Raw genomic sequence first — 228,349 nt, forward strand, 5'->3', positions numbered from 1 at the left:
CACCCGCCGCTTGCACCCCGCCCGGGGACGGTGAACGTATCAAGCCAGGTTTCAGGCTTCCTTTGCCCGCACGAACGGGTCAGCAACGCAAGCCCCTGACGCTTTCCGTTCGTCGATGCAGAGGACCATCCCATGCGCGATTTCCGCGATGCCAAGGCCATGGCGCAGACGCTGCGCGAAGCGCTCGGTGCCAAGTCGATCCCCCTCACCCACAGCGACAGCCTGGAGCTGATTGCCAGACTGTTCGGTCAGCGTGACTGGAACACGCTGGCGGCGCGGATACAGGCCGCCGGCGGAGTGCCGGCTCCCACTCCGCAATCGGCGCCCGACGCCGTGCGGCAAGAGATCGCAGTCGATACAGCGGTGCTCGATCGCTATACCGGCTTCTACCAGCTCAGCGAGCAAGCGGTCTTCTCGGTGACGCGCGAAGGCAGCCACCTCGTCGGCCAACTCACCGGGCAGCGTGCCGTGCCCTTCTTCGCCGAGAGACCGACCGATTTCTTCGCCCGCGATGTCGATGCGCAGATCAGCTTCGTTGTGGCCGCTGACGGAGGCGTCACCTCGCTGGTCCTGCACCAGAACGGCGATCTGCCGATGTCACGCATCGACGCCGCAGCCGCGAGGGAGATCGCGGCGCGCACCGCGGAGCGGGTCAAGAACCAGTCGCCGGCTCCCGGCACAGAGGCGGCGCTCCGCCGCCTGTGCGAGGGGATCACCTCTGGCAACCCCGATTACAACGATATGAGCCTAGGGCTCGCCGCGGCGACCCGTGAACAGTTGCCGCGTCTGCAGCCCGGCCTTGCCGACCTCGGCGCAATCGAATCCATGCGCTTTCTCGGCGTTGGCGCCCAAGGCGAGGATGTCTACAGCGTGAAGCACGAGAACGGCGCGTCGCATTGGCGCATCGCGCTTGACGCGAAGGGCATCATTTCAACCGCGTGGGTGACACCCGGGCCGTGAGGCCCCGCATTGCTAGGGCGACGCGCTGGCGCGGCGCTCGCCCTTGATCGCCGGCAGCGTGCTTACCGGCGCGGCCTTCGCACTGTCAGGCACCGATCCGGTCGCCACCGGATCGGGCAGCGGCGCGCGGGCGGTGGCATCGGGGAAGCGGACCTTCATCTCGCGGATGAAGCCGTCGAGCGTGTCGACGCTGGCGGCCATCCGCGCGATCTGCGCGAACTCGGCGCTCGAGGTCGCAACGGGTTTGCTGGCGGCGTCGAACGCCAGCCTGTCGGCATCGCCCGACATCAGCGGCGCGTATTTCTCGCGGAACCGGGACAGCCCGATGGCGTCCTCGGCGAGCGCGTAACCGACCACGGCGCGGATGATGTCGGCCTTCTCGCCCGGGTTGAGCGGGGTAAAGTCACGCCAGCGATCGCCATAGTAGAGCTCGATCTGCTCGGACGCCTCGCGCCAGTGCCGCGATGCCCAATAGATGTCCGAGCGCAGCCGGATCGCCTCGCGGCCGGTGATGTTCGAGATGATGTCGAGCGCGAGGTCGTGCCGGCCGACGTCGCTCTGCGCGCGCGCCTCGAGCAGCAGCCGCTGCTGGCGCAATTCGCCGGAGAGGTCCGCAATCCGGGTCGAGCGCAGCGCGCCGATGGCGCGGTCGGGCTTGCGGTTCATCAGATAGACCATCGCAAGGCGCGCGGCGACCTGGGCGCGCGCCGCGCCTTCGAGACGCTTGTCGACCTGGTACTGCAGGAGGTCGGCGGCCTGGTCGAGCAGATCGACACCCACGAGACGGTCGGCGAGACGGCGGATCATCTCGTCGCCGCGGCGGCCGATCGGCGTCAATTCGCGGTATTCGTAGAAGGTGCCGAGCGCATCGATCGGCGCCATCTCGTCGCCCTTGGGGCCGAGATAGAGCTGCACGAACAAGGCCGACGCGGCATCCTGCGCCAGCCGCGATTCCGGCGCGTTCGGCTGCAGCCGGGTCGCGGCACGCGTCACCGCGAAGGCGTCGGCATAGCGCGCGGTCTCGGCGTAGATCTTCGACAACACGTAGAGCGTCTTCAGCTCGATGGAGTCGCCGCGCCACAGCATCGACAACAGCTCGAGCTCCTTCAGCACATCGTCGCGTCCGATCTCGCCGCGCTTCTGCTTGAGCAGCGTCTCGAGCAGCCTGCCCTCGGCGGCGGCCTGGCGATCGGCCGAATTGGCGGCGAAGCGGTAGGCGTCGAGCGCGTCCTTCTCCTGGCCGAGCGCTTCGGCGAGCCGGCCGCGCAGCACCGCAACCGCGGGCTTCAGCTCATCGGGAACGCCGACCACGTCGAGGTCGCTCTTGCGCCGCGCGGCGCCGGCATAGTCCTTGACCTCGAGCGAGGCCTTCATCGAGTCCAGGGTGACGATGCGCTGCAGGTCGGGGGGCAGCGTCGCGACCGCGAATTCGGCGTTCTTGAACTTCTCGCGCGCCTCGGCCCATTTGCCTTCGCGGGCAAAGGCGAGCCCCTTCCACAATTGGGAATCGTAACCATTGCCGATCACCGGATTGGCCAGGTCCTTCAAGCCCTGCGCCGGGTGTCCGATCAGGATGCTGGCGACCGCATGCACCATCACCACGGGCGCCGTCTCACTGCCGCGCTTGCTCTCGGACAGGATCAGATTGGCGACGCCATGCGCTTCGTAGTACATGCCGCGCGCCATGTAGAAATCGGCGAGATCGAGCCGCGCCTGCGGCAGCTGCTCGGCATTGGCCGCGCCGGCCGCCACGATCAGAGCGTCGAGCTGCTTGAGGAAGCTCTCCGACCGGTTCTTGCGCCACTCGTTCGGATCGAACAGCGGCTTCACCGCCGCAGTCGCGCGCTCGGCGGCGACATCGGCCGACGACAGCGTCAGCCCGCCGGGACGGCCCAGCATCACCTTGTCGGCGCCGACCTCCGCCTTGACGTCGTCGGCGTTGGGATGGACCACGACGCCGTGGATCGATTCCAGCAGCGAGAGCTCGACGAAATCCTGCCGCTTGATGATGCCGCGGGTCGGCGGCGGCGCGGTCACCACCCAGAGCGTATCGCCGGCGTCGGGATCGACCAGTTTATGGAGCTGGCCGGGATTGGCGAGCGGCACGCTGACATTGGCGAGCGCGGGCTCCGAGATGTTGCGCACCACGCTGAGCGGCAGCGGCGGCTTCTGCACCCGGTCGGCAAAGGTCAGCGTCCAGCTCACGCCGCGCGAGCGATCGTCGCTCTCGAGCGACGGCATCTGCGGCCGGTTGAGGCGGAAGCGCACCGCCTGCCCCTTCTCGAGTGGGATCCGGCTGACGTCTGATATCAGCGAGCCGGCCTTGGCGCGGATCGGATCGACATCGATCGCATCTAGCGTGTCGAACACCATCCACACCGTGTCGGCGCGGCGGAACAGCGCCGCCGGCGTCGCGCCGGGGAATGCAAAGGTCACCCGCAGCCCGTCGCTGTCGCGCTGGGCGTCGACCGCGGACTTGCCGCCGGCACGGGCATCAGTGGGCGGCGATGGTGCCGCGGCCGGCTTCGGCGCTTCCGTTGCCGGCGCGGCCGCGACGACAGGCGCGGGCTTCGGCGCATCGCTCACCGGTGCCATGTTCGGTTCGGCGGCGGAAGCGGCGCTGCCTTCGCGCGGGGCCGGCGCAGCAGCGTTCTCGACGCCAACAGCCGGAGCAGCTGCGATCTTCGGCAGCTCCGAATTGGGCAATTCCGATCTCGGCTGTTCCGTTTTGGCGGGCGCGGCTGCCGGCTGTTCGGTCCTGGCTTGCTCGGGCTTGACCGGCTCGGATTGCGGCGGTTCGGATTTGACCGGCTCCGCCTTGGACTGCTCAGGCTTGGGCTGCTCAGGCTTGATCTCGATCTTGGCCTCTCGCGCGATGCTTTCCGACGTCACCGGCGCGATCGCCGCAGCACCTTTGGCTCTGCCGCGCGGCGTCGGCAGCAGCGCGCTCAGCGCGGGCTTTGCCGCCTGCTGCTCGTTCTGCTGGAAGGCGACATCGACGATGTAGTTCTTCTCGTCGCGGAACGAATGCACGTCGACATCGCCAATCAACGTCACGTCGACCGCAGAGGTATCCGTGTCGGCGCGCGCGCTGATCGACGCGACGTTCGGGGGTGCCGCGACCTTGGCATCGGCAAGGTCGAAGCTCAGCACCGAGTTGAAGGCCAGCGTCAGCTTCTGCTCGTTCAGCACCGAGGAGACGCTGACACCGTCGGGAACCTCGAACACAAAGCGGACGAAGGTGGGCTGCACCAGCGCGCGAACCCGCACCGGCGGCTTTTTCTTGGCGGCGTCGGCGGCACGCTGCGCGCGCAGCAACCGCTCGGCGGCGCGGGCGCGCTCGGCAAGCTCGCGGATCACCTCCTGCGGCAGCGACGGCGGCGGCCCGGTCCAGCTGTCGGGCAGGAAATCGATGAAGATGCGCTCGCCCGCGGTCATGGTGTTGATGGTGACGCGGCGCGCCAGCGACAGGCGGATCGCCGAACCGTCCGGATCGCGGCGCGCGGCGCCGACATAATCGGGCACCGCATCCGACAATTTCTCGACCGGGATATCGACCGGACGCTTGAAGCGGATCACGATGATCGTGCCGGCGGCGGTGACCTCGGACTCGACGTCCTCCTTCAGCTTCAGCACCAGCCGAGCAAAGCCGTTCGCGGCCGAGAAGGCCGCCTCACCCGGCACCGCGTCTTCGGCGCGCGCAGCAGGCGAATATGTGAGGATTGTGAGAGCAAGGCCGGTGGCAAGCAGGCACAGACGCGCAGTCCGCGCCCAGGCGCGGCCTAGCGACCATGTTCCAGCGGCAGCCGTTCGCGCCATCTCGAAACGTTTTCTCGGGACCCCAGCCATACCAGCGCGAAGCGGCCTCGCTCACGCGCCCCGATCTTGGATCGGGCGGCGTTAAGGAGCTGTTAACGTCAATGGATTGTTTCGGAGGGGGCTAGGAAGGAGCGAGCAAGTCTACAGGCGGTTTCCGAGCTGGCTCCGCCCTGCGTGCTCTGCCCCAAGGAGGCCGCGAGATATTTCAGACCATTCTCGAATGCGTTTGCGGTATGGTTAAAGAATGCTTGCCATCACATTGGCGCGGCTCACGGAAACTGACGACTTGAGATGCCGCTCGAGACAGCAAGGTTCGGCATCAAGGATCATCTGAAGATACTCGAGCAAGCCGCACCGGCGCTGGACGATGCCGATCCATCTTTCGTCGCAAGAGCCATCGCCGACCTCGCCGAAGCCCCGCCTGGCTCGCGGGTGCAAGCCTGCCGGAAGCAGGCCCGGCGCTAACGCTCCCCTCAATTCGTCTTCGGCGCGAGGATCTTGCCTTCGATCTTGGGGAGATCGTCGGTTGAGGCCGACTTGTCGCCGCCGGCGCGGCGGGCGAGTTCGACGGTGAGCCGCTCGGCGGCCTCGGGCTGCATGAGGCCCAGAATGTCGGACATCTTGCGCGGCTGGATCTGCGAGGCGATCTGGTAGAGCACGTTCATTTCCAGGCGATCGAACACCTTGGCGGCGTCCTTCGGCTTCATGTTCTCATACATGGTGACGATGCCCTTGAAGCGGGCGGCCTCGGCTTCCGCCTTTGCCGCCGCATCGGCATTCGATTTGGCATCATTGGCCTTGGCCTCCTCGACCTTGGCCTCGATGCGCTTTTCGGCGGCCTTCAGGAGGCCTTCGCGGATATCGACCTCACGCGCGCGCGTCTCGAGCTCCTGGCGGCGCGCCTGCAACCGTTCCAGGATCGCGCGCTCCGACGCCGACACCGGCGCGGGCGCATCCAGATTGACCACCACGCCGTCGGGCTTGGACGGCTCCGCGGCCGGGGCGGCCGGCTTCGGCGCCTCGTCCTTCTTCTCTTCCTTGCCGTGCACCGATCCCGTGATGTCGCCGGGATCGCCTTTGATCTTGCTGTCAGCCACCGCCTTGCCGGCGCCGGGGAAATTCAAGTTCTGCTGCGCCCAAGAGGGGCCAGCCGGGCCAGCCGGCCGCGCCTCGTCAGCGAACACGTAACCGCCATCGAGCACGAGGCCCGCGACCTTCAGCACCATCAGGCCGAAGATCGCGACCAGCACCACAGGCATCACTCTGATGTCACGAAGCAACTTCATGCAGCGAGGCCGCCGGCCCTCCTGCGCTCGGTGAAGGCTTCAGCCGCCGCGGCCACCGCGCGCGCGGCCGAGACCCTGGGTGCCGGCGCCACTGGTGCGGCCGGCGCAACGGCGTGAGCCGGGACATGCGCGGGCTCGGGCGGCCGCGCGGCCTGCGCGATCTTGGACAGGCGGCGCACCACGCCATCGCCTTCGGCCAGCTGGGTCTTAAGCAGCGCCGACATCTGCGTCGCCGCATCGAGCCGGTTGCCGAGGTTCTCGTTGACGTCGCGCACCGCGTGCTTCAGCCCGCCGATCGCCCGCTCGGCGATCTCGGTCGCGGTGATCAATTCCGCGATCGTCGCCTTCAGCGAATGCTCGTCCGCCTTCAGCCGCTGCAGGCGCTTGTTGAGCAGCCAGCAATAGCAGATGGTCAGCATCAGAAGCACGGCCACCAGACTCTCGATCGCTAGTCCAAGCACATGACTCATGGTGCCTCCATCAGTTTGGTCCGCTCATCCGCCTTTTCGAACATCGCGAAAGTGGTCTGGGGTTTGCGCAAATTCTTGGTGACGCGGATCGCGACGCGGTCGCCGACGCGGCCCATCCGCCCTTCCGTTAGCGTGACGTTGCCGCAGCGGACCGAGACCAGCGCGTCGGAGCGGATATCCAGCGGCAGCGTGTCGCCGACCTTGAGCTTCATCAGCTCCTTCAGCGGGATGTCGGCCTCATACAGCACCGCATCGACCGAAATCTCGGCCTGCGCCACCTCGGTCGCGAAATGCCCTTCCCAGATCGGGTCGCGGCCGAACTTCTCACCCATGAACATCTGCAACAGCACGTTGCGGATCGGTTCGATGGTGGCGTAGGGCAGCAGCAATTCGACGTTGCCGCCGCGGTCTTCCATGTCGATGCGCAGGCGCACCAGGATCGCGGCGTTGGCCGGGCGGCTGATCGCGGCAAAGCGCGGATTGGTCTCGAGCCGGTCAATCGTGAAGGTCACCGGCGACAGCGGCCGGAACGCCTGCTCGGCATCCGATAGCACCACCTCGACCAGCCGCTTGACCAGGTTGGTCTCGATCGTGGTGTAGGGCCGGCCCTCGATCTTGAGCTGGGTCTGGCCGCGGCGGCCGCCGAGCAGCACGTCGATCATCGAATAGATCAGGTTGGAGTCGACCATGGCGAGGCCGAAATTCTCCCACTCCTCGGCCTTGAACACCGACAGCACCGCCGGCAGCGGGATCGAGTTCATGTAGTCGCCGAAGCGCACCGAGGTGATGCGGTCGAGCGAGACCTCGACGTTGTCGGAGGTGAAATTGCGCAATGATGTCGTCATCAACCGCACCAGGCGGTCGAACACAATTTCGAGCATCGGCAGACGCTCGTAGGACACCATCGCGGAATCGATGATGGCGCGGATGCCGGAGTGGTCGTCGAGGCTGACGTCGCCGACCGTGAAGCCGAGGAGATTGTCGATCTCCTCCTGCGACAGCACGCGCTCGCCATTGGTCTTGCCGCCGAAGTCGCGGCTGCCGTCCTCGACCATGGCGGCCCATTGCAGCGCCATGTTCTCGGTGAGCTCGTTCTTGGCAGCTTCCGCCGCGGCGGCCGCGGGATCCTCGGAATCGAGCGAGGCTTCCCACTGGGCCGCAATGGCGTCCTGGTCCATCTGGTCGTTGCCGGCCATGGCTTTACATCCACCCCGTCACTGGATCACGACTTCCTTGAACAGCACCGCGTTCACCTGATTGGGGGTGAGTGCGAGATTGACCCGCTTGGTCAGCTCCTCCTTGAGGCGGAACAGGCCGGCCGAGCCGTTGAGATCGCTCGGGCGCAGCTCGCGCATATAGGTCTGGAACAGGTCGGTGACGCGCGGCAGCGCCGGCTTGATCGCCTCGGCCTGCTTCTCTTCCTTGACCTCGAGCACGAGCTTCAGCTTGAGATATTGCACGCGCTCGCCGGGCGCGCCGACCAGATTGACCAGCATGTCCGGCACGTCGATGAAGCTCGGCGGCTTCGGCGGCGGCGCCTCGGCGTGCTGCTCCTCGCCGTGGCCGCGCATGAAGACAAACCATCCGCCGGCGCCCGCGCCGAGCACGACGAGGAAGCCTGCGACGGCAATGATCAGCTTGAGCTTGCCCTTCTTCGGAGCGGCCGCGCCCTCGCCGCTATCCGTCTTTTCCTCGTCCGCCATCGTCCGCTCGCTTCACTCTGAAGGATGCGAACGCGATTTGCCCCAGCTTTGGCCTGAAGACGCGATACAAATGCCGCCAGCGCACACGCGCCCCAATGAAGGCGACGCTAGGGTCATAATGGTTAACGGAAGCTTAGGATTTACCATCCACTAGGAAAAAACTGCCGGGCAAACATGGTCAACAAGACCTTTCTGCCGCCCCGCGCGACCCCCGGCAAAACACCTAAGCTATTAAAATACCTGAATATTTCAAGTTGGCACGGCTTTCGCTGAGAGGACGTCGTAACGAGCGGGTTTGGGAGAACCCAATGGTTACCGACGGTCCGGCGTGAAGGTTTGGGAGAACCTCTGCATCGGATCACCTCACAGGGGAGAACCACCGATGCAGAATACGCTTCTGGTCGGACTATCGAAGCAGATGGTGCTGGAACGGCAGATGGATGTCGTTTCCAACAACATCGCGAACATGAACACCAACGGCTACAAGGCCGACCGGTCGCTGTTCCAGGAATATCTGTCCTCGAACGCGCATGAGGACAATTTCGCGTCCTCCGACCGCCGCGTCTCCTTCGTGCAGGACCGCGCGACCTTCCACGACTTCTCGCAGGGGCCGACCGAAGAGACCAAGAACCCGCTCGACGTCGCGATCGACGGCAACGCCTTCCTGGTGGTGCAGACCCCGGCCGGCGAGCGCTACACCCGCGAAGGCAATCTGCAGATCAACGGCCGCGGCCAGCTCGTCACCGCCTCGGGCTATCAGGTGCTCGGCAACGCCGGCCCGATCACGTTCCAGCAGACCGACCACGACGTCAACATCGGCGCCGACGGCAATATCACCGTGCAGGAGGGCACGTCCCGCCTCGACTCGGTGCGCGGCAAGCTGCGCCTGGTCTCGTTCGCGCAGGCCCAGCGCCTGCTCAAGGAAGGCTCCAACCTCTACGCGCCCGGCGAGGGCACGCAGCCGCTGCCCGACACCAAGGCGCAGCTCCGCCAGGGCTTCATCGAGAAGTCGAACGTCAATTCCGTCGTCGAGATGAGCCGCATGATCGAGATCACGCGGACCTACACCCAAATCGCCTCGCTGCTTCAACAGCAGAGCGACCTGCACAAGTCGGCGATCGAGAAGCTCGCCGACGTGCCGAACTGATCCGGGGGATTGACCGATGCGCGCACTTTATACAGCTGCGACCGGAATGGCGGCACAGGAACTCAGCGTTCAGGTGATCTCCAACAACATCGCGAACCTGCGCACCACCGGCTACAAGAAGCAGCGCGCCGCGTTCCAGGACCTGATCTACGACCATGTGCGCCGGGTCGGCGCGCAGGCCTCCGACCAGAACACCATCATGCCGATGGGCATCGACCTCGGCGGCGGCGTCAAGACCGTCGGCACGCCGCGGATGATGACCCAGGGCACGCTGTCGCCGACCGGCAACGATCTCGACATCGCGATCCGCGGCGAAGGCTTCTTCAAGATCCTGATGCCGGACGGCACCTTCACTTACACCCGCGACGGCTCGTTCCAGATGGACAACCAGGGCCGCATCGTCAACGCGCAGGGCAACCTGTTGCAGCCGACCATCACGATCCCGCAGAACGCCTCCGGCCTCACCATCAATGCGCAGGGCCAGGTCTCGGTGACGCTGCCGGGCCAGACCGCGTCGACCAATGTCGGCCAGATCGGCCTGACCCGCTTCATCAACAAGGCCGGGCTGATGCCGATCGGCGACAATTTGTTCCAGGAAACGCCGGCCTCCGGCCAGCCGCAGGACGGCATCGCCAACACCGACGGCTATGGCGACATGCAGCAGAGCAACCTCGAACAGGCCAATGTCGAGGTGGTCTCGGAAATCTCCGACCTGATCGCCGCGCAACGCGCCTATGAGATGAACTCGAAGGTGGTCTCCGCGGCCGACCAGATGATGCAGTCGACCTCCAACCTGTTCCGCTGAGGATGATGTCGATGATCGCCCGCTCACTTCTGATCGCAGCCGCGCTCCTCGCGCTCACCGTGGCACCATCAGCCGCGCAAGGCCGCAGCGAGACCATCGCGGTGCCGACGCTGCGCGCCAGCATCACGGTCGCGGACGACATCGTGCGGGTCGGCGACCTCATCGACAATGCCGGCAGCGCCGGCAGCATCGCGATCTACCGCGCACCTGACCTCGGCACGACAGGCACGCTGCCGGTCGCCCAGGTGCTGAACGTGCTGCGCAGCCACCAGGTGATCGGCGTCGACACCCGCGAGCTGAAGGAGATCACGGTCACGCGGCTGGCGCGCACCATCGACAACAAGGAAATCGAGCAGCAGGTCGCGCGCGTGCTCGAGGGCCGCCACGGCCTCGGCCGGGCCGGCAATATCGCGCTGACCTTCGACCGCGATCCCGGCGACATTCGCCTCGAGGCGACCAATACGGGCGCGATGCAGCCGATCGGCGTGCGCTACGACGCGCGCTCGACGCGTTTCGACGTGACCTTCGAGATCAGCAACGACGCCGGGACGGCGCCGTACAAGCTACGCCTCACCGGCACCGCGATCGAGACGATCGACGCCGCCGTGCTGGTGCGCAATGTCGAGCGCGGCGAGCTGCTGAAGGCCTCCGACGTGCTGATCGAGCGCCGTCCGAAGGCCGAAATCGGCAACGACGCGGCGGTGCGCGACAGCACCATCGGCATGCAGGTCCGCCGCCAGCTCCGCGCTGGCCAGGCCCTGCGCGTCGCCGACCTGGTGAAGCCCGATCTGGTCACCCGCGACCAGAACGTCACGCTGATCTACCGCACCTCCGGTCTCTACCTCACGATCCGCGGCAAGGCGATCGACGGCGGCGCCGAGGGCGACGTCGTCAACGTGATGAACCTGCAGTCCAAGCGCGCCGTCTCCGGCGTCGTCACCGGCCGCGGCGAGGTCTCGATCTCGGTCGCGACCCCGCGCGCCGCGCCGGCCGCCGACGCCACCGATCCAAATTCCGCCTCCGTCAAGCTGAGTTCAGTCGCACCAAACGCCGAGTAAAGTTCATGCCCCAGTACCGTATCAACCGCCTCGTCCTGGCCGGTGCGCTGTTCGCACTCGGAGCGATCGCCAGCGGTTGCTCGTCGATCGACCGTCTCTCCCAGATCGGTGAAAAGCCGAAGCTGACGGAGATCGAGAACCCGACGACGCAGCCCGGCTACAAGCCGGTGCAGATGCCGATGCCGAAGCCCGAGGTCGCTTCCTACAGCCCGAACTCGCTGTGGCGCAGCGGCTCCCGCGCCTTCTTCAAAGACCAGCGCGCCGCGCGGGTCGGCGACATCCTGACCGTCATGGTGAACATCACCGACAAGGCCGCAATCGCCAACGAAACCCAGCGCAGCCGCACCAATTCCGAAGACTCCGGGGTCACCAACTTCCTGGGCTCGCAGACCATCACGCAGCCGAACAAGATCCTGCCCGGCCGCATCCTGACCGCCGACTCCACGGCCTCGAGCGACGGCAAGGGCTCGGTCAACCGCCAGGAAGCGCTGCAGACCAACGTCGCCGCTGTCGTCACCCAGCTGCTGCCGAACGGCAACCTGGTGGTCGAAGGCAAGCAGGAGATCCGCGTCAACTACGAAATCCGCGAGCTGATCGTGGCCGGGATCGTGCGCCCGGAGGACATCCAGAGCGACAACACCATCGACTCCTCGAAGATCGCCCAGGCCCGCATCGCTTATGGCGGCCGCGGCCAGATCACCGATGTGCAGCAGCCGCGTTACGGTCAGCAGGTCCTCGACGTGCTGCTGCCCTTCTAGTGGCATGATCCCGAAAAGTGGGAACCAGTTTTCGGAAAGGGATCATGCCCAACTAAGAGTCTTCACCAGCTCCCACATCTCGTCGCGAACCTAGGCGCGGCGCGGTGTACCAACACGGCCCTCGCTAGCTCCCCTGGCGAGGGCCGTGGCATTTTGTGACCGGTAGCGTGCGCTCGCGCGATCGGCGTGCACCAGTCGGATACCGCTTTCTGAAACTCACACGATGGCTTTCTCGGTTCGTTAACCGTCGCAGCAGCGCGCAGTGGAAGTTCGAGCGATTGCAACGTAGCTAGGCAACAACGCAGGGTTTTCTATTTGTATGACAGTCATGCAAAGAGACGGTCGGTATGCGGCGTGGTTCCGGACGCCGCGCGGCGAAGGCACCGGAATAGTCCAGCTCACAAATGGCAGGATCTCGGGTGGCGACGCCATGTTCACCTATGGCGGTAGCTATCAGCTCGAGGAGGACCGCTTCACCGCGATCCTGACGACGCACAGATATGCCGACGGCCCGTTCACCACGGTGTTCGGCTGCGACGAGGTCGAGGCGCAACTGACCGGCTCGTTCAACGGCAACCGGGCGGTGTGCTCGGGCACCGCCAAGCAGGCCCCCGGCGTACTGTTCGAGGCCACGCTGTTTCTGCAGCAGCACGAGCCGGAGCCCACCCCCGGCCCAAAAGCCACGACAACACGCGCGGATGTCGCGAGACTGCCAAAACTCCCCGACCGCCGCACGACGGTCGTGACCAGGCGTTTCAGCTGACCCGTCCGCAATGTCGATGGCGTCGCCGCCCCATCAGGCGTAGCATTGCGCATGCGCGAAGCGCAGCCCGATCGATGCAGCCGGAAGGAGGACCGCATGTATGCCGCCATCCGTCACGCCAAGGCGAAGACTGGTAGCGCCGAAGAACTCGCGCGCCGGATCAAGGAAGGCGCTATTCCGATCATCAGCGACGTCGAAGGCTTCATGGCCTATTACGTGGTCTATGCCGGCGACGACACGGTCACCGCGATCAGCGTGTTCAACAATTACGCCGGCGCCGAGGAGGCCAACCGCCGCGCGCTGGCCTGGATCGATGACAATCTCGGTCCATTGCTGATCGGCCAGGCCACCGCGGTTGCGGGTCCGGTGATCGTGCATACGAAGGCGTGACCGCCTGCAATGAACGCTCGGCCGATCACGGTCATGAAGCTGCTCGCGCATGCTTGCTGCGGCGCGGTCGGCGCCTTTGTGTTCGGCCTGTGCCTTGCAAGCTCGATCAAGCGCTTCGATGGCCTCTCCTTCGCAGTCACGATTCTCGTCCTAATTCCCGTCATCTCCGACTTGTTCTGGACGCGGCGCGAGGTTCGCCGGCTGGCCGCCGGCAAAGCCGCCGATCAGCAGGCAATTCAATTCCTGTGGTCCTATCTGTTCTTCACCATGCTCTCGACGGGCTTCGGCATCGCGGTCATGGCCGTGATTTTGCAGTCGGCGGACTTCACGCGGACATTTGGCGCAATCCTGTTCGGCGTGCTGACCTGCGCCGGGATCTATCCGGTTGTCCGCGACGCGAGGCGGCTTGCCGATACAGTTGAGCCACGGACTATCCCTTGATCTGGCCGCTCCCCTCGGGCCTGTCGCTCAAGACAACAAAGACCTTGCCGTTGAAGTCGTACCGCGCGACCTCGCGCATGCCGAGCCGCAGATGCGCCTTGAGCGAGCGCGGATTGTCGTCCCTGATGAAAAGGATCGCCTCACGGCCGGGAAAATTTGCCTGCAGCCTCGCGTACAACGCCTCCAGGACTCCAAGGCCGCGCGCGTCCTGCGAGATGCATACGGGACCATACACATAGGCATCTGGACGCCCCGGCCAGGCCTGCAGCATGGCCTGCACCGGCGGAGCCTCGTCAAACCCCTTCTCCGACGTCAGGAGCGCGCCGAGCAGCCTGCCCGCTTCGTCGATCGCGATGACGATCGATTGCCCGCTTGCAATGTGCGTCTCGATCGCATCGCGCGGCCATTGCCCGAGCAGCATGCCGCCCCGGTCACCGCTGTTGGCTGTCAGCAGCGCGGAGACGGCTTCCGCGTCCGACGACGTGGCGAGCCTGGTCCTGATCATCTCAGCTCGATCGAGTCAGCGGGCCAACGCACGATCGCAACTCACGCCTTTTTCTTCGCGGCCGCGCGGGCACCCGCCGCAGCCTTCTTCGCAGCTTTCTTGGCCGGCTTCTTCGATTTGGCCTGGTTGAGCTCGATCGCGGCGCGGATCAGGGCCTTGAATGCGCGGTCGTTGATCTTGTCGCCCTCGAACAGGTCGATCGCGCGCCGCACATTGCCCTCGAAGCCGGTGTTGAACACTCTGTCGGGGTCCGGCAGCTGCGCGCCGTACATGAAGGTGAGCTTCACCTTCCCCTTGTGCGCGTTGCCGACCGCAATGATGCCGTCACGCGACCACACCGGGCTGCCCATCCACTTCCACTCCTCGATGATGCCGGGGTCGGCGGCGAGGATGCTCTTGCGCAGGCTGGCCAGCGTCTTGCCGCGCCAGTCGGTGAGATCCTCGATCATCCGGTCGATACGGTCCGATGCCGTCATGTCTGCCTCGTGTTCCTCGCCCGCCTCATGCAATCACACCATGCAATCATACTTGCGATGCACTGGTCGATCCCCCGTGGTCGCGCCGCGGCGCCAGATAGGGCAACGCGAACAGATAGAGGCCGCTGAGCAGCATGAAGATCAGCGGGAACAGCGCCAGCAGGCCGATCCACACGGCTTGCTGCTGCTGCACCATGGCCATGATGTTGATGATGACGGCGACCGTGAAGGCAATCGAAAGCCAGCGGTGAATTTGCCTGATCCAGTTGTTCCAGTTCAATGTGACCTCCTGTTTGATAGGTGTTGTGCGGGGCTCACTCCGGCCGCGCCATCAGCTGATCGAGATTTTCCAGGAACTGCTTCCACCCGGCATGGGCGCCGCCATAGGCCTGCTTCTGATGTGGCTGGAAGCCGGACTGCTCGACGCGCAGATGGGTGCCCTTCGCCGTCGGCGTCAGCGTGAACACCACCACGCTCTCGAGATTGTAGGCGGCATCCGCATGCGCGAAATTCCAGGTGTAGGACAGCGTCTTGTGCGGCTCGACGGCGAGCACCTTGCAGTCCAGCACGCCGCCCCACTCTCCGCGCAGATTGAAGCTGTGCCCGACCTCGGGCTTGAAGTCGTTCTTCATCAGCCACTCCTCGATCAGATGCGGTTGGGTCAGCGCGCGCCAGAGCTTTTCCGGCGCATGGGGAAATTCGCGCTCGACGATTGCGGAGCGCGTTTCAGCGGTGGCCTTGTTCATTGGTCCATCCTTTTGAGCAGATCTTCGAGGTGGTCGAACCGGTTCTGCCAGAAGCCCGCCATCTGGCTGGTCCAGTCGATCAGCGGCGCCAGTGCGCCAAGCTGCGCGCTGTAATGCGTCTGCCTTCCTTCATGGCGATCGCGCACCAGCCCGGCCTGTTTCAGCACGCCGAGATGTTTCGACACCGCCGGCTGCGAGATTTTCGCGCGGGCCGTCAGCGCGCCGACGGTCTGCTCGCCCTCGCGGCACAGGCGCTCGAAGAGCGCGCGGCGGGTCGGGTCTGCGAGGGTTCGAAACAGCGCGTCGTGGGCGTCTGACATTTTGCGATCCATAACCTTCTGGCTATGGATTAATACATAACCGGTCAGCTATGGATATGTCAACGAGAAACTTGCGCATTGCGATGAGAACGGTCTGGTAAGGCTTTTGCAGCTCGATTCCGAGGAATGATCGCTTCGGCCTTTCATAGCCCGTGGGTTATTTGCCGGAGCCGATTTGCCCGCTGGAGCAAGTCGGTAAGATCCGTCAAGCCTGCCGAATGCGGCCGCGCCAATCCGTGTTGTTGGGCTCGGCCAACAACAGACCGTCTCGCAAGGGCAAGGCCCAAGAGACTTTCGGACTACTCTTTCGGCGGCACCGTACGCAAATAGGCGACGATGGCATCGAGATCGGCAGCTGACACGGTGGCGTAGTAGTGGAAACCCATCGGCGGATTGAGCTTGCTGCCATCCTTGCTGACGCCCTGGGTGATGGCGCGTTTGATCTCGTCGTCGGTCCAGCCGCCAATGCCGTTCGTCTTGCTGGAGCTGATGTTCCTCGAAACCGATACACCCCAAGGTCCCGGAAACTTGCCGCCACCAGCGCCCAGCCTGGTTGCAAATTCTCGCCCTTGCGGCCCCATCGGCGTGTGGCACTCCATGCAGTGCGCGATCGTGGTGAGGTAGAACCCTTGCTGCACCTTGTCGCCCAACATCGCCTCGGTGTACGCGCTATCACCGCCCGGGGGGACGGAATGTCGTTGCACCATCCTGTAGATCGGGTCCGGCACCGCATTCTTGACCGGCTTGATCGTGCGCAGATAAGCGATCACCGCATCGAGATCGCGCTCGGTCATAATCTCGTAGAAGCCGCTTGGCATGATCATGGCGACCCGTGCGCCGTTGCGCTTGATGCCCTTGCGCAGGAGTTGCCTGAGCTCGGCGTCGGTGTAATTGCCGATACCGGTTTCCTTGTCCTGCGTGATGTTCGAGGCGGTGACCTTGAAAGGTGGCTCGTCCCATGACGCGCCGCCGGAAAATGCCTTATCCGTGATCTCGCCTGATGGCCCCTTCGGCGTATGGCAGTTGCCACAGGTCAGGATGCCATTGACCAGATAATCACCCCGCGCGACCAAGTCCGATTCCGCGCTCAGCGGGCTGATCAATATCGCACCGATAACGAGCGCTAACGATCCGCTGCGGATCATGACGACGCCTCCAATCAATTAAATATGTTGATCGAGCACTGATCGATTTCTGGATTCAAAAAGTACGTCAGCGAAATGTGCGCGCCGCTGTCGACACTGCGAAAGCCGGCGCAAAAACTACGTATCTGGTGCGCTCGAAAATGCCGCGCGCGGATCGATGGTACGATCGCCAGCCTTCTTTTGGCAGGACCGAGGGCCAGCTGCACGAAGCTATCAGATTTCACTGCGGTGAGAAGACGGGTCTTCGAATCAAAACGATGCGATGCGTTTCGATCCGGAAACACTTCCATCGTCACTCCGGGCTCGCCAACGGGTCCGCGCAGAGCGCGGCCCGATGACAGGCTCCGCGAGAACCCGGAATCCATCGGGCCGCGCATCTCGCGGATGAATGGTTTCCGAGCCCGAGCCTGTCATCAAGCGTGCATTCACGCGAACCGCTGAAACTGTCCCGGAATGATGAGAGGATGGCGGCTGCCACTGAGTTGCCCGACGGCGCAAGCCCCCGCAGCAAAAATATTTCGGTTTATCGGAAAGATAATTTGATGTATGGTTCGCCGGTCTCACCCGATCGAGGGGCGCTTCGCAATCGTCACGAACGCGGGTCGAGATGCGGTGGACGCCGAGCGTGGCACTGACGAGGGCACGCAAGGCGGACGGTGAAGTCGTGTGGTCCTGACGCCCTAGCGGCCGGTGTCCTCTTGTGAGACGCAATTGCGTCTTGCAAAGGCGGTGACAAGCAAGCCCAGTCTCGCCGGGGAGAGCACGAAGTAAGCCGTAAACCATCGCGCAGGGAAAGCCGGAGTGTTTCCGGTTACACCTGTGGTCCTACCCCCGAGCTTTCTACCTTTTGCTCGGGGCCCATGGGTGCGATCGGCACCCGGCTTTCCCTGCGCCCTCTGCAAGAAGAGAGGGCATAACGAACAGCAAAGCTCGGACGATTCACGTCGCGAGAACGCAAAGCTGCGTCCCCACCCACACTGTCATCGCCCGGCTCGACCGGGCGATCCAGTACGCCGCGGCCTCTCGGCTCAAGCACTGGCGTCTCTGGAATACTGGATCGCCCGGCCGGTCGAGCCGGGCGATGACACCGAACAAGACAGGTTGAATCGAGAACCATCCTCATCGTCGTCCCGGCGAAGGCCGGGACCCATTACCACGAGTGGTAATTGTCGCACGTTGCTGGAACGACGAGTCCCGTTCACTACATCTGCTGCGGCGTATGGGTCCCGGCTATCACCGGACGACGGTGGTGTATCTGGCGCGACATGCGAGCCCGTTGCGATGGCGCTGCGCATGACCTACAACCATTGCGCGGATGCAGTCCTTGTTCACGGAGATCCTTGATGTGCCAGCTCTGCGACGTCACTCTTCCCACCCAGACCTCACGGCGCCGCTTCCTCGCTGTCGCGGCGGGCAGCGCAGCCAGCCTCGCCCTTGTGCCGCAGGTCTCCGCCAAGGAGACGAAGCCGCCGCCGAAGCCGCAGAACGTGCTGTCGCCGGACGCGGCGCTGGACCGGCTGGTGAAGGGCAATCTCCGTTATATCGAGGGCGTCTCGCGGCGGCATGATTTCAAGCACGAGCGCGAGGCGCTGGCCGGCGGACAGAATCCGTTCGCCGGCGTCCTGAGCTGCGCGGACTCCCGCATCGCGCCGGAGTACGCTTTCGACACCGGCCGCGGCGATCTGTTCGTCTGCCGCGTCGCCGGCAATTTCGCCAGCGATGAGATGATCGCAAGCCTCGAATATGCGGCGGCGGTGCTCAACGTGCCGCTGTTCATGGTGCTCGGCCATGACGCCTGCGGGGCAGTCGACGCCACCATCAAGTCGCTGAAGGACAACACCACCCTGCCCGGCCATCTGCCCTCGCTGGTCAATGCGCTCGCGCCGGCCGTAAAGGCGACCGAAGGCAAGCCCGGCGACCGGCTCGCCAACGCCATCACGCAGAACGTCATCGACAATGTCGCGAAGCTCAAATCGGCGACGCCGATCCTCAGCGCCGCGGTCGATCAGGGCAAGCTCAGGATCGTCGGCGCGGTCTATCGGCTGGCCAACGGCAAGGTGGAGCTGGTCACGGACGCGAAACGACCGGCGACGTGAACCTCGGCGCAGACTCCGGCCACTGAAACCATGCGAGCGACATGGAGAGGCCGGATGTGGCACGGGCAGCGAAGGATTGGGCCCCGAGGGATTGGGCAGCGAAGGATCGGGTGCAGAAAGATTGCTTTGGTGCTGCTGCTGGCGGCCTCGTTCACCGGGCGCGCCGGCGCTGAACCCTGCAACACCGCGCCGAAGCGAATCGAGATGGCCGCATCGCTCCGCCATGCTGCGGAGGACCGGCCGGTCAACATCACCTTCGCAACCGGGGCCAGCGGCGTGAAACTGCCTGCCGCCGTGATCGAGCAATACCCCGAGGAGATCACGATCATCCTGCAACACGAGTTCGATCGCCTGGTGGTGAAGGATGACGGCTTCGAGGTCGGGGTCTGGTTCAAGCGCAAATATGCGCGGCTGACCGTGCCGTTCGAGGCGGTCAGGGCCGTGTGGGACGGTTCGGTTCAGACATGTGCGAGCGGTCACCCCTAGGGAATGGCGACCATTCGATATGGCGAGCATCGAAAAGTCAGGCGGAGGTCGTTCCGCACTCTCAGTGTCGTCCCCGCGAAAGCAGGGACCCATAACCACGAATGCTGTTTGTTGCGCATTGCTGGAACGACGAATCCCGTTCAATACACGGGCCGCGGAGTATGGGTCCCTGCTCCCGTGCGCAATCGCGCACTAGGCAGGGACGACAACCCTGCCTGGAACGTCCCCTCAGGTGAACGTCGCTTCCACCTTGCCGAGCCCCTCGAGCTCCATCACGACCGCATCGCCGGCCTTCAGCCATATTGTCTTGACCAGGCTGCCGGTCAGCACGATCTGGCCGGCATGCAGGCCGCGGCCTTCGGCGGCGAGATGATTGGCGAGCCAGGCGAGCGCATTGTGGGGATGGCCGAGCACGTCGGCGCCGGTGCCGCGCCCCTCCTCCTTGCCGTTGATGAGCGCGCGCCCGGTGACCTTGCGCAGATCAGGCACGGTGATGCGCGGCACCGCTTCCCCGAGCACGCAGCCGGCGGCGAAGAAGTCGTCGGCGATCAGCGTCGGCGCGCCCAGCGTCTCCCATTTGACGTAGCGGTCGTCGACGATCTCGATCGCGGGATGGTAGGCCTCGATCGCTTCCGCGACCCATTCGGCGGTGAACGGCGCTTCGCCGGGAGCGAGACTGCGCGCGAGCCGCACGGCGATCTCGCACTCGACGCCGACATGGACGAAATCGGCCGCCGGCAGCTGCACGCCGCTGTCATGCACGACCTTCTCGAACACCCCGCCGCCGCAGGGGTGCGGGATGTTGATGTACTCCTGCATCACTGCGCTGGTGCAGCCGATCTTGTAGCCGACCAGGCTGCCGACCTGTTCCAGCAGCAAATCGTGCAGCGCGCGCTGCACCTCGTAGCCTTCGGCCTCGTCGCGCGGCACGACGTCCTTGGCGAGCGCCTTCAGCGGCGCGCGATTGCGGCGCGCGGCGGCGATCGCCTTTGCGGCCGCGACGACCCGGTCCATCTGCGCAGCCTCCCTGATGTTCTCGGCGGCGCCGTGGCGCCCCTGTCTGCTCACAGCAATTCAGCACTCGCCGACGCATCTGGCAAGCACGCTGGACGTGAGCTGCCGTCAGGCCTTGACCAAACCGAGCCTGATCAAGCTCTCGGCGGTCGCCACAATCATCTCCTCATTGCCGCGCGGGCGCCAGCCGAGCAGGTTCTGCGCCTTGGCGCTGGTGGAACGCCGCACCTTGCCCAGCAACGGCAAGGCTGCGCGGGCCAGCGGATTGCGCCGTGCGGCGAGCCGCATCATCAAGTCCGGCGCCTGGAACCGGGGCACACGCCGCGCCTTGCTGCCGAGTTTTTCGCGCAGCAGGCGGGCAACGGCAAGCACCGACAGGGTCTCGCCGGCGACCGCCAGGAAGCGCTCGCCCCTGGCCTTGGGCGAGGTCATGGCGCGCAGATGCAGGTCGGCGACATCGCGCACGTCGACGAGCCCGAAATGGATCCGCGGCACCGCCGGCATCGCGCCGTCGAGCAGCGCCTTGATGATGCCGATCGACTCGGAAAAGTCGGGCCCCAGCGCCGGGCCGAACACCGCGGTGGGATTGACCACGGCAAGCTCGAGGCCATTGCCTTCGCGTGCGATGAAATCCCAGGCGGCGCGCTCGGCCAGCGTCTTGGATTTGGGATAGGCCTGCACATCAGGACCATCGAGATTGGACCAGACGGTCTCGTCGAACGGCGCCGCCTGCGGCGGATGGCCATAGCCGACCGCGGCAAACGACGATGTGATGACGACGCGCTTGACGCCGGCCTCGCGCGCCGCGCGCAACACCCGCAACGTTCCTTCACGTGCCGGAACGATCAGCTCGTTCTCGTCCTCGGGCACTTGGGCGCCGAGCGGCGATGCGACATGGAGCACGTAATCGCAACCCGAAGCCGCCTCGCGCCAGCCGTCGTCGCGCAAGAGATCGGCGGTGACGAAGCCGACCTGGTCGGGCGTGGCAGCACCGCCCTCGCGCAGCATCGCGATCACGTCCTTGCTGCGATCCGGATTGCGCAGCGTGGTGCGCACCGCGTGCCCGGCGGCAAGCAGCTGCAGGACCGTATGCGCGCCGATGAAGCCCGTTCCGCCCGTGACCAAAACCGTGCTCATGCCCTCGCCCTCTCCATGGTTCAGCGGGTCCGACGTCGCGCCGCTCACCCTGCACAGACCGCATCTGGTCACTATCTCTGTTCGGGCAAGTAGAATGAAAATCGAGACCGGTATGGAAAACAATACCAGCGATCTGTGTGACGGCGGTGACTGCGAGAGTTGCCCGACCGACCCCGCCTTGCTGCTCGAGTTCAAGCACGCGATCCACGCGCTCAGCGGCAAGTGGAAGCTCGAGATCCTGTTCACGCTGATGAATGGCGGCGTGCGGTTCGGCGCGCTGCGCCGCGCGCTCGCGCCGATCACCCAGCATATGCTGACCGCACAGCTGCGCGAGCTCGAGCGCGACGGGCTGATCGCGCGCAAGGTGCTCACCGAGAAGCCGCTGCAGGTCGCATACGAGCTGACGGATTCGGCCTGGAGCCTGACCCCGGCCTTCCGCGAATTGCTGGCGTGGTCGAAGACATTCGGCGCCCGACGAAGCGCCGTAGCAGGCGAGACGCAGCTTGGAGTTGGAATTGGCTGAGTGAGGACCGATTGCATCGGCACCGGGACTCGGCCCCCTCTCCCGCTTGCGGGGGAGGTGGAGCCAGCGCGTGGCGCGGCCGCTTCACCAAACGGCCATCGCACTTCACCCCAAACCGAGCGCGCGCCGGATCGCGATCTCGACCGGCGAATACGCGCCGTCGTCACGCGCGAGCCGATACGACTCGCCGGCGCCGAGCGCCGGCTGGGCCATGAAGCGCGGCCTCGTTCCTCGATGCATCTGCGCGGCGTGCACGAGGAAGGGATGGCACAGATAGACCGTCCCCGCCTCGCCTGTCGCGAGTGCGACCTCGCAATCGGCGCCCATCTCGTCGAGCACCATGCGCGCACGTCCTGCCTCGCCGGCCGGCGCAAGATGGCGCGCCATCGGCAGGTGCGATCCGACCCTGATCCGGGTCGGCGCGTCGTGCTCGCCGACGTCGGAGAACAGGAACAGCATCAGGAGCGCCCGGCCGCGCGACACGATGTTGGCCCGCCAGGCGGAGAAGTCGCTGCGCTCGCTCGGGTCGCAATCGTCGCCGGGAAAGCTGACGTCGATATGCCAGCCGGCATCACCGGGATCGTCCGGATGCGGAAACCGCACCGGAAAGGTCCCGATGTTGTGGCGCGGAGACCAGCGGCCGGGGCCGGCAATCTGGTCGAATGCCCGATGCAGCACCGGCGTGTTGATCGCCTGCCGGAACGGTTCCTCGCCATAGCCGGGCAGCCGCACCACCGGATGCGTCCAGGTCGAGGGATCGTGCTCACGGCATGGCAGGTCGCGCCACATGATGGCGCGTCCGGCATCAGCGAGTTCGCGGGGAAAGGCATTGTCGATCCGGACAAAGCCCTGTTCGATGAATTGCTCAATCTGCGCGCCGTCAAGCGGACGCGCGTCGTCTCGATGAATCATGATTGTCTCTCAAACTGTCGCCAGCCATCGCTGCTCCGCGATGCGCGGAACCTGACCGGCTCATTCGATTCACTGGAACCCGGCCAAGCAGATCTTGCCGGGGCGATCAGCGCTTCCTCGTGGAAGCGGGATCAGCCCAGGAAGAAGACCGAGGCGATGTTGAGAGTACGTGTCATCATGGCGGCGCGAACCTACAACCGGTGCGCACCGGGATCAATCCGTGGCGATCAGCCGCCACTATTCGTCGCGATAGACCTTCTCGCGCTTCTCGTGGCGTTCCTGCGCCTCCACCGACAGCGTCGCGATCGGGCGGGCTTCGAGCCGCTTCAACGAGATCGGTTCACCGGTCTCTTCGCAATAGCCGTAGGTGTTGTCTTCGATGCGCTGGAGCGCCGCGTCGATCTTGGAGATCAGCTTGCGCTGACGGTCGCGGGCACGAAGTTCGATCGCGCGGTCGGTTTCCGAGGACGCTCGGTCCGCGAGGTCGGGGTGATTGACGTTCTCTTCCTGCAACGTCTGCAGCGTGACCTTCGATTCGCGGAGGATCTCATCCTTCCAGGCCAGCAGCTTGGCGCGGAAATAGTCGCGCTGCCGCTCATTCATGAAAGGCTCTTTTTCAGTCGGCCGGTAGTTCTTCAGCTTTTCCAAAGGCAGCCATGTCCCTGTCAGGCGGAGGGAACAAAACCCCTCCGCGCGGCGCCTTATATAGCCACGACATGTGACAGACAATATCTGCAACCATGAAAGGCGGGCTGCCCCCAAGGCCTTGCACAGGCAAACTTATCCGCCCTGCCTGGGGGCCGCCCTGCGCCCTCTCCCGCGCTCTCAATAACCGACCGTGAAACGCCTGCGGATATGGGCCGGACGCTCGGTTTCGTCGGCGAGTGCAACTGCGAAATCCTCGAACGAGATCCAGCTTTTTCCGTCCGCGGCGGTCAGGAGCTGGTCGGCGCCGAGGCGGAACTTGCCGGTCCGCTCGCCCGCCACGAACAGGGCCGAGGGCGACAGGAAGGTCCAGTTCAGGTCCTTTTCGCGGCGCAGCAGATCAAGGAACTCGGCCCCCTTCGAGGCTTCGGCCTTGTACTGGGCCGGGAAGGTCGGGGTGGTCACCAGGCGGACGCCGGGGGCCACTTCGAGGCTGCCGGCGCCGCCGACCACGAGATAGCGACCAGTCCCGGAGGCCTTGGCCGCCCCGATCAGCTTGGCGGGGTCGCTGACCGAGAAGTGGACGGAACTGATTGCGGCATCGTGGCCGACCCACAGCGCGGCCAGGGCGGCCTCGTCGTTCACGTCGCCCTTCTTGGCGGTGACACCGGGCAGATCGGCGATCTTCTCCGGGTTGCGGGCGATGGCGGTGACGGCGTGGCCGCGGCGGGCGAGTTCCGCCGTGATGCGCGAGCCGGCCTGGCCGGACGCGCCGGCGATGGCGATCTTCATCTCAAGTCTCCGATTGATGGTTTCCAATGGTGACTAGATAGCGAAATGGATGTAGGTGTGAAGAAGGCACTCTTGTCTCACCTGATTACGCCGGAGTAACCCGATGAAAGCCGCCAGCCTGAAGCCGGACGCCTATGCCGCCAATTGCCCGACGCGCCAGATCCTCGACCGGGTCGGCGACAAATGGGCGGTGCTGATCCTGTTGCTGCTGCGCAGCGAGCCGATGCGGTTCAACCAGCTCCGCCGCGCCATCGAGGGCATCTCGCAGAAGATGCTGTCGCAGGTGCTGAAAAGCCTGGAGCGCGACGGCCTGCTGCGCCGCCGTGCGATCGCGACCGTTCCGGTCACCGTGGAATATTCGATCACGCCGCTCGGATCGACGCTCGCCGAAGCGGTCGATCCGCTGCGCGATTGGGCCGAACAGAATCTGAAGGAGGTGCTGGCCGCGCAACGCCGCTACGATACGCAGCGCAAGGCACTGGCGGCCTGAAGGCAGTGGCGGCGTGAGGCACCAGCGACTTGAGACGTCAGTTGCGATGAGTTGATCGGGAGGAGCCTAGTACTGCCCGGCCTTGGCGAGTTCGACCTCGACGCGCAGCTCGATCTCGCCGAGCACGGCATCGAGGCCGGGATCGCCGGAGGATTCCTTCAGGTTCGCCGCCGCGCTGCGCAGCTGGCTCACGGTGGAGGGATCGAAATTGCCGGACAGCAGTCCGAGCTTGAGCGCGTCGAGCACGTCGAGCGCCCCCTTGCCGCGGGCCACCGAGCGCTTGCGGCGTTCGGTCGGGTCTTCGACGCCCTGCAGCGCGAGCAGCGCATCGAGGCTGGCGGCGGCCTTCGGTGCCGCGGTGGAGCGGACCTCCTCCTGCGCGGTCGTCGCGTCCGGCAGCGAGAAGCCGCTCGACGAGGTCCGCCGCGTGGAGCTGGTCGACGTGCCAAGCGTGGTGCCGTTCGGTCCGTAGATGCGCATCGTGGTGATCCCGCAGGCCTGAATGCCGCAAGCATCGCCGTTTTATGGTTAACGGCGCGTAAACGACCCGGCAATTTCTGCCGCCACACGGCAGTTTCGCGCGCCCTGGCGCACCGGTGGCGAATGGCGCGCTGACAATTTCGATAAATATATCAATACATTGTACCGCCGAAGCGATGTGGCACGCCACTCGCATGGTTAATAGCGGATCGCCGTCATGGGAGTGTCGCGTGATCCGCGAGTAAGGTCTGAGGGGAGTTTGGGATGCCTGGCATCCGGATCGCACGTTTATTCGGGATGGCCTGCGCGGCGCTGCTGGCGCTGGCGGCGTCCGCCGGGCCTGTGGCCGCGACGTCGCGGATCAAGGATCTCGCCAACATCGAGGGCGTGCGCCAGAACCAGCTGATCGGCTACGGCCTCGTGGTCGGCCTCAACGGCACCGGCGACACGCTGAACAACATCCCCTTCACCAAGCAGTCGCTGCAGGCGATGCTCGAGCGTATGGGCGTCAACATCCGCGGCGCCACCATCCGCACCGGCAACGTCGCCGCCGTGATGGTCACCGGCAATCTGCCGGCATTCGGCACCCAGGGCACGCGGATGGACGTCACCGTCTCCGCGCTCGGCGACTCCAAAAACCTGCAGGGTGGCACCCTGCTCGTCACGCCCCTGCTCGGCGCCGATGGCAACGTCTATGCTGTGGCGCAGGGATCGGTGGCGGTCGCAGGCTTCGCGGCCGAAGGCGCCGCGGCCAGCGTCGTCCGCGGCGTGCCGACCGTCGGCCGCATCGCCAACGGCGCCATCATCGAGCGCGAGATCGAGTTCGCGCTCAACCGCCTGCCCAATGTCCGCCTCGCGCTGCGCAACGCCGACTTCACCACCGCCAAGCGCATCGCCGCCGCGGTCAACGACTATCTCGGCGTCAAGACCGCCGAGCCGATCGACCCCTCGACCGTACAGCTCTCGATCCCGCCGGAGTTCAAGGGCAACGTGGTCGCCTTCCTGACCGAAATCGAGCAGCTGCAGGTCGACCCCGATCTCGCGGCGAAGATCGTGATCGACGAACGCTCCGGCGTCATCGTGATGGGCCGCGACGTCCGCGTCGCGACCGTTGCGGTGGCGCAAGGCAACCTCACCGTCTCGATCTCCGAAAGCCCCCAGGTCAGCCAACCCAATCCGCTGTCGCGCGGCCGAACCGTGGTGACGCCGCGCACCAGCGTCGGCGTCAGCGAGGACGGCAAGAAGTTCGCCGTCGTCAAGGACGGCGTGTCGCTGCAGCAGCTCGTCGACGGCCTCAACGGCCTCGGCATCGGACCGCGCGACCTAATCAGCATCCTGCAGGCGATCAAGGCCGCCGGCGCCATCGAAGCCGACATCGAGGTGATGTGATGGCGAGCCTGATCAACAGCACCACGGGCAGCATGCCGAACAAGGCGTTGATGCCGATGTTCAACGGCCGCCCCGATCCCGTGCTGCAGGACGCGATGAAGAAGGTCACGCCGCAGCAACTCACCAAGGCGAAGGCGACCGCGACCGATTTCGAATCGATGTTCCTGAATTCGATGTTCTCGCAGATGACGACCGGCCTGAAGGGCGACGGCCCGTACGGCGACACCGTCGGCACCGGCGCGTGGCGGTCGATGCTGACCGACGAATATTCGAAGAATTTCGCCAAGGCCGGCGGCGTCGGGATTTCCAACGAGGTGTTCCGCTCGCTGATCCTGCAGCAGGCGAACAAGAGCTGATACGGTCCCAAGGAGAAGCGCCGATGAACCAGCGTCCCCCGCAGCGACCGGCGCCCGCCCCCGCCGCGCGCCCGGCGACCTCGACGCCTCCGGACGTCGCACGGCTCGCCAACGAGCTGACGGAAGTGATGAGCGGCTTGCTCGCGGTCATCGAGCAGGAGACCGAATTCGTCCGCGCCGGCAAGATTCGCGAAGGCATGCGGCTCGAGGCGCAGAAATCCGAGCTGTCGCGGCGCTACATGCTCGCGGTGGAGCATCTGAAATCGATGCAGAAGATGCTGTCGCAGACCGATCCCGAACTGCTCGCGACGCTGCGGCGTCATCACGAGACGTTCCGCGCCATGCTCCAAGTCAACTTGACGGTGCTTGCGACCGCGCACGCCGTCTCCGAAGGGATCGTGCGCGGCGTCAATGCCGAGGTGCAGCGCCGCAACATCCCGAACACCTACACCGCAAGCGGACAGCGCGCCACGCCGGGCCCGCGCAACATGACGCCGATCGCGGTCAGCCGCACGCTCTGACTCGCTTGCAATTTAGCTCAATTCAACGCGGCCGCGGCAGCGCGACATTCAGCGTGTTTTCTAACACCCTATTGAGAGGTTCCCCGTAGAGTTGCGGATCGTGAGGGGTTGGGATTTGACTCAAGCAAACTAGTGCCTGTGCACTACGAGGCTGCCATGAGTACAGATTTCAACATCAAGCCGGTGGGGGCACCGGTCGCGGCGCCGATGATCACTCCCGTGAGCGATGCGGCGCAGAAGGCGGTCAAGACCGAACTGCCGGCGAGCCAGAGCGTCGCCGCTCCGGAGCCGAGCGTGCGCGTCACGATCGATCCCAGCGCCGTCAACGCATCGATTGCAAATCAGGCGCCGTCGGTCACCGACCAGGTCATCATCGACCGCGACGCCCGCGCCGTGGTCTACCAGGTGGTCGACAATCGCACCAACCTGGTGGTGAGACAGTTTCCGGAAGAAGCTGTATTGCGCCGCCGCGCCTATTTCCACGCGCTCGATCTCAGCAAGGATGCGCCGACGCGGGCGCGCGCGACCGACCGCCGCGCATAAGCGCAGACGGGCGCCCGTCAGGTCTGCTGGGTGGCGTAGGCCTTGTCGAGATAGGTCGACCCGGTCGCCGGGTCGGTGACGACATTGGCGATCAGCGCCGTCCCCTGCTGCACCAGCGAGAACTTGGTATCGCCGATCCTGAAGGCACCGTCCTTGATCAGCACGTCCTGATACTTGCTGGTGCCATCGCTCTGATAGTGGACCTTGGCGCGGAAGCCATCGACGTTCGACACCGAGATGTTGAACGACTTGTTGTTGGCATATTTGCCGCTCCAGCTGCCCTCATAGAGGTTCGGATCGACGGCCACATAGGGCGTCTTCGACGGCACCGTCAGGCCGGCGGCCTTGTAGTTGGCCGACAGGATGCTCAACACGTCGGCCATGCCGAGGGCTCCGCTGCCGGTCGATCAGCCGCGGCCCGACAGGCCGGCGGCGATGTTGCAGTTGATGTCGATCAGCGACTTCAGCTTCGCCGGGTCCGGATTCATCTGAATGTCGATGGTCTGCTTCATCACGAACACGCTGATGTTGGCGATGTTCTGACGCACCTCGAGCGGCTGCGGATTGTCGTCGCCCTCTGCCGCGCTGAGGAAGATCGACCACAGCCGGCGGTTGAACAGCAACGCGTGATCGAGCGCCTTGTCGAGGCCGTTCCAATTCGCCTGGACTTCCTGCAACTGCCGGGCCGCCTTCAGGAGCGCCTGCGCCTCGATTTCACGTGGGGACGCCGTCGTCGTGGACGTACGAGCGTAGGCCTGGGCTGCATTCGACATTCAATGACCTCGATGGGATGCGGATTTCTCGAGCCGCGGAGACGCAATTCTAGCGCCTGATATTTATGCATCGGCCGCCTTTAAATATGGTTAGCAGGCGTTACGAAATGCGTCGTTCTGACGGCATAGACAGATACCGTAATATCCCGGAGACAAAAGAAAACGGCGGGGTTTCCCCCGCCGTTCCCGGACTGCTTGTCACGCTTAGCGGAGCAACTGCAGCACGCTCTGCTGGCTCTGGTTGGCGAGCGCCAGCGCGGAGACTGCAATCGACTGGCGGGTCGACAGCGCCTGGCTGTTGGCCGCTTCCTCATTGGTGTCGGCCAGCGTCAGGTTGGACGAACCGGTCTGCAGCACGTTGATCAGGTTCTTCGAGAAATCCTGACGGATCTGCACGATCGACAGGTTCGAACCCAGCGTCGACGCTTCGCTGCGCAACGAGGAGCTCGCCGTGCCCAGCGCCGTCAGCACCTTGTTCGCCGAGTTGTTGTCGAGGAAGTCGGTGCCCGCGGTCAGCGAGTTCAGGCCGAGGCCGGCGGCATTGAAGGTAACGCCGGTGATGCTGAGCGTGGACTTGCCGGTCTCGTTGAAGGTCAGCTTCAGGCTGTCGCCGTTCAACAGGTTGATGCCGTTGAACGAGGCGTCCTGCGCCGTGGTCGTGATCTGCGCGATGGTGTTGTTGTACTGCGTCACCAGGGCGGCGCGCGCCGACTGCGAGGCCGAGTCGGCAACCGGAGCCGTGCCGGCCGCGCTGAACGTCGCGGTACCGCCGCCGGTGTTGGTGAAGGTCACCGCACCGATCGTCGAGGACGCCGCGTCGTTGGTCGTGGAGATGACGAGCTTGTTGGAGCTGTCGAGCGTCGCCGTCAGGTTGCTCGCCGCCAGCGACGAGTTCAGCTGCGCCAGCGAGTTGCTGGCCCCGAAGGTGAAGGTGAAAGCGGGCTGGCCGGCCGACGCCGCGATCGACAGAACGTCGCCGCTCTTGATGGTGGTACCGTCGACGAGGTTGGCGGAGGTGCCGCCGAGCGCCGCGGTGGAGGTGACCTGCGACCTGGTGGTATAGCCGGTCGGGCTCTGCAGCACCTGGTTGGCAATCGACTTCGCGGTATCGACCAGCTTCTGCAGCGAGGTGATGCCGGTATTGGCAGCCTGCAGCACCTGCACACCGTTGCCGATGCCGTCGAGCAGGTTGTTGATGTCGCTGGCGCGGTTGTCGAGCGACTGCGCGGTGAAGAAGTTGGTCGGGTTGTCGAGCGCCGTATTGACCTTCTTGCCGGTGGCAAGACGGTTCTGCGTGGTGGAGAGCAGATCGGCGGTGGACTGGAGGGAGAGGAGGTTCTGACGAACGGAGGAGGAGAGAATGATATCGGACATTTTCATACCTTTCTGGTGTGAAACTGAGGAAAAGCCCGCGCCAATCCTTTCTGATCGGGCGGATGAGCCGATCCTGCGGTCAAGCCGCGAAGGAAAAAGAAATCTCCAACACGGCATTTGAGACGAATGCCGAAGAATAAAATTGTCGCTATTGGGCGAAGTTCGCCGCGAAAACTACTGAGAGGATTGCCGATTCCGGACGAGCGGCGACACCCGCGCCCGCCCTCTGTTTACCAAGCATTAACCATCATGGGAAAGGATCGCTGTCGCATCGGCACCTAGCCGCATCGGCGACTGCTAAGCAGTGCCGAACACAATTTCGTTCCGCTAACGACGACATCGCGCGACTGCCGGCAAAGGAGAACGGTCATGGCCCTGAAGGTCGAACTCAAACCGAACGAGCGCATCATCGTCGGCAATTGCGTGATCACCAACACCGATCAGCGGGCCCGCCTTTTGATCGACGGTGATCGGATTCCGATCCTGCGCGAGAAGGATATCCTGACGCCCGAGACCGCGGACACGCCGGCGAAGCTGATCTATCTGGCCGTGCAGCTGATGTATCTGTCGCCCGACCCGATGGCGCACCACCCGACCTATTTCAGCCTCGTGCGCGACATCATCACCGCGACGCCGAGCGCCTGGCCGTTCATCGAAAGTGTCAACAATTTCATCCTCAACGGCGACCTCTATCACGCGTTGAAGGAATCCAAGAAGCTGATCGCGCACGAGGAGAAGCTGCTGGAAAGCGCGCGCAGTCAGCAAAACGCCAATCAGGACGACACCCGCAAGAGCGCGTAAACAACCCCTGACCTGAAACGAAAAAAGGCCTCCGCGAGGAGGCCTTTTTGCTATCCATGGATGCGCAGCGGGCGATCAGCTGATCGGCAGATATTTCAACAGCGTGGTCTGATACAGCATCGATGTCGTCTGGTACGACGCCTGCAAGCTGGTCTGCAGCGCCAGGATCTTGGTCGCCACCTCGTCCTGATTGACGCCCTCGACCGAGTCCAGCATCGTTTCCGCCATGCCCTTGAGCTGGGTCTGGCGATCGGTGGCCGCCTTCGTTGCCGTCTGGGCGCCGGCGAATTCCGCCTGCACGTCCTGGATCTGCTGCTGACCGTTCTGCGGAGCGAGGTTCGCACTGACGCGCTGCGCCAGCGCCGTCACTTGCTGGCTCGCATTCGGATTGCTGGCATTGGTGGTAACAGCCGCATACACCGCGACGTTCTGCAGCAGATAGCGGAAGGCCTGCTCGTTGGCGCGCGCGCCATACTGCACGGTGATCGATTGATCGACCTGCGCGACGGCGGTGCCGCGCGCCGATCCCGGGCCGTTCTCGCCGGTGTACCAGTAGACGGTGTTAGCCGGCGTGCCCGCCACCAGGCTGGTCGCGGTGTCGAATGGCGGTCCGCCGACCCTGAGCGGCGCCGGCGTCGCGGTCGTATTGTTGGCGATGCCGAGCGCGCCGAGCGCTGCCGCATTGGAGCTCGATACCGAGAGGCTCTCACCGTCGGCGCCATGCAGCGTGATCGCACCATTGCTGATGGTGGATGGGTTCTTGGTACCGCTGATCTGGTCGATCTTCGCCATCAGCGTCTGCACGCTGTCGGTGACGTTGGCCTGGTTGCCGGTGGCACCCGAGGCAACGAAGGTGATCGGGGTGCCGTTCACCGTGATGGTGTCACCGGCCGCGAAGCTCGTGGACGCCGAGTCGGTGCCGGCTGCGCCCGAAAGCGCCGTGGCACCGCTGATCGGCGCCGGCGGCGTGTTGTGGTTGTTGACGGCCGCGCCCGAGACGGTCGCGACCGGATTGAAGAAATTGTTGGACGCCGCGACCGCGGAGGCCGCGACCAGCGAGGTGTCGCTCAACGTCTTGATCGACGAGGTCAGCGTCGACTGCAGGTTGGCGGTCGTCGCCGCAGTGTCGGCGCCGATCAGGAACGAGCCCGCGGGCGGCGGGTTCGTCGTCGTCGCCGTCAGCTCGACCGCATCGGTGGTGCCGTCGGGCAGCGTGAAGTTGAACTTGATCTTGTCGCCATCCTTCGGATTGACGGCGCCGAGATCGACCGAGGTCGCCTTCGGCGTGCCGGTCGGCTGTGTCACGGTGGCGCCGGTCAATGACGACTGCACCGACAGGAGCTTGAGGCCAAACGGCGAGCCGTCCTCGGCAGCGCTTGTCACCGTCGTGGTCGCCGGCGGCGACGAGACGCTCAGCCGTCCCATCAGATTGCTGCCCTGATCGGCCTGCTTGCGCTCATTGATGAGCTGGGTGAGCCCGGCCTGGGTCGCCGTGCCCTTCAGCATGGTATCGGCGGACACCGTGGCCGGAGTATCCATCGCACGGCCCGAGAACAGATAGCGGTCGCCGGACTGGCTGTTCAGCATCGCGACCGCATTGGCGAAGGCCGCCTGCGCCGTGATCTGCCCCGAGGTCTGGCCGCTGTCGTTGAGGGTCAGCGTCGCCGTTGTCGCGGAGTTCTTCACCTGGGTGCCGACGTCGGACAGCCCCTGCAAAGTAAGGTTGGCGACGCTCAGGCGCGTGTTGAGGTTGGTGGCCGTATCGGAGAACGCATTGATGCCGCTGATCTGCGCGCGCAGGCTGAGCGCAAAGCCGCGATCGAGCCCCTGCCCCGCATAGGTCGTCGAGACCTTGCCGGTCGCAAGCTGCGTCGTCAGGTCATTGAGCTGATTGCGCAGGTTGAGGATCGTGGTACCGATATAGGAAGTTCTGCCGCTTACGCCGTCGATCGACATGTTACCCTCACGTGAGCTGCAGCAGCGCGTCGTACATCTGCTTGATCGACGACATCACGCGCGCATTGGCGGAATAGGCGTTCTGCAGCGAAAGCAGATGCGCCATCTCCTCGTCCATGTTGACGCCGGAGGTCGAGTCCATCTTGGTCTGCAGTGTATTCAGCACGACGTCCTGGCCGTCAGCCAGTTGCTTGGCGGCGGTCGCCGACTCGCCCTGCTGGCTGATGAACTGCTTGGCAAAGTTCAAGAGCGTGCCGGTGAACGGCGCGCCCGTGGTGCCAAGGCCGGTTTGCGGCGAATAGCTGTACGACGCGTTCGACAGCTGGTTCAGGATGAGGTTGGCGCGCGTGGTGTCGCCGGCCGGGGTCTGCGGATTGGTCGAATAGATGACCATGCGCGAGGGATCGCCGACCAGCGCGGTGTTGACGCTGATCCGCGCGGCGAGGCCGGTGGTCTGCGAGCCGTTCGCGGTGATCGCGCCGGTGTAGAGCCCGCCATTGTCGGTGAACAGCGGAAGCTGCGGATCGCCCGATGTCAGCGACGAGACGGTTGACGTGACCGACGCCGCGGTCACATCCGCCTTGTTGGCGGCGCCGTCGTCAAGCACGCGCAGCGTCGATCCGGACGGATTGGAGAACTGCAGCCCGGTTCCGCCGAGCGCGCCGTTGAGCTGCGACAGCACCGAGCTCATGCCGCCGGAGAAATCCACTCCCAGCACCTCGTCGTTCGGATCGACGGTCGCGGTATTGCTCAGCGGCAATACGCTCGGATCGTTGACGCGGATGATCGACAGATTGTGCGTGAGGCCGGTGGTGTTGTCCTTGTAGGAGACGTGGATGGTATTGCCGCTCTGCAGTCCCGAGAGATCGAGGTCGAAGCCGGACTGCGTCCCCGCCGTCGCGGCAGTGCCCGCGGTCGTCTTGTCCGACAGCGCGCTCGACATCGCGGCGGCGAACTGGTCGATCTGCGTCTGGGCCTGCGCCAGCGTGTTGTCGCGCAGCTCGAGATAGGCGGCGATCTTGCCGGAGCGGATCGAGTTGGTCGACACCATGTCGTAGGTGCCGCCATGCGGGAACGTGATGGTGATGGTGCCGACGGTGCTCTTGGTCGGATCGGTATTGTACAGCGTGTTGGGCGTCATCGTGCCCTGGGCGTTGAAGCTGAGCGACGCCGCCTCGGTGCCGACCAGCTGCACGCCGGAATTGGTGAACACGGTCACCTGGTTCTGGCTGTTGGTGACGGTGCGGATGTCCATCAGCTGCGAAAGCTGCGTGACGTAGCGATCGCGCTGATCGAGCAAGGCCGCGGTCGACGCGTCGGCCGTGCCGCCGTTGGCCTGCAGCTGGACATTGAGACGCGCGATCTGCTGCAACGCATTGTTGGCGGTGTTGATGGAGTCGCTGATGCCGGCCTCGGCGTTGGCACGCAGCGTCTGGATGCCCTGCGAGGTCGCGTTGAGCTGCTGCGCCATCGATTGCGCGGCATTGACGACGCCGATGCGCGCCGATTGCGATTCCGGGCTGGTCGACAAGCCCTGGACCGCGGTCAGGAACTTGTTGTAGGCGTCCTCGATCGTGCCGGTGGAGTCGGGATTGCCGTACACGCCCTGCAGATTGGAAAGGAAGTCCGAGCGGACGTCGGCGTAGGCGGCTCCCGAGGTCTCGGTGCGCAGCTGGGTCTGCAGGAATTCGTCGAGCTGGCGGTTCACGCCGGTGATGAGGACGCTCGATCCGTACTGGCCGGTGGTGCCGGTAACCTGGTTGAGCGTCTTCCTGACGTAGCCGGGCGTCTCCGCGTTGGCGACGTTCGAGGACACGAGCGAGAGCGAGGCCTGCGTGGCGCGCAGGCCCGACATCGCGGTGGAAAGGGCTTGGCCCAAACCCATGATCTGTACTCGCCTTTACTGCTTCACTCGTGCATCGCCGATGCGATCAGCGCACGACGTTCAGGAGATCCTGCACCATCGAATTGGTTGTCGTGATGACCTTGGTGTTTGCCGAATAGGCCTGCTGGGTCACGATCAGCTTGGTGAACTCGTCGGCAATATCGGTGTTCGAGCTTTCGAGCGACGAACCGACGATGGTGCTGCCGCCCTTGCCGAACAGCGCGCCACCGGACTCGTCGGTCGCCTCGAACGCACCGCCGTCGATGCGCTTGAGGAAGTTGGTGCCGTTGAAGGTCGCCACCGATATCTCGGCGAGGTCGATGTTGCGGCCGTTGGTGTAGTTGCCGACGATGCGGCCGTTAGTGGAAACGCTGACCGACTGCAACTGGCCGGCGGGAAAGCCGTCCTGCTGGATCTGGTTGACCTGGACGTTGCCGTTGGCATCCGCGAACTGGGTCACGCCGCCGGAGCCGAAATTGATCGCGGGGTTGCCGAGCGATACGCCGTTGACGACCGCATTGTTGAGCGTCACCGAGGAGATCGCCGGCGACATCTGGCCGTTCGAGGCGAAGGTGAAGTTGATGTTGGCGTTCTGCCAGGAGACCTGCGTGCCGGTCGCATTGGGATTGACTTGATAGAACAGGTTCCAGGTATCGGTATGCCCGGAGCCCAGCGAGGAGCTGTCGGTCTTGGCCCAGCGGAATTGCAGGTTCACCGGCGCACCCGAGACGTCGTAAGCCGTGACCGCGCCGCCCGAGACGGATTCGTTCAGGAAGGTCGAGTTGTCGTTGCCGACGACCTGGCCGGTGCCGACCGTTCCGCCACCGCCGCGGTTCGCAACCGCCGAGCCGGTGAAGCCGAGCGCCGCGAAGGCTGCGGTGTTCGAGCTCGTTACGCTGAGGTCGGCCGCGGTGCCGGAGTGCATCGTGATCGAACCGTTGCTGGCGATCGTCGACGAGATCCCGGAGGCAGTGATGGTGTCGATCTTGTTGAGCAGCGTCCCGATCGTGTCGGTGATATTGAGCTGGTTACCGGTGGCGCCCGAGGCGACAAAGGTCAGGACGGTGCCGTTGACCGTGATGGTGTCGCCCGCCACGAAATTGGAGGCGATCGAGTTGCTGGGCGCGGTACCGTTCAGCGTGGTGGCGAGCGTATTGGCGACCGACGGGGTCGCCTTGTTGTTTTGTGCGGTGCCAGTGACGGAGGAGTCGGTCGGGGGCGCGGCCGGCGTACCGATCACCAGCGGGTTGTGACCGGCACTGAACGCGCCCGGCCGCAGCAACTCGGAGCCGGGAACCGAGGTGTCGTGCGCGGTGGTCAGGGGGTAGGACGCGAGGTTGGCGCGATAGTCGATCTTGGTGGTCTGCTGCGCCGGCAGGAAGTCGTTCTTGAATTGCAGCACTTGCGGCGAGCTGCCCGCGGGGTTGCCCGTGGTCGGGTCGATCGGCACGCCCTCGAGATAATAGCCGGCGCCGTTGACCAGATAGCCGTCCTTGTTGAGCTGGAAATCGCCGCGGCGGGTGTAGCGGTCGACGCCGTCGAACACCGGCGCACCGTCTGTGAAGCTGCCGGGCTTTTGCACCGCAAAGAAGCCGTTGCCGTTGATCGCCATGAAGGTCGCGACCGATGCCGACTGCACGTCGCCCTGCACCGAGTTGGTCGAGCGGGACTGCGCGGTGACGCCGCCGGCGAGTTGCGCGGTTAGCGCGGTCTGCGGGACGAGGTCGAGGAACGAGGTATCGATGCGCTTGAAGGCCGTGGTCTGAGAGTTGGCGATGTTGCCGGAGATGTTTTCGAGCGCGTACGACCCTGCGCGCAAGCCACCGACCGCCGTCGTAAGAGCGCCGAAGATACCCATGACATGTTCTCCAATTCGATTCCCGGCGGCTGGCAATCACAAGAGTGGCCGCATCAGCGGAGCATGTCGCAAGGGTCGTGCCAGGAAACGAATCGTAACAAAATCATGCGCTTGAAAAAAAAGCCCCCGCCGTTTAACCGGGGCACAATTGCCGGGCAGGCAACAATTGCCGGGACGGAGCGCCGTTCCGACGGCGCTCGTTCATTCCTATTTTGACGCATTTTCTTGACGCGAACCGGCACCCATCCCGCATCAAGTGCGGGACAGGCTTCGCTCGAAAACGCGATGGCCGTCAGGTCGCCGACGGCGCCGCCGGATGAAACACCAGCGCAAAACCGTCCATGCAGTAGCGCAGCCCGGTCGGCTTCGGGCCGTCGTCGAAGACGTGGCCGAGATGGCCCCCGCAGCGGCGGCAATGCACCTCGGTGCGCGCCATCCCGAAGGTGCGGTCGGTCGTGGTGCCGACCGCATTCTCCAGCGGCTTCCAGAAGCTCGGCCAGCCGGTGCCGCTCTCATATTTGGTCTCGGACGAGAACAGCGGCAGGTCGCAGCCGGCGCAGGCGAAGGTGCCCTTGCGGTGCTCCTTGAGCAGCGGGCTCGATCCCGGCCGCTCGGTGCCTTCCTTGCGCAGTATCTCGTATTGCTGCGGCGTCAGCTGCGCGCGCCATTCGGCGTCGGTCTTCTCGATCTCGAATTTCTCGGCGGCCTGCGCCGGCGAGGCACGCAGCCAGCGGAAGGCGGCAAGGCCGAACAGGCCGGCGACGGAAGCAAGCAGGATACGGCGATCGATCATCAATAAGCTCCGTTTGCGGAGGGCCCAGGGTACGTGCCCACGGTTCGTTACCAGGTACGAACACAGCCCTCCGACGTTACATCCGCCCGTCGGAGATCCGCTCACTTTCTTGCGAGGCGGGAGGATGCGGCTCCTCGGGCGGCAGGGCTGCGGGTGGCGGCATTGGCCGCGCCACGGGCACCGGCGGACGGCGCGGCGCCGGCCCCCTGGTTCCCGCCTTGAAATTGGCCTCGGCCAGCCGCGCCTCGCGGAGGCGTTCCTTCGCACGTGCACCCTCGCGGTAGCGGGCCAGGACGCCCGCGGCGGACGAGGCTCCCCTCGCCCACAGGCCGATGAAATGACCGGCAACCCGGCCGGTGGTGCCACCGGCCCAGACCAGCTCGAATGGCGAAAACAGCCGCCAGCGGTCGTCGCCCCACAGGATGCTGCGCGCGATCAACTGCCCGGCGAGCGCCGAGGTATTGAGCCCCTGCCGGCCAAAGCCGCTCGCCACCCACAGCCCTCTGCGCAACTGCCCGATCTGCGGCATGCCGTGCACGGTGACGCCGACCGCGCCGCCGAACATCTCGGCGATCGGAACCTTGCCGAGCTGTGGAAACACCGTGGCGATGCGGCGCTGCACCGCCGACCCAAGGCGCTGCGGCCGTGCGTTCCAGGTGGTTTCCGGACTGGCCCACAGCAGACGATCGCCATCGACGATGCGGAAATGGTCGATGCCGTCGCTGTCGGCGACCGAGCCGGAAAACGCGATCGTCTCCGAAAGCTGTTCCCCGAGCGGCTCGGTCAGCGCCGCATAGCGCCACACCGGCAGCAGCGTGTCGGACAAGCGCTTCAGCGGCGCACCGAGATGGATATTGCCGGCGAGGACAATATGGTTGGCGCGCAGCCGCGCCGTCGGCGTCACGATGCGTTTGCGGATGCCGGAAAAATCGATGCTGACGACCGGCGTTTCCTCGAAGATCCGCACCCCCGCCCGGGTCGCCAGCGCGGCGAGGCCGTGCACATATTTCCGGCCATCGATCTGGAACGCCTTCGGATAATAGATGCCGTGGAAATAGCGGGGTGTCCTGAGCACGCTGCGCACGCGGTCGACCTGCCAGCCTTCGACCTCGGTGGCAAAATCCACAGCCAGCGTCTGCAGCCGGCTGATCAAGGCCTCGCCGACATCGACATTGGAAACTTCGAGCGCGCCATCGCTCGGGTTGATGCCCGGGATAAGATCCTCGGTTGCGGTGGCGCGGACATAGTCGGCGCCCTCTTTCGACAGCGCCCACAATTCGCGGGCATCATCGAGGCCGACACGCTCGATCACATCTGATATCGGCAGGCCGAAGCCCGGCATCACGGTGCCGAGATGGTGGCCCGAGGCGTTCCAGCCGATTTGGCGGCCCTCGAGCACGGCGACGCTCGCGCCGAGCCGCGCCGCCTCGCGCGCCACCGTCAGGCCGGCCAGCCCCGCTCCGACCACGCAGATGTCGACGTCGAGGTCGAATGCCAGACGGTCGCGGAACGGCGATGTCGCCTCGTCAGGGCCGTCCGCCGCACTTGTGGAAGTCTCGCTCATGGCGTTTCTTACGAACCGCTGCGGCGCTTGTCACCTTGTCCGGAGCATGAGCCTGTAGAATTAATGCGACCAGACCGAATCGAGAATGGAAGTCCATGCGCCGTTTGCTGCTGCTGCGTCACGCCAAGACCGAAACCGACGCGCCTTCGGGGCAGGACCAGGACCGCCGTCTCGACGAGCGCGGCCACCGCGATGCGGCGGAGATCGGCGGCTGGATCGCCCGCCATCCGCCCCTGCCCAACCTGGCGCTGGTGTCGCCAGCGGTCCGCACCACGCAGACCTGGGAGATCGTGCGCGAGGCGCTGAAGGGTGTTGGAGCCGCGCCGAAGGTCGAATTCGTGCCGGACCTCTACGGCGCCGATCCGGCACAGCTGCTGACCGCGATCCGGATGGCTTCGGTCACCGATCCGAAGCGGCTGATGCTGATCGGCCATAATCCCGGCATGCACGAGCTCGCGCTGACGCTGACCGGCAGCGGTGACGAGGCCGCGAAGCGCGCGCTCAGCGACAATCTGCCGACCTCGGGGCTCGCCGTCTTCGACTTCGCGACCGACGACTGGAACGACGTCTCCTTCCGACGCGGCAAGCTCGTCCTGTTCGTCAGCCCTAAACTGTTGAAGCAGGCCTCGCGCGGCTGACGCAAGCGGACAGCGCCGCTCTGCCATGCTATATTGATGTCGGCGCGACAGGGGGACCGGTTCGCGGCGACACTACAAGGTGCTTCAAGAAAAAGAAGGCGCGCGTCCCGGCACAGGGACCAAACGGCTCCAGACCAATCGCGGACAGGAGGCGCAAATGTACAAATCCATTCTCGTGCCGATCGACCTCTCCGATACCGACCTGGCGAAGCCAGCGATCGCAACCGCTGCGACGCTGTCGCAGACATGGAACGGCTCGGTGCGCCTGCTCAACGTGCTGCCGATGACGCCGGTGATGCTCGCCGAATATGTGCCGGCGGATTTCGACAGCCAGCAGCGCGAAACGTCTGAAGAGGCGCTCTCGATCGTGGCGCGCGAATCCGGCATTGCGCCCGAGCGCATCTCGGGCGTGGTCCGCCAGGGCGGCATCTATCACGAGATCCTCGAGGAGGCCGCGATCATGAAGGCCGACCTGATCGTGATGACCTCGCACCGCCCGGCGATGCGCACCTACTTCCTCGGCTCAAACGCCGGCCACGTGGTGCGCTACGCCAAATGCTCGGTGCTGGTGGTGCGGCATTAGTCCAACGCCGCACCACTGACGCCTCAACGGATCCGCACCAGCTCAAGGTTGAGATCGCCGGTGACGGCGGGCTCGATCTGGCAGCGCGAAATTCCGATATCGCGCAGCGTCCGGTCATCGAGTTGGCGCAGCGTCTTGATCGCCTCGCGGCGCACCCAGTGGGTCGCGAGTGCATCGCCCCACGTTCGGAGCAATCGGAGCAATCCGCCCAGCATGCTGGACCGCGCGGGCGGTGACGCGGCTGAGGTTATCGTCGTCATTGTCATCTCCTTCGATGCCCAGAGGCGCGGCTATGCCATTGACGTAGATGCCATTTCGGCACTCGCGTCATCGTGACCTCGGATTGCTTGCGCACTCCTCGGTGCAATCATGGGCTTGTTCCCTCTTCAATGATCCGGTACATTTCTCGGAGCAAGTAAAACATTGCTCTCGGTGCAATAATGTCGCGATTCGAGTACCTGAAACTGGCGGATACGGTGGCCGCCGAGATCGCCAGCGGCGCGCTCAAGGCGGGCGACCGCCTGCCGCCGCAGCGCCATTTCGCCTATGACCGCAACATCGCCGTCTCGACCGCGAGCCGCGTCTACACCGAGCTGTTGCGGCGCGGGCTGGTGGTCGGCGAAGTCGGCCGCGGCACCTTCGTGTCCGGCGAGGCGCGTCGCGGCATTGCGGCCCCGACCGAGCCGCGCGGCGCCCGCATCGACCTCGAATTCAACTATCCGCTGCTGCCGCATCAGGCGACGATGATCGCCAAGAGCCTCGAAGGGCTCGAGCGGCCCGAGGTGCTCGAAGGCGCGCTGCGGCCGGCCACCAGCTTCGGCACGCGGGCGGCGCGGACCATTTCCGCGGAATTCCTCGCGCGCAAGAGCTGGGCGCCGAATCCCGACCAGATCGTGTTCACCGCCAACGGCCGGCAATGCATCGCCGCCGCGCTCGCCGCCGTCGTACCGCCCGGCGGACGCTGCGGCGTCGAGGCGCTGACCTATCCATTCGTGAAGGGCATTGCCGCACGGCTCGGCATCGCACTGGTGCCGCTCGCGATGGACGAGCATGGCGTGCGCCCGGACGCGGTGCAGAAGGCGCACCGCGAGGCGCATCTGTCCGCGCTCTACATCCAGCCCACGATCCAGAACCCGCTCAGCATCACGATGCCGGCCGAGCGCCGGGCCGAGCTGCTGCGCGTGACGGAGAAGCTCGGCCTCGTCGTCATCGAGGACGGCGTCTACGGTTTCCTCGACGACCAGGTGCCGCTGGCCGCGCTCGCGCCCGACAGCTGCATCCTGCTCGACAGCCTCTCGAAGAAGGTGGCGCCGGGCCTCGCGCTCGGCTTCATCGTCTCGCCGCCGCGGCTGCGCGAGAGCATCATGGCCGCGGTGCGCTCCGGCGGCTGGACGGCGTCGGGCTACGCCTTCGCCGCCGGGCAGCGGCTGATGGCCGACGGCACCGCCGCCGAATTGTCACGGCTGAAGCGGATCGACGCCGGCCGCCGCCAGCAGCTGGCGGCGAAATATCTGGCCGACTTCGAGATCCAGACCAACCCAAAGTCCTATCACCTCTGGCTGACCCTGCCGCCGCATTGGCGCTCGCAGACGCTGGTCGCCGCCGCGGCGCGCCGCGACATCGCGCTGACGCCGTCAACGACCTTCGCCGCAACGCCGGGACACGCGCCCAATGCGGTACGGCTTGCGCTCGCCGCGCCGCCGCTGGAGCAGCTCGAGCTCGGCCTGCGGACGCTGGCAGGAATGCTCGGCGCGACCGAAGAGGATTTTGATTCGACCGAGTGAACGCGACGATGCCGCGGTTCATCACGCTTGATTGCGGGGTGGCTTCGGCAGCAACGCATCGGGCAATCGATCGAAGCTGTAGCGCCGCGGCCGGTTGCGCGTGATGAAGCCGCCGACCTGCCAGGCGAACAGCGCGGCAAAGCCGACCAGGAACAGCGCACCCATCCAGTTCGATGTCAGCAGCGCCATCAGCAGCAATCCGATCATTGCCACCGCAAGGCATGCCAGCAGCGCCAGCGCGGCGGTGTAGGTCTTCGGCCCGAGACCTCCGACCAGCCTGGCGGTGCTGCCCGCGGCCTGCATCCGGCGATGCAGCTCGACGATGAAGGTGCGATACAGATCTCCCTGCGGCGCGACCAGCGTCGCGGTCTGCCAAGTGGTCGAGAGGACCGCAATCCGTCCTCCTTTGGCATTGTCGATGTCGGCGCGAAATCGCTGCTGCTGCATCGAGACCGGGCGATACGACAGTTTCACGGCGGAGATGTCGGCGTAATCCCACGCGCCAGACCTGCCGGCGATCCGCCACGCCAGCCCGTCCTCGGTCAGCTCGAACTGGTGCGCCGAGCCGACCAAAGAGGCCTTGTAGGCATAGCGCACGGCTGAGCCCTCGCCTGCCTCCGACCGATCCTGCAACGTTGTTGGCAATCCGCCGTTCCACCCGTTCATGCACGTTCGCGCGCTTGCGCGGAACGTCATGCCTATCCTACAAGCGAGCCATGCCCGAGACGACCTATTTTCCGCGTTACCTCATCCTCGGCGGCGCGATGATTTCAGGCGTGCTGCTGGCGCTTGCCGTGCATATGCTCGGCGCGCGCTACGGGCTCGATCTCGGCGGCCTGTGGCGCTCCGATACCCACGAGTTCATGCCGGCAGGCGCGGCGATTGCGTGGTGGCTGATCGCGAGCGTCGGGTTTTCGGGCGGCTACTTCACCGCCAACCTGATGCACAGCGCGGTGGCCGGCCAGATTCCGCAGCGGATGCGGCAGTTCCTGATCGTCGTCGGCGTGCTGATGCTGGCGGGCGCCGGCCAGGCCGCGGCGGCGCCGAGCACGGTCTCGACCATCTCCGCCGTGCTGGCCGGCCTCGCCGCGCTGTGCCTCGGCGCCGTAATGGCGTTTTGCGGCGCCTATTTTGCCCTGCGCAAGAGCTAGGCGTCCTCGCCCGTCGTTGATCAAGCCACCGATCGTTCCGGCAGCCTGCGCAGCAGCATCTTGGCGACATCAGCCGCCGGCCGCGGCGGGCTGAACAGATAGCCTTGCGCCTGCGTGCAGCCCTCCTGCCGCAACAAGTCGAACTGCGTATCGGTCTCGACGCCCTCGGCCGTGGTGACGATGCCGAGACTCTTGCCGAGGCCGGTGACCGCGCGCACGATCGCCATCGAGTCCTCGCGTGTCGCAAGGTCCGTCACGAAGGAACGGTCGATCTTGATCTTGTCGAACGGGAAACTGCGCCGATAGCTCAGCGAGGAGTAGCCGGTGCCGAAATCGTCGAGCGAGATGCGGACACCGAAACCACGCAGCTCGTGCAGCACCGCAAGCGTCGCCTCACTGTTCTGCAGCAGCACCGATTCGGTAATCTCGAGCTCAAGCCGATCCGCAGACAGGCCAGATGCTTCCAGCGCCGCCTTCACCGACGACACCAGGTTCGGGTTCTTGAACTGCACCGGAGAGAGGTTGACGGCGACCGCGATGTCCTTGGGCCAGCCTGCGGCATCGGCGCAGGCCTTGCGCAGCACGATGTCGCCAAGCGGAACGATCAGCCCGGTTTCCTCGGCGACCGGAATGAAATTGTTGGGCGCGATCAGGCCGCGCAGTGAATGGTTCCAGCGCGCCAGCGCCTCGAAGGCGACCACCTGATCGCCCACGACATCGCGGATCGGCTGGTAATAGACCTCGAACTCGTCGCGCTCGAGCGCCAGCCGCAGGTCGCGCTCCAGCAGGCGGCGCGCCTGCGCGCGCGCGTCCATCCCGGTCTCGAAGAACCGATAGGTGCCGCGGCCGTCGGCCTTGGCGCGGTACAGCGCCAGATCGGCCTTTTGCAGCAGTTCGTCGGGACCCTTGCCGTCTTCGGGTGCGAGCGAGATGCCGATGCTGACGCCGATCACGAGCTGATGGCCGCCGATCTCGTAGGGCGCGGCGATCCGCTCGACCACGAGACTTGCGAGCTGCGACACGACTGATGGTTCGCAGTTGCTGCAGAACTGCACGATGGCGAATTCGTCGCCGCCAAGCCGCGCCACGGTGTCATGCTCGGTCACGCATTCGCCGAGCCGCCGCGCGACCTCGCGCAGCAGCGCGTCGCCGATCGGATGCCCGAGCGTGTCGTTGATCTCCTTGAAATGATCGAGGTCGAGACAGAGCACGGCGAGCTGGTCGGAGCGCTTGGCCAATCTCGAGGCCTTCTCGAGCTGCTCGCGGAACAGCGTCCGGTTCGGCAGGTTGGTCAGCGCGTCGTGCCGCGCCATGTGCGAGATCTGTTCCTGGGCCTGCTGCCATTCGGTGATGTCTTCGAAAGTTGCGACCCAGCCGCCGCCCTTCATCGGCTGGTCGACCACGCGGATCGCGCGATCATTGCGGCTGACGATCCGCGTCGCGCTGTGGCCGGCTTTTGCCTCGGCAACGAGAACATCGCAGAACTCCTCGGGATCGCCGTCCCACTCGCCGATGGAATGCAGGTCCTGCAGGACGTCGATCAGCAGGCGTCCCTTGAGCGGCACGCGGTTGCGCCCCATGATCTCGCTGTAGCGCTCGTTGAACAGCATGATGCGGCCATCGGCATCGAACATGCACAGCCCCTGCGACATATTCTCGAGCGCGGTATCCAGCACCACTTTCTGCTTGTGAAGCTCGGTCTTGGCGCGACGATCGAGGATGGAAGCGATCAGCGACAGGCCGAGGATGGCGAAGGCCGCAACCGCAGTCATGAACGAAAGCACGCGCGGCGAGACCGAAAGCCCGTCGGGAACGATCGTCGGATCCGGGACCAGGGTGACCGCACCCATCGCGGTGAAATGATGCGAGACGATCGCAACGGTCAGAAGGCCGGTCGCAGCCAGAGTAGTGCGAAGGCTTTCGCCACGCGTGGCAACGACAAGCGCGAGCGCGCCAAACAGGCTCCCGAATGCGATCGATGCGGCCACGATACCGGGCGACCAGACGATGCGCGCAGGCAGCTGCAGGCCCAGCATGCCGGTGTAATGCATCGCCGCGACACCTGCGCCGACGATCGCGCCACCGGCCGCCACCGTCCACCAGCGCTCGTCGAGCGTGGCGACGGCCAATCCGACGGCCAGGATCGCAACTGCAAGCACCAGCGACAGCAGCGTGATGGGAATGTTGTATCCGGCCCCGATGCCAGGATCGTACGCCAGCATGGCGACGAAATGGGTGGCCCAGATCCCGCAACCGCCCACCGCCGCATCAAGACCGATCCAGATCTCGCGGGCGCGGCCCTCTGCGGCGCGGGCACGGTGAAACAGGCTGATCGCGACGGCGCTGGCGAGCAGGCAGATCACTCCGCCAAGGACGACCAGCCGCCAGTCATGTTCCAAAGTGAGACAGGTCAAAACGCGATACATTATAGGCCCCATTTATGGACCTATAAAAACCAGCGCATTCGTGTACGAACGGTAACCGCACTGCAACAAGGTTCCACGCATGGTGAAAAAGCCTTGAACGCAGGACATATCGTCAGGGAATACGGCAATCCCGAGTTGCAATTCGTCTCAGCCGCGCAGCCCGGGCACCAGTTCAGCTCCGGTCTCGACCTTGAGTGACGAGCCGGCGAAATCGTTTCCGATTGGCTGGCAACGGCCGCCGAGATGCTTGGCAAGGAACGCTTCGGTGACGCCATAGAAGGCAAGCCGGTTTTCCGGCCGCACAAAACCATGCCCTTCGTCAGAGAATGTGACGTAGGTCACGGGTACTCCGCGCTGCTTGAGCGCATTGACCATCTGCTCGGACTCGGCAGCCACAACCCTGACATCGCGCAGGCCCTGCGCGATCAGGATCGGCTTGATGGCACGGTCGATGTGGGTCAGCGGCGAACGTTCGACCAGGAATGCACGGCCGGCCTCGGTGTCGGGATCGCCGAGCCGGTTTTTCCAGACACTGATCCACGGGCCCCAGTAGGGCGGGATCGTCGCCATGAAGGTGACGAGGTTGGAAATGCCGAACAGATCGACGATGCAAGCGAACACATCGGGCGTCTTGGTCGCCGCCATCAATGCCGAATAGCCGCCATAGCTGCCGCCGAAGAAGCCGACGCGCTTCGGATCGGCGATACCTTGTGCGATCGCCCAATCGACCGCATCGATCAAATCGTCGTGCATCTTGCCGCCCCATTCGTGGTCGGCGGCAGTGACGAAGGCTTTGCCGAAGCCGGTCGAGCCGCGGTAGTTGACCGCAAGCACCGCATAGCCCCGGCTGGCGAGCCATTGATGGACCGGGCTGAATCCCCAGCTGTCGCGATAATACGGCCCGCCATGGATCACGAGCACCAGCGGCACCCGGCCGGCCTCGGCCTCGACCGGCCGGGTCAGATAGCAGTTGAGGCGCAGGCCGTCGCGCGAGGGGATCACGACCGGCTCGAGCTTGCGCAGCGCAACGCCGTCAAGCGTGTGGCGCTGCGTGAACAGCTTGCGCACCTCACGCGTGCGGCGGTCGAGCAGCGCGTATTCTCCGCTCTCGGTGTCGCGCTCGAAATGGACCGTGCCCAGCTGGAGATCATCGCAGTTGCTGACAAAGCTGATGTCGCCGGCACCATAGCGGCTCAGATCGGCGAGGTCCCTGGCGACGCTTTGATCGACGGCATGCCAGTGCATCCGGTCGGTGATCGCCAGCGCCGCCAATGGCCGGCGATTCTCGTCGAAGATCGCCCTTACGATGTCAGCATCATCATCGGCGGCAAGCAGCGTGGTCTGGCGCGTGGCCATGTCGAGGGCGAACAACGCCGCCTTGTCGCGGCCGCGTGAATCGATCAGGTACAGCGTCTTGCCGTCGGCGCTGAAATCCAGCATCTGCGTCGTGTCGGTGTCGGCGATCGGCACCGTCATGAAGGGCGCCCAGCTGCCGTCCGGACGGCGCTCGGACACCTCGGCCGAGCCGTCGGCGATCAGGCGATATGCCAGGCGCAGCTGGAACGCGCTGTCGGTGATCAAGCCGACATAGTCGCGGTTCTCGTGGACGAGCTCGCTCGTGCCGGTCACGATGTTGACGCGGTACAGGTCGAAGTAGCGCTTGTCGCGCTGGTTGTGCCGCAGCAGCATCTCCTCGGGGAATTTGCGATCGGACTCCTGCACGAAGGCTTTGACACCGGTCTCCGGCGTCAGAGGCACAATCTTCCCGTCGGTGATGTCGACGCTCGCGGCGCGCCAGTTCTCGTCGCCGTCGCGCTCGCGGAAGAACACCACATGGCGGTTGGTATGTGCCCAGCGATAGCCTGCCGAGATGTTGCGATCGGTGACGTGCGTGACCGGCCGCGCCGCCTTGAGATCGGAAAGCGGGGCGACCCAAAGGTTGTTCACGCCATCGAGCGGCGCGACATAGGACAGCTGCGTCCCGTCCGGGCTGAGACGGACATTGAGGTAGTCGGGATTGTCGAAGAACACCCTGCGCGCGACCAGGTCGGGCGCCTGTCCTCGCGCCGAACCGATCAGACTGGCGAATGGCAGCGCAGCGCCAAGCATGGCGGCGCGCTGCAGCAAGAGGCGACGGTCGATTGGCGCAGGCATCTGATCGGCCCCCGTAGGCGGCGTCCGCCGATGGTGCAACGTTAGATGCAGGCTGGCCGCCGTGCAATCGCCGGTTCAATCATTGCCGCGCTTGTGATGATGCACCGATCCAGATCAGCGCGGCGGCCGCAAGCAGCAATGCGGCGGAGATCACGAGCGCTGCATGCAGGCCGGCGATGAAGGCTGTGGACCGGCTGACCATCGAGCCGAACAGCGCAACACCGAGCACGCTGCCAGTCTGCCGGGTCGCATTCAGCACCCCGGCCGCGATGCCGCTATGCTGCGGCTCGGCGCTGCCGAGCAATGTCGACGTCAACGGCGGCACCAGAAGGCCGAGGCCGGCGCTCATCGCGAGCAGTTGCAGGCAGATCGCGGGGTAGCTGGTGCCCGGGCCTATCAACAGCAGGCCTGCACATCCGGCGGCCGAGGTCGCGGCGCCGAGCGCGATTGCCCGCGGCGCGCCGATCCGCTCCGCAACATGCGGCGCGATCAAATTGGCGGGCAGCACGGCGCCGAGCATCGGCACGAACGCCAGACCGGTTGCGAACGCCGACAGGCCGTTGACCTGCTGGAAGTAGAGGCTGAGCACGAAGATCAGCCCGTAGAACGCGATGTTGACCAGCAGGCCGACCAGCGAGGTCAGGGCAAACATCCTCCGGCGGAACAGCGAGAGCGGCAGCATCGGCTGCGCCGCGCTAGCCTCACGCCAGACGAACAGCACGGAGAAGACAGTGGCGAGAACAAAGCCTGCAACCACGAACGGGCTGCCCCAGCCAAGCGCGCCGCCCTCGATCAGCGCGCCGGCCAGCGTGCCGAGCGCGGCGATGGCCGCAAGCTGGCCCGGCAGATCGAGCCGGTGCTGCTGATGGCGCGTGGTTTCACCGGCAAAGCGCCAGGCGAGCCACAACCCCGCAAGGCCGATCGGCAAATTGACCAGGAAGATCGCGCGCCAGCCGACCAGTATGATCAGCGCGCCGCCGACGAACGGACCGGCGGTCAACGCAAGGCTCGCGCCCGCGGCCCAGACGGCGACCGCGCGTCCCCGCGCCTTCTCATCCGCATAGGCGTGGCGGAGCAGCGCGAGCGAGTTCGGCACCAGAATCGCCGCGGCCAGTCCCTGCACGCAGCGCGCGGCGATCAGCGTCACGGCGTCGGGCGCGACTGCGCAGGCAACCGATGACGCGGTGAAGATCGCAAAGCCCGCCATGAAGACGCGTTTGGCGCCGATCCGGTCGCCAAGCGCGCCGGCGGTCAGGATGAAGGCGGCAAAGGCGATGGTGTAGGCGCTAACCACCCATTGCAGCTCGGCAACGCCCCCGCCGAGCGAGCCGCCGATGGCATTGAGCGCCGTGTTGACGATGGTGACGTCGAGCTGCACGACGCCGTAACCGAGACTCATCGCGGCCAGCGTCAACGTTGCCGCAAGGCCGGTCGACTGCCGATGGGACGCTGCGCTCCCGTCCGGCATGCGCCGGACGTTCAGGGATGTCTGCTGCATGGTCTTGTCCTCGCTCTGGGCAACCAATGCGAGAGATAGGCCTTCGTTTCGACGCAATACTTCGTCACCGATCGAAGTGTGCTGTCGTCATGCCGGCCGGCCCGTGCGGCTGCGGCCATCTTGCGCGGCGTTTTGCCTCAATAGACCTACGGACCGGGTCTTGCGCGGCTCATCCGGGCCCGAGCGGCGGTCTGCAGCCGGACCACGCGCATGTGCACGGCGACTTCACGCTTTGGTAAACGCCGCGGCCGCGCTCCGGCGTCCCCGTGCTGATGCATATCGTCCATTCGCTTCGCGCCGACTGCCCGGCGCCGGTGCCGAGACGGCGGCAAAATCGGCAAAAATGCGGATGAAATCGCCGGGAACGGCCGCAGAACGGCGGAACATGCCGCGTCCCCGCCGCGACGGACGGATACGAGCGACTCACATTCCGCAGAGCGAGACCATATGTAGCCAATATGACAATGACGCTGAACGTGAGCCGAAGGTTGGCTTGTCAAGGGCTGCACAACGCATCGGTTTTGCCTTATGGGTCATCGCGTACGGTGCGTTTGCCCCGTTACCCGTCGCTATCCGTGACCGGGTCCCACTGAAATTGTCCCTGCCGGGAGGATGAATGCTTCGGCTGCTGACCACGCTTGGGCGTGGCTTCAAGGAAAAGATCGGCTGGAAACGGCTCGGGATCGCTGCGAGCGTGCTCATCATCGCGTTCGCAATCACGACGCTGGTCCACACCCTGAAGGGCGTCGATACCGGTATCATCCTCACCGCGCTGACCGACATCGCACCGCACCGGATCGCGCTGGCGGCGCTCTGCGTGGTCGGGGCGTTCTGCACCCTGACGTTCTATGACTTCTTCGCGCTGCGCACGATCGGCAAGACCCACGTCCCCTACCGCATCGCAGCGCTGTCGAGCTTCACGAGCTACACGATCGGCCACAATATCGGCGCCACCGTCTTTACCGGCGGCGCGATCCGCTTCCGGATCTATTCCGATTACGGCCTGTCCGCGATCGACGTCGCCAAGATCTGCTTTCTGTCGGGCCTGACGTTCTGGCTCGGCAATCTGTTCGTGCTCGGCTTCGGCATGGCCTGGCACCCCGCGGCGGCATCGGCAATGGACCTGCTGCCGCCGGCAATGAACCGCCTGATCGCGCTCGGCTGCCTTGCCGGCATCGGCGCCTATTTCGTCTGGCTCCTGACCGGCGAGAAGCGCCGCGAGCTCGGCCAGAACGGCTGGAAGGTGGTGCTGCCCTCCGCCAGGCTGACGCTGCTGCAGATCATCATCGGCGTGGTCGATCTCGGCTTCTGTGCGCTTGCGATGTACCTGTTGATGCCGACCGAGCCGCATATCGACTTCGTCTCGCTCGCCGTCGTGTTCATCCTGGCGACCCTGCTCGGCTTCGCCAGCCATGCCCCCGGCTCGATCGGCGTGTTCGACGCCGCAATGCTGGTGGCGCTGCCGGAGTTCAGCAAGGAACAATTGCTGGCAACGCTGGTGGTGTTCCGTATCCTCTATTTCCTGATTCCGTTCGGGATTTCGATCTCGATCATGGGCATGCGCGAGCTTTGGCTCAACGTGGTGAAGCCCTGGCAAGAACGAAAGCGACTGAGCCAAGCCTGCACGGCTTCGGCGACCGTGCGGCAACCGATCGAAAGCCGGCAGCAGCAGATCAGGCGGCTGAGACGGTAACAGCGACGTTATCGGCCCCAGGTCCCAGCTCTCGGTCCCAGCTCTTCGATGCCGGTATTTCGATCCCCGCACCCGCTTCTCTTATTTTCGCCGTACCGCTCACGTCAAACCGCGCCATGATTGGCTCTCTGGTTCGATTTTCGTTTCGTGTGACGGTCTGCAGCGTGCTGCTCGGCAGCGCACTGCTGGCGGTATTCGCATCAGCCGCCGACGCGCAGGACAGTCAGTTGCAGATCTCCTGGGAGGTCCGCAACCGCTTCCGCCTGTTCCGCGAGGAGCGCGACTTCCGCCTCCATGTCGAAAGCGGGCTTGGCCGCAGCGTGCTGGCCACGGAACAGGCGCTGGAACTGCAAAGCGATGGCCGCGGCTGGGCGCGCAACATGGTCAACCGGCTCTGCATCGACCTGCAGGGCCGCGTCAGCGAGCCCTGCACCCGCGACAACGTCAAGGAAAGCTACCTGACGCCGATCGATCACCCGATCGTGGTTCGCCTCACCGGCCCGGTTCCGGTCGGTGCGACCTGCGCCTGGTCGTTTGACGACGGCGACGGGCCGCAATCCTCGACCTTCGATTGCGCCGAGCCGGTCAATCTGCGCGTCCGTTACGGCCGCACCACGGTCGCGACCGTCGATGTCGCAAGCGGCGCGGACGCCAACCAGCGCCTGACGACGCAGATCGCGGTGCGCGATCTGCTGATTGCGGGCCTCGGCGACAGCATCGCATCCGGCGAAGGCAATCCCGACCGCGCGATTGCGCTCTCCGACGAGGGCTTCTGCTTCCGATCCTATCTCGGCGGCGCGCAGTATTACCGGCCGAGCCGCGCCGGCTACAAGGGCGGCCGCGCCTGCGAGGCGCCGGACACCCTGACCAACTGGCAGCGCCAGAGCGCACTGTGGCTCAACTCGGCCTGTCACCGCTCGCTGTACAGCTACCAGACCCGCACCGCCCTTGCGCTTGCCGTGCAATATCCGCACATCGCGGTGACCTATCTGCCGCTGGCCTGCACCGGCGCCACCATCGCCGACGGCCTGCTCGGCTCGCAGCAGGCGCGGGAATGCCTGCCGACCAAGACCGCCAACACCTGCTCGGGCACCGTCAACGGCCAGATTGCGGAGCTGCGCACGGCGCTGGCGGCCGCCAAGCGCCGGCAGCCGGAGCGCACGCTCGACCTCATCTTGCTCTCGGTCGGCGCCAACGACATCTACTTCTCCGGCCTCGTCGCCAACGTGATCGTCGACACCCCGACCGAGCGCACGCTGTTCAGCCGCGGCGGCTCGATGGCCAGCGTCGACGATGCCCGTTCGGCGCTGGCGCGCGACCTGCCGGCCGATTTCGCCAAGCTGCGCGATGCGCTGAAGCCTCTGGTCGGCGGCGACCTCTCGCACGTCGTCTATACGGCCTACGCCAATCCGGCGCTGGCCAATGGCGGCGCACCCTGCCCCGGCGGCCGCGCCGGCTTCGAGATCCATCCCTCGTTCAACGCCGATCCCAAGCGGCTCGCGTCGGTCTCGGGCTTCGTGCAGAACGAGTTCCTGCCGCAGCTCAAGGCGATCGCGCAGTGCCAGTCCGGCATCATCTGCCGCAATCCGCAGGCCGACCGCATGACCTTCGTCGACGCGCATCAGGATGCGTTTGCAAGCCATGGCTTCTGCGCACGCGCGTCGACCGATCCGGAGTTCGACCGCGACTGCTTCGCCGCCAACGGCGACAGCTTCGTGTCCGACATCGTCGCCGCGGCCAACCAGCCGCTCAAATGCGGCCGCAGCGCCGGCGAATATCGCGCCTATCTGCCGCGCGCGCGCTGGATCCGCGACGCCAATGACAGCTATTTCGCGGCGATGACCTATCCGCAAGGCCTGCCGTCCTCGATGCAGCCGACCGACATCCACGACGCGACATGGGGCATTTTGTCAGCGGTGTATGGCGGCGCGGTGCACCCGAGCGCAGAAGGCCATGCGGCGATGGCCGATGCCGCGGTCCCCGCGGCCGCTACGGTGCTGCGATTGAACACCGTCGTGCCTGAGGTGACGTCCGAGCCGGTCGCACCGCTGCCGATTGCGCCCGAGCAGCGCTGAAGTCGTGAGCCGTTCCTGAAACGAACGACCTTCATGAATTCGGCGCAGAACTAAAATTCATTCAATCGCAATTACTTACAGCCCCCACGCAAACTATGGACTAGGGCTGAGTGCGATTGAATCAATTCCAGCGAGCATCCTGCCGATGCAACCCTGGATATCAACTTCCGCGCCCTGCCCCTATTCATTCGACACGCGCCCTGGTCACCTTGCGAGCGACATTTCGAACCGGATGGCGCACCGCACGCCGCCCCCGATGGTTGTCCGCGCGCTCGCTTTGAGGCTGCACACGTATTGGACCCGATCGCCATCAACGTTTGCTTGCGCTTGACGTGCTGCGAGTGGTCAACTTGCTGATCAATACTCCCGTTTGGAGAAGCATGATGTTCAAGCAGATTGCGATAGTGGCAGGTTTGGCACTGGCACTATCCGCCGCGGCGGAGGCCCAGACACCGCGCAAGGGCGGTACCATTCGGATGACGGCGCCCTATGGCTCAAGTTTCACCAGCATGGACATCCATACGACGCAGCGCGCCCAGGACGAGATCTACGCCAAAGCCCTGCATCGTTCGCTCTACATCTGGAATTCCGCCGAAGGCAAGCCGGTGCTGGAACTGGCCAAGGAGGACATCGTCTCCGGCGGAGGTCTGGTCCATACCTTCAAGCTGCGCGACGACGCGTATTTCCATCACGGTCGCAAGATGACGGCCGATGACGTCATCTGGAGCTACAATCGCATCATGGACGGCAGCAAGGCCTATCCCGGCGCGCGTTTTGTCCGCGTGATCGAGGGCGCGGCCGCGGTCGAGAATGGAGCGGCCAAGGAGATATCCGGCCTCAGGAAGATCGACGACTTCACGCTCGAGATGAAGCTGACCGAGAAGGTCGATCCGGGCTTCTACTTCTTCACCGCGCTGACCTCGATCTATCCCGCCGACGAGGCCGCGAAGGAGGGCTTCCTGCAGAAGCCGATCGGTCTCGGCCCCTTCAAATTCGTCGAGCACGTGCCGGGATCGCGCGTCGTGCTTGAGCGGTGGGACAAGTTCTACAAGCCCGGCAAGCCGTACGCCGACAAGCTCATCGTGTCGCTGATGGGCGAAGCCGCGGCGCGCGATGTCGCCTTCCGCAACAAGGAAATCGACACCTCGGTGCTCGGGCCCGCGCAGTATGTCGCCTATCAGGCCGACCCCGATCTCAAGGGCACCATCGTCGAAGTCGCCGAAGTCTTCACGCGTTACATGGGGATGAATCCCGCATTCAAACCGTTCTCCGACAAGCGGGTCCGGCAGGCGATCAACCATGCGATCGATACCGATCTGATCATCAAGAAACTGGTCAAGGGCAAGGCCTATCGCGCCACAAGCTGGCTGCCCCTGACGTCGCCGTTCTACGACAAGACCATGAAGCCCTATGCCTACGATCCTGCGAAGGCGAAGCAGTTGCTCGCGGACGCAGGTTATCCCTCCGGCTTCGAATTCGAATGGACGACCAGCCAGAATGAAAGCTGGGGCCTGCCGATCGTCGAGGCCATTATCCCGATGCTGGACAAAGTCGGCATCAAGGTGAAGGTCAAGCAGGTCGAGACCGCGGTGTTGTCGGAAGTCATTCGCAAGGGCGACTTCCAGGCCTATGTCTATTCCCAGTCGACCGGCCCGGATCCCCAGGCGGCCCTCAAATGCTTCCACTCGGCGACGCCGCAATCAGCCTGCAACTACATGAGCTTCAAGAACGCGGACTTCGACAAGCTGATCGATGAGGCCGGGCAGACCGATGACGCCGCCAAGCGGGGCCAACTGCTGCAGAAGGCCAATGCGCTGCTCTATGACGAAGCGCCGGTCTGGTTCTTCAACTACAACAAGGCGGTCATGGCGGTGCAGCCGTGGCTCAAGGGGATCCAGTTGAACGCCACCGAACTGACCCACCAGAACGTCGAAGACCTCTGGGTCGACGAGACCTCGCCCGCGAAGTGACATGTGCTCTCGCCCTCCCTCCATCGCAGGGACTGATGGAGGGAGGGAGGAAAACGTCCAATGCTCGCCTTCCTGATCCGTCGAATCCTGCAAACCATTCCGACCGTGCTGGCCGTCGTGCTGGTGATCTTTGTGCTGTTCAGCGTCGTTCCGGGCAGCATCGTATCGAGCATGGGCGATGACGGCAGAGGGCCGACGGACCCGCAGGTCGTGGAGCGCATGAAAAAGCAGCTCGGCCTCGACGATCCCGTCTACATCCGCTTCGGCTCCTATATCTCGAGGCTCGCGACAGGCGATTTCGGGACGTCGTTCCGGACGCGCGAGCCCGTCACCACCATGATCGCCAAACGGATGTGGCCGACGCTGCAACTGATATTCGCAGCCATGACGTTTGCAATTGTGGTCGGGGTACCGCTCGGTTTCATCGCGGCACTGCGGCCGGGCGGCATCGTCGACACGGTCTCGATGGTCGTGGCGGTGTCGGGCCTGTCGATGGCGAAATTCTGGCTCGGGCTGCTGCTGATGTACCTGTTTGCGTTGAAGCTCGGCTGGCTGCCGAGTTTCGGCTATGGCGATGGCGGGCTCAAATATCTGATCCTGCCTGCCGTGACGCTCGGCGTCTCGCCGATGGCGTTGCTGGCACGGACGACGCGCGCCGCGGTTCTCGAGATCATGACCGCGGATTTCGTGCGGACCGCGCGCTCGAAGGGCATGAGCGAGACCCGGGTCGTGAAATGGCATGTGCTGCGCAATGCGCTCGTGATCATTCTCACGACCATTGGCCTGCAATTCGGCGCGTTGATGGGACAGGCGGTCGTGGTCGAGAAATTGTTCTCGTGGCCCGGCATCGGCTCACTGCTCGTCGACAGTGTCCTGCAGCGCGATATTCCCACCGTCCAGGGCTCCATTCTCGTGGTGGTGCTGTTCTTTCTCGCGGTCAATACGTTGATCGACGTGGCCTATGCCGTGATCGATCCGAGGATCAGATACGCATGAGCGCCGGTCGGCTCTCTCACGGCTGCGCGCGATTGAGCGTACCGCCTGTCTCGGCGGAGCTGCCACGATGAAGCTCGGAACCAGTCTCATCGTCGGCGGGGCGCTGTTCGCGCTTGCGGTCTTCGTCGGCCTGTTTGCGCCCTGGCTGGCGCATACCGATCCCGTCATGGATGCCAACCTCTTGAATGCGGAGGAGCCGCCGAGCTGGATCTGGTGGTTCGGCACCGACGCGCAGGGCCGCGACATCTACTCCCGCGTCTTGTACGGTGCGCGCATCTCGCTGACGGTCGGCATCGTCTCGCAGCTCGCCAACAGCGTGATCGGCGTGACACTGGGCCTGACCGCGGGCTATTGGGGCGGCTGGTGGGACGACGTGGTCAACGGGCTGACCAATCTCATGCTCGCAATTCCCTCGCTGATCTTCGCGCTTGCCATCATGGCGGTGCTTGGGCCCGGCCTGACCAGCCTCCTGATCGCGCTCGGGCTGACCAACTGGTCGTTCTCCTGCCGGATCGCACGGGCGTCGGCGCTGTCGCTCAAGAGCCAGGGTTATGTGCAGGCGGCAAAAGTGCTGGGCTACGGCGATCTGCGCATCATGATCACGCAGCTGCTGCCGAACATGCTCGGACCGATCATCGTCATCTCTACGCTGGGCATGGGCGGCGCGATCTTGGCCGAAGCCTCGCTTTCGTTCCTGGGCCTCGGAATCCGCCCGCCCTTTCCAAGCTGGGGCAGCATGCTCTCGGAGGCCCGAGACCAGATCACCACGGCGCCGTGGCTGTCGGTTTTCCCCGGCCTCGCGATTTTCCTGACGGTGCTCGGCCTGAATCTGCTCGGCGATGGCCTGCGTGACATTCTCGATCCACAGTCGCGGAGCCGGCGCACATGACGCCCCCTCCTTTGATCGAAGTCGAGAACCTGCGTATCGACCTCGACAACGGGTCCAGCCGGGTTGCGGCGGTCGAGGGCGTTTCATTCCGCATCGATCGTGGCGAGACATTCGGCCTGGTCGGCGAATCCGGCTGCGGCAAGAGCATCTCGGCGCTCGCCTTGATCGGCCTGTTGCGCCGGCCGCTTTCGATCGGCGCCGGCGCCATCCGATTTGAGGGCCGCGAGATCCAGGGACTTACGGCCGCCGAACAACGCGTGCTGCGCGGCAATCGCATCGCCATGATCTTCCAGGAGCCGATGACGGCGCTCAACCCGGTCTCGCCCGTTGGACGGCAGATCGCGGAGATGTTCGTGCTGCACCAGGGCAAGAGCTGGCGCGAAGCCGACCAGCTGGCTGTCGAGGCGCTGGCCAGCGTCCGCGTCCCCGCGCCCGAGCGACGGGTGAAGGATTACCCACACCAGCTTTCGGGCGGCATGCGTCAGCGGGTGATGATCGCCATCGCACTCGCATGCGGACCGGACCTTCTGATCGCCGACGAGCCGACCACCGCGCTTGACGTGACCGTGCAGGCGGAGATCATCGAGCTGATGCGGAATCTATGTGCCGAGAGAGGCACTGCGATCCTGATGATCAGTCACGATCTCGGCCTGGTCGCCAACCTCTGCCGCCGCGTCGCCGTCATGTATGCCGGCCGCATCGTCGAGGAGCGCGGCTCGGACGATGTCTTCCGTGCATGCGCGCATCCCTACACGCAAGGTCTGGTCGACGCGTTGCCGCGGCTCGGCACGCGTGCGGCACTCGGCCGTAGCAGGCTGAAGGAGATCGCGGGCGTCGTCCCGGCGATTGCGGATTTCCCCGCGGGTTGCCGGTTCAATCCACGTTGCGCGCAAGCGACCGAGATTTGCCGGACCACCGCGCCGGAGATGACACTGCTCGGGGAAGACGGATTTGTCAGGTGCCATCACCATGCATGAACCTGCGCAAGGGTCCGGCGACGATGTCATCCTCAGCGTGGAGGATCTCGCGGTCCATTTTCCGATTGGTGGCGGATTCCAGGGCGGCGGCCGGAGGCTGCTGCGTGCCGTCGACGGCATCGATCTCGAACTGAAGCGCGGTGAATGCCTCGGTCTGGTCGGCGAATCCGGTTGCGGCAAGTCGACGGTCGCGCTTTCGATACTTGGCCTGCTGCCGCCGACGCGCGGCCGCATCGTGCTGGACGGGCAGGTCGTGACCGGGCGGCAATCGATCGATCGAAAGGCATTGGCCCGCATCGTCCAAATGGTGTTTCAGGATCCCTACGCTTCGCTCAATCCCCGCCAGACCGTTCGTCGCACGCTCGAGGCCCCGCTGCGGCTGCATGGCGTGACGGCCAAGAGCGAGATCGACGGACGCGTCGAGGCGATGCTCAAGCATGTGGGCCTCCGGCCCGAGCAGGCCGGCCGCTACCCACATGAATTCTCGGGCGGCCAGCGTCAGCGCATCGGCATCGCTCGCGCGCTGATCCTCAATCCCAGGATTGTCATCTGTGACGAGCCTGTATCGGCGCTGGACGTCTCGATCCGCGCCCAGATCATCAATCTGCTGCTGGAGCTGAAGGAAACGCTTGGTCTCTCCTACATCATGATCAGCCATGACCTCGGCGTCGTCGAGCACATGAGCGACCGGGTCGCCGTCATGTATCTCGGCCGCATCGTGGAGACCGGCGGCTGGCGCGAAATCTTCGAACGACCGGCGCACCCGTATACGCAAACCCTTATCGCCGCGATTCCCGATCCGCTACGCCGCGCACCGCTTGCGACGACAAGGGGCGAGCCTCCCAGTCCGCTCAATCCGCCCGACGGATGTGCGTTCAATCCGCGCTGTCATTATGCCGAGGCGATCTGCTGCCGCGAGCCCGGGCCATCGCTCGAAACGCGCCCCGACGGACACGCGGTCCGGTGCTGGCGAACTGAAGAGATTGCCGGTCGGGCCTTCGCGGACCCTGCCCCAGCCTTCAATCGAGACTGAGAGAGGACCTTACCGCTTCTTCAACGGCTGCGGTGGTGGCGGCGGAGGCGGCTTCACCGCTGCGGCTTGCGCCGGCAGATACTTGGCGACGATCGCGGGATCGAGCTGGGCGATCGCGGTATCCGGCAGCCGGGTCCAGACCTCGTCCTTGCCGAACAGCGAGATGCCGAGATAGCCGCGCATGGTTAGCGTCTGTCCATCGGCGCTCAGCGTCATCTTGGCCTTGTAGATCTTGCCGTCACGAGGATCGAGCACGTTGCCGTTCTCGTACTTCAGGCCATCGCGCTTCATTTCGCGAATAAAGGACAGACCAAGCCACGGCGCGTTCTTGCGGTCGTCAGTGCATTTCGAGCAGACCGGATTCGGCGGATCATCCGGATCGGAGAAAATCTTGGCGATCACGCCCTCGAAGATGCCGTTGTGGTCGATCACCAGGAACCAGCCGTCGGGCTTGCCGTCCACTAGCTTCTGCCAGAGGCCGGCCGCGGATGATGGGTCGGCCGCCCTGGCTGAAAGCGGAGCAGCTAGAGCGAAGGCTGCCGCGATCGCAACGATCAGCCGAAATCTGGACAGCGTATTCCGCATCGTCATCACCTGATCAATCGACAACTCGAATAGCAGCAGACTACGGCCATTTCACGGAGGGTTCCAGTACCCGCACCGCGCAGGTCATGGCCGATGCCTCCGGCATTGGTCGCTATTGGAGTGGAATCAGTTCACTCCAAGCTTTTTCTGCAAACTCGATGACGAGGTTGTGTACTGGAACACCAGCCGCTTGTCCGGATACACGTAGCGGTGGGCCTTCTGCGCCATCAGCGCGCCCTCGTGGAAGCCGGAGAGAATCAACTTCAGCTTGCCCGGATAGGTGTTGATGTCGCCGATCGCGAAGATACCGGAAATATTGGTCTCGAACGCCGCGGTGTCGACCGGTACCAGATTGTTCTCCAGCGCCACGCCCCAGTTCGCGACCGGGCCGAGCTTCATGGTGAGCCCGAAGAACGGCAGCATCGTATCGCAGGTAATGGTCGAAAGCGCGTTGTCGTTGCCCTTCAGCGCCGCGCCGGTGAGCTGGCCATTGGCGCCCTCGAGCCCCGTGACCTGACCGATCTTCAGATCCATCTTGCCGCCGGCGACCAGCGCGCGCATCTGCTCGACGCTGTGCGGCGCTGCGCGGAAATCGTCGCGCCGGTGCAGCAGCGTGATGCGCTTGGCGATCGGATGCAGATTGAGCGTCCAGTCGAGCGCGGAATCGCCGCCGCCGACGATCAAGATGTCCTTGTCGCGGAACTGCTCCATCTTGCGCACGGCATAGAACACCGACGTGCCTTCATAGGCCTCGATGCCGGGTACCGGCGGCCGCTTCGGCTGGAACGAACCGCCGCCAGCCGAGATCACCACGACCTTGCACTCGAATTCGTTGCCGGCGTCGGTCTTCACGCGGAACAAGGGATCGCCGATCTTCTCGATCGACTCGACCATCTCGTTGAGGTGGAAGGTCGGGTTGAACGGCTTGATCTGCTCCAGCAGCTGCTCGGTCAGGCCCTGGCCGGTGACGAAGGGGATGCCGGGAATGTCGTAGATCGGCTTCTCAGGATAGAGCTCGGCGCACTGCCCGCCGATCTTGTCGAGGATGTCGACCAGATGCACCTTCATGTCGAGCAGACCCAGTTCGAACACGGCGAACAGTCCGCAGGGACCCGCGCCAATAATCAGCACATCGGTTTTGATCACTTCGCTCATATCCGCTTCTTTTCAGTTGAAATCGGCTGGACGGCTTTCGCCTGCCCAACCAAGTATGGCCGGATCGGGACATGCATAATAGGGACAGCGGCTGGCGCGGCAACCCCTTGCCGAGCCTGCGCAACTCGGCTGTATGGGCGGGAAACCGACGGAGATCCCCCTCGTGAACGCCCCTGTCCGCGCCGACGATGCGCTGCGCCTGGAAGACTTTCCCTACCGCCTGTCCGACAATGTGCGCTTTGCCGATCTCGACCCGAACGGGCACGTCAACAACGCGGTCTATGCAAGCTATTTTGAAACCGGCCGCGTCACGCTGGTGAAAGACCGCAGTATGGGGCTGATGCCGTCGGGGCTTGGCTGGATCATGGTGCGCCTCGACATCCATTTCCGCGCCGAGTTGCACTGGCCGGGTCAGATCGAGCTCGGGCTCGGTCTCGTCAAGTTCGGACGGACGTCGACCACCTTCGATCAGGTGGTGTTTTCGGAAGGCAGATGCGTGGCGTCGGCGAAGGCGGTCACGGTGATGATCGATGAGGCCACGCGCAGGCCGACGCCGCTGCCGGCGGAGGTCAAGGACAACTTCCGCCGCTGGGTCCGTCGTGGTGTGAACCCGGACGGCGCATAAGGGACCTTAAGCTTGCCGCTCCGGCGTCGACACGACCAATCCGTCGAGGTCGTCGGTTACCTTGATCTGGCAGGACAGCCGCGAGTTCGGACGCACGTCGAAGCCGAAATCCAGCATGTCCTCTTCCATCGGCGACGGCGCGCCGACCTTCTCGCGCCAGGCTTCATCGACATAGACATGGCAGGTTGCACAGGCGCATGCGCCGCCGCATTCGGCTTCAATGCCGGGAATCGCGTTGCGGATCGCGCCTTCCATCACCGTCGCGCCGTTCTCGATATCAATGGAGCGTTTCTCTCCGGAATGGTCGATAAAGTGGATTTTGGCCATGATTGCTCGTGCTGCCGGAATGCGCCGGACGATGGTTGGAAAGGTCCCGGCAGTCGTATAACGGGTCGATCCGCGCTGCGCTAGCGCGGAGACCGAAAACCTGCCGGCCGGCCCGGGCGGGCGCTCAGGCAGCGGCGGCGGGCTGTAGAAGCGTTGTAGGGCTAGGAACGGCGCAGAATCAGCTCGATCGCCGTGCGCGCCTCGGCGATCGCGGCCCCGAGCGCGGCCAGCGGCTGAACCGGATCGGAACCGCCGGTCAGCGCGGTTTCGAGCTGGGTGGCGGCCTCGGCGACGCCGAATGCGCCGATCGCCCGCGCCGATCCTTTCAGGGTGTGGGCATGGATCGCCGCCTCGGGCGGCAAGGCAGCCAGCTCGCCGAGGATCCGGGCGGACTGGGTCGAGAACATGGCCAGGACTTCCCGCTCCAGCCCCCGGTCGCCCAGCGTCATGCGCTGCAGGTGATCGAGGTCGATCGGCCCGTCGCCGGGCGCGAGCGGTGGCGATTGCGTCCATTCAATCCGTTCGAGATGAAGCGGCATGGCCCGTCCCTGTCGTCTCCGCCCGGTCTCGCCGGCGGCGCGTTGGCCAAACCAATCACGAAACTGGTTAACGGATTGTTGTCGGGATGATCGGTAAAACCGCCCCATTCTGGACAATTTCCGGACACAATCGACGCGCTAACGCAGGAATTTCGAGTACCCATAAGGCCTTATGGCGCAAAGCTGTTAACGATGATTAAGAAAGTATTAATCGCAAGCATTTCATTCGCATCGCTCAGCCAATAGGATGTTTGCGGATGTAGCGGACAAGCCGCCGAGGGGGGCGCTTGCCTCCGCTTGTGGGCACCGGCTTCGAGCTTGCGTGGGGACGATCGCAGGCTCGCCGACGCGTAAAATAGTGAGAGGGCTTGGACTGAACATGGCGAACACTCCCAAGAAGGTCAAAGATCCCACCGAAGTCGCGCTTTCTGCCATCCAGGAAGCCCTCAATATCAGCGAACAGGGCGCGGAGAACCGCAGCCCCCTCAACGAAGGCGCCGCGCCGCCGAATCTGCCGCCGCCTGCGCCCGATTTTTCAGCTGCGTTCGATCAGCGTCCGAATGCCGATCGCCCGGCGTTCGAGCCGATCGAGGAGTCGCGCGCCCCGCGCCGCGCTGCCAACGATGATCGCGAGACCATCGGCCAGATGCTGCAGACGTTGCAGGGCGGCCGTTCCGCCGGCAACGCCTTCACGCTGTTCTTCGTCTGCTCCGGCGCCTGGCTGCTCGGCGGCGCGATCCTCACCATCGCGTTCTGGCCCGCGCTGCAGGCTTCGATGGCCCAGGGCACCGGCGTGCTGGTGCTCGCCGGCCTCGCCGCGCTGTTCGCCGTGCCGATCCTCCTGTTCTACTATCTCGCCAGCCTCGCCGCGCACGGTCAGCGCATGCAGATGATCGCGCAATCGATGGCGCAGGTCGCAATGCGATTCTCCGAGCCGGAAAACGCCGCCGCCGATTCCATGGTGACGGTCGGTCAGGCGATCCGCCGCGAGGTCGCGGCGATGGGCGACGGCGTCGAGCGTGCGATCGCGCGCGCCGGCGAACTCGAGACCCTGGTTGCCAACGAAGTGGCGGCGCTGGAACGCGCCTATTCCGACAACGAAGTGCGCATCCGCGCGCTGCTGCAGGACATCGCCCACCAGCGCGACAATCTGGTCGGCCAGGCCGAGCAGGTGCGCAGCGCGATCTCCGGCGTGCAGATCGATCTGCGCCACGACATCGCGCTGATCTCGGACGCGATCGCCTCGCGCGTCGACGAGGTCGCCAAGAGCATCACCGGCGCACTGGAAGAGCGCGGCCAGCACATCACGACGGCGCTGAGCCATGCCGGCGACAACATGATCCTCGCGCTCGGCGAGCGCGGCGGCGACCTGCTCGACCGCCTCGAGGAAGCCAGCGCCGAGACCACCCGCGCGGTGATGGACGCCTCCGAGCGGCTCACCACCAGCCTCAACTTCAAGACCGGCCACGTCCATGACGAGTTCGTCGACCTGGCCGATCGCGTCCACGAGATGCTGAACGAGCGCGTCGACCGCATCACCGGCGAGTTTGAGCAGCGTTCGTCTGCGATCGTCGACGGCATCTCCGACCGCACCGAAGAGGTCCACGACTCCCTGAAGAACTCCGCGGACTCTCTGCTGCTCGAGCTCGAGCTGCGCAGCAATGACCTCGTCAGCAAGATCGACGACGCCGGCAACCGCCTCGCCGGCCAGATCATGACGTCCGGCGACAAGGCGAGCGAGGCGCTCGACGTCACCGTCAATTCGCTGGTCGCCAAGGTGGTGGGCCAGACCGAGACCGCGCACGATTCGCTGTCGCTGCAGATGAGCGCGTTCGACGACCTGGTGAAGAACCACGGCAGCGAGCTCGCCGAGAAATTCGCCCGCGACTCCGGCACGCTCGGCGCGCTGATCACCCGCCACATCTCGGAATTCGACCGCACGGTGAAGACCTTCGGCGGCGATATCGTCGAGCGCATGGGGCAGCGCACCCAGGACATCGCCGACAGCCTGAAGACCTATGTCGACACCTTCGACCATCGCGTCACCACCAATAGCGGCGATATCACCGCCTCGCTCGACCAGCGCCTGCTGCAGTTCGAGACCACGCTCGGCAGCCGCGTCACCAATCTCGACGCCTCGCTGAACGACAAGCTGTCGTCGTTCGACTCCTCGCTCGCCAGCAGGATCGGCTCGTTCGATGGCCGCCTGCAATCGCTGGATGACACGATCGACGGCCGCATGAGGACGCTCGAAGTCACCTTCGAGAGCCGCGCCAAGTCGGTCACCGACACCATCGACGGCCATCTCGGCACGCTCGCGACGCAACTCACCGACGGCGCCACCCAGGCGATCCAGTCGATCGACTCGCGCCTCGGCCTGCTCACCACGACCCTGACCGAGGGCACGGTGCAGGCGATCGCTGCGGTCGACCACCGTATCAACGGCGTCACCGAGACCATCGACAACCACAGCAACCGGCTTGCCGACACCATCAACGGCCACAGCACCCGCCTCGCCGAGACCATCGACGGTCACAGCACTCGCCTCGTCGAGACCATCAGTGGTCACAGCTCGAACCTGACCGACACCATCACCGCGCGCTTTGCCGATATCCGGCAGGGCATCGAGAGCCGCGTCGGCGTCATCGCCGGCGACATCGACACCCGCGTCGCGCAGTTCGAGGACCTGCTGGGCTCGCGCGTCGAGGCCGTCGCCGGCCGCATCGAGAGCAGCGGCCGCCAGGCGAGCGAGGACCTGATGTCCCGCGCCGAATTGTTGTCGTCGAGCATCAAGTCCCATGTCGAGGACGCCGAGCGCTCGCTGACCAACCTCGTGGTCAACACCAGCGAGACGATCCAGACCGGCGCGCGCACCGCGCAGCAGGCGCTGCTCATGGTGTCCTCTGATGTCGGCAACCAGCTCAAGCAAAGCTCGGCCGAGGTCGAGAGCGTGCTGACCGCCGTCGGCACCAGCGCCGCCAATTCGATCCTCACCAGTGCCCGCGACGCGCAGGTCTCACTGGTCTCTGCGTCCGGCGACGTCGCCTCCCAGATCAAGGCGCTGTCGGAGGATGTCGAGCGCACGCTGCAGGCCGCCGGCAGCGCCACCGCAGCCTCGGTGCTGTCGGGCGCCCGCGACGCGCAGACCACGCTGGTCTCGGCCTCGGCCGAGGCCGCCAGCCAGGTCAAGTCGCTCGCCGCCGATGTCGAGCAGTCGCTGTCGATGTCCGGCTCTGCCGCCGCCGAAGCGATCATGACCGGTGCGCGCGAGGCCCAGACCACCCTGATCGCGACCTCGACCGACGTCACAGGCCAGGTGAAGTCGCTCGCTAGCGACGTCGAGCGCTCGCTCTCGATGGCGGGTTCCGCGACCGCGGAAGCCGTCGTCGCCTCCGCCCGCGAGGCCCAGAGCACGCTTGCCGGCGCCTCCACCGAAGCCGCCAATTTGGTCCGCACGCTCGCGGCCGACGTGCAGCACTCGCTCTCGACCGCCGGCACCGCGACCGCGGAAGCCGTCGTCGCCTCCGCCCGCGAGGCCCAGAGCACGCTCGCCGGCGCATCCACCGACGCCACCAATCTGGTCCGCACCCTGTCGGCCGACATCGAGCGCTCGCTCTCGATGGCCGGTTCCGCCACCGCGGAAGCCGTCGTCGCCTCCGCCCGCGAGGCCCAGAGCACGCTTGCGGGTGCGTCCACCGAGGCCACCAATCTGGTCCGCACCCTGTCGGCCGATATCGAGCGCTCGCTCTCGATGGCCGGTTCCGCCACAGCGGAAGCCGTCGTCACCTCCGCCCGCGAGGCCCAGAGCACGCTTGCCGGTGCGTCCACCGAGGCCACCAATCTGGTCCGCACGCTGGCGGCCGATATGGAACGCTCGCTCTCGATGGCCGGCTCCGCCACCGCGGAATCGATCACGTCAGGTGCGCGCGAAGCCCAGAGCATGCTGGTCAGCGCATCCGCCGAGTCTGCGACACAGGTGGCGGCGCTTGCCGCCGACATCCAGCGCGCGCTGTCGATGGCCGGCAGCGGCACCGCCGAGGCGCTGACCGCAGGCGCCCGCGAAGCGCAGAACACGCTGGTCAGCGCGGCGACGGACGCCGTCAACCACGTCAAGTCGCTGGCCGTCGATGTCGAGCGCACCCTGACGGCGGTCGGCACCAACACCGCCCAGTCGATCCTGGGCAGCGCCCGCGACGCCCAGAACTCGTTCGTGACAACGTCCAGCGAGGCCGCAAGCCAGATCCGCGCGATCTCCGCCGAGATCGAGCGCTCGCTGACCACGGCCGGCGCGGAGACCGCGCAGACCGTGCTGGGCAGCGCCCGCGAGGCGCAGAGCTCGTTTGCGGCGACCTCGGCCGATGCCGCCGCCCAGATCCGCACGCTCTCGACCGATATCGAGCGCGCGCTGGGTGCGGTCACGGCCAAGACCACCGACAACATCCAGACCTCGGCGCAGAACGCGCAGGCCGCCCTGATCAACATGTCCAACGAGGTCTCGACCAAGGTCAAGACGACCTCCGCCGACATCGAGCGCTCGGTGCTGTCTGCCTCCAGCGCGTTCGGCTCGGCGATGACCGGCAAGACCGACGAGATCGTCACCTATGTGCAGCAGCAGACCGAGCGTCTGTCGCAGATCGTCGACGGCCGCCGCGGCTCGCTGGTCGAGGCGCTGACCGCCAAGACCACGCAGCTTGCGACCGACATGGATCGCGCCACTGCGGATGCGCTGAAGGCGATCGAAACCCGCGGCCTCGCCTTCTCGCAGTCGATGTCGGCGCACGGCGGCGATGTCGCGCGCAACATCACCTCGGCCGGCGACCAGGCGACCGGCGCGGTGGCGAAGTCGCTCAAGGAGCTCGAGCAGGCCTCGCGCGCGGCGATCGATCAGTCGCGCCAGGTCTCGATCTCGGCCGTCACCGAGATGCAGGAGACCAGCAAGATCCTGCGCACCGATACGGTCGCGCTGTTCGAGCGGCTGCGCGAGGGCAACATCCTGCTGCAGGAAGTGTTGACCGGCGCCCACGACAACCTCAACTCGCTGGAGCGCGCGCTGGTGACCCGCGTGGCCGACTTCGTGTCCGCCATGAACGACGTCACCTCGCGCAACGGCGTGGCGACCCAGACGCTGGAAGACCAGCTCACGGTGTTCAACAGCAAGACCGGCAAGGCGCTGGAGGATCTCGGCGCGCTGTCGAGCCAGTTCGAGACCCATGGCAAGGCGCTGATCGACGCGGCTGCCGTGGTCGAGCAGGCCAACCGCTCGACGACGGCCTCCGTCAGCGAGCGCAAGTCGGCGCTGGAATCGCTGGTCACCACCATCGACCTGCGCACCACCGATCTCGACCAGCGGCTGTCGCGCTTCACCGGGCTGCTCGATGAATCGCTGGCCGCGGCCGAGGAGCGCGCGCGCGACATCGCACGCGTGGTGGCGGAGACCGCAGGCGCCGGTTCGGCGGCGATCAGCAAGCAGTTCGAGGCGGTGCGCATGGCGGCCGAGAACGAGCGTCAGCAGACCGTCGATGCCATGAACGACCTCTACCAGCAGAGCAACGCCGAGACCGATGCGATGTTCAAGGACTCGACGGAGAAGTTCTCCGCGATGGTCACGGCGATGAAGCAGATGGCGAGCGAGATGCACAACGAGCTCGAGGCCACCCGCAACGAGCTGCGCCGCGGCGTGCTCGAGATGCCGCAGGAGGCGGCCGAGAACACCGCGCAGATGCGCAAGGTGATCGTCGACCAGATCGAGGCGCTGGCCGAGCTGAACCGCATCGTCGCCCATCATGGCCGCGGGCTCGACGTGGTCAGCACCAACCGCGCCAGCATCCGCCAGGAGGAGCCGGTGATGGCTGCCGCCGGCGGCCGCAGCGACGTCCGGATGCGGGACAATGGCAACAGCGCCGCGACGCTGCCGCCGCCCGATCTCGGCATGGCGAGTTCGCGCCGCACCGAGGCCCCGTCGGTCAGCCCGGCAAGCCCCAACAACAACAACAACAACGGCGACGGCTGGCTGTCCGACCTGCTCAACCGCAGCGACGCGCCGCCGCCGGCACAGCCGAGCCGCGACGCCCAGCGCCCGCGTCCGCAGCAGCAGCCGGCTGCCAATCCGCTGGAGTCGCTGTCGCTCGACATCGGCCGGCTGATGGACCGCACGCTTGCCTCCGAGATGTGGGATCGCTACCAGCGCGGCGAGAACAAGGCGTTCAGCAAGCGCCTCTACACCCCGGCCGGCCAGAAGGCCTTCGATGAGGTGGCCCGCAAGTACCGCGCCGACCGCGGCTTCAAGCAGACGGTCGACCGCTACATCGCGGAGTTCGAGCGGCTGCTCGACGAAGTCGCCCGCGAAGGCCGCGGCCAGCAGGAGCTGGCTGGCCACCTGACCTCGGAGACCGGGCTGGTCTACACCCTGCTCGCACATGCCGCGGGACGGCTGGGGTAAGCCAGCGAATAGCGAGTGGCGAATAGCGAATGAAAAACGGAGACCGAAAGGTCTCCGTTTTTGCTTGGGGCGGCGGCCGCTGAGTCTCGCTGTGGAAAGGCGCTCCGGTGTTAGCCGGCGTCATTGCGAGGAGCGCAAGCGACGAAGCAATCCACGCAACAGCGAGTCGAGAGATGGATTGCTTCGCTTCGCTCGCAATGACGGGTGTGACAGACTGGAAGGCTACTCGCTACTCGACATTCGCCGATCACGTCACTGCCGCCGTCGCGGTCCGGGCGCTGCGGCCGGAGCCGGCGCAGGCTCGGGTGCGGCGTTGTTGCTGCCGCCGAAGATCACCCGGCTCGGGTTGCGGTCGAAATTGTTCACGGCGCGACTGATGTCGGAGAGCGTGCGGCGGCCGTCGGTAATCAAGGCAGTGGAGCGCTTGTCGAGATCCTCGGCCAGCTCGCGGATCGACTTCACCATCAGGTTCAGCTCGCTGCCGCTGTTGCCGCCGGCGATCGCATTGAGGCCCAGCATCAGGCTGTCGGCCTTGCCCATCACGCCGTCGACCTTGAGCATGACGTTGTCGATCTTCTCGGAATTGCGCGCCAGCGCTTGGGTGAAGACCTCGAGATTCTTCAGCGAATTCTTCACCGACTGCTGATTGTCGGCGACGATGCGGTTGACGTTTTGCAGCGTGGCGCGGATCGCCTCGGTGACGTCCTGCAGCGCATTGGGGTCGGCGGTCAGAACCGGGATGCCGTCCTCGTCGAGCGGCACCGGCGGGGCCGCCTCCTCACCGCCCTTCAGCGAGATTGCAGCGACGCCGGTGAGGCCCTGGAATTCGAGACCGACCAGGGTGTCCTTGCGAAGCGGCGCGTTGTTCTCGATCATCGCCAGCGCGACCACGCGTCGCGGGTTGTCGAGTTTCACCGAGACCACTTCCCCTATCCGGATACCATTGAAATTGACGTTGCCGCCATTGCGCAGGCCCGACGCCGGCCCCTCGAAGATCACCCGCAACGGGCTGCGCTGCTTGGTGGTGTGCAGGCTCTGGAACCACAGCACGAAGCCGAACGCGGCGGCAATTACCGCCAGCGTGAAAGCCCCGATCAAGACGTAGTTCGCCCGCGTTTCCATCAATCACTCCTGAGCTCTCGCGCAGTCAGCCTGCGCTCGAGCCCGTCGAATTCCCTGTTGGCGCATGATCTCGTCCGAAAACCGGTCTCCTCGCTTCGGGATCATGGGCTAGGCCACAACGGCACGAGCGCGCTTGCCGTTGAAATATTGCTGCAGCCATGGATGCTGCGATGCCTTCATGTCGGCGATCGATCCTGCAGCAATGATCTTACCGTTCCCTAGCACGGCGATACGGTCGCACGCGGTGTAAAGACTGTCGAGATCGTGGGTTACCATGAAAACGGTCAGCCCCAAAGTGCGCTGCAGGGTGCGCACCAGCTCGTCGAAATCGCCGGCGCCGATCGGATCGAGGCCCGACGTCGGCTCGTCGAGAAACACCAGTTCAGGATCGAGCGCGAGTGCGCGCGCCAGCGCGACGCGCTTGATCATGCCGCCGGACAACTCCGACGGATAGCGGTCGGCGACCTCGGGCTTCAGCCCGACCATCACCAGTTTTGCCACCATGATCTCGTCGAGCAGCCGCTGCGAGACGCGCAGATATTCGCGCGCCGGAAACTGAATGTTCTGGCGCACCGTAAGCGAGGAGAACAGCGCGCCCTGCTGGAACAAGATGCCCCAGCGCCGCTCGACCGCGCGGCGCTGCGCTGAGCTCGCAGCATCGAGATCGACGCCGAACACTTCGATGCGGCCGGAGACCTTCGGCACCAGGCCGATGATGGTGCGCGTCAGCACCGACTTGCCGGCGCCCGACGGCCCGACGAAGCCGAGAATCTCGCCGCGCTTGACGTCGAGATCGAGGCCGTCGAGCACCCGCGTCTTGCCGAATTGAACGGTAATGTCGCGGACCCGGATGATGGCGTCGATGTCCTGCTCCGCCATGGTCACATCCCGATCGCAGCGAAGAAGATCGCGAACACGCCGTCCATCACGATCACGAAGAAGATCCCTTTCACCACCGAGGCGGTGGTGTGCTGACCGAGCGACTCCGCCGAGCCCTGCACCGCCAGCCCCTCGACGCAGGCGACGATGCCGATCACGGCCGCCATCACCGGCGCCTTGACCATGCCGACGACGAAATGGTCGATCGATATGGCATCACGAAGGCGGAGCAGGAAGGCTTCCGGATCGACGCCGCCATAGAGCCAGGCCACCAGGCCGCCTCCATAGAGCGCGGCCATCGCGCCGAGGAAGGCGAGGATCGGCAGCGCCAGCAACAGCGCCAGCATGCGCGGCAGGATCAGGACCTCGATCGGATCGAAGCCCATGGTGCGCAGCGCGTCGATCTCCTCGCGCATCTTCATCGAGCCGAGTTCGGCGGTATAGGCCGAGCCGGAGCGGCCCGCGACCATGATCGCGACCAGCAGCACACCGATCTCGCGCAGCACCAGCACGCCCAGCATGTCGACGACGAAAATGTCGGCGCCGAACCTGCGGAAATGGAAGATGCCCTGCTGCGAGATGATGCAGCCGATCAGGAAGGTGATCAGCACCACGATCGGCACCGCGCGCCAGCACACCTGCTCGAGATGATGCACGGTCGAGGTCAGGCGGAAGCTGCGCGGATGGATCAGCACATTGCCGGCTGCGGCAATCACCGCGCCGAGCATGTCGATGAGGCCGATGATGGTGCCGCCGACGCCGGCCACGGTGCGGCCGATCTGCTCGAGCATGCCTGATATCGACAGTCGGTCGCTCACGACCTTGGGCGCTGCGCCGACACGGCGGACCTCGTCGACCAGGCTGGAATAGTTGGCGGAGAGGCCCGCGATCTCGGCTTCCGCTGTGGCGTTGCTGAGGCTGCGGCGCAGCCGCTCGATCAGCCAGGCGCCGAACGTATCGAGGCTCGCGACCTGCGACACGTCGATGAAGATGTGCGGCCGGCTGCCGCGCAGCTTCTCGGCGTCGGAGACGATCCGCTCGAGCGCAGGGGCAAAGCGGGCGGTCCAGTTGCCCGCCGCGCACAACGCCAGTCCTTCGCCTTGGGCTATCCGCTCCAGTGTCGGGTCGCCGCTCACCTTTTGCCTACCCCTTGAAGCCGGCTGGCCGCCGCTCACGCTGATCTCCGGCGACTTACCGGATCGGCTTGTCGAATCTGCCACTAACCAGCCATAGTTGGTTGCGCGTCGCAAGCTACGGTTCAGGAAATAGTAGACTTTAAAATGACTTCCACCCCACCCGGAGCGATTTCCCTGACCGCGTGGATCGAGCGCTGGCCGATCGCTAGCAGCTTCACGATCAGCCGCGGCGCCAAGACTGAGGCCGTCGTGGTGGTGGCCGAGGTCAGCCAGGGCGGCCTCATTGGCCGCGGCGAATGCGTGCCCTACCCGCGCTATGGCGAAACACCCGAGGCGACGCTGCAGGCGATCCAGGCGATGCAGGAACCGCTCGCCGGCGGTATGGACCGGATTGCCTTGCAGGCCCGGATGCCCGCCGGAGCCGCCCGCAATGCGCTGGACTGCGCGCTGGCTGACCTCGAGGCCAGGCTCAGCGGTCAGCGTATCTGGAACCTGCTCGGACGGCCGGCGCCGGAGCCCCGCACCACCGCCTATACGATCTCGCTCGGAACGGCGGAGGCGATGGCCGAGGCCACCGCGAAGGCCGCACACCGTGCGCTGCTCAAGATCAAGCTCGGCGGCGATGGCGACGGCGCACGGATCGCCGCCGTGCGCAAGGCGGCGCCGGCATCCGATCTGATCGTCGACGCCAATGAAGCCTGGACCGAGCACAACCTTGCCGCCAATCTCGCGGCCTGTGCCGATGCCGGCGTCACGCTGATCGAGCAGCCGTTGCCGGCGGGTAAGGATGAGGCGCTGGCGCGGATCAAGCGCCCGGTTTTGATCTGCGCCGACGAGAGCGTGCATGACCGCGCCTCGCTTGCGGGCCTGCGCGGCCGCTATGACGCCGTCAACATCAAGCTCGACAAGACCGGCGGGCTGACCGAAGCGCTGGCGATGGCGGATGCCGCAAGCGCGCTCGGCTTCGAGATCATGATCGGCTGCATGGTCGCGACCTCGCTTGCGATGGCGCCGGCGATGCTGATCGCGCAAGGCGCGCGCTTCGTCGATCTCGACGGCCCGCTGCTGCTCGCGCGCGACCGCGACAACGGCCTGCGCTACGAGGGCAGCCTGGTCTATCCGCCCGACGCCGCGCTCTGGGGCTAGAGCATGATCCGGAAAAGTGTGTAGCGGTTTTCCGAAAAGATCATGCTCAAATCAAAGAGCTAGAGCGGGATGACGATTCGAAGAAGAGTCATCCCGCTCTAGTGGATTAGTCGTTTTCGCGACAGCCACATCACCAGCCCGCCCGCTGCCGCCATCGCAGCCATCATGTCGTAGACGCCGAGCCCGATGCGCGCATAGACCAACCCGCTGACGATCGCCGTCGTGCTCGCGACAATGCCGGCGCACGCGGTGAGATAACCCTGCGCGCGCGCCATCACGTGAGGCGGCACGTGATGCACCATCAGGCCCATGATGCCGACCTGGGTCAGTCCGAAGCTCAGCCCGTGTCCGAGTTGCACTACGGCCAGCACCGCAAGCGGCGGGTCCTGCGCGGTGATCGCCCAGCGCGCCATGGCGCTGGCGGCCGCGATCATCACCAGCACCGCCGACGGCAGCGTGAAGCGCGGCGACAGCGCAAACAGCACGATCTCGGCGATGACGCCGAGCACCCAGAGACAGGCGATGGTCAGGCCGCTGAAACCGGCCTGCTGCCAGGCGATCGATGCGAAGATGTAATAGGCGCCGTGGCTGCCCTGGATCAGCGCCGAGGACACGATGATGGCGAGGAAGGTCGGATTGCGCAGCAGTTTTGGCGCGCCGGCCGCGGGCGCGGCGGCGGCCGCGGGGCGGCCGAGCGGCCGCAAGGTCAGGCCGACCAGCGCGCCGAGCACGGTCACGGCCGTGATGATCCAGATCAGATCGACCTCCGCGACGTAGCGGAGCAAGAACCCGCTGACCAGCGCGCAGACCGCGAAGGCCGCCGACCCCCAGAGCCGCAGCGGCCCGTAGCTGAGACCGAATTGCCTGACGCCGCGCAGCGCATAGGCGTCGGTCAGCGGCACCATCGGCGTCCAGACGCAGCAGGTCAGCGCATAGACCGCGAGCAGCACGAACGGCTGATGCTGGGTGCCGATCACCGCAAAGCCGCACACCGTGGCGAAGCCGGTGGCGATGATCGCGCCGCGCAGCATCTGGCGCCGTTCCGCCACTGCTGTGACTAGCGGCAGCACGGTGAAGCGCGTCACCGGCGGCACCGCCGTGATGATGCCTATCCAGGTGGCGTCGATGCCGATCACCTTCAGCCACACCGTGAAAAACGGCAGGTGAACCCCGGTCATGCCGAACAGCGTGGCATAGAATGCCGCAAGGCTGACAGCGAATCGCCGCGATGCAAGCTTTGCTGCAATGGGGATTTGTGATTCGGAAGACATCAATTCAATTGCGATTCGCGCGATATCGTGATGATCGTTAGCGTAACGCGCAGTGATTTGCGCGAAGAGATTGTGATGGCCGAAGAAGCATTCGCCCTGTCGCCGATATCCGCCCGCGCGGCCCTGCCGAGCGAGGAGGACTATGCCGCGATCAGCGCGGCCTTCATGGAGACCTCGCGGGGCCGCTGGTTCCTCGGCGAATATGCCAAGCGCAACCGCAACGCCGACACAAGCATGGTGCTCGATGCCGTGGCGCGGATCGAGGAAAGCCTCAGCGCGCAGCGGCAGGCGGCCGCGGACGCCATCCGGGACGAGCAGCTGGCAGAGGCGCTGACCGCCCTGCGCGGCGCGATCGAGGCCGCGCAGGCATCCGCCATCACGGCGCTCGACGGGGTCAGCTTCGAGCAAAACCTCGCGCCGGTGCGCAAGGGCGTGCGGGTGATCAGGGAAATCTCGTGGCGGCTGCGCGAGATCGGCAATGACGGCCGGATCTGCGACATCATCGATTCGCAGGCCAGCGCGATCGAGACCGGGGCCGCCCAGGTCTCGATGGACGACGCCAAGGCCGTGCTGGACGCCGCCTTCGCGGCGCTGGCCCGCCGGCTCAGCGAGTTCGACCCGGACAAGGCGGCCACGCCGGCGGCCGAACCTGATGTGGCCGAGGCGCCGATTGCGGAACCGCCTGCAGCCGCGCCCTCGCCGCCACCGGTGGCCGAGAGCGCCGCCGCCGATGCCGTGGCCGCCACATCGCCAGCGCCGCCTCAGGGGGCCGCTGCAACGCCGCCCGCCGAGGCTGCGATGGCCGTCACGCCGCAGCCGAGCGAAGCCTGGATCACGGCCGAGACCGCGCTGGCCGAAGCCGAAGCCGCAGAGCTCGCCCGCCTCGCCAACGAGGCGGCCGCCGACGCCCAGGACGAAGCGATGCTCGATCTCATTGCGATGGAAATGGGCGCGCCCGACCCGATCGACGAAGAGACGATCGCCGAGGAAATGCGCGCCGCCGAGGAGATGCGCGTCGCCGAGGCGATGGCTGCCGAGCCCGAAATGGCTGAACCCGAAATGGCTGCACCATTGGCTCAGGCCGAGTTCGCGGCGGCGCCGGCGCCCGAGCCAAAGGTCGAGGTCAGGGTCGAGCCGCCACCAATGGCCGCAGCGCCGGTTGCCGAAGCCCCGGTCGTGGCACCGCCTCTCCCGCCCGCCGTTGAGGCTGTCGCCGAACCCGCAAAAGAGATATCGCTTGGCTCGACCATCATCGCCAGCGGTCTCCTGAAAAGGCCAAGCGTCGCGGCCAACGATCCGCTCGCGCCGATCCGCCGCATGAGCCAGGCCGAGAGGATCGCGTTCTTCTCATAGGCGCGGCGTATTCGCACCTCGTGCGCGAGCATTTTTCTCACATTGGTCACCCGCGCAGCGTGACCCAACTCACGGACCGCCGATGGCCATGGGTAGTGGTCACGGCTTCAGGTGTTGATTCGGGGCGCGGTCCACTTCGCAAATCGCGGAATTGGACCGCCGCTAACGATATAGACGCCCGCTGAGATCAGGCCGATCGCCCCCCAGTCAAACGGTCCGGGCCATTCGCCGAGGACAGGAATTCCCAATAGCGCCGTCATGGCCGGGCAGAGCGCCGCGAAGGCGGCGCCGCTCGAGGCGCCGAGGATGCTGACGGCTCGTCCATAAAGAAGCAGGGAGATGATCGCGGTGAACACGCCCTGCACCACAGCCTGCAGCGCCACGTCGCCCCACGGTGCTGCCGCGAGTGTTGTTCCAGGCAACAGCGTGAAGACGGGCAGATACAGGATCATGGAGCCGACGGCGGATATGGCCGCGGCATGCAATCCATCCAGACGAGCCTTTCGCAGAGCGACCGTGTAGCAGGCCCACACCAGTGCGGCGCAGAGAAACAGCCCGTGGCCGACATTCTGCAGCGATCCCAACTCACCGCCGGAGCCCCACGCGATGACGAGCACACCCGGAAGGATGAGGGCGAAGCCGATCTTCTTCCCCGTGGTGAACACCTCGTTCAGGAGCGCCGCCGCAAGCAGCGCGACCATCAACGGCATCACACCCGGAAACAGTGCGCCCGCATGCGCTGCCGGAGCGAACAGAAGTCCGGAGTTGGCGAAAAAGACCGGCCCCGCGCCGCCAAGCACAATGGCCGCCAGTCCGAGCCAGCCGAGACGATCGAATGCCAGTCCGTGTTTGACCAGGTAGGGCAACAGCAGCATGCCGGCGACGCCGAAGCGCAACGCCGCGATATCCCAGGGTGTGAGGCTGGTCCGAAGGCCCAGGCGCGCCACGACGATCCAGCCCGACCAAATGCTGACGGCCGCGAGACCGCAAAGCGCACCCTGAAGGTATTGCCTGGCGTCGCGTTCGCTCGACATTGTCTGTGGTCACCTTGGACGCCGCAATGGTACATAACCCTTATAACCTGTATTATGGGTTATGATGGTATCGCAGGCAAGGTCGGGGATGACGGGACCAACCAACCCATTCGACTGGAGCGGAGGTCATCCCGCTTTGGACCTCGTCAACACGCTGGACGAGCGGCCCTCCGACGCACCGATCGAGACTCTGACCGCCTACGGCGCTTTGGTGAGTTTCACTGAGCTGGCCGGGCTTATCCAGCCTTCCGCCGCCAAGCGGTTGCGATCGCTCGGTGGGCCCGCTTGCACGCGCGTCGTGCGGCGCGCTCGCGAATTGAGGGAACACCTGTACACAATCGTTGGCGCAATCCACGATGGGCTGTCCGTTCCGCAGAGCCATCTGGACGCGATTGCCGTGGAAGTCCGCCGGGCGCACGCCGCCAGAGCGTTCACCGCAACCGGAGCATCAAGCGCCATCATATCCGGCTGGAGGTTGCCCACCTCCCCGGAGATACCCGTGCATGCGTGCGCCCTGGCGATCGAGGATCTGCTTCTATCCGCAGACCACGGCCGCATCCACAAGTGTGGCGCGGCCGACTGTGAAGTCTACTTCATCGATACCAGCAAGGCGCACCGGCGGCAGTGGTGCAGCATGAAGAACTGTGGCAACCGCGAGAAGCAGAGGCGCTGGCGCTCGGCGGCAGAATAGATTTCTGCGGAGCGACACGGGAGAGAGCGATAAACCGTCCTCCCCCGCTCCTTCCAAGCCACGCTGGTCTCAGGCGACGAGCTTCGCGAACAGCTCGGCGTCGACATTGCCGCCCGAGAGCACGATGACGACGTTCTTGTCTTTGACGTCGATCCGCCCGGCCAGCAGCGCAGCAAGTCCAACCGCGCCGCCGGGCTCGACCACGAGCTTCAGCTCGCGATAGGCAAAGGCAACGGCGGCGCCAACCTCGTCGTCGGAGACGCTGACGCCATTTGCGAGCAGCTTGCTGTTGATGGCGAAGGTCAGTTCACCCGGCATCATCGCCATCAGCGCATCGCAGATGGTGCGCGCCGCAGCCGGATGCGCCTCGCGGTGCCCGACCTTGAGCGACAGCGCGTGATCATCGTAACCGGCGGGTTCGGCGACGATCACCTGGGACTGCGGGAATTTCGCCTTCACCGCGGTGGCGACGCCGGCGATCAAGCCGCCGCCGGAGGCCGGTGCGACCACGATGTCGGGCACGAGCCCGAGCGCGACCATGTCCTCGGCGATCTCGCGGCCGGCGGTGCCCTGGCCCGCGATCACGAAGGGATCATCATAGGGGCGCACCAAGGTCGCGCCGCGCTTGCTGGCGATGCCGTTGGCGATCGCTTCGCGGTCGTCGCGATCGCGGTCGTAAAGCACGACCTCGGCGCCATAGGATTTGGTCCGCTCGCGCTTGGTGAGCGGCGAGTCCGCAGGCATCACGATGGTCGCCTGCATGTTGAGGATCTTGGCCGCCGCGGCGACACCCTGGGCATGGTTGCCCGAGGAGAACGCGACGACGCCGCCGCTGCGCCTGTCCTGCGGAATCGAGGCGAGCTTGTTGAAGGCGCCGCGGAACTTGAACGATCCGGTCCGCTGCAGCATTTCGGGCTTGAGGAAAATCTGGCTGCCAACGCGGTCGTTGAGAACGGGGAAGGTCAGGAGCGGCGTGCGCACCGCGAACGGCGCGACCACCCTGGCAGCGGCATCGATGTCCGCGGCAGCGACGGGTGGATTGAGAGTGGTGTCCGTCATCCACGATTTGTATCGCGGCGGCAGGCTGGCGGGCAAGACGCTTAAGCGTGAGTTGGCTAGCGTAAGGTGGGATGGGGGGCCGGCAGGGCGGCGAAATGGTGCTCTTCGGCGCCGAATTCGAGCGCTTCCCCCTCGCCGTCGGGTGCCGCGGGGCGGACGTTCATGCAGCGGTCGATGAACACCCGGGCCGACGCCTGCCAGGTGTGGAGCGCGGCGAAATCGACGCAGGCCTGGCGCGAGATGCCGAGCGCCTCCAGGCAGGCGTGGTGCAGATCGTCGTCGAGCACACCGACCGGCGCCGCGCCGATCACGTCGCGGGGACCGGTGACTGGAAAAGCGGCAACCGGGAGGCCGCTCGCCAGCGCCTCGAGCAGCACCAGGCCGAACGTGTCGGTCCGGCTCGGGAACACGAACACATCGGCGGCGGCATAGATTTCCGCCAGTTCCTCGCCGTGGCGGGCGCCGAGGAAGACGGTTTCAGGGTATTTTCGCTCCAGCGTCGCCCGCGCCGGGCCGTCGCCGACCACGATCTTGGTACCGGGCAGATCGAGATCGAGGAACGCCTCAAGATTCTTCTCCACCGCCACCCGGCCGACGCTGAGATAGACCGGCTGCGGCAGGCAGAGATCGACGTCACGCGGATGGAACAGCGCGGTATCGACGCCGCGCGACCACAGCACCACGTTGCGGAAGCCGCGTTGGCGCAACTCTGCCGCCAGCTCAGGGGTCGCCGCCATCACCGCGCGGCTCGGCCTGTGGAACCAGCGCAGCACACGCCACACCCAGGCTTCGGGGACAGGCGTCCGTGCCGAGACGTATTCCGGGAAGCGGGTGTGGAAGCTCGTCGTGAACGGCAAGCCGCGCTTCCGGCAATAGCGGCGAACCGCAAGCCCGATCGGGCCTTCGGTCGCGATATGGATGCTGTCGGGCCTTGCCGCCTCGATCAGGCTGGCGACCTTGGCCTGGTACGGCAGCGCCAGCCTCAGATCGCGATAGCTCGGCATCGCGAAGGTACGGAACTCGTCCGGCGTCAGGAAACTCACCTCGACGCCGAGCGATTTCGCCGCCTGCGCCATCATGGTCAGCGTGCGGACAACCCCGTTGACCTGGGGATGCCACGCATCGGTCGCGACCAGGATATGCGTCATGCAGCGCGTGCCGTCACTCGCGGAACCGGCGCGATCCGGCGCACCGGATCGGTCCAGGTGATGATCTCGAAGCTGCCGTCTTCGTGCTCGGCGAGCGCGGTGCAACTCTCCACCCAGTCGCCGCAATTCATGTAGCGGATGCCGTGCTCGTCATGAATCGTCGCGTAGTGGATGTGGCCGCAGATCACGCCGTCGCAGCCGTGGCGCCGTGCCTCGCCCGCAAGCGTCGCCTCGAACGCGCCGATATAGTTCACCGCCTTCTTGACCTTCAGCTTGGCCCATTGCGACAGCGACCAATACGGCACGCCGAACATCTTGCGGAAGAAGTTGACGAAGCGATTCATTTGGATCGCGAAGTCGTAGGCCTTGTCGCCGAGATGGGCGAGCCAGCGCGCGTTCTGCACCACGAGATCGAAGATGTCGCCGTGGATCACGAGGTAGCGCTTGCCGTCGGCGCCGGTGTGAACGGTGTTCTCCACCACATCGATGCCGCCGAAATGCGTGCCGTAATATTTGCGCAGGAACTCGTCGTGGTTGCCCGGGACGTAGATCACCTTGGCGCCCTTGCGCGCCTTGCGCAGCATCTTCTGCACGAAATCGTTGTGGGTCTGCGGCCAGTACCAGTTCGACTTCAGCGCCCAGCCGTCGACGATATCACCAACGAGGTAGATCGTGTCGGCATCGTGAGAGCGGAGGAAGTCCAGCAGGCGGTCGGCTTGCGAACCGCGGGCTCCGAGATGGACATCGGAGATAAACAAAGTGCGAAAGTGCCGCTCGGGACTTTCTTCACTCAAGGAGTCACTTCCCATGCCTGTGCACCTAACAGATTCCTGTGACAAGGCGATGACGACCCCCGTGACCCAAGGCCTCACTAACAGTTAACGAGAATCAGCCGCACGCCCCTTCCCTGCGGATAACAGCGGCGTGCGACAATCTGGCGACATGGACGGTCGCGGCTGCGCGGAACAGGCGGTGTGTTGCCCGCATATCGCGGCGAAACAAGGCGCGCAGAGGACTGCGTAGCCCGGATGGAGCGAAGCGCAATCCGGGTCCTGCATCCGCGGATAATCCGCTCCGGGATTTCGCTTCGCTCCATCCGGGCTACAAGATTGATCCGCGCTACGCCGGCTCAGTAATATTTGTGGAAGTGATGCACCGGCCCGTGGCCGTGTCCGACGGCGAAGCGATCGGCGGCGGCGATCGCGTCCGTGATCCAGGCCTTGGCGTTGCGCACCGCGGCCTCCATCGCTTCGCCCTTCGCAAGCCCCGCTGCGATCGCCGACGACAGCGAGCAGCCGGTGCCATGGGTGTTTGATGTGGCGATGCGCGGCGCCGCCAGCGCGATGCTGCGCTCGCCGTCGATCAGATAGTCGATGCTCTCGGCGCCGTGCCCGTGACCGCCCTTGACCAGCACCGCGCGGCATCCCATCGCCAGCAATTGCCTGCCCTGCCGCGCGACGTCGGCCTCGCTGGAGGCAACCGGCTGGTTCAGCAGCGCCGCCGCTTCCGGCAGATTCGGCGTGATCAGCGATGCCACCGGAAACAGCATGGTCTTCAGCGCATCGACGGCCTCGGCCGCGAGCAGCCGATCGCCCGAGGTTGCGACCATCACCGGATCGAGCACAATGTGGCGCGGTGCCCAGCGCTTCAGCCCTTCGGCAATCGCAGCGATTGTCTCGGCCTGCGCCACCATGCCGATCTTGACCGCGCCGACGTCGAGGTCGGAAAACACCGCATCGATCTGGGCCGTGACGAACGCCGCAGGCACCGGATGGATGCCGCTGACGCCCCTGGTGTTCTGCGCGGTCAGCGCCGTGATCGCGGAGGCCCCGAAAACCCCGAGCGCGGCAAAGCTCTTGAGGTCGGCCTGGATGCCCGCCCCGCCCGAGGAATCCGAGCCGGCAATGGTGAGCGCGACCGGCGTCATCTCGCAGCACCGGCGGTTGATACGAATGAGACCGTTACGATCAAGACCATGGCCTGTCCTAGCCCGGCCGCCCATCGGCAGCAAGTTCGCCTGACTTTACCGCGAGTTGGCCTTGAGTTGGCCTTGCCTTGGCGGCCCGTTTTGGGCCTATAGTCGCGAAAATCCCCCGGAGACGACTTTGATGGTTCCTTTCTTCGTCCAGATCAAATGCAAGCTCGGCCAGTCCTACACCGTCGCCAACGCGCTGGCGGAAGCCGAGATTGCCTCCGAGATCTACTCCACCGCGGGCAATTACGATCTGCTGGTCAAGTTCTACGTCGACCACGACACCGACATCGGCCATTTCATCAACGAGAAGGTTCAGGTGATCCCGGGCATCCAAGACACCCTCACCATCATCACCTTCAAGGCGTTCGGCGCGAAGTAGACTTCGACTCCACTTTCGTCATGGCCGGGCAGATTCGCGAAGCGGGTCTTCCCGCTAAATCTCCCGGGCATGACCAAGCCAGGTGAAAGCGCCTGACGACATGGATCACGCTCTGAGCAAACCTCTCAGGAATCCTTCGCGGGCTTCTTCACCGGTTTCGGCGGTCCCTCGACCGGCGGCAGCGACTTGATGTATTCGGCGATTGCGTCGCGATCGTTCGGCGAGAGCTGCGAGGTGTTGCGGATCACGCGCACCATCGATCCGCCGGCGCTATCGCCGTCCGGCGTCTGCCCGCTCTCGAGGAAATAGGCGACATCCTTCGCGCTCCAGTCCGAGAGCCCCCTCGGCGTGATGTTGGGCACCCAGCCCTCGCCCTCCGGATTCGGGCCGCCGGCGAAGCGTTGCGCGCTGATGATGCCGCCGAGGAAATTCCGCGGGCTGTGGCACTCGGCGCAATGGCCAAAGCTGTTGACCAGATAGGCGCCGCGATACCACTGCGCCGAACGGCTGGGGTCCGCGATGAACGGCTGGCCGTTCATGAACAGGAATTTCCAGACGCCGACATTGCGCCTGATGTTGAAGGGAAACGGCAAGTCGTGACCGCGCACCTTGCCGGCAACCGGCGGCAGGGTCTTCAGATAGGCAAACAGGTCACGCACGTCATTGAGCTTGGCGTATTGATAGGACGTGTAGGGAAACGCCGGGAAATAGTGCGTTCCCGACGGCGAGGTGCCTTTCATGACCGCGGTGACGAAATCGGCCTCGCTCCAGCGGCCGATGCCGTCGTTCGGATCGGGCGAGATGTTCGGCGCATAGAAGGTGCCGAACGGCGACGGTATCGCAAGGCCGCCACCGAGCCTGGTGCGGTCGTCCTGCTTCGGCACGGCGTGGCAGGAGGAACATCCCCCCGCATTGAACGTTGTGAGGCCGTTGGCCAGGTTGGGCTGGTAGGCGGGCAGCGCGCTTGCGGCAACGGTCGCGGGGATCGTCAGCCACCAGAACACGCCGAAGCCGATTAAGCCGGCCAGGACGGCCAGGAGAAGAATTCGTCGCAACATTCACCGATCCGTCATTGGTCGCTTCAGCGTCTCAACCAGTATGATGGCAACCCGTCGCACAAGCTCGCATCAAATTTGCCGCAGTCACGATCAATTTGGGAATAAATCCGAAAAGCCGCTGTTTGAAGACTGCAACCATCGTGTGACGTCAAAGGGGAGAGAACCATGTCCAACAAGACCTTGCTTGCCGCACTCACGCTCGGCGCTGCCATCGCCCTCGCCGGCCCGGCCTTTGCCGAAAAGCTGACAGCGAAGCTGGACGGCAAGGCGGAAGTGCCGGCAACCACCACTGCCGGCACCGGCACCGCCGATATCGACTACGACGCCGCGAGCAAGAAGCTCAGCTGGAAGCTGACCTATTCCGGTCTCTCGGGCCCCGCCACTGCCGCGCACTTCCACGGCCCCGCCGAGGCCGGCAAGAATGCCGGCGTCGCGGTCGCGATCCCGAACGCGACGTCGAGCCCGGTCGAAGGCAGCGCAACACTGACCGACGCGCAGGCCGCCGATCTCCTCGCCGGCAAGTACTATGTCAACGTCCACACCGCGGCCAACCCGGGCGGCGAGATCCGCGGCCAGGTCACCAAGTAGTCTCTGACGAAGTAACACCAACAAGAAACGGCCGGCACAAAAAAGGGCGGACGCCTCAAAGCGTCCGCCCTTTTGATTGACCGAACGACGATCAGCCCTTCTTGAGGCGATAGGTCTCGTGGCAGCCGCCGCACTGCTTGAACAGCGCCGGCATTTCCGCCTTCAGCGTGTCGAGATCCTTGACCTTGCCTTTGGTGTCGGCGACGACCTTGGTGAAGCTCGCAATGTGGGATTCGAATCCGGCCTTGTCTTCCCAGATCTTCGGCGAGGCGGAGTAGTCGCCCTCCGGCTTGAGACCCTTGGTGCTCTCAGGGAACAGCGTCGGAAGCTTCTTGGCGGTGTCTTCGAACCTCGCCAGCGCGGCATCGACGGTTGCCTGGTCGTAGGGCTTCTCGCCCTTGATCATCGCCGCGATCGCGCCGGCGTTTTTGCCGGTTTCCTTCATCTGGGCCTGGGTCTTGTTGACCTGGTCCTGCTGGGCCACGACCGCACCCGCACTTAACGCAAGCACCGCAGCAACGACGACAATCCGCTTCATCGGCAAAACCCCTCAATCCTGCTCTGTCCCGGTCCGCGGTGTGCGGCCGGCCTGGTTTGCAAACACCGCAGGCGGAATCCTCATTCCGCCTGCGACAATTTATCAGAGATTATGCCGGCGCTGCGCCTCGCGGATCGCGATCCAGACCCGCTCCGGCGTGGCCGGCATGTCGATGTGGTCGATTCCGTATTCGCGATGCAGCCCCTCGACGATCGCGTTGACGACCGCCGGGCACGAGCCGATCGCGCCGGCCTCGCCTGCGCCCTTCACGCCGAGCGGATTGGTCGTGCAGGGCACGTTATGGGTCTCGAACACGAAGGACGGACCGTCGGAGGCGCGCGGCAGCGCATAATCCATGAACGTGCCGGTGACGAGCTGACCGTCGGCCGGGCTGTAGACCGCCTGCTCCATCAGCGCCTGCCCGATGCCCTGCATCGCGCCGCCATGAACCTGGCCCGCAAGCATCAGCGGATTGAGCGTGACACCGAAATCGTCGACGATGACATAGCTGACAATCTTGATGATGCCGGTGGCCGGATCGATCTCGACCTCGGCGAGATGGGTGCCGTTCGGATAGGTGCCGTCGGCGCTGGCAAACGTCGCGCTGGCGTTCATCTTCGAGGAATCGCCGCCGGGACGCCTGGCGAGATCGGCAAAGCTGACCGAGCGGTCGGTGCCGGCGATGCGAATGCGGCCATCAGCAATCTCGAGGTCGCCGGTGCCGGCTTCCAGCGCCTGCGCCGCGAGCTCCTTCAGCTTGTTGCCGAGGTCGTGCGTCGCCCGTTGCACGCTGACGCCGCCCGACGGGATCGATGCCGAGCCGCCGGTACCGAGGCCAGTCGCGATCTTGTCGGTGTCGCCCTGCAGCACGTGGACGCGCTCGGGCGGCACGCCGAACTGCTCGGCGACGATCTGCGCATAGGCGGTCTGGTGACCCTGCCCGCTCGACTGCGTGCCGATCAGGATCGAGATATCGCCGTTGGGATCGAGCGTCACATTGGCGGTCTCCTCGCCCATGGTGCCGCAGACCTCGACATAGCTCGCCATGCCGATGCCGCGCACGAGGCCGTCCTTCTTCGCTGCCTTGGCGCGCTTCGGAAACTCCTTCCAGTTGGCAATCTCCATCGCGCGCTTCATGTGTGCGACGAAGTCGCCGGAGTCGTACACCTTGCCGGTCGCGGTCGTGTAGGGCAACGACTTCGGCGGAATGAAATTCTTCCGCCTGATGGCGTCAGGCGTCATGCCGAGTTTTCGCGCGGCCGCATCGACCAGCCGTTCGATGACGTAGGCGGCTTCCGGGCGGCCGGCGCCGCGATAGGCATCGACCGGCACCGTGTTGGTGAACACGGTGCGGACCCGGCAGTGGAAGGCCTGGATGTCATAGAGGCCCGGCAGCATGCCGGCGCCACCATGCGGGATGTAGGGTGCAAAGGTCGAGAGATAGGCGCCCATGTCGCCCATCAGGTCGACATCCATGCCGAGGAATTTGCCGTCCTCGGCGAGCGCCATCTTCGCGGTGGTGAGATTGTCGCGGCCCTGCGCGTCGCCCATGAAATGGTCGGAGCGCTCGGCGGTCCATTTGATGGTCTTCTTGAGCTGGCGGGCGGCGACCGAGATCAGCGCATATTCGCGGTAGGGAAACAGTTTGGTGCCGAAGCCGCCGCCGACATCGGGGCAGATCACCCGCATGTTTTCCTTCGGCATCTTCAGGATCATGTCGCAGAGGATCTCGCGCAGGCGATGGCTGCCCTGGCTGCCAATCGTCAGCGTCAGATGATCCTTCCTGGCGTCGTATTCGGCGACAGCGGCGCGCGTCTCCATGAAATTGGTGATGACGCGCGGATTGACGATGGTGATCTCGGCCACCGCATGCGCCTTGGCGAAAGCATCTTCCGCAGCCTTCTTGTCGCCGATCGAGACATCGAACAGCACATTGCCGGGCTTGTCCGGCCACACCTGCGGCGCGCCCTTCTTCACCGCGTTGACGAGCCCAGCCACCGCCGGTAGCGGCGTCCACTTGACGTCGATCGCCTCGATCGCGTCACGCGCATGATCGACGGTATCGGCGACCACAAAGGCTATGGCGTCGCCGACATGCCGCACTTCGTCCTTCGCCAGGATCGGATAAGGCGGCGCGGTGAACGGATCGGTTTCGAGATTGAACAGGCACGGCAGGCCGCCGAGATCGGCGACATCGGCTGCGGTCAGGATCAGCGCCACGCCGGGCATGCCGCGGGCCTTGCCGGCATCGATCGTGTAGGTCGCGTGCGCATGCGGCGAGCGCAGCATCAGCGCATGCAATGCGGGAGACGGAGCGACGTCGTCGGTGTAGCGGCCCTTGCCGCGAATCAGAGCGTCATCCTCCTTGCGCCGCACACTTTGTCCGACGCCGAACTTGATGGGAGCTGCCATCGTCTCTCCAATTGCCTTGGTTGTTTGCATGCATATTGGCGTGGATGTCAGCGAAGCGCAAACCGCTTTCCGCCGCACGCAGCGCGATCACACAACCCGCACCTATGCATTTGATTTGACAACGCAAAACCAGTGCGTTTTGGAGCGAAGCGGGATACCGAGCCTCTCCATCGGAACGAGGCTCCAAACCATGAGATGCAGAATCTCTCGCGATGGCCGTGGCGAAAACTTCTGATGATGGAGAATCCGACCTGACAAATTTGTCGGAGCAGCGGGATAGAAACGACTGCCAACGCAACCTGAACTTAACCGCGACAAGAGTTTCATCCAGATTGGGTTTCTTCCGCACACTTGGTGCCGGTTGCAGGATTCACAAAAACTACACCAAAGAACCGGAAGAACCCCAGGTTGTGACCGCCGTCGCTGCAAGATTGTCGCGCGATATGCTAACGAGTTTGCCGCGTAATTGTAGTTTGGCATTTTGGTTGGGGACCGATGGCCGCTCGCAAATTGTCGCAAGGGCAGGCCCCCACGCGGATAGCGCGTCGGCGTTGGCACGAAGAGCGGTCGTTGCGGTGTGCCATCAGGTTGGCCCGCATGGGCTACTGGGAAGCGGAGAGTCCCGCCGCGACCGATTTCTGGATATCGCCTGAGCTCGCTGCCTTCTACGAATTCGAGACGGCCGACGGCTTCATCCCCATCGCCACGGTGCGCGAGCGCTATTTGCCTGAAAGCCGGAAGGTTCTGGAGGCGCATTACGCGGCCTGCTGGGCGGAGGGGCAGCCCTATGCGGTGCAGACGACGCTCCTCAGACCCGATGGCCGCCTGCTCGACTGCGTGGTGCATGGCGAGCCGGAGTTCGACGCGCACGGTCAGGTCCGGCGCGTATCCGGCATTGTCCGCGACGTCACGGAGGGGACTTCCGCGCTGCGGCGCCTGGCGGAGAGCGAGCAACGGCTGGCCGATTTCGTCAGCACTGCCTCGGACTGGTGCTGGGAGAGCGACGCCGCCCATCGGCTGCTGCCCTATCCCAAGTCGCTTGCCGGCAATGCGGCCTTCCAGACGGTGGCCGCTGGCAGGAAGGCACGCTGGGAACTGGCTTATGCGCCCGAAGACGCGGAGGCCATGGCGCGGCACCGGGCCGACATGGAGGCCCACCGCCCTTTTCGCGACTTCACCTATACGCTGATCGGCCAGGACGGATCGCGCGTCAGCATCTGCACCAGCGGCAAGCCCATCTTCGCCGATGACGGCAGCTTTCTCGGCTATCGCGGCACGTCCAGCGACATCACCCAGCTCAGGGCGGCCAAGGCGCTGCTCGACCAGCGCACGCGGGCGCTGGAGGAAGCCCACCGGCTCGGCAAGATCGGCACCTGGAGCTACCGGCTGGACATCGGCCGCACGGTCTGGGCGCCCGAGCTCTACCAGCTTCTCGGCTTCGAGCCCGACGCGTTCGAGCCGACCATTGAGAACATGAGGCCCTATTTCCTGGACGGCGACGCCGACCGCTTCCGGGAGGTGCAGAAACGGGTCCTGCGCAGCCGCAGGACCGAGGCCACCGACCTGCGCATGTTGCACGCGGACGGCACGGCTCGCGATCTTGCGGTGATCTGCAAGGCCGAGGTCGCCCACGACAAGGTCATCGGCATCATCGGCACCGTGCAGGACGTCACCGAGCGCAAGGAGGCCGAGCGCCAGCTCGAGCAGCTCGCCTACACCGACCCCTTGACCGGCCTTGCCAATCGCGCGCTGTTCAAGCGCCGGCTCGCCGACTTGATCGAGGGCTGCGCCCTGGAAGGCCGGAGCGGCGCGCTGCTGCTCATCGACCTCGATCGCTTCAAGGAGGTCAACGACTCCCTCGGCCATGCCGCCGGCGACGAATTGCTGATCCGGGTGGCGGCTGTGTTGCGGCAGGACCTGGGGCCGCGCGCCTTCATCGCCCGGCTCGGCGGCGACGAATTCGCCGTGCTGGCGGAGGGATGCGGCATGTCCGACGCCGCGCTGACCGGGCTTGCCGATCGCCTCATCGCCAAGCTGTCCGGCCCCGTCGATCTCACCGAGGGCGAGGCGTTCGTCGGCGCCACCATCGGCATCGCCCGCCTGCCGGAGCATGGGGCAGCGGCAGAGAGCGCCGTGCGCAACGCGGACCTGGCGCTGTACATGGCCAAGGAGGCCGGGCGCGGCCGGGCGCAACTGTTCGAGCCGGTCCATGCGCAGGCGGTCGATCAAAGGCTAGATCTCGGCCGGCATCTGCGCCGCGCCGTGGAGGCCGGCGCCCTCGAGGCCCATTACCAGCCGCAGGTGGACCTGAGGACCGGCCGCGTCACCGGCTTCGAGGCGCTGCTGCGCTGGACCCATCCCGAGCGCGGGCCAATCTCGCCGACGGAGTTCATCCCCATCGCCGAAAGCTCCGGGCTGATCGTCGATCTCGGCCTGTGGGTGCTGCGCGAGGCCTGCCGGCAGGGCCGCACCTGGCTGGATGCCGGGCTGCCGCCGCGCTGCGTCTCGGTCAATGTCTCGCCGGCCCAGATCTGGAACGTGGATTTCGAGACGGCAGTCTCGGCCGTGCTGGCGGAGACCGGCTTTCCGGCGGAGCTGCTCTGCCTGGAGCTCACCGAAAGCCTGTTCGTGGATCATACCGAGCAGCGGATCAGTCGCACGCTGACGGCGCTCTCCGGTCTCGGCATCCGGCTGGCGCTGGATGACTTCGGCTCGGGCTATTCCTCGCTCGGCTATCTGACGCGCCTGCCCTTCGACTGGCTGAAGGTGGACCGCGCCTTCGTCGATGGCATTTCCACCGCGCCGGAGAAGCGCAAACTGCTCGGCGGCATCATCGCTTTGTCGCACGGGCTGGGCATGAAGGTGGTGGCCGAGGGGGCCGAACTGCCGGCCGAACTGGACGTGCTCGGCGGGCTCGATTGCGACCTGGTGCAGGGCTTCGTCTTCTCCCCGCCCGTCGCCGCCGACCAGGCGCCGTTGGTGGCCGCCAGCATCGAGCGCGAGGCGTGCCGGATACAGCCGAAGCGGGTTAGCCTCTAGGCTAAACGCGCCGGAGCGCGAACAGCCAGCCGCGGCCGAACAGCGTGAGGATCAGCAAGGCATAGACGAAGATGCCCACCGCAATCAGCAGCAGCAGGATCAGCTCGTCGCGAAGGATCTGCATCGGCGCGAACCACACATAGGCGAAATGCCAGGTCAGCCACAGCGCAAGCGCGAGCAGCAGGCCGCACAGCGCGAAGGTGCCGAACGAGCGGATCAGCGCGCGATCGAGCACGAGATAACCGCGGCGGATCGCGAACATCAAAACGAGCAGCAGATTGACCCAGGCCCCGATCGCGGTCGCGAGCGCGAGGCCGACCTGCGCCAGCGTGCCGACCAGCGCGATCTTCAGCGCGACGTTGACCGCGACCCCGGTCAGCGCCGCCTTCACCGGCGTTGCGGTATCCTTGCGGGCATAGAAGGTCGCGACCGCGCTGCGGATCATCACGAACGGGATCAGCCCGACCGCATAGGCCGCGAGCGTGGCGCCGGCGCTTGCGGCATCGGCCTTCGAGAACGCGCCGCGAGCGAACATCGCGCGCATGATCGGATCGGCGACGGTCAGGAACGCCGCCACGAACGGCACCGAGAACAGCAGCGTGAAATCGAAGGCGCGGCGCTGCGCGGCCATGGCGCCGGCGTGGTCATCGGCGGAAAGCCGCCGCGACATCTCCGGCAGCAGCACGGTGCCGATCGCGATCCCGATCACGCCGATCGGCAATTGGTTGAGGCGGTCGGCATAATACAGCGCCGACAGCGCGCCGGCCGGCAGGAAGGTCGCGATGATGGTGTCGGCGAACAGCGCAACCTGCGTTCCCATCGAGCCCAGCGTCGCCGGGCCCAGTGCGCGGAAGAAGGCGCGGACGTCCTCGTCGAGCCTCAAGGGCGCGAAGCGCGGCAGCCCGCCATGGCGCGCGAGGTCGCCGGCGAGCAGGAAGTACTGAAGGAAGCCCGAGATCAGCACACCCCAGGCCGCGGCATGGCCGGCGCTCGGAAAGAACGCCGCCAGCGCCAGCGTCATCATCATGGCGAGGTTGAGGAAGATCGGCGCCGCGGCCGCGCTGGCGAAGCGATGCATCACGTTGAGCATGCCGCCATAGAGCGTCACCATCGTGATCAGCAGCAGATAGGGAAAGGTGATCCGCGTCAGCTCGATCGCGAGCTTGCGCTGCGCCGCATCGTCGGTGAAGCCCGGCGCGAGGATGCTCATGGCCTGCGGCATGAACGCCATCGCCACCACCAGCAGGATCACCTGCGAGGCGAACAGCAGTGTGAAGATGCGGTCGGCGAACAGCCGCGCCGAGGCTTCGCCGCGCTCGCCATGGACATGGGCATAGGCCGGCACGAACGCGGCGTTGAACGCGCCTTCGGCAAAGATCGCGCGGAAATGATTGGGCAGCCGCAGCGCCACGAAGAAGGCGTCAGCGACCGGCCCAGCACCGAGGATCGCCGCGAGCATGATGTCGCGTGCAAATCCGGTCACCCGCGATAGCAGGGTATAGCCGCCGACGGTGAAGATGCGCCCAAGCATCCGCTGCTTCTAGCGCATCATCACCCTAGGTCAAAATGACGTATCAGGCCGAAAGTGCGCTGCGCACAGCCGCGATGACGCGGTCCTGCGTCGCCTCGTCGAGATAGGGGTGCATCGGCAGGGCGATGACGTCCTTGGACAGGCGTTCGCTGACCGGCAGGCCGCCGTCGGCAACCGGGAAGTGGCTGTAGGCCGTCTGCTGGTGGACCGACTTCGGATAGTAGATCATGGTCGGGACGCCCTGCGCCTTCAAGGCGCCCGCGAAGGCATCGCGGTCGATGCCGTTGGACAGACGGATGGTGTATTGCGCCCACACCGAGGTGCAGCCCGGAGCAAGCCGCGGCACCGCGACGAGGTTGCCGAGTGCACGCGTATAGCGTTCCGCCACCTTGTTGCGCGCCGCGATCTCGTCGTCGAAGATCTTCAGCTTCTCGAGCAGGATCGCCGCCTGCATGGTGTCGAGCCGCGCGGTGAGGCCGAGCCGGACGTTGTCGTACTTGTCCGAGCCCTGGCCGTGCACGCGGATGCTGCGCAGCGTGCGTGCGAGCTCCTCGTCGTCGGTGAAGATCGCGCCGCCGTCGCCGAAGCAGCCGAGCGGCTTTGCCGGGAAGAAGCTGGTGCCGGTCGCGAGCCCGAAAGTGCCGAGCTTGCGGTTCTTGTAGGTGGCGCCAAAGCCCTGCGCGGCGTCATCGAGCACGAACAGGCCCTCGGCCTCTGCGACCGCGGCGATCGCGTCATGATCGGCGCTCTGGCCGAACAGATCGACCGGGATCACGGCAACCGGCTTCAACCCGCGCGCCCGCGCCGTCGCGATGCCGCGCTTGAGCGAGCTGACGTCGATGTTGAAGGTCTCTTCGTCGACATCGACGAACACCGGCGTCGCACCGGTCAGCGTCACGACCTCGCCGGTCGCGCAGAAGGTGAAGGTCGGGCACAGCACCGCGTCGCCCGGCCCGACATTCTTCGCCATCAACACCATCAGCAGCGCGTCGGTGCCGCTGGCGCAGCTCACCACGTGCTTGGCGCCGCTATAGTCCGCCAGTGCCTTCTCCAGCGCGGTCACTTCCGGCCCGTTGATGAACTGGCAATGATCAAGCACGCGCGCGACCGCGTCATCGATCGACTTGCCGAGCCGCCGGCGCTGCGCGGAGATGTCGATGAAGGGAATGGGCTCAAGCTGCAGATGCTGGTTCATGGAGGCTCTTTGCAAATGTTGAATGATTGACGGTCAGCCGGCGATGCGGCGCGGCCCCTTGCGCATCGTCGAGGCCGCAGGCCGCGCGGGCGATTCCAGGCAGCGGATCGCGATCTCGAGGCTCGCCACGCCCTCGTCGCCGGACACCGCCGGCACCTTGCCGCTGCGCACGGCATCGAGGAAGGCGATCAGCTCGGCGCGCAACGGCTCGTCGTGACCGACCGGCAGATGACGCATCGAATAGCTGCCGTCCGGCTTGAAGCCGAAACATTCGGTGACCTGGCGCGTCAGCAGGTCGCCCATCACATATTTGCCGCGCGTCGCCACCGTCACGTTGCGCGCCTTGAACGGCGTCAGCCAGTTGGTGTTGATGTGGGCGAGCACGCCGGAGGCCGTGCGGAATTGCAGCAGCGCGATGTCCTCGCGCTCGGCGACCGCGCTCGAGAGCTGCGGCTGCACCTCGACGATGTCGGACTCGGTGAACCAGCGGATCAGGTCGATGTCGTGCACGGCGAGATCGATCACGACGCCGACATTGGACATCCGCGGCGGGAACGGGCCGACCCGGGTGATGCCGATCGACAGGATGTCCTCGCCCGAGATCGCCTGCTTGATCGCGGCGACCGCCGGATTGAAACGCTCGACATGGCCGACCATCAGCGTCACGCCGGCCTTCTCGGCGGCGGCGACGATCTCACGCCCCTCCTCGACCGTGGACGCGACCGGCTTCTCGACCATGATATGGATGTTGCGCGCGATGCAGGCGAGCGCGATCTCGTGATGCAGATGGGTGGGTGCTGCGATCGTCACCGCATCGACGCCCTCGGCGAGCAGTTGATCGAGGCTTTCGAACGCACGGCAACCGACCATGTCGATGGCGCGCGTGCGGTGTTCGGGCAGCGGATCGACGATGCCGACCAGCATGACGCCGGGCAGTCCGGCCAGCACGCGGGCATGGTTGCTGCCCATCACGCCGGCGCCGATCACGCCGACGCGCAATACGCGGCCGATATCGGCCTTCGCGCCGGCTGCGGACACTTTTGCATTCATATCGTAGACCCCAAGTGACGTTCTGGCGGTTGTCCCGGGCTTCTCGCAGAGCCACCCCCGGCTCCGGCGGAATCAGGGCCCCTCTTCCCGATCTGCGCCTCCGGCGCAAATCACCCCGCTTCGTTGGCAGCCGCTATAGCACGGCGCCCCAAATGTGGCGAATGCCAACAACGAAATCCGGACACGTTTTGATTCAAAGAGTTACATCGTCCCGCGACTCATGGACGGCACGGGAACCGGCTCGCCTCAGGTGCGCTGATAGTCGTCCTCGATGCGGATGATGTCGTCCTCGCCGAGATAGCTGCCGGTCTGCACCTCGATCAGCTCGAGCTGAATCTTGCCGGGGTTCTCCAGCCGATGCACCGCGCCGATCGGGATGTAGATCGATTCGTTCTCATGCACCGTCTTGATTAGCTCGTTGACGGTGACCTGCGCGGTGCCGCGCACCACGATCCAGTGCTCGGAGCGGTGATGGTGCTTTTGCAGGGAGAGCCGCCCGCCCGGCCGGACGATGATGCGCTTGACCTGGTGGCGGTCGCCATTGTCGACCGACTGATAGGAGCCCCAGGGACGATGCACCTTGATGTGGTTCTCGGTCACCTCGGGCGCCGCGACCTTCAGCTTTGCGACCAGCCGCTTCAGCCCGTTGGCGTCCTTCTGGCGCGACACCAGCACGGCGTCCTGGGTCGCGACCACGACAAGATCGTCGACGCCTTCGAGCGCGACCAGCGCCCGGTCGGTCGTGACGTTGCAGTTGCGGGAGTCCTCGAACACGGCGGTGCCGCGCGCGGCATTGCCCAGGCTGTCCTTGTCGGACAGCTCCCAGACCTGGCGCCACGAGCCGATGTCGGACCAGCCGCACGCCACCGGCACCACCGCAGCATGCGATGTCTTCTCCATCACGGCATAGTCGATCGAGATCGCCTTTGCCGCACCGAAGGCCTGCGCATCAAGCTTGACGAAGCCGAGATCGCGCGCCGCCGATGCAACCGACAGCTCCACCGAGGCAACGCTGTCGGCATCGACATTGCGATACTCGTCGAGCAGCACGCCGGCGCGGAACATGAAGTTGCCGCTGTTCCAGAGATAGCCCGCATCGATATAGTCCGCCGCAGTCGCGGCATCCGGCTTCTCGACGAATTTCGCCACCGCGCGCACCTCGCCGGCGACCACCTCGCCCGGGCTGATGTAGCCGTATTCGGTGGCGGGCCGTTCCGGCTTGACGCCGAACGTCACGATGCGGCCGGCTTCCGCGGCAACCAGTCCGCCGCGGCACGCGGCGACAAAGGCCTGAGTATCCCGCACCAGATGGTCGGCGGCGAGCGCCAGCACGATCGCCTCGCCGTCACGGCTCTGCGCGAACACCGCACCGGCCGCAATGGCTGGGCCTGAGTCCCGGCGCATCGGCTCCAGCAGCACATCGGCCTCGCGGCCGACCTCGGCCAGTTGCTCCAGCACCATGAAGCGATAGGCCTCGTTGGTGATCACGATCGGCCGCTCGAACACGCTGGCGTCCGAGACCCGCAGCAGCGTCTCCTGGAAGGTCGAACGGGCCCCAAACAGCGACAGGAACTGCTTCGGATGCACCTCGCGCGACGCCGGCCACAGCCGGGTGCCCGCGCCACCGCACATGATCAGGGGAATAATTCGTCGATCCATCGATGCCTCAAGTCCTGTCGTGTCCGTGGACGACACACTAACATTGCGCCCGGGCGGCCGCAGCGGACAGCCGTGTTACCTCGAAAGCACGATCCGAGGAGCATAGCGTGCGCCCCCGCACGTCTGGTCGGATTTTACCTGTAATGGTAAACCCCGGCGGAGTGCCGTCCTTCCCGCTTCGGGCCTCTTTAGCCGCCCCGTCGAGCGGGCCGCAATAGGGGTCAGTACGGGTATTGCCAGATCGGTGCGAAAACCATACCAAGGCGACGAATTTGGGCGCGCGAAAGCGTTTTGCGCAGTTTTTGAAACATTCTGAAAACCTGGCAGCGCGAACGGAAATGCGCCGAATCCTGCTTTCGACCGTCAAGATCCTGATCTCGGCTGCGCTGCTCTATTTCTCGCTGCGCAAGGTCAATCTGTATGACCTCGCCTCGCGCATCCAGGTCGAGAGCCTGAGCTGGCTCGGCCTCGCGATCGCGGTCACGTTCCTGCAGATCTTTCTCGGCGTGCTGCGCTGGCGGGAGATCGGCGTGGAGTGCGGCGCGCCGCTGGAGACGTCCCAGGCGATGCGCTTCAACGTGATCGGCACCTTCTTCAACCAGACACTGCCGTCCTCGATCGGCGGCGACGCGGTGCGGCTTTGGCTCGTCGCGCGCGCCGGCGCAGGCTGGCGCGCCGCCACCTATTCGATCTTCGTCGATCGCGCGGTCGGATTGATCGCGCTTGCCGTCGTGATCGCCGCGACCCTGCCCTGGAGCTATCGGCTGATTTCCGATCCCCACGGCTGGACGGCGTTGCTGCTGCTGGACCTCGCCGGACTGGCTGCCGGATTTGGCTTCCTGTTGATCGGCGTGTTGCCGTGGCCCTGGCTGGCGCGGTGGTGGGCGACGCATCACATCCATGCCTGCGCTGTGATCGCGAACCGGGTGCTGTTCAGCCGTGCGCATGGATTGAAGGTGGCAACCCTCTCAATTGCCATTCACGTGGTGACGGTCGTGATCGCCTGGTGTGTGGTGAAGTCGATCGCGGCCCCCGTCACCTTCGGAGAGATCTTCCAGCTGCTGCCACCGGTGATGCTGATCACGATGATGCCGATCTCGATCGCAGGCTGGGGCGTGCGCGAGGCCACGATGGCGCTGGCCTTCGGCTATGCCGGATTGATCGCCAATGAGGGCGTCAACGTCTCGCTGTTGTTCGGCGCGGTGACGTTCGTGGTCGGAGTGTTCGGCGGCCTGGTATGGATCCTGAGCCCGGAAAAGGCCGCCAAGGGCGCCGCACCGATCGAAGTCCCGGGATCGCAATAGCGAGTCCCGGGATCACAATAACCGGACCAGAATGAGCGCTTTCGAAATCCTCCTGTCGTTGATCGCAGCGGCTCTCGCCGCAGCGGTCTCGGCCGTCCTGATCCAGGCGACGCGGCCACTGCTGCTGCGTGTGGCGCTCGCGAAACCGAATGCGCGCTCGTCGCACCGCATTCCGACCCCGCAGGGCGCCGGCATCGCGGTCACCGCAGCCACGCTGCTCGCGGGCGGCATCGTCATCGCCCTCACCGGATCGCCGGACCTGACTATACCATTCACGGTGTTCGCGGCCTGCCTGTTCATCGCGGTGGTGGGTTTTGTCGACGACATCCGCTCGCTGCCCGTCGTGCCGCGGCTGTTGCTGCAGGCGGCCGCCGTTGCGGCCGTGGTGTTCTCGGCGCCTGATGATCTCAGGCTCGTTCCGGCCTGCCCGATCTGGCTCGAACGCGGCCTGCTGCTGATCGCAGGCCTCTGGTTCGTGAACCTTGTCAACTTCATGGACGGGCTCGACCTGATGACGGCGGCCGAGGCCGTGCCGATCACGGTGGCGGTCGCCCTGCTCGGCAGTTTTGGCCATGTCGGCGCCGCACCCGCGCTGATCGCGGCGGCGCTGTGCGGCGCGCTGCTCGGCTTCGCGCCGTTCAACCGGCCGGTCGCAAAGATATTCCTTGGCGATGTCGGCAGCCTGCCGATCGGCTTGCTGCTCGGCTGGTGCCTGCTCGAGCTTGCCCTGCACCAGCAATTCGCCGCCGCGCTGCTGCTGCCGCTGTACTATCTGACGGATGCGACGGTCACGCTGTTCCGCCGCATGGCGCGGCGCGAGCCATTCTGGGCCGCGCATCGCTCGCACTTCTATCAGCGCGCGACCGACAACGGATTCACGGTATGGCGCGTCGTCGGCGAGGTCTTTGCGCTCAACCTCGTGCTGGCGCTGCTCGCATTCGCCTCGGTCGGCCTCAATTCCCTCAGCGCGGACATCGCCCTGCTGCTGGCCGGCGGGCTCGCCGTCGGCTGGCAGCTGCGCCGGTTCTCGCGGCCGCTCTAGCATGATCCGGAAAAGTGGAGACCGGTTTTCCCTCGCGACAAACGCGAAGCGTTTGCGCGGAGATCATGCTCAAACAGGGAGATTGGATCAGATATCGGTCCGGCTCAGCGCGCGCCGCAGCCCCTCGTCGAGGCTGATCGGCTGCTGCCATCCGGTGCTCGCGACCTTGGAGAGATCGAGTTCGAGCGAGGCGAACAGGCTGTCATAGGCTTCCTTGCGGCCGCTGATCCCGAGCAGCACCTTCAACAGCGGCTGCGGTAGCCAGAACAGGCGCGGCGAGGTTTGCGCCGCGCGGGCAAGGCGCTCGACGAACTCCCGCGTCGAGACCTGCTCGCGGTCAGCCACCAGGAACACCTCGAAATCATGTCCCGGTTGCAACAACCGATGCAGGATGAACGACGCCAGGTTTTCCGCCGACAGGAACGCGCGGCGATTCTTCACATAAGCGAGCGGAAGCGGCATGCGATTCATCACCGCGCGCTTGAGCAGGTCGAAATTTCCCTTCGCGCCGGCGCCGTAGATCAGCGGCGGCCTGATCACGGTGACTCGCATGCCGCTGCCCGGCACGATTTCCTTCAAACCGACCTCGGCGGCCGCCTTCGAGTTTCCGTAGAGACCGCGCGGCGTCAGCACATCGTCCTCGCGATACGGCGGACGCCCGTAATTGCTGCGCCCATGCACCAGGATCGTGCTGACGAAAATGAAATCCCGCACGCCGGCAGCGGCCGCCGAACGCGCCAGATGCAGCGTGCCCTCGATGTTGACGTTGCGGTAGAGCTCGATCGCCTGTTCGTCGGACTGCTGGTGAACGCGGGCCGCAAGATGAACCACGGCGTCGACGCCATCGAGCGCGGCGCGCCAATCGGTGGCCGGGCTGAGCGAGCCGATCGCCACGTCGTTTGCATCCTGCGGCGGGGTCCGCACCGCGCGCCGCACCAGCCAGCCGTTGCGCGCCAGCACCGGCACCACATGGCGACCGACGAAGCCGCTCGCGCCCGTCACCAGAACCGTCCGCCGACCATCCTTCATGCCGTCCGCTCCGCATCGCGATTGGAGAGCAGCTCCCGAACCAGCGCAGCATAGCTCGCCAGCGCCCGCTCGGGGCTGAAAGTCCGAGCGGTCGCGACGGCGCGCTCGGCCATCGCGGTGTCCTGCGATCGCGACGCCAGCCTGACGGCATCGGCGAGTTGATCGGCCCGCTCGGGGGTCACGACCCAGCCCAGCCGGTTTTCGCTGACGGTGAGCGCCGCCTCCGCCTCGGGCTCGGAGACGAGGATGACAGGCCGTCCCGCCGCAAGCAAATTGTAGAACCGGCTCGGGACCGACACCCCGGCGACGTTCTTGCGATAGGGAATGAGCCAGACGTCCGCGCTGGAGAGCAGCGCATCCAGCTCGCCGTCGGCGACGCGGTCGACCAGCGTGACGTTGGCGAGTTGCGACGCGGCCTGAAGGTCCTTCAGACGCGCGAAGCCCATGCCCCAGCCCGAGAGCAGGAAATGGATGTCGGTCTCATCCTGCAGCAGCCGCGCGGCCTCGAACACGATGTCCGGATCGTGGGTGAAGCCGAGATTGCCGGACAGGCCGACGACGAAGCGGGCGGCGATGGCCTTGCGAAACGGATTGTCGGGACTGACGGGACGGTTGCCCGGGGTGAGCGTGGCCCAGTTCGGAATGAACCTGATCTTCTCAGGTGTCATGCCGCCATACCGCAGCAACAGTTTTTCGGCGTCGCGGCCGATCACGATGACCGCGTTCAAGGCACGGAACATCAGCGCGTTGATCGCGCGCATCGCCCGTGCCACCAGCGAGGTCGGCCGCAGCAGCCCGGCCATCACCAGCACGTCGGGAAACAGGTCGTGCAGGATCAGCGCCGACCGCGCCCCCTTCAACCTTGCCGCGGCGGCAACTGCATAGGGCAGCGCGAAGGGTGCGGTCACGGTCAGCGCCACGTCGCCGCGCTGCAGCCGCGACAGCAGCGCAAAGAAGATCCGGCCGGTGAACAGCGCCTCGGCCAATGCGCGCTTGATCAGCGCGGCCTTGCCCGGCAGCCAGTTCCTGATCTCGACGACGACGGGCCGCCCGGGCGCGGACGCCTGCGCCGAGCCCGGCATGCCGGAGACGACCATCACCTCGGCCTCCTGCGCGATCCGCTCGGCGATCGCGGCCATGATCGCGGCGGTCGTGCTGTGGTCCGGCGGATAGTGCTGGCTGACGACGACGACTTTTCGAGAACTGGGCATCAATGGCTTTCGAAACGGTCTTGCCTCATCGTGCGCAGGACGGCGCGGTCAGGCGGCATTCGATCCGAACTCGGGCACGGCATCCTGAAGCACGGCGTGGATGGTGACGCGGTCATCTCTCGCGATCGCATCCTCCAGCGCCGCGAGCCACTTGCGCAGCGTCGCCATCGGGGGCTGGTTCGGCTTCGCCGCCATCACGCCGGCGACGCCGATCTCGAGCGTCGGCTCCTGGCTTGCGAACAGGATCTCGTTCAGCCGCTCGCCGGGACGGATGCCGCTGAACACGATCTCGACATCGACGCCGGGCTGCAGGCCCGACAGCCGGATCATCCGCTCGGCGAGATCGACGATCTTCACCGGCTGTCCCATGTTCAGCACATAGACCGAGACGTCAGGCCGCGCCGGCGTCACCGCGTGCGTGGCCGCAGTGATCACGAGATCGCAGGCCTCGCGGATCGTCATGAAGTAGCGAACCATGTCCGGATGGGTGACCGTGATCGGTCCGCCGGCCTCGATCTGCGCCTTGAACTTCGGCACCACCGACCCGTTGGACGCCAGCACGTTGCCGAACCGCACCGAGATCAACCGCATGTGCGACTTGCCCTTGGCCTCGGTCATCAGGTCATGGTCCAGCGCCTGACAATACATCTCGGCAAAACGCTTGGTCAGGCCCAGCATCGACACCGGCTCGATCGCCTTGTCGGTCGAGATCATCACCATCGCGCTGGCGCCCGCCGCGCGCGCGGCGTCGGCCACGTTGACCGAGCCGAAGATGTTGGTCTTGACCCCCTCGCTCCAGTCGCGCTCCAGGATCGGCACATGCTTGAGCGCCGCGGCATGGAACACGATGTCGGGCTTGAACTCGCTCATCAGGCGCGTGATGCGCTCGCGATCCCTGATATCGGCGATCCGGCCCTCGATCGCGGCGCCGGTGTCGCGCGCGGACAGTGCCTCGGTGACCGCATAGAGCGCCGGCTCGGAGTTCTCCACGACCAAGAGGCGCGCCGCGCCGAAGGTCGCGACCCGGTCGCAGATTTCCGCGCCGATCGAGCCGCCGCCGCCGGTCACGATCACCGACTTGCCCCGCACCAGCGCCTCGAGCCGCGCGTAGTCGATCTTCTGGCTCGGCCGCAGCAGCAGGTCCTCGACCGCGACATTGGTGAGCCGCGGCGCATCGCCGCCTTCCAGCGACGGCAGGCGGCTGACCATCAGTCCGAGCCGCTTGGCGCGCATCAGCACGCTCTCCGGATGCGCCTCCGGCTCGAACGCCGAGGGCATCATGACCACGCGCTTGATCGGCCGCTGGCGGGTCTCGAAGTCGCGAATCACGGCCTCGATGTCATCGACGCCGCCGACTACTGGAATGTTGCGGATCATCTGGCCGCGATCCGCGTTCGACGGCGAGAGCACGCCGACCGGCCAGAGCCGCTTGATGGCGCCGTTCTCGATGCCGCGCAGCACGACTTCCGCGTCGGCGGTGCGTCCGACCAGCAGCGCAGACGCGGCGTTGTCGGACCGGGCATGCAGGCGCGTGCGCGAATAGCGGAAATAACGATAGCCGATGCGCAACGCGCTCAGCGCGAACACTTCCAGGAAGAAGAACAGGATGATGGTGACGCGGCCGAGGAACACCGGACTCTGCGAACTCGATCCCGTGAAGAAGTAGACATAGTCCAGCACGACCAGTGCCAGCGTCAGCACCGCCGCGACCCGCAGGATATTCACCGCGTCGGGCAGCGAGGTGAAGCGCCATTTCGCCGTGGTCAGGTTGGAGAAATAGCTGACCGCAACGCTGAAAAGCACGAACCAGGGCAGAATGCGCAGCAGGTGCGGCAGCCGGTCGGTAAGGAGGCTGCCCTCGAAACGCAGATAAAAGCTCGCCAGCAACGCAAACGTCGTCGCCAGCGCGTCATGCGCCATAATCAGGAAGTTGCGCAGGGTGAATTGTGAAAGACGCGTCATCTAACAGACGGGTTGCCGGCAGCTGGGAGTTCGCGATGGGACATTGGCAGGCTGATAGCGTATCTGCACAGCCCTTGCCAGCGATCATGGACCGACGGGAGGTTCGGGTTCCATATCAGTCCCCAATCGCCCCTTCAACGCCATGCCGCCGGCAACCCCGACGCCCAGCACATACATCCAGCCTTCGTGAAAGTCGAAGATGTGTGAATTAAACAACGAAGTAAAAATATTCTGCACCACAACGAGGAGTCCGATCCAATTGGCGAGACCGTCGCCGCGAAACAGCAAGAGATGCAACAGCCACATGGCGTAAAGTATGCCGACGCCCAGAATGCCCCACTGCACGGCGACGTTCAACGTTTGATTGTGAGGATTGCCGATCACCCCGCCGCTAGCCTGGGTCTCACCGCCGACCGCGACACGCTCGAACAGGCCGCGCGTCGAGCCGGTGCCGTGGCCGACGAGCGGGGCCTCGGCAAAGAACCCGAGCGACTTGCGCCAGAATTCCAGCCGCAAACCCATCGACGTCGGCTCGTTGCGCTCCATGTAGAGCTTGTAGTCACGCTGGAATGACTCGGCCGTCCAGCGCAATTGCGGCGACGCATACCACGCCACCACGGACAACGCGACGGTCGCGCAAGCGATCAGGATGATGCTGCGCCAGCGCAGATGGAGCAGCGCAAACACGGCGAACATGATCGGAACCGTCACCATCGCGGTCCGCGACACCACCACCAGCGCCATGTTGGCGAACAGGCTGAGCGCAATCGCGATCAGCAGCACGGCCGGCAGGACCCGTTTTTCCCGCAACAGCATGACGACCGGATAGGAGAGCCCGACCGCGCACAGCGTGAATTCCTGGCTCTGGTTGATGTAGTTCTTGACGAAGACTCCCTGCTCCCCAGGACCAGGCGCCCTCAATGCGAGGCCGGGATAGGCGAACACCAGCCAGGACATCACCATCAACAGCGTGCAGGACACGACGAAGGCCACGAACACCCAGCTCCCGCGCGTCGAGCGCTGGAAATGATAGAGCAGCACCGGAAGCACCAGCAGCTTGGCCGTCGGCCCGACCGCGTAGAATCGCGCGCCCCATGCGGCGTCCGACCAGAGCGTGCCGACCAGCGCGAGGCAGAACAGCGCGATCGGCGCCACGCAGATCGGCCGCTTCAGCAGCGTCCAGAACGCCCTCAGGTCGACCGTCGGCACAATCGCGATCAGCAGCACCACGCCGAAGATGCCGACCAGCGAGGTCGACCACGGCAGCGACAGCGCGATCAGCACCGCGACCACATCGGTCGTGGTGTGCCAGCGCGCCGGATCGCGCCAGGCTGGGCACGCCGCGGCGCCTGCCTGAGATGCCACGCTCGCGCTCACGCCTTGCCCTCACGGGCCCGGGCAACCAGCGACGTGGTGCTGTGGCCGGGCAGGATTTCGACCAGCACAACCTCGCCGCCGGCGGCTTCGACGATCTCGTGGCCGACCACCTGCTCGCGGGTGTAGTCGCCACCCTTGACCAGCACGGTCGGCCGCACCTTCGTGATCAGATTGATGGGCGTGTCCTCCTCGAAGATCGCGACAAGGTCGACGGCTTCCAGCGCCGCCAGCACCTCGGCGCGGGCGCGCTCGTTCTGCACAGGACGCCCCTCGCCTTTCAGCCGCCGCACCGAGGCGTCGCTGTTCAGCCCTACGACCAAGCGGTCGCAGGTGCTGCGCGCGGCGGTCAGCACCTTGACGTGGCCGGGATGCAGGATGTCGAAACAGCCGTTGGTGAAGCCGATGCGCAGATCCTGTTTGCGCCATTCCTCGAGATGCGCATCGATATCGCCGCCGGCCGGCACGATCTTGTCCTCGGCCGCGAGCGAGGCGTGCGGCAGGATCCGTCGCCGCAATTCGGCGGACCTGACGATCGCGGTCCCGGTCTTGCCGACCGCGACCGCCGCCGCGGCACTGGCGATCCGCAGCGCGCCGTCCCAGTCGGCACCACCCGCCAGCGCCAGCGCCAGCGCCGCCGCAACGGTATCGCCGGCCCCGGAGACATCGCGCACCTTGACCGGCAGCGCCGGCACATGGATCGAGCCGCCGTCCCGCGTCACCAGCGTCATGCCGCGCTCGCCCTGCGTCACCAGCATCGCCTCGCAATCCGCGAGATACATCGCATCGGGCGCGGCCTGGGCGATGCTGTCCTGGCTGTCGGCGCGGCTGCGGGTCGCCTCGGCAAATTCCTTCCGGTTCGGCGTCAGCACGGTGGCGCCGCGATAGATCGCGAGATTGGCGCTCTTGGGATCGACGATGACGCGCTTTTTCGCCTGGCGCGCGGCGTCGATCACGTTGCGGATCACGCGCGCGGTGAGCACGCCTTTGGCGTAGTCGGACAGCAGCACGATGTCGGCACGCGCAAGATGCGGCAGGATCGCATCGATCAGCTGCTGCTCGATGGCGGGCGCCGCCGGCGCGGCGAGCTCCCAATCGGAGCGCAGCATGTGGGTCGAGAATTGTTCGGAAACAAAGCGTACCTTGCGCGTGGTCGGCCGTGCGGCGTCGCGCACCAGCACGGTCTCGATGCCGGCCTCCTTCGCCAGCGCCTCGCTCAACGCGGTGCCGGCGGCATCCTCGCCGATCAGGCCGACAAAGATGCAGCGCCCGCCGAGCGCGGCGATATTGCGCGCGACGTTGCCGGCGCCGCCGATATTGGTCTCGCTGCGCCTGACCGCGATCACCGGCGCCGGCGCCTCCGGCGAGATTCGCGACACTTCGCCGTACACGAACTCGTCGAGCATGAGGTCGCCGACGCAGAGCACGGTCTGACCGGACATCGCACGCGAGATCGCTTCAAAATCGAACATCTGTCACACTGATCCGCTTAGCGATAGCGATCTGGGCGGTCGAGAAAGCCCTTCACATAGGCCCCGACCGCGTCTTCCAACCGAGTAAAGCCGCCATTGTATCCGGCGCGCCCGAGACGATCGACAACGCTCTGGGTGAAGTACTGGTAACTGCCGCGGATCTGCTCCGGCATATCGACATACTGGATGTTCGGCGGCAGGGCGAGCGCGCCATAGGCCGAGACGATCAGGTCCTTGAAGCTGCGCGCCTTGCCGGTGCCGACATTGAACAGCCCGGAGACCCGCGGCGTCGCGATCAGCCACATCATCACCCGCACGACGTCGTCGACATAGATGAAGTCGCGGCGTTGATCGCCATCGGCGATGCCCTCGCGATGCGACTTGAACAGCTGCACGACGCGGCCTGCCCTGATGTCGTCGAAGCGACGCGCCAGCACGCTCATCATCGCGCCCTTGTGATATTCGTTCGGGCCGAACACGTTGAAGAATTTCAGCCCGGCCCATTGCGGCGGCAGCCGTTCGCCCTTCGCCACGCGCTCGGCGACCGCAAGGTCGAACAGCTGCTTGCTCCAGCCGTACAGGTTCATCGGCCGCAGCCGCTTCAGCGCCTCGACCGACCCGTCGTCGTCGAACCCCCGTTCGCCGTCGCCATAGGTCGCGGCCGAGGAGGCATAGATGAACGGCGTGGCATTGGCGGTGCACCAGTCGAGTAGCCGCATCGAGAGCCGGAAATTGGTCTCGATCACCAGATCGCCGTCGGTCGCCGTGGTCTCCGAGATGGCGCCGAGATGGATGACAGCGTCCAGCTGCCGTCCCTTCAGCCAGTCGCCGAGTTCGGCCGGGGGAACGACGTCGGCAAGCTGACGCTTGGCCAGGTTCCGCCACTTGCCGTCGTGCCCGAGGATATCGCAGACCGCGACGTCGCTGCGCCCGGCGTCGTTCAACGCGGCCACGACGTTCGACCCGATAAAACCAGCACCCCCGGTTACCAGAAACATGATGAAATCCCGCCAGATTCCTTTGGGCCGCCAGCTTTGCCCCACTCCGGCGCCACAGGCAACGACGGCTTTACCTCTAATCGCGAACCAGTTACCGACTTGGCCGCGTCCGACCCCGGTCCTGGCCCCTTTAGAAATGAATATTGATTCAATATCTGATATCGAAACACAGGATACGGAGGATAGCAGACCTATCCTGATCGTACCCTATGTTTGGATTGGGGATTTCGTGCGCGGCCACACCGTGGTCCGGGTTCTCCGCAAGCGCTGGCCCAATCGGCCGGTCGATCTGCTGACGTCAAGCCTGTGCGCGCCTTTGGTCAATTATATGCCGGGTGTCCGCGCCGGGCTCGTCTACGACCTGCCGCGCAGCCGGCTGGCCTTGGGCAAGCAGCGGGAACTCGCTGCCGAGCTTCGCTCCCGGAACTACGCCACCGCGCTGGTGATGCCGCGCACCTGGAAGTCGGCCATCGCGCCGGCGCTGGCCGGGATCCCGGAGCGGGTCGGCTTCTTTGGCGAGGCGCGATTCGGCCTGATCAATGCCATGCGCTGGGGCGAAAGGAAGCTGCCGCGCTTCATCGACAAGAACGCCGTGCTGGCGCTGCCCGACGGCGCCCCCCGCCCGGGCGAATGGCCGGTGCCGCAGCTCCGGGTTCCCGCCGACGAGATCGGGCGCTGGCGGCAGGCCAACGGCCTCGGCACTGGCCCCGCCGTGGCACTCGGGCCCGGCTCGGTCGGTGCGTCCAAGCGCTGGACCTATTATCCGGAAGCCGCGCGCCTGTTCGCCGAGCGTGGCTTCGACGTCTGGGTGGTCGGCGGCCCCGGCGAGAAGGCGCTGGCGCAGGAGATCGCCGCCGCCGCCGGCGCACGGGTCCGCGATCTCACCGGCACCGATTTGCGCAACGGTGTGCTGGCGATGGCCGCGGCCAATGTCGCCATCGCCAACGACTCCGGGCTGATGCACATCGCGGCCGCAATCGGCACGCCGACCATGGGCATCTTCGGCCCTACCGACCCCTATCTCTGGGCCCCGCTCAATCCCCTCGCCGCAACGGTGCGGCAGACCAGGAGCAAGCTCGCGTGCCAGCCGTGTCAGCGCACGGTCTGCACCATGAACGACCATCGCTGCATGCGCGACATCGCAGCCGAAGAGGTCGTCGATATCGCGCAACGCGTGCTGGCTCAGATCAACGTGCGATAGACCGCCGCAATTGCGCGCGCTTCCGCATCGAGGCTGAACTTATCCACAACTCGTTGGCGGGCCCGCGCCCCCATCGCCGCTGCCGACGCCGGATCGCGCATCAGCGGCTCGAGCGCGGCCACCAGCGCGTCGGCGTCGCCGGTCGGCGTCAGCACGCCGGTCGTGCCATTCTCGACGACGAACTCGGCAGCGCCCGCCCGCGCCGCGACCAGCGCCGCGCCTGCCGACATCGCCTCGATCAGGGTCAAACCAAAGCCTTCGTTGCGCGAGGTGAAGGCGTAGATCGTCAGCCGCTGGTACCAGCGCACGACATCCTCGATCGGCAGTTCACCTGTGATGATGATGCGCGATTGCAGGCCGGCCGCCCCGATGCGCCGCTTCAGCTCGCTGGCAAAGATCTGCTGCTCCGGCACCACGGCGCCGACGATGACGGCGGTGAAATCGGGATAGCGCGGCAGCAGCCTGCACATCGCCTCGACGAACACGTCGCTGCCCTTCTGCGCGCGCACCCGCCCGAAACAGCCGATCGCATAGCGCCCCGGCAATCCGCTCTCGGCGAAGGCCGCCGCACGATCGGCCGGCGGAGCGTAGCTGATGGTATCGACGCCATGCATCACCACGGTGGCCTCGCGCTTCAGATACGACGCCGATAGCGGACTGGTCGCGATGATCGCATCCATGTTGCGGATCAGCCAGCGCGTCAGCCAGGTGTGATGACGTTGCGCGGCCGACGTGAACAGCAGTTTGAGCGGCCAGCCGAGCGCACGCAGCACGAGTCCCGCGATCATCTCGTCATTGCGCCGCGCATGCCAGATCAATGGCGACGCGCGCCGCCACAACCGCATCAGATCGGCAAATCCCATAGCGTCGATGCCGTCGGGCCGATGCGAGCCGAGCCATGCCGCGCGAAACATTTTGGCAAGCTTCGGCGCGACCATGCGGTTGGTCGCGGTGACACCGGAATAGCGCCGGTGCAGATTGGGCACGATGAGCTCGAGCTCGGGCGCAGGTGTGTTCTCGATCGGCACGCAAGTCTCCGTTTCGCGCCAGTTCCTATACGCAACATTAAGCATAGTGGCCAGATCGGCCCGCTCGAAACCCCCTCTTCACCGCGCTCCCGCTAGCATCGCCGGCCAAAGATATCGGGAGAGCTCTATCCATGACTGTGCTCGTGACCGGCGGCGCCGGCTATATCGGAAGTCACATGGTTCATGCACTGGTCGATGCCGGCGAGAGCGTCGTCGTGATCGACAATCTCTCCACCGGCTTCTCCGCGTTCCTGCCCGACGGCGTGCCGCTGTTCATCGGCGATGCCGGCGACGAGAACCTCGTCGAGGGCGTGATCGCACAGCACAGCATCGACAGCATCATCCATTTCGCAGGCTCCGTGGTGGTGCCGGACTCGATGCGCGATCCGCTCGGCTACTATCGCAACAACACCATGACGACGCGCAGCCTGCTCAATGCCGCGGTGAAGGGCGGCGTCAACCGCTTCATCTTCTCCTCGACCGCGGCCGTCTACGGCAATCCGGACCAGGTGCCGGTGCCGGAGATCGCGCCGACCCGTCCGCTGTCGCCCTACGGCTCCTCGAAGCTGATGACCGAGATCATGCTGCAAGATGTCGCCTCTGCCCATGGCATGAGCTACGTCGTGCTGCGCTACTTCAACGTCGCCGGCGCCGACCCGAAGGGACGCGTCGGCCTCGCCACCGTCGGCGCCACCCATCTGCTCAAGATCGCGGTCGAGGCCGCGACCGGCCAGCGCGCCAAGATCGACGTGTTCGGCACCGACTATCCGACGCCGGACGGCAGCTGCGTGCGCGACTTCATCCATGTGAGCGACCTCGTCGAAGCGCATCGCTCGGCACTGTCCTATCTGCGCGCCGGCGGGCAATCGGTGACGTTGAACTGCGGTTATGGCCGCGGCTATTCCGTGCTCGAGACGATCGAGACGGTGCGCCGGGTCTCGATGCGCAATTTCGCCGTCGCCTATGCCGCACGCCGGCCCGGCGACATCATGACCATGGTGGCCGACACCACGAGGATCAGCTCAGCTCTCGACTGGACGCCGCGCTACGATGATCTCGAGACCATCGCAACCCATGCGCTGGCCTGGGAGGAGAAGCTGTTCCGGGAGCGCGGCGGCCCCGCGCGACAGGCAGAATCGGCCTAAAAATCAAGCCGTTATCAAGCCGTTATTGGGCTTGAAAAAGCCCCGCCAAGCGGGCAATGAGGTCCCGCAACCTGACGGCCGGCACGGCCCGCCGTCAATGGACCGCGGATGGCTCAGTTTCCAAAGAAAATTACCGACGATCCCTACGGCGCGGCGGTCCTGATTCGCCGCCTGGTCATGGAACAGGGGATTACCTACTGGCGGCGCTATCTGACGGCGTTCGCCCTGATGGCCGTTGCGGCGGGCTCGACGGCGGGCGCCACCTACGTGCTCGGACAGGTGATCAACCAGGCCTATGTCGACAAGAACATTCCCGGCATCGCGATGTTCGCCGGGATCACTGTGGTGCTGCTGTTCATCAAAGGCGTGGCGACCTATGGCCACATGGTGATCCTGACGAAGATCAGCAACGCCATCCTGGCGCAGAACCAGCGGCAATTATTCGCCAAGCTGATGAGCGAGAGCATCGGCTTCTTCTCGCAGCGGCACTCGTCGGAATTCCTGGCGCGGCTGACCGCCGGCGCCAAGTCGATCACCGACGTGCTCAACATGCTGGTCAATGCGATCGGCCGCGACTTCCTGATGCTGATCAGCATGCTCGCCGTGATGGTCTGGCAGGACCCGCTGATGTCGTTCATCGGGCTCGTGGCGGTGCCGCCGGCGATGCTGATGCTGCGCAGGCTGGTGAAGCGGATCAAGGGCCTCGCCTACAACCAGTTCACCGGCACCGCCGACATCATGGAGACGATGCAGGAATCGCTGCAGGGCATCCGCACCGTGAAGGCGTTCACGCTGGAAGACACCATGCAGCAGCGGATCGACGAGAACATCGCGATCGTCGAGCGCAACGCCAACAAGATGGCGCGGGTCGCCAACCGCTCCAACCCGTTGATGGAGATGCTCGGCGGCTTCGCGGTCGCCGGCTGCCTGATGTACGGCGGCTATAGCGTGGTGGCGCTCGGTTCCACGCCGGGCCAGTTCTTCACATTCCTGACCGCCTTCCTGATGGCGACCGAGCCGGCCAAGCGGCTGGCGCGGCTCAACATCGACCTCAACAGCCAGTTGGTCGGCGCGCGGATGCTGCTCGAGGTCGTCGACAGCCCGGCAAGCGAGCAGACCGACGACGACAAGCCGGCGCTGAAACTCTCCGACGCGCGGATCGAGCTGCGCGACGTGAGCTTCGCTTATCGCCCCGGCGAGCCGGTGCTGAACCGCATGAGCTTCATGGCCGAGCCCGGCAAGGTCACCGCGCTGGTCGGCCCCTCCGGCGGCGGCAAGTCGACGGTGCTCGCGCTGCTGCTGCGCTTCTACGAGACGCCAGCGGGCGAGATCCTGATCGACGGACAGTCGATCTCGTCGGTGTCGCGCAGATCGCTGCGCCGGCAGACCGCCTATGTCGGCCAGGACGTCTATCTGTTCCGCGACACCATCCGCGCCAACATCGCCTTCGGCAAGCCTGACGCCAGCGAGGCCGAGATCATCGACGCCGCCAGGGCCGCCTGCGCGCACGACTTCATCATGAGCTTCCCGCTCGGCTATGACACGCCGGTCGGCGAGCACGGCACCCAGCTCTCCGGCGGCCAGCGCCAGCGCATCGCAGTCGCCCGCGCGCTGATCAAGAACGCGCCGATCATCCTGCTCGACGAGGCCACCGCCGCGCTCGATTCGGAGTCCGAGAAGCAGGTGCAGGAAGCGATCGAGCATCTCTGCCAGGGCCGCACCACGATCGTGATCGCGCACCGCCTGCACACCATCATGCATGCCGATGCGATCCTGGTGGTCGAGGGCGGCGAGATCGTCGAGCGCGGACGCCATGACGATCTGCTGCGCCGCGGCGGCCGCTACGCCTCGTTCTTCCGGCTGCAGCACCGTCAGGACGCCTCCCCGGTGGCCCTGGCGCCGATCAGCGCCACCGGCTAAGCGGCTCATCCCTTCTCATCTCTTTCTCATCCCTTGGCGGCAAGGCCTGCGTGCAACACGCGCAAAACATTACCGCCCATGACCTTGCGGATGTCGTCCTCGGAGAATCCGCTCGACATCAAGGCCTGGGTCACGGCGACGATCCCACTCGCATCGAATGCCGTGGTGGTCGAGCCGTCGAAATCCGAGCCGAGGCCGACATGGTCGATCCCGACGAGGCCGCGGACATGGGCGATCGCCCGCGCGACATCCTTCGGATCGAGCGAACAGACCGCCCCCTGCCAGTAGCCGATGCCGATCACGCCGCCGGTCCGCGCGATCGCCCTGACTTCATCGTCTGTGAGGTTGCGGTTGACCTTGCAGGTCGCCTGCACGCCGCCATGGCTTGAGACCACCGGGCGCGTCGCCATCGCCAGCACGTCGGCGACCGCGGCGTGGCTGGCATGGGCGAGGTCGACGACCATTCCGAGCGCCTCCATCCGCTGCACGACCTGGCGGCCGAGCGGCGTCAGTCCGCCCTTGGCCACGCCGTGCATGGAGCCCGCGACATCGTTGTCGAAGAAGTGGGCGAGACCGGCCATTCTGAACCCGGCGGCGTAGAGCACGTCGAGATTGCCGATGTTGCCCTCGATGTTCTGCAGGCCCTCGATCGACAGCATGCCGCCCACCGCCGTCACGCCGTTCTTGCGGTCGGCAAGCAGGCGATCGATGTCGGCCGGCGTCGTGATCAGGCGAAGCCGTCCGCCGGAGTTCTCGGCGAAGCTCCGCAATTTCTCGGCATGCCACAGCGAACGCTGCAGCAGCGAGAACCAGGTCCGCGGCGGTTGCAGATCGATGATGGCGAGATTGGTGATCGTATCGGTGTCGCCGCCGTTGGCGTCATAGTTCTGGCCCTTCGGCGACTTGGTGACCGACGAGAACACCTGGAGCGCGTAGTGCCCCTCGATCAGCCGCGGCAGGTCGATGTGGCCGCGATCGGATCGCGCGATCAGGTCGCGCTTCCACAGCAGGCTGTCCGCGTGCATGTCGGCGACGTCGAGCGTCGCCTGCAAGGCGCGGGCGGCGGGCGTGATCTCCAGCGCCACGCGCTGCACCTTGTTCTGTCCGCGGTCGATCCGTTCCGGGGTCACCGTGAAAAACCGGACGGCGGCGGCGACCAGAGCCATAGCGATCAGAGCAAGGCCGATTGAAAGCCATCTCCTCATGAACATCCCCTTGGGCCTCACCGCTCGCGCTCGCTCGTCGCGGGTGCGCTCAGCGGAAAGCTGGCCTCACATCTGCGCCTGGTGCAGCCGCAGCCCCTAGCCCCCAGCGCCGTAACCGCGTAAATACGGCCCGCGCTCCCTCCTTCAACCCTCCGGGACCCGTTCATGAACGCCGCCTCCACCGTCATTCCGCTTCCCCCGCAGCCCTCGCTTCCCGTCGTCGGCGAATCCGGCACCTATCCGGTCCGCCGCATCTGGTGCGTCGGCCGCAACTATCTCGAGCATATCAGGGAGATGGGCAATGACGAGCGTGCGCCGCCGTTCTTCTTCGGCAAGCATGCCGACATGCTGGTGCCCGATGGCGCGACGATCCCCTATCCGCCGCTGACCAAGGACCTGCATCACGAGGTCGAGCTGGTGGTGGCGATGAAGAGCGGCGGGCTGAACATTCCCGCCGACAAGGCGCTCGAGCATGTCTACGGCTACGCAGTCGGCATCGACCTGACCCGCCGCGACCTGCAGATCGCCTCGCGCAAGAAGGAGCGGCCCTGGGAGATCGGCAAGTCGTTCGACTATTCCGCGCCCTGCTCCGCGATCCAGCCGGCCGCGAAGATCGGCCACCCGACCGCAGGCAAGATCTGGCTCACCGTCAACGGCAAGGAAGCGCAGAAGGGCGACCTCACCGAGCTGATCTGGAACGTGCCGGAGATCATCTGGCAGCTCTCGCAGCAAGTGAAGCTCGCTGCCGGCGACATCATCATGACCGGCACGCCGGCCGGCGTCTCGCAGCTACAGCCCGGCGACAAGCTCGAATGCGGTGTCGACGGCGTCGGCACGCTCAAGGTGTCGATCGGCAAGCCGGAATAGGCAGACCGCACAAGAGATGATGCAAAGCCCCGGACCTCGCGGTCCGGGGCTTTTTGCTGGGCGCGCTCAGCGCATCGTGCCGGGCATGCAGGGCGGCTCGGTGAAGGGCGCGGTTGCGAACGATCCGACATTCGGCGCGCGCACGCAATCGGTGGACTTGCTGCCGACCGTTGTCGTCGCCTGAGCATGGGCGCGCCGCATCGCAGCATTGTTGCCGGCGGCGAACGCCTGAGCCGAGAACGCAGCTGCCGCAATCAACGCAAGCGTCGCGATGGTCAATTTGGTCATTGGGTTTCTCCGCACGATGGATGAAGCCGACCAAGTTCGGCTCCTGTGACCAATGACCGTGACAGTTCGAAGAATATTTCCTCCGGCCCGATCACCGAACCGCGAGCGCGTCATCACGTTCGGCGGAGCGAGGAATATCGGAATGACAAAACGCCTCCGTCTATCAGAGCCGCGCGCAACGCGGCGATGACTGTATGGAGGTTTTCATGATCGACTTCCGGCAACTTGGCCTCGCTGCAATTCTCTCCGCAGCCATGGCGACCGCTTCCTTCGCTGCGACGGTCGAGGCACCCGGCGCATACGCATCGAACGAAACCGCGACCAGGCCATGGTCGGCGCCGGTCGGCCATCGCCAGCCGCGCGCCGCCGACATTCCCGCCGCGACATCGGCGTCGCTGCAAACCCTCGATCAGGAGGACGCAATCGTCGACCGCAAGATCAAGGGCATTTGCCGCGGCTGCTAGCACACCGACGCCGCGGAACGCGACCGCCGTTCGCGATCAGGGCGTGCGGCGATACGGCACGTAGCGCGGGGTCCAGACCTTGGCGTGGATGCGCGCCTCGACCTGGTCGATCGGAATGTCCTTGGCGAGCCTTTCCTTGTGCGCCTGCAGCGCCACCGCGAGCGCAACCGTCAGCGACACGTCACGCAGCGCGCTGACCGGCGGCAGCAGATTGTGCTTCGGGTTGTTGCGGGCCGGCGAGACGCTGGCCAGCGCCTTCGCCGCGGCCATGAACATGCCGTCACTGACCCTGACAGCGCCGACTGCGAGCGCGCCGACGCCGACGCCGGGGAAGATGTAGGAGTTGTTGGTCTGGTCGACCTTGAAGCGGGCGCCGTCGCGGGTGATCGGCGGGAACGGGCTGCCGACACCGATCAGCGCCCGCCCCTCGGTCCACGCCTCGATATCGACCGGCGTCGCTTCCTCGCGCGAGGTCGGGTTGGACAGCGGGAAGATCACCGGACGCGCGTTGCACTCGGCCATCGCGCGGACGATCGGCTCGGAGAACGCGCCGGCCTGACCGGACACGCCGATCAGCACGGTCGGCCTGGCGTTGCGGACGACGTCGAGCAGCGCGATCTTGTCGGGATGGCTGAGCTTCCAGCCGGCGATCGCCTGCTTGTCCTGGACGAAGGGAAGCTGGAACGGCGCGAGCCCGCTCATGCCCTCGAGCAATAGCCCGTCGCGGTCGACCATGAAGAAGCGCTTCGCCGCCTCGCTCTCCGACAGGCCGGCGTCGACCATCGCGGCGCGGATCAGGCTGGCGATGCCGCAACCGGCCGAGCCCGCGCCGAGCACGGCGACGCGCTGCTCGGTCAGCGGCACGCCGGTGACGTTGATCGCGGAGAGCAAGGCGCCGGTCGCCACCGCCGCGGTGCCCTGGATGTCGTCGTTGAAGGTGAGGAGCCGGTCGCGATAGCGCTCGAGCATGCGCGTCGCGTTGTTCTTGGCAAAATCTTCCCACTGCAACAGAACGCGCGGCCAGCGCTTGGTCACCGCAGAGACGAAGGCCTCGATGAAGTCGTCATACTCCTGGCCGCGGACGCGCTCGTTGCGCCAGCCGATATAGAGCGGATCGGCCAGGCAGTCGGGATTGTCGGTGCCGACGTCGAGCAAGATCGGCAGCGTCGTAGCCGGATGCAGCCCGCCGCAGCCGGTGTAGAGCGAGAGCTTGCCGATCGGGATACCCATGCCGCCGGCGCCCTGGTCGCCGAGCCCGAGGATGCGCTCGCCGTCGGTCACCACGATCGCCTCGACATGATCGAAGCGCGGCTGCGCCAGGATGCGGTCGATGCGGTGCTTGTGCGGGATCGAGAGGAACAGCCCGCGCGGCTTGCGGAACAGCCGGCTGAACTGCTGACAGCCGGCGCCGACGGTCGGCGTGTAGACGATCGGCAGCAGCTCTTCGAGGTTCTCGACCAGCAGCGCATAGAACAGCGTCTCGTTGGTGTCCTGCAATTCGCGCAGGAAAGCGTAGCGCTCGAGATCGTTCTCGAAGCCGCGCAGCGCCTGCAGCCGGCGCGAGACCTGTTCGTCCAATGTCGCAACATTGGGCGGCAGCAGGCCATGCAGGTCGAACGCCTCGCGCTCGGCCTCGGAGAACGCCGTGCCCTTGTTCAGCTGCGGATCGGCGAGCAGTTCATAGCCGCTCAGCGCAGTGGTCGCGAAAGCTCCTGACGTCTCGGACATGACAAGGGTTCCCTCAATGCGGATGCCTGATGCGACTGTATCACTTCAGTGCAACGAATCGGAGAGCGAAGGGCGTCGTGCTACGCAAGGCGGAATGCTGGCCAAGGGGCGATGACAAGGGGCGACGAGCGGTCATCCGGTCTCCGGCAACGCATTCCGGCTACTCAAGCGGACCGAGATCAACATACGTTGGTATAACTTCCCCATTCCTTGTCATGACCTGTGCTGACGCTCGTACAATTGAGCGACGGAGAGAGATTCTTATGCTCCAGGGTACTGCAACGGATGCGCAAATAGCTAAGAACTTCTCTCTCGGGAGGCGCGACTAACAATAGCAATCCTCGTTCTACAGCGGGCGCGTTGTGTTCCCGAATCTGTGATCAGGATCACTGCTCCGAGGCGTGAATCGCAAGACTGTCACGCATGCGGGTACTTCGAGGAACACTGAAATGATCGTCAACATTCAGAAGCTTAATGGCCTGTGGCACCTCATCGTCGGGTCGTGCAAGATCCGAACTCCGTTCCTGGAGACTCAGGACCGGGAGTCGGTCGTCGCGTATGCCCGGCGGGTCTACCCCGGCGCCAAGGTCTTCGAACGCGACTGATTTTGGCTGCGACGTCCCAAAGCTCACGCCCCCGAGAAAAGCCCCGGAGCGCGCTCCGGGCTTTTGCATTTTGAAGGGCGGATCAGCGCAGCGTAATCCGCCATGCTTCCGCACGACGCGGCGGATTACGCCTTCGGCAATCACCGCAGCGCCGACACCACGATCAGGCCGAGGATCAGCGCGGTCACGGAATACTTCAGCGTGTAGTACACGTTCCGATTCCACTCCTTGACCTTGCGGCTGGCGAGATGGAGCTCGTAGAGCTTGCCGAACACCTTGTTCAGCGCGCCGACATACTCGCCGTCGACGTTCTGGGTGGCCGACGCCTTGACGATGTTGTGGCTGACCCAGCGGTTCATCCTGGTCATGAAGCCGTACTTCATCGGGCGCTCGACGTCGCAGAACAGGATGATGCGGTTGACGTCGGTCTTGTTCTCGGCGCTGTGGATGAAGGTTTCGTCGAACATGAAGGCCTCGCCGTCGCGCCAGACGCATTCGACGCCGTCGACCAGGATGCGGCACTCATTCGAGTTCGGCGTCACCAGGCCGAGGTGATAGCGCAGCGAGCCGGCGAAGGGATCGCGATGCGCCCCGAGCTTGCCGCCGGGCGGCAGCATCGCGAACATCGCGCCGTGCACATTCGGGATCGAGTTCAGCAGCTCCACCGTCTTCGGGCACAGCGTGCGCGCCGACGGCAGGAAGTCGTCGTACCATTTCAGATAGAAGCGCTTCCAGCCGCTCTTGAAGAAGGAATAGAAGCCCCAGTCGTTGTTCTTGGCGGCGGCGCAGATGAAGCCCTCGTCGAACAGGCGGGTCGCCTCGTCGCGGATGGTCTCCCAATTGTCGGAGAGCTTCTTCAGCTCGGGAAACTGTTCGACCGGGATCACCGGCGTGTTTGCTACCGCCGAGCCCGCATACATCAGCACATTGTAGGGCGCGAGGTAGGTCGAGTGGTCGCCGAGCTGGCGGGCGAACCGCAACCGCTGCTTGCCGCGGAAGTGAACGTAGAGCGTAGAGGCCACCAGCACGTAGAGAATGACGAGCTGCGGCGCGAAGAGCTGTCTCAACATGATCCGTCTATGATCGCAGCGCGCCGATGCTCTCCATGCACCGCCCCGTAGCAGCCTAGACCCTTGATGGGCGGCTTAGCCCCGGGCGGCGAAGCGCAACGCCGTCCGCGAAAACTCCCTTGTTTCATCCTGACTTGGCACTGCGGCGTGGGCCAGAAGCCCTGCCGCGGTGCCGTCCCGGATGAGCCATCTAAGCGTACGCTCACCGAATGTGAAGCGCCGCCTCATTCGAAGGAGCAACCGTGTGGCAACAATCACACACTCATTATTCGCCATTGACAAAATGATTAGATAATTACTAATCTTGCGATGACCCGCCAGAAGAGCGCGGACATCCATAGGGAGGAATGATGAGACACGTTCTGGCGGCAGCCATTCTCGCGGCAATGACATCCGTCACTCATGCCCAGGTTTCCGACGACGTCGTGCGCATCGGGGTGCTGACCGACCTGTCGAGCTGGGGACGCGACAACTCCGGCCCGGGCTCGGTCGAGGCGGCCAAAATGGCGGTGGAGGAGTTCGGCCCCACCGTGCTCGGCAAGCCGATCGAGATCATCTCGGCCGACCACCAGATGAAGACCGACGTCGGCGTGCAGGTCGTGCGCGGCTGGTTCGACAACGGCAAGGTCGACGCCGTCGTCGATATCCCGAATTCCGGCATTGCGATCGCCGTGCACAACATGGTGCGCGAGCGCAACAAGATCGCGCTCTTGTCCGGCCCCGGCGCGAGCTCGCTGACGGATGAATTGTGCAGCCCCAACACCGTGCACTTCACCTACGACACCTACGCGCTATCGAAAGTGACGGCCTCGGCGGTGATCGCGGAGGGCGGCAAGTCCTGGTACTTCATCACCGCGGACTATGCCTTCGGCCAGCAGCTCGAGAAGGACGCGACCCGCTTCATCAACGAGATGGGCGGCAAGGTGCTCGGCAGCGTGCGCCATCCAACCAACACCGCCGACTTCTCCTCCTTTGCGCTGCAGGCGCAGAGCTCGAAGGCCGACGTGGTGGCGTTCGCCAATGCCGGCCAGGACACCGACAATTCGATCAAGCAGTCCGGCGAGTTTGGCCTCGTGCAGGGCGGCCAGAAGCTGGTCGGCCTCCTGATGTTCGACACCGACGTGCATGCGATCGGGCTCAACGCCGCGCAGGGCACCTACATGACGACGGCGTCGTACTGGAACATGGACGAGAAGACCCGCGCCTGGTCGAAGAAATTCTTCGCCCGCACCAACGTGATGCCGACCATGATTCAGACCGGCGTCTACGGCTCGGTGCTGCATTATCTCAAGGCGATCCAGGCCGCCGGCACCGACGACCCGAAAGCGGTGATGGCCAAGATGCGCGAGCTGCCGATCGAGGACACCTTCGTGCATGGCGGCAAGTTGCGCGAGGACGGCCGCGTCATCCGCGACATGTATCTGGCGAAGGTGAAGAAGCCCTCGGAATCCAAGGAGCCGTGGGACTATCTCGACATCATCAAGACGGTGAAGGGCGAGGACGCCTATCGTCCGGTCTCCGAGTCGAAGTGCCCGCTGCTCAAGAAATAGGATCGATCGCGTGGCCAACGAAGAAACGTATGAATGCGACGCACTGGTCGTCGGCTCCGGCTGCGCCGGGCTGTCGGCGGCGGTCACAGCGGGCCATCACGGCCTGAAGGTCCTTGTCGTCGAGAAGGAGCCGCGCTTCGGCGGCACCACCGCGCGCTCCGGCGGCTGGCTGTGGATTCCCGGCACCTCGCTGGCGAAGGCCTGGGGCATCGCGGAGAGCCCCGACCAGGCCAGGACCTATCTGCGTCATGAGGCCGGCAACAGCTTTGACGCCGCGCGCGTCGATGCGTTCCTGACCGAAGGGCCGAAGGCGGTCGACTTCTTCACCACCAGCACGGCTGTGCGCTTCGACATGCCGCTGACCTTCCCGGACTATCATGCGGAAGCGCCCGGCGGCGCGCAGGGCGGCCGCTCGATGGTGACGCGGCCGTTCAACGGCCACGAGCTCGGCGGCGCCCTCAAGGATCTCGGTAGCCCCCTGCCCGAGCTCACCGTGTTCGGCATGATGCTCGGCTCCGGCAAGGAGATCGTGCATTTCATGCGCGCGACGCGGTCGCTGACCTCGGCGGCCTATGTCGCGAAGCGGCTGTCGAAACACGCCATCGACGTGATGCGCAACGGCCGCGGCATGACGCTGACCAACGGCAATGCGCTGGCCGGCCGGCTGGCGAAATCCGCGTTCGACCTCAAGATCCCGCTCTGGCTTAATTCACCGGTGCGCGAATTGATCGTCGAGAACGGCGTGGTGCGCGGCGCGATCGTGGTGCGCGAGGGCCGCACCATCCGCGTCAATGCGAAGCGCGGCGTGGTGCTCGCCTGCGGCGGCTTCCCCCATGACGTCGCGCGGCGGCAGAAGATGTTTCCGCATGCGCCGACCGGAAAAGAGCATTACTCGCCGGGACCAACAGGCAACACCGGTGACGGCTTGCGTCTCGCAGAATCCGCCGGCGGCTGCGTCGAGGATTCGCTGCCGAACGCCGCGGCCTGGGTGCCGGTCTCGGTCACGACGCGCAAGGACGGCTCAAAGGGTGTGATGCCGCACTTTATCGATCGCGCCAAGCCCGGCGTGATCGCGGTGATGCGCGACGGCCGGCGCTTTGCCAATGAAGGCAATTCCTACCACGACTTCGTGCAGGAGATGATCAAGGCGGCGAAGCCCGGCGAGGAGATCGCCGCCTTCTTGCTCTGCGATCACGCGACCTTGCGCAAATACGGCCTCGGCTGCGTGCCGCCGCGCCCGATGCCAACAGGCCATCATCTGAAGACCGGCTATCTCAAGCGCGGCGCGACGCTGTCGGAGCTTGCCGCGCAGGCCGGCATCGAGGCAAAAGCGCTTGAGGCAACCGTCGCGGCTTTCAACACAACCGCCGCCGAGGGACGCGATCCCGCCTTCGGCAAGGGCTCGCGCGCCTATAACCGCTACCAGGGCGACGCGCTGCACGGACCCAATCCCTGCATCGCGCCGATCCAGCAGGGGCCGTTCTACGCCATCAAGATGGTGATCGGCGATCTCGGCACCTATGCCGGTATCCGGACCGACGCCAATGCCCGCGCGCTCGACGCCGACGGCCAACCGATTGCGGGTCTCTATGCCGCCGGCAACGACATGGCGAGCATCATGGGCGGCAACTATCCCGGCGCCGGCATCACGCTTGGGCCCGCGCTGACCTTCGGCTACATCGCGGGCAAGCACATCGCCGGCGCAACTCAGGAAAGGAGCACGCTGTGAGTCCCGTCATCCTGAGGAGCGCGCTCTTGCGCGCGTCTCGAAGGATCGACGGCCACTAGCCGGGCAGTTCATCCTTCGAGACGCCGCTTCGCGGCTCCTCAGGATGACGGGGTGGGGACGAATGTGATGCACAAGGACTCATCGACGTCTCGCGGACGGCGTGGTTTCTTGCTAGGTGCAAATCCGGAACGCGAACAGGGCCACATGACGAAAGAAAGCCGCGGCATACAGTCGATCGAGGTCGGCGGGGAATTGCTCCGCGCGCTCGCCCGCAGCGGCGAACCGATGATGCTGCGCGATCTCGCGCGCGAGGCCGGCATGCCGCCGGCCAAGGCGCATCCCTATCTGGTGAGTTTCTCTCGCATCGGCCTGATCGAGCAGGACGAGACCACCGGCCGTTACGAGATCGGGGCGCTGGCGCTCGAGCTCGGCCTGATCAGCCTGCGCCGGCTCTCCGCCGTGCGGATCGCGACGCCGCGGATCGCCGCGCTCGCCAACAGCATCAATCACGCGGTGTCGCTGTCGGTCTGGGGCACCCACGGCGCGACTGTGGTGCGGCTCGAGGAGCCGAGCCACCCTGTGCACATCGCGATGCGCGTCGGGTCGGTGGTGGCGCTGCTGGAGACCGCGACCGGCCGCGCCTTCGCCGCCTTCATGCCGCCGAACGCCGTCAAGACGGCGCTCGAGAGCGGGCTCGATCGCCTCGGCGTCGGCTACAATCCGAAACGCGAGACCATCAGCGCCAAGACCACGGAGATGCTTGCCGAGGTGCAAAGCCGCGGGCTCGCGCGCGCAATCGGCGATCCCCTGCCCGGCGTCAACGCCTTCGCCGCGCCGGTGTTCGATCACGCCGGCCACGTCGCGCTGGTGATCACGGCGATGGGTCCGGAGGGCACCTTCGACGCGAGCTGGGACAGCGCCATCGCAGCCGCGCTGCGCGATTGTGCAGGCGACATCTCGCGGCAGCTCGGGCACGGTTCGGTGCGGGCATCGGAGTGACGCTGGGCCTTTTCCGACGTCATCCCCAGGTACGCAATTGCGTACCCGAGAAATGGTGAGCACGCTGGTCAGGCTCCCTCCCCCCTTGCGGGGGAGGGTTGGGGAGAGGGGTGGCCCCGGGGCGAGATAATTGATGATGACATCACTCTCGCAAAATCGTTTGCTTGTCGCCGCAACGATACGGAGACAGCGCGCCGTGTGGCACCCCTCTCCCTAACCCTCTCCCGCAAGGGGAGAGGGAACCCTTCCGCCGGTGCGTCCCTCACACGCCAATCACTGAGTTGCCTGACGGCGCAAGCCCCCGCAGCAAAAATATTTCTATTTATCAGAACACTCAACTCAGTGTATGTTTCGCCCGTCTCACCCGATCGAGGGGCGCTTCGCGGTCGTCACGAACGCGGCGTGGGATGCGGTGGACGCCGAGCGTGGAACTGACGAGAGCACGCGAAGCGGACGGTGAAGTCGTGTGGTCCTGACGCCCTGGCGGCAGGTGTCTCGTCGCAAGACGCGAAGGCGTTTTGCGAAGGCGGTGACAAACAAGCCAAGTCTCGCCGGGGAGAGCACGAAGTAAGCCGTAACCCATCGCGCAGGGAAAGCCGGATTGCTCCGGTTACACCTGTGGTCCTACCCCCGAGCTTTCTACCTTTTGCTCGGGGCCCATGGGTGCGATCGGCACCCGGCTTTCCCTGCGCCCTCTGCAAGAGAGAGGGCGAAACGAAGAGCAAAGCTCGGGCAATTCATGTCGCGAGAATGCGAATGTGTGACTCGCAAGCCGCGCAACACACTCGGTGTCGTCCCGGGCAAGCGAAGCGCGACCTCGGGACCCATAACCACAAATGCCAATTGGCTTACAACGCTGCGGCCACAGCATGCTTCGACAACTCAATCCAGTGGTTACGGTCCCGGCTTTCGCCGGGACGACACTGAGATTGTGGCGCGAGAACGCGAAGCTGCGTCCTCATCTTCAACTGTCATCGCCCGGCTTGACCGGGCGATCCAGTACGCCGCGGCCTCTCGGCTCAAGCACCGGCGTCTCTGGAATACTGGATCACCCGCATGCGCGGGTGATGACACCGAGTGCTCTGCTGTTTGAAATGTGAATCGAAACAATCAGGCGCGCAGCGCCTGCAGGCTCTTGAAGGTCAGCCGCTTTGGGTCGCGGACGCCGGCGAGATAGAGCTTGCGAATGAAGGCAATGACGGTGTCGCGATCGCAATCGGTCAGCGCGACCACGGCGTCGACCGCAATCTTCTGGGCTTCCATGGGAACAAATCCTCCGCTGCAGCCTCGAACCCGGAAGCCTAGGCGCTGCCGGTTAATCCGGCATTAACCTCTGCCCACAATCGCCGATTCCGGCCCCCTCGCGTATACGCGAAACAACGCATGCGACGGCCTGTCCAACCACCGCAGCAAAAAGCCCCGGACGATGCCGGGGCTCTTCACGTGATCGACTGTGACGACCGCAGATCAGTAGCGGTAGTGATCCGACTTGAACGGGCCTTCCTGCTTGACGCCGATATAGTCGGCCTGGTCCTTGCGCAGTTCGGTCAGCTTGGCACCGACCTTGGCGAGGTGCAGGCGGGCCACCTTCTCGTCCAGCGTCTTCGGCAGCACGTAGACCTTCTTCTCGTACTTGCCGCCCTTGTTGTTGGCGAACAGCTCGATCTGCGCCAGCGTCTGGTTGGTGAACGACGCCGACATCACGAAGGACGGGTGGCCCATTGCGTTGCCGAGGTTAACCAGACGTCCCTCGGAAAGCAGGATGATGCGGTGCTTGTCGGGGAATTCGATCTCGTCGACCTGCGGCTTGATGTTGTTCCACTTCAGATTACGCAGACCTGCGATCTGGATCTCGTTGTCGAAGTGGCCGATGTTGCAGACGATGGCGCGATCCTTCATCGCGCGCATGTGCTCGATGGTGATGATGTCCTTGTTGCCGGTCGCGGTCACGAAGATGTCGGCGCGCGGCGCGGCCTCTTCCATCGTCACGACCTCGTAGCCTTCCATCGTCGCCTGCAATGCGCAGATCGGATCGACCTCGGAGACCATGACGCGGCAGCCGGCCTGGCGCAGCGAAGCCGCCGAGCCCTTGCCGACGTCGCCGAAGCCCGCGACCATTGCGACCTTGCCCGACATCATCACGTCGGTGCCGCGGCGGATGCCGTCGACCAGCGATTCACGGCAGCCATAGAGGTTGTCGAACTTCGACTTGGTGACGCTGTCGTTGACGTTGATCGCGGGGAACAGCAGCTTGCCCGCCTTCTCCATCTCGTACAGACGGTGCACGCCCGTGGTGGTCTCTTCCGAGACGCCCTGGATGTTCTTGGCGATCTCGGCGAACCAGCCCTTCGGCTTCTCCTTCAGCAGGCGCTTGATCAGCGCGAAGAAGACTTCTTCTTCCTCGGAACCAGGCTTGTCGAGGAACGCGACGTCGCCCTGCTCGGCGCGCAGGCCGTGATGCACCAGCATGGTGGCATCGCCGCCGTCATCGAGGATCATGTTGGGCGTGCCGCCGCCGTGCCAGTCGAACAGCTTTGCGGTGTAGTCCCAGTATTCGGTCAGCGTCTCGCCCTTGACCGCGAACACCGGAATGCCGGCCGCGGCGATCGCGGCCGCGGCGTGATCCTGCGTCGAGTAGATATTGCAGGAGACCCAGCGGATGTCGGCGCCGAGCACGGCCAGCGTCTCGATCAGGACCGCGGTCTGGATCGTCATGTGCAGCGAGCCGGCGATGCGTGCGCCCTTCAGCGGCTGCTTGGGGCCGTACTCCTCGCGGGTCGCGATCAGGCCGGGCATCTCGGTCTCGGCCAGCGAGATCTCCTTGCGGCCGAACTCGGCGAGCGAAATTTCCTTGACGATATAGTCGGTGAAGCCGGGCTTCGTGGGGGCGTTCATGAGAGCGTCCTGTTGTTGAATTGGTCGTTCCGGGCCGCCGCGCAGCGGCGAACCCGGAATCTCGAATTGATGGAAAAGGATTCCGGGTTCGCTCGCTCGCGCGAGCGCCCCGGAATTACGCAAGGTTCAGAGCGCGCGCTTGAGCGACTCGACGAGATCGGTCTTCTCCCAGGAGAAGCCGCCCTCATTGTCCGGCGTGCGGCCGAAATGGCCGTAGGCCGAGGTGCGCGCGTAGATCGGACGATTGAGGTCGAGATGGGAGCGGATGCCGCGCGGCGTCAGATCCATCGCCTTCGCCGCCGCCTTCTCGAGCTCGTCCTCCGACACCTTACCGGTGCCGTGGGTGTCGATGTAGATCGAGAGCGGACGCGCCACGCCGATCGCGTAGGCGAGCTGCAGCGTGCAGCGGTCGGCAAGACCGGCCGCGACGATGTTCTTGGCGACGTAGCGCGCGGCATAGGCCGCCGAGCGGTCGACCTTGGTCGGATCCTTGCCGGAGAACGCGCCGCCGCCATGCGGGGCCGCTCCGCCATAGGTGTCGACGATGATCTTGCGGCCGGTCAGGCCGGAATCGCCGTCGGGACCGCCGATGTAGAACTTGCCGGTCGGATTGATGTGCCAGATCGTCTTGCCGTTGATCCACTCCTTCGGCAGCGCCTCGCGCACATACGGCTCGACGATGTCGCGGATCTGGCTGGACGAGAGGTCCTCGACCAGATGCTGGTGCGAGACCACGATCTCGCGGACGCCGACCGGCTTGCCGTTCTCGTACTGCACGGTCACCTGGCTCTTGGAGTCCGGACCCAGCACCTTCTCCTTGCCGGAGTGGCGCGCTTCGGAGATCAGCCGCAGGATCTTGTGAGCATAGAAGATCGGCGCCGGCATCAGGTCCGGCGTCTCGTTGGTGGCGTAACCGAACATGATGCCCTGGTCGCCGGCACCCTCTTCCTTGACCTCACCCGGCTGCAGCGCATCGACGCCCTGCGCGATGTCGGCCGACTGCGGATGCAGCAGGATCTCGATGTCGCAGGTCTTCCAGTGGAAGCCGTCCTGCTCGTAGCCGATGTCCTTGATCGCGTCGCGCACGACGCCCTCGATGTGCTCATTGGTGACCGAGCTCGGGCCGCGGGTTTCGCCGGCGATCACCACCTTGTTGGTCGTCGCGAGCGTTTCGCACGCCGCACGGATCTGCCACGGGTCGATGCCCGCCTTGGGGCCCTCGCGATAGAACAGATCGACGATCTCATCCGAGATGCGATCGCAGACCTTGTCCGGATGGCCTTCCGAGACCGACTCGCTGGTGAAGAGATAAGACGCGCGCATCAAGCAAACCCCTTGTTTCGTCGAAGTCCGACGTTGGTTGGTGAATATGTCCCCGGAATGTCAGTCTCGTCGCCGCGAGATGACGTAGGATTCGTCGTAGAACCACAGCCCGTTGTGTTTGCGGAGAACTTCGCGCGTAGCCTCGAGAGCTCGTCCGTTTTCGGTCGTTTCGGTCAACCGCTCATCTTCGATCTGCGCGACATACACCGCCGCATTCCACGCTGCAAAGGCCGTCGAGGTTCCGATCGAACCGGTCACCTCATTGGGCAGCGCCTCCATATCATATCGGAAGATCGAACGGTTATCGGCGTAGGCGTTGAAGTTCAGCTCACGACCGGCCGACCCCAACTCGTATTTCACCGCGCGCAGTATCTCATGACGGCTGACGGCGAAAGGATTTTCTCCGGGCCAGACGGCTTGAATGATTTCAAGCGCGGGATCGCTTCCGTGGGAGTGGATTCCTATCAGCCGTCCGCCGCCGCGCAACGCGCGGGCCAGCGGCGCGATGATCCGCTTGGCGCGGAAATTCACCGAGGATTTGGCCCGATACGGCTGCGAGGCGATCACAAGATCGAAATTGGCCTCGGTGCGGCCGGCCCGGGGAATGATGGAATCGAGCAGGAAGCGGTGGTCGTCGCGGTACAGCACCAGCGCCACCGGCCGCTCATAGATCGGCATCGCATTGCCGGGGCTGAGATTGGCCCGCCAGTTCTGCTCAAGGAATGGGCCGAGTTCCGCGATCTGGGCCTCGAATTCACCCGAGGAGGCCCCGCGCAGCGCCACCTCGTGCCAGATCATGCTGGCGGCCGCCGTGGAGTTCTTGGGCGTCAGCCAGGGCGCCTCGGCGTAGTACATGTTGGTGAACACGAAGACGCTCGCCGGGTGCTCGAACAGGCGGTCGGGGACCTTGTCCAGGGTGAGGCGGACGTCCTCCAGGCTCAGTTCCTTACCGGCGACATAGAACGGCATATGTGGGAAGCGGCCATGCATGGCACGCAGGACCCGCGCCAGCACGGTGCCGTCGCCCATCCCGGCATCGAACACCCGCAGCGCGGGCGGCCGCGGATGGATGGCGGCCAGTTCCAGCGAGACCCGGTCGGCGATCACCCGCTTCTCGCTGCAGGTATGCACGAACAGCAGATAGCGCTGACGGTTCTCGAAAAAGCGGAAATTGCCCCGCGGATCGCGCTTCTCCGGCGGAACCACCAGGCCGCGCGGCGGCGGCACGCCACCCGGGGTCGAGGTCGCAATGAAGGCATTGATGCGGTCGAGCGTGTCGATGGTGATGCGCTTGCCCTCGCGCAGCCGGTGCACCAGCTTGCCGTCGTTGACGGCACGGCGGCCGAACGTCGTCTCCGCCATGTCGGAGCGGCGGCAGAAATCCGTGATCTGACTGAGGATTTCGTCGTTCTTCATGGGGCCCGGGGTGGGCGGCGGCGAGTGGGCAGAAAGTGGGCAGAGATAGTGTGCAGCGGCGTATTACCATCATTTTCCCACCAGTTGAACCCCCCTTTACTGCCCGATCACCAAACACGCATAGATCGCCTCGCCCTCGCCGATCGCCATAACGGCTTACCCGTGGATGACCGATGCGCCGCCTGCTCCTGATCCCCGCCTTCCTTGCCGCCCTGCTCTGGTCGGCGCCCTGCCTCGCCCAGCCGCGCGCGCAACTCGGCCCGCTCTGCACGACCGACACGACACCGGCCGACCAGATGATCGACGCCTGCAGCAAGATCATCGCGCTGAAGGTGTTTTCCGGCGAGAAACTCGCGACCATCTATTTCTGGCGCGCGGTCGGCTGGAACAAGAAGGGCAACTACGCGCAGGTGATCGCTGACGCCACCGAGGCGCTGCGCCTCAAGCCGAGCACCGCCGTCTACAATCTGCGCGGCTCAGCCTATTACGACAAGGGCGAGTACGACATTGCGATCGCCGACTTCAACGACGCGCTGCGCATGGGGCCGCCGAACGGCATCATCTTTCACAACCGCGGCAACGCCTATCGCGGCAAGGGCGACTACGCCAAGGCGATCGCCGATTATGACGCGGCGATCAAGGCCGGTCCGAAGTCGGCCTTCTCCTACCAGAACCGCGGCTCCTCGAAGCAGGCGCTCGGCGATCTCGACGGCGCGCTCGCCGACATCAACGAAGCCGTCAGGATCGATCCGTCGCTGCCGCAGCCATTGATCAGCCGCGCCGTGATCTGGCGCGCCAAGGGCGACATCGCACGCGCGATTGCGGACACCTCCGAAGCGATCCGGCTCGCGAAGGCGAAGGCGCCCGTCAACATCATGACGCCGCCAGGCAGCGTCTTGATCTCGGCCTATACCCAGCGCGGCCTCAGCTATGAGGCAAAGGGCGATGCCGCGCACGCCAAGGAAGACTACGCCTCCGTGCTCGAGGGCGTCGCGTCCGACGCCGGCAGCAAGGCCAACCAGGCCACCGCCAAGGTGCGGCTGGCACTGCTCAAGGAGGCCGATTTAGCACCGCGCAACGATGCAGCCCCCCGCAAGGCAGCGACGGCACCTGCCGCCGAGAGCAGCCCGACCGCGCCACCGGCAGGCTCCGTCACCGCACCGGCGCCGCCCGCCGCGCCGTCACAGGCCGCAGCAACCAGCCGGCGCGTCGCGCTGGTGATCGGCAACGGCGCTTATGGACATGTGAAGGCGCTGCCCAATCCGCCGAACGATGCGCGTGCCATCGCCAAGAGCCTGCGCGAGATCGGCTTCACCGTCTCCGAGGGCCTCGATCTCAATCGCGACGCGATGCAGAAGACGATCCACGACTTCCTGCGCGAGGCGGCACGGTCGCAGATCGCCGTGGTCTACTACGCCGGTCATGGCGTGCAGGTCGATGGCCGCAACTATCTCGTGCCGGTCGATATCGAGTTCAAGGCGGGCGGCCGCATGACCGACGCGATGGTCGACATGGACACCATCATGGCCGGTCTCGACGATCAGATCCGCACCAACATCCTGATCCTCGATGCCTGCCGCAACAATCCGATGGCGCCGCAGGTCGCGTCCGCAGGTCCGAGCCGCGGCATCGAGGCCGGCTCCGGCCTTGCCGCGCCCGCCTCGCTCGGATCGGGCTCGACGCTCGGCGCCGGCACGCTGATCGCATTTGCGACCGCGCCGGGCCAGGTCGCGCTCGACGGCGAAGGCGCCAACAGCCCGTTCTCGGCGGCACTGTCGCGCCATGTCGGCACGCCCGGCCTCGAGGTGCAGCAGATGCTGACCCGCGTCCGCGCCGAGGTCGTCGCCGCGACCAAGGGCAAGCAGGTGCCGTGGTCGAACTCCTCCCTGCTCGGCGAGGTCTATCTGGCGGAGAAATGACGACGTGATCGCTAACGCGTCACTTGCCCCACACCTCGTTCGCGACCTCGACCGCGAGCCGCAGCTTGGCCCACTGCTCTTCCTCGGAGAGGATGTTGCCCTCCTCGGTGGAGGCAAAGCCGCATTGCGGCGACAGGGCAAGCTGCTCAATCGGGGCAAACTTCGATGCTTCCTCCAGCCGCCGCTTGATGTCGTCCTTCTTCTCGAGCTCGCCGAACTTCGAGGTGATGACGCCGACCACCACGACCTTGTTGCCCTTGGGCAGGAAGCGCAGCGGCTCGAAGCCACCGGCACGATCGGAATCATACTCGAGGAAGTAGCCGTCGTAATTGGTGCCGGCTAGCATGGTCTCGGCGACCGGCTCATAGCCGCCCGAGGAGATCCAGGTCGAACGGAAATTGCCGCGGCAGACATGGGTGGTGATCACCATGTCGGACGGACGATCGGCGATCGCGTAATTGATGACCCGGGCGTAGATCTCCTGCAGGCCGTCGGGATTGTCGCCGCGGTCGCGCGACTTCTGCAGTTCCTCCTGCGAGCACAGATAGGCCCACACCGTGTCGTCGAATTGCAGGTAACGGCAGCCGGCGTCGTAGAACGCCTTGACCGCCTTGCGATGGGTCTTGCCGAGGTCCTGGTAGAATTCCTCGAGGTCCGGGTAGACCTCCTTCGAGATCAGCTTGCGGCCGCCGCGGAAGTGCAGCACCGCCGGCGACGGGATCGTCATCTTCGGCGTGACATGCGCCTGGTCGGCGTACTTCTTCAGGAACCTGAAGTGATCGAGCATCGGGTGATGATCGGAGAAGTCGAGCTTGCCGATCACCCTGATGGCGTCGTGCCGGGTCTGCACGCCCGCGAACTGGATGCCCATGTCGGGGTGGAACAGCTCGCAACCGGTCAGGTGGCTGAGGAAATCGAAGTGCCACCACGAGCGGCGGAACTCGCCGTCGGTCGCAAGCTTCAAGCCGACCGAGGCCTGCTTGTGCACGACTTTCTCGATTTCCATGTCCTCGACCTTGCGCAACTCGTCGGCCGAGATCTCGCCCTTCTCCAATCTGGCGCGCGCTTCCTTGATCTTCGGCGGCCGCAACAGGCTGCCGACCTCGTCGGCGCGGAACGGAGGCTTGGTTCGCTGCATGGTCAACTCCCGAACGTTTCTAATGTGCCTTCTAATGTGCCTTGGCCCCGGAGACGCCGAGGTGGCGCTCGAGGACGGAGGGATCGGCTTTCAGCGCAGTGCTTGCGGCATCGTGCACGATCATGCCGCGTTCCAATATCACAACGCGGTCGGCGAGCCCGAGAATCTTTTGTGCATTCTGCTCGACGATGATCGAGCAGATGCCACCGGCGCGCGTGATGGTTCCGATCGCCTTTAGCAATTCCTCAACAATGATCGGCGCGAGGCCTTCGGTCGGCTCGTCGAGCAGCAGCACTTTCGGGTTCAAGGTCAGCGCGCGGCCGATCGCGAGCATCTGCTGCTCGCCACCCGACAGCTGGTTGCCGAAATTGCCGCGCCGCTCCTTCAGCCGCGGAAACATCTCGTACACCCGCTCGACCGTCCACGGCCCAGGCTGCGCCACCGCGGTCATGTTTTCTTCCACCGTCAGCGAGCGGAAGATGTTGCGCTCCTGCGGCACCCAGCCGATCCCTGCGCGGGCGCGCTGGTCGGGCCGCATCGCGGTGATGTCGTGGCCTGCCAGCGCGACGCTGCCACTGAGGCGCCTGACGATGCCGACGATCGAATTGATCAGCGTGGTCTTGCCGGTGCCGTTGCGGCCGAGCAGCGCGAGCACCTGGCCCTCGGCGAGCGAAAGCGACATATCGGGCAGCACCACCGCCTCGCCATATCCGGCGCGCAGGCCCTTGATGGAGAGCAGGTCAGGCATCGGCGGCCTCGCCGAGATAGACCGCCCTGACCTGCGGATCGCGCGCGACCTCGTCGGGTGCGCCCTCGGTGAGCAGGCCGCCATTGACCAGCACCGAGATGCGGTCGGCAAAGGAGAACACGAGGTCCATGTCGTGCTCGATCAGGAGCACGGTGACGTCGCGCGGCAGCGCCGCCACCGCCGCCAGGATATCATGGCGCTCGCTCTCGGGCACGCCGGCCGCGGGCTCGTCGAGCAGCAGCACCCGCGGCTTCGCGGCGATCGCGACCGCGATCTCGAGCAGCCGCTGCTTGCCATAGGGCAATGTCGAGGTGAGCTCTGTCATCACATCGAGCAGATCGAAGCGCGACAATATCTCGGCGATCTCGGCGTTGACGTCGCTGCGTGTCCCCATCCGCCGCCACCAGTCGCCGCCGCGGCCCATCCGCTCAGAAACGGCGAGTCCGATGGTCTCGAGCGGGGTCAGGTCGGCATAGAGCTGGTTGATCTGGAAGGTGCGCGACAGTCCGCGCAGCACCCGCTTGTGCACGGAGAGGCCGGTGATGTCGCTGCCTTCGAGCAGGATGCGTCCGCTGTTCGGCGTCAGCACCCCGGTAAGCTGATTGATGACGGTGGTCTTGCCGGCGCCGTTCGGTCCGATCAACGCGTGGCGGGCGCCCTGCATCACCTGCAGCGAGAGATCGCGGGTGACGCGAAGGCCGCCGAAGGATTTTTCCAGGCTGCGGGTCTCCAGCGCGATCGTCATGACGCATCGCTCTCCGGCACGGCGACGGCGGCCTTGCGGCCGGCGAACTGGCGGATAATCAGGTTCGGCACGAACAGCACCCAGCGGTGGATGCGCGCGCGGCCGACCAGCACGATCACGACCAGCACGAGGCCGATCCAGAACAGCCAGTATTGCGGGGTGAGGGTCTGAAACAGCTCCTGCAGCATCTTGAACACGACGGCGCCGATCAGCCCGCCATAGAGATAGCCGGTGCCGCCGATCACCAGCACCAGCATCAGGTCGGCGGAGCGCTCGAAGGAAAACACGTCGAGCGAAGCGAGCGCCGTGGTCTGGGTGAACAGCGCGCCGGCGATCCCGGCATAGAATGCGGCGAGCGTATAGACCGCAATCAGGCGGCGGTTGACCGGCACGCCGATCGCGGCCGCGCGCAGCGGATTGTTCCGGATCGCGCGCAGCGACAGGCCGAACGGCGAATGCACGACGCGGCGGGCAAACAGGAACAAGATGAACAGCACGATCAGCGAGTAGAAGAACCCGGTCTTGCCGAACATGTCGAAGCCGAACAGCCCGAGGATCGGCTGCATCTCGATGCCCTGCAGGCCGTCGGTGCCGCCGGTGAAGTTGGAGAAGCGTTCGGCGAGTGCTTCGAGCAGCAGCGCGATGCCGAGCGTCACCATCAGCCGCGTCAGGTCGACGCCGCGGATGACGAGGAAGCTGGTCAGGAAACCGAGCACCGCGGCAACGAGACCGGCGACGACCAGCGCGATGACGGGCTCGTTGATGATGCCGTGCAGCGCCAGCAGCCCTGCCGAATAGGCGCCGACGCCGAAGAAGGCCGCATGGCCCAGCGAGACGATGCCGGCGTAGCCGAGGATCAGGTCGAGCGACAGCGCGAACAGGCCGAGCCGCACGATGTCGGTCATGATCAGGTAGCGCGACGGGAACAGGAAGGCGCAGGCGAGCGTCAGCACCCAGAAGGCGACCTCGCTGATCCGCCAGCGCGCGCTGGCCATCGCGTGAGTGGAGACGTCGGACAGCGCGGTCATGCCCGCCTCACCGCGCCGCGGTGCGGCCGAACAGGCCGTTGGGGCGCCAGAGCAGGATCACGATCATCACCGTGTAGATCACGAAGGGTCCGACCTTGGGCACGTAATATTTGCCGGCGACGTCGGCGACGCCGAGCAGCAGCGAAGCGAGGAACGGCCCGGTGATCGAGGATGAACCGCCGACGGTGACGACGATCAGGAAGTAGATCATGAATTTCAGCGGGAAGTATGGATCGAGCCCGAGGATCTCCGCGCTCAACGCGCCGCCGAGGCCGGCCAGACCACAGCCGAAGGCGAAGGTGAAGGCGAACACCTGCGGCACGTTGATGCCGAGCCCGATCGCGGCGCGCGGATCGTCGACCGCGGCGCGCAGGCGGCTGCCGAACCGCGTTTTCGCCAGGACGAGTTGCAGCGCCAGCGTGAGCAGGCCGCAAATCACGACGATCATCAGCCGGTAGCGTCCGATGCCGACGCCGAACAGATCGATCTGGCCTTCCAGCGCTGCGGGCAGCTTGATGAAGACCCGCGACGATCCCATGATGTAGTCGACCGCCGCGACCGACATGAAGACGAGACCGATCGAGAACAGCACCTGATCGAGATGGCTGCGGGCATAGAGATGGCGGTACAGCGTGCGCTCCAGCGCGATGCCAATCACCGCGCTTCCGACAAAGGCGAGCGGCAGGCCTGCGAAGAACGGCCAGCCGGAGTTGTTGACCAGCACGGCACAGATATAGCCTCCGGCCATGGCGAAGGCGCCGTGTGCGAGATTGACGAAGTTCATCAACCCGAGCGTCACCGCCAGCCCGCAAGCGAGCACGAACAGCAGCATGCCGTAGGCGACGCCGTCAAACAGATTGGTGAGGATAGAGGCCATGGAGAGTCGACGAATCCTGCTAGTAACTCGTCATTCCGCGGCAGCGTGCTAGCGCTGAACCCGGAATCTTCTTCGATAATATCAAGATCCCGGGTTCGCGCTAAGGCGCGCCCCGGGATGACGCGCTTTCGCGCGTCACTTCTTGGTCTTGCCGGAATCCTTGACGGCCTCGAAGGTTGCGAACTCGACGTTGTAGAGCTCGCCGTCGACCTTCTCGACCTTGCGGATATAGATGTTCTGCACGATGTCGCGGGTTTCCGGATCAATCGAGATCGGGCCGCGCGGGCTCTCCCACTTCATGCCCTTCATCGCCTCGATCAGCTTGTCGCCGTCGGTTGCGCCATTGGTCTTCTTCAGCGCCTCGTAGATCAGATGGATGCCGTCATAGCCGCTCACCGCCATGAAGCCCGGTCGGTTGCCGTATGCCTTTTTGTAGGCGGCGACGAAATCCTTGTTCATCGCCGACGGATGCGCCGCCGAATAAAGATGCGCCGTCACCGCGCCGAGCGCGGCATCGCCCATGTTGTTGAGCAGATCGTCGTCCATCACGTCGCCGGGGCCGATCACCTTGATGCCGCTCTTGTCGAGCCCGCGCTCGGCATATTGCTTCATGAAATTGCCGCCCTGCCCCGCCGGCACGAACACGAACATCGCGTCGGGCTTGGCATCCTTCATGCGCTGCAGGAACGGCGCGAAGTCAGGATTGGCGAGCGGGACCTTGACCTCTTCCACGACCTCGCCGCCGCCGGCGGTGAAGTGCTGCTTGAAGAAGGTCAGCGCGTCGTTGCCCGGCGCATAATCCGAGGTCAGCGTCGCAACCTTCTTGATGCCGTTCTTGACCGCCCAGTCGCCGATGATGGTGGAGGATTGCGCCAGCGTGAAGCTGGTGCGCACGATATAGGGCGAGCGCTCGGTGATGATCGAGGTGCCGGCCGCCATCACGACTTCCGGGATCTTCGCCTGCGTCGCCAGCGGCGCCGCGGCAAGCGCCGCGGGCGTCACGCCGAAGCCGGCGATGAAGCTGACCTTGTCGTTGACGATCAGCTCCTGCGCGAGCCGCTTGGTGTTGTCGGGCACCGCGGCGTCGTCCTTCAGGATGATCTCGATCTTCTTGCCGGCGACGATGTCGCCCTTCTGCTGCATATAGAGCTTGATCGCATTATCGATCTGCTTACCGGTCGACGCCTGGCCGCCGGTCATCGGCAGGATCAGGCCGATCTTGACGGTGTCTTCCGCCCGCGCCGGCGCGCTGGCGCACAATCCCGGAAGCACGGCCGAAGCGGCGCCCCACAGCAACATTTTGCGACGATTGAACATCGACGTCCCTCCCCCTTCCATTCTTCTGCGTCGAGCCGAGTCCCCCGGCCCTTGCCCTAACTTAACCCAACCATGTCACGGCCAAGGCGCAACGCGACAAGGCGTCTCCCCGTGCCCTCTGTCAATCGGACGATGGACGTGTGTCGCGCGGGATGCGATCAGGCTCGCGGACGAGACCAGTATCAGGGTACCAAAGCCGATCCCCGAAATTCAATGCCCCGCGAGAACCGGTCTCGCGCGCAAGGGCTTCGCGGGCTCGATTCATTTGTACGATCGTACAAACAAAGCGGCGATGTCAACAAACAAGCACAATTGCAGCCGAACGGTCGCGCCCGACGTCCATCATCCATAAAGACCAGGGTTGTATGCTGCCTCCCATGCCGATCGTCACGCGCCACATCCCCGTCCTGATTGCCCTCGCGCTCGCGGCCTGCGCGCTCGGGGGATGCAGCACCGTGAACCAAAAGCTCTCGTCCGGCATGGCCGACTACATTCCGGCCTGGGCCGGCGGCCTGCCCGCGGATGCGCCGCCGCGGCAGGGCACCCCGGAATACGACAAGTTCATGCAGGAGCGGGAACGCAAGCGCCAGATCCCCGCGGCCGAGCGCGGCGACGACGCCAAGCCGGCCGCGACCACGCAGGGCGCGGCCCACTGAGTCGATGCTCTGGTCGAGGGAGTCCTCTCTCCCGAGGATTTCGCCGCGGCAGCCGAGTTCGACCACGGCATGAATTGCGGGTCAGTCGACGAACACCACGGTCTTGCGGCCGTTGAGAATGACACGGTCGGCGAGATGGTAACGGATCGCGCGCGCCAGCACGCGGCGCTCGATGTCGCGGCCCTTGCGCACCAGATCCTCCGGCGTGTCGCGATGGCTGATACGCTCGACGTCCTGGTCGATGATCGGCCCCTCGTCGAGATCGCTGGTGACGTAATGCGCGGTGGCGCCGATCAGCTTGACGCCGCGCTCATGGGCCTGGTGGTAGGGCTTGGCGCCCTTGAAGCCCGGCAGGAAGGAATGATGGATGTTGATGCAGCGGCCCGATAGCCGCGCGGACATCTGGTCCGACAGGATCTGCATGTAGCGGGCCAGCACCACGAGATCGGTGTTGGTGTCCTGGGCCAGCTGCCACACCGCGTCTTCCTGCTGCCGCTTGGTCTCTTTCGTCACCGGCAGATGATGGAACGGGATGTCGCCGAAATCGAGCGAACCATAGCTCTCGCGCGGGTGGTTGGAAACGATCGCGGTCGGGATCATCTCCAATTCGCCGGTGCGCCAGCGATAGAGGATGTCGACCAGGCAGTGATCGGACTTCGACACCAGCAGCATTACCCGGCGGCGGCTTGCGCGATCGCGCATCTGCCATTCCATGGCGAAACGTTCGGCGATCGCGGCAAAGCCGGTCTGCAGCGCAGCCAGCTCCACCGCGAGGTCGGCCGCGGTGAACACCACGCGCATGAAGAACTTGCCGGTCTCGATATCGTCGAACTGCTGGGCGTCCAGGATGTTCTGCCCGTTATGCGCGAGGAAGGTCGAGACCGCCGAGACGATCCCCGGGCGGTCCGGACAGGACAGGGTCAGAACGAATTGATGGTCGGGCATGCCAATTGACCAAAGCTTGAGCGGGTAAGTGGAATTTTCGGCCCTCGTCTACACCGCAGGCGGCCTTGCGCCAATCCCGGCGTGGGGGTCAAATCGAACAAATGACGACAATGTTTGTTAGGGACCATCATGGCTGACCGGCTGAACGGCTACCGCATCCTGATCCTCGAGACCCGCGAGGAGGCGCAGTTTTCCCGCCTGCTCGCCGAACAGGGCGCCGACGTGCTGCAATGCCCGATGTTCACCATCCACGATGCGCCTGACCCGGCGCCGATCGAGGCCTGGATTCGCCGCGCCATCGAACGGCCGCTCGACGACCTCGTGCTGATGACCGGTGAAGGGCTGCGCCGCCTGATGAAGGTCGTGCGCCGGATCGGGGTCGAGGCGGAGTTTGTCACCAGCCTCGGCAAGACGCGCAAATTCGCCCGCGGCCCCAAGCCCGGCCGCGCGCTGCGCGAGATCGCCCTGGAGCCGCAAATGACGACGGAGAAGCCGACCTCGGAAGGCGTCGCTGAGATGCTGTCGAAGCTCGACCTGAGCGGCCATCGGCTCGGCCTGCAGCTTTATCCGGACAAGGACCACGCCACCTTGATCGGCGCGATCAAGGCATGTGGCGCCGAGGTCGATACGGTGCTGCCCTATGTCTATGATGCGCAAGCCGCCGACACCAACATCGTCACCGCGATCGAGGAGATGGCTCAGGGCCGCATCGATGGGATCGCGCTGACCAATCTCGGCCAGGTCCGCCGCCTCGTCGAGGTGGCACGGGCGCGCGGTTGCGAGGACAGGTTACGCGAGGGGCTCGCGCGTACGCCGATCGCTTCGGTCGGACCGGCGGTATCGGATGAACTCAAGTCCCAAGGCCTGCGCACCGACATCTACCCGGCCGAAGACGCCTTCTTCATGCGGCCGTTGATAGCGGCGATGGCGGCAGCGCTTTCAAAAAATCCGCCGCGCGCGGCGGCGCGAAGTTAATCCACCTTGGCGCCAGCGAACTTGACCACCTTGCCCCACTTCTCGGTCTCGTCCGCCACCAGTCTGCCGAAGTCGGCAGCCGAGCCCGGCAGCAGCATCGCGCCGAGTTCGGTGAACCGCGCCTTCGCCTTGGGATCGGCGAGGATTTCATTGACGGCCTTGTTGAGCTTGTCGACGATTTCGGGCGGCGTGTTCTTCGGCGCTGCGAGGCCGTACCAGGCGCTCGCCTCGTAGCCCGGCAGGAAATCGGCGACCGGCGGCAGATCCGGAAGCACGTCCGAACGGGTCGTGCTGGTGACGGCAAGTCCGCGCAGCTTGCCGGATTTGACGTGCTCGGCACAGGTCGGAAGATTGTCGAACATCACCTGCATCACGCCGGAGAGCATGTCGGTGATCGCCGGCGCGCCGCCCCGGTAGGGCACGTGCTGCATCTTGATGCCGGTGAGCATCTTGAACAGTTCGCCCGACATGTGGATCGTCGAACCGTTGCCTGACGAAGCCATGTTGAGCTTGCCGGGATTGGCCTTTGCATAGGCGATCAATTCGGGAATCGACTTGATCGGCAACGACGGGTGCACCACCACAACGTTGGGAAAGCGAATGATGCCCGCGATCGGCTCCATCTCGCGCATGAAATCGAAGGGCAGTTTTTCGTAGAGCGTCGCGTTGATCGCATTTGCCGGCGCGACCAGCAGCAGCGTGTAGCCGTCGGGCGCCGCGCGCAGCGCCGCCTCCGTGGCGATGTTGGTGCCGCCGCCCGGCCGGTTCTCGATAATGAAGGATTGCCCGAGCTTTTCCGACAGCCACTGCCCCATCAGGCGCGCCGTGAGGTCTGCCGAACCGCCGGGGGTGTAGCCGATCACGAGGCGAACCGGCCGCGCCGGATAAGTCTCGGCACGCGCGCTTCCAAATGTGAGCGGAAGCGCAGCCGTACCGGCTGCAAGGTGCAGGAATTGGCGGCGCAGAATTTTCATGATGCCTCCACCGACGCACTGGCGGCTCTTGCGGCCGCTCGGGTACGCGCATCCTATCGCGCGGCGTCGCCAAGCCGACAGATATTCTCAGTCGGAGGGCGGGAGGATCACCGCGTCACTTCGTCTCGTTCAGATAGGCCTGATAGGCGAGCTTGATGCCATCCTCGAGCGAGGTGGTGGCGCGCCAGCCGAGCCTGGCCAGACGGCTGACGTCGAGCAGCTTGCGCGGCGTGCCGTCCGGGCGCGAGGTGTCGAAGCTGATCTCGCCGCGATAGCCGACGGCGGCGGCGACCACGCGGGCGAATTCGGCGATGGTGATGTCCTCGCCGGTGCCGATATTGACCAGGTCCGGCGACGAATAGGTCTTCATCAGATGGATGCAGGCGTCGGCGAGATCGTCGACATAGAGGAATTCGCGGCGCGGCGTGCCGGTGCCCCACACCACGACATTGGCGGCCCCGGAGACCTTGGCCTCGTGGAAGCGGCGGATCAGCGCGGCGACGACGTGGCTGTATTCGGGATGATAATTGTCGCCGGGACCGTAGAGATTGGTCGGCATTACGCTGATGAAATCGGCGCCATACTGGCTGCGATAGGCCTCGGCCATCTTGATGCCGGCGATCTTGGCGATGGCATAGGGCTCGTTGGTCGGCTCCAGCGGGCCGGTCAGCATCGAATCCTCGCGCAGCGGCTGCGGCGCCAGGCGCGGATAGATGCAGGACGAGCCGAAGAACATCAGCTTCTCGCATCCATTGGCATGGGCGGCCTGGAGCACATTGGTCGAGATCGCGAGATTGTCGTAGAGGAATTCGGCCCGCAGCGTGTTGTTGGCGACGATGCCGCCGACCTTGGCGGCGGCGAGGAACACGGCCTGCGGCCGCTTCGCGGCAAACCAGGCGTTCACCGCGGTCTGGTCGCGCAAATCGACCTCGCTGCGCGACACCGTCAGCAGATCGGCCTGTTCGCGCGTCAGCCGGCGCATCAGCGCCGAGCCGACCATGCCGCGATGGCCGGCGACGAAAACCGTCTTGCCCTTCAGTTCAAACGTGCTTGCCATTGCCCGCGTCCTGCCTGGCCTCAGCGAGATCGCTGGCGACCATTTCCTTCACCAGCTGCGCGAATGGCGTCTTCGGCGCCCAGCCGAGCTTGGCGCGTGCCTTGCTGGCATCGCCGATCAGGAGATCGACCTCGGTCGGGCGGAAATAGGTCGGATCAATCTGCACCAGGGTCTTGCCCGACGCCTTGTCGACGCCGACCTCGTCGACGCCCTTGCCGCGCCATTCGATGCTGCGGCCGACCTCCGCAAACGCCAGCTCGACGAACTCGCGGACCGAGCGCGTCTCGCCGGTCGCGAGCACGAAATCATCAGGCTCGTCGGCTTGCAGGATTTTGTGCATGCCTTCGACATAGTCGCGGGCATGGCCCCAGTCACGCTTGGCATCGAGATTGCCGAGATAGAGCTTGCTCTCGAGGCCGACCTCGATGCGGGCGACGGCGCGCGTGATCTTGCGCGTCACGAAGGTCTCGCCGCGGATCGGGCTCTCATGGTTGAACAGGATGCCGTTGCTGGCGAACATGCCATAGGCCTCACGGTAGTTCACCGTGATCCAGTAGCCGTAGAGCTTGGCGACGCCATAGGGCGAGCGGGGATAGAATGGCGTGGTCTCCTTCTGCGGCACCTCCTGCACGAGCCCGTAGAGCTCCGAAGTCGAGGCCTGATAGAACCGCGTCTCCTTTTCCATGCCAAGGATGCGGATCGCCTCCAGAAGGCGCAGCACGCCGATGGCGTCCGCGTTCGCTGTATATTCCGGGCTCTCGAAGCTGACCTGGACGTGGCTCTGGGCGGCGAGGTTGTAGATCTCGGTCGGCCGGATCTGCTGCATCAGCCGGATCAGATTGGTCGAATCCGTCATGTCGCCGTAGTGCATCAGGAACGGCACGTTCCCGGCATGCGGGTCCTGGTAGAGATGGTCGACCCGCGCGGTGTTGAACGAGGATGAGCGGCGCTTGATCCCGTGCACGGTGTAGCCGAGGCCAAGCAGATATTCGGCGAGATACGCGCCGTCCTGCCCGGTCACGCCGGTGATCAGCGCCACGCGCCGCTTTGAATCCTGAGCCGCCATGTCATCTCCAGAGAGCGCGAGACCGCGCGATCCCGACGAGGCCGGTCTGTAGCATCCGGCCTTCGCCAAGTCTAATGGCTTAATCGTGTGAAATCAGGACTTTAGAACCTCAGAAAGTGGCTCAACACTACCCTGCCCCGTCACTCGCCGTAGCGGCGCAAGCGGTCGAGGTTGATGATAGTCACCCCGCCATATTCGAGCCGCAGCAGCCCCTCGCGTTCGAGCCGCTTCAGGCACTGGTTGGCATTCTGCCGGGAGATTCCCGACAGCGCCCCGATCTCCTCCTGGGTGATCTCCAGGTGCAGGGTGAGATCGGGGTAGAGGATCGGATTGAACAGCGAGGCGATCGAGCGCGCCAGCCGCGCCGTCGCATCCAGCGTGCGGCCGTATTCGAGCAGCGCGATGAACTGGCCGAGCCGTTCGTTGAGCGATCCCACCAGGAAACGGTTGAACCCGACGCTGTTCTCGAACAGCCAGACGAAGGTCCGGCGATCCATCATCGCCAGCCGCGTGTCGCGCAACGCGACCACGTCGTAGCGCCGCGGCTCGTTCTTCAGCACGGTCCCCTCGCCGAACCACGCGCCGGCGGTGAGGCCCGCGAAACTCGCCGCCTTGCCGCCGCGCGACACGATGCCCATGCGCGCGAGCCCGCTGACGATGCCGGTCCAGTACTGGAAATTGTCGCCGCGCATGAAGATGAATTCGTTGGCACGGTAGGACTTCTCGGAAATGCCGGCGCGCGCGATCTCGATTTCTTGCTCGCTCAGTTCGCGCGACCAGGCCGCGATGCGCCTCAAGTAATCAGCAGCAATCATTCTAGCGACGGCATCCCACCCCAAAGATACTGACACGATATTGCACTGCAGCAACACCGTGTGCGAAGCCAGCAGCCCGACGCCTGGAATGCCAGCGAAAATTCCTGACCAAATGTCGGGCACATGACAATTCAACCTATCGCTTTCTCGTATTCAGGGCCACCTCGCGTAACGCCGCGCAGCACCTTGGTGGGTCGCTGACGGCGGATGACGCGAGACCGGGCTTGCAGGCGGGTGCGGCGTTACCGCGCATGACGCAGGCGATCGGGGCGAGCGATGCTCCCGAACGCCGGCATCATTAGTCGGATGGTCTCCCTTCGGCGGCCCATATAGGATCGAAGCCAAGATTGAGGCAAAGATCGAAACGAAGATAAAGAGCGCGCCAAAGCGCCTGTATCTGGAGGGAACAGGGTGGCTTACAGTCTCGAGGTGCGCGGAGTCTCATTGCGCTTTGGCGGCGTCCGCGCGCTGACCGAAGTCAGCTTCGGCGTCAACGAGGGCGAACTGTTCTCAATTATCGGCCCGAACGGCGCCGGCAAGACCTCGATCGTCAACTGCATCTCCGGCCGCTACCGGCCGACCGAAGGCCAGCTGTTCTATCGCGGCCAAGACATCACCGGCCTCACCCCGAACGCGCGGCCCCGCCTCGGCATCGGCCGGACCTTCCAGAACCTCGCGCTGTTCCACCACATGAGCGTGCTCGACAACATCATGGTCGGCCGCCATCACCTCTTGAAGAACAACTTCATCACGGGATCGCTGTACTGGCTGACCGGCGCGCGCCGCGAGGAGCTGGAGCATCGCCGCAAGGTCGAGGAGATCATCGACTTCCTCGACCTGCAATCGGTGCGCAAGGCGACCGCCGGCACCCTGCCCTACGGCCTGCGCAAGCGCGTCGAGCTCGCCCGCGCGATGGCGCTGGAGCCGCAACTGATCCTGCTCGACGAGCCGATGGCCGGCATGAACTTCGAAGAGAAAGAGGACATGGCGCGCTACATTGTCGATCTCAACGAAGAGTTCGGCATGACCGTGATGATGATCGAGCACGACATGGGCGTCGTGATGGACATCTCCCACCGCGTCATGGTGCTGGATTTCGGCCGCAAGATCGCCGAGGGCGATCCGGCCGCCGTGCTCGCCGATCCCCATGTCAAGCGCGCCTATCTCGGCGAAGAGGACGAGGCGCTGGTCGATCCCGACGACAAGCCGGCGGTGCGGGAGAGCGCGGCATGATGGACTACGCCGGTCGCGCCGCGCAGGCCGACACGTATCCAAAGCTGCTGCGCCTGAACGCAAAAGAGCACGGCAACGAGATCGCGCTGCGCGAGAAGGATCTTGGGCTATGGCGCGAATTCACCTGGAACGATTACCAGACGCGCACCCATGATTTCGCGCTCGGCATGGTCGAGCTCGGGCTCGGCCGCGGCGACGTGATCGGCATCATCGGCGACAACCGGCCGGACTGGGTCGCCGCCGAGATCGCCAGCCACGCCATCGGCGCGATGAGCCTCGGCCTCTATCGCGACGTGCTCGACGAGGAAGCTGCCTATCTGCTGAGCTATGGCGAAGCCAAGCTGGTGTTCGCCGAGGACGAGGAGCAGGTCGACAAGCTGCTCGGCCTTGCCGGCCGCGCGCCTCACCTCAAGCACATCGTCTATTCCGACCCGCGCGGCATGCGGAAATACGACGATCCGCGGCTGATGGAGGCGAGCAAGCTGGTTGCGCTCGGCCGCGACCGCGCGGCACGTGAGCCCGCTTTGTACGATCGGCTGGTCGACGAAACCAAAGGCGAGGACGTTGCGATCCTCTGCACGACCTCAGGCACGACGGCGAACCCGAAGCTCGCCATGCTTGCGGCGGGCCGCGTGCTGCGGCATTGCGCGACCTATCTCTCCTTCGACCCGAAGGGGCCGGACGACGAGTATGTCTCGGTGCTGCCGCTGCCCTGGATCATGGAGCAGGTGTACGTGCTCGGCAAAGGGCTGCTCTGCCGGATGAAGGTCAACTTCGTCGAAGAGCCCGACACCATGATGAACGACTTCCGCGAGATCGCGCCGACCTTCGTGCTGTTCGCGCCGCGGGTATGGGAATCGATCGCGGCCGACGTCCGCGCCGGGGTGATGGACGCCTCGCCGTTCAAGCAGCGGCTCTACGATCTCGGCATGAAGACCGGGCTTGCCGCGCTCGCCGAGGGCAAGCATTCGGTGCTCGCCGACCAGATCCTGTTCCGCGCGCTACGCGACCGACTCGGCTTCACGCGGCTGCGCTCAGCGGCAACCGGTGGCGCCGCGCTCGGACCGGATACTTTCAAGTTCTTCCAGGCGATGGGCGTGCCGCTGCGCACGCTCTACGGCCAGACCGAGCTGCTCGGTGCCTACACGCTGCATCCCGAAGGCAAGGTCGATCCCGACACCACCGGCATTCCGATGGCCGACAGCATCGAGATCCGGGTCGACAATGCCGACGTCAACGGCGTCGGCGAGATCGTGGTGCGCCACCCCAACATGTTCCTCGGCTACTACAAAAACCCGGAAGCATCGGTCGCCGACATCAAGGACGGCTGGATGCATTCGGGCGATGCCGGCTACTACAACGACAACCGGCAGCTCGTCGTAATCGACCGCATCAAAGATCTCGCCGAGACCTCGCGCGGCGAGCGCTTCTCGCCGCAATATATCGAGAACAAGCTGAAATTCTCGCCCTATGTCGCCGAGGCCGTCGTGCTCGGCGCCGGCCGCGACGCACTAGCCGCGATGATCTGCATCCGCTATTCGATCATCTCGAAATGGGCGGAGAAAAACCGGCTCTCGTTCACGACCTATACCGACCTGTCCTCGCGTCCGGAGGTCTATGCGCTGCTGAAGAAAGAGGTCGAGACAGTCAACGCCACTCTGCCGCCGGCCCAACGCATCTCGCGCTTCCTCTTGCTCTACAAGGAGCTCGACGCCGACGACGGCGAGCTGACCCGCACCCGAAAAGTCCGCCGCGGCGTCATCAACGAGAAATACGCCGGCATCATCGATGCGATCTACCGCGGCACGGCCAAAATCCCGGTCGATACCGTGATCCGCTTCCAGGACGGCACGACGCAGCGCGTGCGCACCACGCTCGAGGTCGTCGATCTCGGCCGCGCCGTGACCGCGGAGGCCGCGGAATGACGGCTTTGACGGTCGAATATTCGGTCGTCATGCGCGGGCTTGACCCGCGCATCCATCCCCTTTGCAAGGGTCCTCTTTCGCGATGGATCGCCGGCTCAAGCCCGGCGACGACCAATGTCAAACTGAGCGATACCCCATGAACACCCAGTTCCTGATCCAGCTGATCGTCAACGGCCTTGTGGTCGGCACGCTCTATGGCGTGGTCGCGATGTCGTTCGTGCTGATCTACAAGGCGACCCAGGTCGTCAACTTCGCGCAAGGCGAATTGCTGCTGGTCGGCGCCTGGGTGTGCTGGGCGCTGCTGACCAAGTACCAGGTGCCGTTCTGGATCGGCATGCCGATCACGCTGGTGTTCATGTTCATCTTCGGCATCGCGATCCAGGTCGTGATCCTGCGGCCGATGATCGGCGAACCGATCATCTCCGTGATCATGGTGACGATCGGCCTGTCGACCGTGTTCCAGGCCGCGCTGAAGTGGATCTTCGGCGTCAACCCGCAGCCGTTCCCGCGGGTGTTCCAGAGCCAGTCGGTCAGCCTGTTCGGGCTGCAGATCCAGACCGTCTATCTCATGAGCCTGGTGGTCTCGCTCGCCATGATGGTCGGCATGGCCTGGTTCTTCCGCGCCTCCAAATACGGGCTTGCGATGCGCGCCACCGCCTTCAACCAGCAGGTCGCGCAGTCGCTCGGCATTTCCGTGAAAAGTGTGTTCGCAATGGCGTGGGCGATCTCGGCCACGGTCTCGGCGGTCGCAGGCGTCGTCGTCGCCGTGGTCAACGGCGTGTCGTCCGGCCTCTCCGCTTACGGCATCAAGGTGTTTCCCGCCGCGATCCTGGGCGGGCTCGACTCGGTCGGCGGCGCCGTGCTCGGCGGCATCATCATTGGGCTCCTGGAAAACGTCGCCCAGTATGTCGACAGCGAGTATCTGCACTGGGGCAATCTCTACGAAATCGCGCCGTTCTACGTCCTGATCATCATCCTGATGATCAAGCCCTACGGGCTGTTCGGCACCAAGGACATCGAACGGGTCTGATCCATGGCAACAAGCACCCTCATTCCGTCGGGCGATTTCCGCACCAGCTACGCGGCTGACACCACGATCTTCCCGACCGCAACCAGCCGCAACTTCGCGATCGCCGGCATCCTGCTCGCCTGCCTTGCACCGATGGTGCTGACCAATTACTGGCTCAGCGTCTCGATCCAGATCGGCATCTTCGCGATCGCAGCCCTCGGCCTCAACGTCCTGGTCGGCTTCACCGGCCAGATCTCGATCGGCCACGCCGCGTTCTTCCTGTTCGGCGCCTTCACCTCGGCCTACATCTCCAACAATCTGCCGATCCCGGTGTTCTTCGCCATCCCCCTCGCCGGCGTGGTCACGGCGCTGGTCGGCCTGATCTTCGGCGTACCAGCGGCGCGGCTCAAGGGCCTCTATCTCGTCATCGCGACGCTCGCCGCGCAGTACATCCTGCTCGATTTCTTCTCGCGGGCCGACTGGTTCTCCGGCGGCTCGGTGCCGGCAAGCGCCAACCCGTTCTCGATCTTCGGCTACACCCTGCGCGGCGACCGGCAGTATTTCTACGTCGTGCTCGCCTACATGGTGATTAGCTATCTGCTGGTCACCAATCTGATGCGCACCCGCGACGGCCGCGCGCTGGTCGCGATCCGCGACCATTATCTCTCCGCCGAGATCATGGGCATCAACCTGACCAAGTACCGGACGCTGTCGTTCGGACTTGCCGCCTTTTTTGCCGGAATCGCCGGCGCGCTCTACGCGCATTATCAGCTGGTGGTCTCCCAGGAAGGCTTTGGCATCGAGCGCTCGGTGCTGTTCCTCGCCATGGTCATCATCGGCGGCACCGGCTCGGTGATGGGCACGCTGATGGGCACAGCCTTCGTGGTGCTGCTGCCGGAATCGATGGAATGGCTGAGCGCGTGGCTGAAGGGCGGCGCCATCGACAAGGCGCTGCAGCTCAACAACAACATCACCTTCCTGCGCGAGATCGCGATCGGCCTGATCATCATCGGCTTTTTGATGTTCGAGCCGGACGGGCTCGCGCATCGCTGGCGGCAGATCAAGGCCTACTGGAAGCTTTACCCGTTCTCGCACTGACGCAAGGCACGGAACGCAACTCAAAATTCGGTTCAACGAATAAGCAGGAGGAAACCAAAATGACGATTAGATCCCTTTTGAGCTCGGTCTCCCTTGCGCTGCTGATCAGCAGCGCTGCCGCCACCGCGCAGGCCCAGATCGCCATCGGCCATCTGCAGGACCTCTCCGGCGGCACCTCGGACGTCGGCACGCCCTATGGCCAGGGCGTCGCGGATACCTTCGCCTGGGTCAACAAGAACGGCGGCGTCGGCGGCAAGCAGCTCAATGTCGACAGCAACGACTATGGCTACCAGGTGCCGCGCGCCATCGCGCTGTACAAGAAGTGGTCGGCGCCCGACGGCAAGGTCGCCGCGATCATGGGCTGGGGCACCGCGGATACCGAGGCGCTGACCGGCTTTCTCGCGCAGGACAAGATCCCCGACATCTCAGGCTCCTACGCGGCCGCACTGACCGATCCGGAAGGCACCAGCGGCAAGGCCAAGCCCGCACCGTACAATTTCTTCTACGGTCCGAGCTATTCGGACTCGATGCGCGCGATGCTGACCTGGGCCGCTGAAGACTGGAAAGCCAAGGGCAAGTCCGGCAAGCCGAAGTTCGTTCATATGGGCGCCAACCATCCCTATCCGAACGCGCCGAAGGCGGCCGGCGAGGCGCTCGCCACCGAGCTCGGCTTCGAGGTCTTGCCGCCGCTGGTGTTTGCGCTGTCGCCCGGCGACTACTCGGCACAGTGCCTGAGCCTGAAGAGCTCCGGCGCCAACTACGCCTATCTCGGCAACACGGCTGCCTCCAACATCTCCGTGCTGAAGGCCTGCAAGACCGCCGGTGTCGACGTCCAGTTCATGGGCAATGTCTGGGGCATGGACGAGAACGCCGCCAAGACCGCCGGCGATGCCGCCGACGGTGTCATCTTCCCGCTCCGCACCGCGGTGAGCTGGGGCGGCAACGCGCCCGGCATGAAGACGGTGATGGAGATCTCCAAGATGTCGGATCCATCAGGCAAGGTCTATCGGCCCGTGCACTACATCGCGGCGGTGTGCAGCGCGCTCTATCTGAAGGAAGCGCTCGACTGGGCCGCCAAGAATGGCGGTGCCACCGGCGAGAACGTCGCCAAGGGCTTCTACCAGAAAAAGGACTGGGTGCCGGCAGGCATGGAGGGCGTCTGCAACCCGTCGACCTGGACCGAGAAGGATCACCGCCCGACGACGAAGGTCGATCTGTATCGCTCGAAGGTGTCGGGCGCGACCGATGGCGACATCAACGACCTGATGGGCAAGGGCACGATCAAGCTCGAAAAGGTGAAGACCGTCGAACTGCCGCGCAAGCCGGAATGGTTTGGCTGGTGAGGTCGTAACTCAGGAAGTCGTCATCCCCCGCAAAAGCGGGGGATCCAGTACGCCGCGCTCTCACGTTTTGATCGCCGGCGCCTCTGGAATACTGGGTCACCCGCCTTCGCGGGTGACGACGTGGAGAGTGATCGAGACCATGAACGAAACCCTCGAAGCTACCCGCCCCGGGCCGACGGCAGTGCCGCCGCCGCCGCTGCTCAGCGTCAATAACATCGAGGTCGTCTATGACGACGTCATCCTGGTGCTGCGCGGCCTCAGCCTCGAGGTGCCGAAGGGCGCGATCGTGGCGCTGCTCGGCGCCAACGGCGCCGGCAAGTCAACCACGCTGAAGGCGATCTCCGGCCTGCTCAAGACCGAGGACGGCGAGGTCACCCGCGGCGAGATCCTGTTCGAGGGCCAGCGCATCAACGGCATCGATCCGGACAAGATCGTCCGCCGTGGCATCTTCCAGGTGATGGAGGGCCGCCGCATCGTCGCCGACATGACGTCGCTGGAGAATCTGCGGCTCGGCGCCTTCACCCGCCGCGACGGCGAGGTCTCTGCCGACATCGACATGGTGTTCAAATATTTCCCGCGTCTGAAAGAGCGCACCGGCCTCGCTGGCTATCTCTCCGGCGGCGAGCAGCAGATGCTCGCGATCGGCCGCGCGCTGATGGCGCGTCCGAAGATGATCCTGATGGACGAGCCGTCGATGGGGCTATCACCGCTGCTCGTCAAGGAAGTGTTCGCGATCATCAAGGAGATCAACCGCGATCTCGGCGTCACGATCCTCTTGGTCGAGCAGAACGCGCGCGCCGCGCTTTCGGTCGCGAGCCACGGCTACATCATGGAACAGGGCAAGGTGGTGCTCGACGGCTCCGCCGACGAGCTGCGCGACAACGAGGACGTCAAGGAATTCTACCTCGGCGGCGCCGGCGACCAACGCAAGAGCTTCAAGAACCTGAAGAGCTTCAAGCGGCGCAAGCGCTGGCTATAAGGCCGTGGCCCGTTTTCTAGCGGAGTTGAGGACCGGTTCGCGTGCAGAAAACGCATCAGACCAGCAAAGGCGTTCTAGCCGAGCACCTGTTCCGCTTCGGTGACGGCGCAGAGCACATGGTAGAACGACGACCCCGGGATCGTGGCAATCAGCGAATGTCCGTCGCGGTCGAACTGGTCGTACCAGCCGCCGGCCACGGGATGGCTGAGATAGTGCCGTTCGAGCAGCACCAGCGCCGCGCGCGCCTCGTCCGCCGCGCCGGCTTCGCCCGACTCGGCCTGCGCGATCCAGGCCTTCGCCAGTTCACTCTGCGGCCACAGCCGCCTGGTGTGGCGGCGGATGTTGCCCTCGGCGTCGCCCTCATCGATCAGGCAGCCGGTGGCGGCGTCGCGATAACGCAGCGCCGAGGCCAGCAGTTCGCCGCGCGGACGCCCGGTCGGGCAGCCCGTGATGCGTTCAAATCCCTTCAGCAACCAGACCCATTCCGCGAGGTGCCCGGGCTCGACACTGACCGGCGGGATCTTCGACCAGTCCTCCTCGAAATATTCGCCGAGGGTGCGCGTCTGCTTGTCGTACAGGTTGGCGAGGAACAGCGCGAAGAACTCGCCGGCGCGGTTCTGGAACGACAGATCGTGCGTCGCGTCGAAGCACGCGATCATCGCCTCGAACAGGTGCATCTGCGGATTCTGCCGGCGCGGCATCGAGGGCGGCAAGCCTTCCTGGAAACCGCCATGGGGCGAGCGCAACTGGGTGTCGAGGAACGACAGCAGCGCGTCGATCTCGGCGCGGATCTGGGCATCCTGGTCGAGGCCGTAGACGGTCGCGAGCGCCAGCAGCACGAAGGCGTGGCCATAGGTGTCGCGCAGCGGCTCATGCACGCCGCCATCGGGCGTGAGGCTGTAGACGAAGCCCGGCCGGCCGTCCGGCGCCTTGGCCTTGGCCAGCAGGTAGTCCAGCCCCTTCAGCGCGATCGCGCGGCCTTCCGGATACCAGCCCATCTGGGCCGCCTTGGCGTAGCAATAGATCTGGCGCGCCTGCACAAGCAGGCGGCGCGGCGCGGCGTGATCGGCAGTCCCATCCTGATGCAATCGGTCGACAAAGCCGCCGGTTCTGCTGTCCCAGCCGACCGTCGACCACAGCGGCAAAGCGTGGTCGATGATGCGGCGCTTCAATCTCGCGACGACGTCGGCGGCCCCGTCCGCCGCAACGCTCTCTGCCTCAGCCATCGTGCTCCCTGGAACCGTCCCAATGTCAGCGGTCACCGTCTGATAGCACGCGCCAGCCGGCACGTAACCCTGCGCACATCTTCCCTCAAGGATCCGCCATGACCGACCATTACGACGCCCTTGAAACGCGCGATCCATCCCAGCGCGAGGCCGCCCTGTTCGCCCGGCTTCCGGACGTGCTGCGCAGGGCGATGGCAGCGCCCGCCTATGCCAATTTGCTGAGGGGCACCGATCCCGCATCCATCACCAGCCGGGAAGCGCTGTCAGAGCTGCCGGTGCTGCGCAAGTCGGAATTGCCGGCCCTGCACAAGGCCGCCCCGCCCTTTGGCGGCTTCGTGTCCGACAAGCCCGGTTCGTTCGCCCGCCTGTTCACCTCGCCCGGCCCGATCTTCGAGCCCGAGGGCCGGCAGGCAGACCCCTGGCGAGGCGCCCGGGCGCTGTTTGCGGCGGGCTTCCGCGAGGGCGATGTGGTGCTGAACACTTTCAGCTACCACCTCACGCCCGGCGGCTTCATCTTCGACGCCTCGGCGCGGGCGCTCGGCTGCGCGGTGATCCCGGCGGGCCCGGGCAATACCGAGCAGCAATTCGAGCTGATCGAGGCCTATCGCCCGGTCGGCTACAGCGGCACTCCGGACTTCCTGAAAATCCTGCTCGACGCTGCCGCAGCGGGCGGCCGCGACGTGTCCTCGATCAAGCGCGCGCTGGTGTCCGGCGCCGCATTTCCGAAGTCGTTGCAGGAGAAGATGAAGTCGCGCGGCGTCGAGGCCTATCAGGCTTTCGGCACCGCCGATCTCGGCCTGGTCGCGTTCGAGACGCCGGCACGCGAGGGAATGACGGTCAATGAGGAGCTGATCCTGGAGATCGTCAAGCCCGGCACCGGCGATCCGGTCGCGCCGGGCGATGTCGGCGAGATCGTGGTGACCTCGCTCGATCCGCATCACCCCTGGATTCGGCTTGCGCTCGGCGACCTGACCGCGGCGCTGCCCGGCGCGAGCCCGTGCGGGCGCACCAATATGCGTATCAAGGGCTGGATGGGCCGCGCCGACCAGACCACCAAGGTGAAGGGCATGTTCGTGCGTCCCGAGCAGGTCGCGGAAATCGGCAAGCGCCATCCTGCGCTCGGACGGCTGCGCCTCGTGGTCACGCGTGCCGGCGAGGCTGACGCAATGACGCTGAAGGCCGAATGCGCTTCGCCGCCCTCGTCGCTGCAGGACGAGGTTGCGGCAACGCTGCGTGCCGTGACGAAACTCGGCGGCACGGTCGAGCTGGTCGGCGCAGGCGCGCTGCCGAACGACGGCAAGGTGATTGCCGACGAGCGATAGTCCTTGAGGTCAGAGAAGCGCGAGCGCCGGCCACCCTGGGTGTGATTAGTCCACGTTGTCGCGCGCCGCATTGTGAACTATTGAGCTGGCTCATACCTCGTGGAGACGGACGGATCATCACCTCATGAGCAGCGCTTCCGGAGATCAGCCGCGACGGCCGGCGGTTTTCTTCGATCGGGATGGCGTCCTGAACAAGGACATCGGTTACCTGTTCGAAAGCGACAGGCTGATCTGGATCGACGGCGCGCGCGAGGCGGTGAAGGCCGTCAACGACACGGGCTATTTTGCGTTCGTCGTGACCAACCAGTCAGGCGTTGCAAGAGGTCTTTACGAAGAGGCGCATATCCAGGAGCTCCACGGCTGGATGGCTCAAGAGCTCGGCAGGATCGGCGCACATATCGACGCCTTCGAATACTGCCCGTTCCATCCTGAGGGGACGGTCGAGCGATATCGGAAGGTCAGCTATCGCCGCAAGCCCTCGCCCGGCATGATCAATGACCTGCTGGCGCGTTTTCCAGTCGATCTCGAACACAGCTTCCTGGTCGGCGATCAACCGACGGATCTCGAAGCAGCGCGTGCCGCCGGCCTGAAGGGCTACCTGTTCTCAGGCTCCAATCTGGAGCTGTTCCTGAGGCCTCTGCTGCAGCGAAGCTGAGCCTCAGAACTTCCGAACCAGGTCGATCACCTCATCCTGCTGCTGGCGCGTGATCTCGGCGAAGATCGGTAGCGACAGGATCTGGCCCTGGTCGCGGTGCGCGTTCGGGAATTGCTCCGGCCGGTGGCCGAACCGCGCATAGGCCGGCAGGAACGGCAGCGCGGTGGGGTAATTGATCGCGGTCTGCACGCCATTGGCGTTGAGATAGGCGGCAAGCGCGTCGCGGCGCGGATGCCTGATCGTGTAGAGGTGATAGACGTGGCTGCGCGCCGGCGCGAGCTCGGGCACCACGACGTCCTCGATCTGGTTGAGGCCGGCATCATAGACTTCGGCGGCGGCCTGCCGGGCCTCGGTCCAGTCGGCGAGATGCGGCAGCTTGGCCGAGAGGATCGCGGCCTGCATGCCGTCGAGCCGGCTGTTGACACCCTCGACATGGTGCTGGTGCTTCACCAGCCCGCCATGACGCGCGAGCATCGCCATCTGCTCAGCAAGCGCTGCGTCGTTGGTCACGACGGCGCCCGCGTCGCCCATCGCGCCGAGATTCTTGCCGGGGTAGAATGAATAGGTCGCCGCCTCGCCGAACGTTCCGACCATGCGGCCCTTGTAGCGCGCCAGATGGGCCTGGGCGCAGTCCTCGATCACCCAGAGCTTGTGCTTCTGCGCGATCGCCATGATCGCATCCATATCCGCGGGCTGACCGTACAGGTGCACCGGGATGATGCCGACGGTGCGCGGCGTGATCGCGGCCTCGATCGCGGCCGGATCAATCGTGAACGTCGCGTCATCGGTGTCGCAGAACACGACCGTTGCGCCGGAATGGGTGATCATCGCCGCGGTCGATATCCACGAATGCGCCGTCGTGATCACCTCGTCGCCGGGCTTTACCATTAGCGCCCGCATCGCGAGGTAGAGCGCATCGGTGCCGTTGGCGCAGGACACGCAATGGGCGACCTCGGCAGCAGCGGCGAACTCACGCTCGAAGCGGTCGACATAGCTGCCGCGAATAAAGGCGTTGTCGCGGATGACGCCGGCGATCGCCGCATCGATCTCGTCCTTGATGGACTGGTATTGCAGTTGCAGGTCGGCATACGGCACCGGCATCAGATATCCCCTATTGGCTCGCCAGCAGCCGGCGCGCCGGATTGCCGGCATAGGTGCCGGGCGTCGTGATGTCCTTGGTCACCACCGATCCTGCGCCGATGACAACGTCATCGGCGATCCGGACCGGCATGATCGTGGCATTGGAGCCGATCGACACCCGGTTGCCGATCACTGTCTCGCGCCACAGCTCCTTGCGTCCGCGCGCAGGACCGCCGGTTGCGAACGTGTCGTTGACGAACATCACGCCGTGCCCGACGAAGCAGTCCTCACCGATCGTGACGAGCTCGCAGACGAAGGCATGCGATTGCACGCGGGTGCGCGCTCCGACCACCACCCCCTTCTGGATTTCGGTGAAGGGACCGACGAAACAGTCGTCACCGAGCGTGCAGCCATAAAGGTTGCAGGGCTCGACGATCTTGACGCGTTCGCCGAACGCGACATCGCGCACGCTGGCCTGATGCACTTCCGGCCGGTTCACGAAACGACACCCAACCGGCTCAAGCGCGGCGTGAAGCGCAGCGCCACTTCCTCGCCGGTCTCGATCGACTCATAGAGCGCCGAGATCAGCTCCAGGCTCTTGCGGCCCTCGAGCCCGTCGACCAGCGCGGCGCGCTGGTTTTCCAGGCAATCGACCACATGGTGATAGTAGGCCTGATGGCCGAAGCCATACACGTTGGGCGGGTTGACCGAGAACTTCTCCACGACGTCCTTGTCCGACGGCAGCTCGTCGACAAAACGCCAGTGCCGGATCTGGTTGACCGCGAAACCGGAAATCTCGACGGTGCCCTTCTCGCCCAGGATCGACAGCGAACCCTCGAGATCGGTCGGACGCGCCGCCGTGGTCGCCTCGATGATCCCGAGCGCGCCGTTGCGGAACTTCAGCGTTGCGACAGCCGTGTCCTCGGTTTCGATCTTGGCCAGCGCCGTCGCCGCGCGGGCATGCACGCTCACCACATCGCCGAAGAACCACTCCAGCATATCGACATGGTGGCTCGCCTGATTGGTCAGCACACCGCCGTCATAGGCCCAGGTGCCGCGCCATTGGTCCTGGTCGTAATAGGCCTGGTCGCGGCACCAGCGCACCCGGACCGTCCCCAGGATGAGCTTGCCGAAGCGGCCGGCATCGAGCGCCTCGCGCGCCTTGACCACCGGCACGTTGAACCGGTTCTGCTTGACGATGAACATCTTGACGCCAGCCTGATCGCAGGCCCGGATCATGTCGTCGGCGTCCTGCAACCGCAGCGCCATCGGCTTCTCGACCACGACATGCTTGCCGGCCCTGGCGCAGGCGATCACATGCGCGGGATGCAGCCCGCTCGGCGTCAGCACAGCGACAGCGTCGATATCCTTGCGGCCCAAGAATTCGTCCATGTCGTCATGGGCCGCAACGGCGAACTTCGCGGCAACCGCATCGGCGCGGGCACGAACCGGATCGCAGACTGCAACCAGGCTTGCTCCCTCGATGTGATTGCCACCCAGGAGATCGGAATGACGCTTTGCGATACGCCCGCACCCGAGCAGGCCAAATCTGATCATGCAACAGGCCCTGTCTTGTCTCGCGGCCGACCGTTGCAGCCAGCCGAACAGCCGAGGGAACAAGCGGCCTTGCAAGCCGCACGGTAACGTCCATTACCCAGAAAACTTGGGATTAGGCAAGGCGTATGGGCCGATCCAGCGGCACGGCCCGCGGCGTCATGCTTCGAGCCTGCCATAACCGATAGGCCGCGAAATGTGCGGGCCAAAAACAGCAAGCAGCGATCTCACGCGCCCGACTTGTCGCAGCTCCAATAAATGTCCAGTCCGCAATACCGCGGGATCGGCGAGGCCAGGAGTTGGGGACGCTTCCAGAGCTTAAATGGCCGTTCCTGATCGGCGTTCTCCGGGACCGCCTGAAAATTCGAGTATCCCGCGCAGATCTTCCGCAACGACCTGGCCGACGTGAATTCGGTCGCCGGCGCCAGCGAACCGTCCTGCGTTTTATCGTAGGCGGCGGTTTCACCGTCGCGGAAGGTCCCGCGATAGCCGCCGAGTTCACGCAGCATATAGCGAAGCGCGCGTTTCGGCTCGAGCACGAACTGCCGGTAGGAGTAGGCATAGTAGACCATGCCGACGAGGCGTCCGCCTGGCACCAAAAGCCGGCGGCAGGCCGCGATTGCAGCGGCGAGGTTGCCGGTATGATGCAGACAACCAATCGCGACAACCGCGTCGAACGAATTGTCGGGAAGCGAGTTGCTGAGAATGCTGCCTTGAACGGCCCTGCCGTTCAGCCCGCTCTGCTTGATCCGGTGATTGACCATCGTGACCGGATTCGCCGCGATATCGAGGCCGGTGAAGTCGGCGCCACTCTCCGCGATCTTCTGCGAGACGCTGCCGTAACCGAGCCCGATCTCGAGCACGCGCTTGCCGCGCATCGCCTTCCAGTCGATGTATTTCTCGAGATACGGATAGAAGTGGAAATAATTCTCGTCGTAGCGCCGCAACGACTCCATCGAGGAATCGGTGATCCCCCACGCGCGGGCTGCTGCTGAGCCGCACAGTTCGTCCCAGAACGCCGCATTGGCGGCGTCGATCGCCTGTTGAGTGTCAGTCATAGCGGCCCTTACCTGCTTCAGCCAAATAGTGTGTTTCGACGCATCCGACGCCGAATATCCGGTATTGCTCGTCCTGCCAACATCTGATTCGGCCCCGATTTCTGCTTCAATTTCGCTGTCGGCAGACCGACTGCGTGCCGCGAGCGGGCCAATCCCGTCAGCGCAGCGACAGTCGCAATTCAGCCGGAACAACCGGCGCGACCACCTCGGTCTCCGCTCTCGCCAGGGAACGTCTGAGGCGCTTCAGGAGCCGCCAGGCATCAACCAAAGCCCCGCGGGCCTGGAAGGGCGTCGGCTATCCCAACCGCTGGGCCTGGTATCCTCGCCGAAGAATCTCTTCCCACCAGGGCTTGTTGTCAAGGTACCAATATACCGTCTTCCTGATGCCGGCCTCAAAGCTCTCCTGCGGGCTCCAGCCGAGTTCTCGCTCGATCTTGGACGGGTCGATGGCGTAGCGGCGATCGTGACCGGGACGGTCCCTGACGAACGAGATCAGGCGCTTGTGCGCGCCGGTCTCGGCCCCCCTGGCCTCATCGAGCAGCGTACAGAGCAGTTCCACGACCTCGAGATTGGTGCGTTCGCTCCTGCCGCCGATATTGTAGGTCTCCCCCACGTTCCCGTGGTGAAGAACACGGATGAGCGCCTCCGCATGGTCCTCGACATACAGCCAGTCACGGATGTGCTGACCATCACCGTAGACAGGTAGCGCCTCATCGGCCAATCCCCTGATGATCATGTGAGGGATCAGCTTCTCAGGAAATTGATAGGGTCCGTAGTTGTTGGAACAATTTGTCACCACGGTCGGCAGTTCGTAGGTCTCGTACCACGCACGCACGAGATGATCGGAAGCGGCCTTGCTGGCAGAATAAGGTGAGTTTGGCGCATACGGGCTTGTTTCCACGAAATGGCCATCCGCACCCAACGTGCCAAACACCTCGTCCGTCGAGACATGAACGAGCCGGAACGCGTCGCGCTCCGCGGGCTCCAAGGCCCGCCAGTAACGCAGGGACTCCTGCAGCAGCGTGAAGGTGCCGACAACATTGGTCTGGATGAAATCGCTGGGCGCGTCGATCGAGCGATCGACATGGCTTTCCGCAGCAAGATGCATCACGGCCTGAGGCCGGTAGTGATCGAACAGACTGCGCAAGCCCGGACTGTTGCAGATATCCGTTCTCGAGAGAGCATAGCGTTCGCTGCTTAACTCCGACGGAATCGAGTGAAGGCTGGACGCGTACGTCATCTTGTCGACATTGACGATCGAGGCGTCAGTGCAATTCAGCAACCGCCGAACAACGGCAGAGCCGATGAAGCCGGCTCCTCCGGTGACAAAGATCGTTGCTTTGCTAGGCACCACTGGCGCCGACCTCAGTGCGACCGCTTCGAATTGGCAAAGCTATCATAGATCGACAAAAGATACTCGCCATAGCTGCTCTTCGCATTCCGCTCCGCAACGCTGCGAAAGGCGTCAAGGGAGATGTAGCCGAGCCTCAGCGCGATCTCTTCCGGACACGCGATCCGCAGGCCCTGGCGCTGCTCGAGGACCTGCACGAAATGGCTGGCCTCGACCAGGGAGGCATGGGTCCCGGTGTCCAGCCACGCGAAGCCGCGCCCCAAAATCTCGACATGCAGTTCACCGCGCTCCATGTAGGCGCGATTGACGTCGGTGATCTCGAGTTCGCCTCTCGTCGAGGGCTTGATGGAGGACGCAATCTCGAGCACGTCATTGTCGTAGAAGTATAGGCCCGTCACGGCGAGATTGGATTTCGGCAGACGCGGCTTTTCCTCGATCGAAATCGCCCGTCCATCCCCATCGAGTTGGACCACACCGTAGTCCTGGGGACGCTTGGTGACATAACCAAAGATAGTCGCTCCCGAAGCTCGCGCGCTGGCGCGGTTCAATATCTCCGGCAACCCATGACCGAAGAACAAATTGTCGCCGAGGACCAGGGCGACGTTGTCCTTGCCAACGAAATCACGCCCGACAATGAAGGCATCGGCCAGCCCCCGAGGTTGGTCCTGGCTTGCGTATTCCAGCTTGAGACCGAAGTCCGAGCCGTCACCCAGCAACCGGCGAAACAACGGCTGATCCTGGGGGGTGGAGATAATCAGAATCTCCCTGATGCCACTCAGCATCAAGGTCGAGAGCGGGTAATAGATCATGGGCTTGTCGAAAATCGGCAAGAGCTGCTTCGACACGACAATCGTCACCGGGTAAAGCCGAGACCCGGTACCACCAGCAAGAATGATACCCTTCATCCAATCCCGCCTGTGCAATTATCCAGATAGTCTACCAGAGGCCGTCGGTTCGGCAAACGCGCGGCACGATTCCAGCGAGCGGCATTCACGCCATTGGGCATAAAATACAAGCATATTCTTGTCGTCTTATCGGCGCCGTGTCATGTCCCTAGGCCCAAGTCACTAGGCCCAGGACGGTGCCATCGTCTGGCGATCGTGGGGGCCCAGTCGGCCTGGCGCGATGACCAGCAAATGGAACAGTCCAAACGTACAGCCCGATACGGCGGTGAGCGAAAATGAACGATCGGATCACTCAGCTAGAGCTTGGTTGGCTCCAGGCCAAACTTGCCCTGCTCGCCTATGCCCACATCGTGGTGTGTTGCGTTTCGCTCTACTTCATCACGGCCGTCGATACGTTTCCGGGTGTCACCGGTATCGACCAGACGCACGTCACAGCTGCGATCCTGAATGTGCTGGCGTTCAGCCCCGTCGTCATCCTGTTCGCGATCGTACGCTTCAGCTTTGGCTATCTCGTCGGCTTCTACTTCTACATGATGATCCTGGGATATCTCTGGCTGATCGAATTTTCGCTACTTGATTACGATCACCGCCTGGCGCTTGTCTCGATCGTGCTTTCAGGATTTGCATTCCTTGCCCCAGCACTGTTCATCACCGCGCCTGTGCGGCAGGCGATCGTCATGCCGGCACGCGCCTTTCACATGATGCCTTCCGTCATCCTGATCGCCTCGGCCGCAATCGTCGGCATCGGCGCTCTGTACCACCTCAAGCTGGTGGATCTCTCCGAGATGTACAAATATCGCGCGGAGATCGAGTTTCCCGGCTTCCTTCGATACGCAACCTCGATCGCCTCGAACGCCCTGTTGCCTTTCGCCTTCGCGTGCTTCGTCGTCAGCAAGCGGAACTGGCAGGCAGCGATCACTCTGGTCCTGATGGTTCTGTTCTACCCGATCATGCTGACCAAGATGGCGCTGTTCGCTCCGTTCTGGCTGCTGCTTCTCGCGCTCATCTGCAAGCTGGCCGAGGTGCGACTTACGACGATCCTCTCGCTATTCCTGCCTGTCTTCGTCGGCGTTGTCGTGGTCTTTCTGGTCAAGACCGGTGTGATTCCGTTCAGACCCGGGATGGTCTATTTCGGCACCGTCAACAACAGGATGATCGCAATCCCGTCGCTCGCCCTCGAGGTCTACAACAACTACTTCTCAGCCCATCCGCTGACCCATTTCTGCCAGATCAACGTCGTGAAGCTCGTGGCTGCATGCGCCTACGACGAACCGATATGGGCCGTCATGGCCAAGGCCTACGATCTCGGCGCCTTCAATGCCTCGCTGTTCGCCACCGAGGGAATCGCGTCGGTCGGCCTCGTGCTCGCGCCGCTGTCCGCGCTCGGTTGCGGCCTGATCATCGCGCTTGGCAATCGCCTATCGGCAGGCCTGCCCCCGCGACTTGTGCTGCTATCCGCCGGGGTCCTGCCGCACGTTCTGCTCAATGTACCGCTTTCGACGGCCTTGCTGACCAACGGCACCGGCCTGCTTTTTCTGCTCTGGTACGTTACGCCGCGGTCGGCCTTCGAGCAGACGGCAGCGTCAACGACCGCGCCGGGCGGACAGTTACAAGGCGCAAGCGCCGGCTAGCGCGCCGCTTTCGAACCCGTCTCACCCGAAAGGGCACGGGGTGGGCGAGATAGCCGGCGCCGCGACGAGATCGCCTGTGCGCGAATGATATCGTCTACGCGCGAATGATATTGTCTGCCGGCTCAGGGAACTTGCCGCGACAGTCGACAAGCAGCGGCGAGTGCGCGCCGAGCAGCTGGTAGTCGAACTTGTCGTGGTCGGTCGCTAGCAGGACGCAATCGAAGCGCCGCAGATTGGCCTCGGTGAGCGCGACACTCGACAGGTCGAACGAATGCGCCCGCATCTTCGGGAACGCGGGAACGTGCGGATCGCTGTAGGAGACGCTGGCGCCGAGATCGCGAAGCTTCTCCATCAGCAGCACGGAAGGCGACTCGCGAACGTCGTCGACGTTCTTCTTGTAGGCAATGCCGAGGACCAGGATCGAGCTGCCGCTGATCGACTTGTGCCTCTGATTGAGCGCCAGCGAGATCTTCGACACCACGTAATCGGGCATCGAGGAATTGATCTCTCCGGCGAGCTCGATGAAACGCGTATGCATGCCGTATTCCCGCGCCTTCCAGGTCAGGTAGAACGGGTCGATCGGAATGCAGTGCCCGCCGATGCCGGGGCCGGGGTAGTACGGCACAAACCCGAACGGCTTGGTTGCCGCCGCGCGGATCACCTCGTGAATGTCGATCCCCATCTTGTCGGCGACCATCTTCATTTCGTTGACGAGGCCGATATTCACCGAACGATGGATGTTTTCCAGCAGCTTGGTCAGCTCGGCAGCCTGCGTCGAGCTCACCGGAACGACCTTGTCGATCACCTGACGATAGAGCGCGATGCCGGCCTCGAGACACGCGGGCGTGCAGCCGCCGCAGACCTTCGGGATCGAGCGGGTCGAAAAGTTCTGGTTGCCGGGATCTTCGCGTTCCGGCGAGAACACCAGGAAAATATCGGTGCCGACGCTGAAGCCGCACTTTTCGATGCGCGGCTTCAGTTCCTCCTCGGTCGTGCCGGGATAGGTCGTGCTTTCGAGCGACAGCACCATCCCCTTGTGGAGATATGGCAGCAGCGATTCCGTGGTGTTCAGCACGAAGCTGAGATCGGGTTCGCGATATTTGTTGAGCGGGGTCGGAACGCAGAGGATGAGGGCATCGACCTCTTTCGCCTGCGAGAAATCCGTGGTCGGCTCGAAGCCGAGCTCCGTCGCCCGCTTGATGCTCGCGCTCGAGATATGTTCGATATAGGACTGGCCCGCACGAAGCGCATCGACCTTGGTCTGGTCGATATCAAAGCCTATGACCTTGTAGCCCACCTCGCTGTAGCGAAGCATGAGCGGCAGGCCGACGTAGCCCAAGCCCACGATACCAATCCTGGCGGTCTTGCGGTCCAGCTTGTCGATCAGTTCGGAATTCATGTCTAACGTCCGTACGTGTGGTTGTGTTCAAAACAGCGTGCTGAATAAAATCCGCAAGGTAAGGCGCCTTTGGCGAGATGGTTGCATAGACGCCCCGTATCCGTCCGACAAGCCCAAAAGCGGTGGGCTGGCTTGGCTCGTCCAACCCGGCGACGGGCCCCGTCGCTGCCGGACCAAATTGAGATCGCCTTCGCCTAAGAGAGCGGCCTATTTCAGATTGCGGCGTCCGGCTGTCTGCAGCACCAGATCGTAATCGCTACGAACGTGGCGCGCCCGTCCGAGGATTGCGCGATCGATACGCTCTGACGGCGCCATCGGTTCCGGCGTCCACCATTCGGGATGAGTGAGAAGGTGTAGCCGATCATGTCCGTGCGCGATCACCTCCGACATTGGCTTGAAGCGCCAGTAGCCGTTGGAGTCGGAGCAATAAACGTAGTCACGCCTGAATCGGCCCGCATAGGCATTGATCAACCCGCCGACCTCCTCCGCCTCGAACTCGAGCAGATTGGTGAGGTCGGGATTGTGCCAGCTGATACAGCGGACGGGAAGCTCCAGCGCGAGCTCAAGCAGCTGCCGTTCGCGCTGCACGACCGCGACAAGTTCCGCTTCGTTCCACTGCGTCACCGGGTAAGCACCGGCATCGAAGTGCAGTCCGATCTCGTGACCGAGGCCGGCGATCCGTCGCACCAGCGCCATGATTTGGGGCTCGAGCAAATTGCAGAACAAGCAATGCGGATTGACGAAATAGGTTGCGACCGCCCCCTCCTCCGCCTCGATCTCGGCCAACGCGGCTGCGCGATGCATCGATACGTCGACGTCGTGCCGCCAGATCACGTGCCGGCCGCTGGCAGGCTCGCCGTATCGCGCGAAACGGTAGCCGCCGGCTTTGAGCAGAAGCAGCAGTTGTCGAAAACCAGCTTCTGTGAATTCGGAGAAATCCTGTTTCGTCATCGTGGAGCTCAAGCGCGATCCCGAAGTTTGGCCATCACCACCTGATCCGTCCACCTGCCGTCGATAAAGCAAGCGCGCCGCATGGTGCCTTCGATCGCGAGCCCGGCTTTCTGATACGCCCTGATGGCCCTTTCATTGTCTGCGAAGACACTGAGCCACACGCGCTGAAGATTTCGGTCCTTGAAGGCGAAATCGATCGCAAGCGTCACCGCCTCCGTTCCCGCGCCACGGCCGCGATCAACCTCCTGCCCGATACGGATCGTCAGCTCAGCGGTACGATGGATCGGATGAAGGTCGATCAGTTGCACTACGCCGATCAAGCGGAGGTCGTGAAGTGCGCGAATGGCGAAGACGATCTTGGCCGTTGAAGTGATGACCGATTTCAACCAATTCTCATGGGTGGTTTCGTGAACCGGGGAGAATGGAGCGTTGAAGCGCACCGTATCGGGATCGTTGATCCAGTGAAACAATTGCGGAGAGTCTTCGTTTCGAATTTCGGTAAGCGCGATGACCTGCCCTTTAATCATAGCTGCCTCCAGGTGATCCCGTTGCTGGCCGCCCGTCCCACATCAAATAGTCGATCACGGAGAGGCCCGGAATGAACGCCTCATGCGGGCCATACGGCTGCGGCACGAAGCCCTGGCTGACCAGACGAACGCCATGCTGCTCGAACAATTCGTCCTGCTGGTACCCCGTGGCACCGCCGCCGGCGAGATAAGCATCCCCGCCGACTGCCTTGACGAGTGAGATGAGGAGCTCAGTCGCCTTGCCCGCATGCGGCAGCTCGGACTGCCGTTCAAATCGCGTCGCAAGGCCGAGATGCTCCGCGATCGCCTTGATGGCCGTGATGTTGAACGTTGCAAGGTTCGTTTCTTGTTGCTCGAACAGAGGCTGCAAGAGGCCCATCGCCTCGCGAAACCGCGGCGCTTTGCCGTAGCTGGCCTGCAGCGTCGCAATCATCTTGCGACGCCAGGGCCGACCGTCATCGATCTCTGCGGCATTGAGCGGCGCCCCCAACGGCAGGCGATGGACAGGACACGTGGCCCAGCGCGCCTCGCCCTGGATAGCAATTCGCACCCTGTTCGACCACGATCCCATGCCTCCCGATCCCGAGCGCGGATAATCGACGGCATCGAGCAGCACGAACACATCGGCACGCCGGATCTTGTCAAAGTACCCGAGCCACGGAAAGAAGTTGGGTTGATGGATCGCAACGAGGCATCCCATCGTGCTGCCTACCCGCTACAGCCGCGTGTCGAAGAACGACTTGAGCCGCCGGAACCACCACAGCCCGGCCCAGAATGCAGCTGCGCCAACCACCGCCAGGTAGCAGATCATCCAGAAGCTCGGCATCGCCCCGTCTACAGTTGCAGTGCGGTAGCACTCCGCGATGACATAGAACGGGTTGAGCTGCACAACAGGCCGAATGAAGTCCGGGTAGGACGAAAGCGGGTAGAAGATCGGAGAAGCGAACAGCAGCACGGTGAGCACATTCGGCAGCGCCAGAGCGGTATCCCGTACAAAGACGTTGAGCGCCCCAAGGAACAATCCCAGTCCCGACACGAACAAGATGTGGAGGGCTACGATCAGCGGCAGCGCCAGATAGCCTGGGCCCGGCATCTCGCCCGAAACCACCTGCAGTATGAGTACGATAGCGAGCGCGACGACCAGCGGCACCAACCCCATCAGCGCGCCCACCATCGGCAACAACTCCGATTTGAAGGCGATATTCTTCACGACGCCCGCGTTTCCGACTACGGACGTCGTTGCCGCCGACAGGCCTTCGCTGATCGCAAGCCACGGCCCGTAGCCGCTCAGCAACCAGATCACGAACGGCAACGACCCCGTACGTCCCGGCAGCCGCCCCGGAAAAACGACGGTGAACACGAACGTGAAAATGCACATCAGCATCAGCGGCGACAGCACCGCCCATACCAATCCCAGCGCCGACCCCAGATAGCGGTCGCCCAACGTCATGCGGAAGAGATTACTCAGCATGCCGAGATCTCGCCGATCAAAACCTGCCAGCATCATGTCTTGACGTCCTCAAGGCGGCGCGCGCTGATCCGCGGAGGATAGAAGATCAGCGGCTGCCCACCTACTTGTCCTTCCTCGTCGACGACCTCCAGCACGCAGGAAATCGATTCCTTGTCGCCCCCGTGACCGACAAGCGCAACATCGAAGCGATAGAGATTGGCCCCCAGCACGAAAGGATCCATGTCGATGGTGACCGTGAATGGACCCGACGCGGGCAGCGCCATCCCCACCTCCGAAAGACGCCGCCGCCAGACCAAACGTCCGTCGACCCGTGTGAGAACAACCTCGAGATCATGCATCGGCGGGGTCGAGTCGAGCCGCCCGCGCGCGACGATCGCCAACGGCACCATGGCGAGCGCGGTCGCCTTGCGCGCCTCCCCGCGCTGAATGATTTCGACGGCATCGAGCTGAAGGGGTGCGGCCCGGTTCACCACGCTCCCTTCAAACTTGCGCATCAGCTCCGCCTCGTCCGCCTCACGCACGGCCGCCTCATAGGCCTTGGTGACGACCTCCGGCGAACCGTCCATGACGAGCCGGCCGCCGTCGAGCCAGAGGCATCGTGAACACATTTCCACGATCGCGCCGAGGCCGTGACTTACGACGATCACAATTCGGCCGCTGGCCGCGACTTCTCGCATGCGCCGCGTCGCCTTGGCGGCAAAGAAGGCATCGCCGACCGATAGCGTTTCGTCGATGACGAGAATGTCGGGATTGATGAACGCCCCCATCGAAAACGCGAGCCGGGCCTTCATCCCCGAAGAGTAGGTTCGCACCGGACGATCGATGAATTCACCGAGTTCGGCGAACGCGATGATTCGATCGGCGACGTCATTGACCTGTTGTCGACTACGGCCGTGCACGGCCGCATCGAGGAAAATGTTGTCGCGGCCGGTCATGTCCTCGCGCAGCACGGCGCCCACCGTGAGCATCGCGTGCAGGTCGCCGTCGACCTCCACAGAGCCTGAGGTCGGCTCGGTAAGCCCCGCGATGATTGAAAGCAGCGTCGTCTTGCCCGCTCCGTTGCGGCCTATGATGCCGACGCGCTCGCCCTCCGCCACTTCGAAGCTGATCGAATCGAGCGCCTGCACGTGACGCGTGGTGACTTCGCGCTTGCCTGTGCGCAACGCTTCCATCAGCGATACGGGCCCGCCGCCCTGGTCGGCAAGCGCAAACACCTTGCTGACATTGCTCACCCGAATTGCCGCGCGCATCAACCAGCCACCTTCCACTCGGCTGGCAGGCTGAATCCGCGCCCGGCCGAGCCTTCCACGCTGAGCGCGAGTCCGTTGCCGTCGAGCCAGCTGAATCCATCGAGAACAATTCGGACCACCGGATTGTCTGGATCCGGCATCGCAAGGTGCAGGCCGATCTGGTAGCTCCCGGGTGCAAGCGGCAGTGCCGGGATATCGACGCCGATCGCATAGCGCCCGGGTTCCTCGCCGACAGGCGTGAGCCGACGCGACATCAGCCCCGTCTCCCAGCCGTACGCGGGCTGGAGGTGCTCGACCACAACCACCGCGCCGACCTCCGCCCGGGTGAGGATATCGACCTCCGCTTCAAGCCTGAAATCCGCTCCCGTCATAATCGTGCGCGGATAGACAGGCGCCCCCGCGAACCGTGCAATTCCATCGTGGTATGTCGACTTTGCCTGCTCGCCGTAGAGGTAGCGCCTCACTGCATGCTCGGCCGGCCCCGAAAAGATCACCTTGCCACGGTCCAGGACGTGCGCCGTTTCGCACAGCCGTACGATCGCAGACCAGTCGTGCGTCACGAGGACCCCGGACGCCCCGCCCGATACCCGTTCGCGCAACCGCCGCCAGCACTTGGACTGAAAGTGCTGATCGCCGACCGCAAGCACCTCATCGAGGAGATAGACCTCGTATTGCCCGGCCGTCGCGGTCGAGAAATAGAGCCGCGCGCTCATCCCGGTCGAGTACGTCAGCACGGGATCCTCGAATCGATCTCCAAGTTCGGAGAAATCGTGGATATCCAAGATCATTGCCGCTCGCTCGCTCGGCGAAAATCCATGCACGGTCAGCAGCCGGTCGGCATATTGTCGTCCCGTGAGCTCCGGATGGCCGACCAGACCGAGCTCGTAGAGGCCCGACATCGCCCCGTTTACCTTGACCCGGCCGGTATCCGGCGCGTAGACGCCGCCGATCACCCGAAGCAGCGTGGACTTGCCGGCCCCGTTGCGGCCGAGCACGCCGAGGAACCGGCCCTTGGGCACCTCGAAGCTGACGTCCTCAAGCGCCGTGAAGTGCGGAACGTCGCGTCCCAGCCCGAACGCGAGCCGCCAGGCGCTTCCACCGTCGACGAGCGCAAAGCTTTTCGACACACCTTGGCACGTGATGGCAACGGCGCGCGACATCATGCCTTCACGCATTGCCCATACCGGCAATCAGCCGCAAAATCAGAGATCGGTTGTTCAAACATTTTCGAGATCAAAGTACGCATTCATTTTGTACGGCGCGGACCGCGCGGTCGATTTTCCATTCAATACGGGTTCATCGAGGACGCTGAACAACCGTCTCCAAAATCTCTCGATTGGCTGGCGTCGGATGATAGTTGGCGAGATTTTGGCTCACCTTCCGCCGCCTCGCGCACGCAGGATCAGAATACTGAGATGCCTACATTTCTTCCAGCGCCGCCACCACCCGGTCGACGTCGGCGGGACCCATGTGGTTGTGCAACGGCAGCGCGATGGTTTGCGCCTCGGCGCGCGTCGCAACCGGGAAGTCGGCCGGATCAGTCCCCAGCCGCTTGCGATAGGCGGCAAGACCGACCACCGAGTGGGTACCAGGCCTGCTGCCGATACCCTTTTCCTGCAGCCGCAACAAAATTTCGTTGCGGCTGAGCGGCGCATTGTCAGCCACCATCGCTACGTAGGCCTGCCAAGCGTGTACATACCCCTGTGGTCGCGTCGGAGGCTTGATCCAGTCGATCCGCCTGAGCCCCTGGTCGAGACGGTCGGCAAGCACCTCCCGCTCGGCGATGAACCTGTCGAGCTTCTGCAGTTGCACGCTCGCCACGGCGGCCTGGATATCTGTCATTCGATAGTTGAAGCCGAACACCTCGAACTCCGGCAGCTCGTAGGGCTTCGGACCACGATGTCTCACCTCCTCGGAAATCGACGCGCCGTGGTTGCGGTACACATCGAGGAGGCCAGCGAGCCTGTCGTCGTTGGTCGTGACAACCCCTCCCTCGCCGCACGTGATCGACTTTCTGGGATGCAGTGAAAAGCATCCCATATGCCCAAGCGAACCTGCAGCCTGTCCATGATAGCCGGCTCCGGCAGCGCACGCGGCATCCTCGATCACCGTCACCTGACGGCCGCCAAGCGCGTCGTTGATCGCATCCATGTCGGCGGCGAGACCGAACAGGTGCACGGGAATGATTGCCTTGGTCCGCGCGCTGACGGCCCGGCTGACCGCCTTGGGATCGATGTTGTAGCTGGCGGGGAGAATATCGACAAAAACAGGCGTGGCTCCGCAGTGCATGACCACGTTGGCCGTTGCTACCCACGTGAATGCCGGCACGATCACCTCGTCCCCCGGACCGATGCCGGCAGCGACCAGCGCCAGATGCAATGCAGTGGTGCAAGAGGTCGTAGCGAACGCATGCTTCACGTCGTGCCGCTCGGCGAATGCCGTCTCGAGCTTGCGCACCCATGGCCCCTGCGTGAGCCATCCTGATTCGAGCACCTGACGAACTGCCTCCAGCTCTTCGGCTCCCATTACGGGCTTTGCGATCGGCAAGGTTGGCAACGACGACGACATTGATGGCACTCGGGCTTGTTTAAAAGCGATGCAGGAAACTTAACCGGTCACACTCGGCATTGCCAGCGGGACGACAAGGAACGATGGGTGACAACCGCCAGGGCGTCAGGCGTGGGCATGTTTCTTAAGCATCTCAGTACGGACAACATCACCCAACGCATTGTCCGGATCCGCGGGCAAGCCGGCACGAACACGATCGATAATCGTCTCGAAGCGCGCGGCACATACTTCCTGAGTATGCCATTTGAGCGCGAAGGCGCGCGATAGCTCGCTCATCCTGCGACGCCGCTCTGGATCATTGACTAGCGCCTTGAGCTCGCCGTAGATCGTTGCTTCGTCAGCGTGCTGGACTGGCGCCTCCGCCAGATAAGGCAGCTTCTCTCCTCGCCCGTGCTTGAGACTGGTGATCACCGGCCGACCCAACATGAGACTCTCCCGCGCGTTGGCACCGAGCCGCCCGTAGTTGAGCTGGTCGACGACAATGTCCGCTTGTACCTGATAGTAACGCACGTCCCGGCTTGGCAGGTCGGTGGCGAAGAACAAGCGGATCGGACATCCCTCGGCCTTCAGCCGATCGATGGCCGCCAACACCGCTCCGGTGCCCTTGATGTCGCGCCCCTGGTCTCGGCGGCTCTCATAGTTGCCGACCGCGTGATACACCAGCAGCTCATCCGGGGCCCGCGCGATCCAGAACGCGTCTGGGACTTCCAGATCAGGCCGCCAGCGGTCCTTCGATAAGGCCGTGACTGCAGGCCCGAACACATGGCGCGGTGTCTTGCGCTCGGGCGTGACCCAGTCTCCCTCCAATCCGACCCAGTCGCAAACCAGATCCAGCCTTGCCAGCCACGCCGCATTGCGGTCCTCGGAGCAAATGTCGGGCCGAAGTTGCCAAACGCAGTGCGAACATACACCGTCCGTCACCTCGAAAAACGATGATGGCAGAGCGCCCTCAATGCATCCGCTCGGCATATTGCCAATGATCAGATTGTGCCGCCGCAACTCCATGAAATCCCATGGAATCTTCGTATTCTTTTGACCTGCCTCCATGTTATCGGAGAATAGGGCCGCTGCGCCCATTCCATAGAAGTGCATTGCCTCGAAACGTTCCGGCACAGACTTGAAGAACTGAGCGACCTGGCGCTGCATTTGCGTGGGGTCTGCGTGAAACAGGCTGAGATCCTCTCCGTGAAAGAACTGTTGTTGCGGACTGGCCGGGTTCTCGAGCGATACCGTCATCGCATCCCATCCGCGCTCCTTCAGTCCCTCCGCAAGATTGTTGAAGTGGTAATAGCTGTGGTGCAAGAACAGCGCCGAGCGCCGCCTGGGTTGCGCTGGAATACGAAAGTCCGGCAGGTACTCGGGCAGCGCAAAGGGAGCTGGCACACTGCCCGCCGCAGTCTTCCGCCCGGCGGCAAGAAAATCGACCAAGTCGGGCGTTTGCTTTAGAAGACGCGCCGTCATTTCGAATGCGTGCTCGGAGTCAGACGCAACTAGCTGTGAGTCGGCCGCAACTCCAGCATGCGCGTTCAGTGCGTCCCTGAATAGGGTCGGCTCCGTCGCGATATGCTTCAAGACTGCCGGCCGGGCCGTCCATGGCCCGAGCGTGCCGTCGGCAGCCAGCACTGCCAACTCGAACTCCGTCACCTGGCCCGCGACAATTGCGTCTACGATGGAGTCGCCAGACCAGCCGCCAAGCCCCAGCGCCTGCACCTGCTCTTGGCTCGCCGTGATTGCGCGCAACGTCTTGCCCCGTCGCACGATCAGGATGCGATCGGGCCACGCCTCATTGTTGGGCGCCGTCAACAGCGGCCAAACAATGTGGCCGGGAGGCACCCGCACATCCGCACGTCGTTGCGCCTCTAGTTCAGCTATCCGCGTTTGCGCAGACGTCAGTTCATCACGCAACACGTCGAGCTCCGCCTTCAAACCGGACAGGTCCGCCCGCACGGAGTCCTTCCATTGCCTGGCGCGGCGCATGAGGGTGAAGGGATTGGTTGTCATCAACGGCTTCAAACTGGCGACCTTTCGTGGTCCGACCCACCCAGTCGCCCCAAATCCGAGCGACCGCGTACGCGTTTCGGCCTTAGCTGGTGAGGCGACCACGCTCGATCAAGTAGCAGATCTGGCCGGCCGCGGCTTCTTGCGTGAGACGAGCAACTCGGTTCCGACATCGGAAGAGCGATCGCCGGCTTCAACGTGCGGCATGCAGACCCTCGTGATGACGCAGCTCTGCACACATGTGGCCGACATTCTGTCTTTGTTAAGATCTCGTTTTGGCTTTCTTACGGACCAAGGAGGCTGCGACGAATCACTCTCTGCCCTGCCGGGATATCATCCGCAGTCCTCAATATGCGCGCGCAGCGCGTACTCCACGTTGATCAGCGACCAAATCAGCAGTCTGCGATTTTCGCGACCGTGGAGATGATCATCGACCAACTCCCTGATCGGCTTGGGATCGAGATAGCGATAGATTTTCGCCTGATCGTCGAAGAGGACGTTGCGGACAAAGTCGATGCTTTGGCCCTTGAACCAGCTCGCATCAGGGCCGGAGAAGCCTTGCTTCTCGCGTTCAACGACTTCCTGGGGGATGTGCTGCTGCATCACGTTTCGCAGCAGCATCTTGCCATCACGAGCCTTCTGAAAGTAGCGGGCCGTTTTCCTGCCCGGCTCGTTTTCGTCCAATGCCACGACTTCATCGAGCTTGCCAAGCTTCATCCGGACCGGCAGCTTCATGGCAAAGTCGACAAGATCGTTGTCGAGGAACGGAACGCGTGTCTCTAGCGAATGCGCCATTGAGAGTTTGTCTTCCATGGTCAACAAGCCATGGAGAAAAGTCTTGGCCTCCAGATAGAGCGAATGATTGACGTAATCCTCCGGGCGGGTCAGACGCTCGGCGTGCTGATTGAACATGTCCCTGAAGATATCACGGGTCGAGACGCCCTGCACGTCGCCCCAGATCGGTGCGAAGACGCGCTTCAGCACGGTGTTCGGTACAAGCCGCTGCCAGTACTCGTAGTACTTGTCGATATATTCCTCGAAGCTCTGGTTCACGACCGCGCGGTAGTAGCGCCAGGGGTAGCCACCGAAGATCTCGTCGCCGCCCGTTCCCGCAAGGACAACCTTGTTGAACTTGCTGGCGAGCTGCGCGACATAGTAGTTCGGATAGCTCTGTCCGACGCGCGGCTCTTCAAGATGCCAGGCCAGCTTGGGAAGAACGCGCTCCATGTCGCCCGATTTGAGCACCATTTCGTAGTGCTCGGTGCGAAACAGATATGACATTCTTTCCGAGGCCGCACGCTCGTCGTATTGGAGCTCGATGCCGGATACCGAGCTCAGGTCGAAACCGCAGGTGAACGTCCGCATGTAGCTGAGCGATTGCGCCGCGATCGCGGTAATCGTTCCCGAGTCCATTCCGCCCGACAGATACGCCCCGACGTCGACATCAGAGACGAGCTGCCGCTTCACCGCCTGTTGAAGCAGATGATCGACCTCTTCTTGATAGTCCGCTTCGGACCGCGCCGTTTCCGGCTCCTGGAAATTGTAGTCCCAGTAGCGTGTCAGCTTCGGCTGCGTTCCAGCGCCTGCCTCGCTCGATACGCTGATATAGCAGCCTGCAGGTAGGATACGGACGCCCTTGAGCAAGGTGCGGTCCGTGAAGAAATTCTGGAATGTGAAGTACTCCAGCAACCCCTCGGAATCGAGCTGCGCGTTGAAGTTCGGAACGGCGCGAAACGCCTTCGATTCCGACGCGAACAGCAACTGGTTGCCACCGAACCAGTAGTACAGCGGCTTGATGCCGTAGCGATCCCTCGCAAGCGTAAGTCTGCGCTCCTTGCGGTCCCACAGCGCGAAGGCAAACATGCCGTTGAAGCGCTGCAGGGCACCCAGTCCCCACGCTGCGATCGCCTGCAACAGGACCTCGGTATCGCTGCTGGATCTGAAGACATGTCCCTGGGCTTCGAGCTCGGCGCGAAGTTCCCGATAATTGTAGATTTCGCCATTGTAGGAAATCACAAACCGGCCATCCGCCGTTTGCATCGGCTGCGCGCCGGTCGGACTCAGATCGATAATCGCCAGCCGGCGATGCCCGAGACCTATCGAACCGTCGATCCATTGGCCTTCGCCGTCAGGACCACGGTGGGCGATCGCCTGCGTCATCGCACGCAGAACATGCGAGGACACCGGCCGCCCATCGAGGTTAAGAATGCCCGCGACGCCGCACATATCTAGATCCGTCCGATCCTGGACTGCAGAGCCTTACTCAATGCCGGCCTTGGCGCGCCGCCGCTCGAGGCCGGCCCGATGCTTCGATCGCCATTCGATCAGCATCTGCAGTCCCTCACGCAAATCGACTTCCGCGGTGAAGCCGATTTCCTCGGCCGCGCGCTTCGTGGAGCCGACCCGATTGCGCACGAAGGTCGCGTTGCTGCGCGGCGCGTACTTGATCGGCTGGTTCGACCCGGTCAGCTGGAGCAGCATTTCCGCGAGCTCCTTGAGCGACGTTCGCTCGCCGGTCCCGACATTGTAGTAGCGGGCAACCGTATCGGCCGACATCGCGCAGAGATTTGCCCGCGCGCAATCCAGCACTGAAACGAAGTCGAAGGCTTCCGAACCGTCGCCCAGAATGGTCGGCCCTTCGCCGCGGTCGATCGCGTCGAGCATCTTCATGATGACCGCGATATAGGCGCCCTGATAGTCCTGACGCGGCCCGTAGACGTTCATGTAGCGCAAGCCGACCGCAGGCAGGCCATAACGGTGACAGAATGCCGTCGCCATCGCTTCGCCGGCGATCTTGGTCGCGCCGTAGAAATTCTTGTTGTTGAACGGATGGTCTTCGGTCATCGGCTCCTCGACCGCATCGCCGTAAACCGAGGCCGAAGAGGAATAGACGAGACGCTTGATCCGGTTCGCGACGCAGGCTTCGAGCACATTGAACGTCCCTCGAATATTGGTGTCGAAGGCCGCCCGGGGGAATTCATGGCATTGCAGCAGCCACAGCGCCGCAAAATGGAACACGCCATCCTTGCCCTTCATCGCGGCATCAAGGATATCGGATTGGCAGACATCGCCACCTGCCTCGAATATTTTGACACGCGGATCGCTGAGCACCCGCTCGACATTCTCGAGCGAGCCGCGCGCGAAATTATCGAAGATCACGATCTCGCCGACGTCGTGCTTCGCGAGCTGTTCGACCGCATGCGAGCCGATCAATCCCGCTCCGCCGATGACGAGGAACTTCTTGCCGTTGATTTCCAAGGTCGACCTCTTGGACTGGAGTTTTACGCCTCACCACGAGCGGACAAAGTCGGGCTCGCGGCAAAGTGACGATGACTGCTTGAGATGCTGGACAACCGCCAGGAGGCCAACGGGTACGAATCCCGTTGGTAACGATCTCAGCTTGCTGCGCGCGATGGGGCCTGGTCTCGCAGCAGTTCCGCGATCTCGAAAGCCGCTCGTCCCTGGCCGTAGTCGGTGATGTCGTTGCGCGCCAGATGCGCCGGTCCCTTCCAGAGCCGGTTCCAGCCGTTTGTAACCGTCTCGGTCCACTCGGTTTCATCGCGCAGCGTCACGCACGGCACGCGATGAAAGTAGGCTTCCTTCTGCAGTCCGCCGGAGTCCGTGTACACCTCGGTCGCGTGGTGCAGCAGCTTCGCCATGTCGAGATAACCGACCGGGTCAATGATACGCAGTCCTTCCAGGCTCACACCCAGCCGCGAGGCGGCGCCCCGGGTGCGCGGATGCAGCGGCAGGACCACGGTGCGCCCGCGCGACTGGTCCAGCAGGAATTGAACGACATCACGGAGCCGCTCCGGATCATCGGTGTTCTCCGCGCGGTGCACAGTGGCAAGGGCGTATTGCCCGGGTTGCAGCCCCAGTTCGTTCAGGATCGTGGAGCTGACCTCGGCCTTTTCCAGAGCGAACAGCGTGGCGTCGTACATCACATCGCCGACGTGATGCACGCCCTTGACCACGCCCTCAGCCGCAAGGTTCGCGATTGCGGTTGCGGTGGGACAGAGGTGAAGGGTCGAGAGATGATCCGTCACAATCCGGTTCAGCTCTTCGGGCATGCGCCGGTTGAAGGATCGCAGCCCGGCTTCGACATGGGCGACCGGAATGTGGATCTTTGCCGCCGCCAGCGAGCCGGCCAGCGTCGAATTGGTATCGCCGTAGACCACGACCCAGTCCGGCTTTTCGGCAAGCAGGATCGGCTCGATTTCCATCAGCATCCGCCCGGTCATGTCGCCGTGACCGCCGCCATTGATATCCAAATGATGTTTCGGCTTAGGGATGGCCAATTCCTCGAAGAACAGATCGGACATGTTCGCATCGAAGTGCTGACCGGTGTGAATCATCACCTCCGTCAGTCCATCCGTTTCGCGAATGGCCCGGCTGACCGCTGCGGCCTTGATGAACTGCGGCCGCGCACCGACCACCGTGAGTATCTTGATCGACATCAGGAATACTTCGCGACGTCGGCCACATGCGCAACGTGATTGCGCATGCAGCCGAGGATGCGGTCACGGTTTTCCCGGGTCCACGCGATGGTCCGCTTGAGGCCATCCTCATGCGCGACGCTCGCAACGAAGCCGAGCTTTTCGCGCGCCTTCCCCGGATCGCCGAAGCGCTGACCCGACCGGTCCCAATCACGCGCCGGCGTGAGCGCGATCGGAGTCTGGTTGCCGGCGATCGAATTCACCCGCTTCGCCAGATCAAGGATGCTGGTCTCGACACCCGAGGCAAGATTGTAGATTTCGCCGGGCTCACCGCCGAGCGCGCACGCCATCAGTCCCCGCGCCATGTCTTCCACGAAGATGAAATCCCGCGACGCGATCCCGCCATTCTCGACCGGAAGGGCTTCGCCATGCAGGGCCTTCCAGATGAAGGTCGGGGTGACATTGCGCCAAACCGTGTGAACGGTGCCGCGCCAGCGGCCGGCCCCCAGTATTTCGCCCGGCCCGTAGACGTTCTGGAACCGCGCCTTCACGAAGGGCAGCTTGTACCGGGTGAAGTAGTAGTTGCCGTACATCTCCCCGATCAGCTTGGAGATCGAATAGGGACTGTCGTGAAACAGCGAGACCGGAGCGTCCTCCGTCGTCGCCGAGGCGCCGTCAAAGGTCTTCTCGGCCACTGCACAGCCAGCCGCGGCGTACACCACCTTTTGCAGCGAGCGGATGTCCTTGAGCCTTTCGAACAGCTTCAGGCTCGTCAGCGTGTTGTTGTCATGATCGGCCAACGGATCGGCGATCGACGACTGGTTGCCGTGGAAGCACGCAAGGTGGAAGGCAAAGTCGAGATCCTCCGGCAGCGCGGCCAGCACGGCGTCTTCGGTGATCGGACGCGGCACGAACTGGATCCGGGGATCAGGCGGCACATTCGAGGCATCGGCCGACAGCAAATTGTCGACGACAATGACCTTGGCGGGCGCCTGCTCAAGCAGCAGCCGCACAAGATTTGACCCGACGAACCCGGCTCCGCCGACGACGAGAATGGTCGATCCGTTAAATGACTTCATGATCAGCTCTTTGGTGCCGCCAGGTGACTATAGACATCGCTCACGCCATAGGCGTCGTACCACGCAAGCAGGCGCCGGATGGTCTCATCGAATGGCACTTTGGCTTGCCATCCGAGAACTGCGCGGGTCCTGCTCGGATCGGGAACGACGGACGGCACGTCGTCATCACCGACCGGCACCACCTTCACATCAGGATCGGCCGGCAGTCCAAGGTGGGACCGCACGAGGTCGTAGATTTCCTTGATCGAGTGACCGATTCCGCTCGATACGTTGAAGACGCCCGTCGGCGCCTGCTCGGCCATCGCGAGATCCACCGCGGCCAGGAAGTCGGACATGTCGAGGAAATCGCGCTGCGCGTCGCTGCAGAAGCAGCCCTGCCCGGCCTTCAGGCGCTTGTAGAAGGTCGGGATCGGACCAATCGCCAGGCGAGGCCCGGTCACGTTGGCAAGCCGCAGCGACACGTAAGGCAGCCCGCTCATCGCCAGGTACTGCTCGCCGGCGACCTTTGAGATGCCATAGCTGGTGAACGGCCGCAGCGGATGCTCGACCGGGATCGGTGTGCTTTCCGGCCGTCCGTAACACAGCACGGTCTGGAAGTTCAGAATCCGGCCCGCGCCGGCGGCCCGCGCCGCGTCGATCACGTTCGCGGTGCCATCGACGTTGGTTGCGATGTCTTCCCGCCAGTTCGCCGGGTCCTTGTAGGAAGCCGCCGAATGCACGACATGCGTCGGTCGAAACTTCTCGAATGCCGAGGCAACGAGATCCCGATCGGCGATCGAACCTTCAATCAAGGTCAGGCCGGGAAGCGCCGGCACAACCTCGCGCTTGCCGGTGGCGAAATTGTCGATGACCAGAATCTCGTGGCCCTGCGGCAACCAGTGCTCGATCAGGTTCGAGCCGAGGCAGCCTGCGCCGCCGGTGATGATGATGCGCATCTCGTGGTTCCGATCAGGTGCGGATTTCCGCACGCGCTTCCTTCAGGTGCGTATAGCCGCCGACGACGCCTTCCTTCTCCCAGCGTTCAACCGACAGGCGGGCAATCTCGTCGAGCGAGGTGAACTCGACGGCGCCGAAATCCTTGAACGTACGTGACGGGTCGAGGAGGATCGAAGGTGCATCGTCCGGACCGAGCGGCTTCACTTCCGGCTCCGGGTAATCATTGATCTTCATGGCGCGCACCACGGAATCGTAGAGCTCCTTGATGGCGACATCCTTGCCCGAAGAGAAGTGATAGGTGCCGCGGCCGACACCATCGGCGGCCTTGACGACGACGCGGGCAAGATCACCCGCGTAGCAGAAGTCGCGGCGCGCCGGGGTGACGAAGCACTTCTGTCCCTTGGCCAGCCGCCCGTAGAAGATAGGCAGCGGCCCGGACACGTTTCGCGGCCCGATCACGTTGGCAAGGCGGAACGTCACCCATTCGACCCCGGAGAACTGCACGTAGTGCTCGCCCGCCGTCTTCGAGATGGCGTAGCTGGAATTGACCGGGTTGATGGGATGGTCAAGCGGGATCGGCGACTGCAGCGGCTTGGTGCCGTAGCAGAGAGCCGTCTGGAAGTAGATCAGACGGGATACGCCGAAGGTCTTGCAGGCCTTCGCGATGTTGGCGGTGCCGACCGCGTTCACCAATGCATCGCTGCTCCAGTCCTCCGGATCCTTGTAGGACGCCGCGGTATGGATCACGACCTCAGGCCGGAAGTCGGAGAACAGCTGATCGACCACCGCAGCATTCGCAATCGTGTCCTCGACCAGGGTCAGATTGGCGTGCTTGGTGAGGTTGTCGGCTCTGCCGGTCGCATAATTGTCGATCGCAACCACCGTGTCGCCGCGCGACAGCAGCATATCGATAACCGTTGATCCGACCTGCCCGGCTCCGCCGGTTACAAATATCTTCATAGCCACCATCCAGATTGAGAAGTTTAAGCACTGACCATCGCGCGGAACTCGGCCGCCCGGTCATGAAACCGTTGGTGCCAGAGTTCCAGACTGAGAAGACCCCACGTCTTTCGGGAGAAGCGGGATTGCTCGCCAAAGCTGGAGAGCACGACATCGCTGTTGAAGAACGGGCGATGCTTCGAACGCTGTTCACCAAAGATATCAAGGACAAAGTCCTTGAGCTCGCCGTCGAACCATTCCTTCAGCGGCACCGGGAAACCCATCTTGTCGCGCCGCTGCAGCAGTGCCTTCGGCAGGGTGTCGCGATAAGCCGTCTTCATGAGCTGCTTCATCTGCCCGCCCATGAACTTCACGTCGGCCGGCACGGTAGCGAGAAACTCCACGAGAGGATGATCCAGCAACGGCACGCGGCTCTCCAGGCCGTGCGCCATGCTCATGCGGTCCTCGACGTGCAGCAGCGCCGGCAACAGGCACTTGAAGTCGAAGTGCGTCATCTTGTCGAAATAGGCTTCCTTCCGCACATTGTCCTGGTTGTTGAAGATCGCGCGGAAGGACTCGAACACACCCTCCTTGTTCAACGCGCTCCAATCGATCTCACCGACCATGTCGGTCGAACGATCGACCAGGCGGAAGTACCTGCGATCAAGATCCGCGAACAGGCCATCGCGCCAGAACTCCTTGATCATCGGCTTGTATTCGCGCAGCAGACCGAGATTGGGCACGATCGACTCGATCGTGACCACGTAGTGACCGCTCTGGTAGGTGCCGTCGATCGCCGCCTTGATGCATTGCTCGAAATAGGCGACCAGATACCGCGCATAGCCGCCGAGCAGCTCGTCGCCGCCCTGCCCGCCGAGCACGACCTTGACGTTCTTCGCCGCGAGCGCGGACACCATGTATTGCGGAAACGACCCCGGTCCGGCGACCGGGAAGTCCAGATGGTAGATCACGTCGCCGATGCTGTTGCGGAAGTCGGCAGCAGTGATGTCGACCATGTGGAGCGACATATCAGCCAGATCGGTCACCGTCTTGGCGTAGCCGCTCTCGTCATAGCCTGGAAATTCGAGAAAGCGGCCGTGGAATGCGTCCCGGCTGCGGTGGTCCAGTTTGGAAGCCATCAGCGCAACGAGGCTGGAGTCGAGACCGCCGGACACGTAGCCGCCGACCGGAACGTCGGAGCGCAGATGCACCTGCATCGAGTCCGACAGCAGTTCGGTGAAGCGCCGCTCGAAATAGGCGGGACTACGATCGAAATCGACATCGTACTGCACGTCCCAGTACCGGGACGTCATGACGTCGCCGCCCGCGAGCCGAAGCAGATGGCCGGGCAGCAGGGCTGATATCCCCTTGAACAGGGTCTTCTTGCCGATCGTGTACTGAAACGTGAGATACTCGCTCAGCGCATCGGCGTCGGTTTCGATGTCGCTCAAGAACGGCAGCAGCGCCTTGGCTTCGGATGCGAAGTAGAAGACCCCCTGTTGCACCGTATAGTAGAACGGCTTGATCCCGAACCGATCGCGAGCTGCAAACAGCTTCTTGTTTCTCTCGTCCCAGATCGCGAAGGCGAACATCCCGCGCAGATGATCGACGCAGCGCTCGCCCCATTTGGCGTAGGCGGCGAGGATCACCTCCGTGTCCGAATGGGACTGGAACGTCCAACCGTCCGAGAGCTGCTCGCGAAGCTCGACGAAGTTGTAGATTTCCCCGTTGTAGGAAATCACGGTGCCGTTCGCTCCCTTCATGGGCTGGGCGCCGGCAGGCGTCAAATCAATGATCGCAAGCCGACGGTGGACCAGCCCGACGCTTCCGGCGTCGTCGCTCCATTGCCCTGAACCATCGGGCCCGCGATGCGCAATCAAGCTGCTCATCGCGTTGAGCGACGCGACGCGCCTTGCGACGGGATGACCGGACAGAGATGCAAATCCTGCAATGCCACACATGAATTCAGAGAACCTCGATATTCAAGATCGCTGCAAAGACACTAAAGCTATCCGCGAATTCTACGCGCGAGTGACAGCATCTGGCGGACAAGCGTAACGACAACTGCGTGAAGGAAATTGGGTAGCAACCTGATTTCCTTCACATCCTCGATGTGATGCTGATGCGCGCGAAGAACGGCGCGGGTAAACGATTCCCGTAAGGCAAGCTCGTCTGTTACCGTACCGGTTGAGGTACCGCAATCAGGGAGTCGTCGGCCCTTCCTGACCGCCGCATCACGAACTTCCGCTAGCAGACCTGCCACGAAATTCCTATAGCGGAACTTCGGATCCTCGACCAAGGCACGGTAACAGGCCTCGATCCGCGCCATATTGGCGTCCTCGTCCTGCATCTGCTCATAGACGTCTTCGACATTCGAGCAATCCGGCGCGAGCGCGATGTAGTGCTCACCCGCCTTCAGGGCACCGGCGTAATTGCCGGGCGTCAGTATCTGACAGGACCGCGCGATCGCCGCCTCGAACAGACGCGGACCAGCGGCGGTATAGACGTTCTTCATATCCTGACCTGGAAAGCAGGTCTGCTCCAATTCCTCAAAGCTGGCCGCCGGGCTGCGCTGCAGCCGCCGCTCGACGCATTCCCTGATCTCCCCCCTGGCGTCCAGCAGCGAACTTCCGCTCTCGCAGCCCAGGGTGAACTTGCTGTTGCCCAGAAACTGGAGCCAGGCGTCGCCAACGAGCGCGTCGCGCGCCTGCGTCGAGATATCCAGCTTCAGCTGGCGATCCGCCATGCTGGAGCGGAAGCGATCGCCCAATTCGGTCTTCACCTGGCCAATTCTTCCGAAATAGGCGGGCAGCGCCCTGGCCCTGTAGCCGACGTCGATCTCCCTGTCCTTGAACGGGACGGCAAAGCGCTGCATCAGGCCGATGTCGGCGTCGTCAACATATCCCGTCAGCGCCTCGAGCACCCGGGCATGCTTCCCCGCGCGAGGATAGAACTCCGCATGATGGTCGTAGCAGACGGAATAGATGAGATCGACCTTCCAGTCCGAAAGCCAGTTGTCGAGTATTTCGGCGTGGTCGTACTCGTCTTGGGGCAGCGCCACCTTGACGGCATCCGACTTCGCGATGAAGTCGTAGGCATCGAGGAGCCGATCCAGCCACAGCGATTTCGGCCTCGCCCATCTCCAGCACAGAAACGTCGTGTCGAGAATGATCGCGTCGAAGGCCTGTTCGCGAAGACGGGCGGTGACGGGCTGGCGTGCGCTATGCAGCGTGTATTCGTGCTCAGGAGCATATTTGACGAGTGCGAACGCGTGATTGATCGACGTACGCCGCGCCGAGCCAAGATCGTCAAGTTCGTGCAGGATAAGGATGCGCACGATCGAAGATTAACCCTGCACCCGGCAGCGTGAGACGGCAACTGTCACGCATCAATCCCGATCAGCCGACGAATTCTCGTGTGCCTCAAAACGATCCGTTTCGCCCAACGACGGATTGGACCCGGCGTCAAACGCGCCACATGGATGACGCCATTCGCTGCAACCACCTTCGCGATGACGACCAGACGGTGGCGCACCGTCTGCTTCGCCTTCCGCATCACTTTCTGCATCAGCTCCCGTCGCCGCGTGCGGCGCTTTTCGCGCGCGACCAATGCGACAAGCTCGCCTTCGGCATAGCACCGTTTCGTTGCCGCCATTTCAGGGTGATATCGACGGTCGATAGCGCGATCGACCTGCCGGACCATTGCCTCGAAGCTGTTGTCGGGATTGAGCGCAACCTCACGATAGGCCCGATCGACAATCTCCTGCGCCCGCACGGGATCGCGCAGCACCTCCATGACCTCGGCCATGTTGGAATGATCCTTTTTCAGCGGCACATAGTGCCGCCAGGGCTCAAGCCTTCCGGAATAGGTGCCCTCGTACAGGATCATCAATGTTTGCAGCGCGGCCGCCTCAAAGCATCTCGGCGAGATGACGGCGAGAACGACTCGATTGTCCTCATCCTTGAAATACAGATCACGCAGCGTTTCAAAGCTCGCCGACGGATCGCGGGCCAGATGTTGATCCACGTTGCGCTGAATCTCGCCGGTGAAGTCGCAAACGCTGGCGCCACTTTCGGTGCCAAGGACGGCCTTGCAGTTGGCAAGGAACTTGATCCAGTTCTCGCCGTAGATGCGGTCTTCCTCGCGTGTGGACATGTCGCAGGTCAGTCCGTACTGCGCGGCATCCGCCTCAAACCGACCGGAAATCAGCCACTTCTCCTGGGCAAAGCTTCCCAACCAGTCGGGAACCTTTCTCGCACGGTAACCGACATCGATGGATCGATCCTCGAGACGCGGCACCGTCCGGTCGAGCAATTCGCCCGGAACGTAGCCGGTGAGCACGGTTTCCCGGACGACATTCGGCAGCCGATCCTGCGGATAGTAGTCGTCCATGATCTCCTGCGGGACGACGCTGAACAGGATATGGACGCCGAGTTGCCGGAACGCGGTCATCGTGTCGTTGATCCAGCGATACTCGTCCTGGATGAAGGCGGCCTTCAGCCCCTTGAACCTGCAAATGGCGGCCCGCAGATTCGGGCCGATATAGGTGTCCATGCAGGCGACGAGAGAATAGTGGATGATGACACCGTCAAATCGGTCGAGTTCGAGCAGATTGGAGACGTCGCCCCGTGAGTTGAAGATCTGGATCGAGTGCCTGGAGAACTCCTTCAGACCCATGACGTGGTCAATGATCGTGGAGGCGCTGCCTGGCATGAAATCGCAAAGCAGCAGAAACTCAAGACGCCGAAGATTGGGCGCGTCGACCGCGGTGAGCGGAGGAGCCGGATGGGTGACTGGGATCATCTGGGTTAACTGAAGTTGGTTTGAAAAAAAACGCCAGCCTAGTGCTTCTCTTTGAGAAGGCAGCGGCCATCAATTTCAACGTAAGCTTCGCCGGACCGCGGACACTTCAGATCGTTATCGAGCCGCTCGCCGGCCCTGCTCATCCAGCCGATCCTTCTTGCGGGATTGCCCGCCATCAATGCAAACGCAGGGACATCCTTCGTGATCACCGAACCGGCCCCGATGAAGCAGTATTCGCCCAGCGAATGCCCGCAGACGATGGTCGCATTGGCGCCGATGCTCACCCCGCGTCCGATCGGCGTCTTGCGAAACTCATCCTTTCTGGAAACGTCGGCGCGCGGATTGTTGACGTTCGTGAAGACGCAGCTCGGACCGCAAAACACGTCGTCCGCAAGCTCGACGCCGTCATAGATCGAGACGTTGTTCTGGATCTTGCAGCCGTTTCCGATCCTCACGTTTGGACCGATCATCACGTTCTGGCCGATCGAGCAATTCTCGCCGATCACCGTGCGCGACAGAATATGGCAGAAGTGCCAGACCTTGGTGCCGCGTCCAAGCACGGCACCGTCGTCGACGTAGCTCGATTGATGGATCAACACGCCGGGGAAGCGCGGATCCTCGCGCATCTCGCTCATTTGTGCATCGCCTTCTGGGCAAAGGCGTGAACGCCATTGCTTCGAACGAGCGGCGCCGTGCGGAACGTGGAAACGATATCGATCGAGGGGCGGACTTCGTCCAGACGGAAGCCGCGGCCGGCGACGATCTCCTCGTAGCTCCTGGTATGGAGATCGGTGAATCCTTCGGAGAACTCGACCTCTTCACCGTCGACGGTGATGGAGCGAAAGGTCGTCTTCTTGCCCTTCACGCTGTCCGGCAGGTCGTTGCGGTCCAGCGACAGGAACCAGCTCACGTCAGCGCGCTCGCACTCCAGCGAGCCTGCTGCCCTCTCCGGCTCGCGCAGGTGCGCTTCGTTGCGGCTGGCGGGGCCGAACACGAAGCTCAGCATGTCGAAGAAATGCACCCCAATATTGGTGGCGACACCGCCGGACCTTTCCTCCGCTCCTTTCCAGGAGGTGTGATACCAGCGCCCGCGCGATGTGATGTAGGTGAGCTCCACCTTGTGACGCTTCTGCGAATTGGCGAAGCGGTCGCGAAGCGCGATAATCGCCGGATGCAGGCGCAATTGCAGAATAGTGGAGATGCGCCGGCCGGTATCGCGCTCAATGGCCGCCAGTCCGTCGATGTCGCCGGGATTGAGCACCAGCGGCTTTTCGCAGATGGCGTCCACCCCGGAGCGAAGCGCAAATCGGCAGTGCGCGTCGTGAAGGTAGTTCGGCGAGCAGATCGTCATGTAGTCGAGCTTTTTGCCGTCGCGCTGCAACGCACCGACGTGGCGATCAAACAGCTCAAATTCCGTAAAGAACTCGGCATCCGGAAAATGGCTATCCATGATTCCCACGGAGTCGTTGGGATCGTAGGCCACCGCGAGCTTCCCGCCGGTATCGGCCATCGCCCGCATGTGCCGTGGCGCGATGTAGCCGGCGGCACCGATCAGCGCGTAGATCGTCATGAAATTCCTCTCTTCGAACTTTCTGCTTTGTTTAGGCAAGCTGTTTGCTTCAGGCAAGCTACCGCACTCGGGGTGAATCGAGCGTCACACCCAAGCCAGAATATATCCATCACGCCCGCCAGGCGGCGGAACGCACTCAAGCCGCGGCGATCAGATCCGCCCCGACAAGAACGCGAACCTTGCGGCCCAGCAGGTTCAAAAGAACAGCCACGCGATGGTGATCGCTGGCATCTTCGACGAGCGCAAGACTATCGACGAATGCACCCTGGACAATTCGCACGGTGTCACCGGGCGAGAAAGCCGGCCTGCGTACGAGTTGGATAAATCCGGCTTCGTCCTCGCGCGATTTCAGCGTGTCGATGACGCCACTTTCCACCGCGGCCGGCCGGTCGCCCACGCACACGAGATGCGAAACACCGAGCGTCGATTGAATGGCACGCCAGCGCTGGGCCGCAACATCGATTGCGACGAAGAGGTAGCGCGGAAACAGCGGCCGCGGCACCAACTCCACCTTCCGCGCATGACTGCGGCGTCTCTGATAGCGGGGAAGGTAGGTGGAGAATCCCTGCCGCACGAGGCCCGCCGCCGCCTTGGCTTCGGCATTGACCTGTGTCTGCACGACGTACCAGCGCGAATCGGGCTGCATCGCCATCACGCCCCCTCCGGCTGCTTTGGACGCAAGCCCAGCAGGTCCGGAGCGAGCACTTTCTCCACCCCGAACTTGCTGACCGCCTGGTCGAATACATGTCGCGCGCCGGTCAAGTGGGTCACGACGACCGCATCAAACGGCTCATCCACCGACGCATAGGAGGAAACCACCTTGACTCCGATGAACCGGGACGCGGTTGCATCGGGGTCAACGATCGCAAGGACCGAGATCGGCCCGTCGACCGCGCACAGGATCGCGATTTCGCAAAGGTCCGATTGTCCGGCAAGCACAACGCGCCTGAAGCCCCGCGCCTGCGCGCGTTCAAACAGCTTGCCATATTCATCCTTCGCCTTGCGGAAGAGCGAAAAGGAGTCGGACAGGAATTGAACGGTCAGCCGCGATTTCTCGGAGAAGCCCTGCGGCGTGAGGTAGTAGGCATATCGCCGCGCGGGCGCCGACCCGACCTTGACGAAGCCCTTCTTGATCGCCCGCTTCAGGTAAGCGTTGACCAGGCCAAGCGCGACGCCCAGTTCGGCTGCGATGTGCCGCTGCGATTGCGCGCCATCCGCCTCAAGAGAGGTGAGCAGCCCGAGCACGAGCCGGTCGCTGTCATTCTCATCCGTCGGTAGAGTGCCTGCCATCACGCCTATCCCCACTGGAGAGGCTGATAGCGCGTTCACACGATGAACGTCAAGCGAATTCGTTCACGCCATGAACATCGCAACTATCTGATTATAAAAGAATTTATCTCGCAAGCCTGTGTCGCAATGGCCACACTTCAGGCCGGATCACGGGGCTCGGCCAGATACTGCGCCGCGAGCGTCGAATAGCTGTATCGCTGCGCGGCAGCGACACGATCGCCGCGCGGACGCGCCGGACCGTCGAGGGCGGCACGCAGCGATGCCGCAAGCGCATCAGCATCTTCAGGTGCGCATCGCGCGGTCACCAGATCCTCGAGCCCGGCCAGCGCCCGCTCTTCGCAGGCAATGACGCTGCGCGGCGCGAACAGGCAGTAGTCGAACAGCTTGTTGGGACTGATGCCATGGTGATAGAGCGCGTTCTTGTGGAAGGCGACGACCGCGCAATCGGAAGCATGCAGCATGCCGTGAACGACCGACCGGTCGACTTCATCGTGAAACTCCACATTGCCAAGCGCGGCCGCCCGCTGCTCGAGCGCGGCTCGCGAGGTCCCTGAACCGATCATCACGAAACGAATCTCGGAGTTCGATTTGCCGAGGATGGCAGCCACATCGAGAATGGCCTCCACGGCATTCGGAGGACCCATGCCGCCGGCGTAAAGCACCACGCGCCTGCCCTGCTGCTTCAGCAGATTGATGCGATCGGTCAGGGGGTGGCGAAGATTGTCGATCGTCAGCGCGCTCTGGATCTCGCCGTCGGAGACCCCGTTCGGAATCCACAGGAACCTGCCGGCCGGCAAGCCACGTGCCCGCATATGGGGTTCCGCTCCGGCCAGCAGACAGATCACGCGATCTGCCGCGCGATACGCCGAGCGCTCCTTCCAGCCGAGCACCTTCATCAGCGGATGCCATGCCGGGGTCATTCCGAGCGCGATGATGCTCTCGGGCCAGAGGTCGCGGACCTCCAGCCAGAACCTGGCATCGAAACGCCGCGCGACCTGATGCGCCGCTGAGACGAAGAACAGATGTGGGCTCGACGCGATCATCAGATCCGGTTTGCCGAACTGTGCGGCAATTGCAGCCGCGGCCGAGCCGAAGGCCCGTCCAAAGCTCAAATTGTTGCGGAGCCGCCCGAGGCTGCCGCTGCCATAGCGCGGCGTATCGAGAAACCAGAAGTCGATGTCGTTGATCCGCTGCGGCCCCGGAACGCGCGGCTGCCTGTGCAGATGATGGAAAGCGGCGCTGACCACCACCACCCGGTGCCCCATCTTCCCCCAGGCGTCTGCCAGCCAGAACGGACGATAGTGACGCCCCAGGCCGGGTCCGCCGGCAAAAGGATGCACCAGCCAGATGTTCATGCCGCCGCCTCGGGCGAAGCAAATCGCCTGTAGAGGTCGTTGAGCTCGGCTGCGTCGTGCTGCCAATTGAAATTCTGGGCAACCGCCGCCCGTCCCGCCAGCCCCAATCCGATCGCCATTTGAGGGTCGTCCGCGAGCCTGGACAGGCTGTCGAGCAGCGCCGCGCGATCCCTGAGCGACACGACGATGCCGCAGCCCGCCGCCTCGACGATCTCCTTGGATTTCGGCAAATCACTCGAAATGACAGGTAGCCCAGCGGCCATATATTCAAAAAGCTTGGTTGGAAGTGAGAGCAAATAATTCGGTTCGGGCAATAGCAGATTGAGTCCGATGAGACTTTCGTTCAGCAGCGTCGCGATCTCACCACGTCCCAGCCTGCCCCTGTATGACACGTCGGCGGATGATTGCTCAAGCCAGGCTTGTTCTTCGCGGCCGATGGTTCCCGCGAGCACGAGCGGCAGACGCACCGCGGCACATGCTTCCACCATTTCGACCAGCCCGCGATCGAAACTCATGCGGCCGACATAAACGGCCTGGCGCTGCCGTTTTGTGGTCGGCGTCGGCTCGATGAATTCGTCGAGCCGCACCGTGTTCCTGACCAGCGTGACATCAGCGCCATAGCTGTGAAAGCGATCCGCTATCGCCGGTGTCGCAGCCACGATCGCATCAAAGCGCCGCGCGGCGCTCCGCTCCACCAGTTCCATCGCGCGCGCCACGAGAGGCCGCATCCAGGGCCAAATCCATCGCTTGGAATGGATGTCCGACGGCACGTCCTCGTGAACGTCATAGACCACCTTGCAGCGCCGGCTCTTGAGCAGGAGCGCGAACGGGATCAGTTCCGGATCGTGGAATTGCACGACATCGGCGCCGGATACGCGGGCAAGTGCAATTGCCGCCCTCCCCGCGACCCACGGACGCTTCCAGCGCGCGACCGAGGGCTGCTCGATCAGTTTGAACGCGATGCGTCCGATGTCGCCTGGGCGCGGCGGCCGCGCCACGACGGTCACCTCGTGACCTGCCTCGGACAGGCTTCGCGCTTCTTTCTCAACAATTCGAATGTCGTTGGCCGAATGGACACTCGACAGCATACAGATCTTCATGGGGCTCCAACCCGGAAGCGTTCGCCCCAGAGCGCCACGCAATAGAGCCGCCAGCGCATTCCGAGGTCGAGCCGGTGGAATTTCCTCTTCACTGCAGCCATGTCGACGTAGCGGGCAAGCAGCGCGCTGCCGATCACCTTGTCATACATCGCCGGCGAGTGTCGGTTGAGCCAGAGCTGATCGGGGGCAGCAAAGCCGATCTTGTCCTTGCGCCAGCAGATGTTGGCCGGAAGAACATCCTGCATGGCTGCGCGGAGCGGCCATTTTGTCCAGCCGTGATTGATCTTGGTCCTGGTCGGCAAGCCCAGTGAAAATTCGACAAAGCGGTAGTCGAGGAATGGCAACCGTGTTTCGATGCCGAACCGCATCGAATTCTTGTCCTCGAAGCGCAGCAGCATCGGCAGGTTGGTTTCGGTGATCTCCAGAACCTGCATCTCCCGTGCATCGCTGGTGTTTCGCGCAAAACGGCGAAGCGACTCCGGCAGGGCTGGACTCTTCAGGAATGCGTATCGCCAACGGTAGACGCCGGCTCGCAATCCCGCCAGGCTGGCGCCGAACAAGTACATCAACAGGCGGCTGGCTGAAACGCCCGCCTTCCTGGCCGCGCCGAAGGCGGAGAAAAATCCGCGCACGCCCGAGCGATGAAAGTGGTCGCGGAGCCAGGCCGCATAATAGCGATGATATCCGAGCAGCGTTTCATCGCCGCCCTGACCATCGAGAAGCACAATCACGCCGTTCGCGCGCGCCGTCTTCATCACCTCGTACTGCATCATGATCGAGGGACCTCCGAATGGCTCCTCCTGAACCTCGAGCAGGGTTTCCGCCGTCGAGGCGAAATCCTCGTAGCCCGGCTTGGTGCGCAACCAGTTCAGCTCGGCGCTTGCCACGATTTCGGCCGCGTACGCTTCCTCGTTATTGGCGGCCTGCTCGCTGACTGCGGTGATGGCAAAGAAGCGATCGTTGGAGGTCGTCGCATAGCGCCTTGCGGCCAGCGTCGCAACGCTCGAACTGTCCAGTCCTCCCGACAGGCAGGTTCCGACGCGAACGTCCGACCGCAAGCGCAGACGCGTTGCGTCGTCGAGCAGCTCTCGCAGCAATCTGGCTGCATCCTGCCCGTCAGCCACGTCCAGGCGAGGCGCCAGCGAATAATAGCGCTCGGTCCTGATCCGGCCGGTTGCGACATCGACGCGCATCTTGTGTCCGGGGGCGAGCTTCTCGATGCCCTTGAAGAAGGTGCGGTTGGTATGGTCGCTGAGGCCGCAGACGAGAAAATCCCTGACAAGATCGTCGTCGGCCACGGAGCGCCCGATCAACGGCAGCAACTGGCGAATCTCAGAACCGAACGCGAACTGCGTCGCCGTTTCGGCATAGTAGAATGGCTTCACACCGAAGCGATCACGCGCGCAGAACAGCGTATTGTCGCGCTCGTCATGGATTGCAAACGACCACATGCCGTTGAAGCGATCGAGGCAGTTTTCGCCCCAGTGGACATAGCCGGCCAGCAAGACCTCGGTGTCCGAAGCGGTGTGGAAGACATGTCCGAGCGCCTCGAGTTCCGCGCGGAGCTCGAGGTAGTTGTAGATTTCACCGTTGTAAGTGATCCAGATCGGAAGCAGCCTGTCGCGCATCGGCTGCGCGCCGTCTTCGGTCAGATCGATGATGGCGAGGCGCCGGTGTCCCAACCCGACATTGCCATTGACCCTCACCCCGCGCCCATCCGGCCCGCGGTGCGCGACCAGATCGGTCAGTCGATCGACTTGATCAGCATCAACGAGCCCGTTCTTGGCGATGAGGCCGAATATGCCGCACACGTGGGACTAACCTGTTCGTCTGGGTTTCGTGGACAATTCGACGGGACGCGCAGTCTGGCCGCCGCGGCATGACATCCGACCCAGCGCCTGAGCTCTCCTCTACCCCGTTCACGCGATGAACGTCAACCTCACCGGGTGAAGCAGCGCCCGCGCGATCTGCTGCGCGACCTCAGCTTCTAGCTTGCGACTGGCTCACTGATCTCCTGACCGGCAGCCCGTCGCATGGTGCCCGCAAAACTCGCCGCAAAGGCGCGGACGCTGTCGTCCTGATGCGGGACGACGTTCCGAACGACGAGCCCGCGCGCCTGCTGTGAAACTTGCATCAGGTGGTCCGCGAGCGCGACCGGATCATTGACGCCGAAATAGCGCGCAGCCCCGTCGGTCTGCTCCTTGTGCACGTCGAGATCGGACAGGATCATCGGAACGCCGAACGACTTCGCCTCCTCGACCGTCGTGCTCCACCCCTCGAAACGCGATGGATTGATCAGTGCGGTCGCTGCCCGCAGCAGCGCGTAGACGTGTGACAAGGGGATCGTCCCAACATGGCGGAAATGCGCATCGAGGCCGCGCTCGCGAACCTGCGCGTTGACCAGTTCGTAATAGCCCGGCTCGCGGCGGTCCTCGGTGCTGCCAGAAGCACAGACCACCACGTTGGCGCCGCGCTCCTTCAGGATCGTCAGCGCGTCGACCACGAGTTGGTGGTTCTTGTGACGGTAGAACTGATTGGGCAGGTAGAAATAGTTTTCCGGCAGGCCGTAGTTCGCGATCACCTCGGACGGATCCGTGTTCAGGAAGGCGGCCGGCGGCTGGGTCGCGAAGCGAACCACGCAGACATCGTTCCCGGCGCGCGGATAGTAGGTCCTGAAATCGCGATGCGCACTCTCGCTGCTCAGCATGATGGTCCGGCCCGACGCCATCTGGACGCGAAAGCCGATTTCGCGGCGCCAGCGTGCCATCCTCGGAAAGAGCTGAGGCAGAGATCGGTGTTGCAGGTCCGGAATCCACGCCACTACTGGGATAGCCAGCCGCCAGCCGAAGAAGTGTGCCGCTTCAACAACAACATCGACGCGCGCGGAGCGAAACGCCGCGGCGGCTCCGGGGTCCAGCCCAAGCCCCAGCGCCGCGGCTAAACCTGGCTGTCCATCGAATGCTGCCGACCGGACCACCTCAACACCCGGTGTTGCGGCAAGCTCCGCGAGTTCATTCTCATCGGCTGTGTTCCCGGCAAAGATGACCGGAACGAATTCGCCAGGCAGAGACCAGGCAAGCGCCGCGAACAGATTGCGCTGATAGTTGTATCCGCCGGCCCAAAGCCGGCGCGAAATGTGACTGAACGCGATCCGCAACGGGAGCGACGTCACGAAGCCTGCCCCTTGAACCACGTCACGTAGTCGGCAAGGCCCTGAGCAAGAGGAATGCGCCAATCGAACCCGATTTGGCGCAACATCGCATCGTCCGCCAGCAGGCTCACGGGATCGCCAGGCCGGCTTACTCCTGAGTGTCGCACGACGGTGTTGCTGCCCCACTGCCCGATCAGGCCGGCGGCGATGTCGGCAACGCTCGTCCCTTGGCCCGAACCGCCGTTGATGATTCGGAAAGTCTGCTGCGGCGACGCTTCCGCGAGGCCGGCAAGCAGTCGGACGACGTCGCGAACGTCGGTCCAGTCGCGTATCTCGTTACCCGTCCCGCCGAGGGTGAGCACCTGCTCCCCGGCCTTCAGCCGCGAGCAGATGTCCCAGAGCAATTGTTTGCGCAGGTTGGGACCAAAGACCGAGAACAGCCGTACGACGGTGCAACCGAGGCCGAACGACCGCGCGTAGCTCCGGCACAATTGCTCCATCATGAGCTTGTGCTGCCCATAGGGCGACATCGGAGCCGGCACGACACTTTCAGCGATCGGGCCGATATGGTCGGCGCCATAAACGGCCGCACTCGACGCGGCGATCACTGCGCAATCCGGCGCGGATCCGCGCAGCCATTCGAGCAGCCGCGCTGTGCTGGCGACGGTCCGCGAAAAATCCTCGAACGGCCGCTCGATCGAGACGCCGACGGATGATCCACCGGCCAGATGAAAGACCTGCGTCGGCAACCCATGCGCAGCGGCAAGCGTGTTGAGATTGGCCGCGTCAATCTCACCGTTGATCCAGCTCTGCAAACCAAGGCGCCGGGCTTCCGCTGCATCGAGTGCCCCGTGCCCGACGCCATGCACCTCATGGCCCGTCGCAGCCAATTCATGCACGAGATGGCGGCCGATGAACCCGTTGGCGCCGGTGACCCAGACGATCATCGCTCAGGCCTTGTGACAGACGAAGGAGTAGAGCCGGCCAGGTCGATTGTCGAAACGTTCGGCCATCGACAGCAGTGAGACGAAGACCTGGCGTGACGCAAGCGCGGTTCGCCACAGCGGCGCCACCGGAACCTTTTGCGTCAACTTGGTCACGATCGCTGCTCTCAGCGTGTCCAGCGTATAGGGAAACAGGTTGATCGGGCTTTGCAGCGGCGCCAGCGCGTCAATCGCGGAAAATCCCGCGGCGGTCAGCGCGCCGGTGTAGCGATCGAGCAGGAAGGCATGCTCGCCGCCGTAAAGATGATGCAGCGGATGCTGCGCAAGGAACCGCGGAAGATCGGCCTCCTTGGTGATGACATGTTCGCGCGCCGCGATCAGCATGCCGCCGGGCCGCAACACGCGGAACATCTCCCGGCATGCACCTTCGAGATCGCGCGTATGGTGCAGCACGGCACGGGCGAAGACCAGATCGAAGGTCGCATCGGCGAACGGCAGCCGCTCGGAAAACTCTTCGACCACCCGGATTGGCAATTGCGTCTGCGCCGCCAGCTCGCGGATCGCCGCCGCACCCACGATCGCGCTGTGATCCGGCTCGAGCGCAGTCACGGCAAAGCCGCTTCGGGCGAGCGCGTAGCTCGCGATGCCGCGGCCGGCACCGACGTCGAGCGCGGCACCAGTCCGGCCCGCCAGCAGCGCGGCAACCGCCTGCCACTCGGAGCTCCGGAAATAACGCTCGGCAGCGCCGATCAGCGGATCGTCGTAAAACGCGTCGAGCACGAGCTGGCGCTGGTCCGGCTGATTGCGCAGCCAGATCACTGCTTCCTCCCAGGTAGTAAACTTGCGCTCACCGCTCATCGGGGCCAAGCTCCCTCACCAGGACGGCCGGATTTCCCGCAACGATCGAAAACGCCGGAACATCCCTAGTCACGACCGCACCGGCCGCGACAACGGCGCCCTGCCCCACCGTGACGCCGCGCAAAACCATTGCACCGGCCCCAATCCAGGCATCATCGCAAATCCGGACAGGACGCTCGTCAAGCGAGATGTCGCGCGGATGGCCGCGCGTGAAAATCTGTTTGACTTGCTGATGCCGCTCCGCTGCGCGCAGCGGATGCGTGAGGCTGTCGAAGACGTTCGCCGAATGCGAGATGAGAACACGGTCTCCGATTTCGATGGACACCGCGGACCAGATCCGTGTCCCCTCTCCAACATAGCACCACTCGCCGATCCGCACCTCACCGCCATGAGCGAACGTCATAAGCTCTCCGAGAATCCGGCTATGGCATCCAACCACGATCCTGTCGGTGTCGCCGACGATGTTCTTAACTCTCGCGCTAGTGCCAAGCACTGCGCCGTCCTGCAGCCGGCAGGTGGCACGGCCGATCAACCGCTGGACGAGATAGTCGAAATTGCGGCCGGTTAATCGCTGGATCAGGAAATCGAGATTCATGCGGCTTACGGAAGGCGAGCCAGTTGGCCGGCGATCCGGGCCCGCAAGTCCGGCCACCTCAACCCGCAAGTCATGTCATCACCCCATATTTTCAGCATCGGGCCATCCCGCAAGCTCCCGCTACGATGGTCTAGCACGGCCCAATCCGCGCGACGAGATCGATAAACTGTGCCCATTGCGAGGCCTTGCTGTAGGTCTCCTGCACGCGCCTCCTGCCGGTTACAGCGATCCCGGCCCAATGTGGCCAATCCTGCAGGCTGCTTGAAATCGCCTCGGCGGCCCTTTCAGGAGCGTCGTAGGTGCGCATCGTGACGCCATCCTCCATCCCCTCCGGATAATTGCCGGCGTCCGACACGAGCAGCGCTCCGCAGCCCATCGCCTCGAAGCAGCGCATGTTGCCGCGATCGTTGCCGGCCATGTCGATTGCGCCGTTGAGCACGATCTTCGCCGATCCGAAGAGATCGTAGAGGTCCCTGCCGAACAGCGGCAACCTCGCGATCCGCGCGATGACCTCGGGACGCCGGTGCTTCCCCAGCGGCAATAATCGTCCGACCGGGCTTTCGGCAAGCCGTGTCAGCCGCGATGCATCGAGGCAGAACACGATGTTGCGATCAGCCGCCAGCGCCGCGACCTGCTCGAGCGTCCGGCCCCGCGCGCTGTGGTGCCGCGAATATCCACCGACAAACGCCACGTCGATCGGCCGTTCGCCGTGGCCGTATTGCTCCATCACCGGATCGACCGCAGGGAAGAACAGCTCTGCCCGGCACCCCTTGCTGCGCCAGGCCTCGAGGATCGAAGGGAAGTTTCCAAGCACCGCGCCATAGGCGGTCAGGTCGGCATTTCCGGAGGGTGCCGCGCGCCAGCACAATGTCTTCTTGACGCAACCGGGAAGCTTGGCGACGAACGCGCTCGGATAGCGCACTGGATCGAGATTGTAGAACACCTCGGTTCCGTGATGCTCGATCTGCGCAAGCAGGATTGCCTCGAGCGTCTGCGTCCCCTTGATGCCCTGCTCATGCGCCCATCGGCGCTGCAGCACTTCGTCGTCGCCATTGGTGAAGAAGGCTTCGGGTGCGCGGTCGAGCACCGGCTTGAGGAAATGCGCCGCGCCAAAGCGATCATGCAGGAACACGTCGCGCCGCGCGGCGAAGGTCGACGCCTTTGCCGCAAGCTGGTTTAGCCGCGGCAGATAAGACGGATAGAGACCGCTGTTCTGGAACAGACGCATTGCTTACGCGGACCTCGCCAACATCCACTTCATGTTCAGATACGGCCAGATCCGGCCGACGGATTCCCAACCCCAGCTTTGCGATGCCGTCAAGCGGCCGACCGCCTTTCGAAGCGGCACCTCGTCGATGAACTCGGCAAATGCAGGGACCTTCCGATCGAGCAGCTCCGCGGTCCAGCCCGCCAACGGCCCGTTCAGCCATTCCGGCATCGGCGAGTTGAATCCGACCTTGCGGCGCGCGGTGCGGATGCTCTCGGGCATCAGGTTTGCCATCGCCTGCCGCGCCACCACCTTGGTGATGCCGTCGGCCGACTTGCTCGTTTCCGGCAGCGCCATCGTGTAGGTGACCAGCCGCCAGTCCATGAATGGCATCCTGACCTCGATCCCATGCGCCATCGAAAGCCGGTCGAAATTGCGCAGGATGGTGGGCAGCGTGGTCGAATGGAACATGCGGTAGAGACGCCGGTTCAGCGCGCCCCACGCACTCGGCATTTCGTCATCCTCGGCGACCAGCGGCAACGGTGCGGGCATCGCCGCCGCGCCGCCACGCAGGAAGTAATACCCCTGCCGCCTGATCATCTGCGCCCGCAAGAAGTCGATGCCCCGCTGCGCCAGCTTCGATCGTGACGTGAGCGCGGCCGCCGCATTCCGGATCCGGAATGCGGCCGACTGCCCCTCCTGCAGATAGGCGCCCATCAGTTCATCCGCGCCGTGACCGTCAAGCGACACAGTGACGTTCTGGCGCCGGAGCTCGCGATAGATCAGCCACGGCGCGCTCGGCAGCCCAATATAGACGTCGTCATTGTCGTCGAGGATCCGGTCGAGGTCGGTTAGCGCATCAGAGCGGCCGATCTCAAGAAAGCTCGGCGCCACCCCGGCCCATGCGGCCGCTTCCTCCGCCATCGGCCGCTCGTCATTGCTGTCGCCGGGAAAGGTCGCGACGAAGGCGTGCCGCCAGGCGGTGCTGTCGCGCGGTCCCATGCCGGCCTTCTCATGCGTCGCCATGGTGCAGATCACCGCGGACGAGTCGAAGCCGCCGGACAGGCAGGTGCCGATCGGTACGTCGCTGCGCATGCGCAGCGCCACGGAGTCCTGAAACAGCTCACGAAAGCGCGCCACACGTTCGGCCTCGCCGGCCGGGACATCAGGCAGGTGATCCACGGTTCGCCACCAGCGGCGCACCTGCACCTTGCCTTGGCGCAGCCACATGCAGTGGCCGCCCTGCAGGCGGCGCAGCTGCGCGAACAGGGTCCGCTCGCTGCCTTCGATCCCGAACGGATCAAGCAACAGCCGCCGCGCCACGTCGACGTCAAGCGACGTCTCAACCAGCCCGCTCCGCGCCAGTGCCCGCTGCTCGGACGCGAACACGAACCGCTCGGACGACAGCGCATAGAGCATCGGCTTGATGCCGAAACGATCACGCGCAAGGAACAGATCATCCGTGACCGTGTCGTAGATCGCCAGCGCCCACATGCCGTTGAAGCGCAGCAGCATGTCCTCGCCCCACGCCTGCCAGGCGGCAAGGATCACTTCGGTATCGGACTGGCTGCGGAACACCGCGCCCTTCGCCTCGAGCTCGCGGCGCAATTCGAGGAAGTTATAGATCTCGCCATTGTAGACGATCACATGGCGGCCATCGCCAGAGACCATCGGCTGATAGCCACCCTCGCCGGGGTCGATGATGGCGAGCCGGCGATGGCCGAAGGCGACGTTTCGCTTGGCGTTGAACCAGATGCCCTCGCCGAACGGACCGCGATGCGCGATCAGACTGGTGAGCCGCGAGATCTCGGCCGGCTCCACGGCGGAGCCACGCAGATTGACGATGCCTGCGATACCACACATGTCTAGGCGGCCTTGAAGGGCAAGAAGCGGGTGATGATGATGCGGAGGTCCCGCGAGCAGACGGCACGATAGGGACCAAGCTGCGACACGGCGACGGCGGCGACGAAGATTGCCGCCGCCGACACGCCGTAGAGCGACACCACATACCACCATGACGGCGCGTGGTCGAATGAGGTGTGGCCAAGCTGGGAGCGCAGCGCCAGCGCAACGGCGATCCCGGTGCCGAGCGGGACGAGGACGAAATGCAGCATCCGCGACCACATGGCTGAAAGCCCGAAGGTCCGCCGCAACAGTAGCACCGTGGTGACCATCTGCGCGACCATCCCGACGCAGGTACTCCAACCGGCCGCCTGCCAGCCGAAATACGGCAATGCGACGGCGCTGGTCGCCAGCGTGAAGACACCGGTGACGAGCGAGATCAGCGCGTTGGAACTGGAGCGCCCCTGCGACAGCAGATAGAACGCAAACACGTTGGCGCAGGACCCCAATATCCCGCTGATCGCGAGCACCACCAGCACCAGCTGCGTCTCGGCCGCCACCTCGGCGCCGGTCCATCGATACAGCAATGCGCCTGCGACCGGGATCAGACCACCGAGCGCGCTCGCGGCAAGCACATTGAGAATCCAGGACGAGCGAAGCAGCAGGTCGACCTTGCGATCGTCATCCTCCTTTTGCAGCGTGCTGAAGAACGGGAACAGGATCTCGCCGACCTTCAGCACACCGATATAGACCGCCTCCTCCAGCCGCTGCGCAACACTGTAGAAGCCGACGAATTGCGGCTGCAGCAGCGCGCCGAGCAGATAGCGGTCCGCCTGGCCAGCGAACAGCGCGCCGCTTTGCGCGGCAACCTGCCAGCCGCCAAGCCTGACCAGTGCACGCAGCGCGCTGCGATCGAGCGCCGGCCGTGCCAGCCAGTCACCGATCGCGTGCCGCGACCAGGCGACGGCCATCAGGAAATTCGTTGCGAAGCCCAATGCCTGGCAACCGAGGAACGTCGAGGCGCGCGGCGCATGCGGGATCAGCAGCAGCATCGACATCGTCGTCACCACCGTGCCCGTGATGCTGATCGACGCGATCCGCCGATAATCCTGGCGCGCCGTGAACAGCGAGAGGAAGACCGCGAACAGGCACTGGCACAGCCAACCGGCGCCGGCCAATGCAAAGGCAAGCCCCAGGTCGTCGCCAGCCGGGCCCCCCAGGTGAAATCCCAATCGTGCGAGCGGCGCGCCCACAAGGCTGAGCACTACCGCGATCAGGCCGCCCACGACGAGGGCGAGCGCAAGGGCGGTCGCAAAAAATCGCCGCGCCTGGTCACGGTCGGACGGTTCCAATCGTTGCGCGAGCTCACGCGTCGTGGAGAGGCCGAGCGCGTTGCTGAACATCAGCGCGGGCGCGACGCACGCCGTCACCAGGCCGGCAACGCCGAACGCGGCGAGGCCGAGGCGGAAAATCACGAATGGGAGGATCGCAAGATTGAGCAGCACTGCGACCGCGAAGGCAGTCGCGTTCCATGCCGAGTTGCCGAGCAGATGGGATGGACCTTGCTTCACCTCCATGCCCGTTTTCGGTCCATCGCTTCGATACGCTTCAAGTGCCTATTCCATAAGGGCAAAACCCGCTCGGCTCGGCGACGGGCTAGCAGCCGCCGGGGTGATTGTCGAGGGTTGGCAGATGGTAGTGCCGGCGAGCAGGCCCGGCTCAGGCCCAAATCACCGCCAAGGGACGAACCGATCTCCACGGAACCATGGCTGTTTGTTTCCGGCCCGGCCTGTCGTCCGGGTAACAGTTGGAAAGGTCAGCCAAATTGTCTAAGGCAGATAGGCAGTAGCCCCCAGAGCGGCCCGCCAAACAAGAGGTGTCTCAATGCCCTTTCCCCGCGCATCCCAAGCCCTGTCCCGTTTCACCGTGCTGGATTTGACCCGGGTCCGGTCGGGGCCGACCTGCGTGCGCCAGCTCGCCGACTGGGGTGCCAACGTCATCAAGATCGATGCGCTGCTGGAGGACAGTGGCGGCGAGCAGCCGGGCGGTCCCCGCGGCGGGTCCGACTTCCAGAACCTGCATCGCAACAAGCGCGCCATGACGCTGAACCTGAAAGACCCCAAAGGGCTCGAGGTGTTCAAGCGGCTGGCCGAACAGGCCGATGTCGTGGTCGAAAACTTCCGGCCGGACGTCAAGGCCAAGCTCGGTATCGACTATGAGAGCATCCGCAAGATCAATCCGCGGATCGTCTATGGCAGCATCTCCGGCTTCGGCCAGGACGGCCCCTATCACAAGCGCCCGGGGTTCGATCAGATCGCGCAGGGCATGGGCGGCCTGATGTCGGTGACCGGCGCGCCCGGCGAGGGGCCGATGCGGGTCGGCATTCCCGTTGCTGACCTGACCGCGGGCCTGTTCTGTGCGCTCGGCATCCTGACCGCGCTGCTGGAGCGCGATGTTTCCGGCGAAGGCCAATGGGTGCAGACCTCGCTGCTGCAGGCGCAGATCTTCATGCTGGATTTCCAGGCGGCGCGCTGGCTGATGGAAAAGGAAGTGGCCAAGCAGGCCGGCAACAACCATCCGACCTCGATCCCGACCGGCGTGTTCAAGACCTCCGACGGCTACATCAACATCGCCACCACCGGGGGCCGGATCTGGGAGCGCTGCGCGCAGGCGATCGGCGCGCCCGATCTGGTCATCGACCCCGACTATGCGACCGCACCGGCGCGCTCGAAGAACCGCGACGCGCTCAACGCGCGGATCGACGCGCTGACCCAGAAGAAGTCGACCGAAACCTGGGTGCAGGAGCTGAACGCCGCCGGCGTGCCGTGCGGGCCGATCTACGCGATCGACCAGATGTTCGAGGATGCCCAGGTCAAGCATCTCGGCATGGCCCAGCACGTGCCCAATGACGAGAACCGGCATATCCAGCTGGTCAGCCAGCCCGTGACGCTGTCGCGGACCCCCAGCAAAATGGCGGCCCGTCCGCCGGAATTCGGCGAGCAGACCGAGGAGCTGCTGGCCGAATTCGGCTTCGACAAGGACGAGATCGCCGAGCTCCGGCAGCGCAAGGTCGTCTAGAGCTGCGTTCCGATAGAATCGGAACGGAGCTCTAGATTATTGTCTTGACGCGTTTTCTTCACGCGAACCGGTGTCCACTTCGCTCGAAAACGCTCTGACGCCTTACGCCTTTGCCGGCCGCACCAGACGCGCGACGCCGGCAAAGGCCCGATCGATCACCGGCCAGAACAGCAGCACGATCGCCAAGGTCGTGATGGTGCCGACGAGGCCGTTCGACCAGAACACCTTCATGTCACCGCCAGAACCGATCATCGAGAGACGGAACGCATCCTCGGCGCGGCTGCCGAGCACCAGCGCGAGGGTGAATGGCGCAAGCGGAATGCCGATCTTCTTGAAGACGTAGCCGACGACACCGAAGCCCAGCATCAGCCAGATATCGAACATCGCATTCTGGATCGCATAGGCGCCGATCGCGCAGGACACCACGATCATCGGCGCGACCGCCGCGAACGGTACCCGGAGGATCGAGGCGAAGATCGGCACGGTGGTCAGCACCAGCACCAGGCCAACGACGTTGCCGAGATACATCGAGGCGATCAGGCCCCAGACGAAGTCCTTGTGCTCGATGAACAGCAGCGGGCCCGGGTTGAGGCCCCACACCATCAGGCCGCCAAGCAGGATCGCAGCAGTCCCCGAGCCGGGAATGCCGAGCGCGAGCATCGGCAACAGCGCCGAGGTGCCCGAGGCGTGGGCGGCAGTCTCCGGCGCGAACACGCCCTCGATGCGGCCCTTGCCGAAACTTTCCGGATCCTTGGCGAAGCGCTTGGCGAGGTTGTAGCCCATGAAGGAGGCCGCGATCGCGCCGCCCGGCGTGATCCCGAGCCAGCAGCCGATCACCGACGAGCGCAGCAGCGTCACCCAGTATTTCGGCAGGTCCTTCCACACCGACAGCACGACCCGCAGGCTGATGCCGGCGGCATGCCCGCGCAGCGCCAGGCGCTCCTCCATCGTGAGCAGGATCTCGCTGATGCCGAACAGGCCGATCACCGCGACGAGGAAGTTGATGCCCCGCAGCAGCTCCGCCGAGCCGAACGTCATGCGCAACTGCCCGGACACCGTATCCATGCCGACGCCGGCAAGCAGCAGCCCGAGCGACATCGAGATCACTGTCTTGTGCTTGGCCTCGCGGCCGAGGCCGACGAACGAGCAGAACGTTAGCAGGTAGACGGCGAAGAACTCCGGCGGGCCGAACTTCAACGCGAACGACGAGATCATCGGCGCCAGGAAGGTGATCAGGAGCACCGCGACCAGCGAGCCGATGAAAGACGAGGTGAACGCCGCGGTGAGCGCTTCGGCCGCCCTGCCCTGCTGCGCCATCGGATAGCCGTCGAAGGTGGTCGCGACCGACCAGGCCTCGCCGGGGATATTGAACAGGATCGACGTGATGGCGCCACCGAACAGCGCGCCCCAGTAGATGCAGGACAGCATCACGATGGCGGAGGTCGGATCCATCGTGAAGGTCAGCGGCAGCAGGATCGCGACGCCGTTGGGGCCACCAAGCCCGGGCAAGACACCGACGAAGATGCCGAGCACGAGGCCGACCATCATCAACAGCAGCGTCTTCCACGTCAGCAGGACGGCAAAGCCGTGCAGCAACAGACCGAAGGCTTCCATGTCCCGAAATCCTGTCGGTTGGCTAGCGGCCGAGAGCCGACTCAAGCGGCCCTTTCGGCATGATGACGTCGAACGCGACGTCGAACGTCACGAACATCACGGCGGTGAAGACGAAGGCGGTCAACAGCGACTTCCACAGCGCGATCTTGCCGACCAGGCGCATGAAGGCCGCGATCAAGAGAAAGCTCGCGACATAGAGGCCGAGATACTGGGTGGCGAGGCAGAACAGCAATGTCGGCACGAACACCGCCATCACCCGGCGCAGCTGGGCGCGGGTGACGAAGGTCTCGGCGGCTTCCCGGCGCGAGACGAAGGCGGCGCCCAGGCCGTAGAGGCTGGCGCCGCCGAGGATGACCGCGAGATAGAACGGAAAATAGCCCGGCTGCGGCCCGGTCGAGTCCCACGAGGCGCCGGTGCGCCAATTGTCCCAGCCGAGCACCAAAGCGAGCACAAGCAACAGCAGCGAGACGACGACGTCGACCACGCCGGTGCTGACGACCGCAGGCGAGTTCTCTTCAGGCGCGGTCGGATCGTCGACGACGATCTCAATATCGGTATTGGACATGGATGAGACGGTCTCGGTTGCGAGGGCAACGATTGGGATAGCGTGCGGATGCAATCACCGTCAATGCAGCCTTCAGCTAACGCCGGAACGTTCGGGAAACGCGCTCGCAAGTGCAGCACGGCTAGCGTTGAGGACGCCGCGCTCGGTGATCAGTCCCGTCACCAGCCTGGCCGGGGTCACATCGAAGCCGAAATTGGCGACGGAAGAGCCGTCCGGCACCACGCGCACGGTCTCGATCCGCCCATCCGCCGTGCGCCCGGTGAGGTGCGTGACCTCGGCGGCTGCGCGCTGCTCGATCGGAATCTGCTTGATGCCGTCATCGATACGAAAATCAATAGTCGGCGACGGCAGTGCCACGTAGAACGGCACGCCGTTGTCGTGCGCGGCGAGCGCTTTCAGATAGGTCCCGATCTTGTTGCAGACGTCGCCATTGGCGGCGACGCGATCGGTTCCAACGATCGCGAGATCAACCATGCGATGCTGCATCAGATGGCCACCGGTGTTGTCGGGGATCACGGTGTGCGGCACGCCGTGATGCCCGAGCTCCCAGGCGGTCAGCGAGGCGCCCTGATTGCGCGGCCGCGTCTCGTCGACCCAAACGTGGACCGGAATGCCGCGATCATGCGCCTGATAGATCGGCGATGTCGCCGTTCCCCAATCCACGGTTGCAAGCCAGCCGGCATTGCAATGCGTCAGCACATTCACCGGCTCGCCCGGCCGTTTCGTCGCGGCGATTTGCTCGATCAGGCCGAGACCGTGGCGGCCGATATCGCGGTTGATCTCGACATCTTCGTCGGCGATTTCGCGGGCGCGGGCATAGGCCGCATCCGCCCGGGCCGACGCTGCGAGCGGTGCGAGCGCGCGTTGCATCTCGTCGATCGCCCACTTCAGATTGATCGCGGTCGGCCGGGTCGCCATCAACATCTGGCCGGCGCGCGCCAGCGCCGCGTCGGACGCATCGGCGCGTATCGCGAGCGCCATGCCGTAGGCTGCGGTGGCGCCGATCAGTGGCGCGCCGCGCACAAGCATCGAGCTGATCGCCTCGCCGGCCTCGTCCGCGGTCGTGAGCCTGGCAACGACGAATTCATGCGGCAGCCGACGCTGATCGATCGCACCGACCGACCAGCCGTCGGGCTCGAGCCAGATGCTGCGAAAATGCCGTCCATCGACCTTCATGTGTTCAAGACCCTTCCGGCGACGGCATCGAGCTTGGCAAGCAGCTGCGGATCGCGCGCCGCGGGCGCCGTGATCAGCGCGGTGTCCAGTGCACGGTCCGAGCCGATCGGACACGGCTCATGCTCGCGCGGGAAATCCCGCGCCAGACGCGCGACCAGTGCCTTTGCCTTCTCGGCGTTCGAATTCAGCACGCGGATGATATCCTGCACCGTCACGGCATCATGGGCCGGATGCCAGCAGTCGAAGTCGGTGACCATCGCCACGCTGGCGTAGCAAATCTCGGCCTCGCGGGCGAGCTTGGCTTCCGGCATGTTGGTCATGCCGATCACCGAATAGCCCTGCGCCTTGTAGGTCAGGCTTTCGGCGAGCGAGGAGAATTGCGGCCCCTCCATGCAGAGATAGGTGCCGCCACGCGCAAACGCGATGCGCTCGGCCTCGGCAGCGGCTGCGAGATGCTTCGCCAGCAACGGCGACACCGGATGCGCCATCGAGACATGCGCGACGCAGCCCTTGCCGAAGAACGAGCTCTCGCGCTTGTGGGTGCGATCGACGAACTGGTCGACCAGCACAAAAGTGCCCGGCGGCAGCTCTTCCTTGAACGAGCCGCATGCGGACAATGCGACGAGGTCGGTAACCCCTGCCCGCTTCAGCACGTCGATATTGGCGCGATAGTTGATGTCGGACGGCGACAGCGCGTGTCCCTGGCCGTGCCGCGGCAGGAACACGATCGGCAGTCCCGCCATCTCGCCGCGGCGCAGTGGCGCCGACGGCTCGCCCCACGGGCTCGTGATCGCTTCCTCGCGGACATTTTCCAGGCCCGGCAGGTCGTAGATGCCGGATCCGCCGATGATCCCAAGAACGGCTTTGGTCACGGCTTTGGTCATGATCGCTCCTCACGGTCCCGCAACGGCGACGGAGGGTTGACCCAGCCCGATCGGGCTCGCCGGACGTTCGGCCACACTGCGGCGCAATAATCACTGCGCCGCCACCGCTTGCAAGCCAATTCCGGCCTGAAGGTAAAGCAAACCACGACCGCTATTTTGCGACGAAGCCCGCCGCATTCATCAGCGAGGCATTGACCTTGTCGTCATCCTCGAGGAACTCGATCATGTCCTTGCCGGTGAGGAAGATCGGCTTCAGCGCCTGCTTCTCCATGTAGTCCTTGTATTCCGCCGTCTGCGTCACCTTCTGGAACAGATCGGCGTAGAACGCCTGCTGCTCCTGCGTGACCTTGCCCGGCAGGAACATCGCGCGCAGCATCAGATACTGCACGTCGAGCCCCTCTTCCTTGCAGGTCGGGATGTCGTTCCAGGACTGCGTCTCGGTGACCTTGGTCTTGTAGGAGATCCGCTCCTTGTCGAACACGCAGAGCGCGCGGACCTGTCCGGCCCGCCAGACTTCGAGGTTCTCGCTGGGATTGTTGACGTTGGACTCGGTGTGGCCGCCGACCAGCTGGGTCGCGGCCTCGCCGCCGGACTTGTACGGCAGGTAGGAGAATTTTGCGCCGGTCTTCTGCTCCATGAACACGGTCAGCACGTGATCTTCGCGCTTGGAGCCCGTCCCGCCCATCTTGAACGGTGCGCTTGCCGCCTTGGCGGCCTCGATAAACTCCTTCACGGTCTTGGGACCCGTTGCATTGTCCCACAACACGAACTGGTCGAGCGCAATCACCGACACCGGCGTGAGGTCGCGCCAGTTGAAGGGAATTTTCGCCGACAGCGGCAGCATGTAGATCAACGAATAGGCGATCAGCACTTTGTTGGGATCGCCTTCGCTCGACTTCATGTACATCAGCGCTTCCGCACCCGACGCGCCGCCCTTCAGCGACACCACCATCGGCTGCTTCATCAGATTGTTCTTCTGGATCGCCGCCTGCATCATCCGCGCCATCTGGTCGGAGGCGCCACCGGCACCCGCCGCAACCACGATCTCGACCGGCTTGCTCGGCTCCCAGCCGGCAAAGGCCGGCGTGCTCAGCAGCAGGGCCGCGATGGCAGCCGTGGTTTTCACAATCTGTCCCACGTGTTTCTTCCCTATCTATTTGTTCGGCTTGGCGAAAACCTGCGAATTGGCGGGTGCCGTCATTGTGCTGAGAATGCGGGTGAGTTCAAGCTGCGAACTGCCGCAGCACCTATGACTTTGGAATGAGGTGGGTGTGTCGGTTTGCACTGACATTAGCAGTCCCGTCATCCTGAGGAGCGCGTAGCGCGTCTCGAAGGATGCACGGCCACCAACCGGTGTCGATCCTTCGAGACGCCGCTTCGCGGCTCCTCAGGATGACGGGGGTAAAACTGAGGATGCGAGTCCGCCTTCTCGCGACATGAATCGTCCGAGCTTTGCTCTTCGTTCCGCCCTCAATCAATCAGAGGGCGCAGGGAAAGCCAGGTGCCGATCGCACTCATGGGTCCCGTGCAGCAGGAAGCACGGGAGGTAGGACCACAGGTGTCACCGGGAACTCCGGCTTTCCCTGCGCGATGGGTTACGGCTTATTTCGTGCTCTCCCCGGCGAGACCGGGCTTCGTTGTCACCGCCCTCGCAAAAACGCTTGCGCGTTTTGCGAGGGGACACCTACCGCTGGGGCGTCAGGACCACACGACTATATTTTGGCACTCGGTGAAACACGCCGAAACTAAGAAAACCCTATGAAAACAGGCCTCTAGGATTAGGCTTGTTGCGGGCTGTTTCTGCGGGCTTCGCCAAATCTAGGGCCGGGACCTAGGCCCTTTCAGGGAGCCAAAGCACCATGACGACGATCACCACAACCACCAAGCGCAGCAGTGTCGTCCTCACCGACCGTATCTGTCAGCGGCACGTCACCGAGCGCACCAAGGTCTACGACCGCAAGTGCCCCGGCCTCTACGCCAGCATCCTCCCGGCAGGCACGGCGACCTTCAACTTCAAATTCACCGACAAGCAGACCGGCAAGCAGCGCTCGACCGTGCTCGGCGTCTACAATCCGGAGACCTTCACCGTCGATGACGCCCGCAGCAAGGTCTATGCGCTGAAGGCGATGACCCCAGCGGCGCTGGTCGCGCAGTTGCGCCAGACCAAGGTTGTCAAAATCGCACGCGGCAAGACCGTTGCCGAGATCGTCGAGGAGCGGATCACGTGGATGGGGGCGAAGGTGCTGAAGCGGGACGGCGAGATGCGGCCTCGGATCGAGAGCTGGGAAGGCGTCACCCGCCATCTGCGCAACTTTGTCGTCCCGCGCCTCGGCAAGATGATCGCCAGCGAGGTGACCAAGCACCACATTGCGACGCTCTCGAATGACATCGTCGCTGGCAAGCACGGCGGCAAGGCGTCGGTAGCCAACGCTCGCCACATGCGCCGGGCGGCTTCCGGCCTGTTCAACTGGGCGGCGGAAGCGGGTCGCGACTATGTCAGCGCCTCGCCGTGCATCAACCTGCCGAAGCTCGACGAGGAGCATCCGCGCACGCGGGTGTTGTCGGCCGACGAGATCAGGGTTTTCTGGCATGGCCTCGGCCGCACCGACTTGCCGTGGGATCGCACCACGCGGCTGGCGCTCAAGTTCGCGCTGGTAACGATGCTGCGGTCCGGTGAACTGCTGCCGATTCACCGCGACGAGATCAACACCAGCGAGGGCACCGTCGATATCCCGGCCAACCGGGTCAAGAAGCGCCGGATCATCAACCAGCCGCTGTCTGATCTCGCGCTGGAGATCATCCGGGAAGCGATGGGCAATTACGATTACGCGTTCACCGGCCGCTTCGGTAACGCGCCGTTGGCACGTCAGGCGATGTCAGGCGCGCTGAAGGGCACCAAGCACAAGAACGGCAAGGTGAAGACGCCCGGCATCTGCGACCTGCTCGGGCTCAAGCCGTTCACGACGCACGATCTGCGGCGAACGGCGGCAACGATGTGCGGCGAGCTTGGCCTGTCGGAGGCTGGCATCTCGCTCTGTCTCGACCATCAGGCGAATAAGGACGAGCACGGCAAGCCGCTGCCAGCGGTCACGAACCGGGTCTACAATCTGGCGACGCGCAACCGGGTGCTGAGGAAGCGCGAAGTGCTCGACCCATGGGCCGCCGAGTTGCGGCGGATCATCGGGGCGGCCGATGCTGAGATGCGGATGGCGGCGTGATGTCCCGCTCCGCACTTAATGCCACTGCTGCCGGAGCTTCTTGATCAGTTGCCGCAAGTCGTCAATGTATTCCTCGATGTTAGCCCGCGCCTCGTCCATCCGCCGCGCCCTTTCCTCGGGGGCAGGCTTAGGTTTCGGCCGAGCTGGCGGTTCGTCGTCGGGAGTCATAGGCGGATCATCTCGCGTCGAGATGAGGGACCGTTGACGTGGATCAAGGAGGCTGAGCTGCCGATGGCGGCGTAAATTCCCGTAGTTTTCCGGATTATCCGACCTTGCATTCACCCGGTGGCCTTCATTGGCTGCCGGGTTTTTTCGTTCCAATCCCCGGAATTCACCGGACGGCACAGCCGCTAAGTGCAACCGCAACTCTAAAATTGGTTAAGTTGAGGGGCACAATCCGAATGCTTGTAATTCCTTACTTGGAATTTTCTCATGACATCAAAATCCCTCGGCCCCAAAGAACTCGCCGATCACGCAAGCGCCATTGGTTATTTGTGCATCTACTATGCCGAACTCGAAAGCATACTGACACAACTCATCAGCCGCATGGCTGGACTCAAAGGCGAAACGTTCGATCTTTTCGCCAACCAGATCGACCTAGCAAAAAAGCTCACCCTAGCAAGGGGACTAGCCGTTAGCAGGAAGGCTCCAACTGATTGGTACACCGACTTAGACTCAATCCTCGTCGATATTCAAAGTCACATCATGCCGAAGCGCAATCGCTATGTTCATGACGGTTGGCGCGTGACCATGGTTGACACGATAGTATTGCGCAGGACCGAAAAGACGCGAGTTGAGAAGCCGCAATCTCACAAGCCTCCGGCCCTAACAACTAGGGAATATACGAACACCAGCGCAGCGGATATCTGGGACCTTTCGAAGGACCTGATAGCCGTAAGAGACGGCCTCTTGATCCTTGACGATGGCTTCCACAGTCTTCAGTTTCGCGAAACACCACAACTACTGCCGCAACAGCTCCGCGATCAAATGATCGCTCGTCGAAAAGCTCCCAAGGCGAACAGCAAGGCGGCCAGGTCGCGAACATCGGCCTCTCCCGTTTAAGGCTTCTCGAATGTCGACAGCTGAACAGTCACATGCCGTCGCTTGAAATCCGCCTCTGCCAGTCCCTTGGCTTCAGCGGAGGTCTTCACTTCGGTTGCGATGATGCGGACGTCTTTATCCTCGGCATCACCCGTACTACCCGTGCATTCGGGATCGTCGCGCTGCAGCTTCACGAAGCGAACGGTGTAACCAAGGAAGGTCCACCTCCGCTTGATGAGATCGGCCTCGGGGGTAATCTCGTAAACGCCTTTTTCAATAGGCGCTCGGAGCAAGTCACCAAAACGCACATAGTCCACGATCCAGAGCAGCTTGTTCATGGTTCACCTCGATAGAATCACAAACGCGGCGAATAGCAACCACAACACCCATGCCGCGATGATGATATTGTTGGTGAGCATCATCTGATGACAGTGATTCCTCCCGTGCCACCATCAGCCTCGGAATCGCCGCAAGTAAAATGACGCAACTTGCCGTCGTTCTGCACATCAATGATGGTGCGCGCATCATCAGGCTCGATTACGAGCGTTTGTGCATCTCTATAAGTGACTCGCTTGGGTTCGCCGTTGATCTTGCAATCGGCAGTGTCGCCGACCTTCACAGTGACTGGCAGGGAGAGAAAGAACATGGGTTCACTCCTATTTATGATGATGGTGGTGGGCATCACGATTGACTGTGGCGAACAGCGTGCAGCCGCTCCTGCAACGCATAGAGCTGGACGCACTGCGCGATGTGCGGGCGTATCGACTTCAGGGTTGGTGAGGCTTTCTCGAGCAGCTCATCCCAGTTAGGTGGCTCGTCGGCAAAGCCGCCATACCAAGCACAGCCGAGATCAGTGGGGCATGCGATCAACCGGCGCATTCCCACAAAACAAAGCAATAAGGCCACCCCAGTTGAGCCCGAGGAACCCGATCACGTCCACGCTGCCTGCAATGACGCTCAGCACCAATATCAACAACTTCGTGCCGAGCCGGTCGCCGACCTGTTCCACGGTCCGAATTCCTTAGCGATTCAAATGTTCCTCACTCCGGATAGACCGGTCGGTAGACGCGCGATCGTATCGGCGAAAGAATCGCCGTTGGTGTCAGTCTTGAACTCGTACAACGCGTCAGTCGCGAAGGGCTCCAAGCTGATCTGTCCAGGCGGACGGAGGCTTGAGGATGGATGCGCGTTCATGATCAGGATCGACTTGCCAACGTTGCCCGGAGTCGGAAAGGCATACAGGTCCGTCAAGTCAAGACGGGCATCGCCATGGGGAAATCCAATGTTGGGTCCGGAATAATGGTGCGACATGGAAGAGGTCTCCGAGCGAGTTGCGATCATGATTGGTTACAGACGCGGTGCGCCAGCGCAGCGCGACTACTTACCGTCCGACTGACCTGAGCTTGGGATTTGAGCGCGGTGGTGTTTCCACATTCCGTAAGGCGCAAAAATATTACGTACCAACACCCAACCAATCATCCACATGATCGCCACCCAGTGCGGCACCGTCACTAATGCCTTTGCCCAAAGCGGCGCCAACATTCCAGCAAGCCATACAAGTGCACCCATAAGAGCTTTACGCCAACCAAGATTGGCCAAGACATAGGCTCGATAGGCTCGCAAATACTCTCCAAAATCCCGCATACGTTGGTCCTAGCATACGATTATCCGCGGCGCGGGTGCGGACATTCAGTAGTGCTGAGAGAATGTCTGCTCGGTCCATAAGCGGTTCTTACTGCGACGTTCGCTTCCGTGGTTCCGCCACATTCCGTGCGGTGATGTGTGCGCCAGAGCAACACGCAGCCTTTGTTACGGGCTATTGATTTCCGAGTTGGCCAACGTAATAGCCGAGACGTGCTTCCACATCGCCCGGCTTGTGGAAGCCAAGCTCCATCAACTTGCCAATTCTTGCCTGCGTAGCCGGACGCTGCAAGGAAGAGACGAATGCGGTCCATTCTGGCCGGATTTCTGCGTCTGAAGGCAAGCTCGCAATGTCGACCAATCGCTTCGTATCAGCGATTGCCTGTTTGTCGAACGACGCAATCCTCATTGCAAGCGCATCGACAAATCCGTCGAGCTCGGAATCTGGCAGCGAACGATTCACGTAACCGTAGAGCTGTGCAAGATCGCCATCGATATCGTCGGCACCCAGCAACACTTCCAAAGCTCGGCCACGACCCATCAGACGCGGCAATCTCGCCATCGGGCCGCCGCCTGGCACCAGTCCGGCGCCAACTTCCCATTGCGAAAGAATTGCCTTTTCTCGACTCGCGAACCGCAAGTCGCTGGCCAAAGCAAGTTCGCTGCCCACTCCAGTTGCTCGCCCGCGAATTGACGCGATCGAGACAACCGGAGCGCGGCTCAGGCGCGCCAGCATATCGGGCAGAGGCTGCAGGCCGGTCGCGCCCAAGGGCAGACTCGTTGTTTCCTCGAGCTTCGCCAGGAAATCATAGTGGGTCAGAAAAAACCCTTCGATCGCGCTGTCAAAGACCACCACCTTCACACGCTCATCGGTTTCGATCGACTTGATGATCGTCTCCAATTTTGGGATCTCAATCGGACCGAAAATATTCAGGGGCGGAAGATCAAACGTCACTCGCCAGTAAGACGGCGAACTGCGCTCAAGTCTGATCTGCCGAATGCTTGTGGACTTGCTCATTTGAACACCTTGAAACGAGGATGAGCGCTATAGAGGAAGCTGCGCGGCCTCAGAGCCCTCACCGATGCGCGATTTGCAAAGGCGGTGATCGCGTTGACTGCCGGAACCGAAATATTGGCGTTTAGGTTCATGCTGGTGACCCAATACGGGCTTCGGCTTGCAGGCCCGTCGAAAGCTCTCCGGTCAGAAACTGCGCCCGACCAGCGCCGAATGACCAATCTTCATCGGCATTCGTTACAAAATTCACGATGACATCGTCCGGGGAAATTCCACAGCGCGTGGCAAGTCTTTCAACCAGTAAGCGATAGAAATTTTCCTTCATTTCGCGGCTTCGCGGGCGGCTGGTGACTTGAAGCAGGAGCACGTGGTCAGACCGGACAAATCCCAAACCGGTGTCTTCAACGACTATGCGAGACCGCTTGTGCTCGTGTACAACCTGGTAGCGATCGTGCTTCGGCACCTTGAGGGTCTCGAGCAGGACCTCATGGGTCGCATCGAGAATCTTCCTGATTTCCGATTCAGAACGGCCCTCGACAAGATCAAAACGCAGGAGCGGCATGGCGGGCCTTTCTCGTTTGAGGACGATTGATCTTAGTATGCGGTACCAGCCGAACCGTCGGCGGGAACGCCGCGAACGGCTTCCAGTCGATGTCTTCCGGCAGGATTGATCTGAAAGCGGCTTCACCTGGCTGGTGGGTGAGTACCATCGCAATTCTCCTGAGCGTGCTGGTCGATCGTTGCTGAGGCCACCGCCGCGAGCATGCCTGCCCAATCAAGTAGCCTTCAGCGCAACAGATTGGTCCGCGCCACGTCGATCAATTCGGTGCCACGCCCGCTGATGACGGCGTGCATGGCCCAAAGACCGAAGCCCCTCACCTGCTCCAGTTTGATGCTCGGAGGCATGGCTAACTCTTGAGTATTCGTCACCACGTCGAGCAGCGCCGGTCCGTCATGTGCGAAAACGTCCTTGATGGCGTCCTCCAGTTCATCGGGGTCCTCAACGCGCCGGGCATGAACGCCGATGGCCCGGGCCATCGCCGCAAAATCTGGATTGGTCAGAGAGGATTCCGATCTCCAGAAACCCGCTGGCCTTCATTTCCAGTGCGACAAACCCCAATACGTGATTGTCGAACACGACGATTTTGACAGGCAGCTTTTGCTGCACCAGGGTCAGGAAGTCGCCCATCAACATGGCGAAACCGCCGTCTCCCGACAGGCTGATGACCTGCCGCCCCGGAAAAGCGGCCTGCGCGCCGATCGCCTGCGGCATCGCATTGGCCATCGAGCCGTGTGCGAGTGATCCGATCATCCGGCGGCGGCCGTTCATCTTCAAATAGCGCGCCGCCCAAATGGTCGGTGTGCCCACATCGAAGGTGAATACCGCATCATCGGCGGCGTGTTCGTCGATCAGCCTGGCGACGTATTGCGGGTGGATCGGCCTGCGGCCGGGCTTTCCAGTCGCGAGTTCGTCGAGGCCTGCGCGTGCCTCGCGATAATTGGCAAGCCCGTCATCGAGGTGGGACCGGTCGGTCTTGGTCTTTAGCTTGGGCAACAGCGCACCAATTGTCGCGGCCACATCGCCGACGACACCCTGGTCCAGCCGCGTGCGTCGTCCCAGATTCTCCGGACGAATGTCGATTTGCGCGATCTTTGAATTGGTCGGGTAGAATTGCCGGTACGGAAAATCAGTACCCAGCATTAACAGCGTGTCGCAATCCAGCATGGCGTGATAGCCGGAGCTGAAGCCGATCAAACCAGTCATGCCGACGTCGAAGGGATTATCGTATTCGACATATTCCTTGCCGCCCAAGGCATGCACGATCGGCGATTTCAGCGTATCAGCCAGTCTTAGCAACATCTCGTGCGCACCGGCGCAGCCTCGCCCGCACAGCAGCGTTATCCGCTTGCTTTCATTAAGCAGTGCGGCTAACGCGTCGAGATCGTCCGCCGCCGGAATCACGACCGGCTGACGAATCGCGATCGAGCTACCGGAGGAGACCGGTGCAGACAACGACTGCAGCGCCACGTCACCGGGAATCACGACGACGGCCACGCCGCGATGACCAACCGCCGCCCGGATTGCCGACTCCATGACAGAGGGAAGCTGTTCCGGATGCGAGACGAGTTCGCAGTAATGGCTGCACTCACGGAACAGCGATTCGGGATGTGTCTCCTGGAAATAGCCGCGGCCGATTTCCACGCTCGGAATATGCGCCGCAATCGCCAACACTGGCACTCGCGAGCGATGACAATCAAAAAGGCCGTTGATCAGGTGCAGATTGCCGGGGCCACAGCTGCCGGCACAGACGGCGAGATCGCCGGTCAGATGCGCTTCCGCGCCGGCGGCGAATGCGGCGGCTTCCTCATGCCTGGTATGGATCCAATCGATATCGCCACGACGGCGCAACGATTCCGTGATTCCGTTGAGACTATCGCCCGCGACGCCATAGATACGGCGGACGCCGACCGAATGGAGCATTTGCGTGATAACGTCAGCCGCTTTCATGGTCTTCTCCAGGAATGAAGAACTATTGGTTGCTTGACGGGCGAGCATCGCGGGAGCGTCAGGCGGTTTTCTCCGATAATGTCCCTGCCCTCGCCGGGATTGTCACGGGATCGATCGGGGCGACGGGTGTACCGCGAGCCTCGATTGCCTTGCCCGCGAGCAAACACAGATCTTCCCGGAAGTGACCGGCGACGATTTCTACGCCGACCGGGGTGGAGCCTATCAAGTTGGTCGAGACGGTCAGGCTTGGCAGCCCCATGGCCGGCAGCCCTCTCTGCACGAGCTGCGCCTTCCAAACGCGCCAGAAGCCTGCCTCGCCCTCAAGGTCGAGCCCGTCGGGAAACGGCAGTTCAGCCGAAACCGGCAGCAACAGCACCGGGTGCTCGGCGAGGAACAGCCGCCATTCGCGCGTCACGGTGGCGCGCTGCAGAAGCGCGCCGGCGACCAAATCGCCGCCAAATGTCGCGGCCCTGGTGCGAAATGCCGAGACAACCGCGAGCGCACCGGGATCGCCATCACGCGCGGCGGCCTCCGACAGTTCCGCAAAGCCGTTGCCGAGCCACAAACGCTCCTGCACGCCGGCAGCCTCGTCTAACGAAGGGACATCCTCGATTTCTCCAACCTGCCATCCGGCATCGGCAAGCCTTCGTCCGGCGTCGAGTACAGCGGCTTCGACCTCCTTGACGATCGGCAAGCCACCAGGACGCAGGCACATCGCTGCGCGAAGCGCCGCCGCGGGGCCTTGCAGCGGCGCCGGCACCCACCAGGGGTCGCGAGGATCGGGAGCCGACATTGCTGCGAGCGCAACGCGAAGATCCTCGACCGTGCGGCCGATCGGCCCGGTCGAGGACATCAGTTGCGGGCCGATGGCCCGCTCCGGAGAGGACGCGTTATAGGCCGGAACCCGCCCGAGAGTCGGCCGCAGCCCGTGGACTCCACAGGCATAGGCCGGATAGCGCAGCGAACCGCCGGTATCGGTACCCACGGCCAGATGGCCGATCCCGGCGGTCACGGCTGCGGCCCCGCCCCCGGTCGAGCCGCCTGGTGTGAGCGCGCGATTGCGCGGATTGCTGGTGTGCCCATGGACCAGATTGCCCGTGAACCAGCGCAACGCAAAGGTCGGTGCGTTGCTGCGGCCGAGCAGCACCGCGCCGGCGCGTACCAGATTGTCGACGGCAGGGCTGTTGGTTTTCGCGATCAGGTCCTTTTGCAGACGTGTGCCGTTGGTGGTGGCGAATCCCGCCTGATCGATGTTGACCTTCACCGTCACGGGAACGCCGGCCAGGGCGCCCGGGTCCTCGCCACGGGCCACCATTTGATCGATTCGGTCGGCCTGTTGCAGCACCAGATCCGGCCGGTGGGCGACGACGGCATTGATCTTCGGGTTGACGGCATCGAGCCGTTGCAGCGCAGCCTCTGAAGCCTCACGGGCGGAGACCTTGCGCGTACGCACGAGCTGGGCCAATTCGGTCGCCGGGAGACGCCAGAGTTCGGTCATGATCTTTCCAATCCTTGAATGAAACCGCCTCTGCGCCGGTTGCGTCGGCCCGCAGCCTGTCGCGAACTAGCGGTCACAGCGTTCGATTGCTCACTTCAATGCGATGGCTTCGATTTCGATCAGGCTTCCATTGTTCAGTCCGGACACCGGCACCAGCGACCGGGTTGGACGATGGTCGCCAAAGGCGTCCGCGTAGATCTTGTTGAACACAGGCTGGCGTTCCGCACCGACGATGAAAGCGGTCACCTTGAGAATGCGCTCGGGTGTGGAGCCGGCGGCCCGGACGATGGCGAACACGTTCGCAAGAGCCTGCCGGACCTGCGGTTCGAATCCCTTGTCTTGGAGGCCGGTCCCGTCCGGCCGGATCGGAAGCTGACCGGACACGAACACAAGTCCCGCACCAGCCAGCCCCTGGACATACGGGCCGGTCGGTGACGGCGCATCTTTCGTCGATACAATTGTCCCTGCCCGGTCTTTCATGTTCAAAACTCCAGCCCTGACGATCAGATGTCGGCTACGTCGATGATTGCTTCGACAAAAGCTTGTGGAGCTTCCTGGGGCAGATTGTGCCCGATGCCGCCCTTGATGATCCGGTTGGCGTATTTGCCGCCGAATTTCTTGCGATAGGGCGTATCGTCAGGATAATGCGCAGCGCCATTCGCATCGCCTTCGAGAGTAATCGTCGGCACGGTGATAACCGGACCTGCGGCAAGCTTCTTTTCCAGATCGTCATATTTGGACTCGCCTTCAGCCAGGCCCAGCCGATAGCGATAATTGTGAATCACGATGGCCACGTAGTCCGGGTTGTTGAACGAAGCTGCGGTGCGATCGAAGGTGGCATCATCAAAGACCCATTTGGGCGATGCGATCTGCCAAATCAGCTTCCCGAAATCGTGCCGGTATTTGTCATAGCCGAGCACACCGCGTTCGGTGGCGAAGTAATATTGGTACCACCACTGGTACTCGGCCTTTGGCGGCAACGGCATCTTGTTGGACTCGGGGGTGGAGAGCAGGTAACCGCTGACGGAGACAAGCGCTTTGCAGCGCTCCGGCCAGAGCGACGCGATCGCGTCGGCCGTCCGCGCGCCCCAATCGAAGCCGGCGAGGATCGCCTTGTCGATGTTGAGCGCATCCATCAGAGCGATGGTATCAACGGCAACCACCGACGGTTGGCCATTCCGGAACGCTGTGTCCGAAAGGAAGCGCGTCGTGCCACAGCCGCGTACATACGGAATGATCACCCGGTAACCCTCCGACGCCAGCAACGGCGCGACATCGACAAAACTGTGAATGTCGTAGGGCCAGCCGTGAAGGAGAATGACGACAGGGCCATCGCTAGGGCCGGCCTCGCCGTATCCAATACTGAGCAGGCCGGCATCGATCTGCTTCACTGATGCAAACGACGTATTGGTGCCAGGCTTGATCGCGCGCATGCCTGCCAATCTCGTCTTGCTTGGTTGCGCTTCGGCGGAACCATTCAAGAGGAGCTGGGTGGCCGCCGCGGTGACGACTGCCGTGCCCAGAAAGCTCCGGCGATGCTGGTTGATCTCTTGGGATTTTTTTGTCGTGTCCATCGGTGCATCTCCAACTGAGAACCGACTTGAACTTGTGTGACCTCTGAGCGCGGTGCCATCCAACCTTCGGAAGGCACTCGTCACACCAATGTATGAGACGCAAGCAGTATCGGATCGGAGATCCGCACGGGACCAGGTGAGCGCTTCCAGCGAACCGCTGACGATCAGATTTTCAGGGCTCTTTCGAGACAGACGATCAAAGTATCTTCTTTGAACGGCTTTATCAGCAGGCAGACAGCCCCACTGGCTGAGGCCGTGGCTTCCAGCCCCGGCTCTGAGTGCCCGGTGATCATGATGACCGGCACCGTCGAACCGCGAGCGGTGAGTTGCTGAATGAGGTCAAGCCCGCTTATCCCGGGCATGCTAAGGTCGGTGATGATGCAGTCGCATGCCCCCTCCCCGCCCCTATCGATAAATTCTACGGCCGACGCGAAACTCTGAGCTTCATATCCCAGCGAAAGAAGCAATTCGACGAGCGCGGTCCGGAACGATTCGTCATCATCAATGACGGATATTGTGAAATCTCCTGACACGCATCATCCTTTGTCCGGATTAAATCCCGGGCCGGGTTGGTCAAGCCAAGAACGCTAACGTTCCCATGGGATGGTGATTCAAAACATTATACGCCAGTGTTATATCGGTCCCCTTTGCCACGCGTTCGGTTTTATCCTGTCGAGGACGTCACTTCGCAAGAGGCCTTCAGTTTCCTTGCCCGTGCGGCGAGCTCGGGCCTGCGCGCGTCGCGATCTCATTTACTGATAACTGCGATCGTATTCCCAGATATCTCTCCTCGGATTCGATAGCTGGCTAACAGCATGCGGAGAAACACACGTCAGCTGTGGCCTTATCATCGCGTCCAGTTCGCGCGCCACGAGTTCGACAACGTTTAGCCATTGCTTGCTGTCCCAGGCGTACTAAATTACGAGCATCCAGCCGGCTTGCCGGTAGCGGGCACTTGGCGCCGCTGGTTTGACAGATTCCCATTCCAAAGCAATCTCCGTACAGCCGACCTCACCTTCCGGCGGCTCGGTGGAGCAATTAGATGTTGACGTCCACTCTTCCATCACGGCTCAAATGGCCCGTGATCATGGACTATGGGATCGCGTGTGTGACGCCGGCCCTGATCGTTGTGTTGGAGGTTTTGTTCAGCCGGCTCTGGGGCATCGATCCACCGGCCTCAGTGTTCTTCCTTTGCGGGATCATGATTGTCGCGTGGATATCCGGCCCCGGCCCAGCTCTGTTCGCCACAGCGCTGACCGTTTTGGCTTTCGATTATTTCCTGATACAGCCGATCTATTCATTCGCCTTTGAGTCCAAGGAATTCCCGCGGCTCGTGCTGCTTACCATCGCGTCACTGTTTGTGGTGTCGTTGAGTGCAGTACAGGGCCGGGCGACAGCTTCGCTGCGACGGATGCGCGACGAACAGCAGCAGACGGTCCGGGAATTGCGAAAGCTCAACGAGTCGCTGCACGTGGAGAATACCGAGCGCAGGCGAGCGGAAGAGAACGTGCGGAGGACCGAACAAGAACTTCGGTTAATCGTTGACAACATTCCGGTACTGGCCGCGCGCTACCGGCCCGATGGAATGATGGATTTTCGAAATAAAACCTGGCGAGACTACACGGGACTTTCGCGAGACAATCTCGAGGGCCACCGTTGGGGGTCCGCGCTCCATCCAGATGACCTCGCAATGGTAGAGCGCGAGTGGCGCTCACATATTGCTACGGGCGGGCCGTTCGAGCTGGAACAACGCCTGCGGAGAGCTGACGGAGAGTACCGATGGCACCGGGTCCGCCGCGTACCGCTGCACGACGACAGCGGCAATGTCATCAAATGGTATGCCGTCGCATTCGACATCGAAGATCGAAGACTGGCTGAAGAGGCTCAGCGACGCAGCGAGGCGGCCCTGTCCGAGGCAAGGCGCGAGCTTCAGCTGACGATCGATTCAATCCCGGTCATGGTTTCCACTTTCGATCCGGATGGCACGCGCAGTTTCGTCAATCAACCATGGCAGAATTATACCGGCCATACGCAACGAGAAGCGACGGGCAAAGGACTGAATACCTCTATCTACTATCATCCGGACGATGTCGAACGATTCGATAACGCGTGGCGCGTTGCACAGGCAAAGGGCGAGACGCTGTCCGTGGATGTGCGCACACGCCGGGCTGATGGCGCCTATCGGTGGTATAACATGCGACGCGCGCCATTGCGCGACGAGCGGGGAAACATTGTCAAATGGTATTCGGTCGGTATTGACGTCGACGATCAGAAGGTCGCCGAGAACGCCCTGCAACGCAGCGAGGCCAATTTGGCCGAAGCGCAGAAGCTCAGTCTCACCGGCAGTTTTTCCTGGGATCTCGCCAACGACGACATCTTCTGGTCGGACGAGACTTACCAGATCATGGGCTTCGATCGGAGCGTCAAACCCTCGCTCGACCTGATCATGCAGCGCGTCCATCCAGATGATCGCGCGCGCGAAACCGATCGTGCGGTACTGGGCGCGCAGAACCACGACGATTTCGAACTGCGGCTGCTGATGCCGGATGGACAAATCAAGCACCTCCATGTCCGTGCGCATCGCGTGAAGTACGCATCGGGCAAGGAGGAAATCGTCGGCGCCTTGATGGACATTACGGAGAGCAGGAAGTCGCAGGCCGCACTGGACGCCGCTCAGACCGCGCTGGCTCACGCCTGCCGGGTGGCGACGCTCGGAGAAATAAGCGCCTCGATCGCGCACGAGGTGAACCAACCGCTCGCCGCGATCGTGGCCAACGGCCAGGCCTGCCTGCGCTTTCTTCGCCGCGAAACACCCGACCTGAATAAACTGCGCGGCGCCATCGAATGGATCGTCAAGGATGGCAAACGGGCGGACGAAGTAATACGGCGCGTCCGCGGACTCCTGAAAAAGGCGGATAGCCAGCGGGCCCTGCTTAACGTCAATGACATCATCTGCGAGGTCACCGCTCTATTGCAGCGGGAGCTGTCCGCACAGCACGCGACACTGCGGCTAGAACTCGCGAGTGCTGTGCCGCTGATTGTCGGAGATCGGGTCCAGCTCCAGCAAGTGATCATCAATCTGGTCGTAAACGGTGTTGACGCGATGCAGGCAGTCACGGACCGGTCGCATGAATTGCTCATCCGTTCGTATGAGGATGAAGCTCATCAGATCGTGGTCGCGGTGAGGGATAGCGGTGTCGGAATTCCGGCGGAGACGGCGAATCGCCTCTTTGATACCTTCTTCAGCACCAAACCTAGTGGGCTAGGGATAGGGCTTTCGATCTGCCGCTCGATCGTCGAGGATCATGGCGGTCGACTGTGGGCAACGAACAATACAGGGGAACCGGGCGCCACGTTCCAGTTCGCCCTGCCCTCGCCTCAGGGGCAGGCGCCCTGAGCTGGCACGTGCAAATCGGATCATTAATGTGAGACTTCGCATTCGATGCAGATGTCATTGGGCGATTGGCGGTGTCTATCGATGATCTCGATCGTTTTGGCTACTTGTTGATCAGACTGGATGGTTGGCTATGGAAAGGGATCCCGAACAAATCGTTTTCGTCGTCGACGATGACGAGTCTATGCGGGCGGCGCTGACGTACTTGTTTCAATCCATGAGCCTTCATGTCGAAGTATTCAGCAGGGCCACCGCATTCCTCGAGAGCGAGCTTCCGAGCGTTGCCAGTTGTCTTGTGCTCGACATCAGGCTACCGGGCGTGAACGGACTGGAGTTTCAGGACGTCCTGGCCAAGGCCGGCATTCACATTCCAATCGTCTTCATGACCGGGCACGGCGACATTCCGATGTCGGTGAGGGCGATGAAGGCTGGAGCTGTCGACTTCCTGCCCAAGCCGTTTCATGACCAGGACATGCTGGATGCCGTGATGCGCGCGCTCGATCAGGACCGCAAGTGGCGCGACGAAGAGAAGACTGTTTCCCAGCTTCGGCACCTCCTTGAATCATTAACCCGACGCGAACGGGAAGTCCTGCCGTTTGTCATTTCCGGCCTGATGAACAAGCAGATTGCTCACCGTCTGGAGATCAGCGAGATTACCGTGAAAATCCACCGCGGGCAGGTGATGAAAAAAATGGAGGCCCGATCGGTCGCAGACTTGGTGAGAATGGCTGCAATGCTTGGAATCAAACGAGCAACCTAGCAAGAATGACATGTGAAGTGAGGACGATTAAGCACTCATGAGCCCGAGAACCAGTTGTAACCTTGGTCCTCCCAAAAGCCGCCCGGATAGATATTCGCCACCTCGATCGCCTGCAGGTTCTTGGCGCTCTTGAAGCCGAGCTTGGTCGGAATACGCAATCGTACCGGTGCACCCCATTCCGGCGTCAACGGAGCGTCTTTGAAGTCGATGGCCAGGATAGTTTGCGGATGTAGTGCGCTTGCCATGTCAAGGCTCGTCGAGTAGCCGTCACAGCACTTGAGCGCAACATAGTGCGCCCGCAGATCCGCACCTATGCGGCGAAGAAACACATGCAACGGCACCCCGCTCCATTGACCAATCTGGCTCCATCCTTCGATGCAGATGTGCCGTGTGATCTGGCTTTCCTGCGGCAGTGCCATCAGGTTCTGAAGGGTCCATGGCGTTTTCTCGGAGACCAGGCCGGACACGTCGAGGCGCCACTGCACAGGCGCGGTGCGGACCTGCCATTCCGGATAGTAAGCATTGAAGCGGAAGGGCTCGGTGATCGCGCTCGCCGGATAGGTCTCAGCCAGCCGGCTGGGATTAAACAGAGCCGCCTGCACCCGGTCGTCGAACTCCAGCATCGTTGAAAGAGCCGCGTCGATGCCCGAATGACTGGAAAGGTCGCAGCCTGTCATGAGTGCCAGGGCTCCCAAGGAAAGTCCGCCTTTAAGAAGGCGGCGGCGGCTGAGCTGCGCCAGTTCCGGCGCGATGTCGCTGGCACGCACGGCAGCGCGTTTTCGGCTCATCGCACGCTTCCTCGCGGCGCATTGTTCAGCTCGGACCGAACCGGAGCGAGCATCGAAACAAGCGTGCGCGGGAACAGTATGACGAGCGCCAGGTGTATGATGAGAAAGCCGACGATCAGAACCATCATGGTCAAGTGAATTGTGCGCGCTACGGGGTAACCGCCGAACAGGCCGGTAAGCCAGCCGAGCTGTACGGGCTTCCAGATCGAGAGTCCGGTAACGACCGCCAGACAAATCACGATGATCACTCCCATGTAGAGCAGGCGCTGCACGCCGTTGTAAGAGCCGAGCTGGTGGCCAAGCCGAAATTGAAGCGCATCGTCCAGATCGCGGAGTATGATCTTTGGCCTAGGGGGTAGAATGTCACGACGGAAGTGGCCAGAGAAGATCCCGTAAGCGAGATAGGCGAGCCCATCGGCGAAAAGCACCCACATGGCGCTCAGATGCCAGGCAATGCCGCCGCCCAGCCAACCACCAAGCGTCATCCACCGCGGAAAAGTGAACGGCAGGAGCGGCGACGCGTTGTAGATCTGCCACCCACTCAAGATCATGCAGATGACCGCGGTAGCGCCGATCCAGTGCATGATTCGAACTGGCAACGAATGAGTAAGGTGGTTGCGCCCGCGGTCCATCTCTGTTCTCTCCACTGACCACCGTTCGGGAGCGCATCTGCGGAACTTGTTTCACGGCGCCCCGGGGATTCTTAAGGGTGCTCCCTTCAAATCGGAGGCTCCCTTGCTACAAGAAGCTGAGACCTGCAAAAACCGCGGCGGCGCTTAGGTGACCGTCCTGCCGGACGGCATTGATGAAGACGACCGTGCCCACGGTCACATCGGACTTGCCGCCGGGTACGACAGTTACGACAGGCGCGGTCGGCGGCACGATGACGATCTGCTTCCCGCCGTTGTACGTCACAATTACCAGTTTTGCGCCGCCGGAAGCGCTGGCGCTCGAAACGGTGCCGTTCGTCATGGTGCTCGTTGCTGTCCCAGCACCGGCCGCTGGCGTCGCCGCCGCGACAGTACCGTTCGTCATCGCGCTGGCCGTTGTGGCGCCACCCGAAAGCGTCGTATCCGGAATCGGGTCCCAGTCAAAGTGACCCTCGGCCGCGCCTTTCATCGCCGGAGGAAACAGCAACACTCCAAGCGCCACAAGCTTGTCGCCGATCGACTTCGTGGCGACCCCGATGTAGCCGCCCGGATCGATACGATCGAGGTTTGATTTCACCACCGTAAGGTAACTCGTCTTGGGAGTCAGATCGAGCGTCTCATCCGTTCCGCTCGTCGTGTGAACGACGAGCATGGTATCGCTGACCGCTTTGACGGTGCCGCGTACACGCTCAGGCGCCGGCGCCGCATAGGCCGCCGTGGAACCTCCAAGGACACTGGCAGCAATGACAAGTGCGAGAAGGCGAGGCATGATGAGACTCCGTTCGCTTTGACCGATGTTTGCACAGAACGTTCCGCGCTTTCCGCCGGGCCGTGTTGGCTGTCGGCGACTTATGCGACGCGAGTAAAGGCGAACCTATCGAACGATGGTGTCATCGAAACCATACCTTTAGATGGCTTCGAGAAGGATACGCGACCCAAGTTTACTCATTGGATGCTTGGCAAGGTTGCGCCACCGGTAGAGATTCGAGAGCGAAGCTTGCGCGCACGGCTTGTCGGTGGGTTGCCACACGTCCGTCGCGGGAAGACGCCGCGGTAGCGCCACTCTGACTAACCCGAGAGTATAGTATCGATGACAACATCGTTCGATGGATTCGCAATCACGCCTATCGTTTCTGTTGGTGCAGGTGATCTGGTAAGCAACCACGGAGAAAGACAATGTCCGCAATATCGCCATCATTCGATCAGCGCGGCTCCTCCAGCAATTCATCTCTCGCCGATGTGCGAAGCTTCATCAGGGTGGGGCAAGAGAACTCGACGTCCATAGAACTCTACTATGAGGATCACGGCTCGGGTCCGCCGGTCGTATTGATCCACGGTTGGCCGTTGAATGGCGACGCATGGGAAAAACAGACCGCCGCATTATTAGCCGCTGGCCATCGCGTGATCACTTACGATCGCCGCGGTTTCGGCCGATCCAGCAAGCCCGCGATTGGATACAACTACGACACCTTCGCAGCCGACCTCGACGCGGTGCTTTGCGCGCTCGACCTTACCGGCGTTTCTCTAGTGGGGCATTCGATGGGCACCGGCGAAATCACCCGGTACATCGGCAAGTTCGGCACCAAGCGGCTTCGCAAAGCCGTACTCATCGGGACTCTTGGACCCTTTCTGGTCAAGGCACTCGATAATCCTGAGGGCATTGACGCCAGCGTGTTCAGCGGGATCCAGGCCGGAATCAGGACCAATCGTCCAGCCACGCTGATGGCGTTCCTGAAGAACTTCTACAGCGTGGGCGGCGCTGACGGAAAACTGGTCAGCGATCTCGTTATCCAGGCCAACTGGACCGTGGCAATCGGTGCATCGCCCATCGGAACACTGGATTGCGTCGATGCCTGGATCGAAGATTTTCGCAACGATATTGTGCGCAACGATTTGCCGACGATGATGATTCACGGTGATGACGACCGTATCCTGCCCGCCGACGTCACATCCAGAAGGCAGGCGAAGATGATCAAGGACGTTAAGTACATCGAGATCAAAGGCGGCTCTCACGGCCTGCCGTGGACGCATGCGGAGGAAATCAACGCCGCACTCGTGGAGTTCCTCGCCTAATTCGCGTCGAAGTCGGCCGGGGTGCGGGCCGCTGAGCCCCAGGCACCTGGGCTCTTCCTGAAGGAGGACGTTATGAATCGACTCGAGAAAGTGCTGTACACCGCGAAGGCCCACAGCACAGGCGGGCGCACCGGCATGTCGCGGAGTTCCGACGGCCGCCTAGAGGTCAGACTGTCGCGGCCCGGCAGCCCGGGCACCGGCACCAACCCGGAGCAGCTCTTCGCGGCCGGCTGGTCCGCGTGCTTCGATTCGGCGATGGAGTTCGCCGCACGCAACATGAAGATCACGCTGCCGGCCGATCACGCGGTCGACCTCGAAATCGATCTCGGTCCCGAAGGGGGCGCCTTCAGCCTGGCAGCTCGCCTCTATGTGAGCCTGCCGGGGATGGAGCGCGCGACGGCGCAGCGCCTTGTCGAGGCGGCCCACCAGGTGTGTCCCTATTCGCGCGCAACGCACGGGAACATCGCCGTCGAAACGACGCTGGTCTGAGGCCGCCCGGATGAGAGCAGACGGTGACCGGCTGATATCCATCCGCACCGATCGAGGTGAAGACGAATGATCTACGAATTGCGGATCTACCGATGCGGCCGGTGCTCTTCTGGTGTCGATCGTCAGATCACGCCGCTGCACGGCAAAATAGCCGGGAGAACATCATGTCGAGCGAAATCAACCACGAGCGTCGCCGCTTTTTCGGAGCTGCGGCCATGACCCTCGCCGCCGCCCAACTCGGTTTTGTTCGCCCAGCATCGGCACAATCCAAAACGGCAGGTCCGGCAGCGGTTAGTACTGGGGAGTACTTTCCGGGCTTTTCGACTGAATTGGTCAAGACGAGAGGAACAACGATCCACGTTTTACGAAAGGGCGCCGGTCGGCCGCTGCTGCTGCTGCACGGTTACCCAGAAACGCATCTGACATGGCACAAAGTGGCACCGCAGCTGGCGGAGCAGTTCTCTGTGGTCGTGCCGGATCTCCGCGGCTACGGCGATTCCGGCAAACCTCACGGCGGCGAACGGCACGAGAACTATTCCTTTCGCGCCATGGCCCAGGACCAGGTCGATGTGATGCGACATTACGGTCACGAGCGCTTCCTCGTCGCGGCTCATGATCGCGGGGCGCGCGTGGCGCACCGGCTTTGCCTCGATCACCCCGAGAGCGTTGAGAAAGCCTGCCTTATGGACATCGCGCCTACCCTGACAATGTATCGGGGGACAAATCAGGAGTTTGCCACCAAATATATGTGGTGGTTCTTCCTGATTCAGCCTTTTCCGCTACCCGAACACATCATCGGACTCGATAAGGAGTTTTTTTTGAAGGAGATGTTCGGGGGCCTGAACAAGACTCCGGGAGCGATTGCGCCGGACGTGATGAACGAATACGTGCGGGCGTTTTCGAACCCGGATGCCATCCATGCTTCTTGCGAGGATTTCCGAGCCGCCGCCAACATCGACCTGGAAATGGACAAGGCCGACGACGAGGCCGCTAGAAAGATCAAATGTCCACTGCATGTCGTGTGGGGCACAAGGAATACAGTCGGCTCCTTGTGGGACGTGCCTGCTACTTGGCGAGAAAAAAGCGCCGCATCGGTGACGGGAAGAGCTCTCGATTGCGGTCACTTTCTGCAGGAAGAACGTCCCCAGGATCTTCTGGCGGAGTTGCGCCAATTTTTCAGTTGAGGAGCTGGAGCATGCATTATAAATTGGTCGATGAAAAACCCAAAACCTTCATTCTTGTATTCGAAACGAACGATGAATTGGCGCGCGGCCTGAGGGATTTCGCATCCGAACAAAGGCTTGCTTCGGCGAGCTTCAAAGCCATCGGCGCTCTTTCATCCGTGAGGCTCGGATGGCTCAATTGGGAAACCAAACAGTACGAGCAGTCCGTTTTTCTGGATGAGCAAGTCGAATTGTTATCTCTGATCGGCGACGTTGCCTTGAAAGACGTTGAGCCCCTGGTTCATGCTCACGCCGTAGTGGGCAAGCGCGATGGCACAGCCCATGGTGGACATCTTTTGCAAGCTCACGTTCGTCCGACATGCGAACTGGTGTTGACGGAGAGCCCGGTTCACCTGGGGAAAGAATTCGATCCCGCAGCGGGTATCCCGTTGATCAAGCTTTAGCTCCTATCGCTGGTGGAGATCGAATGTTCGCGAAGTCGACGAAGCGAGCCACTCCCGAGTTGTCTCGCGTTTTGGGCCAGACAGCTATCTTGTCGCAGGCGACGTAATCGCAAACTCATACCGATGGCTGGTCAAGCGACACTAACGCCTGGCCGCGTCATCCTGTGGACTGTCGTTGAATAGAAACCAACGCTTGGAGGCTCTGATGGACGCAACGAAGGAGAAAGCGCAGATTCGGCTCACTCGCTCATCGAGCGCCTATTGGCGGGTCACGTTCGACAATCCTCCGTTGAACGTCATGGGTCCACAGTTCGTTCGTGAGCTTAGAGAGATCATAACGGCCGTCGCGGCTGATGAGGCGGTCAAGGTCCTGGTCTTCGAAAGTGCCGTTGAAGGATTTTACTTGAATCACAGTGATTTCCGCGCCGATTTCAAGGATCTGACCAACTTGTCTCAAGGGCCGACAGGACTGGAGGCGTGGCCGGACATACTCGTCCGAATAACGCGCATTCCCGTCGTGTCGATCGCTTTGATCCGTGGGCGGGCGACAGGGAACGGAAGTGAGATCGCCTTGGCCTGCGACATGAGCTTTGCCAGCCGCGAGAAAGCAGTTCTGTCGCAGTGGGAAGTGGGGGTCGGCTTGGTCGCTGGGGGAGGACCCATGGCACGCCTGCCACGGCTAATAGGCAGACAAAGAGCCTTAGAGGTGCTCCTGAGCTCCGATGACATCGGAGGCGACCTGGCTGAAGCTTATGGCTATGTGAACAGGTCGCTCCCGGACAGCGAACTCGATGGGTTCGTCGACGCGCTGGCGAGACGCATCGCGTCGTTTGACAAGTGGGCGATAGCGAACACCAAGCGCCTCGTAAATGCCGCCAGCCTGCCCCCGGACGTCGAGATCGCTGCCGGCTGGGACACCTGCATGGTCTCGATCGGTCGGTCGGCTGCGCAGAGCAGGATCAAGGCTCTATTTGAGCGAGGGTTTCATAAGCCCGGAGACGCAGAAAATCGCCTTGGGATCCTATTTGGGGCAGCTCAGCGACTGAGGATGACGCGCGCGAAGCACGCGCGCCCGAATTTTCAATACACATCAGAGAAGGATACCGACTATGGATCTACTTGCTTTCGCGAAAAATATTGCAGACCGCGTCGAAGCGCAGTCAGCACACGCCAAAGTGCCGGTCGCCGTTTGTGTTATCGATATTCACGGCAACATCATTCTCAAGCATCGCATGAGCGGAGCGCCGACCTTCTCGATCGATATATCGGAGCGGAAGGCTTACACGTCCGCGTTGGTGGGGCTTCGAACGGCCGAGCTGTCTCCGCTCGTGCAGCCGGGCCAGGCACTCTTCCCTCTGATGGGGCTATCCGAGGGAAGGTATTGTTCAATGGGCGGCGGAGCGCCACTCACCAAGGAGGGCCAACTGGTCGCAGGCGTCGGCGTGAGCGGTGGCACTGTCGAGCAGGACGTTGCCATCCTTGAATCGGCGCTCCGAGACGCCTGAACGCCTGCCCTCACCGCGACATCGGGAAGGCAGCACATCACGTTTCATGGCAGTAAAGGAAATCATCAAGTGAATATTCCAGCCCTGCTTGCCCTCTCAACCGCCGCAGCCTGCATGACCGTCCAAGTATCAGCACAGGATTTGCGATCGAGCCGACGTTCGATTTCCTATCACGCGGCTGAAATCGACGGGCTCAAGATCTTCTACCGTGAAGCCGGGCCGGCCGATGCGCCGACCGTGCTTTTGCTTCATGGCTTTCCGTCCTCTTCGCGGATGTGGGAGCCGTTGCTGCCTCTCCTCGCCGACAAATATCACCTCGTCGCCCCTGACTATCCAGGATTCGGCAACAGTAGCGCGCCGCCTCCGTCCAGCTTCGAGTACACTTTCGACAATCTCGCGAAGGTGATGAATGGATTGGCGACAAAACTGGGGATCACAGACTACGTCTTGTTCATGCAGGACTATGGCGGGCCCGTTGGCTTTCGCATGGCCCTCTCCTATCCCGAGCGCATCCGCGCCGTCATTATCCAGAATGCAGTTCCGCATGAACAAGGACTGAGCCCACTCTGGGAGGCGCGCAAGAAATATTGGGCAAATCCAGCGCTCGAGCTCGAGAACCTCAAGGCGAACTTCACGTCGCTCGAGGCGACGCGCCTGCGCCACGTCGGATCCAGCGCGTATCCAGATCGCTACGATCCGGACACATGGACAGACGAGTACGCATTTCTTACCCGTCCGGGCCAGATAGACATCCAGACCACGCTGTTTTTAGATTACAGGACCAACGTCGCCTCCTACCCGCTCTGGCAGAAGTGGCTTCGCGACACGCAGCCGCCAACATTGGTTGTCTGGGGAAAGTACGACCCTTCATTCACCGTTGCCGGGGCAACCGCCTATGCGGACGATGTGCCGAAAGCGGAAGTCCACATCCTCGACGCCGGACATTTCGCGCTCGACGAAGCAACCGATGAGATCGCCTTGCTCGTTCGCAGCTTTCTTGACCGCCTCAACAAATGAGACGTATCGTCCGAACCTGACGACAGCCATAAAGGCCGCAGCGAGGCGACGCACAAAACTCGCCTTATCGTCGTATTGGCGGTCATCCTGATCATTATCGTCGTTCAGTTTGGACCAACATTCGTCTTTCGTTGAGCGAGGCGTCGATCCTGCGTCCATCTGAGCTGTCTCCGCAACACCGATCGGATTCACAGCCGATCGTGGCCGGAGATGTCTGGATCGATGGAAACTGCTGAAGCAGAGAGCCCAATTGATGGTTGTCACGGGGCAGGAACAGGTGACGCCAACGGCTTGCCCTTCTCAATAATATAGTGGGCTAGAGCCTTGAACGGCTTGCCGCTGACATTGCAGTCGTTATGGGGAAGTCCGGCCGGGATCAGCACGGGTTGTCCGGCTTTGACAACCAGGTCCGGCTTGCCGGCGAAACTGATGCGAACCTCTCCCTCCAGGAAATATGAGCTTTCGAGCCCGGGATGAGTATGCCATCCGGAACAGCTACCTGGCTCCATTTCGGCAATTACCATCACCGT

The 228,349-nt window shown here is 63.9% G+C and carries 209 protein-coding genes and 2 pseudogenes (1 of these 211 only partly in view); 73 read left to right on the plus strand and 138 right to left on the minus strand.

Translation table 11 applies throughout. From position 1 onward, the window contains the following. Positions 1-132 precede the first annotated feature (132 nt). A complete protein-coding gene (locus G6P99_RS30970) occupies positions 133-960 on the plus strand; it encodes a glyoxalase superfamily protein (protein ID WP_029085402.1) in 828 nt (275 codons plus the stop codon). Positions 961-972: 12 nt separating this feature from the next. Here the strand turns inward: G6P99_RS30970 and G6P99_RS30975 are convergent, their stop codons facing one another. Further along, a complete protein-coding gene (locus G6P99_RS30975) occupies positions 973-4,779 on the minus strand; it encodes a tetratricopeptide repeat protein (protein ID WP_165124529.1) in 3,807 nt (1,268 codons plus the stop codon). 291 nt (positions 4,780-5,070) lie between these two features. Between G6P99_RS30975 and G6P99_RS30980 the strand changes: the two genes are divergently transcribed. Beyond that, positions 5,071-5,244 (plus strand): hypothetical protein, encoded by a 174-nt coding sequence (locus G6P99_RS30980; RefSeq protein ID WP_156929164.1) that lies wholly within the window; start codon positions 5,071-5,073, stop codon positions 5,242-5,244. Positions 5,245-5,252: 8 nt separating this feature from the next. Here the strand turns inward: G6P99_RS30980 and G6P99_RS30985 are convergent, their stop codons facing one another. Genes G6P99_RS30985 through fliL form a run of 4 tightly spaced genes read right to left on the minus strand, consistent with a single transcriptional unit; the run spans position 5,253 to position 8,238 of the window. Further along, on the minus strand, positions 5,253-6,065 hold the full coding sequence (locus G6P99_RS30985) for a MotE family protein (RefSeq protein WP_029085400.1): 813 nt from the start codon (positions 6,063-6,065) through the stop codon (positions 5,253-5,255). Further along, complete coding sequence (locus G6P99_RS30990) at positions 6,062-6,535, minus strand: DUF6468 domain-containing protein (RefSeq protein ID WP_029085399.1); 474 nt, start codon at positions 6,533-6,535, stop codon at positions 6,062-6,064. The genes G6P99_RS30985 and G6P99_RS30990 overlap by 4 nt, the downstream gene beginning before the upstream one ends. After that, the gene (fliM, locus tag G6P99_RS30995) at positions 6,532-7,731 is read right to left on the minus strand and encodes a flagellar motor switch protein FliM (protein WP_029085398.1); all 1,200 of its coding nucleotides are present in this window, start codon (positions 7,729-7,731) and stop codon (positions 6,532-6,534) included. The genes G6P99_RS30990 and fliM overlap by 4 nt, the downstream gene beginning before the upstream one ends. An 18-nt stretch (positions 7,732-7,749) precedes the next feature. Next, positions 7,750-8,238, minus strand: coding sequence for a flagellar basal body-associated protein FliL (gene fliL / locus G6P99_RS31000; RefSeq protein WP_029085397.1), 489 nt, complete (start codon positions 8,236-8,238; stop codon positions 7,750-7,752). Between the two features lie 382 nt (positions 8,239-8,620). Here fliL and flgF point away from each other — a divergent pair, with 382 nt between their 5' ends. From flgF to G6P99_RS31035, 7 genes are all read left to right on the plus strand, one after another. Beyond that, a complete protein-coding gene (gene flgF, locus G6P99_RS31005; protein WP_029085396.1) occupies positions 8,621-9,385 on the plus strand; it encodes a flagellar basal-body rod protein FlgF in 765 nt (254 codons plus the stop codon). 16 nt (positions 9,386-9,401) lie between these two features. Then, positions 9,402-10,190 (plus strand): flagellar basal-body rod protein FlgG, encoded by a 789-nt coding sequence (gene flgG, locus G6P99_RS31010; protein ID WP_029085395.1) that lies wholly within the window; start codon positions 9,402-9,404, stop codon positions 10,188-10,190. Positions 10,191-10,192: 2 nt separating this feature from the next. After that, complete coding sequence (gene flgA / locus G6P99_RS31015) at positions 10,193-11,248, plus strand: flagellar basal body P-ring formation chaperone FlgA (RefSeq protein WP_029085394.1); 1,056 nt, start codon at positions 10,193-10,195, stop codon at positions 11,246-11,248. 5 nt (positions 11,249-11,253) lie between these two features. Next, positions 11,254-12,006 carry a flagellar basal body L-ring protein FlgH gene (gene flgH, locus G6P99_RS31020; RefSeq protein WP_029085393.1) on the plus strand — a complete coding sequence of 251 codons (753 nt, stop codon included), beginning with the start codon at positions 11,254-11,256 and terminating at the stop codon, positions 12,004-12,006. Between the two features lie 328 nt (positions 12,007-12,334). Further along, positions 12,335-12,769, plus strand: a complete 435-nt coding sequence (locus G6P99_RS31025; RefSeq protein ID WP_035978650.1) for a hypothetical protein — start codon at positions 12,335-12,337, stop codon at positions 12,767-12,769. A gap of 96 nt (positions 12,770-12,865) precedes the next feature. Continuing rightward, positions 12,866-13,159 carry a hypothetical protein gene (locus G6P99_RS31030; protein ID WP_029085391.1) on the plus strand — a complete coding sequence of 98 codons (294 nt, stop codon included), beginning with the start codon at positions 12,866-12,868 and terminating at the stop codon, positions 13,157-13,159. Between the two features lie 9 nt (positions 13,160-13,168). Beyond that, the gene (locus G6P99_RS31035) at positions 13,169-13,600 is read left to right on the plus strand and encodes a hypothetical protein (RefSeq protein ID WP_029085390.1); all 432 of its coding nucleotides are present in this window, start codon (positions 13,169-13,171) and stop codon (positions 13,598-13,600) included. Here G6P99_RS31035 and G6P99_RS31040 read toward each other — a convergent pair. The 7 genes from G6P99_RS31040 to G6P99_RS31070 all read right to left on the minus strand — a co-directional run bounded on the left by G6P99_RS31040 (position 13,590) and on the right by G6P99_RS31070 (position 17,082). Next, on the minus strand, positions 13,590-14,105 hold the full coding sequence (locus tag G6P99_RS31040; RefSeq protein WP_029085389.1) for a GNAT family N-acetyltransferase: 516 nt from the start codon (positions 14,103-14,105) through the stop codon (positions 13,590-13,592). The genes G6P99_RS31035 and G6P99_RS31040 overlap by 11 nt on opposite strands. Before the next feature lie 41 nt (positions 14,106-14,146). Beyond that, a complete protein-coding gene (locus G6P99_RS31045; RefSeq protein WP_029085388.1) occupies positions 14,147-14,581 on the minus strand; it encodes a DUF1801 domain-containing protein in 435 nt (144 codons plus the stop codon). Positions 14,582-14,627: 46 nt separating this feature from the next. Further along, positions 14,628-14,861 carry a hypothetical protein gene (locus tag G6P99_RS31050; protein ID WP_029085387.1) on the minus strand — a complete coding sequence of 78 codons (234 nt, stop codon included), beginning with the start codon at positions 14,859-14,861 and terminating at the stop codon, positions 14,628-14,630. A gap of 34 nt (positions 14,862-14,895) precedes the next feature. Then, on the minus strand, positions 14,896-15,327 hold the full coding sequence (locus G6P99_RS31055; protein ID WP_029085386.1) for an SRPBCC family protein: 432 nt from the start codon (positions 15,325-15,327) through the stop codon (positions 14,896-14,898). Beyond that, positions 15,324-15,647, minus strand: a complete 324-nt coding sequence (locus tag G6P99_RS31060; RefSeq protein ID WP_165124532.1) for an ArsR/SmtB family transcription factor — start codon at positions 15,645-15,647, stop codon at positions 15,324-15,326. Before G6P99_RS31060 ends, G6P99_RS31055 begins: the two co-directional genes overlap by 4 nt. Positions 15,648-15,946: 299 nt before the next feature. Next, the gene (locus tag G6P99_RS31065; RefSeq protein ID WP_035978648.1) at positions 15,947-16,792 is read right to left on the minus strand and encodes a c-type cytochrome; all 846 of its coding nucleotides are present in this window, start codon (positions 16,790-16,792) and stop codon (positions 15,947-15,949) included. Between the two features lie 14 nt (positions 16,793-16,806). Further along, complete coding sequence (locus G6P99_RS31070) at positions 16,807-17,082, minus strand: hypothetical protein (protein ID WP_156929163.1); 276 nt, start codon at positions 17,080-17,082, stop codon at positions 16,807-16,809. A 1,053-nt stretch (positions 17,083-18,135) separates the two neighbouring features. Between G6P99_RS31070 and G6P99_RS31075 the strand changes: the two genes are divergently transcribed. Then, on the plus strand, positions 18,136-18,888 hold the full coding sequence (locus G6P99_RS31075) for a carbonic anhydrase (protein ID WP_029085383.1): 753 nt from the start codon (positions 18,136-18,138) through the stop codon (positions 18,886-18,888). Between the two features lie 129 nt (positions 18,889-19,017). Then, positions 19,018-19,374 (plus strand): ClpXP protease specificity-enhancing factor SspB, encoded by a 357-nt coding sequence (locus G6P99_RS31080; protein ID WP_165124535.1) that lies wholly within the window; start codon positions 19,018-19,020, stop codon positions 19,372-19,374. Between the two features lie 228 nt (positions 19,375-19,602). Here G6P99_RS31080 and G6P99_RS31085 read toward each other — a convergent pair whose 3' ends face one another. Both G6P99_RS31085 and G6P99_RS31090 read right to left on the minus strand, forming a co-directional pair. Then, positions 19,603-20,388 (minus strand): 2-keto-4-pentenoate hydratase, encoded by a 786-nt coding sequence (locus tag G6P99_RS31085; RefSeq protein WP_165124538.1) that lies wholly within the window; start codon positions 20,386-20,388, stop codon positions 19,603-19,605. 108 nt (positions 20,389-20,496) lie between these two features. Continuing rightward, the gene (locus G6P99_RS31090) at positions 20,497-21,525 is read right to left on the minus strand and encodes an SDR family oxidoreductase (protein WP_029085381.1); all 1,029 of its coding nucleotides are present in this window, start codon (positions 21,523-21,525) and stop codon (positions 20,497-20,499) included. Positions 21,526-21,637: 112 nt separating this feature from the next. Between G6P99_RS31090 and G6P99_RS31095 the strand changes: the two genes are divergently transcribed. Continuing rightward, entirely contained in the window at positions 21,638-22,048 is a 411-nt protein-coding gene (locus tag G6P99_RS31095; RefSeq protein WP_165129043.1) for a winged helix-turn-helix transcriptional regulator, read from the plus strand. A 105-nt stretch (positions 22,049-22,153) separates the two neighbouring features. Here G6P99_RS31095 and G6P99_RS31100 read toward each other — a convergent pair whose 3' ends face one another. The 3 genes from G6P99_RS31100 to G6P99_RS31110 all read right to left on the minus strand — a co-directional run bounded on the left by G6P99_RS31100 (position 22,154) and on the right by G6P99_RS31110 (position 24,397). Further along, the gene (locus tag G6P99_RS31100; protein WP_051346868.1) at positions 22,154-22,960 is read right to left on the minus strand and encodes a hypothetical protein; all 807 of its coding nucleotides are present in this window, start codon (positions 22,958-22,960) and stop codon (positions 22,154-22,156) included. Between the two features lie 237 nt (positions 22,961-23,197). After that, a complete protein-coding gene (dksA, locus tag G6P99_RS31105) occupies positions 23,198-23,563 on the minus strand; it encodes an RNA polymerase-binding protein DksA (protein WP_170991616.1) in 366 nt (121 codons plus the stop codon). A gap of 222 nt (positions 23,564-23,785) precedes the next feature. After that, positions 23,786-24,397, minus strand: coding sequence for an NAD(P)-dependent oxidoreductase (locus tag G6P99_RS31110; protein WP_165124541.1), 612 nt, complete (start codon positions 24,395-24,397; stop codon positions 23,786-23,788). 103 nt (positions 24,398-24,500) lie between these two features. Here G6P99_RS31110 and G6P99_RS31115 point away from each other — a divergent pair, with 103 nt between their 5' ends. Beyond that, positions 24,501-24,887 carry a winged helix-turn-helix transcriptional regulator gene (locus tag G6P99_RS31115; protein WP_029085377.1) on the plus strand — a complete coding sequence of 129 codons (387 nt, stop codon included), beginning with the start codon at positions 24,501-24,503 and terminating at the stop codon, positions 24,885-24,887. A 66-nt stretch (positions 24,888-24,953) separates the two neighbouring features. On the opposite strand, the gene G6P99_RS31120 is transcribed toward G6P99_RS31115, so the two are convergent. Beyond that, a complete protein-coding gene (locus G6P99_RS31120) occupies positions 24,954-25,367 on the minus strand; it encodes a flagellar assembly protein FliX (protein WP_029085376.1) in 414 nt (137 codons plus the stop codon). A 264-nt stretch (positions 25,368-25,631) separates the two neighbouring features. On the opposite strand from G6P99_RS31120, the gene G6P99_RS31125 reads away from it, so the two are divergent. The 4 genes from G6P99_RS31125 to G6P99_RS31140 all read left to right on the plus strand — a co-directional run bounded on the left by G6P99_RS31125 (position 25,632) and on the right by G6P99_RS31140 (position 28,176). Further along, positions 25,632-26,756, plus strand: coding sequence for a flagellar basal body P-ring protein FlgI (locus G6P99_RS31125; protein ID WP_029085375.1), 1,125 nt, complete (start codon positions 25,632-25,634; stop codon positions 26,754-26,756). Continuing rightward, positions 26,756-27,112 carry a flagellar assembly peptidoglycan hydrolase FlgJ gene (gene flgJ / locus G6P99_RS31130; RefSeq protein WP_029085374.1) on the plus strand — a complete coding sequence of 119 codons (357 nt, stop codon included), beginning with the start codon at positions 26,756-26,758 and terminating at the stop codon, positions 27,110-27,112. Before G6P99_RS31125 ends, flgJ begins: the two co-directional genes overlap by 1 nt. 23 nt (positions 27,113-27,135) lie before the next feature. Then, positions 27,136-27,633 carry a hypothetical protein gene (locus G6P99_RS31135; RefSeq protein WP_029085373.1) on the plus strand — a complete coding sequence of 166 codons (498 nt, stop codon included), beginning with the start codon at positions 27,136-27,138 and terminating at the stop codon, positions 27,631-27,633. Positions 27,634-27,789: 156 nt separating this feature from the next. Continuing rightward, on the plus strand, positions 27,790-28,176 hold the full coding sequence (locus tag G6P99_RS31140; protein WP_029085372.1) for a hypothetical protein: 387 nt from the start codon (positions 27,790-27,792) through the stop codon (positions 28,174-28,176). Between the two features lie 17 nt (positions 28,177-28,193). Here G6P99_RS31140 and G6P99_RS31145 read toward each other — a convergent pair whose 3' ends face one another. The 3 genes from G6P99_RS31145 to G6P99_RS31155 form a co-directional block, all read right to left on the minus strand. Beyond that, complete coding sequence (locus G6P99_RS31145) at positions 28,194-28,559, minus strand: hypothetical protein (protein WP_029085371.1); 366 nt, start codon at positions 28,557-28,559, stop codon at positions 28,194-28,196. Between the two features lie 24 nt (positions 28,560-28,583). Beyond that, positions 28,584-28,949 (minus strand): flagellar biosynthesis regulator FlaF, encoded by a 366-nt coding sequence (flaF, locus tag G6P99_RS31150; protein WP_029085370.1) that lies wholly within the window; start codon positions 28,947-28,949, stop codon positions 28,584-28,586. Positions 28,950-29,153: 204 nt separating this feature from the next. Continuing rightward, on the minus strand, positions 29,154-30,323 hold the full coding sequence (locus G6P99_RS31155; RefSeq protein WP_035978669.1) for a flagellin: 1,170 nt from the start codon (positions 30,321-30,323) through the stop codon (positions 29,154-29,156). Positions 30,324-30,692: 369 nt separating this feature from the next. On the opposite strand from G6P99_RS31155, the gene flbT reads away from it, so the two are divergent. After that, complete coding sequence (gene flbT / locus G6P99_RS31160; protein WP_029085368.1) at positions 30,693-31,124, plus strand: flagellar biosynthesis repressor FlbT; 432 nt, start codon at positions 30,693-30,695, stop codon at positions 31,122-31,124. A 75-nt stretch (positions 31,125-31,199) separates the two neighbouring features. Here flbT and G6P99_RS31165 read toward each other — a convergent pair whose 3' ends face one another. From G6P99_RS31165 to G6P99_RS31185, 5 genes are all read right to left on the minus strand, one after another. Further along, positions 31,200-33,080, minus strand: coding sequence for a flagellar protein (locus tag G6P99_RS31165; RefSeq protein WP_165124544.1), 1,881 nt, complete (start codon positions 33,078-33,080; stop codon positions 31,200-31,202). Positions 33,081-33,087: 7 nt separating this feature from the next. Beyond that, the gene (flgK, locus tag G6P99_RS31170; RefSeq protein WP_029085366.1) at positions 33,088-34,965 is read right to left on the minus strand and encodes a flagellar hook-associated protein FlgK; all 1,878 of its coding nucleotides are present in this window, start codon (positions 34,963-34,965) and stop codon (positions 33,088-33,090) included. Positions 34,966-35,011: 46 nt separating this feature from the next. After that, on the minus strand, positions 35,012-36,823 hold the full coding sequence (locus G6P99_RS31175; protein ID WP_165124547.1) for a flagellar hook-basal body complex protein: 1,812 nt from the start codon (positions 36,821-36,823) through the stop codon (positions 35,012-35,014). Positions 36,824-37,115: 292 nt separating this feature from the next. Then, entirely contained in the window at positions 37,116-37,616 is a 501-nt protein-coding gene (gene msrB / locus G6P99_RS31180) for a peptide-methionine (R)-S-oxide reductase MsrB (protein WP_029085364.1), read from the minus strand. A 76-nt stretch (positions 37,617-37,692) separates the two neighbouring features. Next, on the minus strand, positions 37,693-39,180 hold the full coding sequence (locus G6P99_RS31185) for an NAD(P)/FAD-dependent oxidoreductase (protein WP_029085363.1): 1,488 nt from the start codon (positions 39,178-39,180) through the stop codon (positions 37,693-37,695). A gap of 95 nt (positions 39,181-39,275) precedes the next feature. On the opposite strand from G6P99_RS31185, the gene G6P99_RS31190 reads away from it, so the two are divergent. Further along, positions 39,276-39,818 carry a SixA phosphatase family protein gene (locus tag G6P99_RS31190; RefSeq protein WP_029085362.1) on the plus strand — a complete coding sequence of 181 codons (543 nt, stop codon included), beginning with the start codon at positions 39,276-39,278 and terminating at the stop codon, positions 39,816-39,818. Between the two features lie 157 nt (positions 39,819-39,975). After that, positions 39,976-40,401 (plus strand): universal stress protein, encoded by a 426-nt coding sequence (locus G6P99_RS31195; RefSeq protein ID WP_029085361.1) that lies wholly within the window; start codon positions 39,976-39,978, stop codon positions 40,399-40,401. A gap of 23 nt (positions 40,402-40,424) precedes the next feature. Here G6P99_RS31195 and G6P99_RS31200 read toward each other — a convergent pair whose 3' ends face one another. After that, positions 40,425-40,661, minus strand: a complete 237-nt coding sequence (locus tag G6P99_RS31200; RefSeq protein ID WP_029085360.1) for a DUF1127 domain-containing protein — start codon at positions 40,659-40,661, stop codon at positions 40,425-40,427. A gap of 180 nt (positions 40,662-40,841) precedes the next feature. Here G6P99_RS31200 and G6P99_RS31205 point away from each other — a divergent pair, with 180 nt between their 5' ends. Continuing rightward, complete coding sequence (locus G6P99_RS31205; RefSeq protein WP_029085359.1) at positions 40,842-42,185, plus strand: PLP-dependent aminotransferase family protein; 1,344 nt, start codon at positions 40,842-40,844, stop codon at positions 42,183-42,185. Between the two features lie 21 nt (positions 42,186-42,206). Here G6P99_RS31205 and G6P99_RS31210 read toward each other — a convergent pair whose 3' ends face one another. Next, positions 42,207-42,851: a hypothetical protein gene (locus G6P99_RS31210; protein WP_051346867.1), complete on the minus strand. Its 645-nt coding sequence runs from the start codon at positions 42,849-42,851 to the stop codon at positions 42,207-42,209. A gap of 50 nt (positions 42,852-42,901) precedes the next feature. Here G6P99_RS31210 and G6P99_RS31215 point away from each other — a divergent pair, with 50 nt between their 5' ends. Beyond that, positions 42,902-43,336, plus strand: coding sequence for a hypothetical protein (locus G6P99_RS31215; protein WP_029085357.1), 435 nt, complete (start codon positions 42,902-42,904; stop codon positions 43,334-43,336). A gap of 20 nt (positions 43,337-43,356) precedes the next feature. Here G6P99_RS31215 and G6P99_RS31220 read toward each other — a convergent pair whose 3' ends face one another. The 3 genes from G6P99_RS31220 to G6P99_RS31230 all read right to left on the minus strand — a co-directional run bounded on the left by G6P99_RS31220 (position 43,357) and on the right by G6P99_RS31230 (position 49,414). Then, on the minus strand, positions 43,357-45,762 hold the full coding sequence (locus G6P99_RS31220) for an EAL domain-containing protein (RefSeq protein ID WP_165124550.1): 2,406 nt from the start codon (positions 45,760-45,762) through the stop codon (positions 43,357-43,359). 147 nt (positions 45,763-45,909) lie between these two features. Further along, positions 45,910-47,916 carry a S9 family peptidase gene (locus tag G6P99_RS31225; RefSeq protein ID WP_165124553.1) on the minus strand — a complete coding sequence of 669 codons (2,007 nt, stop codon included), beginning with the start codon at positions 47,914-47,916 and terminating at the stop codon, positions 45,910-45,912. A gap of 79 nt (positions 47,917-47,995) precedes the next feature. Beyond that, the gene (locus G6P99_RS31230) at positions 47,996-49,414 is read right to left on the minus strand and encodes an MFS transporter (RefSeq protein ID WP_414645438.1); all 1,419 of its coding nucleotides are present in this window, start codon (positions 49,412-49,414) and stop codon (positions 47,996-47,998) included. 616 nt (positions 49,415-50,030) lie between these two features. On the opposite strand from G6P99_RS31230, the gene G6P99_RS31235 reads away from it, so the two are divergent. The 7 genes from G6P99_RS31235 (at position 50,031) to G6P99_RS31265 (ending at position 59,047) form a co-directional block, all read left to right on the plus strand. Next, positions 50,031-51,107 carry a lysylphosphatidylglycerol synthase transmembrane domain-containing protein gene (locus G6P99_RS31235; RefSeq protein ID WP_029085353.1) on the plus strand — a complete coding sequence of 359 codons (1,077 nt, stop codon included), beginning with the start codon at positions 50,031-50,033 and terminating at the stop codon, positions 51,105-51,107. Positions 51,108-51,223: 116 nt separating this feature from the next. Further along, positions 51,224-53,182, plus strand: a complete 1,959-nt coding sequence (locus tag G6P99_RS31240) for a hypothetical protein (protein WP_035978646.1) — start codon at positions 51,224-51,226, stop codon at positions 53,180-53,182. A 380-nt stretch (positions 53,183-53,562) separates the two neighbouring features. Then, the gene (locus G6P99_RS31245; protein ID WP_029085351.1) at positions 53,563-55,152 is read left to right on the plus strand and encodes an ABC transporter substrate-binding protein; all 1,590 of its coding nucleotides are present in this window, start codon (positions 53,563-53,565) and stop codon (positions 55,150-55,152) included. A 60-nt stretch (positions 55,153-55,212) separates the two neighbouring features. After that, positions 55,213-56,148, plus strand: a complete 936-nt coding sequence (locus G6P99_RS31250) for an ABC transporter permease (protein WP_029085350.1) — start codon at positions 55,213-55,215, stop codon at positions 56,146-56,148. A gap of 67 nt (positions 56,149-56,215) precedes the next feature. Next, on the plus strand, positions 56,216-57,037 hold the full coding sequence (locus G6P99_RS31255; RefSeq protein ID WP_029085349.1) for an ABC transporter permease: 822 nt from the start codon (positions 56,216-56,218) through the stop codon (positions 57,035-57,037). Next, positions 57,034-58,014: an ABC transporter ATP-binding protein gene (locus G6P99_RS31260; RefSeq protein WP_029085348.1), complete on the plus strand. Its 981-nt coding sequence runs from the start codon at positions 57,034-57,036 to the stop codon at positions 58,012-58,014. The genes G6P99_RS31255 and G6P99_RS31260 overlap by 4 nt, the downstream gene beginning before the upstream one ends. Next, a complete protein-coding gene (locus tag G6P99_RS31265; protein ID WP_035978645.1) occupies positions 58,007-59,047 on the plus strand; it encodes an ABC transporter ATP-binding protein in 1,041 nt (346 codons plus the stop codon). The genes G6P99_RS31260 and G6P99_RS31265 overlap by 8 nt, the downstream gene beginning before the upstream one ends. A 9-nt stretch (positions 59,048-59,056) precedes the next feature. Here G6P99_RS31265 and G6P99_RS31270 read toward each other — a convergent pair whose 3' ends face one another. Beyond that, entirely contained in the window at positions 59,057-59,632 is a 576-nt protein-coding gene (locus tag G6P99_RS31270; RefSeq protein WP_029085346.1) for a DUF2147 domain-containing protein, read from the minus strand. Between the two features lie 126 nt (positions 59,633-59,758). Next, positions 59,759-60,787, minus strand: coding sequence for an NAD(P)/FAD-dependent oxidoreductase (locus G6P99_RS31275; RefSeq protein WP_029085345.1), 1,029 nt, complete (start codon positions 60,785-60,787; stop codon positions 59,759-59,761). A gap of 163 nt (positions 60,788-60,950) precedes the next feature. Here G6P99_RS31275 and G6P99_RS31280 point away from each other — a divergent pair, with 163 nt between their 5' ends. Further along, the gene (locus G6P99_RS31280) at positions 60,951-61,412 is read left to right on the plus strand and encodes an acyl-CoA thioesterase (RefSeq protein ID WP_029085344.1); all 462 of its coding nucleotides are present in this window, start codon (positions 60,951-60,953) and stop codon (positions 61,410-61,412) included. Positions 61,413-61,418: 6 nt separating this feature from the next. Here G6P99_RS31280 and G6P99_RS31285 read toward each other — a convergent pair whose 3' ends face one another. Then, a complete protein-coding gene (locus tag G6P99_RS31285) occupies positions 61,419-61,739 on the minus strand; it encodes a 2Fe-2S iron-sulfur cluster-binding protein (RefSeq protein WP_029085343.1) in 321 nt (106 codons plus the stop codon). Between the two features lie 161 nt (positions 61,740-61,900). After that, positions 61,901-62,278, minus strand: coding sequence for an Hpt domain-containing protein (locus G6P99_RS31290; RefSeq protein ID WP_029085342.1), 378 nt, complete (start codon positions 62,276-62,278; stop codon positions 61,901-61,903). Between the two features lie 379 nt (positions 62,279-62,657). On the opposite strand from G6P99_RS31290, the gene G6P99_RS31295 reads away from it, so the two are divergent. Continuing rightward, positions 62,658-68,717 carry a negative regulator of septation ring formation gene (locus G6P99_RS31295; RefSeq protein WP_165124559.1) on the plus strand — a complete coding sequence of 2,020 codons (6,060 nt, stop codon included), beginning with the start codon at positions 62,658-62,660 and terminating at the stop codon, positions 68,715-68,717. Positions 68,718-68,969: 252 nt separating this feature from the next. Here G6P99_RS31295 and G6P99_RS31300 read toward each other — a convergent pair whose 3' ends face one another. The 3 genes from G6P99_RS31300 to G6P99_RS31310 form a co-directional block, all read right to left on the minus strand. Beyond that, entirely contained in the window at positions 68,970-69,839 is an 870-nt protein-coding gene (locus G6P99_RS31300) for an MlaD family protein (protein WP_029085341.1), read from the minus strand. A gap of 108 nt (positions 69,840-69,947) precedes the next feature. After that, entirely contained in the window at positions 69,948-70,718 is a 771-nt protein-coding gene (locus tag G6P99_RS31305; protein WP_029085340.1) for an ABC transporter ATP-binding protein, read from the minus strand. A 2-nt stretch (positions 70,719-70,720) separates the two neighbouring features. Then, the gene (locus G6P99_RS31310; protein ID WP_029085339.1) at positions 70,721-71,854 is read right to left on the minus strand and encodes an MlaE family ABC transporter permease; all 1,134 of its coding nucleotides are present in this window, start codon (positions 71,852-71,854) and stop codon (positions 70,721-70,723) included. 144 nt (positions 71,855-71,998) lie between these two features. Here G6P99_RS31310 and dgcA point away from each other — a divergent pair, with 144 nt between their 5' ends. Then, positions 71,999-73,000, plus strand: a complete 1,002-nt coding sequence (gene dgcA, locus G6P99_RS31315) for an N-acetyl-D-Glu racemase DgcA (RefSeq protein WP_029085338.1) — start codon at positions 71,999-72,001, stop codon at positions 72,998-73,000. Positions 73,001-73,098: 98 nt separating this feature from the next. On the opposite strand, the gene G6P99_RS31320 is transcribed toward dgcA, so the two are convergent. Further along, positions 73,099-74,271 (minus strand): MFS transporter, encoded by a 1,173-nt coding sequence (locus G6P99_RS31320; protein WP_029085337.1) that lies wholly within the window; start codon positions 74,269-74,271, stop codon positions 73,099-73,101. 75 nt (positions 74,272-74,346) lie between these two features. Between G6P99_RS31320 and G6P99_RS31325 the strand changes: the two genes are divergently transcribed. Beyond that, positions 74,347-75,624: a hypothetical protein gene (locus G6P99_RS31325; RefSeq protein WP_029085336.1), complete on the plus strand. Its 1,278-nt coding sequence runs from the start codon at positions 74,347-74,349 to the stop codon at positions 75,622-75,624. 107 nt (positions 75,625-75,731) lie between these two features. On the opposite strand, the gene G6P99_RS31330 is transcribed toward G6P99_RS31325, so the two are convergent. Further along, positions 75,732-76,658 (minus strand): DMT family transporter, encoded by a 927-nt coding sequence (locus tag G6P99_RS31330; protein ID WP_035978642.1) that lies wholly within the window; start codon positions 76,656-76,658, stop codon positions 75,732-75,734. Between the two features lie 136 nt (positions 76,659-76,794). On the opposite strand from G6P99_RS31330, the gene G6P99_RS31335 reads away from it, so the two are divergent. Continuing rightward, positions 76,795-77,349 (plus strand): CGNR zinc finger domain-containing protein, encoded by a 555-nt coding sequence (locus G6P99_RS31335; protein ID WP_029085335.1) that lies wholly within the window; start codon positions 76,795-76,797, stop codon positions 77,347-77,349. Positions 77,350-77,418: 69 nt separating this feature from the next. Here G6P99_RS31335 and G6P99_RS31340 read toward each other — a convergent pair whose 3' ends face one another. The 4 genes from G6P99_RS31340 to thiD all read right to left on the minus strand — a co-directional run bounded on the left by G6P99_RS31340 (position 77,419) and on the right by thiD (position 81,483). Next, entirely contained in the window at positions 77,419-78,408 is a 990-nt protein-coding gene (locus G6P99_RS31340; RefSeq protein ID WP_029085334.1) for a threonine/serine dehydratase, read from the minus strand. A gap of 56 nt (positions 78,409-78,464) precedes the next feature. Continuing rightward, the gene (locus G6P99_RS31345; RefSeq protein WP_029085333.1) at positions 78,465-79,556 is read right to left on the minus strand and encodes a glycosyltransferase family 4 protein; all 1,092 of its coding nucleotides are present in this window, start codon (positions 79,554-79,556) and stop codon (positions 78,465-78,467) included. After that, positions 79,553-80,365: a UDP-2,3-diacylglucosamine diphosphatase gene (locus G6P99_RS31350; RefSeq protein ID WP_029085332.1), complete on the minus strand. Its 813-nt coding sequence runs from the start codon at positions 80,363-80,365 to the stop codon at positions 79,553-79,555. Before G6P99_RS31350 ends, G6P99_RS31345 begins: the two co-directional genes overlap by 4 nt. Positions 80,366-80,685: 320 nt before the next feature. Continuing rightward, positions 80,686-81,483, minus strand: a complete 798-nt coding sequence (thiD, locus tag G6P99_RS31355; RefSeq protein ID WP_029085331.1) for a bifunctional hydroxymethylpyrimidine kinase/phosphomethylpyrimidine kinase — start codon at positions 81,481-81,483, stop codon at positions 80,686-80,688. 181 nt (positions 81,484-81,664) lie between these two features. Between thiD and G6P99_RS31360 the strand changes: the two genes are divergently transcribed. Continuing rightward, the gene (locus G6P99_RS31360) at positions 81,665-81,910 is read left to right on the plus strand and encodes an Lrp/AsnC ligand binding domain-containing protein (RefSeq protein WP_016845986.1); all 246 of its coding nucleotides are present in this window, start codon (positions 81,665-81,667) and stop codon (positions 81,908-81,910) included. A 125-nt stretch (positions 81,911-82,035) separates the two neighbouring features. Here the strand turns inward: G6P99_RS31360 and G6P99_RS31365 are convergent, their stop codons facing one another. Further along, a complete protein-coding gene (locus G6P99_RS31365; RefSeq protein ID WP_029085330.1) occupies positions 82,036-82,968 on the minus strand; it encodes a c-type cytochrome in 933 nt (310 codons plus the stop codon). Positions 82,969-83,133: 165 nt separating this feature from the next. On the opposite strand from G6P99_RS31365, the gene G6P99_RS31370 reads away from it, so the two are divergent. Then, a complete protein-coding gene (locus tag G6P99_RS31370; protein ID WP_029085329.1) occupies positions 83,134-83,556 on the plus strand; it encodes a CHRD domain-containing protein in 423 nt (140 codons plus the stop codon). A gap of 91 nt (positions 83,557-83,647) precedes the next feature. Here the strand turns inward: G6P99_RS31370 and G6P99_RS31375 are convergent, their stop codons facing one another. Further along, entirely contained in the window at positions 83,648-84,094 is a 447-nt protein-coding gene (locus G6P99_RS31375; protein ID WP_029085328.1) for a c-type cytochrome, read from the minus strand. Positions 84,095-84,196: 102 nt separating this feature from the next. After that, positions 84,197-86,506 carry a xanthine dehydrogenase family protein molybdopterin-binding subunit gene (locus G6P99_RS31380; RefSeq protein WP_165124562.1) on the minus strand — a complete coding sequence of 770 codons (2,310 nt, stop codon included), beginning with the start codon at positions 86,504-86,506 and terminating at the stop codon, positions 84,197-84,199. Positions 86,507-87,103: 597 nt separating this feature from the next. Here G6P99_RS31380 and G6P99_RS31385 point away from each other — a divergent pair. After that, on the plus strand, positions 87,104-89,545 hold the full coding sequence (locus tag G6P99_RS31385; protein WP_246709665.1) for a bifunctional diguanylate cyclase/phosphodiesterase: 2,442 nt from the start codon (positions 87,104-87,106) through the stop codon (positions 89,543-89,545). A 1-nt stretch (position 89,546) separates the two neighbouring features. Here the strand turns inward: G6P99_RS31385 and murJ are convergent, their stop codons facing one another. The 4 genes from murJ to G6P99_RS31405 form a co-directional block, all read right to left on the minus strand. After that, positions 89,547-91,076, minus strand: a complete 1,530-nt coding sequence (murJ, locus tag G6P99_RS31390; protein WP_029085324.1) for a murein biosynthesis integral membrane protein MurJ — start codon at positions 91,074-91,076, stop codon at positions 89,547-89,549. Positions 91,077-91,119: 43 nt separating this feature from the next. After that, a complete protein-coding gene (locus tag G6P99_RS31395) occupies positions 91,120-92,271 on the minus strand; it encodes a DegT/DnrJ/EryC1/StrS family aminotransferase (RefSeq protein WP_029085323.1) in 1,152 nt (383 codons plus the stop codon). 33 nt (positions 92,272-92,304) lie between these two features. After that, complete coding sequence (locus G6P99_RS31400) at positions 92,305-93,321, minus strand: Gfo/Idh/MocA family protein (RefSeq protein WP_165124568.1); 1,017 nt, start codon at positions 93,319-93,321, stop codon at positions 92,305-92,307. A gap of 246 nt (positions 93,322-93,567) precedes the next feature. Further along, a complete protein-coding gene (locus G6P99_RS31405) occupies positions 93,568-94,980 on the minus strand; it encodes a mannose-1-phosphate guanylyltransferase/mannose-6-phosphate isomerase (RefSeq protein ID WP_029085321.1) in 1,413 nt (470 codons plus the stop codon). Positions 94,981-95,318: 338 nt separating this feature from the next. Here G6P99_RS31405 and G6P99_RS31410 point away from each other — a divergent pair, with 338 nt between their 5' ends. Next, the gene (locus G6P99_RS31410; RefSeq protein ID WP_029085320.1) at positions 95,319-96,284 is read left to right on the plus strand and encodes a lysylphosphatidylglycerol synthase transmembrane domain-containing protein; all 966 of its coding nucleotides are present in this window, start codon (positions 95,319-95,321) and stop codon (positions 96,282-96,284) included. Positions 96,285-96,315: 31 nt separating this feature from the next. Further along, a complete protein-coding gene (locus tag G6P99_RS31415; protein ID WP_029085319.1) occupies positions 96,316-97,326 on the plus strand; it encodes an MraY family glycosyltransferase in 1,011 nt (336 codons plus the stop codon). Between the two features lie 87 nt (positions 97,327-97,413). On the opposite strand, the gene G6P99_RS31420 is transcribed toward G6P99_RS31415, so the two are convergent. The 6 genes from G6P99_RS31420 to rfaD all read right to left on the minus strand — a co-directional run bounded on the left by G6P99_RS31420 (position 97,414) and on the right by rfaD (position 105,372). Then, positions 97,414-98,355 (minus strand): NAD-dependent epimerase/dehydratase family protein, encoded by a 942-nt coding sequence (locus G6P99_RS31420; protein WP_029085318.1) that lies wholly within the window; start codon positions 98,353-98,355, stop codon positions 97,414-97,416. Then, entirely contained in the window at positions 98,352-99,566 is a 1,215-nt protein-coding gene (locus G6P99_RS31425) for a glycosyltransferase family 4 protein (RefSeq protein WP_029085317.1), read from the minus strand. Before G6P99_RS31425 ends, G6P99_RS31420 begins: the two co-directional genes overlap by 4 nt. A gap of 48 nt (positions 99,567-99,614) precedes the next feature. Then, positions 99,615-101,528, minus strand: a complete 1,914-nt coding sequence (locus tag G6P99_RS31430) for a nucleoside-diphosphate sugar epimerase/dehydratase (protein WP_029085316.1) — start codon at positions 101,526-101,528, stop codon at positions 99,615-99,617. A gap of 84 nt (positions 101,529-101,612) precedes the next feature. Further along, a complete protein-coding gene (locus G6P99_RS31435; RefSeq protein ID WP_035978658.1) occupies positions 101,613-102,893 on the minus strand; it encodes an O-antigen ligase family protein in 1,281 nt (426 codons plus the stop codon). An 8-nt stretch (positions 102,894-102,901) separates the two neighbouring features. Beyond that, positions 102,902-104,374, minus strand: a complete 1,473-nt coding sequence (gene rfaE1, locus G6P99_RS31440; protein ID WP_029085315.1) for a D-glycero-beta-D-manno-heptose-7-phosphate kinase — start codon at positions 104,372-104,374, stop codon at positions 102,902-102,904. A gap of 17 nt (positions 104,375-104,391) precedes the next feature. Continuing rightward, complete coding sequence (rfaD, locus tag G6P99_RS31445) at positions 104,392-105,372, minus strand: ADP-glyceromanno-heptose 6-epimerase (RefSeq protein ID WP_029085314.1); 981 nt, start codon at positions 105,370-105,372, stop codon at positions 104,392-104,394. Between the two features lie 136 nt (positions 105,373-105,508). Between rfaD and waaF the strand changes: the two genes are divergently transcribed. Continuing rightward, positions 105,509-106,573, plus strand: a complete 1,065-nt coding sequence (waaF, locus tag G6P99_RS31450) for a lipopolysaccharide heptosyltransferase II (protein WP_029085313.1) — start codon at positions 105,509-105,511, stop codon at positions 106,571-106,573. On the opposite strand, the gene G6P99_RS31455 is transcribed toward waaF, so the two are convergent. After that, entirely contained in the window at positions 106,555-107,646 is a 1,092-nt protein-coding gene (locus G6P99_RS31455; protein WP_371261271.1) for a glycosyltransferase family 4 protein, read from the minus strand. The genes waaF and G6P99_RS31455 overlap by 19 nt on opposite strands. Before the next feature lie 86 nt (positions 107,647-107,732). Here G6P99_RS31455 and galE point away from each other — a divergent pair, with 86 nt between their 5' ends. Beyond that, entirely contained in the window at positions 107,733-108,746 is a 1,014-nt protein-coding gene (gene galE / locus G6P99_RS31460; RefSeq protein WP_165124571.1) for a UDP-glucose 4-epimerase GalE, read from the plus strand. A 108-nt stretch (positions 108,747-108,854) separates the two neighbouring features. Further along, on the plus strand, positions 108,855-110,666 hold the full coding sequence (locus tag G6P99_RS31465; protein WP_029085310.1) for an ABC transporter ATP-binding protein: 1,812 nt from the start codon (positions 108,855-108,857) through the stop codon (positions 110,664-110,666). A gap of 26 nt (positions 110,667-110,692) precedes the next feature. Here G6P99_RS31465 and G6P99_RS31470 read toward each other — a convergent pair whose 3' ends face one another. Next, positions 110,693-111,871: a dipeptidase gene (locus G6P99_RS31470; protein ID WP_165124574.1), complete on the minus strand. Its 1,179-nt coding sequence runs from the start codon at positions 111,869-111,871 to the stop codon at positions 110,693-110,695. 165 nt (positions 111,872-112,036) lie between these two features. On the opposite strand from G6P99_RS31470, the gene G6P99_RS31475 reads away from it, so the two are divergent. Beyond that, positions 112,037-112,738 carry a fumarylacetoacetate hydrolase family protein gene (locus tag G6P99_RS31475; RefSeq protein WP_029085308.1) on the plus strand — a complete coding sequence of 234 codons (702 nt, stop codon included), beginning with the start codon at positions 112,037-112,039 and terminating at the stop codon, positions 112,736-112,738. 66 nt (positions 112,739-112,804) lie between these two features. On the opposite strand, the gene G6P99_RS31480 is transcribed toward G6P99_RS31475, so the two are convergent. Next, entirely contained in the window at positions 112,805-113,026 is a 222-nt protein-coding gene (locus G6P99_RS31480; protein WP_029085307.1) for a hypothetical protein, read from the minus strand. 206 nt (positions 113,027-113,232) lie between these two features. Here G6P99_RS31480 and G6P99_RS31485 point away from each other — a divergent pair, with 206 nt between their 5' ends. Continuing rightward, entirely contained in the window at positions 113,233-113,490 is a 258-nt protein-coding gene (locus G6P99_RS31485; protein WP_063619013.1) for a hypothetical protein, read from the plus strand. Between the two features lie 36 nt (positions 113,491-113,526). Here the strand turns inward: G6P99_RS31485 and G6P99_RS31490 are convergent, their stop codons facing one another. Continuing rightward, positions 113,527-115,218, minus strand: a complete 1,692-nt coding sequence (locus G6P99_RS31490; RefSeq protein ID WP_165124577.1) for an NAD-dependent malic enzyme — start codon at positions 115,216-115,218, stop codon at positions 113,527-113,529. Positions 115,219-115,667: 449 nt separating this feature from the next. On the opposite strand from G6P99_RS31490, the gene G6P99_RS31495 reads away from it, so the two are divergent. Further along, positions 115,668-115,823, plus strand: coding sequence for a hypothetical protein (locus G6P99_RS31495; protein WP_165124580.1), 156 nt, complete (start codon positions 115,668-115,670; stop codon positions 115,821-115,823). Between the two features lie 140 nt (positions 115,824-115,963). On the opposite strand, the gene G6P99_RS31500 is transcribed toward G6P99_RS31495, so the two are convergent. Beyond that, positions 115,964-116,893: an aspartyl/asparaginyl beta-hydroxylase domain-containing protein gene (locus G6P99_RS31500; protein ID WP_029085304.1), complete on the minus strand. Its 930-nt coding sequence runs from the start codon at positions 116,891-116,893 to the stop codon at positions 115,964-115,966. Positions 116,894-117,240: 347 nt separating this feature from the next. On the opposite strand from G6P99_RS31500, the gene G6P99_RS31505 reads away from it, so the two are divergent. The 3 genes from G6P99_RS31505 to G6P99_RS31515 all read left to right on the plus strand — a co-directional run bounded on the left by G6P99_RS31505 (position 117,241) and on the right by G6P99_RS31515 (position 121,171). Continuing rightward, positions 117,241-118,443, plus strand: coding sequence for an ABC transporter substrate-binding protein (locus G6P99_RS31505; RefSeq protein WP_371261270.1), 1,203 nt, complete (start codon positions 117,241-117,243; stop codon positions 118,441-118,443). A gap of 10 nt (positions 118,444-118,453) precedes the next feature. Further along, the gene (locus G6P99_RS31510) at positions 118,454-120,172 is read left to right on the plus strand and encodes an FAD-dependent oxidoreductase (RefSeq protein ID WP_205751522.1); all 1,719 of its coding nucleotides are present in this window, start codon (positions 118,454-118,456) and stop codon (positions 120,170-120,172) included. A gap of 204 nt (positions 120,173-120,376) precedes the next feature. Then, positions 120,377-121,171: an IclR family transcriptional regulator gene (locus G6P99_RS31515; protein ID WP_029085300.1), complete on the plus strand. Its 795-nt coding sequence runs from the start codon at positions 120,377-120,379 to the stop codon at positions 121,169-121,171. Between the two features lie 1,110 nt (positions 121,172-122,281). Here G6P99_RS31515 and G6P99_RS31520 read toward each other — a convergent pair. The 4 genes from G6P99_RS31520 to G6P99_RS31535 form a co-directional block, all read right to left on the minus strand. Then, positions 122,282-122,434 (minus strand): hypothetical protein, encoded by a 153-nt coding sequence (locus tag G6P99_RS31520; protein WP_165124582.1) that lies wholly within the window; start codon positions 122,432-122,434, stop codon positions 122,282-122,284. A 204-nt stretch (positions 122,435-122,638) separates the two neighbouring features. Continuing rightward, positions 122,639-124,066 (minus strand): adenosylhomocysteinase, encoded by a 1,428-nt coding sequence (gene ahcY / locus G6P99_RS31525; RefSeq protein WP_029085299.1) that lies wholly within the window; start codon positions 124,064-124,066, stop codon positions 122,639-122,641. Between the two features lie 126 nt (positions 124,067-124,192). Continuing rightward, positions 124,193-125,389 (minus strand): methionine adenosyltransferase, encoded by a 1,197-nt coding sequence (gene metK, locus G6P99_RS31530; RefSeq protein ID WP_029085298.1) that lies wholly within the window; start codon positions 125,387-125,389, stop codon positions 124,193-124,195. 60 nt (positions 125,390-125,449) lie between these two features. Beyond that, a complete protein-coding gene (locus G6P99_RS31535) occupies positions 125,450-126,805 on the minus strand; it encodes a hypothetical protein (protein ID WP_029085297.1) in 1,356 nt (451 codons plus the stop codon). Between the two features lie 173 nt (positions 126,806-126,978). Between G6P99_RS31535 and G6P99_RS31540 the strand changes: the two genes are divergently transcribed. Continuing rightward, positions 126,979-128,724 (plus strand): caspase family protein, encoded by a 1,746-nt coding sequence (locus G6P99_RS31540; RefSeq protein ID WP_029085296.1) that lies wholly within the window; start codon positions 126,979-126,981, stop codon positions 128,722-128,724. A gap of 19 nt (positions 128,725-128,743) precedes the next feature. Here the strand turns inward: G6P99_RS31540 and G6P99_RS31545 are convergent, their stop codons facing one another. From G6P99_RS31545 to G6P99_RS31570, 6 genes are all read right to left on the minus strand, one after another. Further along, positions 128,744-129,862, minus strand: coding sequence for a cobalamin-independent methionine synthase II family protein (locus tag G6P99_RS31545; protein WP_165124585.1), 1,119 nt, complete (start codon positions 129,860-129,862; stop codon positions 128,744-128,746). A 31-nt stretch (positions 129,863-129,893) separates the two neighbouring features. Then, the gene (locus G6P99_RS31550) at positions 129,894-130,610 is read right to left on the minus strand and encodes an ABC transporter ATP-binding protein (protein ID WP_029085294.1); all 717 of its coding nucleotides are present in this window, start codon (positions 130,608-130,610) and stop codon (positions 129,894-129,896) included. After that, positions 130,603-131,355, minus strand: a complete 753-nt coding sequence (locus tag G6P99_RS31555; RefSeq protein ID WP_029085293.1) for an ABC transporter ATP-binding protein — start codon at positions 131,353-131,355, stop codon at positions 130,603-130,605. Before G6P99_RS31555 ends, G6P99_RS31550 begins: the two co-directional genes overlap by 8 nt. Further along, the gene (locus tag G6P99_RS31560; RefSeq protein ID WP_029085292.1) at positions 131,352-132,383 is read right to left on the minus strand and encodes a branched-chain amino acid ABC transporter permease; all 1,032 of its coding nucleotides are present in this window, start codon (positions 132,381-132,383) and stop codon (positions 131,352-131,354) included. Before G6P99_RS31560 ends, G6P99_RS31555 begins: the two co-directional genes overlap by 4 nt. A 7-nt stretch (positions 132,384-132,390) precedes the next feature. After that, entirely contained in the window at positions 132,391-133,260 is an 870-nt protein-coding gene (locus tag G6P99_RS31565; RefSeq protein WP_029085291.1) for a branched-chain amino acid ABC transporter permease, read from the minus strand. Between the two features lie 135 nt (positions 133,261-133,395). Further along, a complete protein-coding gene (locus G6P99_RS31570; RefSeq protein ID WP_029085290.1) occupies positions 133,396-134,577 on the minus strand; it encodes an ABC transporter substrate-binding protein in 1,182 nt (393 codons plus the stop codon). A 377-nt stretch (positions 134,578-134,954) separates the two neighbouring features. Here G6P99_RS31570 and G6P99_RS31575 point away from each other — a divergent pair, with 377 nt between their 5' ends. Then, positions 134,955-135,233, plus strand: coding sequence for a hypothetical protein (locus tag G6P99_RS31575; protein ID WP_029085289.1), 279 nt, complete (start codon positions 134,955-134,957; stop codon positions 135,231-135,233). Between the two features lie 81 nt (positions 135,234-135,314). Here the strand turns inward: G6P99_RS31575 and purU are convergent, their stop codons facing one another. Next, entirely contained in the window at positions 135,315-136,178 is an 864-nt protein-coding gene (gene purU / locus G6P99_RS31580) for a formyltetrahydrofolate deformylase (RefSeq protein ID WP_029085288.1), read from the minus strand. A 129-nt stretch (positions 136,179-136,307) separates the two neighbouring features. Here purU and G6P99_RS31585 point away from each other — a divergent pair, with 129 nt between their 5' ends. Then, a complete protein-coding gene (locus G6P99_RS31585) occupies positions 136,308-137,153 on the plus strand; it encodes a uroporphyrinogen-III synthase (RefSeq protein WP_165124588.1) in 846 nt (281 codons plus the stop codon). On the opposite strand, the gene G6P99_RS31590 is transcribed toward G6P99_RS31585, so the two are convergent. The 4 genes from G6P99_RS31590 to G6P99_RS31605 all read right to left on the minus strand — a co-directional run bounded on the left by G6P99_RS31590 (position 137,150) and on the right by G6P99_RS31605 (position 141,065). Next, the gene (locus G6P99_RS31590; RefSeq protein WP_029085286.1) at positions 137,150-138,127 is read right to left on the minus strand and encodes a Bug family tripartite tricarboxylate transporter substrate binding protein; all 978 of its coding nucleotides are present in this window, start codon (positions 138,125-138,127) and stop codon (positions 137,150-137,152) included. The two genes, G6P99_RS31585 and G6P99_RS31590, sit on opposite strands and share 4 nt — an antisense overlap. A 115-nt stretch (positions 138,128-138,242) precedes the next feature. Then, positions 138,243-139,184: a GDP-L-fucose synthase gene (gene fcl / locus G6P99_RS31595; RefSeq protein WP_305852406.1), complete on the minus strand. Its 942-nt coding sequence runs from the start codon at positions 139,182-139,184 to the stop codon at positions 138,243-138,245. Beyond that, the gene (gene gmd, locus G6P99_RS31600; protein WP_165124591.1) at positions 139,168-140,250 is read right to left on the minus strand and encodes a GDP-mannose 4,6-dehydratase; all 1,083 of its coding nucleotides are present in this window, start codon (positions 140,248-140,250) and stop codon (positions 139,168-139,170) included. Before gmd ends, fcl begins: the two co-directional genes overlap by 17 nt. Positions 140,251-140,390: 140 nt before the next feature. Continuing rightward, a complete protein-coding gene (locus G6P99_RS31605) occupies positions 140,391-141,065 on the minus strand; it encodes a Crp/Fnr family transcriptional regulator (protein ID WP_165124594.1) in 675 nt (224 codons plus the stop codon). A gap of 411 nt (positions 141,066-141,476) precedes the next feature. Between G6P99_RS31605 and G6P99_RS31610 the strand changes: the two genes are divergently transcribed. The 7 genes from G6P99_RS31610 (at position 141,477) to G6P99_RS31640 (ending at position 148,652) form a co-directional block, all read left to right on the plus strand. Continuing rightward, entirely contained in the window at positions 141,477-142,298 is an 822-nt protein-coding gene (locus tag G6P99_RS31610) for an ABC transporter ATP-binding protein (protein WP_029084713.1), read from the plus strand. Next, positions 142,295-144,223: a long-chain fatty acid--CoA ligase gene (locus tag G6P99_RS31615; RefSeq protein ID WP_029084714.1), complete on the plus strand. Its 1,929-nt coding sequence runs from the start codon at positions 142,295-142,297 to the stop codon at positions 144,221-144,223. The genes G6P99_RS31610 and G6P99_RS31615 overlap by 4 nt, the downstream gene beginning before the upstream one ends. Continuing rightward, positions 144,220-144,363: a hypothetical protein gene (locus G6P99_RS31620; protein WP_165124597.1), complete on the plus strand. Its 144-nt coding sequence runs from the start codon at positions 144,220-144,222 to the stop codon at positions 144,361-144,363. The genes G6P99_RS31615 and G6P99_RS31620 overlap by 4 nt, the downstream gene beginning before the upstream one ends. Further along, positions 144,360-145,253, plus strand: a complete 894-nt coding sequence (locus tag G6P99_RS31625; protein WP_029084715.1) for a branched-chain amino acid ABC transporter permease — start codon at positions 144,360-144,362, stop codon at positions 145,251-145,253. The genes G6P99_RS31620 and G6P99_RS31625 overlap by 4 nt, the downstream gene beginning before the upstream one ends. Before the next feature lie 3 nt (positions 145,254-145,256). Beyond that, positions 145,257-146,330 (plus strand): branched-chain amino acid ABC transporter permease, encoded by a 1,074-nt coding sequence (locus G6P99_RS31630; protein WP_029084716.1) that lies wholly within the window; start codon positions 145,257-145,259, stop codon positions 146,328-146,330. A 59-nt stretch (positions 146,331-146,389) separates the two neighbouring features. Beyond that, positions 146,390-147,673 (plus strand): ABC transporter substrate-binding protein, encoded by a 1,284-nt coding sequence (locus G6P99_RS31635; protein ID WP_029084717.1) that lies wholly within the window; start codon positions 146,390-146,392, stop codon positions 147,671-147,673. A 139-nt stretch (positions 147,674-147,812) separates the two neighbouring features. Continuing rightward, positions 147,813-148,652 carry an ABC transporter ATP-binding protein gene (locus tag G6P99_RS31640; RefSeq protein WP_029084718.1) on the plus strand — a complete coding sequence of 280 codons (840 nt, stop codon included), beginning with the start codon at positions 147,813-147,815 and terminating at the stop codon, positions 148,650-148,652. 74 nt (positions 148,653-148,726) lie between these two features. Here the strand turns inward: G6P99_RS31640 and G6P99_RS31645 are convergent, their stop codons facing one another. Next, positions 148,727-149,878 carry an AGE family epimerase/isomerase gene (locus G6P99_RS31645; RefSeq protein WP_165124600.1) on the minus strand — a complete coding sequence of 384 codons (1,152 nt, stop codon included), beginning with the start codon at positions 149,876-149,878 and terminating at the stop codon, positions 148,727-148,729. Positions 149,879-149,976: 98 nt separating this feature from the next. On the opposite strand from G6P99_RS31645, the gene G6P99_RS31650 reads away from it, so the two are divergent. Both G6P99_RS31650 and G6P99_RS31655 read left to right on the plus strand, forming a co-directional pair. Next, positions 149,977-151,200 carry a phenylacetate--CoA ligase family protein gene (locus G6P99_RS31650; RefSeq protein WP_165124603.1) on the plus strand — a complete coding sequence of 408 codons (1,224 nt, stop codon included), beginning with the start codon at positions 149,977-149,979 and terminating at the stop codon, positions 151,198-151,200. Positions 151,201-151,324: 124 nt separating this feature from the next. Continuing rightward, entirely contained in the window at positions 151,325-151,855 is a 531-nt protein-coding gene (locus G6P99_RS31655; protein WP_165124606.1) for an HAD family hydrolase, read from the plus strand. A gap of 3 nt (positions 151,856-151,858) precedes the next feature. Here the strand turns inward: G6P99_RS31655 and G6P99_RS31660 are convergent, their stop codons facing one another. The 6 genes from G6P99_RS31660 to rfbA all read right to left on the minus strand — a co-directional run bounded on the left by G6P99_RS31660 (position 151,859) and on the right by rfbA (position 157,803). Continuing rightward, complete coding sequence (locus G6P99_RS31660) at positions 151,859-152,956, minus strand: DegT/DnrJ/EryC1/StrS family aminotransferase (RefSeq protein ID WP_165124609.1); 1,098 nt, start codon at positions 152,954-152,956, stop codon at positions 151,859-151,861. Between the two features lie 10 nt (positions 152,957-152,966). Then, entirely contained in the window at positions 152,967-153,434 is a 468-nt protein-coding gene (locus G6P99_RS31665; RefSeq protein WP_029079915.1) for an acyltransferase, read from the minus strand. After that, the gene (locus G6P99_RS31670; RefSeq protein WP_165124612.1) at positions 153,431-154,492 is read right to left on the minus strand and encodes a Gfo/Idh/MocA family protein; all 1,062 of its coding nucleotides are present in this window, start codon (positions 154,490-154,492) and stop codon (positions 153,431-153,433) included. Before G6P99_RS31670 ends, G6P99_RS31665 begins: the two co-directional genes overlap by 4 nt. A gap of 224 nt (positions 154,493-154,716) precedes the next feature. Then, complete coding sequence (locus G6P99_RS31675) at positions 154,717-155,547, minus strand: class I SAM-dependent methyltransferase (protein WP_165124615.1); 831 nt, start codon at positions 155,545-155,547, stop codon at positions 154,717-154,719. Positions 155,548-155,842: 295 nt separating this feature from the next. Further along, a complete protein-coding gene (gene rfbB, locus G6P99_RS31680; protein WP_165124618.1) occupies positions 155,843-156,898 on the minus strand; it encodes a dTDP-glucose 4,6-dehydratase in 1,056 nt (351 codons plus the stop codon). Between the two features lie 14 nt (positions 156,899-156,912). Beyond that, positions 156,913-157,803 (minus strand): glucose-1-phosphate thymidylyltransferase RfbA, encoded by an 891-nt coding sequence (gene rfbA, locus G6P99_RS31685; protein ID WP_165124621.1) that lies wholly within the window; start codon positions 157,801-157,803, stop codon positions 156,913-156,915. Positions 157,804-158,078: 275 nt separating this feature from the next. On the opposite strand from rfbA, the gene G6P99_RS31690 reads away from it, so the two are divergent. After that, entirely contained in the window at positions 158,079-159,434 is a 1,356-nt protein-coding gene (locus tag G6P99_RS31690) for a hypothetical protein (RefSeq protein WP_165124624.1), read from the plus strand. A 94-nt stretch (positions 159,435-159,528) separates the two neighbouring features. Here G6P99_RS31690 and G6P99_RS31695 read toward each other — a convergent pair whose 3' ends face one another. The 32 genes from G6P99_RS31695 to G6P99_RS31850 form a co-directional block, all read right to left on the minus strand. Continuing rightward, positions 159,529-160,833, minus strand: a complete 1,305-nt coding sequence (locus G6P99_RS31695) for a nucleotide sugar dehydrogenase (protein WP_165124627.1) — start codon at positions 160,831-160,833, stop codon at positions 159,529-159,531. Between the two features lie 207 nt (positions 160,834-161,040). Continuing rightward, positions 161,041-161,784 carry a hypothetical protein gene (locus G6P99_RS31700; protein WP_165124630.1) on the minus strand — a complete coding sequence of 248 codons (744 nt, stop codon included), beginning with the start codon at positions 161,782-161,784 and terminating at the stop codon, positions 161,041-161,043. 8 nt (positions 161,785-161,792) lie between these two features. Then, positions 161,793-162,311, minus strand: coding sequence for a GNAT family N-acetyltransferase (locus G6P99_RS31705; RefSeq protein WP_165124633.1), 519 nt, complete (start codon positions 162,309-162,311; stop codon positions 161,793-161,795). Further along, complete coding sequence (locus G6P99_RS31710; RefSeq protein ID WP_165124636.1) at positions 162,304-163,011, minus strand: WbqC family protein; 708 nt, start codon at positions 163,009-163,011, stop codon at positions 162,304-162,306. Before G6P99_RS31710 ends, G6P99_RS31705 begins: the two co-directional genes overlap by 8 nt. A gap of 15 nt (positions 163,012-163,026) precedes the next feature. Continuing rightward, complete coding sequence (locus G6P99_RS31715; protein ID WP_165124639.1) at positions 163,027-163,818, minus strand: ABC transporter permease; 792 nt, start codon at positions 163,816-163,818, stop codon at positions 163,027-163,029. Then, on the minus strand, positions 163,815-165,032 hold the full coding sequence (locus tag G6P99_RS31720) for an ABC transporter ATP-binding protein (RefSeq protein WP_165124642.1): 1,218 nt from the start codon (positions 165,030-165,032) through the stop codon (positions 163,815-163,817). Before G6P99_RS31720 ends, G6P99_RS31715 begins: the two co-directional genes overlap by 4 nt. After that, positions 165,032-166,207: an ABC transporter ATP-binding protein gene (locus tag G6P99_RS31725; RefSeq protein ID WP_165124645.1), complete on the minus strand. Its 1,176-nt coding sequence runs from the start codon at positions 166,205-166,207 to the stop codon at positions 165,032-165,034. The genes G6P99_RS31720 and G6P99_RS31725 overlap by 1 nt, the downstream gene beginning before the upstream one ends. Positions 166,208-166,451: 244 nt before the next feature. Then, on the minus strand, positions 166,452-167,600 hold the full coding sequence (locus G6P99_RS31730) for a DegT/DnrJ/EryC1/StrS family aminotransferase (RefSeq protein ID WP_165124647.1): 1,149 nt from the start codon (positions 167,598-167,600) through the stop codon (positions 166,452-166,454). A gap of 105 nt (positions 167,601-167,705) precedes the next feature. Further along, positions 167,706-169,601: a glycosyltransferase gene (locus G6P99_RS31735; protein WP_165124649.1), complete on the minus strand. Its 1,896-nt coding sequence runs from the start codon at positions 169,599-169,601 to the stop codon at positions 167,706-167,708. A 330-nt stretch (positions 169,602-169,931) separates the two neighbouring features. Then, positions 169,932-171,824, minus strand: coding sequence for an asparagine synthase (glutamine-hydrolyzing) (asnB, locus tag G6P99_RS31740; protein ID WP_165124651.1), 1,893 nt, complete (start codon positions 171,822-171,824; stop codon positions 169,932-169,934). A 33-nt stretch (positions 171,825-171,857) separates the two neighbouring features. Continuing rightward, complete coding sequence (locus G6P99_RS31745; protein WP_165124653.1) at positions 171,858-172,856, minus strand: NAD-dependent epimerase/dehydratase family protein; 999 nt, start codon at positions 172,854-172,856, stop codon at positions 171,858-171,860. 137 nt (positions 172,857-172,993) lie between these two features. Continuing rightward, positions 172,994-174,055, minus strand: a complete 1,062-nt coding sequence (wecB, locus tag G6P99_RS31750) for a non-hydrolyzing UDP-N-acetylglucosamine 2-epimerase (protein ID WP_165124655.1) — start codon at positions 174,053-174,055, stop codon at positions 172,994-172,996. Then, positions 174,055-175,113 (minus strand): NAD-dependent epimerase/dehydratase family protein, encoded by a 1,059-nt coding sequence (locus G6P99_RS31755; RefSeq protein WP_165124657.1) that lies wholly within the window; start codon positions 175,111-175,113, stop codon positions 174,055-174,057. Before G6P99_RS31755 ends, wecB begins: the two co-directional genes overlap by 1 nt. Before the next feature lie 2 nt (positions 175,114-175,115). Further along, positions 175,116-176,048, minus strand: coding sequence for an NAD-dependent epimerase/dehydratase family protein (locus G6P99_RS31760; protein WP_165124659.1), 933 nt, complete (start codon positions 176,046-176,048; stop codon positions 175,116-175,118). A 13-nt stretch (positions 176,049-176,061) separates the two neighbouring features. After that, the gene (locus tag G6P99_RS31765) at positions 176,062-177,009 is read right to left on the minus strand and encodes an NAD-dependent epimerase/dehydratase family protein (protein WP_165124661.1); all 948 of its coding nucleotides are present in this window, start codon (positions 177,007-177,009) and stop codon (positions 176,062-176,064) included. A gap of 23 nt (positions 177,010-177,032) precedes the next feature. After that, positions 177,033-178,949, minus strand: coding sequence for an asparagine synthase (glutamine-hydrolyzing) (asnB, locus tag G6P99_RS31770; RefSeq protein ID WP_165124662.1), 1,917 nt, complete (start codon positions 178,947-178,949; stop codon positions 177,033-177,035). A gap of 47 nt (positions 178,950-178,996) precedes the next feature. Next, the gene (locus G6P99_RS31775) at positions 178,997-180,325 is read right to left on the minus strand and encodes a hypothetical protein (protein WP_165124665.1); all 1,329 of its coding nucleotides are present in this window, start codon (positions 180,323-180,325) and stop codon (positions 178,997-178,999) included. A 44-nt stretch (positions 180,326-180,369) separates the two neighbouring features. Continuing rightward, complete coding sequence (locus G6P99_RS31780; RefSeq protein ID WP_165124668.1) at positions 180,370-181,542, minus strand: hypothetical protein; 1,173 nt, start codon at positions 181,540-181,542, stop codon at positions 180,370-180,372. A gap of 287 nt (positions 181,543-181,829) precedes the next feature. After that, the gene (locus tag G6P99_RS31785; protein ID WP_084518385.1) at positions 181,830-182,426 is read right to left on the minus strand and encodes an acyltransferase; all 597 of its coding nucleotides are present in this window, start codon (positions 182,424-182,426) and stop codon (positions 181,830-181,832) included. Then, complete coding sequence (locus G6P99_RS31790; protein ID WP_165124670.1) at positions 182,423-183,361, minus strand: Gfo/Idh/MocA family oxidoreductase; 939 nt, start codon at positions 183,359-183,361, stop codon at positions 182,423-182,425. Before G6P99_RS31790 ends, G6P99_RS31785 begins: the two co-directional genes overlap by 4 nt. Positions 183,362-183,497: 136 nt before the next feature. Then, positions 183,498-184,013 carry a transcription termination/antitermination protein NusG gene (nusG, locus tag G6P99_RS31795; RefSeq protein ID WP_029079929.1) on the minus strand — a complete coding sequence of 172 codons (516 nt, stop codon included), beginning with the start codon at positions 184,011-184,013 and terminating at the stop codon, positions 183,498-183,500. Continuing rightward, the gene (locus G6P99_RS31800; RefSeq protein ID WP_165124673.1) at positions 184,013-184,651 is read right to left on the minus strand and encodes a winged helix-turn-helix transcriptional regulator; all 639 of its coding nucleotides are present in this window, start codon (positions 184,649-184,651) and stop codon (positions 184,013-184,015) included. Before G6P99_RS31800 ends, nusG begins: the two co-directional genes overlap by 1 nt. 137 nt (positions 184,652-184,788) lie before the next feature. Next, positions 184,789-186,006 carry a glycosyltransferase family 4 protein gene (locus G6P99_RS31805; protein WP_165124676.1) on the minus strand — a complete coding sequence of 406 codons (1,218 nt, stop codon included), beginning with the start codon at positions 186,004-186,006 and terminating at the stop codon, positions 184,789-184,791. Then, a complete protein-coding gene (locus G6P99_RS31810; RefSeq protein ID WP_165124679.1) occupies positions 186,003-187,106 on the minus strand; it encodes a glycosyltransferase family 4 protein in 1,104 nt (367 codons plus the stop codon). The genes G6P99_RS31805 and G6P99_RS31810 overlap by 4 nt, the downstream gene beginning before the upstream one ends. Then, the gene (gene asnB / locus G6P99_RS31815; RefSeq protein WP_165124682.1) at positions 187,103-188,917 is read right to left on the minus strand and encodes an asparagine synthase (glutamine-hydrolyzing); all 1,815 of its coding nucleotides are present in this window, start codon (positions 188,915-188,917) and stop codon (positions 187,103-187,105) included. Before asnB (G6P99_RS31815) ends, G6P99_RS31810 begins: the two co-directional genes overlap by 4 nt. A 176-nt stretch (positions 188,918-189,093) precedes the next feature. Beyond that, positions 189,094-190,263, minus strand: a complete 1,170-nt coding sequence (locus G6P99_RS31820; RefSeq protein ID WP_246709668.1) for a glycosyltransferase family 4 protein — start codon at positions 190,261-190,263, stop codon at positions 189,094-189,096. A gap of 11 nt (positions 190,264-190,274) precedes the next feature. Then, a complete protein-coding gene (locus tag G6P99_RS31825; protein WP_165124688.1) occupies positions 190,275-191,204 on the minus strand; it encodes an NAD-dependent epimerase/dehydratase family protein in 930 nt (309 codons plus the stop codon). A gap of 3 nt (positions 191,205-191,207) precedes the next feature. Next, complete coding sequence (locus tag G6P99_RS31830; RefSeq protein ID WP_165124691.1) at positions 191,208-192,059, minus strand: class I SAM-dependent methyltransferase; 852 nt, start codon at positions 192,057-192,059, stop codon at positions 191,208-191,210. Then, on the minus strand, positions 192,049-192,654 hold the full coding sequence (locus G6P99_RS31835) for an acyltransferase (RefSeq protein WP_165124694.1): 606 nt from the start codon (positions 192,652-192,654) through the stop codon (positions 192,049-192,051). Before G6P99_RS31835 ends, G6P99_RS31830 begins: the two co-directional genes overlap by 11 nt. A gap of 130 nt (positions 192,655-192,784) precedes the next feature. Next, a complete protein-coding gene (locus tag G6P99_RS31840; RefSeq protein ID WP_165124697.1) occupies positions 192,785-193,882 on the minus strand; it encodes a glycosyltransferase in 1,098 nt (365 codons plus the stop codon). A 3-nt stretch (positions 193,883-193,885) separates the two neighbouring features. Next, positions 193,886-195,724, minus strand: coding sequence for an asparagine synthase (glutamine-hydrolyzing) (gene asnB, locus G6P99_RS31845; protein WP_165124700.1), 1,839 nt, complete (start codon positions 195,722-195,724; stop codon positions 193,886-193,888). 2 nt (positions 195,725-195,726) lie between these two features. Beyond that, complete coding sequence (locus tag G6P99_RS31850; protein ID WP_165124703.1) at positions 195,727-197,280, minus strand: lipopolysaccharide biosynthesis protein; 1,554 nt, start codon at positions 197,278-197,280, stop codon at positions 195,727-195,729. 307 nt (positions 197,281-197,587) lie between these two features. Here G6P99_RS31850 and G6P99_RS31855 point away from each other — a divergent pair, with 307 nt between their 5' ends. Beyond that, positions 197,588-198,781: a CaiB/BaiF CoA transferase family protein gene (locus G6P99_RS31855; protein ID WP_165124706.1), complete on the plus strand. Its 1,194-nt coding sequence runs from the start codon at positions 197,588-197,590 to the stop codon at positions 198,779-198,781. 102 nt (positions 198,782-198,883) lie between these two features. Here G6P99_RS31855 and G6P99_RS31860 read toward each other — a convergent pair whose 3' ends face one another. The 5 genes from G6P99_RS31860 to G6P99_RS31880 all read right to left on the minus strand — a co-directional run bounded on the left by G6P99_RS31860 (position 198,884) and on the right by G6P99_RS31880 (position 204,149). Beyond that, complete coding sequence (locus G6P99_RS31860) at positions 198,884-200,395, minus strand: tripartite tricarboxylate transporter permease (RefSeq protein WP_165124709.1); 1,512 nt, start codon at positions 200,393-200,395, stop codon at positions 198,884-198,886. A 22-nt stretch (positions 200,396-200,417) separates the two neighbouring features. Beyond that, positions 200,418-200,960: a tripartite tricarboxylate transporter TctB family protein gene (locus G6P99_RS31865; RefSeq protein WP_165124712.1), complete on the minus strand. Its 543-nt coding sequence runs from the start codon at positions 200,958-200,960 to the stop codon at positions 200,418-200,420. 72 nt (positions 200,961-201,032) lie between these two features. Beyond that, positions 201,033-202,136, minus strand: coding sequence for an S-methyl-5-thioribose-1-phosphate isomerase (gene mtnA, locus G6P99_RS31870; protein WP_165124715.1), 1,104 nt, complete (start codon positions 202,134-202,136; stop codon positions 201,033-201,035). After that, positions 202,133-203,008, minus strand: coding sequence for an S-methyl-5'-thioadenosine phosphorylase (locus G6P99_RS31875; protein ID WP_165129049.1), 876 nt, complete (start codon positions 203,006-203,008; stop codon positions 202,133-202,135). The genes mtnA and G6P99_RS31875 overlap by 4 nt, the downstream gene beginning before the upstream one ends. A 163-nt stretch (positions 203,009-203,171) precedes the next feature. Beyond that, the gene (locus G6P99_RS31880) at positions 203,172-204,149 is read right to left on the minus strand and encodes a Bug family tripartite tricarboxylate transporter substrate binding protein (protein ID WP_371261156.1); all 978 of its coding nucleotides are present in this window, start codon (positions 204,147-204,149) and stop codon (positions 203,172-203,174) included. A gap of 730 nt (positions 204,150-204,879) precedes the next feature. Here G6P99_RS31880 and G6P99_RS31885 point away from each other — a divergent pair. Next, entirely contained in the window at positions 204,880-206,238 is a 1,359-nt protein-coding gene (locus tag G6P99_RS31885; RefSeq protein ID WP_165124718.1) for a tyrosine-type recombinase/integrase, read from the plus strand. 432 nt (positions 206,239-206,670) lie between these two features. Continuing rightward, the gene (locus tag G6P99_RS31890) at positions 206,671-207,300 is read left to right on the plus strand and encodes a hypothetical protein (RefSeq protein WP_165124721.1); all 630 of its coding nucleotides are present in this window, start codon (positions 206,671-206,673) and stop codon (positions 207,298-207,300) included. On the opposite strand, the gene G6P99_RS31895 is transcribed toward G6P99_RS31890, so the two are convergent. The 13 genes and pseudogenes from G6P99_RS31895 to G6P99_RS31955 form a co-directional block, all read right to left on the minus strand. Continuing rightward, positions 207,297-207,617, minus strand: a complete 321-nt coding sequence (locus G6P99_RS31895; RefSeq protein ID WP_165124724.1) for a hypothetical protein — start codon at positions 207,615-207,617, stop codon at positions 207,297-207,299. The genes G6P99_RS31890 and G6P99_RS31895 overlap by 4 nt on opposite strands. Before the next feature lie 80 nt (positions 207,618-207,697). Beyond that, on the minus strand, positions 207,698-207,925 hold the full coding sequence (locus tag G6P99_RS31900; RefSeq protein WP_165124727.1) for a hypothetical protein: 228 nt from the start codon (positions 207,923-207,925) through the stop codon (positions 207,698-207,700). 204 nt (positions 207,926-208,129) lie between these two features. Beyond that, on the minus strand, positions 208,130-208,288 hold the full coding sequence (locus tag G6P99_RS31905) for a hypothetical protein (RefSeq protein WP_165124729.1): 159 nt from the start codon (positions 208,286-208,288) through the stop codon (positions 208,130-208,132). 20 nt (positions 208,289-208,308) lie between these two features. Beyond that, positions 208,309-208,590 carry a DUF4331 family protein gene (locus G6P99_RS31910; protein WP_165124732.1) on the minus strand — a complete coding sequence of 94 codons (282 nt, stop codon included), beginning with the start codon at positions 208,588-208,590 and terminating at the stop codon, positions 208,309-208,311. A 66-nt stretch (positions 208,591-208,656) separates the two neighbouring features. Then, positions 208,657-208,923: a hypothetical protein gene (locus G6P99_RS31915; protein ID WP_165124735.1), complete on the minus strand. Its 267-nt coding sequence runs from the start codon at positions 208,921-208,923 to the stop codon at positions 208,657-208,659. A gap of 172 nt (positions 208,924-209,095) precedes the next feature. Next, a complete protein-coding gene (locus G6P99_RS31920; protein WP_165124738.1) occupies positions 209,096-209,938 on the minus strand; it encodes an enoyl-CoA hydratase/isomerase family protein in 843 nt (280 codons plus the stop codon). Positions 209,939-210,065: 127 nt separating this feature from the next. Beyond that, positions 210,066-210,497 (minus strand): tautomerase family protein, encoded by a 432-nt coding sequence (locus tag G6P99_RS31925; RefSeq protein WP_165124741.1) that lies wholly within the window; start codon positions 210,495-210,497, stop codon positions 210,066-210,068. After that, a complete protein-coding gene (locus tag G6P99_RS31930) occupies positions 210,478-210,645 on the minus strand; it encodes a hypothetical protein (RefSeq protein WP_165124744.1) in 168 nt (55 codons plus the stop codon). The genes G6P99_RS31925 and G6P99_RS31930 overlap by 20 nt, the downstream gene beginning before the upstream one ends. A gap of 76 nt (positions 210,646-210,721) precedes the next feature. After that, positions 210,722-212,444, minus strand: a pseudogene (poxB, locus tag G6P99_RS31935) (ubiquinone-dependent pyruvate dehydrogenase). Between the two features lie 58 nt (positions 212,445-212,502). Then, a complete protein-coding gene (locus G6P99_RS31940; RefSeq protein WP_165124747.1) occupies positions 212,503-213,942 on the minus strand; it encodes an amidase family protein in 1,440 nt (479 codons plus the stop codon). Positions 213,943-214,032: 90 nt separating this feature from the next. Continuing rightward, positions 214,033-214,422, minus strand: a complete 390-nt coding sequence (locus G6P99_RS31945; protein WP_165124750.1) for a RidA family protein — start codon at positions 214,420-214,422, stop codon at positions 214,033-214,035. Positions 214,423-214,445: 23 nt separating this feature from the next. Further along, positions 214,446-215,516, minus strand: a complete 1,071-nt coding sequence (locus G6P99_RS31950) for an alpha/beta fold hydrolase (RefSeq protein WP_165124753.1) — start codon at positions 215,514-215,516, stop codon at positions 214,446-214,448. Between the two features lie 164 nt (positions 215,517-215,680). Next, positions 215,681-216,049 (minus strand): response regulator transcription factor, encoded by a 369-nt coding sequence (locus G6P99_RS31955; protein WP_165124756.1) that lies wholly within the window; start codon positions 216,047-216,049, stop codon positions 215,681-215,683. 509 nt (positions 216,050-216,558) lie between these two features. On the opposite strand from G6P99_RS31955, the gene G6P99_RS31960 reads away from it, so the two are divergent. Beyond that, entirely contained in the window at positions 216,559-218,913 is a 2,355-nt protein-coding gene (locus G6P99_RS31960; protein WP_165124759.1) for a PAS domain-containing protein, read from the plus strand. A gap of 130 nt (positions 218,914-219,043) precedes the next feature. Beyond that, positions 219,044-219,670: a response regulator transcription factor gene (locus tag G6P99_RS31965; protein ID WP_165124762.1), complete on the plus strand. Its 627-nt coding sequence runs from the start codon at positions 219,044-219,046 to the stop codon at positions 219,668-219,670. A gap of 35 nt (positions 219,671-219,705) precedes the next feature. Here G6P99_RS31965 and G6P99_RS31970 read toward each other — a convergent pair whose 3' ends face one another. The 3 genes from G6P99_RS31970 to G6P99_RS31980 form a co-directional block, all read right to left on the minus strand. Continuing rightward, on the minus strand, positions 219,706-220,458 hold the full coding sequence (locus G6P99_RS31970; RefSeq protein ID WP_165124765.1) for a molybdopterin-dependent oxidoreductase: 753 nt from the start codon (positions 220,456-220,458) through the stop codon (positions 219,706-219,708). Next, entirely contained in the window at positions 220,455-221,090 is a 636-nt protein-coding gene (locus G6P99_RS31975) for a cytochrome b/b6 domain-containing protein (RefSeq protein ID WP_165124768.1), read from the minus strand. Before G6P99_RS31975 ends, G6P99_RS31970 begins: the two co-directional genes overlap by 4 nt. Positions 221,091-221,196: 106 nt before the next feature. Continuing rightward, positions 221,197-221,877 (minus strand): hypothetical protein, encoded by a 681-nt coding sequence (locus G6P99_RS31980; RefSeq protein ID WP_165124771.1) that lies wholly within the window; start codon positions 221,875-221,877, stop codon positions 221,197-221,199. Positions 221,878-222,284: 407 nt separating this feature from the next. Between G6P99_RS31980 and G6P99_RS31985 the strand changes: the two genes are divergently transcribed. The 7 genes and pseudogenes from G6P99_RS31985 (at position 222,285) to G6P99_RS32015 (ending at position 227,819) form a co-directional block, all read left to right on the plus strand. Next, positions 222,285-223,181, plus strand: coding sequence for an alpha/beta fold hydrolase (locus G6P99_RS31985; RefSeq protein WP_165124774.1), 897 nt, complete (start codon positions 222,285-222,287; stop codon positions 223,179-223,181). A 72-nt stretch (positions 223,182-223,253) separates the two neighbouring features. Next, the gene (locus G6P99_RS31990; protein WP_165124777.1) at positions 223,254-223,670 is read left to right on the plus strand and encodes an organic hydroperoxide resistance protein; all 417 of its coding nucleotides are present in this window, start codon (positions 223,254-223,256) and stop codon (positions 223,668-223,670) included. A gap of 164 nt (positions 223,671-223,834) precedes the next feature. Then, a complete protein-coding gene (locus G6P99_RS31995) occupies positions 223,835-224,854 on the plus strand; it encodes an alpha/beta fold hydrolase (protein WP_246709670.1) in 1,020 nt (339 codons plus the stop codon). Between the two features lie 11 nt (positions 224,855-224,865). Next, a complete protein-coding gene (locus G6P99_RS32000) occupies positions 224,866-225,297 on the plus strand; it encodes a PPC domain-containing DNA-binding protein (RefSeq protein WP_165124780.1) in 432 nt (143 codons plus the stop codon). Between the two features lie 175 nt (positions 225,298-225,472). Beyond that, positions 225,473-226,327, plus strand: a pseudogene (locus G6P99_RS32005) (enoyl-CoA hydratase/isomerase family protein); the annotation flags it as partial. A 79-nt stretch (positions 226,328-226,406) separates the two neighbouring features. Then, positions 226,407-226,802, plus strand: coding sequence for a GlcG/HbpS family heme-binding protein (locus G6P99_RS32010; protein WP_165124783.1), 396 nt, complete (start codon positions 226,407-226,409; stop codon positions 226,800-226,802). Positions 226,803-226,871: 69 nt separating this feature from the next. Next, positions 226,872-227,819 (plus strand): alpha/beta fold hydrolase, encoded by a 948-nt coding sequence (locus tag G6P99_RS32015; RefSeq protein WP_205751523.1) that lies wholly within the window; start codon positions 226,872-226,874, stop codon positions 227,817-227,819. A 260-nt stretch (positions 227,820-228,079) separates the two neighbouring features. On the opposite strand, the gene G6P99_RS32020 is transcribed toward G6P99_RS32015, so the two are convergent. Beyond that, positions 228,080-228,349: the 3' portion of a cupin domain-containing protein gene (locus G6P99_RS32020; RefSeq protein ID WP_165124786.1), read on the minus strand. It continues 135 nt past the right edge of the window; only the last 270 of its 405 coding nucleotides appear in the window; the start codon falls outside the window, past its right edge; its stop codon occupies positions 228,080-228,082.

This window comes from Bradyrhizobium sp. 6(2017) (assembly GCF_011058295.2).
Classification (GTDB): domain Bacteria; phylum Pseudomonadota; class Alphaproteobacteria; order Rhizobiales; family Xanthobacteraceae; genus Bradyrhizobium; species Bradyrhizobium septentrionale.

Excerpts from the sequence above, each read along its gene's own strand:
- G6P99_RS31640 (WP_029084718.1), top strand. The coding sequence starts at position 147,813 with ATGAACGAAACCCTCGAAGCTACCCGCCCCGGGCCGACGGCAGTGCCG.
- G6P99_RS31215 (WP_029085357.1), top strand. The coding sequence starts at position 42,902 with ATGCCCGAGACGACCTATTTTCCGCGTTACCTCATCCTCGGCGGCGCG.
- G6P99_RS31895 (WP_165124724.1), bottom strand. The coding sequence starts at position 207,617 with ATGAACAAGCTGCTCTGGATCGTGGACTATGTGCGTTTTGGTGACTTG.
- G6P99_RS31615 (WP_029084714.1), top strand. The coding sequence starts at position 142,295 with ATGATGGACTACGCCGGTCGCGCCGCGCAGGCCGACACGTATCCAAAG.
- G6P99_RS31420 (WP_029085318.1), bottom strand. The coding sequence starts at position 98,355 with ATGAAGGATGGTCGGCGGACGGTTCTGGTGACGGGCGCGAGCGGCTTC.
- G6P99_RS31550 (WP_029085294.1), bottom strand. The coding sequence starts at position 130,610 with ATGCCTGACCTGCTCTCCATCAAGGGCCTGCGCGCCGGATATGGCGAG.
- G6P99_RS31245 (WP_029085351.1), top strand. The coding sequence starts at position 53,563 with ATGATGTTCAAGCAGATTGCGATAGTGGCAGGTTTGGCACTGGCACTA.
- G6P99_RS31290 (WP_029085342.1), bottom strand. The coding sequence starts at position 62,278 with ATGCCGCTTCATCTCGAACGGATTGAATGGACGCAATCGCCACCGCTC.
- asnB (WP_165124700.1), bottom strand. The coding sequence starts at position 195,724 with ATGTGTGGTATCGCAGGCATCGTCAATCTGCGTGGCTCCGCCGTGGAG.
- G6P99_RS31835 (WP_165124694.1), bottom strand. The coding sequence starts at position 192,654 with ATGAATCTCGATTTCCTGATCCAGCGATTAACCGGCCGCAATTTCGAC.
- gmd (WP_165124591.1), bottom strand. The coding sequence starts at position 140,250 with ATGGCGGCTCAGGATTCAAAGCGGCGCGTGGCGCTGATCACCGGCGTG.
- G6P99_RS31250 (WP_029085350.1), top strand. The coding sequence starts at position 55,213 with ATGCTCGCCTTCCTGATCCGTCGAATCCTGCAAACCATTCCGACCGTG.
- G6P99_RS31495 (WP_165124580.1), top strand. The coding sequence starts at position 115,668 with ATGATCGTCAACATTCAGAAGCTTAATGGCCTGTGGCACCTCATCGTC.
- flgK (WP_029085366.1), bottom strand. The coding sequence starts at position 34,965 with ATGGGTTTGGGCCAAGCCCTTTCCACCGCGATGTCGGGCCTGCGCGCC.
- G6P99_RS31695 (WP_165124627.1), bottom strand. The coding sequence starts at position 160,833 with ATGAATTCCGAACTGATCGACAAGCTGGACCGCAAGACCGCCAGGATT.
- G6P99_RS31075 (WP_029085383.1), top strand. The coding sequence starts at position 18,136 with ATGTGCCAGCTCTGCGACGTCACTCTTCCCACCCAGACCTCACGGCGC.
- G6P99_RS31850 (WP_165124703.1), bottom strand. The coding sequence starts at position 197,280 with ATGGAGGTGAAGCAAGGTCCATCCCATCTGCTCGGCAACTCGGCATGG.
- G6P99_RS31900 (WP_165124727.1), bottom strand. The coding sequence starts at position 207,925 with ATGTTCTTTCTCTCCCTGCCAGTCACTGTGAAGGTCGGCGACACTGCC.
- G6P99_RS31345 (WP_029085333.1), bottom strand. The coding sequence starts at position 79,556 with ATGACGCATATCCTGGTCGCGACCGATGCGTGGCATCCCCAGGTCAAC.
- asnB (WP_165124651.1), bottom strand. The coding sequence starts at position 171,824 with ATGTGCGGCGTCGCGGGCATTCTTAACCTCGATGGGCGGCCGGTGTCC.
- G6P99_RS31465 (WP_029085310.1), top strand. The coding sequence starts at position 108,855 with ATGGCTCAGTTTCCAAAGAAAATTACCGACGATCCCTACGGCGCGGCG.
- G6P99_RS31470 (WP_165124574.1), bottom strand. The coding sequence starts at position 111,871 with ATGAGGAGATGGCTTTCAATCGGCCTTGCTCTGATCGCTATGGCTCTG.
- G6P99_RS31535 (WP_029085297.1), bottom strand. The coding sequence starts at position 126,805 with ATGAAGAACGACGAAATCCTCAGTCAGATCACGGATTTCTGCCGCCGC.
- G6P99_RS31325 (WP_029085336.1), top strand. The coding sequence starts at position 74,347 with ATGGCCGAAGAAGCATTCGCCCTGTCGCCGATATCCGCCCGCGCGGCC.
- G6P99_RS31780 (WP_165124668.1), bottom strand. The coding sequence starts at position 181,542 with ATGGACACCTATATCGGCCCGAATCTGCGGGCCGCCATTTGCAGGTTC.
- G6P99_RS31230 (WP_414645438.1), bottom strand. The coding sequence starts at position 49,414 with ATGCAGCAGACATCCCTGAACGTCCGGCGCATGCCGGACGGGAGCGCA.
- G6P99_RS31210 (WP_051346867.1), bottom strand. The coding sequence starts at position 42,851 with ATGAACGGGTGGAACGGCGGATTGCCAACAACGTTGCAGGATCGGTCG.
- G6P99_RS31395 (WP_029085323.1), bottom strand. The coding sequence starts at position 92,271 with ATGAACCAGCATCTGCAGCTTGAGCCCATTCCCTTCATCGACATCTCC.
- G6P99_RS31970 (WP_165124765.1), bottom strand. The coding sequence starts at position 220,458 with ATGAGCCGAAAACGCGCTGCCGTGCGTGCCAGCGACATCGCGCCGGAA.
- G6P99_RS31625 (WP_029084715.1), top strand. The coding sequence starts at position 144,360 with ATGAACACCCAGTTCCTGATCCAGCTGATCGTCAACGGCCTTGTGGTC.
- G6P99_RS31540 (WP_029085296.1), top strand. The coding sequence starts at position 126,979 with ATGCGCCGCCTGCTCCTGATCCCCGCCTTCCTTGCCGCCCTGCTCTGG.
- wecB (WP_165124655.1), bottom strand. The coding sequence starts at position 174,055 with ATGTCGATCAAGATACTCACGGTGGTCGGTGCGCGGCCGCAGTTCATC.
- G6P99_RS30980 (WP_156929164.1), top strand. The coding sequence starts at position 5,071 with ATGCCGCTCGAGACAGCAAGGTTCGGCATCAAGGATCATCTGAAGATA.
- rfaD (WP_029085314.1), bottom strand. The coding sequence starts at position 105,372 with ATGTTTCTGGTAACCGGGGGTGCTGGTTTTATCGGGTCGAACGTCGTG.
- G6P99_RS31915 (WP_165124735.1), bottom strand. The coding sequence starts at position 208,923 with ATGCGGGATTTTGGAGAGTATTTGCGAGCCTATCGAGCCTATGTCTTG.
- G6P99_RS31560 (WP_029085292.1), bottom strand. The coding sequence starts at position 132,383 with ATGACCGCGCTGTCCGACGTCTCCACTCACGCGATGGCCAGCGCGCGC.
- G6P99_RS31200 (WP_029085360.1), bottom strand. The coding sequence starts at position 40,661 with ATGACGACGATAACCTCAGCCGCGTCACCGCCCGCGCGGTCCAGCATG.
- msrB (WP_029085364.1), bottom strand. The coding sequence starts at position 37,616 with ATGATCGATCGCCGTATCCTGCTTGCTTCCGTCGCCGGCCTGTTCGGC.
- G6P99_RS30985 (WP_029085400.1), bottom strand. The coding sequence starts at position 6,065 with ATGAAGTTGCTTCGTGACATCAGAGTGATGCCTGTGGTGCTGGTCGCG.
- G6P99_RS31090 (WP_029085381.1), bottom strand. The coding sequence starts at position 21,525 with ATGAGCACGGTTTTGGTCACGGGCGGAACGGGCTTCATCGGCGCGCAT.
- G6P99_RS30990 (WP_029085399.1), bottom strand. The coding sequence starts at position 6,535 with ATGAGTCATGTGCTTGGACTAGCGATCGAGAGTCTGGTGGCCGTGCTT.
- G6P99_RS31040 (WP_029085389.1), bottom strand. The coding sequence starts at position 14,105 with ATGATCAGGACCAGGCTCGCCACGTCGTCGGACGCGGAAGCCGTCTCC.
- nusG (WP_029079929.1), bottom strand. The coding sequence starts at position 184,013 with ATGGCGATGCAGCCCGATTCGCGCTGGTACGTCGTGCAGACACAGGTC.
- fliM (WP_029085398.1), bottom strand. The coding sequence starts at position 7,731 with ATGGCCGGCAACGACCAGATGGACCAGGACGCCATTGCGGCCCAGTGG.
- G6P99_RS31305 (WP_029085340.1), bottom strand. The coding sequence starts at position 70,718 with ATGGCGGAGCAGGACATCGACGCCATCATCCGGGTCCGCGACATTACC.
- waaF (WP_029085313.1), top strand. The coding sequence starts at position 105,509 with ATGAATATTGATTCAATATCTGATATCGAAACACAGGATACGGAGGAT.
- G6P99_RS31240 (WP_035978646.1), top strand. The coding sequence starts at position 51,224 with ATGATTGGCTCTCTGGTTCGATTTTCGTTTCGTGTGACGGTCTGCAGC.
- G6P99_RS31365 (WP_029085330.1), bottom strand. The coding sequence starts at position 82,968 with ATGTTGCGACGAATTCTTCTCCTGGCCGTCCTGGCCGGCTTAATCGGC.
- G6P99_RS31670 (WP_165124612.1), bottom strand. The coding sequence starts at position 154,492 with ATGATCAGATTTGGCCTGCTCGGGTGCGGGCGTATCGCAAAGCGTCAT.
- G6P99_RS31125 (WP_029085375.1), top strand. The coding sequence starts at position 25,632 with ATGCCTGGCATCCGGATCGCACGTTTATTCGGGATGGCCTGCGCGGCG.
- G6P99_RS31220 (WP_165124550.1), bottom strand. The coding sequence starts at position 45,762 with ATGTATCGCGTTTTGACCTGTCTCACTTTGGAACATGACTGGCGGCTG.
- rfbA (WP_165124621.1), bottom strand. The coding sequence starts at position 157,803 with ATGAAGGGTATCATTCTTGCTGGTGGTACCGGGTCTCGGCTTTACCCG.
- G6P99_RS31140 (WP_029085372.1), top strand. The coding sequence starts at position 27,790 with ATGAGTACAGATTTCAACATCAAGCCGGTGGGGGCACCGGTCGCGGCG.
- G6P99_RS31340 (WP_029085334.1), bottom strand. The coding sequence starts at position 78,408 with ATGACGGACACCACTCTCAATCCACCCGTCGCTGCCGCGGACATCGAT.
- G6P99_RS31735 (WP_165124649.1), bottom strand. The coding sequence starts at position 169,601 with ATGACAACCAATCCCTTCACCCTCATGCGCCGCGCCAGGCAATGGAAG.
- G6P99_RS31400 (WP_165124568.1), bottom strand. The coding sequence starts at position 93,321 with ATGAATGCAAAAGTGTCCGCAGCCGGCGCGAAGGCCGATATCGGCCGC.
- G6P99_RS32010 (WP_165124783.1), top strand. The coding sequence starts at position 226,407 with ATGGATCTACTTGCTTTCGCGAAAAATATTGCAGACCGCGTCGAAGCG.
- G6P99_RS31725 (WP_165124645.1), bottom strand. The coding sequence starts at position 166,207 with ATGCGTGAAGGCATGATGTCGCGCGCCGTTGCCATCACGTGCCAAGGT.
- G6P99_RS31995 (WP_246709670.1), top strand. The coding sequence starts at position 223,835 with ATGTCGAGCGAAATCAACCACGAGCGTCGCCGCTTTTTCGGAGCTGCG.
- G6P99_RS31690 (WP_165124624.1), top strand. The coding sequence starts at position 158,079 with ATGAACGATCGGATCACTCAGCTAGAGCTTGGTTGGCTCCAGGCCAAA.
- G6P99_RS31790 (WP_165124670.1), bottom strand. The coding sequence starts at position 183,361 with ATGACGATCTACGCGCTGATCGGTGCCGCCGGCTACATCGCGCCACGG.
- G6P99_RS31575 (WP_029085289.1), top strand. The coding sequence starts at position 134,955 with ATGCCGATCGTCACGCGCCACATCCCCGTCCTGATTGCCCTCGCGCTC.
- G6P99_RS31095 (WP_165129043.1), top strand. The coding sequence starts at position 21,638 with ATGGAAAACAATACCAGCGATCTGTGTGACGGCGGTGACTGCGAGAGT.
- G6P99_RS31500 (WP_029085304.1), bottom strand. The coding sequence starts at position 116,893 with ATGTTGAGACAGCTCTTCGCGCCGCAGCTCGTCATTCTCTACGTGCTG.
- G6P99_RS31865 (WP_165124712.1), bottom strand. The coding sequence starts at position 200,960 with ATGTCCAATACCGATATTGAGATCGTCGTCGACGATCCGACCGCGCCT.
- G6P99_RS31320 (WP_029085337.1), bottom strand. The coding sequence starts at position 74,271 with ATGTCTTCCGAATCACAAATCCCCATTGCAGCAAAGCTTGCATCGCGG.
- G6P99_RS31100 (WP_051346868.1), bottom strand. The coding sequence starts at position 22,960 with ATGATTCATCGAGACGACGCGCGTCCGCTTGACGGCGCGCAGATTGAG.
- G6P99_RS31065 (WP_035978648.1), bottom strand. The coding sequence starts at position 16,792 with ATGATCCGCAGCGGATCGTTAGCGCTCGTTATCGGTGCGATATTGATC.
- G6P99_RS31295 (WP_165124559.1), top strand. The coding sequence starts at position 62,658 with ATGGCGAACACTCCCAAGAAGGTCAAAGATCCCACCGAAGTCGCGCTT.
- G6P99_RS31475 (WP_029085308.1), top strand. The coding sequence starts at position 112,037 with ATGAACGCCGCCTCCACCGTCATTCCGCTTCCCCCGCAGCCCTCGCTT.
- metK (WP_029085298.1), bottom strand. The coding sequence starts at position 125,389 with ATGCGCGCGTCTTATCTCTTCACCAGCGAGTCGGTCTCGGAAGGCCAT.
- G6P99_RS31635 (WP_029084717.1), top strand. The coding sequence starts at position 146,390 with ATGACGATTAGATCCCTTTTGAGCTCGGTCTCCCTTGCGCTGCTGATC.
- G6P99_RS31800 (WP_165124673.1), bottom strand. The coding sequence starts at position 184,651 with ATGGCAGGCACTCTACCGACGGATGAGAATGACAGCGACCGGCTCGTG.
- G6P99_RS31910 (WP_165124732.1), bottom strand. The coding sequence starts at position 208,590 with ATGTCGCACCATTATTCCGGACCCAACATTGGATTTCCCCATGGCGAT.
- G6P99_RS31700 (WP_165124630.1), bottom strand. The coding sequence starts at position 161,784 with ATGACGAAACAGGATTTCTCCGAATTCACAGAAGCTGGTTTTCGACAA.
- G6P99_RS31830 (WP_165124691.1), bottom strand. The coding sequence starts at position 192,059 with ATGAGCGGTGAGCGCAAGTTTACTACCTGGGAGGAAGCAGTGATCTGG.
- G6P99_RS31145 (WP_029085371.1), bottom strand. The coding sequence starts at position 28,559 with ATGGCCGACGTGTTGAGCATCCTGTCGGCCAACTACAAGGCCGCCGGC.
- G6P99_RS31825 (WP_165124688.1), bottom strand. The coding sequence starts at position 191,204 with ATGATCGTCTGGGTCACCGGCGCCAACGGGTTCATCGGCCGCCATCTC.
- G6P99_RS31950 (WP_165124753.1), bottom strand. The coding sequence starts at position 215,516 with ATGGACACGACAAAAAAATCCCAAGAGATCAACCAGCATCGCCGGAGC.
- G6P99_RS31115 (WP_029085377.1), top strand. The coding sequence starts at position 24,501 with ATGAAAGCCGCCAGCCTGAAGCCGGACGCCTATGCCGCCAATTGCCCG.
- galE (WP_165124571.1), top strand. The coding sequence starts at position 107,733 with ATGACTGTGCTCGTGACCGGCGGCGCCGGCTATATCGGAAGTCACATG.
- G6P99_RS31645 (WP_165124600.1), bottom strand. The coding sequence starts at position 149,878 with ATGGCTGAGGCAGAGAGCGTTGCGGCGGACGGGGCCGCCGACGTCGTC.
- G6P99_RS31415 (WP_029085319.1), top strand. The coding sequence starts at position 96,316 with ATGAGCGCTTTCGAAATCCTCCTGTCGTTGATCGCAGCGGCTCTCGCC.
- G6P99_RS31810 (WP_165124679.1), bottom strand. The coding sequence starts at position 187,106 with ATGAAGATCTGTATGCTGTCGAGTGTCCATTCGGCCAACGACATTCGA.
- G6P99_RS31055 (WP_029085386.1), bottom strand. The coding sequence starts at position 15,327 with ATGAACAAGGCCACCGCTGAAACGCGCTCCGCAATCGTCGAGCGCGAA.
- G6P99_RS31660 (WP_165124609.1), bottom strand. The coding sequence starts at position 152,956 with ATGCCGGTGCCGTATGCCGACCTGCAACTGCAATACCAGTCCATCAAG.
- G6P99_RS31515 (WP_029085300.1), top strand. The coding sequence starts at position 120,377 with ATGACGAAAGAAAGCCGCGGCATACAGTCGATCGAGGTCGGCGGGGAA.
- G6P99_RS31520 (WP_165124582.1), bottom strand. The coding sequence starts at position 122,434 with ATGGAAGCCCAGAAGATTGCGGTCGACGCCGTGGTCGCGCTGACCGAT.
- G6P99_RS31195 (WP_029085361.1), top strand. The coding sequence starts at position 39,976 with ATGTACAAATCCATTCTCGTGCCGATCGACCTCTCCGATACCGACCTG.
- G6P99_RS31975 (WP_165124768.1), bottom strand. The coding sequence starts at position 221,090 with ATGGACCGCGGGCGCAACCACCTTACTCATTCGTTGCCAGTTCGAATC.
- asnB (WP_165124662.1), bottom strand. The coding sequence starts at position 178,949 with ATGTGTGGCATTGCAGGATTTGCATCTCTGTCCGGTCATCCCGTCGCA.
- G6P99_RS31350 (WP_029085332.1), bottom strand. The coding sequence starts at position 80,365 with ATGGGAAGTGACTCCTTGAGTGAAGAAAGTCCCGAGCGGCACTTTCGC.
- murJ (WP_029085324.1), bottom strand. The coding sequence starts at position 91,076 with ATGCTTGGGCGCATCTTCACCGTCGGCGGCTATACCCTGCTATCGCGG.
- G6P99_RS31060 (WP_165124532.1), bottom strand. The coding sequence starts at position 15,647 with ATGTCAGACGCCCACGACGCGCTGTTTCGAACCCTCGCAGACCCGACC.
- G6P99_RS31110 (WP_165124541.1), bottom strand. The coding sequence starts at position 24,397 with ATGAAGATCGCCATCGCCGGCGCGTCCGGCCAGGCCGGCTCGCGCATC.
- G6P99_RS31760 (WP_165124659.1), bottom strand. The coding sequence starts at position 176,048 with ATGCGCATCATCATCACCGGCGGCGCAGGCTGCCTCGGCTCGAACCTG.
- G6P99_RS31480 (WP_029085307.1), bottom strand. The coding sequence starts at position 113,026 with ATGACCAAATTGACCATCGCGACGCTTGCGTTGATTGCGGCAGCTGCG.
- G6P99_RS31405 (WP_029085321.1), bottom strand. The coding sequence starts at position 94,980 with ATGGATCGACGAATTATTCCCCTGATCATGTGCGGTGGCGCGGGCACC.
- G6P99_RS31360 (WP_016845986.1), top strand. The coding sequence starts at position 81,665 with ATGGTTCCTTTCTTCGTCCAGATCAAATGCAAGCTCGGCCAGTCCTAC.
- flgA (WP_029085394.1), top strand. The coding sequence starts at position 10,193 with ATGATGTCGATGATCGCCCGCTCACTTCTGATCGCAGCCGCGCTCCTC.
- G6P99_RS31285 (WP_029085343.1), bottom strand. The coding sequence starts at position 61,739 with ATGGCCAAAATCCACTTTATCGACCATTCCGGAGAGAAACGCTCCATT.
- mtnA (WP_165124715.1), bottom strand. The coding sequence starts at position 202,136 with ATGAAGGTCGATGGACGGCATTTTCGCAGCATCTGGCTCGAGCCCGAC.
- G6P99_RS31920 (WP_165124738.1), bottom strand. The coding sequence starts at position 209,938 with ATGAGCAAGTCCACAAGCATTCGGCAGATCAGACTTGAGCGCAGTTCG.
- flgF (WP_029085396.1), top strand. The coding sequence starts at position 8,621 with ATGCAGAATACGCTTCTGGTCGGACTATCGAAGCAGATGGTGCTGGAA.
- G6P99_RS31070 (WP_156929163.1), bottom strand. The coding sequence starts at position 17,082 with ATGGAAGTGTTTCCGGATCGAAACGCATCGCATCGTTTTGATTCGAAG.
- G6P99_RS31300 (WP_029085341.1), bottom strand. The coding sequence starts at position 69,839 with ATGGAAACGCGGGCGAACTACGTCTTGATCGGGGCTTTCACGCTGGCG.
- G6P99_RS31755 (WP_165124657.1), bottom strand. The coding sequence starts at position 175,113 with ATGAAGTCATTTAACGGATCGACCATTCTCGTCGTCGGCGGAGCCGGG.
- G6P99_RS31565 (WP_029085291.1), bottom strand. The coding sequence starts at position 133,260 with ATGGCCTCTATCCTCACCAATCTGTTTGACGGCGTCGCCTACGGCATG.
- G6P99_RS31965 (WP_165124762.1), top strand. The coding sequence starts at position 219,044 with ATGGAAAGGGATCCCGAACAAATCGTTTTCGTCGTCGACGATGACGAG.
- G6P99_RS31135 (WP_029085373.1), top strand. The coding sequence starts at position 27,136 with ATGAACCAGCGTCCCCCGCAGCGACCGGCGCCCGCCCCCGCCGCGCGC.
- fliL (WP_029085397.1), bottom strand. The coding sequence starts at position 8,238 with ATGGCGGACGAGGAAAAGACGGATAGCGGCGAGGGCGCGGCCGCTCCG.
- G6P99_RS31840 (WP_165124697.1), bottom strand. The coding sequence starts at position 193,882 with ATGCGTCTGTTCCAGAACAGCGGTCTCTATCCGTCTTATCTGCCGCGG.
- G6P99_RS31025 (WP_035978650.1), top strand. The coding sequence starts at position 12,335 with ATGCAAAGAGACGGTCGGTATGCGGCGTGGTTCCGGACGCCGCGCGGC.
- G6P99_RS31275 (WP_029085345.1), bottom strand. The coding sequence starts at position 60,787 with ATGAGCGAAGTGATCAAAACCGATGTGCTGATTATTGGCGCGGGTCCC.
- G6P99_RS31585 (WP_165124588.1), top strand. The coding sequence starts at position 136,308 with ATGGCTGACCGGCTGAACGGCTACCGCATCCTGATCCTCGAGACCCGC.
- G6P99_RS31855 (WP_165124706.1), top strand. The coding sequence starts at position 197,588 with ATGCCCTTTCCCCGCGCATCCCAAGCCCTGTCCCGTTTCACCGTGCTG.
- G6P99_RS31485 (WP_063619013.1), top strand. The coding sequence starts at position 113,233 with ATGATCGACTTCCGGCAACTTGGCCTCGCTGCAATTCTCTCCGCAGCC.
- G6P99_RS31710 (WP_165124636.1), bottom strand. The coding sequence starts at position 163,011 with ATGGGATGCCTCGTTGCGATCCATCAACCCAACTTCTTTCCGTGGCTC.
- rfaE1 (WP_029085315.1), bottom strand. The coding sequence starts at position 104,374 with ATGTTCGATTTTGAAGCGATCTCGCGTGCGATGTCCGGTCAGACCGTG.
- G6P99_RS31205 (WP_029085359.1), top strand. The coding sequence starts at position 40,842 with ATGTCGCGATTCGAGTACCTGAAACTGGCGGATACGGTGGCCGCCGAG.
- G6P99_RS31555 (WP_029085293.1), bottom strand. The coding sequence starts at position 131,355 with ATGACGATCGCGCTGGAGACCCGCAGCCTGGAAAAATCCTTCGGCGGC.
- G6P99_RS31730 (WP_165124647.1), bottom strand. The coding sequence starts at position 167,600 with ATGTCGTCGTCGTTGCCAACCTTGCCGATCGCAAAGCCCGTAATGGGA.
- G6P99_RS30975 (WP_165124529.1), bottom strand. The coding sequence starts at position 4,779 with ATGGCGCGAACGGCTGCCGCTGGAACATGGTCGCTAGGCCGCGCCTGG.
- ahcY (WP_029085299.1), bottom strand. The coding sequence starts at position 124,066 with ATGAACGCCCCCACGAAGCCCGGCTTCACCGACTATATCGTCAAGGAA.
- thiD (WP_029085331.1), bottom strand. The coding sequence starts at position 81,483 with ATGACGCCGGTCGCGCTCACCATTGCCGGCTCGGATTCCTCGGGCGGG.
- G6P99_RS31235 (WP_029085353.1), top strand. The coding sequence starts at position 50,031 with ATGCTTCGGCTGCTGACCACGCTTGGGCGTGGCTTCAAGGAAAAGATC.
- G6P99_RS31375 (WP_029085328.1), bottom strand. The coding sequence starts at position 84,094 with ATGAAGCGGATTGTCGTCGTTGCTGCGGTGCTTGCGTTAAGTGCGGGT.
- fcl (WP_305852406.1), bottom strand. The coding sequence starts at position 139,184 with ATGGCAAGCACGTTTGAACTGAAGGGCAAGACGGTTTTCGTCGCCGGC.
- G6P99_RS31225 (WP_165124553.1), bottom strand. The coding sequence starts at position 47,916 with ATGCCTGCGCCAATCGACCGTCGCCTCTTGCTGCAGCGCGCCGCCATG.
- G6P99_RS31370 (WP_029085329.1), top strand. The coding sequence starts at position 83,134 with ATGTCCAACAAGACCTTGCTTGCCGCACTCACGCTCGGCGCTGCCATC.
- G6P99_RS31885 (WP_165124718.1), top strand. The coding sequence starts at position 204,880 with ATGACGACGATCACCACAACCACCAAGCGCAGCAGTGTCGTCCTCACC.
- G6P99_RS31185 (WP_029085363.1), bottom strand. The coding sequence starts at position 39,180 with ATGAGCGAGACTTCCACAAGTGCGGCGGACGGCCCTGACGAGGCGACA.
- G6P99_RS31650 (WP_165124603.1), top strand. The coding sequence starts at position 149,977 with ATGACCGACCATTACGACGCCCTTGAAACGCGCGATCCATCCCAGCGC.
- G6P99_RS31255 (WP_029085349.1), top strand. The coding sequence starts at position 56,216 with ATGAAGCTCGGAACCAGTCTCATCGTCGGCGGGGCGCTGTTCGCGCTT.
- G6P99_RS31260 (WP_029085348.1), top strand. The coding sequence starts at position 57,034 with ATGACGCCCCCTCCTTTGATCGAAGTCGAGAACCTGCGTATCGACCTC.
- G6P99_RS31630 (WP_029084716.1), top strand. The coding sequence starts at position 145,257 with ATGGCAACAAGCACCCTCATTCCGTCGGGCGATTTCCGCACCAGCTAC.
- G6P99_RS31860 (WP_165124709.1), bottom strand. The coding sequence starts at position 200,395 with ATGGAAGCCTTCGGTCTGTTGCTGCACGGCTTTGCCGTCCTGCTGACG.
- G6P99_RS31765 (WP_165124661.1), bottom strand. The coding sequence starts at position 177,009 with ATGAAGATATTTGTAACCGGCGGAGCCGGGCAGGTCGGATCAACGGTT.
- G6P99_RS31960 (WP_165124759.1), top strand. The coding sequence starts at position 216,559 with ATGTTGACGTCCACTCTTCCATCACGGCTCAAATGGCCCGTGATCATG.
- G6P99_RS31270 (WP_029085346.1), bottom strand. The coding sequence starts at position 59,632 with ATGCGGAATACGCTGTCCAGATTTCGGCTGATCGTTGCGATCGCGGCA.
- flaF (WP_029085370.1), bottom strand. The coding sequence starts at position 28,949 with ATGTCGAATGCAGCCCAGGCCTACGCTCGTACGTCCACGACGACGGCG.
- G6P99_RS31990 (WP_165124777.1), top strand. The coding sequence starts at position 223,254 with ATGAATCGACTCGAGAAAGTGCTGTACACCGCGAAGGCCCACAGCACA.
- flgJ (WP_029085374.1), top strand. The coding sequence starts at position 26,756 with ATGGCGAGCCTGATCAACAGCACCACGGGCAGCATGCCGAACAAGGCG.
- G6P99_RS31705 (WP_165124633.1), bottom strand. The coding sequence starts at position 162,311 with ATGATTAAAGGGCAGGTCATCGCGCTTACCGAAATTCGAAACGAAGAC.
- G6P99_RS31620 (WP_165124597.1), top strand. The coding sequence starts at position 144,220 with ATGACGGCTTTGACGGTCGAATATTCGGTCGTCATGCGCGGGCTTGAC.
- G6P99_RS31035 (WP_029085390.1), top strand. The coding sequence starts at position 13,169 with ATGAACGCTCGGCCGATCACGGTCATGAAGCTGCTCGCGCATGCTTGC.
- G6P99_RS31720 (WP_165124642.1), bottom strand. The coding sequence starts at position 165,032 with ATGCGCGCGGCAATTCGGGTGAGCAATGTCAGCAAGGTGTTTGCGCTT.
- G6P99_RS31940 (WP_165124747.1), bottom strand. The coding sequence starts at position 213,942 with ATGACCGAACTCTGGCGTCTCCCGGCGACCGAATTGGCCCAGCTCGTG.
- G6P99_RS30970 (WP_029085402.1), top strand. The coding sequence starts at position 133 with ATGCGCGATTTCCGCGATGCCAAGGCCATGGCGCAGACGCTGCGCGAA.
- G6P99_RS31985 (WP_165124774.1), top strand. The coding sequence starts at position 222,285 with ATGTCCGCAATATCGCCATCATTCGATCAGCGCGGCTCCTCCAGCAAT.
- G6P99_RS31545 (WP_165124585.1), bottom strand. The coding sequence starts at position 129,862 with ATGCAGCGAACCAAGCCTCCGTTCCGCGCCGACGAGGTCGGCAGCCTG.
- G6P99_RS31155 (WP_035978669.1), bottom strand. The coding sequence starts at position 30,323 with ATGTCCGATATCATTCTCTCCTCCTCCGTTCGTCAGAACCTCCTCTCC.
- G6P99_RS31265 (WP_035978645.1), top strand. The coding sequence starts at position 58,007 with ATGCATGAACCTGCGCAAGGGTCCGGCGACGATGTCATCCTCAGCGTG.
- G6P99_RS31430 (WP_029085316.1), bottom strand. The coding sequence starts at position 101,528 with ATGACGCGTCTTTCACAATTCACCCTGCGCAACTTCCTGATTATGGCG.
- G6P99_RS31945 (WP_165124750.1), bottom strand. The coding sequence starts at position 214,422 with ATGAAAGACCGGGCAGGGACAATTGTATCGACGAAAGATGCGCCGTCA.
- flbT (WP_029085368.1), top strand. The coding sequence starts at position 30,693 with ATGGCCCTGAAGGTCGAACTCAAACCGAACGAGCGCATCATCGTCGGC.
- G6P99_RS31655 (WP_165124606.1), top strand. The coding sequence starts at position 151,325 with ATGAGCAGCGCTTCCGGAGATCAGCCGCGACGGCCGGCGGTTTTCTTC.
- G6P99_RS31455 (WP_371261271.1), bottom strand. The coding sequence starts at position 107,646 with ATGCTTAATGTTGCGTATAGGAACTGGCGCGAAACGGAGACTTGCGTG.
- G6P99_RS31930 (WP_165124744.1), bottom strand. The coding sequence starts at position 210,645 with ATGGTACTCACCCACCAGCCAGGTGAAGCCGCTTTCAGATCAATCCTG.
- G6P99_RS31715 (WP_165124639.1), bottom strand. The coding sequence starts at position 163,818 with ATGATGCTGGCAGGTTTTGATCGGCGAGATCTCGGCATGCTGAGTAAT.
- G6P99_RS31605 (WP_165124594.1), bottom strand. The coding sequence starts at position 141,065 with ATGATTGCTGCTGATTACTTGAGGCGCATCGCGGCCTGGTCGCGCGAA.
- G6P99_RS31385 (WP_246709665.1), top strand. The coding sequence starts at position 87,104 with ATGGGCTACTGGGAAGCGGAGAGTCCCGCCGCGACCGATTTCTGGATA.
- G6P99_RS31165 (WP_165124544.1), bottom strand. The coding sequence starts at position 33,080 with ATGTCGATCGACGGCGTAAGCGGCAGAACTTCCTATATCGGTACCACG.
- G6P99_RS32000 (WP_165124780.1), top strand. The coding sequence starts at position 224,866 with ATGCATTATAAATTGGTCGATGAAAAACCCAAAACCTTCATTCTTGTA.
- G6P99_RS31805 (WP_165124676.1), bottom strand. The coding sequence starts at position 186,006 with ATGAACATCTGGCTGGTGCATCCTTTTGCCGGCGGACCCGGCCTGGGG.
- G6P99_RS31120 (WP_029085376.1), bottom strand. The coding sequence starts at position 25,367 with ATGCGCATCTACGGACCGAACGGCACCACGCTTGGCACGTCGACCAGC.
- G6P99_RS31490 (WP_165124577.1), bottom strand. The coding sequence starts at position 115,218 with ATGTCCGAGACGTCAGGAGCTTTCGCGACCACTGCGCTGAGCGGCTAT.
- G6P99_RS31590 (WP_029085286.1), bottom strand. The coding sequence starts at position 138,127 with ATGAAAATTCTGCGCCGCCAATTCCTGCACCTTGCAGCCGGTACGGCT.
- flgG (WP_029085395.1), top strand. The coding sequence starts at position 9,402 with ATGCGCGCACTTTATACAGCTGCGACCGGAATGGCGGCACAGGAACTC.
- G6P99_RS31675 (WP_165124615.1), bottom strand. The coding sequence starts at position 155,547 with ATGACTGACACTCAACAGGCGATCGACGCCGCCAATGCGGCGTTCTGG.
- G6P99_RS31085 (WP_165124538.1), bottom strand. The coding sequence starts at position 20,388 with ATGGACCGGGTCGTCGCGGCCGCAAAGGCGATCGCCGCCGCGCGCCGC.
- G6P99_RS31190 (WP_029085362.1), top strand. The coding sequence starts at position 39,276 with ATGCGCCGTTTGCTGCTGCTGCGTCACGCCAAGACCGAAACCGACGCG.
- G6P99_RS31030 (WP_029085391.1), top strand. The coding sequence starts at position 12,866 with ATGTATGCCGCCATCCGTCACGCCAAGGCGAAGACTGGTAGCGCCGAA.
- G6P99_RS31425 (WP_029085317.1), bottom strand. The coding sequence starts at position 99,566 with ATGCCCAGTTCTCGAAAAGTCGTCGTCGTCAGCCAGCACTATCCGCCG.
- G6P99_RS31330 (WP_035978642.1), bottom strand. The coding sequence starts at position 76,658 with ATGTCGAGCGAACGCGACGCCAGGCAATACCTTCAGGGTGCGCTTTGC.
- G6P99_RS31890 (WP_165124721.1), top strand. The coding sequence starts at position 206,671 with ATGACATCAAAATCCCTCGGCCCCAAAGAACTCGCCGATCACGCAAGC.
- G6P99_RS31410 (WP_029085320.1), top strand. The coding sequence starts at position 95,319 with ATGCGCCGAATCCTGCTTTCGACCGTCAAGATCCTGATCTCGGCTGCG.
- dgcA (WP_029085338.1), top strand. The coding sequence starts at position 71,999 with ATGACTTCCACCCCACCCGGAGCGATTTCCCTGACCGCGTGGATCGAG.
- G6P99_RS31785 (WP_084518385.1), bottom strand. The coding sequence starts at position 182,426 with ATGAGCGAGATGCGCGAGGATCCGCGCTTCCCCGGCGTGTTGATCCAT.
- G6P99_RS31380 (WP_165124562.1), bottom strand. The coding sequence starts at position 86,506 with ATGGCAGCTCCCATCAAGTTCGGCGTCGGACAAAGTGTGCGGCGCAAG.
- dksA (WP_170991616.1), bottom strand. The coding sequence starts at position 23,563 with ATGAATGAGCGGCAGCGCGACTATTTCCGCGCCAAGCTGCTGGCCTGG.
- G6P99_RS31925 (WP_165124741.1), bottom strand. The coding sequence starts at position 210,497 with ATGCCGCTCCTGCGTTTTGATCTTGTCGAGGGCCGTTCTGAATCGGAA.
- purU (WP_029085288.1), bottom strand. The coding sequence starts at position 136,178 with ATGCCCGACCATCAATTCGTTCTGACCCTGTCCTGTCCGGACCGCCCG.
- G6P99_RS31980 (WP_165124771.1), bottom strand. The coding sequence starts at position 221,877 with ATGCCTCGCCTTCTCGCACTTGTCATTGCTGCCAGTGTCCTTGGAGGT.
- G6P99_RS31045 (WP_029085388.1), bottom strand. The coding sequence starts at position 14,581 with ATGACGGCATCGGACCGTATCGACCGGATGATCGAGGATCTCACCGAC.
- G6P99_RS31505 (WP_371261270.1), top strand. The coding sequence starts at position 117,241 with ATGATGAGACACGTTCTGGCGGCAGCCATTCTCGCGGCAATGACATCC.
- G6P99_RS31570 (WP_029085290.1), bottom strand. The coding sequence starts at position 134,577 with ATGTTCAATCGTCGCAAAATGTTGCTGTGGGGCGCCGCTTCGGCCGTG.
- G6P99_RS31175 (WP_165124547.1), bottom strand. The coding sequence starts at position 36,823 with ATGGGTATCTTCGGCGCTCTTACGACGGCGGTCGGTGGCTTGCGCGCA.
- flgH (WP_029085393.1), top strand. The coding sequence starts at position 11,254 with ATGCCCCAGTACCGTATCAACCGCCTCGTCCTGGCCGGTGCGCTGTTC.